Origin of the sequence: Bradyrhizobium murdochi (assembly GCF_000472965.1) — a bacterium.
Classification (GTDB): domain Bacteria; phylum Pseudomonadota; class Alphaproteobacteria; order Rhizobiales; family Xanthobacteraceae; genus Bradyrhizobium; species Bradyrhizobium murdochi.
In genome coordinates, this window is the sequence record NZ_AXAU01000004.1 from 1 (window position 1) to 225881 (window position 225881).

Consider the following 225881-nt stretch of genomic DNA (forward strand, 5'->3'; position numbering starts at 1 on the left):
ACGTCGAGCTTCCGTTTGCCGGTATCGATCCCGGCACAGATTGTGGTACGCTTGGCCATCTTCGTCGACCCTCCCTTGTGATGCGAACCTAAAGTTCGTTCAACCATCCGGGTCCCGATGAAGTGCCGACTGCGATCTTGCTACGTAAGACAGCCCTCTAGGCTTCGGTGGGCATCGATCCGATCAATCGGCGGCCCAGCCCGGGTGGCCACCCAGGCTGGGCCATTCCTCACGGAACGATGCCAGTTTAATCCTTCGCGCTAATACAAGGGTGGGCAAAGGCGCGTTTGCGCCGTGCCCACCATCTATCCACTGGTTCGCTCGGTGGTGGACACGCTTCGCTTTGCCCACCCTACGGATCTTAATGCGTCGCCGCCGTCGCCTGCGCACCCGCCTTCTTCGCCTTCCGCTCCTTCAGCCAGTTCTCGAACCGCTGGATCACGACGAAGAACGTCGGCACGAACAGCACCGCCAGGCACGTTGACGCCAGCATGCCCGAGAACACGGTGATGCCGATCGACTTTCGCGCATTGGCGCCGGCGCCGGTAGCGAGCACGAGGGGCACGACGCCGAGGATGAAGGCGAACGAGGTCATCAGGATCGGACGGAAGCGGGCGCGAGCTGCCTCGACGGCGGATTCCAAGAGCGGTTTGCGGTTGCGCACGTGAAGTTCGAGCGCCACCTCGACGATCAGGATGGCGTTCTTGGCCGACAGCGCGATCAGCAGGATGATGCCGATCTGGGTGTAGAGGTTGTTCTCGATCCTCAGCCCGCTCAGCACCAGCATCGGCCCGAGCAATGACAGCGGTACCGCAAGAATGACCGAGATCGGCGCGTACCAGCTCTCATATTGTCCGGCCAGCACGAGATACACCAGCAGCAGGGCCAAGCCGAACGCCCAGTAGATCTGGCCGCCGACGACCTTCTCCTGGTACGACATCGCTGTCCACTCGAAGCCGGTGCCCGGCGGGAGCGTCTTGGCGGCGATCTCTTCCATCAGGTTCATCGACTGGCCGGAGCTGTAACCCGTCGCCGGCAGCCCGATGATGGATGCCGATGGGTAGAGATTATACAGGCTGATCAGCGACGGCCCGACCGCCGGCGTGATCTTCGCCACCGCGCCGAGCGGGATCATGTCGCCCTGGCTGTTGCGCACGGTCAGCTTTTCGATGTCGCGCGGGGTCAGGCGGAATTGCGCATCTCCCTGCGCATAGACCTGGAAGGTGCGGCCGAACTTGTTGAACTGGTTGACGAAGCTCGATCCCATGTAGGACGACAATGTCGAGAAGACCTGATCGGTGGTGACACGCATGGTCTGGGCCTTGACCCGGTCCACCTCGACGTCGAACTGCGGCACCGTCGAGCGGAACGGCGAGCTGACCCGCTGCAGCGCGCTTTGCGACGCCGCATTGGAAACCATCGCGCCCGTGATCGCCTGCAGCTTGCTGAAGTCGGAAATGCCGTCGCGGAGCTGCACCTGCATCGCAAAGCCGGCGGCATTGCCGATCCCCTGGATCGGCGGCGGCGGGACCACCAGGATCCGCGCCTCCTCGATGACAGACAGTCTTTCGTTCAGGCCGACGAACAGCGACCGCAGATCCTCGCCCTCGCCGCGCGCACTCCATTCTTTGAGGATCAGATAAGCCACGCCGGCATTGGCGAGGCTGGAGGAATTATCGAGGGCGGAAATGCCGGCGATGGTGATCACCTGCTCGACGCCCGCGGTTTTGCCGGTGATGTCGCTGACGCGGGTGAGCACACGCTGCGTGCGGTCGAGCGCCGCGCCATCCGGCAATTGCACGGCCACGAGCAGATAGCCCTGGTCCTCGATCGGGATGAAGCCGGTCGGCACCCGTGACAAGCCATAACCGCCGATCGCGATCAGGATCAACGCACAGATGACGGATACATTGCTATGCGCGACCAGCCGACCGATCACCCGGCCATACCAAGCCTCGAGACGGTTATAGACCGCATTGAAGCCGCGATAGAAAAAGTTGCGCTGTTCCGGCGGCGCGGGCCGGCGCAGCCACAGGGCGCACTGCGTTGGCTTCAACGTCGCCGCGTTGATGGCACTGAGCAGCGCGGTTGCGGCGATGACCAGCGCGAATTGCGCATACATCCGCCCCGTCAATCCCGGCAGGAACGCCGACGGCAGGAACACCGAGACCAGCACCAGCGTAATGCCGATGATCGGCGCGAACAGCGCGTCCATCGCGCTGATCGCGGCGTCATGGCCGGACATGCCCTTCTCGATATTATGGGCTGCGCCTTCGACCACGACGATAGCGTCGTCAACCACGATGCCGATTGCGAGTACGATCGCAAACAGCGTCGAGATGTTGACGGTAAAGCCGAGCGCCGCCATCGCTGCGAACGCTCCGACGATCGTCACCGGCACGGTGGTCGCCGGCACCAGCATCGCGCGCCAGTCCTGCAGGAAGATCAGGATCACGACGAGCACAAGCAAGCCGGCCTCGATCAGCGTCTTGTAGACCTCGTTGATCGATTCGGAGACGAACTTGGTGGTGTTGAATGGCGTGTCGTACTTGATGTCCTGTGGGAATCCCTTCGCCAACTCCGCCATTTTTCTCTGGACCGCCTGCTCGACCTCGAGCGCGTTGGCGCCCGGCGACTGGAACACGCCGATGCCGGTGGCCGGCTTGTTATTGAGCGAGAACATCTGGCTGTAGGTCTGGGCGCCGAGTTCAACCCAGCCGACGTCGCGCACGCGCGTGACGTCGCCGCTATTGCCAGTCTTGACGATCACGTTTTCGAACTCAGTAGTGTCGTCGAGCCGGCCGCTGACGTTCAGCGTATACTGGAACGCCTGCCCGGCAGGCGCCGGCGGCGCCCCGACCTGGCCTGCAGTGACCTGCTGGCTTTGCTGCTGGATCGCCGAAATCACGTCCTGCGGCATCAGGTTGCGCGCCTGCAGCTTGTTCGGATCGAGCCAGACCCGCATCGAATACTGGCCGGCGCCGAACACGGTGACGTTGCCGACGCCGGGCAGGCGCGACAGCTCGTCGCGAATGTTGATGGTGGCGTAATTGCTCAGGAACAGGCTGTCATAGGTCGCTTTCGGCGATGTCAGCGTCACGAACAAGAGGATCGCCGTCGACCTCTTCTGCACCGTGACGCCCTGGTTCTGCACCGATTGCGGCAGTTGCGAGAGCGCGCTCGAGACCCGATTCTGCACCAGCACCTGCGCGAAGTTGAGGTCGGTGCCGATCTTAAAGGTGACCGTCAGCGAATAGGAGCCATCGGCGCCGCTGTAGGACTGCATGTACAGCATGTCCTCGACGCCGTTGACCTGCTGCTCGATCGGCAGCGCTACTGTATCGATCACGGTTTTCGCGCTGGCGCCGGGATAGCGTGTAGTGACCTGCACCGTGGGCGGCACAACGTCGGGATATTGCGCAACCGCGAGCCGGAACAGGCAGACGCCGCCGATCAAAATCATCAGGATCGCGATGACGTTGGAAAGAACGGGCCGCTCGATGAAAAATTTTGAAATCATGGCCGGCTCCTACTTGGCCGACGCTGGCTGCGCTTCGACTACTTTCACTTGCGGATCGACCTTCTGGCCAGGTATCGCACGCAGCAGCCCGGCGGTAATCACGCGGTCGTCGGGCTTGAGGCCTTCCTCGATGACGCGTAGTTCGCCTTCCAGCGGTCCGACGCGCACCTTGCGCTGCTCAACGACATTTTCGCCGTTCACGACCAGCACATAACGGCCGGACTGATCGCTGCCGAGCGCGACGTCGGGCACGAGCAGCGCGTTCTGCACCTGGTCCAAAGGCACGCGAATTCGGACGAAGAAGCCCGGCAGCAGCGCGCGGTCCGCGTTGGGCAGCACGCCGCGCACGGGCAGCGTGCCGGTCGACTGATTCAGCGTCGTGGCGGCATAGTCGAGCTTGCCGTTGTGCGGAAAGCCGGTCTCGGTCTGCAATCCGACCTCGATCGGCACTTGCCTGAGATCATCGGGCGTCAGGCCGCGCCGGCGCGCTTCCTCGCGGATCCGCAGCACGTCCTGTTCGTTGACGTTGAAATTCACATAGATCGGGTCGAGCGCCACGATGGTGGCGAGTTGCGTCGGCGACGAGGCGCCGACGAGTTCGCCGACGGAGACGAGATGCGCGCTGACGACGCCGTCGAACGGCGCGACCACATTGGTGTAGCCGTAGTTAACTGCCGCGATCTTGGTATTGACCTGGGCCTGCAGCAGGCTCGCCTGCGCATTGTCGCGGGCCGCGGTGGAATTATCCAGCGTGGCCTGGGAAACGGCCTGCCGCTGCACCAACTCCTGCTGGCGCTTGAAATCCGCCTCGGTCTGTCGCACCGAAGCCTGCGCGCCGGATTCCGCGGCCTGCGCCTGTTCGAGCTTCAGCTTGTAAGTGTCCGGCTCGATCGTGAACAGGGATGTGCCTTCTTTGACGTAGGCGCCGTCCGTGTAGTTGATCGATTGCAGAAAGCCCTGCACGCGCGCGACCAGATCGACATTCTTGATCGCCGCCGTATTGCCGGTCGCTTCCAGATAGCGCGTGAAAGGCCGTTGCAGGGGCGGTGCAACTTCGACTTTCGGCGGCGGAGGCGGGACAAAAGTATTTTGTTCGCAGGCACTTAAGATGCCCATCGCAGCAATGGCGAAAGCTGCGCGGCAGGCGGCAGCGCCTTTTTGCGCGGCGGTGCCGTGTGATCTCAGGCGTGCAGGCGAACGCCAAGCCTTCATTTTTGGTGCCTCAATCGGTCTTGTTTCTGGAAAAGGCTTTAATCAGAAATCGGCTTTCCGCCATCCCATGAAAATAGCAACAATCCGCTTGCGGCGGAACTGGAAAGCGAAAATGATACGACCCGATTTTTTCTGAAAGCACATTTCACTTCGGTTGGAGCGGCGGCTTCCGGCGACGACAAAGGATTTATTCAAATGATCAACACGGTGACGCGCGCGAGAAAGCTTGGACCGTTACTGGCAGCCGCGACATTCGCAATTGCAGCACCCGTACTTGCGCAGGCGCCGAGCCAGGCGCAACGCGACGCGATCAAGTCGCAGTGTCGTTCGGACTATATGGCGCGTTGCTCCAGCGTGCCGCCGGGCGGCGAGGCCGCGCTGCAATGCCTGCAGAAGAACATGTCGAGCCTCTCATCGGGCTGCCAGAGCGCGGTGCGCGCGGTGGAAGCACCGGCAGCCGCGCCTGCCAAGCCGGCGGAGACGGCTAAGCCCGCCGAACCCGCCAAGCCGGCCGAGACAGCAGCACCGAAATCCGCAGCGCCTGCTGCCGCAACGGCGGCGCCGGCCAAGTCCGCTGAGCCAAAGACTGCCGCTGCCCCTCCTGCCGGACAACCGTCCAGCGCCCAGATCTCCGCGATCCGCAGCGCATGCCGCTCCGACTATCCGAAGGTCTGTGCTGGCGTGCCGACCGGCGGCGCGCCGGCACTGCAGTGCCTGGAAAAGAACAAGGCCAAGCTTTCAGCCGGCTGCGAGAAAGCCGTCTCCGCCGCGAGCGGCGGTGGCGCGGCACCTGCCGCAGCAGTCGCTGCTCCGGCCGCAGCGGGAGCCGCGGCTACCGCTGCGCCGGCGGCGGCGCCGATCACGATCGTGCTGCGGCCGATGCGCCCCCGTGAAGAGCTGTTCGTGCTGCGCTCGGCCTGCGGCGCGGACGTGCGCACGATTTGCGGCGGTGTGCCCGCTGGCGGCGGCCGGATCGTGCAGTGTCTTGCAACCAATGCCGCCCAACTTTCGCCGGCCTGCAAGGACGTGCTGTCACAATTCGCGGCGCGATAATCACAAGGATGCAGCCTGCCTGATCTGCGGACAATCCGTTCAACGACCGGCAACCCAAACAAGATCGTCGTCCGTGTACGCCGTGAGAAGCATCCGCAGAACTTTTTCCAAGAAACTTTGAAAGAGAGACTTTCGAGACTGAGCATCAACAGTACAAGTTCGGGAGACCGACATGCGTTATTTGCTGATCATTGCATCCGCCCTCTTCGCGTTCGGCACCACCATGACCTTTGAATCGACTGAAGCCAACGCCGCTGTATGCGCCAAGGGCGTCTATCGCGCCGGCTGCGCCGGAGCGCGCGGCGCGGTCGTCGTCCGCAAACCGGCGGTAGTTTGCAGGACCGTGTGGGTGAACGGCGCGAAGGTTCGGCGCTGCACCTGAGCCCGAAGCTTCGATCAAGCCAGAGTTGCCGCAGACCGGACAACCGTTCGCGGACAGAACCGGCGGGCGAAACCGGGCCATTGGGCGCTCGGTCCTGACACGATCGGGACCAGACGCCAGCTGCCTTCCCTCATCATTTTTCTGTAGCGCAAATATCCAGCACGGATTAGTCTCCCCATCCAAATTAGTAAGTATACTGTCGATTGGGAGGAAGACGTGCGTATCGCCGTCATTGGCGGAGGCCCCGGCGGCCTCTATTTCGCCTATCTCTGGAAGCGCCGTCATCCGGACGCGCAAATCGATCTGTTCGAGCAGAACCCCGAAGGCGCGACCTGGGGGTTTGGCGTGGTGTTCTCCGAACAGGCGTTGGAATTCTTGCGCGCCGACGACCCCGAGACGGTCGATGCCATCACACCACGGATGGAGAGCTGGAAGAACATCACGCTCAATTTGCGTGGTGAGAGTGTCGAGATCGACGGCGTCGGCTTCTCCTCGATCGGCCGGCTCGAACTATTGACCATCCTGCAGCAGCGCGTGCGTGCGGCAGGCGTGGCGGCGCGATACGACACCACGATCCAGTCGATCGACGAACTCGCCGGATACGACCTGATCGTTGCAGCCGACGGTCTGAACTCGCTGGTGCGGCGCGGGTTTGAGAAAGAATTCGGCGCCTCGGTTTGGCACTCGACCAACAAATTCGCCTGGTACGGCACCAGCAAGCGCTTTGCTACGCTGTCGCAGACGTTCGTGAAGACCGATCTGGGGTTCTTCAACGCGCATCACTATCGCTATTCGCCCGCCATGAGCACGTTCCTGGTCGAATGCGATGCGGCGACCTGGCAGGCCTATGGCTTCGAGCACAAGACGATCGAACAGTCGCAGGCGATCTGCGAGGAAATATTTGCGGATACTCTCGACGGGCACTCGTTGGTCTCGAACAAATCAGTGTGGCGCAATTTTCCCTGGATCTGGAACGAGAATTGGTCGCACGGCAACATGGTGCTGATCGGCGACGCCCTGCACACCGCGCATTTCTCGATCGGCTCAGGCACGCGGCTCGCCATCGAGGACGCGATCGCGCTAACCAAGGCGCTGGAGGCGGAGAACGCTATTCCCGCAGGCCTCGCCCGTTACCAGACCGAACGCAAGCCGATCGTGCAGAAGCTGGTGACCGCGGCGCGCACCAGCGCCGACTGGTACGAACATTTCCCCGAACACATGAAGCTCCATCTGATGGATTTTGCCTACAGCTACATCACCCGCTCCGGGCGGATCGCCGACGCGCGGCTGCGCGCGATGTCGCCGGAATTCATGACGCGTTACGAGGCAGCGAAGAGAATCGGGAGCCAGGCATGACCTCAGAAATTTCCGATTTGGTCCCCCGCGACAATCCGGGCGCGCGCGAGATCGGCTTTGCGATCCCGGAACGCTATAACGCGAGCCGCATCCTGTTCGATAATCTCGCGGCCGGCCGCGGCGAGCGGCTGGCGCTGACCGGCCCCCGCGGTACGCGCACTTATGCAGAGCTCTGCGCGGAGGCCGCGCAATGGGGCCACGGCTTTGAGTCGCTGGGCTTGAAGCGCGGCGACCGCGTCCTGATGTTCCTCGACGACACGCCGGCCTATCCGGCGGCGTTTTTCGGCGCGGTGCGCTCCGGCTTCGTGCCGCTGTTGATCAACACGCTGACGCCGCCGGACCTCCTGCAGTTCTATCTCTCGGACGCGGGCGCAGCGGTAGCGGTCGCGGAGGCCGAGTTTACCTCGCGGTTCAACGCGGAGGCCTGCAAGGATACGCCGCTGCAGACCCTTGTTGTGGTCAATGGCGTAGCGGGCGAGCACGCCGTGCCGAACACCGTCGACGCGGCGACGTGGCTGCAAGGCTTCGCCACCGATCTTCCGGAAGCCGACACCCACCGCGACGAGATGGCGTTCTGGATGTATTCCTCCGGATCGACCGGACGCCCCAAGGGCATCGTGCATCTGCAGCACGACATGGCCTATAGCGAGCAGGCGTTTGCCCGCAGCGTGCTCAAGCTGACGGCTGACGACATTTGTTTCTCGGTACCGAAGATTTTCTTCGCCTACGGCTTCGGCAATGCCATCACCTTCCCGTTCTCGGTCGGTGCGGCGACGCTATTGCTGCCGGGACAGCCGAAGCCGGGCACGATCTTCCAGGCGATCGAAACGTATCGACCGTCCGTGTTCTACGGATTGCCGACGCTCTACACCTCGCTGACCAAGGCCGAGGGCGCGGCGGCAACCGATTTCTCGTCGCTGCGGATGGCGCTGTCGGCGGCCGAAGTGCTGTCGGCGGAAGTGTTCAACGGCTGGAAGAAGCTGACGGGGCTCGAGATCATCGAAGGGCTCGGCTCGACGGAAGTCCTGCACATCTATCTCTCCAACCTTCCCGAGCAGAAGAAACTCGGCGCCGCGGGCCTGCGCGTGCCCGGCTATGAAATCCTGCTCAGGGACAAGGACGGCCGCGAAGTCGCCGACGGCGAGGAAGGTATCTTGTGGGTGCGCGGCGATTCCAACACGCCGCTGTACTGGAACCGGCCAGACAAGTCGGCCGAGACCATTCGCGAGGGTGGCTGGATCTACACCGGCGACCGTTTCATGCGCGATGCCGACGGCTTCCATTTCTTCCGCGGCCGCGCCGACGACCTGGTCAAGATTTCAGGCCAATGGGTCTATCCGCTCGAGGTCGAGCTCTGCCTTGCCGAGCATCCCGATATCAGGGAATGCGCGGTATTTGCGGCCGAACTACCCGATCGGCGCATGACACTGAAGGCGGTGGTGGTGATGAACAAGGGCGAGTTCGACGCGAAGAACGCCACGAAGGCGCTGCAGGATTACGTCAAGGCAAAGCTGCTGCCTTACAAATATCCGCGCGAGATCACCTTCATCGAGGAACTGCCGAAGACCGGCACAGGCAAGATCGACCGCCAAGCGCTGATGAGGATGTAGCGCATCCGCAAACTCGACGTCGTCCCTGCGAACGCAGGGACCCATAACCGCTGATGTCAGTTATGGCTTTGGCTGCAGCCACAGCCTGCCCCAACACAAATATTTGTGGTTATGGGTCCCGGCTCAAGGCCGGGACGACAGCGGAGTTTTTGGCGCGCCTCCCCGTCCCTCGCCCGCCCCCTCACCCCGCCTTTCCCAGATGCTCCAGCGCGTCCTCGGCGCGCAGCGGCACGCGCGAGGCTTCATTGTTGAGATCGACAAGCTGCGTCAGAAGCGCCAGCAGCGTCTTGCGGTCGGCCGGCTTCAGCGGCTGCAGCATCCTGACCTGGGCGCGCTCGACCGACGGCATGATGTCGCGCAGCACTGCGGCGCCCGATTTCGAGAGATAGAGCAGCTTGACGCGCTTGTCCTCGCGCGAGGGCTTGCGCTCGATCAGCGCCTTGCTCTCCAGCCGTTCGATGACGTTGCCTAGGGTCGAGCGGTCGAACGCGATCACCGCCGACAGCCGGGTGGCATCGATGCCCGGATGGGTGTGGATCGCCACCAGCGACGCATATTGCACCGGCGTCAGGTCGAACGCGCTGCATTCCTCGACGAAGATAGAGACCGCGATCTGCTGCATCCGCCGGAACAGATAGCCGGGCGCGGTATAGACCGCGTCCATCGTGATCGGTTGTGGCTTACTCGGCATCGGGCTGCCTGTCCGGCGCGGCATCAGTGAATGCCTTCATTTGCTTTGCTGTGGCTTCCGCCTCGAGCAGGCGCGAAAAGCCCGATACGTCGACGCCGAAGCGCCGCGCATTGGCAAGCTGCGGCACCAGGCAGAGATCGGCAACCATCGGCGCGTCACCGAAGCAGAACGGCCCCTTCTCGCCCTTGATCAGGGTTTCGCAGGCGGCAAGGCCTTCGCGGTTGGCCCAGGCCGCCCACTCCGTCACCTTCTCTTCCGGCAGGCCGAGCTGACGCAGCCGGGCCAGCACTTTCAAATTCTGCACCGGATGGATGTCGCAGGCGATGGCGAGCGCAAAGGCCCGCACTTTTGCGCGGCGCAGCGGATCCTTCGGCAATAGCGGCGGGTTGGGATGGGTCTCGTCGAGCCATTCGATGATGGCCAGCGACTGGGTCAGCACCGCGCCGTCGTCGCCCTCCAGCGTCGGCACCAGCCCCTGCGGGTTGAGGGCGAGATAGTCCGGCGCAATCTGTTCGCCCTTGCGAAGGTGATGCGGCAGGTGCTCTGCCGTGAGCCCCTTGAGGTTGAGCGCGATCCTGACGCGGTATGCCGCGCTGCTGCGGAAATAGCCATGCAGCTTCATCGGAACCTCCCTGATTCTTCTGGCCTGGGTTTACCACATTGACGCTACCGATATTGTAAGTATACTGTCAATCTACACGATAAAGAATGACGGGAGGCTTGCCATGGAAGCCGTGCAGAAGACGCCGGAACGCGAGGCATTCTACAAGAAGATCGACGGCGACAATCTCTCCGCGCTGTGGAACGTGCTGGGCGACCTCGTCACGCCGGAGCCGCGCAGCGCCTGCCGACCGCATCTCTGGAGATTCGATTCGATCCGCGACTACATGACTGAGGCAGGCAAGCTGATCACCGCCAAGGAAGCCGAGCGGCGGGTGCTGGTGCTGGAGAACCCGGGCCTTCGCGGCCAGTCCAAGGTCACGACCTCTCTGTTTGCCGGCGTGCAGATGGTGGTTCCCGGCGACGTCGCGCCCGCTCATCGGCATAGCCAGTCGGCGCTGCGCTTCGTGCTCGAAGGCAAAGGCGCCCATACCACCGTCGACGGCGAGCGCACGGCGATGGAGCCCGGCGATTTCATCATCACGCCATCGATGAGCTGGCACGATCATTCCAACGAGACGAATGAGCCGATGTTCTGGCTCGACGGGCTCGATATCCCGATGGTGCAGTTCTTCGATGCTTCGTTTGCTGAAGGGGCAAACGAGGACCAGCAGAATATCTCCAAGCCCGCCGGCGACAGTTTTGCGCGCTACGGCCACAATCTGCTGCCGGTCGACGAGAAGCGAAAGTCCAAGACCTCGCCGATCTTCAACTATCCCTACAGCTACACCCGCGAGGCGCTGGAGCGTGCCAAGGCGCGCGACGAATGGGACGCCTGCCACGGGCTGAAACTGAAATTCTCCAATCCCGAGACAGGCGATTTCGCGATGCCGACGATCGGCACCTTCATCCAGCTATTGCCGAAGGGTTTCAAGACCGCGCGCTACCGCTCGACCGATGCCACCGTGTTCGCCGCGATCGAAGGCAAGGGCCGCACGCGGATCGGCGACCAGACTTTTGAGTGGGGCGCGCGCGATCTGTTCGTGGTGCCGAGCTGGCACTGGGTCACGCATGAGGCGGACGTTGATTCAGTGCTGTTCTCTTTCTCCGACCGCCCGGTGCAGCAGAAGATCGACCTATTCCGCGAAGACCGCGGCAATGCGTGAGGCTTGCGCAGAATCGTAGGGTGGGCAAAGGAGCGTAGCGACGTGCCCACCAGTCTTGCGGAGATAAAGCTGGTGGGCACGCTGCGCTTTGCCCACCCTACAAATCCGCCCTCTACCGCCAGTGCAGCAGCCGCGCTTCCAGCACATTGATAGCCTTCCCCACCGCCAGCCCGAACAGCGACAGGATCACGACGCCGGCGAGGAGCTGATCGGTCTGCATCAGATTGCCGGCCTGCAGCACGAAGGCGCCGATGCCAAACTGTGCGCCGATCATTTCCGCGCTGACAACGAGCAGCAGCGCCACCGACGCCGTAATGCGGAAACCCGCAAGAATCGAGGGCAGCGCGCCGGGCCAGATCACGCGGCGGACGATGGCATGGAACGGCACGTTAAAACTCTGCGCCATCCGAATCAGGTTGCGCGGCACCGCGTCGACGCCGCTATAGACCGAGATGGCCGTGGAGAAGAACACCCCTAACGCAATGGTCGCGATCTTCGGCTCTTCGCCGATTCCGAGCCAGAGGATCAGGAGCGGAAGCAGCGCGATCTTCGGAATCGGAAACAGCGCGGAGATGAAGGTGATTCCGACGCCGCGCGCCAGCGTCGAGAGGCCGATTGCAAAGCCGACGATCACGCCGGCCACCGTGCCGATCAGCCAGCCTGAGCCGATGCGAACGACTGAAGCGGAAACATGCTGCCAGAGTGCACCACTGACGGCGAGCTTGTACATCGCCACTGCAATCGCTGATGGCGCCGGCAGGAACAGCGGATTGACCCAGCCGGCGCTGCCGGCGAATTGCCACAGCGCGATCACCAGCACCAGCGCGATCCACCCGGAAGCGCGGCCACCGCCCGGCACAAAACCCGCACCGCGGAAGGCGACCGGCCGCGGAACGCTCCCGTCCTGCTGGGTATCCTGCGAGGGCGCTCGCTCAAGCATCTTGAACCTCACGCTCGGCATCGATCGCCTCCTCGCGGATCAGCGACCACAACTGGTTCTGCAATGTCAGCAATTTGCCGCGGGCATCAATGCCGCCGCGTTCGGCACGCGTCATCGGGATGCTCAAGACCTCGCGCACGCGGCCGGGCCGGCGCGACAGCACCACCACGCGGTCGGCAAGCCGCACCGCCTCTTCCAGATTATGCGTGACGTAGACCGCGCCCATCGCGCCGTCGGCGAGCAGCCGGACAAAGTCCTCCATCAGTAATTCGCGGGTCTGCGAATCCAGCGCCGACAGCGGCTCGTCCATCAGAAGAATCGCCGGCCGCACCGCAAGCGCCCGCGCGATGCCGACGCGCTGGCGCATGCCGCCGGACAATTGCTTCGGATAGGCGCCGCGAAAATCAGACAGGCCGGTGCGGCGCAGCGCGTCATCGACGACGGCTTGGCGTGCGGCGGCATCGAGCGCGGTATGAACCAGCGGAAACGCGACATTCGCTTCCACCGTGCACCACGGCAGCAGCGCAAAATCCTGGAACACGAAGGTCAGCGGATTGAGACTGTTGTCCGGCGGCGAGCCGCGCAGTTCTGCCCGCCCCTCGCTCGGCCGCAACAGCCCGCCCAGGATCGACAGCAACGTGCTCTTGCCGCAGCCGGACGGCCCCACGATCGCGACCACCTCGCCGGAGGCGACGGTGAATGAGACGTTATCGAGCACGTCGAGGCCGCCGAAGCGGTGACTGATATGATCGGCGATCAGGTCCATGTGGTCCGCCTTTTCCGAGGTCCTTGCACCGCTGCGCTCCCTCTCCCGCTTGCGGGGGAGGGCTGGGGGTGGGGGTGTTTCCACATAAAGAGTATTCGCCGAGTGGATAAANNNNCNCCCGCCGCGCTCTTTACGAAGCGCGTCGACCTCCCCCGCAAGCGGGAGAGGTAAGCAAGAACACCCTCAATCCGCCTTCACATATTCCTTCGCGATGATCGCATCCGCGGCAAATCCCTTGTCGACAAAGCCCTGCTCCTGCAGCCACGCGATCTGGTTATCGACGTTCTTGACGTCGAGCTTGCCGTCGGGATCGATATAGGCGCAATTGCCGACCACCTGTTCGACCGGCAAATTGGTGTATTTGGCGATGATCTCGAGTAGCGGTTTTGTCTTGTCGTTGATCTCGGCCTTGCCGTCCTTCACGGAGGCCAGGATCACGTCATGATATTCGCGGTCGGCGCGCACCAGCGCGCCTAGCAGCTTCGTCACCAGCGCCTTGTTGGCAAGCGTCTTCGGTGAAGCAAACACCGCGCCTAACTGCCAAGGCGTCTCGTCGCCGACCCAACCAAGAAACTTGGCGCCACCGGAATCCGCCAGCGCCCGTGCGGTCGATATCGGCAGCAAGGCCGCATCGACGGTTTCGCCCTTCAGCGCCGCGGCGGCATTGGACAGCGACTGCAGCGGCATCACCTTCACGTCCGCAAGCTTGAAGCCGTATTTGTCGGCGAGCAGCCCCAGCGAATAGTGAAAGCTGGAGCCGACCTGCGTCACCGCGATGCGCTTGCCGGCGAGATCCTTCGGCGTCTTCAACCCCGCGGCATAGGCGTTGTTGCTGGCAAAATAGCCGATCAGCGGATAGCCGGCCTTCTCACGGCTCATGCCGCCGATCACCTTCAGCGTGCCCTTGCCGGCGAGATTATAGAGCCCGGCGGTGAATGCCGTGATGCCGAAATCGACGTCGCCGGAGGTGGTCGCCACCGCGATCGGCTGCGCTGCATCGAAGAATTTCAGCTCGATGTCGAGCCCGGCCTCGCGGAAATAGCCCCTGTCCTGCGCGATGAATACCGGCGCCGAGGATGACAGCCGCAGCACGCCGATTTTTGCTTTGAGCGCATCATCGGCCCGTGCAACCCCGCCCGCCGCCATCGCCAACAGGCCCGCCAGCGCGAGCCGCGCAAACTTCATCATCCTATTTCCTCCGCCTCTTATTTTTCGCACGCTATCCACTTGCGTCGTCCCTGCGAACGCAGGGACGACATAAACACATTCATCCTCCGGCGTGCACGGCTTTCATAACCCCTCGGGCATCGCCTGGTCCCGCCCGATGAACGCCCCCTGTTGTTTCAACGTTTGTTGCAACTTTTCAACGGCAATGTCGCGCGGAATCGTATTGCCTGATAGCGCCAATGCCGCGGCGAGACCGGCCGCCTCCCCCATCGCAAAGCACGCGCCGGAGACGCGCGCCGCCGATTGGCCCTCATGGGTCATCGAGGCGCAGCGCCCGGCCACCAGCAGATTGTCTATGCCCTCAGGCACCAGCATGCGATACGGCAATTCGTTAAAGCCGCGCGATTCCGGGATCGGCGGAAACTTGAAGACGACGTCGCCGGCGACATGCTGCTCCATCGGCCAGCCATTGACACCGATGGAATCCTCGAACGAGGCGCAGCCGAGCACATCCTCGCCCGACAGCATGTAGTCGCCGATCACCCGCCGCGTCTCGCGGATGCCGAGCTGCGGCGGCAGGTCGACGATGTAGGATTTTTCGAAGCCGGGCACGGTGCGCAGGAATTCGAACGCCTGCACGGCCTGACGGCGGCCTTCGATCTCGCCGCGTGTCATCTGATCGGGATCGATGCCGCTGACTGCGCTGCCGTCCTCGCGCGCAAGCTGGGTGAAATTGACCCGCCATTCGATTGCCGAACGCTGCGGCCGCACGATCGCGGACTTGCGTGGAAAACGATGCGTGCCCGCGGCTTCGGCCTTTTCCATCAGCGCCGGAATCGTCCGCCACGCCTCGCCCGCCCTTTCCGGATCGATGCCGTTGAGGCGCAGCATCATCGATGGGTAAAGCATGCTGCCGGCATTGTCGCCGATTTCGAAGGGTGCGCCCGCCCAGGCCGCGAGATCGCCGTCGCCTGAGCAATCGATGAAGATGCCCGCGCGCACCGCCTGACGCCCCGCCTTGGTCTCGACCATCAGCGCGTGGATGCGCTTCTCGTCGTCCATCACCACACCGGCGCCCAGTGCGTGAAAGAGGATATCGACCTTGTGCGCGGCCAATAGATCGTCGGCCGCGATCTTGTAGGCCGCGGTGTCATAGGCCTGCGCGAAAATCTTGCCGAGGATCAGATGCGGCGCGTTCAGCCCGTCGAGCCAGCCGATCCGCGCCAGCAGGTCGGACGCAATCCCCTGCACCACCCGGCGCATCTCGCCATGCACGTTGGCATGCAGTCCGCAGAAATTCGTCACCCCTGCGGCGGTGCCCATGCCGCCGAGAAAACCGTAGCGTTCGATCAGCAGCGTGCGCCGGCCTGCGCGCGCGGCAGCCACGGCCGCAGCAATGCCGGCGGGACCGCCGCCGAGAACGACGACTTCATATTCGCCATAGACTGGCACCCGGCGCGCGGGTTCTTCGATCGTTCTGGCCGACACTGGTCGCCTTCCGTCCCTGTTTCTTGTTGCCGGCACTATGAATTGATGCGTAACAGACTACAATCGAGCAAATTGCGCGATCAGCTTTCTCGAATCGTGAAAAGTGGATGGATACGCTCACCAATCTTCAGGCCTTTTTGGCCTCCGCCGAGGCCGGCGGCTTTTCGGCCGCCGCCCGCAAGCTCAACGTTTCGACCTCAGTCGTGTCCAAGCGAGTTACGCAGCTTGAGGACCAGATCGGCATCGCGCTGTTCCGCCGCTCGACCCGCCAGTTGCGATTGACGGAAGCGGGGCAGCGCTATCTGCATCGCGCGCGGGGCGTGGTGGCTGACGCCAGCGACCTGCTTGCGCGCATGGGCGAGAAGGATCGCGACCTCGTCGATCACCTTCGCATCAAGGCCCCCACCTCGCTCACCATCGCCCGGCTTGCCGATGCATTCAGCGCCTTCCAGACGCAAAATCCACGGCTGAAGCTTGAAATCGTGCTGATCGACCGACCGGTCGATCCGGTGACGGAAGGATTTGATATCGCCATCGGCGCGTTCCCGCATTCTTTCGGCGGCGTCGTTGACGAGCCGCTCTGCTCGCTGAAGCGATTGCTATGCGCCTCGCCCGCCTATCTCGCAGCCCATGGCGTGCCCCAGCACCCGCGCGAGCTGGTCGATCATCATTGCCTGAGCTTTCTCCCCACCGGATCAGAATGGACGTTTGACGGGCCGCGTGGCCGAACCAGTATCCAGGTGCGCCCGCTCCTGAGCTCAAACGAAGGCCACGTATTGGTGAAAAGTGCGATCGCAGGCAACGGCATTGCCTTGATCTCGCACTATCTCGTGGCCGACGCGCTGCGCAGCGGCACATTGCAGGCGGTGCTGCCGGATTTTGTGATTCCTGAACTGTGGGTCAAGGCTGCCATTCCCGAGCGGCGGGTGAATGCCGCGGCCGTCCAGGCGCTGCTGCAGCATTTGAGACGCGCTCTCTCGCCGGCGCTGTGAGCGCGGAAGGCGTTACGTTCCGACCTGCAGCGGCGAAGTCAGCTTGCGCAGCGCCGCAATTACCGAGAGCGCGGTGATGCGGCCGGTCTTCGGATTTTCCGATGGGATGTTCTCGATCGACATCGTGAACGAGGCCGAGTCGGATTCGACCTTGATCTGATGGCAATTCCGCGTCACCGCCGGATCGGCCCAGATTTCGATCGTCGTGCGATCGGGCCCAATGCCGGCCAGCGACAACGCTGCCACGACATTGACATTGGCGGGAAAGGCGGCAGCCGCATCGCGCGCCGAGCCCTTGAAGACACACAGCGCCGATGTCAGGCCCTCCATGGAGATCCCGTTCTCGACGAGATAAGGCGCGCCGGCAAGACCTCGGGGCGGCTTGCGCGTGACCATTTGCACCGAGGTGATGGTTCCCTCGGCAGCGGCGCAAACCGCATCGAAACCGATCAAGGCGCCGGTCGGCACGATGATCTGACCGCCGTGCGCGCGGGCAAGATCGACGAGATCAGGTCGCGGCAACAGCGCGCTGGCGCTCAGCACCATCACCTGCTTGCCGGCGGTGAGCATCGGCCGGCAGATTTGATCGAGAATCGCCGCCGGCGCGCATTCGACGACGAGGTCAGCATATTCGGGCAAGTCATCGAGTGCGATCAGCGGGCAGGAGACGCCTTCACGATCGAGCCATGCTTGCGCCTTCGCCTGATCCCTCGTCGTGATCGCCGCGAGCGAGAGGCCCGGCAAACCATGCGCCAGCTTGCGCGCGACGGTTCGACCGATCTCGCCCAGTCCGGCAATGGCGATGCGTTTGGATGGCAAGCTGTGGCGCTCCTGTGATCGCGGCGTCATTCGCGTTCTCGATCCTGTGCCGCATGGAATACGCCGAGGATCAGCACCTCGTCAGGATCGGCCGCGCCGGTTTGATAGACAATAATATAGGGCAAGCCGCGTACTACCCATTCATGGGTACCGGCTACACGACCGGCATGTCCCATACGCGGAAATTCCGCCAATCGCTCGGCAGCCAAACGGATGCGACCTACCACCTGCGTGGCCGCAGCAGGATTGCGATCTCTGATATAGCTGTAAATTGCGGCAATATGTTCCCGCGCTTCCGCGGTGAAGCGCAACCTTACAGGCCGCATGACTTCCAAAGGGCCGCCATTTGCTCATCGGTTGCGAGCTTGCCTCGACCTTCGCGGATATCGCGCTGGATGCGGGCGACCTCTTCGGCTTGAGCGTCAGTCAACCGATGGCGGCTCGCGTCCTGCCGCTCCATTTCAAGCAAGACTTCCGCCGCGTCCTCCTGGCGCTCCTTGGGCCAGTGGCGGACACGCTCCATAAGGGTCTCAAGGTCCTTCGCTGTCATGGCTCCAATATAGCAAACTCTTCCGCGTCCGCCACTGTTGTACAGATGGGTAATGAAATAGCTATTTTGCCGTCGCCCCCCATCGCGCCGCCCGCTTCTCCGCAAACGACGCCAGCCCCTCCGACGCTTCCGCCGTCTGCCGCCGCGCCGAATGCGTTTTCACCAGCCGCGCGTAGGCCTCGTCGTCGACGCCCATGCCGCCGAACGAGCTTTCCATTGCCAGCCGCTTGGTTTCGGCCAACGCTTCGGGGCCGTTGGCGAGCAGTTGCTCGACGACCTTCGCGCCTGCCATTTCCAGCTCCGCCAGCGGCACCACCTCATGCACCAGCCCGATGCGGCGGGCCTCTTCCGCGCCGAACCGTTCGCCGGTCAGCGCGTAGCGGCGGACCTGGCGGACGCCGATGGCGTCGCAGAGTTGCGGAATGATGATTGCGGCGGTGAGGCCCCAGCGCACTTCCGTGATCGAGAACAGCGCATTGTCGGCGGCGATCACGACGTCGCATGCCGAGATCACACCGGTGCCGCCGCCGAAGCAGCCGCCCTGCACCAGCGCGACCGTCGGGATCGGCAGCGTGTTCAACCGCTGCACGGCCTCGAACGTCGCGCGCGACACCGCTTCGTTCTCCGCGGCCGATTTCGGCCGCACGCCGTTGATCCATTTCAGGTCGGCGCCGGCCTGAAAATGCTTGCCATGGCCCTTGAGCACGACGACGCGAAGATTTTGCTTCGTGCCGAGATCGTCCATCGCCGCGAGCACGCCGCCGATCAGTCCGCCGTCATAGGCGTTGTTCACCTCGGGGCGATTGAGCGTGACGGTGGCGACGCCGCGCGCGTCAAGATTCCATAAAACCGGATTGGCAGTCATTCGGCGGTCCTCTCGTACTCGTTGTCGGCGGCACTATGCCGAGACAACGGAAGGTGATCCATCCCTTTTCGCCATAGCAGTGATGCAAACCGCGTCACCGGTTGCATACGGTTGCGTGCTTGTGGAAACTGAAGCTCGGACGATCCCTTCAGCAGGATATCCACTCCATGCGGATTTGCGTTTTCGGTGCGGGCGCCGTCGGCAGCCATTTTGCGGTGCGGCTTGCGCTGGCAGGACATGACGTTTCCTGCGTGATGCGCGGAGCGCACCTGGATGCCGTGAAAGCCAACGGGCTGACGCTGCGGGTTGGAGATGGGGAGTTCAAGGCGAAGGTCAGCGCATCCAGTGATCCCGCCGCGCTGGGCCGGCAGGACGTCGTGATTTGCACGTTGAAAGCGACTGGCCTCGCCAGCCTCGCCACCGGGCTGCAGCCGCTGCTCGGCAGTGACACAGCCGTGGTGTTCGCGCAGAACGGCATTCCCTGGTGGTACGATATCGGGGTCTCGCCAAGCCATCCGCCGGTGCCGGATCTGGCCTTCCTCGATTCCGGCGGACGCCTGCGCGCGACGATCCCGAGAGAACGCATCGTCGGCGGCGTGGTGTTCTCATCGAATGAAGTCTTGGCGCCGGGCGTGGTCGCGAACCTGTCGCCCGAGCGCAACCGGCTCCTGATCGGCGAGTGCGACGACCACGCTAGCGAGCGCGTCGCCAAGCTGCGCGACGCGCTGAACGCAGCTTCGATCGACTCGCCCGAGGTTGCGCAGATCAGGGAGACGATCTGGTCAAAGCTCCTGACCAACATGTCGATGTCGGTGCTGTGTTTGCTGACCGGGCAGACTGCGCGCGCCGTACGCGACGATCCTGATCTCGCCGACATTGTGCCGCGCCTGCTCGACGAGGCCAACAGCGTGGCGCAAAGCTGTTTTCCGCAGGTCAAGCGCGTGACGCGCTCCGGCCCCGCGCCCGACCACAAGCCGTCGATCCTGCAGGATTACGAGCTCGGCCGCGCCATGGAGATCGACGTTTTGGTCCGCGCGCCCGCCGCCTTCGCCCGCGCCGCCGGACTTTCGACACCGATGCTCGACATGATGGCCGCGCTGGCGATCCGACAGGCGCGCGACAGAGGGCTCTACAAGACCTAAGAACAAGCAAGGGGAAACCGCATCATGCATGTCAAAGACAAGGTCTGCGTCGTCACGGGAGCCGCGAGCGGCATCGGCGAGGCGGTGGCGCGCGCCTATGCGGAGGCCGGCGCGCGTGGCGTCGTCGTCGCCGACCTCAAGACCTCGCGCGAGAAGCTTGCCAAGGTCGCCGGCGACATCGACGGGCTGCCGATCACGGCCGACGTCGGACTGGAGGAGGACATCAAGGCACTGATCGCGGCGGCCGAGGACAAGTATGGGCCGGTCGACGTGTTCTTTTCCAACGCCGGCCTCTCGCGCAAGGGCCAGGAGACCGCGTCTGACGCCGATTGGGACGTGAGCTGGCGCGTCCATGTCATGAGCCATGTGTTCGCGGCCCGCGCGCTGGTGCCCGGCATGCTCGCACGCGGCTCCGGTTATCTCCTCAACACGGCATCCGCCGCGGGCCTGCTGGCGTCGCTGAACTCGATGCCTTACGGCGTCACCAAGAACGCCGCGGTGGCGCTCGCCGAGCATCTCGCCATTCAATATGGCGATCGCGGCATCCGCGTCTCCGTGCTGTGCCCGCAATCGGTACAAACGGGCATGACGACGCCCGGCCCCAGCGCGGCGCGGATCGATGGCGTCTTGCAGCCGCCGGAAGTGGCGCGCATGGTGATCGAGGCGATGGAGGAAGAACGCTTCCTCATCCTGTCGCACCCGCAGGTCGCCGAATACATCCAGCGCAAGGCCTCCAACCGCGACCGCTGGCTAGCCGGCATGCGCCGACTGCGCGACAGGATCTACGGCGCGCCGCAATCAGCGTGAGGCTTTTGGCGCGAACGGCTGCAGTATTCCCGTGTAGTTCTTCACGCCCGGCGACGCATAAGAGCCACGCCGCGAGGTTGTCAGTTTCAAACCAGCCAGCGCCTCGGCCTGCTTCACCGCTGCCGCCACGCCATCGACGACGGGGACGCCGAATTTCCGCGACAGTTTTTGCGGGAGATCGGCCATGCCCGCACAGCCGAGCACGATCGCCTCCGCGCTCTTCTCCAGCGCGCGGGCAATCTCGGCTTCAAGCTTCGCTTCGGCGCCGGAGCCCGGCTTTTCGAGATCGAGCACCGCGACGTCGCAAGCGGTAACCTGCACCCTCTCCGCAAAACCATAGCGGCGCACCAGCTCTTCGAGCGGCACGATCGAGCGCGGCAGCGTGGTGACGATCGCGATGCGCTTTGCAATTTGGCCGGCCGTCACCAGCGCCGCCTCGCAAATGCCTACCACGGGAAAGCGCGCGGCGGTGCGGGCCGCATCGAGCCCGGTGTCGTCGAAACAAGCGATGATGCCAGCGTCAGCATCCCCTGCATTCATCAGCGCCTGGATCAGGCCGGGCACGGCGAACGCCTCGTCGTAATAGCCTTCGATCGAGACCGGCCCCATCGCCGACGTCACGGCGGATATTTCGGTGCCTGGCGCGGCTGCAGCGCGCGCGGCGGCGCCGATGGTTTCCGTCATCGAGGCGGTGGTGTTGGGATTGACGATCAGGATTTTTGTCATAGTCGCATCGTAGTTCAGAAAGCGACGAGCGCAACCATATCCGTCGTCCCTGCGAACGCAGGGACCCCGAGCGTGAGCGCAATTGCGCTCATCGCAGCGCCGCGGCCTGCGGAAGAGGCACAAGGGGAGACGGCTTTCTTCAACAATGCCCTCCTGTGGTTATGGGTCCCTGCGCCCGTGCGCAATTGCGCACTAGGCAGGGACGACGTCGGAGAGCTTAACTCACGATCGTCTAAACCCATGCTGCAAACGCATCCAGCGCCTCGTCCATCACCGAGCGATCATTCCGCCCCGAACTCTTCAGCACGTGAAAGGAATGATCGGCGCCATCAAGCAAATGCAGCACCGCGCGCGATCCCAAGCTCTTGACGACCGGTTCGAGCAGATTCAACTCCGCCAGTGCGTCGCGCGTGCCCTGCAAAAACAGCATCGGGATTGTGACGTCGGCGAGATGGCTGGCCCGCTCGCTGGACGGCTTGCCGGCCGGATGCAGCGGAAAGCCGAGAAACGCCAACCCGCGAACGCCCAGCAACGGCGAAAGCGCCTGTGCTTGCGACGTCATCCGCCCGCCGAACGATCGGCCGCCCGCGATTAGTGGCAATGAGGGAAAACGTCGCCCGGCTTCCGCCACGGCCGCTCGCACCGTTGCATGCGCAACCGCGGGCGGATCGGGCCGCTTGCCGCCTTTCTCCATATAGAGAAACTGATAGCGCAGCGTCGCAATGCCGCGCTCGGCAAGGCCTGTGGCGACTGTCTCCATCGACTTGTGTGTCATGCCCGCGCCGGCCCCGTGCGCGAACACGTAACAGGCGCGGGGCTGTGGCGGCTGCACCACCAGGCCGGAAACCGTCTGACCGGAGCCGAGCTCGATTCGCAAGCGTTCTGCCGCTTCTGCCGTCATGTGATCTGTCCGACACTCTTCTGCATGATTGAGACTCTATACTGGAAAATGTCCGGCGAACGATGACCGGCGAGGACCCGCATCCCGCGACCCTCAAGGATTTGGATTTCTGGACAGACCTATGGCGCCACTATAAGATGGCATCATGTTCAACCGCACGCCGAGGGCGATCCCGCCTTGCGGCGTTTTTTGATAACAGACCGATATTGCGCGCCATCGGCGCGGCTTTAACGAGGGGCAGGCCATGCGGGGCAAAAGGATTGCAAAAATAGTGATCGCGCTGGCGGTCGTCGGCATCGGTTACGCCGCCGTCAAGGACGACGTCGCCAAGCTCTCGCAGGATCTTCACGTCAAGATCGTGGAGCATCCGACACCGAAGAAAACCGTCTGGCTCGACCAGGGCGTTCCTAAGGAAAAGCTGAGCTGGTTCTATCACGCCGATCAGGGAACGCGGACCTTCGGCTTTCCCTACGAATGGCTCATGGCGCTGGAGCAGCCGACGATTCCCTGGCTATTGTTCACCTCTCCTGGTCTGTTCAGCGATTCCGCCTATCTCGACCGCTACGGCTTCATTGCCGACACCATCATCCCCGGCAAGAAGGTGCTCCCGATCGGCTTCGCGCAGGGCGGTCCGATGCTGGACCCGACCGGCGCGCCGTGGAAGAACCCGCGCAACAAGCAGGACATGACCGGCGTCGGCCTGACCTGTGCGGCCTGCCACACCGGCAGCTTCACCTACAAGGACACCGCTGTCGTCATCGACGGCGGACCGGCGCTCACCAACCTCTTCGCGATGAAGCAGGGCATGGGCATCTCGCTGTTGCTGACGCGCTACTGGCCTGGGCGGTTCGACCGGTTCGCCGAGCGCATCCTTGGTCCGGATTCCACCGTCGACGACCGCGAGACGCTGAAGAACCAGCTCGACCAGGTCCTTGCCCAATACAAGCAGGTCAAGAATCTGGAAGAACGCGTCGCCTCCCAGAGCATCCTGGAAGGATACGGACGGCTCGACGCACTCAACCGGATCGGCAACCAGGTGTTTTCGATCGACCTGAAGAAGCCGGAGAACTATGCCGGCTCCTCCGCGCCGGTGCATTTTCCGCGGATCTGGAACACGCCGTGGTTCGACTGGGTGCAGTACAACGGCTCCATCATGCAGCCGATGGTGCGCAATGCCGGCGAGGCGCTTGGCGTATCGGCTGAGCTCAATCTGACCGAACCGTCAAAGGGTCTGTACAAATCGAGTGTCGACCTGAAGTCGCTCGACGAAATGGAGCAGATGATCAAGGGCAAGAATCCGCCGAACGCGAAGAACGGATTCTCAGGCCTGAAATCCCCGAAATGGCCGGGTGATATCCTGCCGCCGATTGACCAGAAGCTGGCCGACAAGGGCGCCGAACTCTACAAGACCCATTGCCAGGAATGTCACCGGCCGCCGGTGACGAGCGAGGCGTTCTACGATTTCAACAACAAGGACTGGTGGACCAAGAACGAGGCGGGCGAGGCAATCCTCAAGGTCGAGAACGTTCCGATCTCGCACATCGGAACCGATCCCGCGCAGGCTGCGGACATGCTGGCCCGCACGGTCGCGGTCCCCGACCATCTCGGAATCAAGAACTCTAGCTTTGCGTTCGCACTCGGCGAACTCGTCGAGAAGACCGTCAACACCATCTTCGATCAGCAGAAACCGCCTGTGAGCGCTCCGGAGCGGAAACGGATGGATGGCTACATGCCGAACGAACTGCGGGGCGAACTGGCCTACAAGGTCCGTCCGCTGAACGGCGTGTGGGCGACACCGCCCTATCTGCACAACGGCTCGGTGCCGACCATCGACGATCTGCTCGGCGATCCGGAAAAGCGGCCGAAGAAATTCTATCTCGGCAGCCGCGAATATGACCCCGTCAAGCTCGGATACAAGGTCGACCCGATCGCCAACGGATTCGAATTCGATACATCCATTCGCGGCAACTCGAACAGGGGTCACGAATTCAGGAAGGACTTCAGCAAGGAAAAGGAAATAAAGGGCGTCATCGGACCGGAGCTGTCCGCCGACGATCGAAAGGCGCTGATCGAATACCTCAAGACGCTCTAAGTCATTCGAGCTAAGTCATTCGAGCAAGGTCGCGGCCGAGCTTCGCCCGGCCGTCGCCACCTGCGCGCCGGCCTCGCAGCGTCGAATCGAACGGCTGGCCTTAACGGCTGGCCACCAGCCGCAAATGCGGCTTGATCGTTTCCTCAAGCTCGGCCTTGAGCTGGTGCACGCGCGGATCAGCCGAGCGCGCGGCGCACAGCGCATATTGGTTGACCGAGCACGCCAGTGCGCGCCGCTCGTCGGCGGTCCGCGTCACTTCCGGGCTGGACAGTTTCAGCACCATCCCGCCGAGTTGCACGAGCATTTCGTCGAGCGCCCGATCCATTTCGGCAATTTGATCCATCGCACCACTCCCTCTGGAAGGAGTAATGATCGGCGCGCCCGGCCGTTCCCCGCACGCGCTCGGTTAGGGATAACCAGAAGTAAACGGACCGCGATTCTATCGACGCCACCTGCATTTCGTCTTGAAGGAATCATTATCAACTGAAGGATGCGGGGTGCGGTCTGCTCTGGGAAACGCCGCAATTGCGGCGGCCGCGCCCGTTACCTATGCTGCCGTCCTGTTTCGCAACGCGGCCCCCGCATGATCCCGCCGCTCGATCCCGTCGTCGCCCAGATCATTCCGCTGCTGCCGCTGCGCGATCCCGCGACGATGACACCGCAGAGCGCGCGCGATGCGCTCCGCGCATTGGCGGCCTCGCGCGCGGCAGTTCCGCCGCCTCCGGTAATGAGTACGGAAGACATCAAGGTGAAAGGCGCGGCCGGATTCCTAGCGGCGCGGGTCTACCGGAACTCGAACGAAAAATCGCCGACGGTCGTGTTCTTTCACGGCGGCGGCTGGGTTGCAGGCGATCTCGAAACCCATGACCGGCAGGCGCGCTGGCTCGCGATCGAGACCGGCGCCGTCGTCGTTTCGGTCGATTACCGCCGCCCGCCCGAGGTGCGCTTTCCCGGCGCCTTCGAGGATGCCTTCACGGCCACACAGGACGTCATCGCTCGCATCGCCGAATTCGGCGGTGATGCCGCACGCGTCGGCATCGCCGGCGACAGCGCGGGCGGCAATCTGGCGGCCACCACCGCGATCGCCTGCCGCGACGCCGGCATCAGGCTATCAGCGCAATTGCTGGTCTATCCCGTCACCGACGTTGCCGGAAGTTTCGCGGACGCGACGGAAAACGCCTGCTTCCCCTCGCGCAGCGAGAACGCAGAAGGCTATTTCCTCACCCGCGCCACTATGGAGTGGTTTTGCGGCCATTACCTCGCCGACAAGACACACGGCACCGACTGGCGCGTCTCGCCGCTCCGCGCCAAAAACCTTGCCGGCGTGGCGCCGGCCATCGTCTGCACCGCATGGTTCGATCCACTCCGCGACGAGGGCAAGGCCTATGCCGACGCGCTAAAGGCCGCCGGCGTGCCGACCAGCTACTATGACGGCCTCGGCCTGATCCACGGCTATTTCGGCCTCGGCGAGGCCTCCGAGACTGCCAAGCGCGAGGCGCAACGTGCGCGCGCCGATTTCAAGGCACTGCTCGAAGCGGGCGCCTAGAGCATGATGAAACTAGGTTTAATTGCGACCATGAAGAAGGTGCGCTCCCTCTCCCGCTTGCGGGGGAGGGCTGGGGTGGGGGTGTCTCCGCGGGCGATACTGCCCGAGTGGAGAGAGCCCCCACCCGGCGCTTCGCGCCGACCTCCCCCGCAAGCGGGAGAGGTGAAGTGCGTCCGCGGTCAAATCGATCTAACCAAGAATCATCATGCTTTAGCCAGACGTTTCGCTATCACGCCGTTTCGATTGTCACCTGATCGGCAAGGCGCGCGACGTCGTCCGGCCGGCATAACTCCGTGCCGGGATGGAGCAGGGTCGCGGCACCGGCGGCGACCGCCAGGCGGAAAGCGTCTGCGCGGGATGCGCCTGAAGCGAGCCGCCAGACCAGGGCCGCCAGAAAGCTGTCGCCGGCTCCAACCGCGCTCCGCGGCGTGATCGGGATCGGCGGCGCCCGCAGGACTTGGTCGCGCGTCACAAGCGCCGCGCCATGGTGGCCCATTGTCAACGCGACGATGCTGGCTTTCCCCTTTTCGACGAGCTCTTTTGCAGCGACTTCCCACGCGTAGGCGTCCGATGGTTCGCTTCCGGTCAGTTCGCGCATCTCCCGCAGGTTTGGTTTGATCAAATCAACGCCTTCGGCCGCCGCTGCGGCAAGCGCCGGTCCCGAGGTGTCCAGCATCATCCTTGCGCCGCGCTGCTTAACTATCCTTGCGATCTGCGCATGGAAGTCATCGGGAACGCCATCGGGCAGACTGCCGCTTGCGACCAGGAAACGCGGAAAAGGCTCGATTTCCGCAACCAGTTTCAGGCATTCCTTCCACTCGATTTCGTCGAGCCGCGGGCCGGGAAGAATGAACCGGTATTGCCTGCCCGCACTGATTTCATCGACGAAGAAGTCTTCCCGGGTCTCACCCGCAATCGTCCAAGTGTGGCTGGTAATCCCCTCTTCATCGAGAAGCTGACGCAGCAAGGTTCCGATCGCTCCGCCGACGGGATAGATTGCGCGGGCATCGCCGCCGAGCCGCTTGATGACCCGCGCGACGTTGATTCCGCCGCCGCCGGGATCGCGACGCTGCGACTTGCCGCGCAGCTTTGCTACCGGCAGGACCTCATCGACCGCGGTCGAAAGATCGACCGCCGGATTCAGAGTGATGGTGACAATGTCTGTCATGCGCCGGTTCGACCTGCGGACGGCTGCGTTGTGGTCTTGGCGTGCTGGCGATCCCGGGAAGACTCGAACTTCCGACCTACGGTTTAGGAAACCGTCGCTCTATCCGGCTGAGCTACGGGACCGCGGACCCGCATGGCAAGGCAGGTGCTTGGGACGCTTCATAGCAAAGCGGGCGTGGCATCGCCAGCCCCTCCGGGCCGCCCCCTTTGGGCCCGGCAAAGGAATTCCCGCGTCGATCCAAAACCAAAAAGGAGCCGTCCGCCGACGGGAGTGACACAGTCGAAGAAACCCGACGCCACGCCGCATCCTCAAGTCATGCCGAAACTTCCCCCGAATGTCGTGGAACGTTCGCGCATGCGTTCTGTTCTAGGGAAACACGTCGACTTTCCGAGGAGGACAAAATGCAGAAACTCCTAGCAGCGGCTCTTTTGAGCGCCGCCGTCTTCAGTGCTCCCGCCTATGCGCAGACCGCGCAAACGGCTCAGCCCGCCGCCCCCGCCGCGACGGCCGGCTCGCAGGAAAAGATGGAGCTCAAGGGGAACTGGCGCGCGTCCAAGCTCATGGGCCTCGACGTCTATAATGACGCCAATGAAAAGCTCGGCGAGGTCAACGAGCTGATTCTCGACAAGGAGGGCAAGGTCAACGCTGTCGTCATCGGCGTCGGCGGCTTCCTGGGCATGGGCGAGCATGACATCGCCGTTTCCATGGACAAGCTCAAATTCGTCGAGGAGCCGGTCCGCACCAGCGCGACGGCGCCCGGAGCGACTACAGGGACGCAGCGCGAGACCACGACCGGCGCGGCCACGACAGGCACGGCACGCAGCGCCGATGCGAACGACTGGATGCCCGATCACGCCGTGATGAGCGGCACCAAGGAGCAGCTCAAGGCGATGCCGCAGTTCAAATATTCAGACTACAACTAAGGCACCCGACGCTTGACGATGAAGGCCCCACCCTCGTGGGGCCTTTATCATGAGCTGATACGGTGCCGGCGCTTGCCGCTACGCCTTGATGTTGTTCTCGCGGACCACCTGTCCCCAGATGCTCACCTGCTTGGCGAAGAACGTGCCGAAATCCTTGCCGTCGGCGAGCAGCAGCGTCATCTGCTGCGTCTCGCGTAACTGCGCCGCTACCGCCGGCTCGCTCAGAATCTCCCTCACCGATTTCGCCATGCCGGCGACGACATCTTCCGGCGTTCCCTTCGGCGCGAAAACGCCCCACCAGGCCAGCGTCTCGAAATCGGGAAAGCCCGCTTCGATCGCGGTCTGCGTATCCTTCAGCACGGGCATCCGCTCGCGGCCCATCTGCAGGATCGGCCGCAGCCTGTTGGTGCCGAGTTGCGCCGTGATCAGCGCCGCCGATCCCACGATGAGATCGACATGGCCGCCGAGCACGTCGTTCATCGCCGGACCGCCCCCGCGGTAGGGCACATGCGTGATCTCGACGCCGGCCTTCTTGCTCAGCACCGTCATCGCCAGATGGCCGAGCGTGCCGATCCCGACGGAGGCATATTTCACCGCGCCAGGATTTGCCTTGCAGGCCGCGACCACGTCGGCAAAGGTCTTGTACGGCCGCTCGGCATTCGCGGCGACGACATAAGGCGCCGTGCCGACCAGGAACACCGGCACCAGATCCTTCTCGACATCTAGCCCCGGCTTTTCGAGGATCGATGGGATCACCGCGTGCGAATCGAACGTCACCAGGAACGTCGCGCCGTCAGGCGCGCTCTTGGCAACCTGCGCAGCGCCGAGCGAGCCAGCCGCGCCGGACTTGTTCTCCACCAGCACAGTGCGGCCGAGCTTCGTCTGCAGATGAGACTGCAATAGCCGCGCGAGCGCGTCGGTCGATCCGCCCGGCGGGAACGGCACCACCAGCGTCATGTTCTTGGTCGGCTGCGCCAGCGCCGGCGTCACCGCGAACGCGGCCGTCGCCGCAAGCAAGTTGCGTCTTGTGATCTTCACCAGAACTCTCCTCCCGTTATCGCCCGCGATTTTTTTGTTTTTGTTCGCAGGCTTGTCCTAGATCATGATGCGATTAGGCGGAATCGCATCATGATCTCCTCTCCTTGTTTGAGCATGATCTTTTCGGAAAACCGGTTCCCACTTTTCCGGATCGCTCTAGGTGCCGAAGCCAGACCCGGCCTTCTTGTATTCGGGGCGCGGCGGGCTGAAGATGTCAAGCACACGCGCGCCTTCCGGTCCAGCCCGCATGGTGTGCGGCACGTTGCCGGGCGTACGCCAGAAATCGCCCTTTTTGACCGGAATTTCCTCATCGCCCTGAACGCGGATCGCCGATCCCTCAAGCAGCACGCCCCATTGTTCTTCGGGGTGATGATGCAGCGAGCCTTGCGAATGCGGCGCCAGCGTCACCACCGACAGCATGGCGTGCTCGCCGGAAAAGATGCGTGTGGTGACGCCGGCGGCGAGTTCGCGAAGCAGGCCGTCGGCGGGGTTATCCAGATTGTGGAATTCGTCTTTCTGACTCATCGTTCCTCCGTCAGCGCGCGTTCAGCGGCGATTTGATTTGATGCAACCATCACCTCAAGACTTGCCGTAGCTGCCCTGGTAGCGGCCTTCGCGAATTGCGATCAACGTGTCTTCCTCGCGCGCGATCTGGGCGCGGACCGCCTCGAGCAATGTGGCGGCCACAGCGGCGGGGAACGATACCACGCCGTCCTCATCGCCGACCACGATGTCGCCAGGAGAAATCACCGAACCGCCGATGGAAACCGGCACGTTGATCTCGCCGGGTCCGCTCTTGTACGGGTCGCGGTGGATCGCCGCGCGGGCAAAGCAGGGAAAGTCGGAGGCAGCGAAGGCCGCGACGTCGCGGATGGCGCCGTCGATCACATAGCCCGCGGCGCCGCGGTATTCGGCGATATTCTTCATGATCTCGCCGACCAGCGCCCGCGTCTCGTCACCGCCGCCATCAACCACGATGACGTCGCCCGGCCCGACCAGCTCCAGCGCCCGGTGGATCGCAAGATTGTCGCCGGGCCGCGTGCGCACCGTGAAAGCAGCTCCGACCAGCCGGCCGGCACGATGAAACGGCCGCAGGCCGACGGCGCCCGGCAGCCGGGCAAGGTTGTCGCTGATGATCGAGGTCGGCGCGTTCCTGAACGCCTCGATCAGCTCCGGCGCGGGCTTCGGCACGCTCGGCATGGCCGTGGTGATGGTCATAGAGACTGTTTCCTCTTGCTTCCTCTTGCGGCTCCCCCGCTCGGCGCGAGGGCTCCAGATCAGCCGCCACATGATGGCTTGGGTTGCTGCAAAACAATTAGCATTCCGCATGAGCAGGTATAATGGATTTGGATGGGTCCGGCTCGCCCGGCGGCCCCGCACGTCACGTCAGTGCTTTCGAAATCTTCGCCTTGGCCACACTTCTTAATGCGGCGTTAACCAGACCGGCCGACGCTGGCTGCGAAGATTCACGCCGCCCGGTTGTCTTACAATGCTGTTTAAGAATCTTGCCCCCTCGCCGGCCCTTTCGATCATCCGGTTTTCCGACATCGACGCCTTCCGGCCGGTCGAATTCGTCGCCGATGCGCGCAGCCTCCCGCTGAATCTTGCGAACTTCCATACCGCGCGCGCGGCGGTGCAGTTGCCCTGCTGCCAGATCACGGTGCTCCGCTCGTTTCCGCGGATCGTCGATGTCAGCTACCGCGCCGCTCATGGCGTCGTCATCTTCCAGATCGAGGACGACTACGACGTGAGCGTCAACGGCATGTCCGTGAATCGTCCGGCTTTTGTCGGCATGCGCGGCAATGTGGATTTGCAGTTCGTCGAACCCCGTGGATCGCTGCACGCGATCATCACGCTTGGCGCCGGCCTGCGCGATCGGGAATGGTTCGATACGCCGGACCGGCTATGCCCGTTCATGCCGAACACTGACGCCCTCGCAACGGTCAGATCCGTCACGACAGGTATTTTGCAGACGGCTTCCGCCAGGCCGGAACTGTTGCAGGAGCGGCGTTCGGCGCTGGCCCTCCAGGAAGGCCTGCTGCTCGCCATCGACGAAATGTTCCGCAGCGGCCGAACGCCGGAAGTGGCAGGCAAGAATGCAAGCATGGGTTATTGCCGCCTCGTTCGCATGATCGACGAGTATGTCGCGTTTCATTCCGCCGCGCCGATCTATAGCGCCGACCTCGCCGAACAGTGCGGCGTGTCGGTCAGGACGCTGGGCACAGCGGTGGCGAGCGTCCGCGGCATGAGTCTGCATCGCTATTTGCGCCTCAAGCAGCTTTGGTCGGCGCGCGCGCAGCTCGTGAAGGGATCCGACGCCATCACCGTGACATCGTGCGCGCGAGCCAACGGCTTCCATCACATGGGCGAATTCGCAAGACTCTATCGCGCGGTGTTCCATGAAACGGCGTCGCGCACGCTGGCTCGCGCGAGAGCGCGCTGACTGATTCTTGCCACAATGTGGCGTGCTTATCCGCTCGCCCGCGGATGGTGCACTTAGAATCACTACAGCATTCTCTGCGGGAACTCGGGTTGCTGTTGAATTTCTTCAAGATTTTTAACGGCCTGGCGCTGTGTTCCATCGGTCACATGAAGCGGGTAACGTTACAACGCCAGCGGGAACATCGTGCAGTTTCGGCGTGACAGCGCTGCCAAAATGATGACAATCGGCTCAACCAAAGTTCCCAAGAATTTCGACCGGAGCAAATCGTCCGTGATCGCCTCACGTGCATCGACATTGGTTTTTGCCGCGATCGGAGGGCTGTTCGTGCTCGCGCCGGTGGCTTCAGATGCCCAGTGGTGGCGTAGCGCACCGTACGATTTCGAATCCTGTGCCGATGTGGCCGAGAAGGCGACGACCAAAGAAGAAAAGACGGCGAAACTCGCTGAATGCAACGCGAAATTCGCCGGCCGCCGCAAGCCCGGCGGCGGCTACACCTATTACGACTTCATGCAGGACCGGACGTTCGACATCGCGGGTCCCAACCCGACGCCGGAAGAGCAGAAGAAGATCGACGAGCAATATACTGCCTATCTCGAGCGCGAGCGGCGCAACCACATCGCCGCAGCGGCGGCGGCCAAGCAGCAACAGCCGGAACCGCCGTCAGCACAGGGAATACAACAAGGCATCCAACAGGTGTCGCTGCGCACGGAGCAGGCTCCTCCGCCGGTCGAAACCGAAAAGGTGCCGATACCGGTGGCGAGCCCTGTCAAGCAGGCCGCACGCATCAGGGCGGCCCATTGCGCCAAGAACCAATTCTCGTGTGAATGGCCGCGGCTCTCGGAAAGCATCAACGGACTGAAAAAGCTGCTCAACCCGCAGCAGCAGCCACCGACCAAGCAGAAGAAGGGCTAGATTCTTCTGTCGTCCCTGCGAACGCAGGGACCCATACGCCGCGGCGGATGTTGTCTTGCTGCGATGGTCGACGACTTTCCTTCAACAATTGGCGACGGTGGTTATGGGTCCCTGCGTTCGCAGGGACGACGTGGCTGAGCGGTGCGCACGCGGCGATCAGCATCAGTGCGCGCGCAGCCGCTTGACGCGGCGCGGCTTGACGACCGGTGCTACGATCGCACGTGACGCCGCCCGCTGCTCCTGCAGCCTCGCTTCATAACCCGGCGACGGCGTTGCCGTTGGCGGCACGGCATAAGCGGGCAGCAATGACGCCCAGAAAATTAGGACGGCAACCGCTACCAGCGCGAGACGCGTTCGTTTCATGTTGCCTCTCCCATCGGCTTACCTGAACGAAACTCGCGCGGGGCCGGCGCCGAGGCAAATCAATTTCGGGGGCGAATCTGCTCCGGCGTCAGGCCGGGCGAGCCCTTGCCGCTGCTTTCAGCCTGCCGGATCAATTCCACGATCCGGCGCGAGAGCGGCGCCTCAAGTCCGCGGCGCTCGGCGATTTCGGTGATGACGCCCTGCAGATAATCGATTTCGGTCCGGCGGCTGCGCTGCAGATCTTCCCACATCGACGAGCGCGCCTCGGGATCGATCTTCATCGTCCGCCCCAGCAACGCTTCGAAGACCGGATCCGGCAGGCGCAACAAAGCCGGCATCCAGGCGGGCGGAATCGGCGTCGGCGACACTGGCTTGATACCTTCGGCCTTGATCGCCGCGAGAGCTTCGGCGAGCTGATCGGCGAACAATTGCCGCCATGGTCGTTCTGCGAGCTGCCGGCGCAGCGGCAGATCGGCCAGCGCGTTGAGCGCGTTGTTGAGATTGAGCAGCAGCTTGCCCCATTGCACGCCATCGATGTTGCCGGTCGGCCGCATCGTCAATCCCGGCACCGACAATTTCTCCGCTGCGCGCGCTTCGTCCTGCTCGATGACAATGTCACCCGACGTGGCGCGATGAAACCGCCCTGCGCCAAGCGCGATCACATTGAACGGCACCATGCCGCCGAGCACGCGCCGCCCCGGCAGGCGGTTGCGCAGCACGGCGGCGTTGCCGACGCCGTTCTGCAGGCTGACGACGACGGCATTGGACGGCGCATGGTGAGCGATGATTTCGGCCATCGCCGCGGTGTCCGCGCTCTTGACCGTGACCAGCACCACGCCGGCGTCAGCAAAAATGGAAGGGTTTTCCGACAATACGAACCGATCGCGCGCGACGGTCTGGTCAAAACCTTCAAAACTCGTCGGCCGCAGGCCGCTGGCTTCGATCTCGGCGATCACGCGCGAACGCGCCAAGAGCGCCACGCGGCGGCCGCCGGCCGCCAGCATGCCGCCGACGAAGCAGCCGATGCTGCCGGCGCCTGCGATACCGATCGTTTGGCGCGAAACCATTTGTCACCTACCGCGTTGCAACCGGCTTCGAATAGCAGAGCGCGCGGACTGTGCCTATCGCAGGTGGCACGGTCCGCGCCTTGTAACCGTCATGTGCCACCGTTATGTTCCACGCGGGGCTACGCAGAGGAGACAACCATGGGTTTACTCGACGTACTAAACGGCATGATGAATGGGCCGCGCGGTCCGAGCCGCCCCAGCTCAGAATCCGAGAGCGGCGGAATGTCGCCCTTGACCATGGCGATCCTGGCGCTGCTGGCCTGGAAAGGCATCAAGCATTTCAGCGGCAACCAGACCGGCTCGGCACCGCAACCGGCGCCCGCGCCGGGCAATGTGAATGCCGGCATGCCCGGCGACGGCATGGGCGGCGGACTCAGCGACATGCTTAAAGGGGGCTTGGGCGGGCTTCTTGCTGGAGGCGCGGCCGGCACCGTTTTGAGCGGTGGCCTCGGCGACCTCCTGAATCAACTGCAGCAGAAGGGCCTCGGCGATCACGCGGACTCCTGGGTCAGCAATGGTCCCAACAAACAGGTCTCGCCCGGCGATCTCGCCAATGCGCTCGGCGCCGATCAGATCGATCAGCTATCGGCGCAAAGCGGATTGTCGCGCGACGACTTGCTGCAAGGCCTCAGCCAGTTTCTGCCCGACGTCGTCAATCATCTGACACCGGACGGACGGCTGCCGAACGAGAACGAGATATCGCAACGGATCTGACGCCGGCACTGTAGCGTTTTCCAGCGAAGTGGATACCGGTTCGCGTGAAGAAAACGCGTCAAACAAGAATCTAACGCGGCGCCCGAGAGGTGCCGCGTCGCTTCACCATCGACGCATTGGAAAGGGACGGAAATGGGCGGCATTATCTGGATCATCGTCGTCGGCTTCGTCGCCGGCATCATCGCGCGCATCCTTTCGCCGGGCCAGAACAACCCGACCGGCTTCGTCCTGACTACGGTGCTCGGCATCGCCGGCGCATTCCTGGCGACCTTCGTCGGCCAGGCGATTGGCCATTACAGCCCCGATCAGGGCGCCGGCTTCATCACCGCCACCATCGGCGCCCTGGTGGTGCTGTTCATCTGGAACAGGCTGGTAGCGCGCGGCGTGATCTCGGATCCGGGAAATCGATAGAATTCTAGGGTGGGCAAAGCGAAGCGTGCCCACCATTGTCGACCGAGCAAGAGAGATGGTGGGCACGGCGCAAGAGCGCCTTAGCCCACCCTACGATTCTGTACCATCACAACACCAGATGCATCCCCGCATCCATGCGCACGAACTCGCCGGTCATGTTGCTCGACGCCGGCGAAGCGAGGAAGCAGACGAGTTGCGCGATATCCTCGGCCGTGGAGGCGACCTTCAGCGGCACCTTCGCCACGACAGCGTCGCGCACCGCTTTCGCGCCGGCTTCGCCGCGCCCCTTGGTGAACCACGGCGTATCGATATAGCCGGGACACACCGTGTTGACGCGGATCAGCGGCGCCAGCGCGCGCGCCAGCGATTGCGTCATGGTGTTGAGCGCCCCCTTGCTTGCGGCATAGGCGACAGACGAGCCGCCGCCGGAAATGCCGGCGACCGACGACACGTTGACCACGGCGGACGGCAGGTTGGAGGCTTTAGCGCCCGCTTCGAGCAGCGCGCGCGCCGCGCGGATCATCTGGAACGGGCCGATCGTGTTGACGGCATAGATGCGCTGAAAGTCCTCGGCCGAAAGTCCGTCGAGGTCGTGATGCGGCACGTGCTTGGTGGTGCCGGCATTGTTGACCAGCACGTCGAGGCGTCCCCACGGCACGGCCGCGGCAGCAATCTTCCTGCAGTCTTCATCGCGCGACACGTCGCCCTGCACGACCACGACTTCGGCGCCAGCGCTGCGGCAGAGATCGGCGGTCGCTTCGGCTTCCGCCTTGCTGTTGGAATAGTTGACGACGATGCGCGCGCCGCCCTTTGCCAGAATGGCCGCGGTCGCCGCTCCCAAACCCGAAGCAGAACCGGTGACAATCGCGCACAAACCATCCTTCGACATCCGCATTCCCTTTGTTGTTCTTGAATTAGAGTTTTGACCGCCCGCTGGCGGCGGCCGAGCGCTACCATATCGCGCGGCCAACGGCGTGCAAATCCGAAGAAGTCCGTTGCGCGGAATTTATTCTTTGCGCCGCGATCTTCATGCCGCCGCCTCATGCGGCCCTGCGGACAGCGCTTGTCACGGCTATGGCTTTTGCCCATCATAAAGCGCAAGAACAGACCGCAGCCGGACCCGGCCATATCAGTTGGGATTGGCATGCCAATTTCAAATCGGGGAACGCTGTGGCGGAGAGTGAGAACATCGTTGCCGAGACTGCGGAGAAAATTTTCGCCGATCTCGCCGACGCCCAAACCATCAATCGCGATAAGAAGGGCGAGTGGAAAGCCCCGCTCTGGCAGGCGCTGAGCGATGCCGGCCTGCCGCTGTCTTGGGTGCCGGAGGATTGCGGCGGCTCGGGCGCCTCTCTCGCTGAAGGCTTTAGCGTGCTGAGCGCCGCAGGGCGCTTTGCGGTGGCGGTGCCGCTGGCCGAAACCATGCTGGCGGGCTGGCTGTTGGCGCAGGCCAAGATCACCTCGCCCGGCGGCGAGATGACGGTAGTGCCCGCCAGCCCGAAAGACCGGATTACAGTCAATGCCGATGGCAGCCTCTCGGGCAGGGCGCGAGGCGTGCCGTTTGCCAAGGTTGCAAAATACTTCGCGATGGTCGCCAGCGATCCGAAGGGTGATTTCGCCGTCGCGCTGGTCGATGCCGGCAAGTGCCGGATCGAGAGCGGGCTCAATCTCGGCGGCGACCCTTCTGATGTCGTGACGCTGGACAAGGTGCAGCCGGCCGCGATCAAGCCGGCGCCAGCAGGTTTCGATCAGGCCCGGTTGATGCTGATGGGCGGCGTCGCGCGATCCCTGCAGATCGCCGGCGCGCTGGAATCGATGCTGGAAATCTCCGTGCGCTATTCCAACGAGCGTGTCGCCTTCGAAAAGAAGATCTCGAAATTCCAGGCGGTACAGCACAATCTGGCACGGCTCGCCGGCGAGTCGGCGGCCGCACTGGCCGCGGCCACTTCGGCCGCGGACGCCATTGCCAACGCCACGGTCTTCAACGACGAAGTGTTTCTCGAAGCGGTGGCGGCAAAAATCCGCTGCGCGGAGGCGGCGGAAAAAGGCGGCGGCATCGCCCATCAGGTGCATGGCGCGATCGGCTTTACCATCGAGCACATCCTGCATCGCTATTCCCTGCGCGCACTGGCCTGGCGCGACGATTTCGGCTCCGAGAGTTTTTGGGCGGTCGAGCTCGGCAAGCTCGTGGCGCAAAGAGGCGCCGATGAGTTGTGGCCGCTCGTGGCCTCGCGCTGAGATCATTTCGATTTGCCTGCATAGAGAATAACAATGACCGCAGCCCTCCGTTTCGATCCGATCCGCCTGCCGAGCGAATGCGAGCAGTTGCGCAAGGAAGTCCGCGCCTTCCTTGCCGAAGAGATCGCCGCCGGCACCTTCGATCCGCACAAGCCGAACCGCGAAGATACCGACGTGCCGGAATTCTCCCGAAAGGTCGGCGCGCGTGGCTGGCTCGGCATGACCTGGCCGAAGAAATATGGCGGCCATGAGCGCTCGTTCCTCGAGCGCTATGTCGTGACCGAGGAAATGCGGGTGGCGAATGCGCCGACGCGGCGCTTCTTTGTCGCCGACCGCCAGAGCGGCCCGGTGCTTTTGAAATATGCACCCGAGCACATCAAGATGGAAATCCTGCCGCGCATCTGCCGCGGCGAGATCTGCTTTGCGATCGGCATGAGCGAGCCGAACTCCGGCTCCGATCTGTTCGCGGCCAAAACCCGCGCGACCAAGACGGACGGCGGCTATCTGATCAACGGCACCAAGATCTGGACCTCCTCGGCCCATATCGCCGATTACATGATCGCGATTTTTCGGACGTCACCGCCGACGAAAGAAAACCGCCGCCACGGCCTGACGCAATTCCTCGTCAAAATGAAGCAACCGGGCATCCAGGTGAACCCGATCGGCCAGATCACCGGACAGTATGAATTCAACGAGGTGGTGTTCACCGATCACTTCATTCCCGACGATCACGTGCTCGGCGAAATCGACGGCGCCTGGAAACAGGCGACTTCGGAGCTTGCCTATGAGCGGTCCGGCCCCGAACGTTTCCTGGAGACCTATTACGTGCTGACCGAGCTGGTCCGCGCCGTCGGCAATAACCCGGACACCCGCAGCGCCGAAGGCATTGGCCGCCTGGTGGCGCAGGTGCACACCATGCGGCGCATGTCGGTGTCGGTCGCGGGCATGCTGCAGGCCGGCAAGGAGCCGGTGGTCGAGGCCTCTATCGTGAAAGATATCGGCACCATCTGGGAGCAGCAATTGCCGCATCGCGTGCGTGAGCTCGCCGCCTTTGTCGAGGAAACCGCCACCAACCGCGAGACGCTGGAAAAGCAACTCGACTTCGCCATCAAGACCGCGCCGAAGCTGACGATCCAGGGCGGCACCACCGAGGTGCTGCGCGGCATCATCGCCCGCGGGCTCGGTCTGCGCTGAGCGCGCACGCTCGGTCTGCGCTAATTCAACGAGGAAACCGCATGAGCAAATACACGGATATCGGCGTCGAGAAGCACGGCCATGTCGGCCTGATCGAGATCCGGAAACCTCCGCTGAACTTCTTCGACGTTTCGCTGATCAACCAGATTGCGGATGCGCTGGAGGAGTTCGACAACGACATCGAAATACGCGCTTCCGTGCTCGCCGCGCAAGGCAAGGCATTCTGCGCCGGCGCGGATTTTTCCGATCCGAAGCGGCAGGAGCAGGAAGCGAGCGCGCAGAATGATCCGGCCGCCAATCTGCCGATCAACCATCTCTACGTCCAGGCCGTGCGCATCTTCCGCAACAAGAAGCCGATCGTCGCCGCCGTCCATGGCGCGGCCATCGGCGGCGGTCTCGGCCTGGCCGTCTCGGCCGATTTCCGCGTCACCTGCCCCGAGGCCCGCTTCGCCGCCAATTTTACAAAACTCGGCTTTCATCCTGGCTTCGGCCTGACGACGACGCTTCCCGAACTCGTTGGCCGCAACAACGCCGAACTGATCTTCTACACCAGCCGCCGCATCACCGGCAAGGAGGCCACGCGAATGGGCCTTGCCAATGTCTGCGTGCCGCAGGACCAGGTGCGAGCCGAGGCCATGAAGCTTGCCGCCGAAATCGCCGAATGCTCGCCGCTCGGCCTGATCTCGACCCGCGCTACCATGCGCGCCGGCCTCGCCGACCGTGTCATGGCCGCCACCAACCACGAGCTCGCCGAGCAGACCAGACTGCGCGCCACGGAAGATTTCAAGGAAGGCGTCAAAGCCACCGCAGAACGAAGGGCGGCGAACTTCAAGGGGCGGTAAGACTCGCGCCGCTTGCACCTCTTCCCTTCTCCCCTTGTGGGAGAAGGTGGCGCGAAGCGCCGGATGAGGGGTTCTCTCCGCGGGAGAGGCCTATGTTCACGGAGAGAACCCCTCATCCGTCTCAATCGTGCTTCGCACGATTGATCCACCCTCTCCCACAAGGGGAGAGGGTAAGGTGCACCGCCTCACGCCATTAGCTTGAATGTCACGCCGCAAAGATCGAACCCGTCGCCCGACACCTTGCAGCCTTTGGCCTTCGCTGCATCCAGCATCTTGGCGATATCGGCGACTTTGAACGTCAGTCCGCTCATCAGATCGCTTGCGCCTTTGACGAAGCGGAAGCCGGCATTGGGCAGCTTCAATTCAGGCTCACCGCCCGCCCCTTTGCTCACGGCAATGCCCAAAATCTTCCCCCAATGCTCCGCCAACCCCTGCGGATCCGGGCTCTGCATCTCGACTTCCGTCAGCGCCACCGTCACGTCCTTGCGGATCGCCTTCTGCCAGTTCGGGCCCGCCGGCGGATAGGGTCCCAGCACGTCGTCGCTGCCGTCGGTGTGATTGAACTCGATGAACGCGGCGCGGCAATCGCGCGGGTGCAATTGCACGCCGTGATAGGGCGCGTGCGTGATCACGTTCGCCGTGCGCACGCTGATCGCGTTGGCGTGCCTGCCGCGTGCGTCGGGATCGTCGCAGCAGAAGATCGCCATGTAGCCGCCGCGGCCGCCGGTCTTGTCGAGAAAACGCCCCGCCGCGGTGCCCGGCTGGATCGGCGCCACCACTTCGAGCAGGATCGTGTCGACCGGTAGCAGTGCGTTTTCCAGGCCATATTTGGCGACATTGCCGTCGCGGTAACAGACGTTGAGGCCCATGATCTCGGAGATGTCCGAGATCACCGGCTCCAGATGCGGCGCCACCAGGCAGATCTGCCGCAGCCTGAGATACTCGGCCATATCAATGCCCCTGAAAGACGGGCTTGCGCTTCTCGACAAAGGCTTTTGCGGCCTCCTTGTGATCGGCGGTGTCGCCCGAGCGCGAATGATGGATGGCTTCGGCGTCGAAACAGGCTTCCAGCGACATCGTCTCGGCGTTGTTGATGTTGCGCTTGATGTAGCCCAGCGTCACCGACGGTCCCTGCGCCAGCGACATCGCGAGATCACGCGCCTCGGTATCGATGTCAGCGTCCGGCACCACCTTTGTCACCATGCCGAGATTGTAGGCCTCCGTCGCGCTCAGTACCGGCGAGGTCAGATAGAGCTCTCGCGCTTTCGCGGCTCCGAGCATCTGTGTGAGGAAATAGGTGCCGCCGTAATCCCCTGATAATCCGACCTTGGCGAACGCGGTCGTGATCTTGCAGGAGGCGCTGGCAACGCGCAGGTCGCACGATAGTGCGATGGAGAGACCGGCGCCCGCGGCGGCGCCATCGAGCTGCGCCACCACCGGTTTGGGCATCTGGTGCAGGATGCGCGAGACTTCCATGCCGCGGCGCAAGTTCGCCATCTTGGCCTCGAAGCCGAGCGGTGCCCTGCCCTCCGCCATCGACTTGACGTCGCCGCCGACGCAGAACGTGCCACCGGCGCCCTTCAAGAGTACCGCACGCACCTCGTGATCCTCAGCCGCGCGCCGTGCGGCTTCGACCAATCCGCGCGTCATGTCCGGATTGAGTGCGTTGCGCCGGTCGGGGCGGTTCATCGTGATCGTGAGTAAGCCCTGTTCGAACTTCTGGAGGACCATTTCGTTTGCGCTCATGGGGTGGTGCTTTCGTTGGTAGGTTGAGATGAATTCGTAGGGTGGGCAAAGGCGCACTTGCGCCGTGCCCACCACCTCTCGCCGATCTGCGGCGCTAATGGTGGGCACGCTTCGCTTTGCCCACCCTACGCAGATGCGGTCCTATTTCTTCACCAGCGGACAGCGCGAGGCTTCCAGCGGCTGGAACGCCTCGCTGCCGGGGATGGTCGCCAGCAGCTTGTAATAATCCCAGCGCGCCTTGGATTCCTGGGGTTTCTTGACCTCGAACAGATACATGTCGTGCACCATGCGGCCATCGTCGCGAATCTTGCCGTTCCTGGCGAACATGTCGTTGACCGGCGTCTCCTTCATCAGCTTCATCACCGCGGCCGCATCCGTGGTGCCCGCGGCCTTGACGGCCTTCAGGTAATGCAGGACCGACGAATAGACGCTGGCCTGCGCCGCGGTCGGCGGCCGCTTGACGCGCTCCATGAAGCGTTTTGAAAACGCGCGGGTGTCGTCGTTGAGGTCCCAATAGAAGGCTTCGGCAAGCAGCAGACCCTGCGCCGTCTCCAGCCCGACGCTGTCGATATCGGTGACGAAGGCGAGCAGCGGCGAGAGCTTTTGGCCGCCGCTCCTGGTCAGCCCGAATTCCGCCGCCTGCTTGACCGCGTTGATGGTATCGCCGCCGGCATTGGCGAGGCCGACAACCTTGGCCTTCGAGCTCTGCGCCTGCAGCAGGAACGAGGAGAAGTCCGACGTATTGAGCGGATGCTTGACGCTGCCGAGCACCTTGCCGCCGGCCTTCACCACCACATTGCTGGTGTCCTTTTCCAGGTCCTGGCCGAACGCATAATCGGCGGTGAGGAAGAACCAGGTCTCGAAGCCGCTCTTGACGGTGGCGAGCCCGGTGACGTTGGACTGCGCAAACGTGTCGTAGGAATAATGCACGGTGTAGGGGCCGCAGGCCTCGTTGCTCAGCCGGATCGAGGCGGGGCCGCTATACATCACGATCTTGTTGCGCGCCTTCGCGATTTCGCCGGCGGCGAGCGCGGTTGCAGACGCCGCCACGTCGTACAGCATCTCGACGCCTTGATTGTCGAGCATGTCGCGCGCGATGCTGGCAGCAAGATCGGCCTTGTTGAGATGATCGGCCGCGACGATCTCGACCTTGCGCCCCAGCACCTCGCCGCCAAAATCCTCCACCGCCATCTTCGCCGCGGTCTCCGAGCCCGGCCCGGTGATGTCTGCGTAAAGCCCTGACATATCGAGAATGCCGCCGAGCTTGAGCGGCGGCTTGCTTTGCGCCATTGCCGCGCTAGCCGACATCGCCAACGCGGCAGCAAAAACGGCAGTGATTGCTCTCTTCATGGAGTTCTCCCTATTGGTTGCCGCATTGCCTGCGACTTTGAATTTTTTGCTCTGGCAGGATCATGCCGCACGGGGTGCATAGCGGCAAGGCGCGAAGGAAGGCGGATTGCGTCGCGATTTCCGCTAAGCGGAATGATCTCGTAGGATGGGTAGAGCGACTTGTCCGCCGTAGCTCAACGAGCGAAGGCGGAAGCGAAACCCATCAATTCCTTGCGCGGCGTCATGATGGGTATCGCTTCGCTCCACCCATCCTACACGACGCATCAGCGTGTCCCGGACGCGGTGCAGCGTGCTCCCGGCGATGCGAAGCATCGTCCGGTACGCTGCTCCGCAGAGCCTGGACCTACCGCCGCAACATGGACCCCGGATCGGCAGCGCACCACGCCGCTCACGCGGCGCGTTGCGCAGCATCCGGGGAACGCCACTCACGCCAACAATCCCTTACCCGGCACATGATTGAGCTCGAGCCTTATGCCATCCGGATCCTCGAACAGGATCGAGTAATAGCCCGGCGCCCATTGGTCCTCGCGCGGCGCACGGATGATTTTGGCGCCGAGCGTCTTCAGGAAGCCGTGCAGTTCATCGACGTCGGCGCGCTCGCGGGCGCGGAAGCAGAGGTGGTGCAGGCCGACACGCTGCTGCTCGAACGCGGCGCCAGCGTGCTCCGGCGATGGTGCGCTGATGCCGACGGCAGTGCGGCCGCCGACGCAGTAGTAGGTCGTCTCGGTATCGATGACCGGCTTCAAGCCGAGAAACGGCAACAGCTTGCGATAGAAATAGCGAGAGCGTTCGTAATTCGAGGCGGTGAGAAAAATATGGGCAATGCCGTTGACTTCCATTGTCTCCCCCTACGTGGCAATCTCAGGTAGTATTGCTGTCATTGATCGAGCATACAGGAACGAGCGGGACAGAGAGCAGCGTTATGACCGGCCCGGCATTGCGTTACAGCGCTGCGCTTACGGCATCCGCCGCATTGTTTCTCGCGCTGGCGTCCGCCGGCGAGGCCGACGCCGCCGACTGCGTGCTGGAGCGGCAGGGCGAAGGGCGGGTCGCTGCCGTGGTCGATGCGCGCGGCTTTCGCCTCGAGGACGGCCGGGAAATCCGCCTCGCCGGCATCGAGCGCGCGGGAACCGAGACGGCCGGTGGCAGGGCCGTATTGTCGGCTATCATCACCGGCCGCGACGTGACCCTGCATGGCGAGGATGACACGCCGGATCGGTACGGCCGGCAGTCGGCCTTTGTGTTCGTGACTGATTCGGAACAATCGGTGCAAAGCGAGCTGCTGCGCCGCGGCGAGGTCCTGGTTTCGAGCGATATATCCGACAAAAATTGCGCTGCAGCGCTGTCCGCCGCCGAGGGCGTGGCGAGAAATGCCAAATTGGGAATCTGGGCAAGTTCAACTGCCATAAAAAACGCGGAAAGTCCGGGCGATATTCTGGCCGCGATTGGGCACTTTACGGTGATCGAAGGCAGAGTGCTGTCCGTTCGGCAGGCTGGGGCAATGACCTACCTGAATTTCGGGCGGAACTGGACACGGGACTTTGCTGCGACTATTTCAAGGCGCATCATACCGGCGTTCGAGAGCGCCGGCCTTGGACCTAAGTCGCTCGAAAATCGACGGATTCGTGTCCGCGGCGTTGTCTCGTCGCGGGGAGGACCGCGAATTGAGTTGCTTCGGGTGGGGCAGATTGAGGTGCTGGGCGGGAAATAGCGTTTGATTCGGGGGCTGGCATCGGTCTTCGCTGGGATCACGCGCAAAGAAGAGGGGATGAGATCAAGGATCCCGATCGGATCGTGATCTCAGTGGCTGATTTGACGCATCGTGCACAACGGGGCGAAGGAAACACGGGCCGCCGCCTTCTGGCTGCGCCGGCGTTGTTGTGCGCTGCGCTCACGCTCTCTTCCTGTGGAAACCTCGGGAAGATCGAGACAGCCGCGCCGACGGTGCCCGCGCCGAAGCCGAGCCGCACCGTCGCACAGACGCCGGCGAGCGAGCGCGAGCACGAGCGCATTCTGGCCTCCTATGGCGGCGCCTATGACGATCCGAAACTCGCAACCCTGATCGGCAAGACCGTTGACCGGCTGGTGGCGGCGTCGGACCGTCCGGACCAGGCCTACCGGGTGACCATCCTCAATTCCGGCGCGGTCAACGCCTTCGCGCTGCCGACCGGCCAGCTCTATGTGACGCGCGGGTTGGTGGCGCTCGCCAGCGATACCTCGGAACTGTCCTCCGTGCTGAGCCACGAGATGGCGCATGTCATCGCAAAGCACGCCTCGATCCGGGAAGACCAGGCGCGGCAGGCGGCGGTGGTGACGCGCGTCGTCACCGACATGAGTAACGATCCGGATCTGACGGCGCTGGCGCTGGCGAAAACCAAGCTGACGATGGCGAGCTTCTCACGGCAGCAGGAATTCGAGGCCGATGGCATCGGCGTCGGCATTTCGGCCCGCGCCCGCTTCGATCCCTATGGCGCGTCGCGCTTCCTTGCCGCGATGGAGCGCAATGCGGCGCTGAAGGCCGGCAAGACCTCGCTCGACCCGCGCGCGCAGGACTTTCTCTCCTCGCATCCGGCAACCCCCGAGCGCGTGCAGAACGCGCAGGCCAGCGCGCGGCAATACACTTCGCCGCAGAGCGGCGAGCGCGACCGCGAGACCTATCTCGCCGCCATCGACAACATCGTGTATGGCGAAGATCCCAGCGAGGGCTTCGTGCGCGGGCGCCGCTTCCTGCATCCGAAACTCGGCTTCACCTTCCAAGCGCCCGAGACGTTCACGCTCGACAACACTGCGCAGGCCGTGATCGGCGTGCGCGAGGGCGGCACGCAGGCGATGCGCTTCGACGTGGTGCGCGTGCCGGCCGAACAGTCGCTCGCCGATTACCTCAATTCCGGCTGGATGGAAGGTGTCGACAAGGGCTCGACCGAAGACCTCATGATCAACGGTTTCCCGGTAGCTTCGGCCTCGGCAAACGGCGATCAGTGGCAGTTCAAGGTTTATGCGCTGCGTTACGGCAGTGACGTCTACCGCTTCATCTTCGCCGCCAAGCAGCGTAACACCGAAAGCGAGCGCAATGCGCGCGAGACCGTCAACTCGTTCCGCCGCCTGACGCTGGAAGAAATTCAGGCCGCGCGTCCCTTGCGCATAAAGGTCATCACGGTGCAGCCCGGCGACACCGTGGAATCACTCTCCCACCGCATGACCGGCGTCGACCGCCCCGCCGAGCGCTTCCGCATCCTCAATGGCCTCGACCAGCACGCCCAGGTCAAGCCGCGCGATCGCGTGAAGATCGTGGTGGATTGAGGCGCGGCCGAAACAAGATCACTCAGCCAGGCTGCTCGCCTTCCGCTCTCTCCTCGTGGGCGAGGTGGATCGAACGAGCGCACGCAGTAACCGCGCAAGGACCTGTCTCGTCCACGCGAAAAAAACAAGAGCCCCGCCGAAGCGGGGCTCAAGATGATCAATACTTGCGACCTGAACCGCCCTGATCAGACTGGTTCTTCGCCGCGGGTGCCGGCGCATTGTTGTTCTGATTGGTCTGCCCGGACGGCTGGTTGGAGCTCGGCTGATTGCCGCCTCGCGCCGGGGCCTGTCCAGTCGTCTGACCAGACGGAGGCCGTTGCGTGCCGGCCTGGCCGGTGGTTGCCGGCTGGTTTCGTCCAGCCTGACCGGTTGTCGTAGGCTCGTTCTGCCGGGCAGGCGCATTAGCCTGACCGGTATTCTGGCCGGTCGCGTTCCGCTGCGCCGATGGCTGCTGGCCGGCCGTCGTCGACTGGCTCTGAGTGGCACTTATCTTGTTAGACACTCCGAGCGCGGCAACCGTGCGTGTATCAATCGTGCCGCTGGCCTGCAGGCCCTGCCGCCGCTGGAAGACCATCAAAGCCTCGCGCGTCCGGGCGCTGAACACGCCATCCGCTCTGCCAGTCAGCAAACCGCGTTGGATGAGCACCCGCTGCACCACGCGGATTTCGTCGGGGCTCAGATCGAGCGCGGCCACGCTGCCACCGCCGATGCGGCCACGACCCGTGAACCGCGTCCTCGGTCCTGCCGGGACAACGTCCACGATCCTCCGGCTCCGATCCACGAACACGATCTCGTCCTCCACGACGAAGAAGCTGTAGTCGCGGTAGTCCGGGAACGTGTCGATCAATACGGGGAATGCCGCGACCGACACAAAGGAGACATGCCGTGGCACCACGACGCCGGTATTGATCCGGAAGTTGATGGAGTTGACGTTAACCCGCGCCACATTGCGCGAGCCAAGCACCGACTGCTGCAGTGTTGTCTGCTGTTGTGCAGTCACCGACACGCGGCCCGACATGCTCTGAGCGGCCGCACCCCGGCCTTCCGCCCGCGCATCGGTCTGTCCGTGGGTGTTGGCGCCTGTCGTTGTGGACTGACCCTGCTGCGTCGCCTGGCCCTGCTGCGTGGTTGGACCTTGGGAAGGAGCGCTTGGCCTGGTGTTGGCGCCGGTCGTCGTACCCGGCCTTGCATTCGGACCCTCCGTTGTCGCACGGGTCTGGTCACGGCGCTGCTGGGTTGTCTCTGCGGTTGCCGGCTTCTGCTTTTGCTGCGCCTTTTGTTCGGTCTGACGCGTCTGGTCGCGCTCGCCACGGCCTTGCCCCACGGTCTGGTCCTTTTGCCTGCCATAGGACTGGTCCTGCGCCTTTGACTGACGCAGTTGATCGCGCTCGCCGCGGCCTTGCCCCACCGTCTGATCCTTTTGCCCGCGCTGCGACCGATCCGCGCCGATCTGTCGCTCGCCCCTGTCCATCGCGCGGCCGCTCTCTCTCATTCCTTCGCTACGCTGTGCGCGCGATGGCGCAGCAGCAGGGCTTTCCGCCCGGCCGCCTGCTCGGCCTTGCGTCATCCCTTCACCGCGGGATGCGCCGCCTGCGCCCTGCGAAATTCCACCTCCCGACTGCCTCTGTTCGGCGGCACCGCCGCCAGCTCCTCCACCGGCGCTTATTCCGCCGCCGGCACCTGCTCCTCCGCCGGCACCCATTCCGCCACCGCCGCCACCATCACGCATGCCTTGTGCCGCCGCCAGACTGACGCCGGCGAGCAGCGCTGCTGTGGTCAGCAGGAACCTGCTCTTTCTAATGCTGTGCATGTGAAACTTCCTCCGTTTGCCTCGCAGCATTTTTTCGACGCGGTACTTTCGAACTGAGCAGTTCAAGGCTCCGTTATGAGTGACGGACCTGCTGCAAACGAGCGCTCGTCCGAGTTTCCGATCTGCTGGGAAAACGAAGCCCCGATGCCATTCGTTCCCGTTCACGCCGTTGCGCCAGCGGGACACACGGTTCCGGAGCAAAACTGGCTCGCGTTTGTACGATTGGCGCGAGTGGACCTATGTCGGTCAGCGCCGACATGTTGCGATGGCAAAGAGCGAGATGACTCAATTGAGGTAATCGGTCGAGCCGGTGCGGTGCAGATTGTATAAAGGGGCGCTGCGGATGTCCGCTTCCACCGGCGTCGACCGCCCCCACCGAGCGCTTCCGCAACGGCCTCGACCAGCACGCCCAAGTCGAGCCGCGCGATCGCGTGAAGATCGTGGTGGACTAGTCAGGACGCCTCAGCCGTCATTGCGAGCCATCTGGTCGCACGAATGCGCGCCCGATGACAGGCTCCGCGAAGCAATCCGCGCCAACGCGGAGATAGGTGGATTGCTTCGTCGCTTGCGCTCCTCGCAATGACGCGGAGAGCGCTGCGTGCTACCAGGAATTTGTGCGATCTAATTCTACTCGATAGTTACACGCGAACGCCACCGCTGCTCAAAACTATTGTCATCGTCAAGCATCCGCGCCTGCGCATCCATGGGCTCGCTGCGCTTTTCTGTGACGATGCTTACCGCCTCGGCCTCGGCCTTCGCCTGCGCGGCTGCCGGTGCCGCGGCAGGCCACCGCAATAACGATTTCGAAATCACGGTCTTGCCGGCGTACCAGCATTTGCGCCCGTCGATCAGGCGCCAGGACCAATGCCCCTGCTGATTGGACGGCACCGCGGCACTGCATTCCCTCACCTGCGCGGCCGGCGCGCTGATCGGAAGCAGCGCGGCCAAAAAAGCGGCCATGACAATGGCGAGAAAGACTGACTGAACCTGCCCTTTCATCGAATCCCCCTTGCGGTTGATCTGGATGCGGGCGGGAGGTTCGCTTCCGATTCTGGTCACAAAAAGTCGAAAATTGGGCCACTTTCCGCGTAAGTGACTGCAAATGCTGTCCAAAATCGCCGTTCTTCCCTTCTCCCCTTGTGGAAGATGGATCGCTGCCGCGCAGCGGCGGCGAGACGGATGAGGGGTCTGTCTCCGCGAAGAGAACCCCTCATCCGGCGCTTCGCGCCACCTTCTCCCACAAGGGGAGAAGGGAAGAAGGACCTGCTGAAGGAATTTGCTTACACCCAAACAAAAAGCCCGGTCTCTCGACCGGGCTTTTCGTTCAATCCTCGGGATTCTTTCAGGCAGCTTCATCCGCCACGGCAGCGTCGTCGCCGTCGGCGTCGACATCCGCCTCGTCTGCTTCGGCATCAGCTTCGGTGGCTTCGGCCTTGGCGCCGCGGCGCGGGCTCTTGGCGAGCTGGCTTTCGATTTCCTTGACCGCTTCGGTCTCGGTCGAATGCTGCACGACCGCGATTTCGCGTGACAGCCGATCGAGCGCCGCTTCATAGAGCTGGCGTTCAGAGTAGGACTGCTCGGGCTGCGATTCCGAGCGATAGAGGTCGCGGACCACTTCGGCGATCGCGACGATGTCGCCCGAATTGATCTTCGCTTCGTATTCCTGCGCCCGGCGCGACCACATCGTGCGTTTGACGCGCGCACGGCCTTTCAGGGTTTCGAGGGCCTTCTTGACCAGCGCCGGCTCGGACAGCTTGCGCATGCCGACATTGGCGACCTTGGCGGTCGGCACGCGGAGCGTCATCTTGTCCTTCATGAAATTGATCACGAACAGCTCGAGCTTGGCGCCCGCGATCTCCTGCTCCTCGATGGCCAGGATCTGGCCGACGCCGTGAGCCGGATAGACCACGAATTCATTGGCCTTGAAGCCCTGACGCTGGGTCACGACCTTCTTCGGCTCCTCGACGCGCGGCGCGGCGGCGACCGGCTTGGCAGCAGCCTTCGGCGCGGCGGCTTTCGGGGGAGCAGCCTTCACAGGGGTCTTGACGGGATGCTTGGCAGCAACTTTCGACGCAGTGGTCTTCGAACCCGTCGCTTTCGCGGCGGTCTTGGCAGTCTTTTCTGGCATTGCGCTTCTTTTGTTCTTTGAGGACTTTGTGGCCGAAACCTTCTTGGCGTCCTTCATGGGCGCCTTGGCACGGCCTTTGGTTGCGCTGCGGCTGGCCGGAGCGGCTTTTTTCGTCGTCTTGGAAGCACTCTTTTTACGCGTTTTCTGTGACACAGCCTGCGCGCGGAACTGCCACGCCCCTGTTCGATGTTTTACGAAAACCCACCGGGGCCACAGGATACGCATGGCCGGGATCGGCTTAGAATGTGCCCAATATAGCACATTTTCCGCAAAAATCAATGATTTACGCCGGGTTCCGGGCCCTTACGGGGCGGTTTCCGTCATAAGACCGCTAATAGGGTTAAATCCGCTCACCGCGTTCGGTTCAGATGAGGGCTAAAATCAGGCTCGACGAGCCCGCAACTTATCCACAGGCTTAATCGCCGCTACCGGGTTCCTTGGAAAAATATTTCTCGAACTTGCCCTCGACACCTTCGAATTCTTTCGCGTCCGCCGGGGCGTCCTTCTTCTGGGTGATGTTGGGCCAGCTCTTGGCATACTCGGTGTTGACCTCGAGCCACTTCTCGAGGCCCGGCTCGGTGTCGGGCTTGATGGCGTCCGCAGGACATTCGGGTTCGCAAACGCCACAGTCGATGCATTCGTCGGGATGGATGACCAGCATGTTCTCGCCCTCGTAGAAGCAGTCGACGGGGCAAACCTCAACGCAGTCGGTATATTTGCACTTGATGCAGGCTTCAGTGACGACGTAAGTCATCCAACGCTCCGAAACGGATCAGTTTTCCGGGGTTTGCGTAGCGCATGCGGTGCGCTGCCGCAAGGGAAGCGGCGGGCCCTTAGCGGCCGTTTTTCAGGCGTCCCTGCGTGCCCTTTCCAGATAGTTATTGTTTGTCGTTCTGCAAATCATCGTAGAGCACGCGGGCCGCCGCAGCGTCGCCGCGCCGCTCGGAAAATCCCACCACTTTCAGGATGCGCACGGTGCGGTCGAGCCCGATCGTCAAGACGTCGCCGACCTTCACCGAATGTCCCGGTGCCATTTCACGCACGCCGTTGATACGGACGTGACCGGCCTCGACGAGGGCGGCAGCCGAGGTGCGGGCCCTCACCACCCGCGCATGCCACAGCCATTTGTCGAGACGCTGCCGCTCCAACTAATCTCTCGTAGTTTATTCTTCACGCGTTTTCTTGGACCGCGTACCCGCTTCGCTTGAAAACGCTTTGGCTATTCCTTGCGGCCGGCGAGTTGCTCCTTCAGCGCCGCCAGTTTTGCGAACGGTGAATTCGGATCGATCGGCCGGTCGCGCTCGCGTGGGCTCGCGCTCGTCGCCCATTGACGGTGCGAAGGACCAGAGTCGCGCTTGTCGCGGCCGCCCTTGTCGCGTCCGCCGAAATCACGACCGCCGCGCTCGCCCTTGTCGCGGCCACCCTTGCGCTCACCCTTGTTGCGATCGAACTTGTCGCGACGCTCCTCGCGGTCGCGGCCCTTGCCCTCGAAACGCTCGCGCGGCGGACGGTCCTGACGCGCTTCTGCCGCGGGCGCGCCCTCTGCCGCCGGCGCTGCCGTAGCATCGGCCGGTGCGCCCTCGCGCGGCTTTCTGAACTCGTGGCGACGGCCGCGGCGATGGCGCTGCTCGCGCTGCGCGCCCTCGCCTTCTCCGGCAGCGGCCTGCGCACCTTCGCCCGCGCGATGGCGCTGGCGGCTGCGGTCGTGATGCGGACGGCGCTCGTCGGAACGGCCGCCGGGCCGCCAGACTTCGACGAGTGCAGGCTCTGCCGGTGTCTCGGGCTTGGCTTCGGCCACCGGAGTTTCGACGGGAGCTGCTTCTGCAGGCGCTTCGGCTTCGGCAGGCGCCTCGCTCGCGGTTTCGGGCTCGGCCGCAGCTTCCGCGGCGCTGACTGCTTCTGGCGTCTCCTGTTCCGGGGGCGCATCCGCGATCGCGGCTTCCGCCGGTGTCGTCTCGGCGGGCGCAGCTTCCTCCGCAGCAGCGGGTTGTTCGGCGGCCACCGGGGTCACATCCGGCAGCAGCGACGCCGACGACGGCGCGGGCGCGTCGCTGACAGGCACTTCGGCCGCGACTTCTTCCGCCGGCGCATTAGCGGTCGTCTCGGCGCTCGCCTCGACCGGCGGCGTTTCGGCGGAGACCGTCTCGACGACGGCCTCGGGCGCTGGCTTCGGCGGCAACGGCGGGCGGCGGTCCATGCGGTAGCCGAGCGCGCGCAGGATCGAGGCAAAATCTTCGCCGGCCGATCCCGTGAGCGAGGTCATCGCCTGCGTCACCACAAAGCCGCGGCCGTCGAACGCGCCGGCTGGCTTCTCACCGGGCGACGTTTCGCGCCACGCCAAAGCGGGACGAATGAGATCGGCGAGGCGTTCCAGGATGTCGACGCGCACCGCACGCTCGCCGCACTGGCGGTAGCCGAGCACGCGATAGGCATCGCGGGCGAGCTGCTTGTCGACCGGGAACGAGGTGCGCCCCGAGCTCGCCAGATGCTGCGCGCCTGACAGCGCCGACATATCGACATTGTCCTGTTTCTCGGCCCACAACAGCGAGGCAAGCGCGCGCGCCGCGGGCTTCAGGAGCGCCGGAAAATAGATGTGATAGGCGCCGAACCGCACGCCGTACTTTCGCAGCGTCGCGCGCGAGGCCTGATCGAGATCCTTCATCTCGCTCGCGATCTTGCTCCGCTCCAGCACGCCGAGCGCTTCGACGAGCTGGAATGCGATACCGCGCGCAATCCCCGTGATGTCCTCGGCCTTCGACAAGCCGAACAGCGGCCCCAACAGCTTTTCGATATGCGTCTTCAGCCACAGATCGAGCCGCGTTTGCACGGCCTCGCGCGGTGCGCCGGAGAGCCGCTCGTCGGAAATGATGCGGATGCGCGGATGCAGCGCATCGTCTGCTGCGACGAGTTTTGCGACCGCATCGCCGGTCCAGCGGATAGTGCCGTCGGAGGTCAGCACGAACTGATCATCGGGCGCAGCCGAGAGCTTTTCCGCGCGCGCGTTGATCTCGCTCGCCAGCACCTGCTGGGCGGCCGCCTGCAGCGCCTTGGCATCCGAGCCGGCTTCCGCCGCATCGGGTGCAAAGGTGAATCCATCGAGCCGGCCGATCGCGTGGCCTTCCACAATCACTTCGCCGGTCTTGCCAATTTCCGTATTCAAAACTGAGTTCTCCCGCAGGCGGCGCATCAATACACTGGTCCGCCGGTCAACGAAACGCTCCGTAAGGCGTTCATGCAGCGCATCGGATAATTTATTTTCCACCTCACGGGTGATCCCCTGCCAGTGGTCGGGGTCGGACAGCCAGTCCGGCCGGTTGGCGACGAAGGTCCAGGTGCGGATTTGCGCGATCCGGCCCGACAGCGTGTCGATATCGCCGGTAACGCGGTCGGCCTGGTCGACCTGAGCGGCGAACCATGCGTCGGGTATCCGACCTTTCTTCATCAGGAATGCATAAAGCGTGGTCACGAGCTCGGCGTGGGCAGCGGGCGCGATCTTGCGGTAATCCGGGATCTGGCAGGCGTCCCACAGCCGTTCCACGGCTACTGCGCCGTGGGCCATGTCCCTCACCTCGCCATCGCGCGCCGCATGATCGAGCACGCGCAGATCTTCGGCAATCGGCGCGCGGGTCAGGGCGTCATGCCCGGGCGGCAGCGCCAGCGACACCTGCAGCGCGCCGAGCGAGGAGAAGTCCAGCCTCGAATTCCGCCATTGCAGCATTTTGACGCTATCGAAGGTGTGGTTCTGCAGCGCATTCACCAGTTCCGGTTCGAACGGTGCACAGCGCCCCGTGGTGCCGAAGGTGCCGTTTCGCGTCGCGCGCCCGGCGCGGCCCGCGATCTGCGCGAACTCGGCCGGATTGAGCCGGCGGAACTGATAGCCGTCATACTTACGGTCGGAGGCAAAGGCGACGTGATCGACGTCGAGGTTCAGCCCCATGCCGACGGCGTCGGTGGCGACGAGATAATCGACGTCACCGTTCTGGAACATCGCGACTTGCGCGTTTCGTGTACGTGGCGAGAGCGAGCCAAGCACGACGGCCGCGCCGCCATGCTGGCGGCGGATCAATTCGGCGATCGCGTAGACTTCATCGGCCGAGAACGCGACGATCGCGGTGCGGCGCGGCTGGCGCGTGATCTTGCGGTCGCCGGCGAATTCGAGCTGCGAGAGCCTCGGACGCGTGACGATGGAAGCGCCCGGCAGCAGCCGCTCGATGATCGGGCGCATCGTCGCAGCGCCGAGCAGCAGCGTCTCGTCGCGGCCGCGACGGTGCAGGATGCGGTCGGTGAAGACATGCCCGCGCTCGAGATCGGCCGCGATCTGGACTTCGTCGACGGCGAGAAATGACACGTCGAGATCGCGCGGCATGGCTTCGACGGTCGAGACCCAGTAGCGCGGGTTCTTCGGCTTGATCTTCTCTTCACCGGTGACGAGCGCGACCGCCTCAGTCCCAGCGCGAGCCGCGATCTTGTTGTAGACCTCGCGCGCAAGCAGGCGCAGCGGCAGGCCGATCACGCCCGACGAATGCCCCAGCATCCGCTCGATGGCCAGATGCGTCTTGCCGGTATTGGTCGGCCCGAGCACGGCGGTAACGCCCGCGCCGGGCGCGCGTTCGGATGCGAACTTGGAAGGAGAGAAAGCCATTCTGTGCAGGTGTTTCTTTTTGGTGCCGGCGCTCACATCGTGGGTGCCAGACCTCATCCTGAGGAGGCGCGATAGCGCCGTCTCGAAGGATGAATGGCACCACTGGGGCCACATGGTTCGAGACGGCGCTATCGCGCCTCCTCACCATGAGGGTACCCATCTTCGCTAGGAGCGAAACCTTTCTGCTTGCTTGGCGTCAATTGCGCCGATTCTGTTTCACTTTGCGACGGTGATGCGGTCGCGGCTTAAGCTCTGGAACGAGTCTGGAACGAATCGCGTCCGAATCGCTGACTCCTCCCGAGACCCGATACGTTCACCGCAACATCTCGCGCTGAAGCGCTCGGGGCGACACTAGATCAAGTTTAAAGCGGCTCCACAAGCGACGGTTTCGGGACTAATTTCTTAAGAACATCGAGGCCGCGGAGTCGAATCAGAAGAGCAGAAGAGTCAACATGATTCATGCTGCTACTCATGTCGCTTTACTTGCACTGGTGCCACCACGAATAAAGCTATGTTCCCTCCCCCCCTTGCGGGGAGGGTTAGGGAGAGGGGTTTCACGGGCAGAGCTCGTTGTGTGGCTTACCCCTCTCCCCAGCCCTCCCCCGCAAGGGGGGAGGGAGCGATAGAGTTGTCGTCCCTCACTTAATCATCGCAACGTGCGCCGGAGTCTCCTCCCCCTCGCCCCGCTCTTGCGGGGAGAGGGTCAGGGTGAGGGGCTGTCTCCGCGAGTCCCGCTGTGGAGACAGCCCCTCACCCGGATTGCTACGCAATCCGACCTCTCCCCGCAAAGAGCGGGGCGAGGTGACTCTTCAGGCTCAATTCGTCTTCGCTACCCGTGGCGGCATGGCTGATGTCACGAACGACGTCGCTTCCAGCATCGCCAGCCCAAACGGCGTCGGGATCGTCATGCGGAACGGAACCAGGACGCGCGTCCCCGCAATCGGCACAAAGGTGATCTCGATCCGCCGTTCGCTCGCGAGATATTTGATCACGGGGCGATCGGGGATGTAGCCCGCGACGGGGTTGAAATAGATCGCGCAGACCAGCGCCGGCCCGTGATAGCCCTTTTCGGCTTTGACCGTTTCCATGCGCTTGTAATCGAGCTTGAGATCGTAGCGCATGCGTCCGTCGAAAATCCCGGCTCCGGTGCGGCAGGAATCCGGCGCCAGCACTTCGCCATTGCCGGGGACGCGCAGCAGTGAGCCCGTCATGGGATCGAGCACGCTTTTACGGTGCGCGTCGGTGACGGGAATGCGGCCGGGATCGACCGGCGGCGCCGGGTCGATCGAAAATTCCTTCACGCCGCCATTGGCCAGCGAAATCCGGATAGTCTCGGATTTCTTCTGCGTGGTGGTGGTCGCGGTATAGGCGTTCGCGACCAGCGCGCCGTTCACGATGCGGCCGTGGCTGGCGCCGGAACCGGTGCCGCCGGAAAACGCCTTCAAGAGGCCAGCGGTGCCGCCCTGCGCCGAGGCCGAAAACACATCGTCGCCGATTTCGATGGTCCAGCTTCCCTTGCCGACCGGAATGCCCGCCAGCGTCGCCTCATAATGCGCATCCAGCCGTCCCTGCGCGGAGGCCTGTTGCGGCGCGAGTAAGCCCCACGCGGCGGCGCACAGGCCAACGACGAGGCCGAGCCTGGCGGGAAGAGATTGGCGCGAAACGGCGCATCTGGCAGTCACGAATGAATAATCCCGGGATCGGCGCGATTGGGTGTTCATTTAGGCAAAAATATCCGGCAAACAACGCGGGTTTCGCGAAACCACGCTTCTTTAGGACCTTTCCTCGCCGCCCGCCGCTCGCGGGAAGGCCCAGGTCTTTTCCAAGCTAAACCCATGATGTCGGCGCGGATTGCGCCCTTTATATGATGGCTTAAGTGGCTGGAACCCCTGGTAAACCAGCCGTTACGGCTGACTTTACCAACCCAAGAACCTTGACCCCGTGGCCGTCTCCCCCTATACGTCCGCGGTTCCTGGAAATGGACGCGATTTTGGACCCCCGCGGCGCCCGCGAGAAGCGGCATGGCCTTAGGCGGGGATGGAAGAGGATTTTGCAAGATGTCCCGGCGCTGCGAACTGACGGCCAAGGGCCCCCAGGTGGGCCACAAGGTGAGCCACTCCAACATCAAGACCAAGCGGCGCTTCCTGCCGAACCTGGCCAACGTCACCTTCATCTCGGACGCGCTCGGCCGCAACGTGCGCCTGCGCGTCTCGACCAATGCGCTCAAGAGCGTCGACCACAATGGCGGCCTCGACGCCTACCTCCTGAAGGCCAAGGCCGACGTCCTCTCCCCCCGCGCGCTCGATCTGAAGCGCGCGATCGAGAAGAAGGTCGGCAAGCCCGCGTTCGTGAAGAAGGCGAGCTGAGCGAAGCTTAAATCGGCGGATCGAAGTTTGGAGCGGCCGGGTCGGAAGACCCGGCCGTTTTTGGTTTGCACCGTTCTTCAATAGTGTAGTGAACGAACGCTCGATTGCTGTTAGCAAACGAAATTTGCACGCACAAGTCGTGCTCCCAACTCAGACATGCTATTAACTGAGTAGACATCCCTTCAAAGCGATTCCGACCTTCGACTGAGATCTTTTCTTTCCTCTCAATAGGCACGCATGGCGACTCGTCTGTCCACCGGATCGATCGAAAGAGCGATTGAACACATCTCTACTTTTGGAGATACGGATGTCTTCCCGCATCCTATCGAAACTGCCTTCTTGGTCGAACAGAAGACGGGAATCGCGGCAGAGCTAAGCGCACTTGATCTTGAGACCTTCGAACCTGCCCAAGCTATCGAAACGATCGCGCCAAAAAGTCGCTGGGGATTTCGAATCGTCCATCAACTGCCCTTGCTAGAGACGTTACTTTTCACAGCAGCTGCTATCGAAATAGGGGCAGATGTGGAGAATATCAAACGGCCCCTCGATGAATTCGGCCCGTTTGGATATCGATTTGACAGCACCAAAGCTGACGCATCTCTGTTTGTGACGCATCGCTCATACAAAGACTGGCTACAATGGCAACGCGAACAAATAAAGCAGAACGCTTTCGTCTACGTTGTGGCAACCGATATCGCAGACTTCTACCAGCGCATCTATTTCCATCGAATCGAGAATATTTTGGACGTCGCGACTGACCGGAAGGGCATCAAGTCGTTCATAGAAAAACTTATCAAGAGAATACGCGGCAAGCAATCCTATGGAATTCCCGTCGGTGGAAGCGCTTCCAGAATAATTGCGGAGGCCATTCTGAGCGATGCAGACAGTGCACTTGCAGACGAGGGGATAGTCTTCACACGTTTTGTGGATGATTATCGCATCTTTCTTAAAGCCGACCAGATGCCATATGTGACTCTTGCTTTCCTGGCTGAGCATCTCGCCACTACCGAAGGACTTTCGTTGAACAACCAGAAAACGAAAGTATGGAGCGCGGCGGAATTTGAGGACGTTTTATCCGATCAGCAGGATGACGTTTTCGATAAAGCCGGACAGGCAGCAATCGAATCGCTGACTCATTCATTGTATTTTGACGAAGAACCCGATGAGGCGGAAGTTGAAGCAATTCGAGCCCTCAATTTGGTAGAGATGCTCGAAGAGGAATTAGACGAGGACCATTGGGACTTCGGCAAGATCAGGCTCATTTTTCTGGGCCTTCGCCTTACTGAAAATGCTGAGGCGCTGGAACTTCTTCTTGAGCGATTTGACGAGCTACTACCCTTTGTAAAAGAGTTTGTCTTACTGGTGGACGCTCTCGACAAGGCAGGCATTGAGCTTAGCGCGGACCAAAAAGCTAAGGTTCTTCAGTTGCTGGAGGTTGGTGCGGCCGGATCTGTTCCCACAATCCAAGTTTGGCTGCTAGAGCTGTTCGTCAGGAGCTGCCTTGTAATTGACCACAAGACGCTGACGAAGCTTTCAGTCAACACTCTTAGCCAACGACAGAGCTTTATCATCAGGGGGCTAAACAACGACGTTAATTTCTTTCGCAGGAACAAGACTCGCTTTGAAGAGCTGAATGTCTTCGAGAAAGGACATTTCATGCTCGGCGCAACTTGCCTGCCACGCGACGAGTTCACCAACTGGGTCGGCGCAGTCAAACCGAACCTTCGTCGGCCGCTAGATGCGAGATTTTGCGATTGGGTAAAGAATAAGTGTGGAAAGCTCGACGAAATAGTCAACGCACGTATTCGGCAGTGACCAATCTAGGCAGAGAGGATCGAATACGCCGGGACTAGCAGCTTAATAGAATCTATTTTGATCCGACTAAAGCCAAAGCTCTCTCATGCATTAGCCGAACGCGCCGCGCGATAAATGTCTGAGGATCGCCCTCTTTAAGTCCTTGCACCGCATCGGCATCGATAAATTGAGAAGCGAGCACGCCCCATTCTCCCTTATCGGCAGCAGCCAAAATCCAGCGGCGCATGTCGTTGCTCCCGTGCTGTTTCAGCATTGTCCTATCTACTAGGACAACGTTGCCAAAGACTCGAGCAGAGATTGCGTTAGCCAACCCGCCTGACATTAGTTCAGCACGAGAAAAGACAGCTTCAAAAAAATTGATGTCTGACCCTACCATGTAAGTCGCTGGATCGATCATAGAGCCATCAACAAGGCTTCGAGCACCGCTTACAGCGTACATTGCCGCGAACGTAGCTGAGAGTGCTCCGCCGCTTACGAGTCGCCGCTCAAAGAGCTCGATTTCTGTTAGCTTAAGCCGAGGCTCTAATCCTCGAATCTCGCCTCTTATCAGAGCCTGCCAATTTTCCAGTGCTCGCACCACGTAATGGTCCGGCTTTCCTCGCAGACTTTCATTGAAGCCAGTTGCCCAATACCAGCGCGCAATTTGACTCCAATCTTTCTCATTAGCTTCCATCATGCCGATGGTCTTAAAAAGAAGAAGCAACTGCCCCTCGTAAGGAACAAACGTCGAAGACCAAATTTGGAAGGCCTGGCTCAGAAAGTGCGAAACGCGCTCTCCGCACTGTATGGTCCGCGCAAACGAATCCATTAGTCTCTTGGGCTCTTCATTGCGAAGTTGTAGTAGCCCGTCTGTCGTCGGCGGAATTCCGAGAACCAAACCGACGCACTTTATGATGGTCTCTGCGCTCAGCTCGATCCTTTTTTCAGACAACGCTGCGGTTGCGATGTCTAAGTAATGATTAAGATCGAAGTCTTCGGCCCAGGTGATCGCTCGCATGAAGTCGACAGGATCAAGGCGCGTTCCTGTTGAGTTGATCTTTTCAAAGATACCGACAATGCGGTGAACGTCATTACTCTTTATCACCACCACAGGGACCATATATTCTTGGAACGCAGCTTGCAGCTGGAGCAACCTTTCAATTAGCACGTCACCATCTTTGAGCGACGAGAGTCGCGCTTGATGCTCCAGAAGCTGACGGGGTGTAAAAAGTGCGGAAAGGGGTATGGAGCCATCCGAGAAGAGGTCAACATCGTCCCGATGAGCAAAACCTTGCTCCCGAAGATTGTACAAAACATCAAAGCGAACATCGCTCGTTGACGTTCCGAAGTGAAAGACTCCGTAAAGCGTCGACAGTCGCTGCATGCCGTCCAATATATAGTTCGTGGGGTAGCGCTCCTTGACATTTGGAAAAGAGGTCATGTCATTTGGCGCTATCTTCAGCATTTCTTTGTCGACGCCCCACAACAAGAGGCTGCCGATCGGAAATCCTTCTGCAACGCTCTCGAGGAGCTCTATGATTTGCTTCTCCTTCCACACAAATTCTCGCTGGAAGGCGGGTATGCGAATGTCACCAGACGTGATTTGCCTGAAGAGCGTCACGAGATGGACCACCGACGGTTGAGGTGAGCTTATCGTCATATTTGTCTAAACTTTCTCGCCACCATCAGATGAAGGTCGCGGTGAATCTTTGCCGGTCGACGGTTGTGTGTTGGGTGATGAAAACGGCTTCGTGAGCTGCAGTGCGCTTCCGTCATGGTTGGCCGTAGGCTGCTGGAGAAGATCGTCCTTAAGATTCTGAATTACGCCCTCAATCAAGTGCAGCCCATGGCCGAGATACGCCGAACGGAAATCGTGCGAGCTTGCATCCCACTTCCAGTCGTTGTTCTTAGGTCCAGGTCCTAACGAACGCCGAGCCTCATATAATTCATGGGTTAGCGCTGTTAACACCTCGGCGAGTTGAGTGGAAATTTGGATTTCGACCCAAATAATTTTCGGAACAACCTGCGTATCCAACATCAACTCGACGGACACCTGAACATAGAAGTGCCAAGCGTAGTAACCAGCGGCGGTGCTCAGCTCCCTGAATTTACTCTGAATGCCATTTTGATCACAGAATCGCTTCAGATCTTCGCAAACGAAACGCGGGCCATCCATATACTTGCAGACTAATCGTGTCCGGAGCAGATCTTCAATTTTTTCGTAGAACTGACTAGGTTCGATTCCACCGTCTGACGGTGGATCGGGATACTGACGATTGTATAGAATGTTGGACCGGTACAGCTTATCAACTGTGCTCGCAAAAGGTTTGATGAGCAGGGAAAGTTCCTGCGGTATGGTGGGATAGAAAAGCAGATGATGGCGTCCGGGGGCATACCTGTCGGGCATTGATCTAAGTTGGGCAGTGATCTGCCCAAGCTCCGGGCTCGAGAGCGCAGATTGATGGGCGGCACGCATATTGAATTGGTAAGCGCGCTCGGCCAGTTGGGAGTTTTCGAAGCCGAGTTCGGCAATGGCGTTATTTTGATAGGTTTCAGCGGTCGGCTTCTCAATCACCCTTGATAACCCTGATACGCGGAGTTGCAGCCAGCCTAGTGGTTTTCTGTCTCACGTCCAGTCCTGAGCCCGGTCGCCTTTTTCCCACAAGTGACAGGCGAAATTCCTCAATTATCAGCTATACTCGCCAAGGTAGCATCACCCCTACCCCGCGAGTCCCCCATGCGCAACATCATCATCTGCTGCGACGGCACCGGCAACGAGATTTCCGAGAACATCTCCAACGTGCTCAAGCTCTATCGCTGCCTGCGCAAGACGGAGAAGACGGAGCCGCGGCAGATGGTGTTTTACGATCCCGGCGTCGGCACGCTGGAGCGGCCGGACCCGTGGCACAAGCTGAAGCAGGATTTCAACGCCATCTTAGGCCTCGCCACCGGCTATGGGCTCGATGACAACGTGCTCGCGGCCTATGGATTCCTGGTCCAGCATTATCGCGAAGGCGACCAGATCTATCTGTTCGGCTTTTCCCGCGGCGCCTATACCGTGCGGGTGCTGGCCGGGCTGGTGCACAAGATTGGATTGATCAGGCCCGAGCAGGTCAATCTCGCTGGAAGCGGCCTGATCGCCTACAAGCAGTTCTCCTCCGACGAGGCGCCGAAGCTGCGGGCCGAGGCGAAGCTGCTCAGCGATGCCGGCGACGCGCAAGGGCCGCTGCCGCAGACGGCGTTCGACAACGCGGCCCAATTTGCGCGCATCACCTCGGCCCGCTGGCCAACGATCCGCTTCGTCGGCGTCTGGGATACGGTCGCGAGCGTGATCGTGCCGCGGGCCGATCGCTTCTATTGGCCGAGCCTGGAGGAGCTGGCGTTCACCACTGCGAATCCGACCGTGCAGACGTTCCGGCAGGCGATCTCAATCGACGAGCGGCGCCGCATGTTCCGCCTGAAAAAGTGGGACGATCCGCAAACCTTCCGGCACAACCGCTTCAACGACATCAACGCCGAGCCGCAGGATATCTTGCAGGTGTGGTTCGCCGGCGTGCATGACGATGTCGGCGGCGGCTATCCGGAAAAGGAAAGCGGGCTTTCAAAATATCCGCTGCTCTGGATGATCGACGAAGCCGTCAAATGCGGGCTCCGCGTCAACCAGGCCACCGTCAACCAGCTCGCCTGGGGAGTCCCTCGCAAGGGCAGCCCGTTCTCCTATGTCGCGCCGGATGTGCGCGGCGAAGCGCACGAGTCGCTGCGCGGCGCGTGGTGGCTACTCGAATATCTGCCGAAGCGCGCGACATACAAGGAATGGCCGGCCCGGCGGACGCGTTTCGGCTATTACATCCCCGACGCCGAGCCGCGGCTGATCCCCGACGGCGCCGTTATCCACGAGTCGGCGCTGCAGCGCATGGACGCCCTGCCGAGCTACCGGCCGGTGAGCCTGCCGAAGCACTACGAGAAATTCCCGATGCCGGTGCCGCCGGCGCATGCGAGCGCGGAGGACGTCGTGGCGGAATGACGCTCGGTCTCTCCGCGTCACTGCGAGCGAAGCGAAGCAATCCATCGCTCCGCATATGCCGATGCATGGATTGCTTCGTCGCTATCGCTCCTCGCAATGACGGGGAGAGAGTTCGCGTACATGCGCACACCGTCACCACACGGGCGGTGAGCTCCCTCCCCCCTTGCGGGGGAGGGCTGGGGAGAGGGGTTCTCTCCACGAGCACAGACGGGCCAGATTGCCGACAGTATTGCCAGTGCGTCACAACACGCACCGCCGATGCCGCCACCCCTCTCCCTAACCCTCTCCCGCAAGGGGAGAGGGAACGCACCTTTTGTGGAGCGGGCAGCGGAAATCGAACCGATAGTCCACCCATCCTGCGCGTCACGCGGCCACTGGCCTAGCACCCCCGCAACCTTGCGGCCGCAATCTCGCCGCCGCGGAACCCAAATGGTTTACGAATCGTTCAACTCTGCTGCCTAATCTCACCTATCTGCTGCCAGAACCGCCTTGAAACGCTCAGGACGAGCGATGTTGGAACGATCGATCACCGAGGAGGTCGAGGCGGCCATCCAGGCCGGCTCGGCGGAAAAACATCTGGATGCGCTGAGGCAGGTCACTGACCTGTTTCTGCTGTCCGCCGACGGCTATTCCGGCGAGCAGATCGAGCTGTTCGGCGACGTGCTGGAACGGCTGATCCGCACCATCGAGCTGCGGGTGCTGGCCGACGTCGCCGCGCGCATTGCGCTCGCCGAATTGAGCACGCAGCTCGCTTCCGCAAAGCAGGCGCCGCCTCGCGTGGTCCGACGGCTCGCGCATAACGACGAGATTTCGATCGCGCGTCCGGTGCTGACCGAATCGGCGCGGCTGACGGCCGAGGATCTGGTCGAACTGGCGCAGACTAAAGGCGAGCAGCATCTGCTGGCGATCTCCGGGCGCTGGTGGCTGACCGAGATCGTCACCGATGCGCTACTCAAGCGGCATTATCCTTCCGTCAGCCGGCGCCTTGTCACCAATCCCGGCGCGCGAATGTCGGCGAGCGGTTTTGCAATCGTGCTGAAGCAGGCTTCGAGCGATCCAGATCTGGCGGTCGAGACCGGCATCCGCGTCGACCTGCCGGCCGAACTGCGCCGGCAATTGCTGCAGAACGCAACCGAAGCCGTGCGCACGCGGCTGCTGTCGCAAGCGCCGCCGCATCTGTTCGAGGAAATCCGCAACGCGATCACAGCCGCCTCCAACGGCGCCGACCGCGAAATGTCGCGCAGGCGCGATTTCGCCATGGCGCGCCGCTTCGTCGCCGCGCTCGCCAAGCACGGCAAGCTGAACGAGCCGGCGCTCTTGGCGTTTGCGAGAGAGCGGAAATACGCCGAGACGGTCGCAGCGCTCGCCGAACTATCAGGCTCGAGCATCGAGGTGATCCGACCGGTGATGCAGAGCCTGCGCGACGACGGCGTACTGATCCCCTGCCGCGTTGCCGGCTTGAGCTGGGACACCGTCGCCGCCGTGCTCGAAAGCCGCTTCGCCTCCGGCTCGATGGGCCGGCACGAGCTCGCGAAAGCAAGAGAGCAATACGCAAAACTGACGGTCGAAAACGCCCGCCGCCTGCTCCGATTCTGGCAGGTCCGTCCCGTCGACGCGGTGCCGAAGCCGCCGCGTTGAGGAAAGGAGTCATTCCGGGGCGATGCGAAGCATCGAACTATGATGCGCAATTGCGCATCTGAGAATCTCGAGATTCCCCGGTGCGCAAGTGCGCACCTGAGGTCTGGTGCTCGCGCACCATCCCGGAATGACAAGCTACCGCGTGCCGAATGTCGTCGCGCCGAACAGCGCCTTCTGGGTCGAAGGCTGCGAGCGCCAGTATTGCGGCGGGGCGAACACCTCGCCGCCGAGTTCGGCAGCGGCATGCCAGCCCCAGCGCGGGTCGTAGAGCATGGCGCGGGCGAGCGCGACCATGTCGGCCTTTCCGGAGGCCACGATCTCCTCGGCCTGCTTGGCTTCCGTGATCAGGCCGACGGCAATCGTGGTCAGCCCGGTCGCCTCGCGGATCGCTTGAGCGAACAGCACCTGATAACCGGGGCCGAGCGGAATTTTTTGCAGCGGCGACACGCCGCCCGAGGACGCGTCGATCCAGTCGACGCCGTGCTTTTTCAGCTCCTGCGCGAACTCGATGGTCTGCGCCAGATCCCAGCCGCCCTCGACCCAGTCGGAGCAGGAGACGCGCAATCCCACCGGCTTGTCATGCGGAAACACCGCGCGCACCGCGTCGAATACTTCGAGCGGAAAGCGCATGCGATTCTGCAACGAGCCGCCATATTGATCGGTGCGCCGGTTGGCGATCGGCGACAGGAACTGGTGCAGCAGATAGCCGTGCGCCGAGTGCACCTCGATTGCGTCGATGCCGAGGCGCTCGGCGCGCTTCGTGGTCGCCACGAACGCGTCGCGCACGCGCGCAAGGCCCGCGGCATCGAAGGCAACGGGCGGCGGCTCGCTCTCCTTGTGCGGGATCGCCGACGGCCCCTCCGCCTGCCAGCCGCCTTCGGCCACCGGGATCAACTGCCCGCCCTCCCACGGCGTGTGGCTCGACGCCTTGCGACCGGCATGCGCGAGCTGCATCATCACGGCGGCCTTCGAACGCTTGCGCACCGACGCCAGGATCGGCCTCAGCGCGGCTTCGGTGGCGTCATTGTAGAGGCCGAGGCAGCCCGGCGTGATCCGGCCCGTCGGCTCCACCGCCGTCGCCTCGATACAGAAGACGCTCGCCCCCGACAGCGCCAGCGAATTGATGTGCGTGAAGTGCCAGTCATTGGCCTCGCCGTCGACAGCCGAATACTGGCACATCGGCGCCACCATGATGCGGTTGGCGAGGTTAAGGCCGCGCAGCTTGATCGGGGTAAACAAAGCGCTCATGGGGACATTATCCGGACTGGAGGACAGCGAGCCTTATGGTGTAACGAGCCGGCCCTGTCGCCTCAACCCGCGCCGGCTGCAACCCACCCCTACTCCACCAGCGCGAATTGCAGCAGCAGATTGCGCTGGATCATCGAGAAATTGTCGTCGGAGATGAGCGTCAGGACCGTTTCGCCCTCCGGCGTGACATGGGCGTCGATGCCTTCCAGATTGTCGATCTCGCTGCCGAGGTCAGCCTCGAAGATCACGGGGCCGTCGATCACCGCGCCGGGGGCGATGGAGGCAAGTGCGATGCGGCGGATGCGGATGCCGACGCCGCCGAGCCAGGAGAATTTGCGTTCGAGCAGCAGCAGCCCGCCGGACGGCAGCAGCACCGCGTCGCTGATATCGAAATTGTCGCTGCGGCGGACGCTGAACAGCCCCACCGTCCTGCCGATCAGGAAGGCTGTGATGTTGCCCTGCGCGTCGAGCCCGCGTTCGGAGAACGCGATCAGTGTTCCCGCCAGCGGCAGGCCCTTCGGCACCACGACAAGTGCCTCGATTCCCTTGTTGTAGGGCAGCTTGCGCACGCCCAGCGGCAACTGAATCAACTCGCCATGCGCGCGGGTAAATCCTTTGGAAAAGTCGAAGCGCAGGATCTGATTGACGCGCTCCAGACCGACATAGACCAGCGAGCCGTCGAGCGCGAGCGCCTCGGTGTCGTACCAGCCGCGCGAGGTGATCGGCTTGCCGTCGTGGCCAAGCACCGGCGAGGCCTCGACATCGTCAAGTCCGGTCATCTCGCGGCCCTTGTAGACAATGCGGCCGGTGAACCAGCCCCCCTTGTCGCTGATGGCAATGAAGCGCTCGCCCTTAGGATCCAGCCGCAGGCCGGACAAGCCGCCGAAGCCGCGGAACCGCGAGGTCAGGATCAGCCCGCTGCGAAATTCGAGCTCGCCGAACCGCACACGCGAGCGGTCGCGGGTGTCGAACGACTGCAGCGGCCTTGCATTGACGTCAATTGAGACCGGCGCACTGACCGAGAACTCGTCGGGAACGGTCTGCCTCAGTGGCCGCTGAACGGCGATCTGCGCCAATGCCGCGCCGGGCACGGCAGCCATGGAAAGGCCCGCCGCTGCATATTTCAAAAGGCGGCGGCGGCCTATGAGCGGGGGCATGCGCTCACGAGTGCAGGCGGCGCGGCCGGCGGTGACCGTTGGCAGGCGCGACGCCGTGGGTCTCGCTGAACAGCTCGGCGAGCTTTTCGGTGATGGCGCCGCCGAGCTCCTCGGCATCGACGATGGTGACAGCGCGGCGATAGTAACGCGTGACGTCGTGACCGATGCCGATCGCGATCAGTTCGACCGGCGAACGGGTCTCGATCTCCTCGATGATGTGGCGCAGATGCCGCTCGAGGTAATTGCCGGGATTGACCGACAGCGTGGAATCGTCGACCGGCGCACCGTCCGAAATCATCATCAGGATCTTGCGCTGCTCGGCCCGGCCGAGCAGCCGCTTGTGCGCCCAATCCAGCGCCTCGCCGTCGATGTTTTCCTTCAGCAGGCCCTCACGCATCATCAGGCCCAGATTCTTGCGCGAACGGCGCCAGGGCGCGTCGGCGGACTTGTAGATGATGTGGCGGAGATCGTTGAGCCGGCCGGGATTGGCCGGCTTGCCGGCCGCGAGCCAGGCCTCGCGGGACTGGCCGCCCTTCCAGGCGCGGGTGGTAAAGCCCAAAATCTCCACCTTGACGCCGCAACGCTCCAGCGTGCGCGCGAGAATGTCGGCGCAAGTTGCCGCCACCGTAATCGGCCGGCCGCGCATCGAACCGGAATTATCGAGGAGCAGCGTCACCACGGTATCGCGGAAGGTCGCTTCCTTCTCGTGCATGAAGGACAGCGGGTGATAGGGATCGGTGACCACGCGCGACAACCTTGCAGGGTCGAGAATGCCTTCCTCGAGATCGAACTCCCAGGCGCGGTTTTGCTGCGCCATCAGGCGGCGCTGCAGCCGGTTGGCGAGCCGCGCCACGATGCCCTGCAGATGCGCGAGCTGCTTGTCGAGGTAGGAACGCAGCCGTTCCAGCTCGTCGTGGTCGCAGAGATCTTCGGCAGCGATGACCTCGTCGAATTTCGGTGCAAAGGCGTGATATTCCGGGCCGCGCGGCTCGTTGGCGCCACGCATATTCGGCCGCGTCGCTTCGCCCGGCGTCTCGTCGTCGCCGAGTTCGCCGTCGTCGAACGTATCTGACGTGGAAGCCTGCGCGCTCTCCATCGCGCTTTCCGACATTTCGTCGGTGGAAGCCTGCGCCTGGTCGGCGCTCATTTCCTGCGCGGCATCGGAATCGGGCGAGCCCTCGGAGCCGGACTGATCGCTCTCGCCGTCCTGATTCTCGTCGTCGTTTTCGTCGTCATCGGCGTCCGCATCGCGGTCGTCGCCGAGGTCGAGCGCCGACAAGAGGTCGTGCACGAGATCGCCAAACTTGGCCTGGTCCTCGGTGACGCGGCTGAGCTTGTCGAGTCGGGTGCCGATTTTATCTTCCAGCGCCGGACGCCAGAGATCGACCATTTTTTTCGCAGCCGCCGGCGGCGCAAGGCCCGTCAGCCGTTCGCGCACCAGCATCGCCAGCGCATCCGACAGCGGCGCATCGGCGCGGTCGGTGATCTCGTCGTATTTGCCGCGATGAAAGTGATCGTCGAGCATCGCGGTAAGGTTCTTCGCCACACCCGCCATCCGCCGCGAACCGATGGCCTCGACACGGGCCTGCTCCACCGCCTCGAACACGCCGCGCGCCTGCGGATTTCCCGGCATCAGCTTGCGATGCACCTTGGGATCATGACAGGCGAGCTTCAACGCGACCGAATCGGCGTGCCCGCGCACGATCGCAGCATCCCGCTTGGTCATCTTGCGCGCCGGCTCGGGCAACCGCGCCTTGCCCGGTGCAAGACCGGGACGCTCGGCTGCGAATGTCACTTCAAGTTCCGGCGCCTTCGCGATCGCGCGCAAGCACGAGGTCACCGCGCGCTTGAACGGCTCGGTCGGCGCTTCCTTGGATCCGGTGCGGAATTTGGAGTTCGTCGTCGTCATTACGTTTCTATCACCCGTCGTCCCTGCGTCGTATGGGTTCCCGCTTTCGCGGGAACGACAGTTACGAAAGCGCCACGTTCACCGAACTCTCGGGCAGCTCCTGGTTGAAGCAGCGCTGATAGAATTCCGCCACCAGCGGCCGCTCAAGTTCGTCACACTTGTTGAGGAAGGTGACGCGGAACGCGAAGCCGATATCGCCGAAGATGTCGGAGTTCTCGGCCCAGGTGATCACGGTGCGCGGGCTCATTACCGTAGACAAATCGCCATTGGCGAATGCGTTACGGGTGAGGTCGGCCAGCCGCACCATCTTGTTGACGACATCCCGACCTTCCTGGGTGCGGTAGTGATGCGCCTTGGCCAGCACGATCTCGACTTCCTCGTCATGCGCCAGATAGTTCAGCGTGGAGACGATCGACCAGCGGTCCATCTGGCCCTGGTTGATCTGCTGGGTGCCGTGATAGAGGCCCGAGGTGTCGCCGAGGCCGACCGTGTTGGCGGTCGAAAACAGCCGGAACGCCGGGTGCGGCTTGATCACCTTGTTCTGGTCCAACAGCGTCAGGCGGCCGGAGACTTCCAGCACGCGCTGGATCACGAACATCACATCGGGGCGGCCGGCGTCGTATTCGTCGAACACCAGCGCGATGTTGTGCTGCAGCGCCCAGGGCAGAATGCCGTCGCGGAATTCGGTGACCTGCTTGCCGTCCTTGATGACGATCGAATCCTTGCCAACCAGATCGATACGGCTGATGTGGCTGTCCAGGTTGACGCGCACGCACGGCCAGTTCAGCCTTGCGGCGACCTGCTCGATATGGGTCGATTTGCCGGTGCCGTGGTAGCCGGTGACCATGACGCGGCGGTTCTTGGCGAAACCGGCGAGAATCGCGAGCGTAGTGGCGCGGTCGAAGCGGTAGTCCGAATCGACTTCCGGCACATGCGGGTCGACTTCGGCATAGGCCGGCACTTCGAGGTCGCTGTCGATACCGAAAACCTGCCGGACCGACACCTTCATGTCGGGCAGTCCGACGGGCTCCGAAACTTTGCTCATGGCGGCGGTCGTCATCAATCCTCCGAGGTCCCGGGCGTTCCCGAAACCAGATCTGTTGAATGGCTGCGGATGGGGGCTAACGCGAACCTAGCAGAGAGCAGGGGCCGGCAGAAGCCCGCGGCGCAATCAAAGTTCCATTGCCTTATCATTGAGATAAGCCATCTCTCAGGTTTTTGGAGGGCTGCTCTGCGAATCACGCCGCACTTTTGCCGCCTTGACCACTTCGCCGAGGCCATGCCGAAGGTCTGCCGGTACTTTCGGCCCCTGCCCGGGCCTGGTAGCTCTGGGCGCAGGCGGCCACCCGCAGGACGGCAATTGTGACTTCATTCCTCGATCCCGTGATTGCAGTCGTATCGGCCCATCCGTGGCTGGCCTACCTGACGCTATTTCTGGCGGCCCTTTTGGAAGCGATCCCGCTCGCAGGCGCGCTGGTGCCGGGCTCGACCATCATCCTTGCGCTGAGTGCGCTGGTGCCCGGCGGCGAACTGAAGCTGTGGGGCGTGCTGGCGGCCGCGATTGCCGGGGCGTTGCTGGGTGACGGTACGGCGTTCTGGGCCGGCCATCGCTCGCAACGCGAAATTCTCAACGCCTGGCCGATGTCGAAATATCCAGGCGTGATGACGCAGAGCGAGACGTTCTTCCACCGCTGGGGAACGCTGGCGGTGTTGTTCGCGCGCTTTGTGCCGGCGATCCGCGCCTTCGTACCGGTCACCGCGGGCGCGCTCGGAATGCCTCCGATGCTTTTCTTCGGTGTCAATATCCCGGCGGTACTCGCCTGGGCGTTGGCGCATGTGTTGCCAGGTGTGCTCGCGGTCTCGGCGTTGCATGAATATGCCGGTCTGCCGCATCACCAACACATCGGCAAGCATCTGTGGATTCTGGCCGTGTTCGCGACGGCGATTATCACGTTCGGCATCTGGGCACTGCGCCGCCGTCAGGCGCGGACGGGGCTCCGTCCCGGTGCGGGGCCGACATAGCGCGCGCGGGGCCGGATCAGCCGGCCATGGCGCAATTGCTCGCAGGCATGCGCGATCCATCCGACCGTTCGCGCCATGGAAAACAACACCAGTTCATGGCCCGGCGGCAGGCCGAGCGTGTGCACCAGCACCGCAAGGGCATAGTCGATATTGACGAACTCGCCGGTCGCTTCGGCGATCCGCTCCGGGATTTCGTGGGTAAACTTACGGTCTGCGCCCGAGCGTGCCAACGCCTCCAAGAGCGCCCACGCGCGGGGGTCGCCATGCTTATAGACGCCATGACCAAAGCCCGCGAAACGCTCGCCGAGCGCGACGCGCTCGCGGATGACGGGGGCGACCTCGCCGTTGGCGAGCGTCTTCAGAAGCTGCGCCGCCAGCACGCCGGCGCCACCGTGCTTCGGGCCTTTCAGCGCGACGAGACCGGCGATCATGGCATCGTAGAGATTTAGCCCGGTCGAGGCCGCGCAGCGCACGGTAAAGGTCGAGGCATTCAGCTCATGATCGGCCAGCAGCACCAGCGCGCGGCGGATCAGATCGGCCGCGTGCTTGTGCTCCGGCGCCCAGACGCGCGCGATCTGCAAGTGAAGCGGCTTTGCCGAGGATTTGGCGTTCAGCATGGTCGCGACCACGAGGCGCATGATGCGGCCACCCAGCATCGCGCGCTCTTCGTCGGCGCGGGTGAAGGCCCTCGGATCAGCTCTGGCGGCGAGCGCCAGCACGGCGATGGCGCGATCGATCGCGTTTGCCCCTCGTGCGGCCTCGGCCACTGCGCGCATTTCGTCCGACACAACGGGACAATTGTTCTGATCAAAGGGATCGACGCCGGTCACGTCCCACAACAGCGTCGCGGCGTGTTCGAGCGTGTCGCGCTCGGCGAGATCGATGCAGTTGACGCCGCGATAGATCGCGCCGTCCTCGGTGATGGTTCCGACGGCCGAATCCAGCACCGGCAGATCGGCGTCGAAGCTGCGCAGGCCGCGCGGCTCCGGCGATGGCGCGCGCCGCTCTTTCAGCGTGCGGACGTCCTCGGCCCGGTAGCGGTGGCTGCGGGAATCCTCCGACGGTTCCGAGCGGATCAGGCCACGGCTGACATAGGCGTAGAGGGTTGCCTGGGAGATCGCGAGCTCGGCGGAGGCCTCGCGGGCCGAGAGGTAAAGGCCGGGGGATTTTTTCATATTGATTTACATAATCAAGATTGATCAAGTTGTCGAGGGGCCCGACCTTTGCAGCAGGCAAAGGAGAGCTCTCATGAACATGCAGATTTCCAAGACCCCGATCGGTCTCGACGGCATTCCGGCCGCCGAAACCGTCCTCAGCCATGTCGACGGCGAGCGCGGCGAACTGATCATCGCCGGCGAGCGGATCGGCGACCTCGCGGGCAGGTCGAGTTTTGAAGGCGTGACCGCGCGGCTGTGGAACGCCGCAATGGGAACCTCGCTCAACGAAGCCAATGTGCGCTCACGGCTCGGCGCGGCGCGGGAACGCGCATTCGCACGGCTACCCGAATTGCTGCCGGCAACGCGTGGCATGTCGATTGTCGACGGCTTTCGTGCAGCCGTTGCCGGCCTGCGCGGCGAGAACGGACTTGAGCACGAGGCGACCATCGTCGGCGCGTTGCCTGTGATTGCCGGCGCGCTGCTGCAGCGGGCCAAAGGCGAGGACCCGATCGCGCCCGACCCGACCGTTGGCCATGCCGCCGACACGCTGTCGATGCTGCGCGGCCGCAAAGCCGCACCGCGCGAGATCACCGCGCTGGACACCTACTTCGTCACGGTGTGCGACCACGGCATGAACGCGTCGACCTTCACGACGCGCGTCGTAGCCTCGACGCAAGCGGATTTGTTCGCGGCCGTCACGGCCGGCTATTGCGCGCTGACAGGGCCGCTGCATGGCGGCGCGCCTGAGCCGGTGCTGGAGATGCTGGATGCGATCGGCTCGACCGAGCGCATCAAGCCGTGGGTCGACAGCGCACTGGCCCGCGGCGAGCGGCTGATGGGATTCGGCCACCGCATCTATCGCGTCCGCGACCCACGCGCAGATGTGCTCAAGCGCGCGATCGAGCGGCTCGCAGGAGGCGGCGCCGATCTGCCGTTCGCGGGCGAGGTCGAGGCCTACATCCGCGACGCATTGCGCCGGAAAAATCCGGAGCGCCCGCTCGATACCAATGTGGAGTTCTTCACCGCAATCCTGCTCGACGCGCTGAAAATTCCGCGGCAGGCGTTTACGCCGATCTTTGCGGTGGCGCGCGCCGCAGGCTGGACCGCGCATGCCCGCGAGCAGCAGCGTGGCGGCCGGCTGATCCGGCCGAGTTCGGCGTATGTCGGACCAATGCCGGGTTGAGCGGGCAAAACCGTCTGCACGGCAACTGCAGCGCCATCATCTCCGCTGTCGTCCCTGCGAATGCAGGGACCCATACGCCGCGGCCCATGGAAAGGGCATACGGGTAGACAGCTTTCTCTATCGATTAGTGCCGGTGGTTATGGGTCCCTGCTTTCGCGGGGGACGACGATGAATAGTGCGCTACGCGCGCACCACCGTCTTCAGATAATTATACGCCTTGATGATCTCGATCAGGCGGTCCTCGGTGGAGCGGTCGCCGCCATTGGCGTCGGGATGGTGCTGCTTGACCAGCGCCTTGTACTTGGCCTTGACGTCATCGAGCGTTGCTTCGGCGGAAAGCCCCATCACCTGCAGCGCCTTGCGCTCGGCGTTCATCACCTTGCGCGTTTCGGTCTTGGCCTGCGCGCCCGGCCCCGGCCGCCAGCGGCCGCGACCGTTGAGCTCGGAGAACATGCTGAATGGATCCGCGGCGCCGTCAAAGTCCTCGGCGCTGGGCTGCTTGCCTTTCTTGCCGGCGGTATTGGCGCCCATCTTCCAGGTCGGGCGATGGCCGGTCAGCGCATCCTTCTGGTAGCGCGCGACGGCATCGGCGTTCATGCCCTGGAAGAAATTGTAGGACTGGTTGTATTCGCGCACGTGGTTGAGACAGAAGTGCCAGTACTCGCGGGAATTCTCCCGGCCCTTGGGCGCGCGGTGCGGGCCCTTGTTCTGGCAGCCCGCCCACTCGCACATGGCGGCTTCCTCGCGCGCCTGCGCCTGCTGCTTCGCACTCAGCTTGTTGGGCTTGATGCGAATGGAATCGAAGAACTTGGATGAATCAATCGGCATGGCTGACTATGACTACGCAATGCGAAAGGCTTCAAGTCTTGACATTGCGAATACCTCTATTCGGATGCGCCATTGACGGGAAGCCGACACAGAATTATCTGCCGCCATCATGAGCACCAGGGACATTATCATAAACAAGTTGCGTGAAGCTTTCTTGCCGGAAAGCCTCGACGTCGCGGACGAATCTCATCTGCATGAGGGCCATGCGGGCCACCGGCCAGGCGGTGAGACGCATTTCAGGGTCTATATCGTATCTGAAGCCTTCGAAGGGAAGAGCCGGGTTGAACGCCACCGCATGGTAAATGCGACACTTGCGGCGGAACTTGGGGGCTCCGTCCATTCACTCGCCATCAGGGCGCAGGCGCCCCGGGAGGGTCAGGGCTGACGAGCCCGATCAGCCCGATCCTGAAGTGCGCCGACAGACAGGCCGAAGACCTGTGGCTTTTGCTCAAGATCGCGCAGACGGCACAACCGTTTTGATTTATCTGTTGACTGCTGGGCGATGGACGCAGTTCCATCCGAACCGGGGCCGGAGCGGCCCCAATGCCATCGCCGCTCGATAGGGTCGTCCGATGCAGCATTGGGTACGCTTCAGATGGGCCGTGGCCGTGATGGCCCTGGTTGCAGTCTCGTCAACCAAGGCACAAGCGCTGGACATGCCGAGCCCGTTTGTCCAGGAGGTGCTCATCAAGAGCATTCTCGTGACTCTCAACGACGCGGTGGCATCGGACAATTTCACGGTCCTGCACGCCAAGATTTCAAAGCCGTTCCGCGATCAGTTTCCGCCCGACAAGCTGCGGGCTGTCTTCAAGGACCTGGTCGAGAAGCACGCCGTGTTCGATGCGATCGTCGCCAGCCCGGTCATTCCGGAGGAGGACGCAAAGATCGATGACAAGGGCGTGTTGCGCTTGAAGGGCCGCTTCGACACCGCGCCGAAAAAGGTGAAGTACCAGCTCGGTTTCATTCCCTCCGACGGCCAATGGAAACTCTCTGGCGTCACGATCGATATTGAATAGTCCCGTCATGCGCGGAGCGGCGCTTAGAACGCCGTCCCTGCCCGCTTCGGCTTCGGATACTCCGCGTCGGTTTCGCGCGGCAGCGGCGTGATCTTTAGTGCGGTGATACGGTTGCGCTCGCGGCGCAGCACGCGGAAACGGCAGCCGTGGAAGGTAAAATTCTGGCCGCGTTCGGGGATCGAGCGCGCCTCGTGAATCACGAGGCCGGCGACTGTCGTCGCCTCCTCGTCGGGCAGATGCCAGTTCATGGCGCGGTTGAGGTCACGGATCGGCACGGAGCCATCCACCACCACAGAGCCGTCGGCCTGGACGCGGACGCCGGCGACCACGACGTCGTGCTCGTCGGAAATATCGCCGACGATCTCTTCCAGAACGTCTTCCAGCGTCACCATGCCTTCGACCTCGCCATATTCGTCGACGACGAGCGCGAAGTGGGTTTTGCGGCGGCGGAACGCCTTCAACTGTTCGGACAGGGGCCGCATCTCCGGCACGAACCAGGGCGGCAGCATGATGGCCGAAACGTCGATGCGAGAGGTGTCGCCTTCGGACGCACGGATCGCGCGCAGCAGGTCCTTGGCGTGCAGCACGCCGATGATGTTCTCCGTCTTGTCGCGCCACAGGGGAATGCGCGTGTACTCGGTGGCCAGCACCTCGCGCACCAGTTCGTCCGGCGGCAGGTCGGCATTGATCATCACCATCGCGGTGCGGTGCACCATGACATCAGATACCGCGAGATCGCCGAAGCGGAAGACATTGTGGATGTACTCGGCCTCGCCGCTTTCGATGCCGCCGTGCACGGCGGATTCCTCCACCAGCCCCTCGATTTCGGAATCGGTGAGGATTTCGTGCTGGGAGGATTCCTTGACGCCGAACATGCGCAGGATGCCGCGGGAGGCGGCGTTGAGCAGCCAGTTGAGCGGCCAGAAAACCAGGTAGGACAGATAGAGCGGATAGGCAATCCATTGCGAGACCGGCGTCGGCTGGCGGATCGCAAATGTCTTCGGCACCTGCTCGCCGATCACGATGTGCAGCGAGGAGAACACCAAAAAGCCCGCCAGGAACGAGACGAAGTGCAGCGTGCGTTCCGACATTCCGAGCGGAACGAGCAGCGGTTCGAGCAGCGCCGAAACGGTGGGCTCGCCGACCCAGCCGAGACCGAGGGAGGCCATGGTGATGCCGAGCTGGCAGCAGGCGAGATAGGCCTCGATATTGCCCATCATGCCATGCAGCAAGTGCGCACCGAAACGGTCCTGCTCGACCATCGCCTTGATGCGGAAGCCGCGGCTCTTGACCAGCGCAAACTCGGCGGCCACGTAAAACGCGTTGGCGGCGAGCAGCAAGATCGCGAGCAGCAGATTGAGCGCGGTCGAACTCATATATTCCTCGTGACGACCCCGGCCCCGCGCGACGCTTGCGTCAAGCCGCCCGATAATCCCGTCATCCCGACAACTTCTGTTGCAGGAAATCGCGAACCAGCGCCGGCTCGACGTCGTTTGCAACCACCGCGCGGCCGATCGCCTGCAGCAGGATGAAGGTCAGCTTGCCGCGCTTGACCTTCTTGTCCTGCGCCATCAGCGCCATCAGGGCGTCGGCATCGGCCAGCCCTTCCTGGGCAAAGCCTGCGATGTCCTGCAAATGGGTCGGCAGGCCAACGGAAGCAAGATGGCGCTCGACCCGGGTGGCGTCGGCCTCGGAGGTCATGCCGAGTTTCGCTGAAAACTCCGCCGCCAGCACCATGCCGACCGAGACGCCCTCGCCGTGGAACAGGCGGTCGGAAAAGCCGGTCGCGGCCTCCAGCGCATGGCCGAAGGTGTGGCCGAGGTTGAGCAGCGCGCGCTCGCCATTTTCTCGCTCGTCGCGGGAGACGATCGCGGCCTTGGCGCGGCAGGAGGTTGCAATCGCATGCTCGCGCGCCGCGCCGCCGGAGAAGATGTCGGCATGGTTGGCTTCGAGCCAGGTGAAAAAGGCTTCATCGCCGAGCACGCCATATTTGGCGATCTCGGCATAGCCGGCGCGGAACTGGCGCGGCGACAGCGTGTCGAGCACCGACGTATCGGCGATGACCAGCACCGGCTGATGAAATGCGCCAAGCAAATTCTTGCCTTGCGGCGAATTGATGCCGGTCTTGCCGCCGACCGAGGAATCCACCTGGGCCAAAAGCGAGGTCGGCACCTGCACGAAATCGACGCCGCGGCGCAGGATCGCCGCCGCGAAACCGGCGAGATCGCCGACCACGCCGCCGCCGAGCGCGATCACCAGATCGTTGCGCTCGATCTTCGCCGCGATCAGCGCTTCAGAGACCTTTTCGAGACCGGCATAGGTCTTTGATACCTCGCCTTCCTCGACGATCACGCGAGACGTCGGGATGCCGGCGCCGCTAAGCGAACGCTCGGTTTGTTCCAGCCAGTGCTTTGCGACGGTGCGGTCGGTGACGATGGCGGTTCGCACGCCGGGGCGCAGCGCAGCGACGCGCGCGCCGAGCGTATCCAGCACGCCGCGGCCGATCACGATGTCATAGGCGCGGTCGCCGAGGGCGACGTCGACCGTGATATCGGCGGAATGTTTCAGCGGCGCAGTCATGGCGTGACGTTCATCCCTCGGTTGTTGGCTGGGCGGCCGGGGCGCCGGCACACAGCCGGGCGCGCAGGGCCTCGATGCATTCGTCGACGATTCGGTCGTGCGGCACGTCGCGAGACAGAATGGTCACGTCAGCGCTCCGGTAGACCGGCTCGCGCGCTTCGAGCAGACGGCTGACGGTGGCAGTCGGATCCTCGGTCTGCAACAGCGGCCGGTCGGCGCGACGCCTCACGCGCTTCATGATGACGTCGACGTCCGCCTTGAGCCAGATCGAGACCGCCTTGTCGCGGATGCGGTTGCGGGTCTCCTCGCGCATGAAGGCGCCGCCGCCGGTGGCGATCACGGCCGGCCCGCTATCGAGCAGCCGCGCAATCACCCGCGCCTCGCCGTCCCGGAAATGCGGCTCGCCGTGGGTTTCGAAAATATCCGGAATCGACATCCCGGCGGCCGCCTCGATCTCGATATCGGCGTCGAGAAATGGCAGCCGCAGCCGCGCCGCCAAGCGGCGGCCGATGGTCGATTTGCCTGCCCCCATCATGCCAACCAGCACAACCGAACGCCGTGCCAGGGCCGACGTAATGTCGGCCTCCTGGGGGGCGCTCGCCTGGGCCGGTGCGACGGTCTCGGACATCAAAAAACTCTGTGGTTTTGCGGATTTCCACCGCTTCGCGACACCTATACTACCCCCTTTGACGCCGTTGCCAGAGACTCTTGCCACGGGGAAGGGAACATGTTGGATGATTTCATTGGTTAATTCGCCGCCCTGAGCCCCCTATGCCCAGCTTGTTCCGCTTTCTGACGGTCGTCGGCGTGATAGCCGGGGTGATCTATGGCGTGATTTTCGCGCTGGCGAATTTCGTCAATCCAAGCCCCCGGGAAATGACGGTTACGATCCCCCCAGACAAGTTCCTCAAGAAATAGCCGCTATCGTCTGTTTTGTGGATGAGAAACGAACTCGAGACACCTCCGTGACGGAGATGGCGGAGGGCAATGCGTTCCAGTAAGACGGCCTCAGATGCGAAACTGATCAACCTGTTCCTCGACATGCTCGCTGCGGAACAGGGGGCGGGAGACAATACGCTCGACGCCTATCGGCGCGACCTCACCGATTTCTCCGAATTTCTTGGGCAAGCCGGCCAGAACTTTACCCGTGCCGGGACCGACGTGCTGCGCGACTACCTCGCCGATCTCGACACCCGCGGCTTCAAATCCTCCAGCGTGGCGCGGCGGCTGTCGGCGATGCGGCATCTGTTCCGCTTCCTGCTTAGCGAGCGCATCCGCACCGATGATCCGGCGGCGATCCTGTCCGGCCCGAAGCGCGGCCGCGGGCTGCCGAAGGTGCTGTCGATATCGGATGTCGACCGCATGCTGACGCGGGCCAAGGAATTGACCGAGGCCGAGAACGCCTCGCCACAGCAGCGGCTGCGCGCGATGCGGCTGTATTGCCTGCTGGAAGTCCTCTACGCCACGGGCTTGCGCGTCTCGGAGCTGGTGGCGCTGCCGTTATCGGCCGCGCGGCGCGATGCCCGCATGATCATGGTGCGCGGCAAGGGCAACAAGGAGCGGCTGGTGCCGCTCAACGAAGCCTCGCGGCAGGCAATGGCCGATTATCTCGCCGCGATGGAGGCGCTCAGGCCCGAGAAGAAGAAAAACGCCGTTGTATCGAAGTGGCTGTTTCCCTCCTTCGGCGAGAGCGGCCATCTGACGCGCCAGCACTTTGCGCGCGACTTGAAGGAACTGGCGGCGGCGTCAGGCCTCGCGCCGCGGCTGGTCTCGCCGCACGTGCTGCGCCACGCCTTTGCCAGCCATCTGCTGCATAACGGCGCGGACCTGCGCATCGTGCAGACCCTGCTCGGCCATACCGACATCTCGACCACGCAGATCTATACTCATGTGGTCGAGGAACGGCTGAAGAGCCTGGTGCGCGACCTGCACCCATTGGCGGAGAAGCCGTAGTCGTCCCTGCTTTCTCGCAGGGATGACAGGTAGATGAACTTCCTGCCTTGACTTCCGCGGCTTCTCCCCCGAAACAGCCATCCCGCCCGCGGCCTTGTTTGGCGCGCTTTCGGCAAACCGGCTTATCCGGACCGAGATATGCGCTAAATCATTGAATATGCGTGCTTTCTTGAGGTGAATCGAAAACCGCTTCGTCTCACAGCGCGTTGTTACCTATATTGTCTTGATGCCGGAACAGATGCGCAGCTATCTCGACTTCGAAAAACCAGTCGCCGAACTCGAGTCCAAGATCGACGAATTGCGCGCGCTGGCGGCGTCCGGCAGCGACATCGGCGACGAGATTGCGCGCATTGAGGACAAGGCGTCCCAAGCGCTGGCCGATCTCTACGCCAATTTGACGCCGTGGCAGAAGACGCTGGTGGCGCGCCATCCGCAGCGCCCGCATTTCACCGATTTCGTCAACGCGCTGATCACGGACTTCACGCCGATGGCGGGCGACCGCAAATTCGGCGAGGACGAGGCTCTGATGGGTGGCTTCGGCCGCTTCCGCGGCGAGAGCATCTGCGTTGTCGGCCAGGAAAAGGGCGCCTCGACCGAGGGCCGCATCAAGCACAATTTCGGCATGGCCCGGCCTGAAGGCTATCGCAAGGCCGTGCGGCTGATGGAGCTGGCCGATCGTTTCGGCATTCCCGTGCTGTCGATCGTCGATTCCGCCGGCGCCTATCCTGGCATCGGCGCGGAGGAACGCGGCCAGGCGGAAGCGATCGCGCGCTCCACCGACGCCTGCCTGTCGCTCGGCGTACCCAATGTCGCAATCGTCACCGGCGAAGGCATGTCCGGCGGCGCGATCGCCATCACCACCGCGAACAAGGTCTTGATGTTCGAACACGCGATCTACAGCGTGATTTCGCCGGAGGCGGCCTCCTCGATCCTGTGGCGCGACGGCACCAAGGCGCAGGAAGCTGCCACCAGCATGAAGATCACCGCGCAGGACATGCTGCGATTCGGCGTGATCGACCAGATCCTGAAAGAGCCCGCCGGTGGCGCCCATCGCGATCCGGCCGCCATGATCTCGGCCACCGGCGATGCCATCGCGGAGGCCTTCAACGACCTCCGCAATCTCGACTCGGATGCTGTCCGCCGGCATCGGCGGCAGAAATTCCTCGATATCGGCCGCAAGCTCGGCTGATCGCTTCGTCCCTATCTACCCTGCCTTGGTAGGGTCGGCCGGCCTACTCGCTCCAAATATTAACGACCTCTAAACGGCCATTATTTTCGCCAGCGCGCATGATTCGGCCGCAATTAGGCCCCGAGCCCGGTCTTTAGTTTCTGTTGACCATGCCTGCCGCAGCATCCGCTGGACGGCCCCGTTTGGGTTGCGGCGCAGGGGGGCAATGGGTAATATTTTAGACAATGGCTTCAGGGCATGTCGCTGTTGATTTGGGGTGCGAGAATGCCCGGTGGGTGTGGAGCTTAGCCTTTGACTAACCGCTCGCTGGTTCGCGCGCTCGTCACGTCGGCTGTCCTCGTGGGCGCAGGCGTGTTGATGGCCGGCTGCAACAGTGACGGCATCTCGCTGGCCAACAACGCCAAGGCCAACCAGCCAGTCCCGCCAAAACTGATCGCCGACATGACGGCGAAGGACATGGACCTGCAGTCTCCGATCCTGGTCCGGCTGTTCAAGCAGGAAGCTGAACTGGAGATCTGGAAGCAGGACCGCTCCGGCCGTTTCGCGCTATTGAAGACCTACCCGATCTGCCGCTGGTCGGGCGATCTCGGCCCAAAGGTTCGCGAAGGCGACCGCCAGGCGCCGGAAGGCTTCTACTCGATCTCGCCGGCGCAGATGAACCCGCAGTCGGCCTATTACCTCTCCTTCAACACCGGCTATCCCAATGCGTTCGACAAAGCATTGGGACGTACCGGCTCGCAGTTGATGGTGCATGGCGACTGCTCCTCGCGCGGCTGCTACGCGATGACCGACGAGCAGATCGCGGAAATCTATTCGCTGGGCCGCGAATCCTTCTTTGGCGGCCAGAAGTCGTTCCAATTGCAGGCCTATCCGTTCCGGATGACGCCGGCCAATATGGCCAAGCACCGCAACAATCCGCACATGCCGTTCTGGAAAATGATCAAGGAAGGCAATGATCATTTCGAGGTGACGCGGCAGGAGCCGAAGGTCGATTTCTGCGAAAAGAAATACGTGTTCGACGCGGCCAAGCCGCCGAACGCGACCAAGGACCCGGTATTCGAGGCGTCTTCCAAGTGCCCGGTCTATGTGATCCCCGATGAAATCGCCGACGCCGTGCGCGAGAAGCAGGCCACCGATATTGCGGAGACCGCGCGACTGATCGCAAAGGGAACGCCGGTGGCGCGGATCAACACCGGTATCGACGGCGGCATGCACAGGGTGTTCGCCGCCAGCGTGCCCGAAGGCAGCACCGGGCTTTCGGAGCCTGGCGACGGCTCGACCCTGTCGCTGATGGCGCGGGCGCCAGGCACCGTTCCCTCCCACGTCAATCCGCCGAAAGCTCCAGCTCCGTCTGAAAACCTGCTGAAGGGTCCGCCGGAGCAGCCGAAACTGGCCGCAGTACCGGCTGCTGCTCCTGCCGCTGCTCCTGCCTCTGCCCCAGCTTCGACGCGGGTCGCCAATGCCGCGCCGGCGACTGAGCAGAATGACGGTTTCTTCTCCAGCCTCGCCCGTAAGGTTGGCCTGGGCGGCGCAGCCGACGCCACCGCCAGCACGCCACCGTCCAAGCCGAAGGCGGCGACCGAGGCCAAGCAGCAGCCGCGTCCTGAAGCCGCTGCGCCGAAGACGACGGCAGCGAAGCCCGACGTCAAACATGCCGCCGCCAGCCGCCCGCCGCTGAAACCATCGGTGTCGGATGCTCCGGCCGCTGCCGCCAAGGACAATCAGGTCGCAGGCTCCGCGCCGATCGTGTCCACAAACTCCTTCGATAGCCGCTTCGGCGCGGTGAAGTAGGCGCCGCAACACTTTCATAGCCGTCGACGCCGGCGCGCCTTCGGCGAACGCTACGGGGCGAGATACCGCAATAGTTCCGGATCGCTCCGCACCTCGCCAGCAGCGCCTTGCAGCGCCACTCTGCCGCGATCGAGCACATAGGCGTAATCGGCGACGCGCAGCGCGAGATCGAGATGCTGCTCGACGATGACGACCGCGATCTGCTTGGCCAACTCGATGAGCCGCTCGGTGATCTCCTCGATCACACCGACCCACACGCCTTCGGTCGGCTCGTCCAGCAACAGCAATTTGGGATCGCCAAGCATCGCGCGTCCGATCGCCAGCATCTTGCGCTCGCCGCCCGATAGCGTGCCGGCCGGCTGGTCGAGCCGCTGCCCGAGCTTCGGGAAGATGGTCAGGATCCGATCGACCGCCGCCGGATCAACGTTGAACAGCGAGCCGACTGCGAGATTGTCGCGCACCGAGAGCCGAGCGAACACGGAATGCTCCTGCGGCACGTAGCCGATGCCCGAGCGGACCCGCTCCTCGGTCCGGCGCCGGGTGATGTCACGGCCGTCGAAAAACAATTCACCCTTCGGGCTCGCAAGCTCGCCGACGATCGTCTTCATCAGCGTGGTCTTGCCGGCTCCGTTGCGGCCGAGCACCGCGACGCCGCCGCGCCAGGGAATGCTGATGTTGACATCGAACAGGACCTGGCTGCGGCCATAGCCGGCTTCGAGATGCCGTATATCGAGAAATGTCTGTTCAGGCACGACGCAGATAAATCTCCTGGACGCTCTTGTTGGCCTGGATCTCGGCGACCGTTCCGGACGCGAGCACACGACCCTGATCGATCACGGTCAGGCGGTCGCAGATATCGCGGATGAAATCCAGATCGTGTTCGACGATCACAAGCGAACAATGCTGCTTGATAGGCTGCAGGAGTTCGCCGGTAACGCGGCGCTCTTCCAGGCTCATGCCGCCGGTCGGTTCGTCCAGCAGCAGCAGCCGCGGCTTGGCTGCGAGCGCCATAGCGATTTCCAGCCATTGCTGCTGCCCGTGCGACAGCGCCGCGGCAGCGTCATGCGCGTGATCGGCGAGGCGGAACTGGCTCAGCATCCTCATTACCTGATCGTGCAGCACGCCGCGCGTGCGAGAGAACACCAGATCGAACAGCGACGATTGCGCCTGTAGAGCCAGCAGGATGTTGTCGTAAAGCGTCAGTGTCGGCAGCACGCTGGTGATCTGGAATTTCAGGCTCATGCCGGCGCGGGCTCGCTCGGTCGGTGACAACAGGGTGATATCGCGGTTGACGAAGCTGACCTTGCCTTGGGTCGGCATCTCGGCGCCTGCGACGCACTTCATCAGGGTGCTTTTTCCCGAGCCGTTCGGCCCGATCAGGCCGTGAAACTCGTTCTCCCCTACCGTCAGCGCTGCACCGTCGAGCGCGGTAAGCTTGCCAAATACCTTGACGATACCAGTCGCCTCAAGGAGCGGCATTGCGCTTCTCCTTGCGTGTCACCCCAAAACTGCCTACGCGCTCGCGTTCGCCGAGCACGAAGCTGATCAGCCCGAGCGGGCGGAACAGGATCACCAGCAGCAGCAACACGCCGAGAAGGATCGGCCAGATGTCGCGATAATTGTCCGACAGCCAGAAGCTGACGCCCTCGATGATGACGGCGCCGATCACCGCACCGATCAATGTGCCCGACCCGCCGAATAGAACGTAAAGTACGACCTGCGTCGAGATTACCACGCCTACCATATTGGGCCAGACGAAGCCCTCGTGAAACGCGTAGAGACTACCTGCAAGGCCTGCAATGGTGCCGCCGGCAGCGAAAACAATCGCCTTCAGGTGTTGCGCCTTGTATCCGAAGAAGGCGATGCGCTGCTCGTTCTCGCGAAGTCCCGCCAATGCCAAGCCGAACTGCGAGCGCACCAGGAAGCGGCACAGCAGATAGACCACGACCAGAATGCCGAGCGCGAAATAGTAATAGACCGGTCCCTCGGTAATATCGTAGCTGCCGAGCGACATCGACGGAATCGAGGGAATGCCGTTCTGTCCACCGAGATAGTACCAGCCGCGCGCCAGGCGGTCGGCGGCGTAGGATCCGGTCAGGGTACCGAGTGCGACGAAGATCACGCTGGAGGGATGCCGGCCGAGCAGCAGAAAGCCACCGAGCAGCAGCGAGGTGGCGAGCCCGATCAGTGTTCCTGCCGGCAGCACCAGAAAGATCGAAGTGATCTTGAGGTCGCGCGCCATCAGTGCAACGCCATAACCGGCCGACCCAAAGAACAGGGCCTGACCGAAGCTCATGATGCCGGCATATCCCCACACCAGATCGAACGAGAGCGCGAACAGGGCGAGGATAATGACACGAGTGGCGAACACCGTGAGATAGTCCTGCAGAACCAGCGGCAGGATCAGCGCTGTGATCAGCACCGCCCCTTCCACGATCGGGAGCACCTTTCGTCCCGCCGCCGCTTGTTGCGCCGGCAATGCTCGGTCCAAGCCATTGTCAGCCATCGAAACGCCGGGCGCCTGACTCGCCGTTGCGCGAAGGGCCTGCTTTGCTGCACCCATCGATCACTCAGCATTCCTTGGGATCGACGAGGCCATCGCTGCGGCCCACGATCTCATAGTTCCCGCCTTTGGCAACAGCGGTATACATCTTCATCTTGCAGTGCCGCTTGCCCGGCACCATCTCGGCCGGTCCGCCCGGGCCTTCCGCGATCTTGGCGTGATCGAGCGCCGCGGCCACCGCATCGCGGTCGATCTTGCCGGCTTCCTTGACCGCCGCTTCCCACAGCTTCAGCCCGCGATAGGTGCCGGTCGCCGCGCTGCCGGCGGCGAACAGGAAGTTGCCGGGGAAATCCTTCTCGTAGGCCGCCTGAATCTTGGCGCTGACCGGATCGTCCTTGGTCAGCGCCTTGAAGTAGTCGAGACAGCTCGCAAGCCCCTCGATCTCGGCGGCTTGATTGATGTTGAGCGTATTCTCGTCATAGTACACGCAAGCCAGCCGCCCCCCATTTTTCAGGAAGCCAGCCTCGTAGAGCTGCTTGAAGAACGGACCGACACCGGGAGGGATTACGGTATTGAAGACCACGTCCACCTTGTTCGAGATAATGCGATTTACGGTGGCTGAGAAATCGACCTGGTCGAGCGGGTAGTATTCCTCGAACACGACCTCGCCACCGCTGGATTCGATGACCTTGCGAGCATAGACGTTGAGCGTGTGCGGCCAGACATAATTGGCGCTCGGCAGCGCGAACTTCTTGCCGCCGTTCTTGATCAGCCAGGGAATGAACTCGTCGCATTGCTGCGCCGGGGTCGGTCCGGTGCAGAACAGATTGGGCGTGCACTCCTTGCCTTCGTAGAGCTGCGGATAGATGTAGAGCGTCTTGCCGCGCGCCACGATCGGATCCTTGATCGCATTGCGCATCGAAGAGGTGATGCCGCCCAGCACCATGTCGACCTTGTCGCGCTGGACCAGCTTGCGAACGTTGCCGACGGCGACCGATTCGTTGGAGGCGGTGTCCTCGATGTAGAGCTCGAGCGGACGGCCGAGCAGGCCGCCGGCAGCGTTGATCTGCTTGATGACCATCTTGGCGACATTGGCGTCAGCATTGCCGGCATAAGCGATCGGGCCGGTCAGGTCGGTTGCGATACCGACCTTGATCGGGCCTTCGGCGGCATTCGCCCAGTTTGGCCTGACCACCCAGCTACCGGCTCCGGTCGCAATCGCGCCAGTCGTGAAAGCAAAGCCGCTGAGGAAACGACGGCGCGTCAATTCAAGGCGATCAGCAAACATGAGACTAAACCCCTTTTCCCGCGATGAGGCCTTGCGGCCGGAATTTGATGAAGACGATGGCGAGTACGAAGACGAGGACGTCGGCGACCACGGGCGCCATGACCCAGGGCAGCGCGGCACTGAGCGTTCCGATCACGCCGGCTCCGGCAACCGGCCCGATAAACGATCCGACACCGCCGACCATGACCGCGACAAAGCCCTGAATCAGGAAGCGGATGCCGAGGTCGGCGAACAGGCTGAACACGGGCACGATCAACGCGCCGGCCAGCCCCGCCAGCGCGGCTCCGAAGGCAAAGGTGGTGCCATAGATCAAGGGCGTGGAAATTCCCGACGCCCGCGCCAGAGCGGGATTCTCCAGCGTGGCGCGCACGCGAAGGCCGAAGCTGGTCCGCGACAGCAACAGATAGCAGCCCGCCATCACCAGCAGCGTGATGACGATGATCGTGAATCGCCACGCCGAGATGTGCATCGTGCCGATATCGATCGATCCGCCGATCGGCTCCGGCACCGTCAGGTAGAAGCCGCCGATCAGGCCGCGCACGCTCTCACGGACGATCAGGCCGAGCGCGTAGGTGCCCAGCATCGCCACGATGGGCGCGGCGTAGAAACGCCGAATGATCAGCGCCTCCAGCACGAAGCCGAGGCCGCCGACGATGAACGGCGCAGCCACCATGCCGGCCCAGATCGGGATCCCGTGGCTATACGCCAGATAGGTGACGTATGCGCCGAGCAGGACAAACTCGCCCTGCGCGAAGTTGAATATCCCCATCATGCTGGCGATGATCCCGAGCCCGAGCACGACCAGCACGATGATCGCGCCAAAGCTCAGGATCTCGAACGCCGCAACGAAGGTGCTAGCCATGCCTTGCGATCCGACCGGTCCGCGACAAAACGGCGCTCACATTTTCTTCCAATCGCCGATTTGCTCGAAGGCGTGCGCGGCGCGATAGATCGTGGATTCCTCGAACATCCGGCCGACCAGCATCAAGCCCACCGGAAGACCGTCCACCATGCCGCAGGGCAACGACATTGCGGGATGATGGGTGATGTCGAATGGCGCTGTGTTGGCAATCATCTCGAGCGCCCGCGCCACGTAATCCTCGCGGCTGGCATTGGCCGGCGGCAGCGGCGTCGCCTTCATCGGCGTCGTTGGCAGAAGCAGCAGATCGTATTCCTTGAAGGCCTTGTCGTAGGCAGCGGTCAGCCGCCTGGAGATATTGAGCGCCTTGCCATAGTAGCGCGGGCCGAAATTGTTGTTGATGTAGGTGCCGAGCAGCAGGAACAGCTTCGTGGTCTCCGACAGCGAGTCGGCTTGCCGGCGCCAGCCGCGATGGAAATCCATCAGCGACGTCGAATAGAGATCGCCACGGCTCAGCCCGTAGCCGTCGCCATACATCATCGTCTGCGTCATGCCTTCGGTGCCGATCGGCGTCCATATTGCAGGACCGGTCAGATGCATCGGGATCGAGACCGTCTCGACCGAGGCACCGAGATCGCGGAAGCGCTTGGCCGCTTCGCGCACGCTCTCATTCACCGCAGCCTCCGCCATTGGCTGCTCGAAACCTTCCTTGAGTATGCCGATCCTCATCCCTTTGACGCCGCCACCGAGTGCCTTGGTATACTCCTCAACCTTCGGCGTCTTGATGCGCGGATCGTAGCCGTCGTCGCCGGCGATCACCTCCAGCAACAACGCGTTGTCGGCCACCGTTGCCGTCATCGGTCCGGTATGGTCGACGAAAATTTCGATCGGCATGATACCGGTGTACGGAACCAGTCCCCAGGTCGGCTTCATCCCGTATGTGCCGCAGAACGAGGACGGCATCCGGATTGAACCGCCCTGGTCACCGCCTATCGCCATGTCGACCTCGCCAAGCGCAACGACGACGCCGCTGCCCGACGACGAGCCGCCGGCCGAATAGCCCATCTTGTGCGGATTGTGCACAGGTCCCACCGCGTTGGTGTGGCTGCCGCCGGACATGCAGAAGGATTCGCAGTGAACCTTGCCGGCGATTTCGGCGCCCGCGTCCAGCATCCGCGTGACGATGGTGGCATCGAAATCGGGCACGTAGCCTTCCAGCGTGGCCGATCCGTTCATCATGGGCACGCCGGCCAACATGATGTTGTCCTTCAGCGCGACCGTCTTGCCCTTGAGCTTGCCGGAGCTGGCGCCCTTCACGGTCGACTTGCGATACCAGGCGTTGCGCGGGTTCTCCTCCGGCAAGGGGCGGTAGCCGGGGGTGCGCGGATACTTCACTTCCGGCAGTTCGTCCGGCATCGCTGCGACGAGATTGTAGGCATCGATCGAACCTTGCATCAGACTGCGGAACGAAGCGACGTCCTCGTCGGTGAGTGACAGGCCGCATTGTTTGGCGACGGCGTGAAGTTGCGTTGGTGTTGGAAGGACGACTGACACGACGCTCTCCTGAAGCTTTTTGATCCCTGGGCGTGCAGCCGGCGGCCCGCTTATCCCGCGCGAACCGTGGCCTTTGCGCGGGTATTCAAAACGGAAATATTTTCCTTTTCAAGCATTATTTCGGATTTCGACTGAAGAAGATTGTTCCGTCGTTGCTAGATTGCCTTGATCACCTTGAAGTCGAGGCCATCGGCCTCGGCGAGATACATCTGCATCCGAACACGACCATCACGGACGATCACCGGTCCGCGCGCGCCGCTATAAACGACATTGCGCCCGGCCGCGAACAAGGGCCCCATCGCCAGCGTGCCGGCCTGGTTGGCCGCGGCTTCAAGAAAGCGCAACCCTTCATAGTTGGATTGACCGAGAGAGCCGATCGGCGGGGCATTTGGACCGAACATCGCGCGATAGCCGCCCATGAATTCGTCATTGGCGCGCGAGCCGACACAGGGGAAGTAGCCGGACGCGCAGAACAGGTTCTCGCTGTTGTCGGCGCCGATGCCGAGCAACACGGTTTCGTCCATCGCTCCGGCGAACCGCAGCATGGTGGCGGCGAACCCGGCTTCGCCGAAGGCGCGATTGAAGGTGATGCTGTCGGTTCCGATCAGGGAGATCAGCACAACGTCGGGCCGCGCGGCGCGGATGCGCGCCAGGTGCGGTTCGTGATTGTCCTCACCGAGCGGGACGAACTCCTCGCCGACAACGTGGCCGCCGGCTTCCTTGATGTACCGCTTCACCGCGCGATGCGACTGCCAGGGCCAGACATAGTCGCTGCCTATCAGATACCAGCGCGCGGCCTTCTTGACCTCGCTGAGCCAATGGATCGACGGTCGGATCTGCCAGCGCGGCGTCTCGCCGATCGCCATCACGCCTGGCGTCTGTTCGCCGCCTTCGTAAACGGGGGTGTAGACATAGGGCACGCGGCCACGTGTAATCTTGCGCAGAGCCACGCGGACCGCACTGGTGTGCAAGCCAACGATGAGATCGACTTCGTCGAACCCGATTGCCTGCTCGGCGCGACGCAGGACGTCGTCGAGCGGCCCGCCTGCATCATAGATCGAAAGCTCGATCTCGCGTCCAAGGATACCGCCGCGCTTGTTGATCTCCGCGACCGCAAGCTGCGCACTGCTCGTGGCGGATGGGCCCCAGACCCCGGGAGAGCCGGTGCAGCATATGAAGCCCCCGATCCGAAGCCTGCTCCCGGCGCCGCGCCGCCTGAAGAAGGCATGATCGTCCGGCGACAAGGCGCGATCATCCGCCGCCGCCGACAGGTTTCGAAACAGCAACTGCGGCGGAAACGTAGGGCCGCCGGAAGCCGGGAAGTTTACCGTCGAACGCACGCCAACTCCTGTCTGGCACCAGACCAAAACACATCCCGGGGCGGCCGCGGCATCCGCCCTTCTTGGTTGGAGAAATACCTTATTGGAAAATATTGAATATTCAACAATTGAAGTGCATATAGAAACAGCACTCGCTGCCGGACATTCACTCACATTCGGATCAAGACGAAGTTTCAGCCGTGGCCAAACCGCCCAAAGACAATTCCCCCATCACAGAACACCTCGCTTATTTGCTCGCGCAAGCCAACCGGGAGATCAACCGGCAGTTGGAAATGCGCTTGAGCAAGGAAGGCGTGCCTGTCGAGCAATGGCGCATCCTTAAAGTTCTGTCCGACGGCAACGGCCATTCGATGGGCGAGCTTGCGGACGCGGTGCTTCTCAACCATCCCACACTGACCAAGATGGTTGACCGCATGGTGTCGGACGCGCTGGTCTACCGCGTTCAGGACCCCAAGGACCGCCGCAAGGTCCTGATGTTCGTGTCCGACCGGGGCAAGGCACTGAGCAAGCGGCTGAACTCGCTGGCGGTGAGCCAGGAAGAGCACATCGTCGAGAGCTATGGCGACAAATCGACCAACGAGCTGAAACGGCTCCTGGAAAGCTTGATCGACAGTTCGAACTGAGCAAGCGAAGCGCGACCGACACCGCGCCCCTGTCGGCAGGTTCTGCGGCACGCGGGACCTGACTCTTGCCGGAAAGATATTGGACGTTGCGGCGACAAAGGCTCACACGCGCGGACATTCGCCGCGGGTGTGCGCGATGTCAGGCGTACTTGCCGTGGCAGTGCTTGTACTTCTTGCCGCTTCCGCAGGGACAATCCTCGTTGCGGCCGACCTTGCCCCAGCTTGCGGGGTTTTTCGGATCGCGATCGGCGGCCGGAGCCTGGGGCACCAGCGAGGCGTGGGCAAAGGCCATCTCGTCTTCGCCGGTATTGGGATCGAACTTGTGCGCTTCCATCGCCGGCAGCACCGGCTGCTGCTCTTCCGGCGGCACGATCTCGACGCGCATCAATTGCGCCGTCACCGCCTCGCGCAGATGCGCGGTCATTGCCTCATACAGGCCGAAGGCTTCCGATTTGTATTCCTGCAAGGGATCGCGCTGGCCATAGCCGCGCAGACCGATCACCTGACGCAGATGATCGAGCATGATCAGGTGCTCGCGCCAGAGGTGGTCAAGCGTCTGCAAGAGGATGGTTTTCTCGACGTAGCGCATCACGTCGGGACCCCATTGCGCGACCTTGGCCGCCATGTGCTCGTCGACGCGCTGCTCGATCCGCGTCAGCAGTTCCTCGTCCGCAATGCCTTCTTCCTTGGCCCATTCGTCGACCGGCAGGTCGATGTCGAGCACGCGCTTCAATTCATCCTTGAGGCCGGCGACATCCCACTGCTCGGCATAGGCATGCTCGGGCACGTGCTTGGTGACGATGTCGTCGATGAAGTCGTGACGCATATCCGTGACCATTTCGGCCACGCTGTCGCTCCTCATCAGTTCGACGCGCTGGTCGAAGATCACCTTGCGCTGATCGTTCTGGACGTTGTCGAACTTGAGCAGGTTCTTGCGGATATCGAAGTTGCGCGCCTCGACCTTCTGCTGCGCCTTCTCCAGCGCCTTGTTGATCCACGGATGGATGATGGCCTCGCCTTCCTTCAGGCCAAGCCGCTGCAGCATGGTGTCGAGCCGGTCGGAGCCGAAGATCCGCATCAGGTCGTCTTCCAGCGACAGGAAGAATTTCGACCGCCCGGGGTCGCCCTGACGGCCGGAGCGGCCGCGGAGCTGGTTGTCGATGCGCCGGGACTCATGGCGCTCCGAGCCAATGATGTAGAGCCCGCCGGGCCTGGTCACGGTCTTGGCCGCCTTTGAGCCCTTGGCAGGTTCGAGCTCCACCACTTCCTCGGCCTTCAGCACGATCTCGCGGAAGCGCTCGATGTCGGCCTTGATCTGTTCGATCTTCTTGGCCTTCTCGGCCTCGTCGGTGATGTCAGCGGTCTCCTGAAGGATCCGCATCTCGAGCGAGCCGCCGAGCTTGATGTCGGTACCGCGGCCGGCCATGTTGGTCGCGATCGTGATCGCGCCGGGCACGCCGGCCTCGGCGACGATATAGGCTTCCTGCTCGTGGAAGCGCGCGTTCAGCACCGCAAACAGCTTTGCCGGCTTGCCGGCGCGCGCCGCGGCATAGAGCTTCTCCAGCGCAGCGTCGTTGCCGAAATCGATCTGCTTGTAGCCGTGCTTCTTCAGATAGTCGGCCAGCACCTCCGATTTTTCGATCGAGGCGGTGCCGACCAGCACCGGCTGCAGCCGCGCATTGGCGCGCTCGATCTCGGCCAGGATGGCGGCGTATTTCTCGGTCTGGGTGCGGTAGACCTCGTCGTCCTCGTCGAGACGCGCCACCGGCAGGTTGGTCGGGATTTCCACGACTTCGAGCTTGTAGATGTCGAACAATTCGTCGGCTTCGGTCGCGGCCGTACCGGTCATGCCCGCCAGCTTTTCGTACATCCGGAAATAGTTCTGGAAGGTGATCGAGGCCAGCGTCTGGTTTTCCGGCTGGACCTGAACGTGTTCCTTGGCTTCCAGCGCCTGGTGTAGGCCTTCCGAATAGCGCCGTCCCGGCATCATGCGGCCGGTGAACTCGTCGATGATAATGACTTCGCCGTCGCGGACGATGTAGTCCTTGTCGCGGGTGAACAGCGAATGCGCCCGCAGCGCCTGGTTGATGTGGTGCACGACCGAGACGTTCTCGACGTCGTAGAGCGACTCGCCCTTGAGCTGGCCGGCGTCGCGCAGCAGCGTCTCGATCTTCTCCATGCCGGCTTCAGTCAGCGTCACCGTGCGTTGCTTCTCGTCGACCTCGAAATCGGTCTTGTCGAGCTTCGGGAAGAAGGTATCGATGGTGTTGTAGAAATCCGAGCGGTCGTCGAGCGGGCCGGAGATAATCAGCGGCGTGCGCGCCTCGTCGATCAGGATCGAGTCGACTTCGTCGACAATGGCGTAGAAATGGCCGCGCTGGACCATGTCGTCCAGCCGGTACTTCATGTTGTCGCGCAGATAATCGAAACCGTATTCGTTGTTGGTGCCATAGGTGATGTCGCGCGAATAGGCTTCCTTGCGCTCGCCATCATCGAGACCGTGGACAATGACGCCGACGGTCAGGCCGAGGAAATTGTAGATCTGGCCCATCCATTCGCTATCGCGGCGGGCGAGATAGTCGTTGACGGTGACGACGTGGACGCCCCGGCCGGCCAGTGCGTTGAGATAGACCGCGAGCGTGGCCACCAGCGTCTTGCCTTCGCCGGTCTTCATCTCGGCGATGTCGCCCTCGTGCAGCACAATGCCGCCGATCAACTGGACGTCGAAATGCCGCTGGCCGAGGGTGCGCTTGGCGGCCTCGCGGACGGTGGCGAAGGCTGGAACCAGAATGTCGTCGAGCGTCTTGCCGTCGGCGAGCTGCTGGCGGAATTCGGCGGTGCGGGCTTTCAGCGCCTCATCGGAGAGTTTCTCGAGCTCGGGCTCAAGCGCGTTGATGGCGTTGACGCGGGATTGGTATCCCTTCACCCGCCGGTCGTTGGCGGAGCCGAAAAACTTGCGGGCGAGCGCGCCGATCATGCCAATTCCTGCCTTTGCCGTTACTTGCGTTGCAAGCCGTGATGGACCACCAAATTGCCTATCAACTCACCGTGACGCACGGCGGCAAATACCCCGTTCCGGGGCGTCATCCGCCTAATGAGTGGGAATTAAGCAATCCAAGGTTCAACGGCAAAAAACGCAGCAAAATAAGCGCTATCGCCGCTGTACGATCCGGCACAGATATGGCCGGGTTCGGGCCTTGTCAACGTGGGTCCATATGTCAAGGAATTCATCATTTTGACAGACTTTTCGCGTTGCCAAGGCCGCATGATTGGGCGAGTGTCCCGCCGCCTTTGGCGCCCCTCTTCAAGACAAGGATTTTCCATGACCACCTCGTTCCCGGAAACGAAAACCGGCCTGCGCTTCGACACGGCCTGCTCACGGGGTTCTTTGGCCGCAATGGCCTGTCTGGCTGCGGTTCTTGCCGCCGGCCTGCCGGTTCGCGCCCAGGACAACCCCGTTCTCGCCAAGGTTAACGGTGCGGAGATCCGCCAGAGCGACGTCGCGCTCGCGGAAGAGGAACTCGGCCCCAGCCTCGCGCAAATGGACCCGGCGACCAAGAAGGACAACGTGCTGGCCTTCCTGATCGACCTCAAGATCGTGGCCAAAGCCGCCGAGGAAAAGAAGGTCGAGAATTCCGAAGACTTCAAGAAGCGCCTGGCGTTCACGCGCAGCCGCCTGCTGATGGACAGCCTGCTCGCCACCGAGGGCAAGGCGGCGACCACCGAAGATGCCATGAAGAAGGTCTATGAGGAGGCCGCCAAGCAGATCACCGGGGAAATGGAAGTCCACGCCCGGCACATTCTGGTCGAGACCGAGGACGAGGCCAAGGCGATCGCGGAAGAGCTGAAGAAGGGCGGCGACTTCGCCGAACTGGCGAAGAAGAAGTCCAAGGACCCCGGCGCCTCCGATGGCGGCGATCTCGGCTTCTTTACCAAGGAACAGATGGTGCCGGAATTCTCCGCCGTCGCCTTCACGCTCGAACCCGGCAAGATCTCCGACCCCGTCAAGTCGCAATTCGGCTGGCACCTCATCAAGGTCGAGGAAAAGCGCGCCCGCAAGGCGCCCGAGTTCGAGCAGGTCAAGGCCCAGATCGAAACCTATGTGACGCGCAAGGCGCAGGCCGAATACGTCGCCAAGCTGCGCGAAGCCGCCAAGGTCGAGCGCATGGATAAGCCGGCCGAGGCCACCAAGCCGGATGCCGCAAAGCCCGGCGATTCCAAGATGGCGCCGACGAAGAAGTAAAAAAAATCGCTGTCACTTCTTCGAGACCGATAGTATCTACCATCGTCATGGCCGGGCCGAAGCGCCCGGCCGTTCCATGTCTGGGGACCTGTTATAGGCCTCGAAGACGTGAATGCCGGAGCAGGTCCGGCTACGCTTGATCTGGTCGAAGAAGGTGCTCGCATGTCCACTTCAGTTTCCCCCCTCGCCCCGACCGACGTGCCCGATATGCCGACTGTTGCGGGAGTGAAGCTCGCCACCGCCGCCGCCGGCATCCGCTACAAGGGGCGCACTGACGTGCTGCTCGCCGTCATGGACAAAGGCACTACGGTTGCCGGCGTGTTCACCAAATCGAAATGCCCGTCCGCGCCGGTGGAATGGTGCCGCGCCAAGCTCGGCCGCGGGCAAGCCCGTGCGCTGGTGGTCAATTCCGGCAACGCGAACGCGTTCACCGGCAAGACCGGTAAGCAGTCGACGGCGCTGACCGCGCAAACCGCGGCGAAGGCGGTCGGCTGCGCGACTTCCGATGTGTTCCTCGCCTCCACCGGCGTGATCGGCGAGCCGCTCGACGCCACCAAGTTCGACGGCGTGCTGGCGACGCTGGCGGATGCCGCCACGCCCGACCACTGGATCGACGCGGCGAAGGCCATCATGACAACCGATACCTTTCCGAAGGTCGCAACCGCCACGGTGAAGCTCGGCAAGGCCAAGGTCACGATCAACGGCATGGCCAAGGGCGCCGGCATGATCGCACCCGATATGGCGACCATGCTGTCTTTCGTGTTTACCGATGCGCCGCTGTCGTCCGCCGTGCTGCAGTCACTGCTCAAGAGCGGCGTCGAGGACACTTTCAACGCCATCACCATCGACAGCGACACCTCGACCTCGGATACGCTGCTGGCGTTCGCTACCGGCGTGGCCGCCGACGATGGCGCGCCCAAGATCAGCCGCGCCAGCGATGCGCGCCTGAAGGCGTTTGCCAAGGCCTTCCAGGGTGTGCTGGCCGACCTTGCCGAGCAGGTGGCCCGCGACGGTGAAGGCGCGCGCAAGCTGGTCGAGGTTATCGTCGAAGGCGCGACCACCAAGAACTCCGCGCGCAAGATCGCCATGTCAATCGCGAATTCGCCGCTGGTGAAGACGGCGATCGCCGGCGAGGATGCCAATTGGGGCCGCGTGGTGATGGCGGTCGGCAAGGCCGGCGAGCCCGCCAACCGCGACAAGCTTTCGATCTCGTTCAACGGCATTCGCGTCGCCAAGAGCGGCGCACGCGATCCGTCCTACAACGAGGCGGAGGTTTCCGAGGTGATGAAGAACCCGAAGATCCAGATCAAGGTTGCGCTTGGCCTCGGCAAGGGCCGCGACCGTGTGCTGACCTGCGACCTCACCAAGGAGTACGTCGCGATCAACGGCGATTATCGTTCATGAGCGAGACAGCGGCGCATGGCTGATATCAAGCTCACTCTCGTGGTCGCCTGCGCCCTCGTCGATACCGACAAGCGCGTGCTGATCACGCAGCGCCCGGAAGGAAAGCCGCTCGCAGGCTTGTGGGAGTTTCCCGGCGGCAAGGTCGAGCCCGGCGAACGGCCGGAGCAGACCCTGATCCGCGAACTGCATGAGGAGATCGGGATCGACGTCAGCGAGCCATGTCTGGCGCCGCTGACGTTCGCGAGCCACGCCTATGAAAGCTTTCATCTGCTGATGCCGCTCTACATCTGCCGCCGCTGGGAAGGCATGGTGATGGCGCGCGAAGGCCAGCAACTGGCTTGGGTCCGCGCCAACAAGCTGCGCGATTACCCGATGCCGCCCGCAGACATTCCGCTGATCCCGCATCTGATCGATTTGTTGATGTAAGCGTCTGCGTACTCGGCCGTCATGCCCGGACTTGGGCATCTATCAACTTCAAAGAATCTTCCAGCGCAGCGCCTCTGCGGCGGCACGCAGAGCCCAGACACAAAATCGCGAAAACAACCCCATGCAAAGTAGAGTGGGGCCGGCTCGCAGCACCCGTGCGGCTTGCGTCCGGGGCACGAGAAGAGAAATGGTCCGTCGTCACGGCCCAAACTAGGGTGTGGACTCATAACGCGCAGCAAACCACAGCCGAATGGATGCAAGCTGGACGAAGGCAAGGTAATTGGCGGCGAGCTTGTCGTGGCGTGTCACGACCCGATGACATCGCTTGGTCCGATCGAAGAACCGTTCGACTCTGTTAGGAGCGCGGTAGAGATAAGGGGCTGAAGCAGATTGCCCACGCGGCTTGTTGGGCAGGCATCGCTATGGCAACCCATTCACACTCGGCGAGTTCATAGCCCATGATCAGAGCCCCCCATTTCGGAGTTTAGATCACAGGCGTCCGGCCAAACGCAACGCGCCTGGTCCTGACTCGGATTCGGCGCTTTCGGGGTAAAGCCGACATCGACTGGTCCACACGCGCCGGCGAATCTGTCGAAAATGACCCACAAGAGACATGAGCCCGGCTCGAAATCCCGGAATGCCAGATATCGATCAGGACTACGCCGGCGTAGAGCCGGGGAAGCGTGGCAACCAGCGCGACACGTTGGCGCAATAGGTGTCGTATTCCGTTCCAAATGTCTCACGCAGCGTTGGCTCCTCATAGGCCAGAACGAACATGTGGAAGCCGATCCACAGCAGCGCGCCGTAGACCAGAAGCCCTGCGTTTCCAAGGAGCAGTCCCTGGCCAAGGACAATCGCCACCAGGGCAAGGTAGATCGGATTGCGGACATAACGATTGGGGCCGGCGATCACCAAATGTTGCGGTGGTGCGACCGGCGCCGGCGTGCCGACGCCCTGCAGCGCAAATCGTATGAAGGTTTCGACCAGCACCGGAATGCCGAGCAGGATCAGAACCACGCCGAACCATCGGACAGGCTGGAGATCGAAGAACGGCGCTTGCTGACGCCATTGTGAAATCCCCCACGGCACGACACCCGCGAGTGTCGTGGGGGCAATCAGAAAAAAGACCGCTGACCCAAGAGCTGCCGAGCCTCTGGTCATGATGTTGCTCCGGCCTCACAAATCCCGGCGTGTACCCGCGATCGCGAGGTATACGCGCTGCCCTACTGGGTCGGTTGCGCGGGCTGCACCAACGGCTTGCCTTTCTCGACCACGAAAACCGCCATCACCTTGACGGGGCTGCTTCCGGCCGCGCCTTCATTGTGAACGGCACTATGAGGCAACTGGAAAGCCTCCCCGACCTTGTAGATTCGCTCCGCCTCACCATCGACGAGATACCAGAACTCGCCCTCCGCCACGTAGGCCATCACGAGGCCGGGGTGCGAATGACGCCCCGTCTTGAAGCCGCCGGCCAGCTCGGTAATGCCGAACACGACCTCATAATTGGATCCCGGTACATCGACCTTGCCCAGCGGCGTGCGTTTGACCGGAGAAGGCTGAACCGGGGAAGGCTGTGGCTGCTGGGCGTTGCCAGGTGCACCGAGCAGAAGCGCTGTAACCAAACCGAGGAGCAAGGACTGTCTGAACATGGGCCCTCCGTGCGATGGCTATCAAGCCGGACCAGCCTAGCCCCAATATTGGATACAATCAAGCATGATTTGTATTAAATACGCGGCTGCTTGAATACCGCCGAATTCGGCCGATAATGCCCGTCATTGCACACGGAGCGATGGTCGTGGCCAGAACAGCGGACAAGCTCGTCGGCAGCCTTGCCGAGCGCATTTCGGAAAAGATTTTCGCCGGCGAGTATCCGCCAGGAAGCCCGCTGCGTCAGGAAGCCCTTGCGGAGGAGTTTGCGGTGAGCCGCACGCCCATCCGCGAAGCCTTGCGGCAACTCGAGGCCAAGGGCGTGATCGAGCACCGGCCCAACCAGGGGGCGATCGTGCGCGCGCACGACGCCCGCGACATACGGGACGCCTATCAGGTGCGGGCCGAACTCGAAGGGCTAGCGATATCGCTCGCGGCGGAGTGGATCACTGACGAGCAGATCGCGCGCATGCGCGGCGCCCAGAAGAAATTCTCGGTTGTCGTGGACAAGCTGATCGCGGCTCGCCGGTCGAACCCCAAAACGCGTCTCAAGGACGTCCCCAGCTGGGTCGAATCGAACGACGATTTCCACAACGTGGTCATCGAGGCCAGCGGAAACCAGCGGCTGAAGCAGATGATCCGTGACCTGCATCAAGGCTTCACGCGAAACCTCATGCTTTCGGCCCTGACCATGGATGGACGGCGCATGCGCGAGAACGTTGCACAGCACGAGGCCATCCTTGCCGCGATTGCCCGGCATGATCCGGTGGAAGCACGCAAGGCTATGACGCATCACATCCTGCGTTCCGGGGAATTGCTGGTGTGGTGGTTGGAACGTGAAGGTGGTTTGCGCTGACGTTTCCGCTCCTGGCCCTTCGCGACATATTGCGCCGCGCGAGCCTGGTCGCAAACTGGGCAAAGCGGACACAGCCTTCGTCGCGTGACGCCGACGGGTTGGGTACACGGCCTAATCTCATCCCGCTTTAAGTTGTCTATTTGGGAGTAGTTTTCTTCACCGCCGCCTCCAGGCTTGCCTTCGCCGATCCCGGCCGCAGCGGCTTCTGCTGGCTCTCATGCGGCGCCCAGCCGGAAAGCCAGACAATATCGAAGGTCGCGCGGATACGGCCGTCCGCATCCGCAAAACGTTCGCCGTAGATCTGCGCCATCCGCAGCATGGTGGCGCGCCGGGTCGGCGTCCGTCGCCGTTCGATCAAAAAATTGGTCGCGCCCATCCGCCTGAGATCGGCCATCAGCGCGAACGCGCTATCATAGCGCACCACGACGCGGTCGACGTCGGTGACCGGCAGCGCGAGCCCTGCGCGCTGCAGCAGGCTGCCGATATCCCGCAAATCAGCAAACGGCGCGACGCGCGGCGATACCCCGCCCTCGCATTCGGCTTCCGCCGCGGCAAAGCTCTGCCGGAGTTCGGTCAACGTATCGCCCCCGATCATCGCCGCCAGCAACAGCCCATCCGGCTTCAACGCGCGGCGGATCTGCGCCAGCACGCCGGGCAGATCGTTGACGAATTGAAACGCCAGAGCGGAAACGGCGAGATCGAGGGATTGCGGCGGCAAGCGCAGGGTTTCTGATTGATCGACATCGATGCGGGTGATGGATGAAAAGCGATCGGCCAGTGGCTTTCGCAGGAGTTCGCCGGGCGTCCAGATGTCGGCCGCATCGGCAAAACTTCGCGTCACGGCCTGCAGCCGCTCTTCGAAATCTTCCCTGATACGATCGAGCAGGAATGTTGCCGGCCCGCCGCGCCGCGCGCGGTCTAGCCGCGCGCGCAGGAGCGCACGGTCGAACAGGATGGGCGCGCTGGCCGGGTTCGAAGCCATGCCGGTTGGTACGCTGGCTGCCTCTCTCTGGCAATGCGGTGCTTGAGCCACGCACGGCACGGCGCTAGCCTCACGCCATGGACGCCGAGGCATCACCACCACGCTCCATCTCCAGCCAGCTTCGCGGCGCGTTGAGCGCCTGCCGCGACGCATTCGCGCATCTGCCGCGGCTCGCGCTCGACATCGCACTGCCGACGCAGTGCGTTTCCTGCCGCGAGCCGGTCGATGGCGAGGGCGTTTGCGCGGCATGCTGGGCGAAACTGTCGTTCATCGCACCGCCGTTCTGTCCGCGGCTCGGCATCCCCTTCGTTTATGATCCCGGCTCCGAATTGCTGTCGATGGAGGCGATCGCCAATCCGCCGGCCTACCAGCGCGCCCGCGCCGCCGTGCGCTATGACGACGTCGCGCGAACCCTGGTTCATTCGCTGAAGTACCAGGATCGCACCGATCTGGCGCCCGCGATGGGCCGCTGGATGGCCCGTGCGGGCAAGGAATTGCTTGATGAAGCCGACGTGCTGGTGCCAGTTCCCCTGCACTGGCGACGCGGCTGGAGCCGCCGCTACAACCAGTCCGGCGCGCTGGCGCGGGTGATTTCGCGCCAAACCGGCGTCAAACTGGCCTCTGAGGCGCTTCGCCGCATTCGCGCGACTGAGCAGCAGATCGGGCTGTCCCGACCACAGCGCGCCAGCAATGTGCAGGGCGCCTTCAAGGTCGCCGCCGACCGCGTCGCCGACATCCAGGGCCGCCGCGTCATCCTGACCGACGACGTGCTGACGTCAGGCGCCACGACCGACGCTTGCGCCCGGGCGCTGCTGCGCGCCAAGGCCGCGCAGGTCGACGTGCTGGTATTCGCGCGGGTTGTGGACAGCCACCGGGCTCCCATATAATTCAAAGACTTGCCAAAAAAGACTTGCCAATCAGAGCGCGACATGACCGCCATTGAAATCTATACCCGCCCGGGCTGCGGCTACTGCACCGCCGCCAAATCGCTGCTGACGCGCAAGAACGCCGCGTTCACGGAACTGAACGTGGCCACCGACCCCGCCTATCGTGAGCAGATGTACGACCGCGCAGGCGGCGGCTCGACCTTCCCTCAGATCTTCATCGGCACAACACATGTCGGCGGCTGTGACGAGCTTTATGCACTGGACCGCGCGGGCAGGCTCGACGCTTTGCTGGCGGGAGAAAAGGCCCCCTCATGAGCGCTGGTTCCACCTTCACCGCTGCCATGGTGCAGATGCGCACCGGGCTGCTGCCCGAACCGAGCCTCGAACAGGGCATCAAGCTGATCCGCGAGGCCGCAGCGCAAGGCGCCGACTATGTGCTCACGCCCGAGGTGAGCAACATGATGCAATTGAACCGCAAGGCGCTGTTCGAGCATCTTGCATCGGAAGCAGACGACCTCTCGCTGAAGGCCTATCGCGCGCTGGCCGCGGAGCTGAAGATTCATCTTCATATCGGCTCGCTGGCGCTGCGCTTCTCGCCCGAGCGCGCCGTCAACCGCTCGTTCCTGATCGGGCCCGACGGCAATTTGCTCGCCAGCTACGACAAGATCCATATGTTCGATATCGACCTGCCCGGCGGCGAGAGCTATCGCGAATCGGCCAACTACCAGCCGGGCGAGACGGCCGTCATCTCGGACCTGCCGTGGGGGCGGATCGGGCTGACGATCTGCTACGACGTGCGGTTTCCGGCGCTCTATCGCGCGCTGGCCGAGGCCGGCGCGTCGTTCCTCACCGTACCCTCGGCCTTCACCAGGAAAACCGGCGAGGCACATTGGCACGCGCTATTGCGCGCCCGCGCGATCGAGACCGGCTGCTTCGTGTTCGCCGCGGCGCAATGCGGCATGCATGAGAACAAGCGCGAGACCTACGGGCATTCACTGATCATCGGCCCCTGGGGCGAAATCCTCGCGGAGGGCGGCGTCGAGCCCGGCGTATTCCTCGCCAACATCGACACATCCAGGGTCGAGACGGCTCGGAGAGCCGTGCCGTCGCTACAACATGGCAGACGCTTCGGCATTGCCGATCCCAAGGCCGGCCCCGAGCATCTGCACCTCGTCCGAGGCTCGGCATGATCCGCTACAACCTTCGCTGCGAGAAGGGCCATGCTTTCGAAAGCTGGTTTCAAAGCTCCGCGGCTTACGAGACCCAGGAAAAACGCAGGCTGGTGAGCTGCCCGAATTGCGGCTCGGTCAAAGTCGAGCGCGCCATCATGGCTCCGCAGATCGTCAGCAAGAAGGGCCGCGAGCAAGCCGCGCCCGCGCCGGCCGCGCCTGCGGAAACGACCGGATCGGAATCGACGCCGCTGTTGATGGCGCAGGAGCGCGAGCTACGCGCCAAGCTGAAGGAATTGCGCGATCACATCGTCAAGAATGCCGACAATGTCGGCGAGCGCTTCCCCAACGAAGCGCGCAAGATGCATTACGGCGATATCGAGCACCGCCCGATCTACGGCGAAGCCACCCCGGATGAGGCGCGCGCGCTGATCGACGAAGGCGTCGAGGTCTCCCCGCTGCCGGTACTGCCGGAAGATAGGAATTGACGCGGAGCGTCATTCCGGGGCACGCGAAGCGTGAACCCAGAATCTCGAGATTCTCAGTTGTAGGGTGGGCAAAGCGACAGCGTGCCCACCATGTCCCGGCAAATATCTGTGGCTAGAATGGTGGGCACGGCGCTATCGCGCCTTTGCCCACCCTACGGCTTCTGACTACGCCGCCACCAATAGCGCCACGCCCACCACGATCAGCACAATGCCGGACAGTTCGCGCGCCGACATCGGCTGCTTGAACGAGTAATACGACACGGCCTGCGCGAACAGCACCTCGACCAGTGCCAGCGTGCGCACATTGGCCGCCGCCGTCAGCGCAAGTGCCAGAAACCAGAATTGCGAGGCGAATGCGCCCATGAAGCCCGCGAGCATCGAGGGCCGCCACAGTCCGAGGATCGCCTTGAGCACATCAGGCGCGCGGGCGAGCAGATAGACCGTCAACACCAGCGTCTGCACGAATAGGCTGAACACCAGTGTATAAGACGCTGCAGTGACGAAGGAGACGCCGGGCACCACAATCACGGCGCCGCGAAAACCGACGGCTGACAACGCAAAGCAGCCCGCTGCAACCAAGCCGATGATGGTCGGCTTCAACTCCGCAAAGCCCTTTTCGCCGCCCGGCCGCAGCGCGGTGATGACCACGCCGATGGTCGCGATCACGATCGCGACCACTTTCAGCAGCGTCAGATGATCACCGAGGAAGATGAAGCCGAAGATCGCGGTCTGGATCGCCTCGGTCTTGAGGTAGGCCGTCGTCACGACAAAAGAGCGATCGTTCATCGCGAGCAGCATCAGGCCGGTGGCGACGATCTGGCTGAGCGCGCCGAGCAGCAACCACGGCCAGAATATAGCCGTCGGCCACGGCACGGGATCGCCAGTTGCAGCGATCACGATCGCGAAAAAGACCAGTGAGAACGGAAAGCCGAACAGGAAGCGGATATTGGTCGCGCCCCAGGTCCCGAGCGGTCCCGTCAACGACCGCTGCATCGCGTTGCGCGCGACTTGGCCCAGCGCAGCGATGATGGTGAAGGGAATCCAGAGCGTGGCGACGGAGAGCATGGAGGATACCGGCGGGATGCTGCTGCACCGTGCCGGGCGGGATGCGTCAGGTCAACCGGAGCGGCGTCATGACTGGGATGCGCGCGGCCACAAACGCGCCGTCGTCCCTGCGAACGCAGGGACCCATACGCCGCGGCCCGCGGAAGGGGCGCGCGGGAGACGGCTTTGCTTCAACAATGTATGGTAGTGGTTATGGGTCCCTGCGTTCGCAGGGACGACAGCCGTATGGTTTGCGCATGTATTACGTTTACATTCTCGCGAGCCGGCGTCATGGGACGCTCTATATCGGGGTGACCAACTCGCTGGCGAAGCGGATGGAGCAGCACCGCAACGGCGAGGGCTCGTCATTCGTCAAAACCTACGGAGTTTACCGGCTCGTTTATGTAGAAGTTTTCGAGCGGGCGGATGAAGCGATTGCGCGGGAGAAACAGCTCAAGCGCTGGAAGCGCGACTGGAAGATCGAATTGATCGAGCGCGAGAATCTGGAGTGGCGCGATCTCAGCGATCTGATCGTTTGAATACTTGCCGCCTTTATCCGTCGCCCCTGCGAACGCAGGGGCCCATACGCCGCGGCCCGCGGAAGGGGCGCGCGGGGAGACGGCTTTGCTTCAACGACTCCGAGCGGTGGTTATGGGTCCCTGCTTTCGCAGGGACGACGATAACTGAGAATCCCTACACCCCTTCCGCGACCACCATGTAGTTCACGTCCATGTCGGACGAGATGCTCCATCTGTCGGCGAGCGGGTTATAGACCACGCCGGCCTGCTCGGTGATGGTGAGGCGGTTGTTGGCGAGATGCCGGGCGAGTTCGTCCGGCGTGACGAACTTGTCCCATTGATGGGTGCCGCGCGGCAGCCAGCGCAGCACATACTCGGCGCCAACGATCGCAAGCGCAAAGCTCTTCCAGTTGCGGTTCAGCGTCGAGACCACCATCATCCCGCCCGGCTTGACCATCGCCGCGCAGCGGGCGAGGAACGCGCCGACATCGGTGACATGCTCGATCACTTCCATCGCCAGCACGACGTCGAACCGCTCGCGGTGGTCCATCTGCTCGATGGTGGTGCAGCGATAATCGATCGACAGATGCCCCTTGTCGGCGTGCAGCTTGGCAGCCGCAATATTGGTCGCGGACGGATCGATCCCGATCACCTGCGCGCCCAGCCGCGTCAACGGCTCGCACAACAGGCCAGCGCCGCAACCGATATCGAGGATCCGCAGCCCCGAGAGGCAACTCAGGCTCCTGGCGTTACGCTCAAACTTGCGGCAGGCGGCGTCGCGGATATAGGCGAGCCGCAGCGGGTTGATCTTGTGCAGCGGGGCCATCTTGCCTTTGGGGTCCCACCACTCATCAGACAATTTCGAAAATTTCGCGACTTCAGCCGGATCGACCGTGCTGCCAGTGGCGGAGAAACCGGCGGATGAATTTTGCTGCATGGCCATTATTTACGTACCGGCCGGTCGTGCCGTGATGGCATTGCGAAACGCCAGCGGCGAAGCAATGGTGTCGAGGGTCTTGCCACCCTCACCGACCCCCGAGACCGTTACATCGCCGTAGTTGAGGATGCGGCCGAGGATGCTCTGGTTGACGTCGACGCTCTCGACCTTGTCCACACTCATCTCGAACGTCTGCCGCTGAACAAAGCCGGTCTTGTGGACGACACGGAAATTGGTGACGTCGGTCTCGGTGGTCCATCGATGAAACCAGGCGGTGACAGTTTTGTACAACGCAGCGATGGCTGATATCGCCGCCAGCGACAGACAGATCAGTACGGATGGGCCCGCTGGCACCATACCTGAGATCACCAGGAATACGCCCGCTACAATCCAGCCGATGATTGCCGGCAAGAAAAAAATCCAGTGCGCGTTGGTCGAATACAGCACCCTTTCGCCGGGCTGCAGGATTTCATCGATATAACGGCCCATACGCTCGTCCTGAATTAACCCGTCACCACGGCAATTCGCGCCATTTTTGGGTCGAAAACGGAACCGGGGGTGCTTGCCCCGGACCGCGTCGCTATGTATACGCCGCTTTCGGCCCGGGCGCTCCACTTTCCGTTCGGGTCACCTAACTTATCCTCACAGGGAATGCACGCGTCGTCATGGGCCGCCTCGTGATGAAATTCGGCGGCACGTCCGTCGCCAACATCGACCGAATCCGCAACGTCGCGCGTCACGTCAAGCGCGAAGTCGACGCCGGGCATGACGTCGCCGTCGTGGTGTCGGCCATGGCCGGCAAGACCAACGAGTTGGTCGGCTGGTGCGGCGACGCCTCGCCGCTGCATGATGCGCGCGAATATGACGCCGTGGTGGCATCCGGCGAACAGGTGACCTCGGGCCTGCTCGCGATCGTGCTGCAGGGCATGGGCATCCAGGCCCGCTCGTGGCAGGGCTGGCAGATCCCGATCAGGACCTCGGACGCCCACGCCTCGGCGCGGATTCTCGAGATCGACGGCAGCGAGATCAGCGCCCGCTTCAAGGATCGCCAGGAGGTCGCCGTCATTGCCGGCTTCCAAGGCATCAACCCGCAGACCAACCGGATCACCACGCTTGGGCGCGGCGGTTCGGATACCTCGGCGGTGGCGATCGCCGCCGCCATCCGGGCCGACCGCTGCGACATCTATACCGACGTCGATGGCGTCTACACCACCGATCCGCGGGTGGTTCCCAAGGCGCGGCGGCTCGACAAGATCGCCTTCGAGGACATGCTGGAACTGGCTTCGCAAGGCGCCAAGGTCCTGCAGGTACGCTCGGTGGAACTCGGCATGGTGCACAATATGCCTGTGTTCGTTCGTTCCAGCTTCGACAAGCCAGAGGATATCGACCCGCACGGCACCCCGCCGGGCACGCTGATCTGCAGCGAGGAGGAAATCATGGAAAGCCACGTCGTCACCGGCATCGCCTTTTCCAAGGACGAAGCCCAGATTTCCGTGCGCCAGATCGAGGACAAGCCGGGCGTTGCGGCGGCGATCTTCGGCCCGCTCGCGGAAGCCAACATCAATGTCGACATGATCGTGCAGAACGTCTCCGAGGACGGCAAGACCACCGACCTCACCTTCACCGTTCCGGCCTCCGATTATACCCGCGCCCGCGACACCATCACGTCGGCCAAGGCCAAGATCGGCTATGCCCGGCTCGATACGGCCACCGACGTGGCCAAGGTTTCGGTGATCGGCAGCGGCATGCGCAGCCATGCCGGCGTCGCCGCGCAGGCGTTCACCGCGCTGGCTGGGCGCAACATCAACATCCGCGCCATCACCACCTCCGAGATCAAGTTTTCGGTGCTGATCGACGCCGCCTATACCGAACTTGCGGTCCGCACGCTGCACACGCTCTACGGGCTCGATCAGACTTAGAACGATTTTCTCTCAAACTTGGCGCATGGTCTGATCGCCAAACCGTTGCGGTTTGGCGGATCATGCGTTTCGCTGGCGCAGCCCTGAACCACACGTTATTGCTTCTGGCAGGCGTTTTGCTTGGCAAAGCAAGCCTCGATTGGCTATACGGCCTATGAGGTGCGTTGCCGCAAACTGCACCACAGGCGATCTCGATTCGGCCTGGATCGGTGGCCAGCGGCGGCGCCGAATGAATATAATTGTAGTGTTTCGTGCGTTTCACGCCAGCTACCGGCCACCCGGCGGGCTGGCCTCGCGGGGGAGGATACCAGCACATGCGGAGCACGTCGGGAGGTCCCCGCGTCTTGCTGAGACGGCTCCGCGAAACCATGGCGGAGAAGGTCTCGGCGCAGGAACGCCTGGACAAGATCGTGGTGCTGATCGCGGCCAACATGGTGGCCGAGGTCTGCTCCTGCTATGTGCTGCGCATCGATAACACGCTCGAACTTTACGCCACCGAGGGTCTGAACCGCGACGCGGTGCACCGCACCGTGCTGAACGCGCATGAGGGCCTCGTCGGCCTCGTCGCCAGCGAGGCGAGCCCGCTCAACCTCTCGGACGCGCAAAGCCACCCGGCGTTCTCGTTCCGCCCGGAAACCGGCGAAGAAATCTACCATTCGTTCCTCGGCGTCCCGATCCTGCGCGCCGGCAACACGCTCGGCGTGCTGGTCGTGCAGAACCGCGCCAAGCGCACCTATGTCGAGGAAGAGGTCGAGGCGCTGCAGACCACCGCCATGGTGCTGGCGGAAATGATCGCCTCGGGCGAACTGGCGGCGCTGGCGCAGCCCGGCGCGGAACCTGCGGCGCGGCATTCGCTGCACAAGACCGGCGCGATCCTCTCCGACGGCATCGCGCTCGGCCATGTCGTGCTGCACGAGCCGCGTGTCGTCATCACCAACTACATCGCCGAAGACCTGCCGAAGGAAATCAAGAAACTGGATGCAGCGCTGACCAAGCTGCGCGCCGATCTCGACCGCATGCTGGAGCGCGGCGACGTCGCCGACGGCGGCGAGCACCGCGAGGTGCTGGAAGCCTACCGGATGTTTGCCAACGACCACGGCTGGTCGCACAAGCTGCATGAGGCGGTTGCTACCGGCCTCACCGCGGAAGCCGCGGTCGAGCGCGTGCAGTCCGACACGCGCGCGCGCATGCTGCGCTCGACCGATCCTTATCTGCGCGACCGCCTGCACGACCTGGAAGACCTCGGCCATCGCCTGATGCGGCAACTGGTCGGCCAGGATCACGCGCCCTCGCGCGAGCAGCTTCCCGAAAACGCCATTCTGATCGCGCGCGCGATGGGACCGGCGGCGCTGCTCGACTACGACCGCAAGCGGCTGCGCGGCCTGGTGCTGGAGGAAGGCACCGCGAATTCCCACGTCTCGATCGTGGCGCGCGCGCTCGGAATCCCTGCGGTCGGCGAAGTCCCGAACGCGCCCGGCATTGCCGACCCCGGCGATCCCATTATCGTCGACGGCACGTCGGGCTCGATTTATGTCCGCCCCTCTGCCGAGATCGAATCGGCCTATGCCGAGCGGGTGCGGTTTCGCGCGCGGCGGCAGGCGCAGTATGCCGCGCTGCGCGACAAGCCCTGTGTGACCAAGGACGGCCAGCCGGTCGAACTGATGATCAATGCAGGCCTCGTCATCGACCTGCCGCATATCGACGACACCGGCAGCGCCGGCATCGGGCTGTTCCGCACCGAGCTGCAGTTCATGGTCGGCCAGAGCCTGCCGCGCGCCTCCGACCAACTCGCGCTTTATCGGACCGTGCTTGACGCCGCCGGCTCCAAGCCGGTCACGTTCCGCACCCTCGATATTGGCGGCGACAAGGCGCTGCCCTATATGGAGACCGTGATCGAGGAAAACCCGGCGCTGGGCTGGCGCGCGATTCGGCTCGGGCTCGACCGGCCGGGACTGCTGCGCGGCCAGATTCGCGCGCTGCTGCGGGCCGGCGGCGGCCGCGCGCTGAAGATTATGTTTCCGATGATTTCGGATGTCACCGAATTCGACCAGGCCAAGGCCATTGTTGAGCGCGAGCTGACATACCTGCGCCAGCACGGCCACGCGCTGCCGGAACGTATCGACGTCGGCACCATGGTGGAAGTGCCGGCGCTGCTCTATCAACTCGACGAACTCTTGAAGAAGGTCGATTTCGTTTCGGTTGGATCGAACGACCTGTTCCAGTTCTTGTTTGCGGTGGACCGCGGCAACGCAAAAGTTTCCGAACGGTTCGACACCATGTCGGTGCCGATCCTGCGCGCGCTGCGCGATATCGTGCGGAAGGCGCAAGCCGCGAAGAAGATGGCCTCGCTGTGCGGCGAGATGGCCTCAAAGCCGCTCGGCGCGCTGGCGCTGATCGCGCTGGGTTATCGCTCGCTGTCGCTGTCGGCCACCGCGCACGGCCCGGTCAAGGCGATGATCCTCGACCTCGACGCCAAAAAGGCGGAAGCTGTCCTGATGCCGCTGCTCGACGCGCCGGCCGGCAGCGTCTCGATCCGGCAGAAGCTGACGGAATTCGCGGAAGCCGAGGGGCTGTCGTTGTAGCGAGGCTTAAGTCCCGACAACGCCACCTTTCCATATCCGCTGCCAGAGAAATACGCCATGTTACCCGAAGCCAAACTCGATATCCTGCTCGCCCATCATGCCTCGCTCGAGGCCGAGTTGCTGGGCCAGGTGAATTCCGAAAAATACGTCCAGATCACGCGCGAGCTCGCCGAGCTCAATCCGCTGATCGATGCGGTCAAGGCGTATCGGACGGCGCGGGCCGAGATTGCGGGCGCCGAATCGCTGTTGGCTGATGCCGGCACGGATGCTGAAATCCGCAGCATGGCCGAAGCCGAGCTCGAAACGCTGCAGGGGCGCGTCGCTGACCTCGAGCAGAAGATTCGCGTGGCGCTGCTGCCCAAGGACGCCATGGACGACCGCAACGTGATGCTGGAAATCCGCGCCGGCACCGGTGGCGACGAGGCCTCGCTGTTCGCCGGCGACCTGTTCCGCATGTATGAGCGGTTTGCCGCCTTGCAGGGCTGGAAGGTCGAGGTGATCTCGGCCTCGGAAGGTACCGTGGGCGGCTACAAGGAAATCATCGCCGAGGTGCAGGGCCGCGGCGCGTTCGCCAAGCTGAAATTCGAATCCGGCGTGCACCGCGTGCAGCGCGTGCCCGACACGGAAACGCAGGGGCGGATTCACACCTCGGCCGCAACGGTGGCGGTGCTGCCCGAGGTCGAGGATGTCGATGTCGACATCAAGAATGAAGATCTGCGGATAGAAACCATGCGCGCGCAGGGCGCCGGCGGCCAGCACGTCAACAAGACTGAATCCGCGATCCGTATCACGCACATTCCGACCGGCATCGTGGTGATGATGCAGGACAGCCGCTCGCAGCACAAAAACCGCGCGTCCGCGATGAACATCCTGCGCTCGCGCATCTACGACGCCGAGCGCCAGCGCGCCGACGCCGCGCGCTCCGCCGACCGCAAGGAGAAGGTCGGCTCCGGCGACCGAAGCGAGCGCATCCGCACCTATAATTTCCCGCAGGGCCGCGTCACCGATCACCGCATCAACCTGACGCTCTACAAATTGCCGCAGGTGATTGCGGGCGAAGCGCTGGGCGAACTGATCGACGCGTTGACGACCGAGCACCAGGCCGCCCAGCTCGCCGCACAGGGCGCGGCAGCGTGAGTAACATCCGGCTGTCGTCCCCGCGAAAGCGGGGACCCATACGCCGCGGCCTCGCAATGTGGGCGGTGGGGGTCGAGACCTCTCGCAACAGTAAAGGCCTGTGGTTATGGGTCCCTGCGTTCGCAGGGACGACGTCGAGATTGTGGCTCGCCGCATGACGAATTTCGCCGGCCAGACAGTCGAGGCCGCGCGGCGCGCGCTCGCAGCGAGACTCAAAACCGCCGCCATCGAATCCGCCGAGCTCGACGCGCGGATTCTGACAGGCCATGCACTGGGCCTCGACCTGACCGGCTTGATATCGGTCGCGCAGCGCGAGTTCACCTCGGACGAATCGGCTCGGCTTGAGGAATTCGCCCGCCGACGTCTCGCGGGCGAGCCGGTCGCCCGCATCATCGGCGAGAAGGAGTTTTGGGGTCTGCCCTTGCGACTCTCGCCCGCCACGCTGGTGCCGCGGCCCGATACCGAGACGGTGGTCGAACTGGCGCTGGAACTGCTACGCGCCGGCGGCGATCTCGCTCGCCCGATGCGTATCGCCGATCTCGGCACCGGCACCGGCGCAATTCTTCTCGCGCTGTTGTCCGAATTGCCGGCGGCCGAGGGATTCGGAACCGACATCTCCGAAGCGGCGCTGCAAACCGCTGCGGCCAATGCCGCCTGCGCCGGCCTCTCGGAGCGTGCGACGTTCATCGCCTGCGATTACGCGCGCGGACTATCCGGTTCATTCGATCTGATCGTCTCGAATCCGCCCTATATCCGGTCGGCGGATATCGGCAGCCTGGCGGTGGAGGTGAGAAATCATGACCCGCTCGCCGCGCTCGATGGTGGTCCCGACGGGCTGGACGCCTACCGCGCGTTGATCCCCCAGGCGGCTGGCCTCCTTGCCCCGGGTGCAGCCTTGGTCGTGGAGGCCGGAGAGGGCCAAAGCGGCCCAATCCAGGCCCTGATGACGGGTGCAGGGTTATTGCCTGCCACGGCACCCAAGGCCGATCTGGCGGGCATTCCGAGGGCTGTCGCGGGCCACAAAATGGCCCGATAAAGTCCTTTTGGAACGCAAAAAAACCCCTTGGAATATTCTCCCGGAGCGACTACGTTCCGTTCACAACATCGGTCCAGGGTTGCTGGCCCCCGTAAGATCATGCGGATGAGGCCGGAGTTTCTCGAAACGAGAGCCCGCCGGGTGAAAGGTTCCAAACGCAGGTCGAATCGAGCGCAATAGCTGGAGCTGTGCTGCTCTCGACCGTAAAGCGAACGAAAGCCTGATTTTGCGCTTGAAGACTTACGCAACAGCCAGTCACGCGAAGCCGTCATGCAGGACGGCTCGGCTGGCTTTGGCAGGCTGAATGATTTGATCCGGCGGGCGAATGTGCGCCGCTGATTGGGGAACGCGTCTTTGCTGAACGCGAGGGTTGGCGACATCGACGACATGAATTTGAACGGCATCGTGATCCGGTGCGCCTGAGTGCGCGCCGAATCAGATCGGGCTACGGCGGCAACTGCAAAACTTCAGGGCTGGAATAAAGGCGAGACATGAGAAACGGTCAAAACAACAAGCGGATGCGTAACCGGAACCAAGGCAGTAACCGGAACGATGGCCGGCGCGGTCAGAACCCGATGACCCGGGTGTTCGAATCCAACGGGCCCGACATCAAGATCCGCGGCACCGCTTCGCACGTTGCGGAAAAATACGTTCAGCTAGCGCGCGACGCGCGCTCTTCCGGCGACCCCGTCGCGGCGGAGAATTACTACCAGCACGCCGAGCATTATTTCCGCCTGATCGCCGCTGCGCAGGAGCAGTTCCGGCAGAACCAGCCGCAGCCGCGCATCGACCCCGAAATGCAGCCGACGGAAGACGGTGACGACGAGGGCGAAAGTTTTTCGCATTTCGGCCAGGAGCCGGGTTTCGTCCCACAGCAGCCGCAGCCGTATATCCGCGACAACAATCCGCGCGAACGCGAACAGCGCGGCGACAACCAGCCCTACCAGCGCGACCAACAGCCGCGCGAACACCATCGCGAACGCGAGCACCGTCCGCAGCCGCAGTATCAGCCGCAAGCCCAGCCGCAGCCGGTGATTGCCGATACCGGCGGCGTCGATCGCCTGCCCTCCTTCATCACCGGCCCGCAGCCGCAGGTGAACGGTGCGCCCGGCGGATATGAAGAGGGCCGCGGCGAGCGTTTCCCGCGCCGGCGCCGCCGGCCGCACGGCCCGCGCCCCGACAGCGTGGCCGCACCCGCCGCGCCAAGCGAAGATTTCAATCCGGGGAATGAGTAATCGTTCGTCTTCGTAGGGTGGTCAAAGCGCAAGCGTCCCCACCAACTTCCTTGAAAGCTGCGCACGAAATGGTGGGCACGGCGCATGCGCGCCTTTGCCCACCCTACGATTCGCCCAGCCTGTCCCGCGTTGCCGTCGATGACGGCACCAGCGCCGGCTCCAGCGACGGAATCAACCGCGCACGTTCGCGGCCCGCGGGGATCGCGCGATAGACCTGTTTGGTCGCTTCCACGATATGGACGCCGGCGAACGGCAGCGACAGCGCGGCGCCGACACGCTCCCACGCCATCGCCGAGCGCAGAAACCAGCTATTGCCGACCGGCGGCAGAAACAGCGCCTCGCCCCACGCCGCCGGCGTGAACCAGGTCTGCCGCAGCAATTGCGTGATCTGCGCGCGCGAATAGGGCCGGCCGTGACCGAACGGCGTATTGTCGGTGCGCGTCCACACGCCCCGCCGGTTCGGGATCACTGCAATCAGCCGGCCGGACGGCGCCAGCACCCGCCACACCTCGCGCAACAGGCGCTCCGGATCGTCCGACATCTCCAGCGCGTGAACCAGCAAGATTCGATCGACCGCCGCGTCCGGTAGCGGCATCGAGAATTCATCGATCAGAGATGCCAGCGCCGGCCGCCCCGTCGGCCATTTCAGGACGCCCTGCGCCGCCGGCATGAAAGCGATGCAGCGCTCCGAATCCTCGCGAAACAGCCCGAGATAGGGCGTCGGATAGCCGAGCCCGAGCACGCGCTGCCCCGCCGCATCGGGCCAGCGCGCCCGAATGCCGCGGTTGATCAGCTGCCGCGCCACGATGCCAAGGCGTTGCGAGTAGAAATCCCGGAGATCGATGACGTCGATGGTCATGGGCGCAATCTACCACACCGTGTTTCATTGCGGCGCGCCGAAAATGGCATTGCCGCGCAAGCGTTAACGCCATATTTCTTGCGGATTGACGGGGCTGGAAGCCTTAACCACGGAGCTATCATGGCCGCGGAAATTCGTACCTTCACCTGCCTCAACGACAATTTCGGCTATTTGATCCACGATCCCGCGACCAAGGCCACCGCATCGATCGACGCGCCGGAAGCCGCCCCGATCATGAAGGCGCTGGAGCGCGAAGGCTGGACGCTGACGGATATTCTCGTCACCCATCACCATCACGACCATGTCGGCGGCATTGCCGAGCTGAAGCAGAAATATAATTGCCGCGTCGTTGCACCGCACGACAAGTCCACCAAGATTGCCAATGTCGACCTGCGCACTGCCCATGGCGACGTAGTCAAGGTGGGAAGCCTGCTGGCCCGGGTGCTGGAAACGCCGGGGCACACGCTCGATCATATCTCCTACGTGTTCGATACCGAAAAGGCGGTGTTTGCCGCCGACACGCTGTTCTCGATCGGCTGCGGCCGGGTGTTCGAGGGCAACTATCCGATGATGTGGGATTCCCTGTTGAAGCTCCGTGCGCTGCCGGACGATTTCAAGCTCTATTGCGGACATGAATATACTGCCGCCAACGTCAAATTCGCGCTCACGGTCGACGGCGACAATCCGGCGCTGAAGGTGCGCGCCGAGGAAGTCACGCGGCTGCGCGCGGAGAACAAGCCGACGATCCCGGTGCTCTTGGGCGAGGAGAAAAAAGCCAACGTGTTCCTGCGCGCCGACGAGCCTGAGGTGGCGGCCAAGCTGCACATGAAGGGCGCCAGCGCCGCCGAAGTTTTCGGCGAGCTGCGCGAACGCAAGAACAAGTCCTGATGGCGCTGCCAACACAAGCCGCCGAGATCATCGCGCGGCTCGACCTGAAGCCGCATCCCGAAGGCGGGCATTATCGCGAGACGTTTCGCGATGAAAGCGTGGACGCCGCCGGGCGTTCGCGATCGACCGCGATCTATTTCTTGCTGGCGCGCGGCGAACGCTCGCATTGGCATCGCATCGATGCCGTCGAGATCTGGCATTATTACGCGGGCGCGGCGCTGACGCTGCAGATCGCCGATGACAAAGGCCAGCGCAGCCTCAGGCTTGGGCCCGATCTCGTTGGCGGCGAGGTTCCGCAAGCCGTCGTGCCTCCGCACGCCTGGCAAGCCGCTGAAAGCACCGGCGACTGGACGCTGGTTGGATGCACCGTCGCCCCCGGATTCGAGTTTGCGAAGTTTGAGCTGGCAACACCGGACTGGTTCCCTGCACGGTGAGGCGTGCCGGGGTCGCGCGAATAGCCACGCGGCTTCCCCAACAAACAGCCGCTGGAACGCTGGCCGGGCGACGAGGTTGGTAGCGAAAGCTGCTCGCGGGCGTGCCGCGGCCCGATCCGGTATGTCGGCATGCCAAGCCACGGGTGCCTAAGCTGCGCGCCGTCCTCTTGCATGACGGGAGCCGCTCCGATGATCATTCGATTCCTGGCGATTGTTCTCACTGGCCTTGCCGTCATCGCTCCGGCCGCGCATCTGTTCGAGCTGCGCCACAAGATTCAGATGTCCGAGCAGGACTACTTCGTGGTCCAGCGCATCTATGTCGGCTGGTGGGTAGTCGGCCTGTTCTTGCCGGCGTCGTTGATTGCCAATGTGGCTCTCGCGGTCGAAGTCAGAGATGACCAACTGTCGCTTTGGCTTGCAGTGGCCGCAATTGCTCTCATCATTGTCAATCTGGCAATTTTCCTGATCTGGACCAATCCGGTCAACGTCGCCACCGACAACTGGACTGTGAAGCCTAAGGACTGGCAAACCTCGCGCCGGCACTGGGAATATTCCCACGCCGTTAATGCAGGCGTGACGTTCCTGGCGTTTTGTGCCGCGACGCTTGCTTCCTTGCGCATGAGAGCGTGACAGCTAACGCACCGGGCCCTGACGTCCGTCACATATCCTTCGCCGCGATCAGTCTTCGTAGGATGGGTGGAGCGAAGCGATACCCATCAACCGATGGCATGCCGAAGTATGATGGGTTTCGCTTCGCTCTACCCATCCTACATCTTTCTTACCACCATATCTTTCGCTGCAATCAATCCGCCGCCGGCGATCAGGATCGCGGCAATGGCGATCGTGGCGGTCGGCTGCGCGAAGCCGGCGAGGATCAGAAACAGGGTCGATAGCAGCGGCGTCGCGTAGGACGCCGCTCCGAGCACGCGGATATCGCCGCGTTTCATGCCGATATCCCAGACGAAGAACGCAGCACCGACAGGGCCGACGCCGAGCGCGATGACGGCAAGCCACTGCCCGATCGTTTCCGGCCAGACTGTCTTTTCCACCATGGCATGGACGAGCGCGGCCAGCAGCGCGGTGGCGAGGCAGAAGCCGGCCACCGCATCGGTCGGCACCGCCTTGAGCTTACGCGACATCACCGAATAAGCCGCCCACACAAAGGCGGCGACGAAGGCCGCAGCCAGCCCTGGGATCTGGCCTGGCGCAAAGCTGCCGGTATTGCCGGCGAACAGCAGCACCGTGCCGACAAGCCCGAGCAACGCACCGATGATGTGATGTGGCGCCAGCCGCTCGCCCGGCAGCAGCGACGAGAACAGCACGATCAGGAGCGGCCAGAGATAATTCAGCAAGCCGGCTTCGGCCGGCGGCGCAAAGCGCAACGCGAGGAAATACAGCGCGTGATAACCGAACAATCCGCCGACGCCGACGACCCAGGCGACCAGTGGCTGCTTCAAGGCGCCAAAGGCGGCGGGCCGGAAAAGGAAACTTGCGAAGGCGACCAGGGCGCCGATCGCAAACGTCATAGCGGCAAGCTGGAACGCCGGAATTTTTCCGGTCGCAACCGTCAGCACCGATAGCAGCGACCACATCAGGATCGCGGTCAGTCCGATCAGCGTGGCGGTGCGGGGGGTCATTGGCAGGGTTCTCTCGTCATGGCCGGGCTTGTCCCGGCCATCCACGTCTTTCTTGCCGCTGGTTTTAAAGACGTAGATGCCCGGGACAAGCCCGGGCATGACGCCTTTTCTTTGGCCGCTGCTGAACGCAGCAGCTCTGCAATGGTGGGACCGCGATCAGACCATGTATTGCCCGCCGTTGATCGTCATGGTCGAGCCGGTGATGCCGCTCGCTTCATCGGCGGCGAGGAACACCACAGCACGGGCGATCTCCTCAGGCTCGCCGAGGCGGTTGACCGGGATCAGCGGCAGAATGCTCTTCTCAAGCACGTCCTTCGGCACCGCCTGCACCATCTCGGTGTTGATGTAGCCGGGGCAGATCGCGTTCACGGTGACGCCGCCCTTGGCATTCTCCAGCGCCAGCGCCTTGGTGAAGCCGATGTCGCCGGCCTTGGCGGCGGAATAGTTGACCTGGCCGAACTGTCCCTTCTGGCCGTTGATCGAGGAGATGTTGATGATGCGGCCGAACTTGCGGGCGCGCATGCCCTCGATTACCGGGCGCGTCATGTTGAACAGCGAGCCGAGATTGGTGTTGATGACCGCGTTCCATTGCTCGAGCGTCATCTTGTGGAAGGCGCCGTCCTTGGTGATGCCGGCATTGTTGACCAGCACGTCGATCGGCCCGAGATCGGCCTCGACCTTCTTGATGCCGTCGGCACAGGCGTCGAACGAGCTGACGTCCCATTTGTAGACGGGGATGCCGGTCTCGGATTTGAATTTCTCAGCGGCGGCGTCATTGCCGGCATAGCTCGCCGCAACCTTGTAGCCCGCAGCCTTCAGCGCCTTGCTGATCGCAGCGCCAATGCCTCTCGTACCCCCCGTAACCAATGCAACACGTGCCATGTCGTAGTCCTCCTTGTGGCCTTCTTTCTATGCCGGAATTGTCCCGGTCTTTTGACGAAGCTCAGCCTTTGGTTTGAGCGCTGTTGAAAACGCTTGCATAAGACGAAAATGCCCGGCGCGAGACCGGGCATTTCATCTTTACCAATTCGAGCCGCGGTTGCGAGATGATCTTTTCATCATTCAACCGCTCACTCTGCCTTTAGTTCAGTCGCGTGCGACGCACATCGCGATGCCCATGCCGCCGCCGATGCACAACGTGGCGAGGCCCTTCTTGGCGTCGCGCTTCTGCATCTCGTGCAACAGCGTCACAAGGACGCGCGCGCCCGATGCGCCGATCGGGTGACCGAGCGCAATCGCGCCGCCATTGACGTTGACCTTACCGGTGTCCCAGCCGAGATCCTTGTTGACCGCACAGGCCTGCGCCGCGAACGCCTCGTTGGCCTCGATCAGGTCGAGGTCGCCGACGTTCCAGCCGGCCTTCTTCAGCGCAGTGCGCGACGCAGGGATCGGGCCGGTGCCCATGATCTTGGGATCGACGCCGGCCTGGCCCCAGGAGACGATGCGGGCGATCGGCTTCTTGCCCTGCCTGGCTGCTTCCTTGGCGGTCATCAGCACCACGGCGGCGGCGCCGTCATTGATGCCCGAGGCGTTGCCGGCGGTCACGGTGCCGTCCTTCTCGAAGGCCGCGCGGAGCTTGCCCATCGCATCGAGGGTAGCACCATGGCGCGGATATTCGTCGGTGTCGACGACGACGTCGCCCTTGCGGGTCTTGATGGTGACCGGCGTGATCTCGTCCTTGAACTTGCCGGCCTTCTGCGCGGCCTCGGCCTTGTTCTGCGAGGCAACGGCGAACTCGTCCTGCTGCGCGCGGGTGATTTGGTACTGCTTGGCAACGTTCTCGGCGGTGTTACCCATGTGATAGCCGTTGAACGCGTCCCACAGGCCGTCCCTGATCATGGTGTCGACCAGCTCCAGGCCGCCCATCTTCACGCCGCCACGCAGATATTGCGCATGCGGGGCCATGCTCATCGATTCCTGGCCGCCCGCGACCACGATCGAGGAATCGCCGTTCAGCAGTGCCTGGTAGCCGAGCGCGACCGAGCGCAGGCCCGAGCCGCAGAGCTGGTTGACGCCCCAAGCCGGGCTCTCCACCGGAATGCCCGCGTTGATCGAGGCCTGACGGGCCGGGTTCTGGCCCTGCGCCGCGGTCAGGATCTGGCCCATGATGACTTCGGAGACCTGGCCGGGCTCGACACCCGCCCGCTCCAGCGCTGCCTTGATGGCGATGGCGCCGAGGTCATGGGCCGGGGTGGTGGCGAACGCGCCGTTGAAGCTGCCGACCGGAGTGCGGGCGGCGCTGACGATGACGACATCGTCTGACATGGACATCTCCTTATGGGGTTTCTTGGGCTTGAGGTTGTTGGACGGCGGGCGGCCGGGGTGGCGTGCCTGTCTCTCGCCTTATCCTGTTAACCCCATTGACCCATGTCAATCGGCCAAGGCCCAAAATCCTGCCGCGGCGCATTCAAATTGATCCTCATGGGGGTTTCCATAGCAGCGTCCATGCCTTGGAATTAACCGTGGCGCACAAAACGGTAGCCGAACCGCATTGAAAATGCTTACTTTGCTGCGTTTGCGTTGCTCGTCTGCCCGTCGGCGAAGCCGCCGGGTTCCCTGCTCTCGGTGTCGATGTGTGAGCTTATGGCAAAGTCAGACCAACCTACGACCATCAAGAAATACGCCAACCGGCGGCTCTATAATACCGGCACCAGCACCTATGTGACGCTCGAGGATCTCGCAGCGATGGTGAAGGAAGGCGAGGATTTTCTCGTCTACGACGCCAAGACCGGCGATGACATTACCCGCCAGGTGCTGGCGCAGATCATCTTCGAACAGGAAAACAAGGCCGGACAAAATCTGTTGCCCACCACTTTCCTGCGGCAGTTGATCCGCTTCTACGGCGACAGCATGCAATTGGTGGTGCCGAAATATCTGGAGCAGTCGATCGATACGTTGACGCGCGAGCAGGAAAAATTCCGCAAGCAGCTCACCAATACCTTCAGCGGCACGCCGTTTGCGCCGCTCGAAGAACATGTCCGCCGCAACATGGAATTGTTTCAGCAGACGTTCTCGATGTTCAAGCCGTTCGTGCCGCCGCGCGCCGGATCGACTTCGCCCGAGCCTGAGAAGGTGCCGGAGCCGGCGACCGACGGAGATAATATCGACGATCTTCGCCGCCAGATGAAGGAAATGCAGGAACGCCTCGAGCGCATGTCGAAGGAGCCGAAGAAGGAAGAGTGAAAACTCTTCGTCGACTCTCTCCACTGTCGTCCCTGCGGAAAGCAGGGACCCATAACCACCAGCATTGATTGTTTGAAGAAGGCGTCTACCCGACTGTCGGATTGAAGGGCCGCGGCGTATGGGTCCCTGCTTTCCGTAGGGACGACGCAAGAAAGCTAAACCGGCCTCGCCTCGATTACATTGAATCGTCCGGCCGGCGCTATCGAGCTCATTCGAAAGCCCGCGCTACCCAGGAGATCGCGGTATTGCGCCTCGGTGCGCTCCATGCCGCCGGGGCCGCGAAGCATATTGAGATCGCTCAGCGCGTGGGATTTGTGCTCATTGTCAGGCCCGGGCATGGCCGGCATCAGCCGCTCGACCAGCAGCAATGTGCCCGCTTCAGGCATCGCGCGCCGGCAGTTTTGCAGGATTGTGCAACTGAGCTCATCGTTCCAGTCGTGAATGATGCTCTTGAGAATGATGCTGTCGATCGACGCCGGCACGGATCTGAAAAAATCTCCAGCGATGAAGCCCGCGCGATCGCTGACGCCGAGCTTCGCCAAATGCGCAGTTGCGGCCTCTTCGCAGCGAGGAAGATCGAAGACCGTCCCGCGGATATGGCCATAGCGTTTGATCACCGCGCCGATCAGTTCGCCCGAGCCGCCGCCGACATCCAGCAAATGCGAAATACGGCTGAAGTCGTAGGCCGCCAGCACATCGGCGGTGACGAATGCGGTGAGTTCTGCCATGGCCGCATTGAAGACGCGCACCGTTTCAGGTGCGCGCGCCATCAGATCGAAGCTATTGTCGAAGCCCTGAAGCTGCGCGGCCGTCTTGCCGGTCATGATGGTTTCCAGCATGCCGCTCCATGTCTTCGACAGCAATTCGCCCTCGAGGATCGCCCAAGCCTTGAACGACGGGTGAGCGTCTCCAATCAGCGCGGTGCCCGTTTCGCCAAGCGCGTAGCGCTCTCCTTCGGCCCGAGTGCAAATGCCGGTCGTCACGAGCGCCGCGAGCAGGCGCGCCAGCGCCGCCCGATCGGCGCCGGTTTCCTTGGCAAGCTCATCCAGCGACTTGGGCTTATCAGACAGCAGGTCGGCGATCCCGAGCCTGGCCGCGACATAGATCACCGCCGTCACGCGATGCGACTGGATCAAGTCGAGGAGTTTCAGTGCTGGCGCGGAAGACGACATGGCGTACCTATCGCTTGCTATCTAGCGTCCCTGATATTGATCAGTTGATTGATCTCGCCCAGCCACGCGCGCTGCCGGGCAATCCCCGCCTGCAGTTCCGCTCTGGTCCCGGCAAGGACTTGATGGCCTCCCGCCTCAATCCTGCGGCGCACGTCTGGATCCGCGCAGACCGCGGCGATATCCGTGGCGATGCGGTCCCTCAGCGCATCGGACATCGCCCTGCCACCAAAGAAGCCGGCGAGCCCGTCGATTTCAAGCTCGGGGTAAGCAAGTTCGCGAACTGTCTTAACGTCCGGCAGCGTCGCCGCGCGGGCTGGGTTGATGATGGCCAGAAAGCGCGCCTTACCGGCCTGCACCGGAGACAGGGAGGCCGAAAGTGACGTCACCAAAATCTGGATTCGACCTTCGCCAAGGTCGGCTTGCGGTTGAGCCGCGTCGCGGTAACTGGCGTAGTTCATCGCAAGCCCATGGCGCTTCAGGAAGGCTGCGAAGACAAAGCGCGGTAAGGTCGGCCCCGAGGCCCAGACGTATTTGCCGGGGTTTGCCCTCAGCACCTCAATCAGTTCCGGAATGCTGCTGACTTCCAAACCACTATTGACGGCAAGTGTAAGGACGATCGACGTCGCAGAGGCGATTGGTTGTAGATCGCGGTCGACGTCGTAGGTCAATTTGTCGACCAGAAGCGGCGCCACCGAAATCGAGCCGCCTACCGTGTATAGCAAGGTGTGATCGTCCTGGGCCGCAACGAACGAGCTCACACCGATCGTGCCTTCAGCACCGGTACGATTCTCGACCACAACAGGTTTTCCCCATTTTCTGGAAAGGACATCCGCAAATATCCGCACTGCGGAATCGTTGGCGCTGCCGGGAGGGAAAGGCACCACTATCTTCACGACCCGGTCGGGCCATTCGGCCATTGCCGCGTTTGGCAGGATCGACGTCAGGCTGCAGAGCAACAGCATCAGCAAGAGCCGGATGCGCATGGACGCCTCCTTCTTAGTCCGCTGGATCTGAACTAGAGCGCCTTCGCGGCCTTTGCCGCCCGTTGCCAGGGCGGGCATAGCAGCCATTGGCAACGACGACGCGCGCGAGCATATCGAGAAGGGCCGCGCGCTCGGTTTTTGTTAGCGGGGCCAGCAGCCGTTCTTGCGCCTCGAGCATCGAGGGGCGTAGTCGCAGGCGCAGCTCCGTGCCGCGCCGGGTGAGAAAAAGCTGCCGACCCCGGCGATCGCCCGGATCGGTCTGGCGTTTAACCAGGCCCTTCTTCTCAAGGGCGTCGATCATCTGACCAAGCGTGACGGGATCGATGCCAACCCGCTTCGCTATATGTTTCTGGCCGGTCCCCGGCTCTTCCAGAATGGCGGCCATGACGCCCCACTGGATCGGGGTGATGTCCTGGCCGTCGAGGATTTCTGCGGTTACCCCGAGACAGATCTGATGAAACCGACGCGCCAAGTGAGCGGGCACCCGATGCGAGGCCAGCACCGTCAATGGTTCAGTCCCTTCATGGTCGCGTTTAGACATGGTGTGGCGCGCCCCTATACTAAGAATTCTAATACTAAGAATATTTACTATTCTGTCAACTGAGCGCCGCCCAGAAGCGTTTGCATTCGCTGATTTCGGCGCTAGCCCGCTGCGGGCAACGCAGGGTCAGCCGACACTGCCCATGGCCGCTGCGGCGATGCCAGTCCGATCAGGCGGCCCTGGATGTAGTCGCAGCCCCATTCGCGCAGCATCACGGCGGTTTCTTCGTCCTGCACCCATTCGGCTACCGTCTTGATCTGCAGGCGGTTGGCCAGATCGATCAGCGTATGCACGAAGGCGCGATCGTCGGCGGAGCGTGCGATGTTCTGCACGAAGGCGCCGTCGATCTTCACGATATCGACGCCGAGCTTGCGCAAGTTGCGGAACGAGGTGTAGCCGGCGCCGAAATCGTCGATCGCGATCTGGCTGCCGAAGCTTTTCAGTCGCGTGATGAAGCCCCTGATATCGTCGATGTCCTGGATCGCAACCGTTTCGGTGATCTCGACGATCAGCCGCTCGCCGGCGCCGGGATGCGCCTGCATCAGCGATTCGATTCCGGTCCACCAGTCCGGGTCCATGGTGGTGTCGGGCGAGATGTTGAGGCTGAGCCGCACGTTCGGCGATGCCGCGAGCTCGGCGACCGCGAGTTCGAGCACGCGATGATCGACCAGCCGGATCAAGCCCAATCGCTCGGCGACCGGAACGATATCGGGCGCCAGCAGCGCCTGCCCGTCCTCCTGCTCCATCCGCACCAGGCATTCATAGAACGCCGGCTGCCGCGAGCGCGCTTCGACCACGGGCTCAAAGGCGGTGACGATCCGCCGCTCGTTCAATGCAGTGACGATCTCGTCGGTGACGCGGATGTTGACGCGGCGCTGGGCGTCGCGCTCGACGTTCGGCTTCCACAGCGAGAACGATCCGGCGCGGCGGCGCTTGGCGTCATCTAGCGTTTCCTGGGCGCGATTGACGGCCTCATCGGCATTGCGGGCGTGACGGGGGATGCTGATCGCGCCGATCGAGGCGGTCACCGAAACCGGGCCGGATTTGGTCGGGATTACCTCGTCGCGGATCCCTGCCAGGAAGCGCTCGGCCGCGATATTGGCATCTTCGACGGTGCAATTCCTCAAGATCAGCCCGAACTTGTTGCCGGAGAAGCGCCCGAGCACGTCGCCGCCGCGCAGCTTGGCACGGATGCGCCTTCCTACTTCCGCAATCACGGCGTCCGCGACATCGAAGCCGAAAGCATCGTTGACGCGCGCCAAATGATCGATGCCGATCAGCATGAAGGCGCACGTCGATCGGAGACGCATGGCTTCCTCGATCGCTTCCGCCAGCGAGGCGATGAGATGCGTGCGATTGAGCTCACCAGTCAGCGGATCGTGCATCGAGAGCTTCAGCAATTGCTCGTCGCGCGCACGGCGCTCATTGTTGATGCGGACAATGCCCTGCGCGCGCACTGGCTTGCCGTCGGGCCCCGCGAACCAGCAACCGGTTTCCTCGATCCAGAGTACCGGCGCGGAGCTTGAGGCTCGCACGCCATATTCGATCCGATAGGGGACGCCTTCGCCGCCCTTCGGCGGGGGCGATCGAGTGAGGGCGTCCGTCCGGATCGAGCGGGAGGGCTCGATCAGGGCGGCGAACCCGGCGCCACTCCGTAGCGCTTCCGCCGGAATGTCGGTGAAAACCGCGTCGGCATTGTCGCTCCAGGCGATGGTGTCCGCTATCAGGTCCCAAACGAAAGCCGCCTGGCCTAGCGAGGCAAGAATGCTGGAGGCTTCCGGGACAGGGGGCATCAGATCGCCTCGATTCGGGACACCGCCGGGTGATTCCCTTGGTGATTCCTTTGGGCCTTGAGGATAGTGGCTGTTTCGAACAAGAGGCTAGGCAAAGTTGATAAATAAACCGGAAACCATGTTTCACGAACTTTCCGCGTCAGCCGGGAACGACGCGGAAGGGAGCGGCATAGGCCTTGCGAGGTCAGATCGCAGTGGGGCGTTTCGTCCCGAAACGTGACAGTTTTAGCCGGATGCGGTGCGCGATGCTGGGTATCGATCGATCAGACGAAATTTTGGACGGCGAGTTCGTCAACCTCGACGAGCCGGCCTGCGTCGCGCTGGTGCCGGTCACCCAGTCCGTGCATTGGTCAGAGCGAGCGGCCACGCCGCGGCCCGATCCGACCTTCCTCGCGCAGTTGATCGCGACCGCCGATCAGACACCGCAAACCCGCGCCTTGAGGCGGGCCTCATTGGCGGATGCGCAGATGGCCTATGGCGCCAGCCAAATCGGGTGCTGCAACACCGGCTTCCGGACACGGCAAACCATCTAGATCAGCGCTGGGGCGTATCAGGCTTATCCGGCGAAGGCGGAGAGCCTGAGCCCGGCTGCAGTCCCGGTGACGGGACCTCCGGCGAAGTGGCTTCCGGTGAAGGCGCTTTCGGCGAAGAAGTCTCGGGCACGATTGTAGCCGTCTCGGGCGCGGCGGCAGGCTGCGCCGGCTTTGGTTCGGGGCGATCCTGCAGCACGGATTCGGCGACCGATGTTGCCGCTGGTGCCGCCGGCGCAGCAGGCGCAGGCGTAGCTGCCGGTGCCGGCGCTGGTTTGGGCTCGGCCGCCGGGGCCTCGACTTTTTCGGCTTCGGGTTCTTTTGCTGGAGGCGTAGGCGCTGGAGGCGTAGGCGCAGGCGCCGCCGCCGCGACAGCACGGCGTCGCGTCCGCAATGCGAGGCCGGAGACGAAATCCACCAGCGACAGCGCCGTCATCAGGAAATAGGTCGAGGTGCCGAACTTCGGCCACAGCAGGAATTCAGCCGCCGCCGCTCCGAACACGATCAGCGACAGCAGATGGTCGGTGAGGTATTTCGCGCCGGGCCGCGCGCCTTTGATGACCTCGGCGAGCAGCAGCAAGATGCCGAGCGTGAGCAGCACGTCGCTCAGCGTCACCGTCCATTCCGCACCCGACATCAAGGTCAACTTCACCAGCGGATCGGTGAACGATACCTCCGGCATCAGGAAGACGATGATGTTGTAGATCGCGAGCGGAATCAGAAGCAGCGGAAAACCGACCATGGGTATCACGCCTTGCTAGAAAAACCGAAAATGTCCCCGGGCAAAGCATCGCTTCGCCCTGTGGAACCGTTGGCCCACTCGTTGGCCAAATTCGGGCGGGCGCCACTGGAAGCGGCGCCGTATCCCCTATCCGGTCAGGATTCCTTCTTCTTCAGCACCTGCCGGCCTTTGTACATGCCGGTCTTCAGGTCGAGGTGGTGCGGACGGCGCAGCTCGCCCGAATCCTTGTCCTCGGCATAGGTCGGCTTCTTCAGCGCATCCGCCGAGCGGCGCATGCCACGCCGCGAGGGCGATGTTTTTCTTCTGGGAACGGCCATAACACAGTCCTCTAGGGGTGTTTTGTCGGAGGCATCGTCCGAAACCAGACCGCCCAGCGCTTCGCGCACGGGCTGCGATGCCGATAAGGCCGCGCTTATAGAGGATGGGCTGGCGTAAAGCTAGGGCAGGTTGCGGTAAAAGCGGCCGAAAATTGGCTCAAAAAGCGCGATTCTCGCTCCAACAGCGCTGCACGGCACTCGATCGCGCGGTGTAGGTCACGGCCAGACGGCGCACGCCGGGGCCGGGATTGCGGGCGCTGCGCCTGGCTGGGTTGGGCAGGATCGCCGCCAGCAAGGCGGCCTCGCGCGGCGACAGGGTCGAGGCCGAACGGCCAAAGGCGTAGAGGGAACCGGCTTCTGCCCCGAACTGCCCGGATGGGCCGAGTTCAGCGATGTTGAGATAGATTTCCAGGATCCGTTGCTTGGGCAGCACCAGATCGATCCACATCGCAAGCGGTAGTTCGAGCGCCTTGCGGACCACGCTGCGGCCCGGCCACAGGAACAGGTTTTTCGCCACTTGCTGGGTAATCGTCGACCCGCCGCGGGTGGGTTCGCCGTCCTCGGCGTCGTCGATTGCGTCCTGCAGCGCGCCCCAATCGACCCCGCGATGGCTACAGAATCTGGCGTCTTCGGAACCGACCACCGAGCGCGGCAGGTAGGGCGAAATCGCTTTGAAATCGATCCATTGCCGCGACACCGGCGCGCCCTTGAGCCAGCGCCAGGCCATCAGCGTCGAGACCGGATGCCCGGTGCGGTAGAACGGCGTCACCAGATAGGGCAGCAACAGCACCGCCAGCACGATCAGCACTAAAATTCGGACAATGCGCAAATTGGATGCTTCCGGTTCAGCCCAGGCCCGCCCGGGACCGCTGAACAGGCCCCACCCATGTGACATCTCCATGATATTTCGGGCGTTTTCCAGCGCTTTTGTGACGGGGGTCATGGAATTGACGAAGCGCCCGCCATCAAACATTGTCCGGGCCAAATTGATCTGGAGCTATTCTTAATGACCACCGCCACTGCCGATTTTGCCAAACGACTGGACCAAACCGCGGAGGACACCGAAGCGCTGCTGGCGAAGCTGTTGTCCGACACGCTGCTGCCCGACGAGATCGCGCGGCCGAAGCGGCTGATGGACGCGATGCGCTATTCCAGCCTGGGCGGTGGAAAGCGGCTGCGGCCCTTTCTGGTGGTCGAAAGCTCGGCGGTGTTCGGCGTCCCGCGCGAGGCCGCGCTGTTGGTCGGCGCGGCGCTGGAATGCATCCATTGCTATTCCCTGATCCATGACGATCTGCCGGCGATGGACAACAGCGATTTGCGCCGCGGCCGGCCCACCCTGCACAAGAAGACCGACGACGCCACCGCGATCCTCGCCGGCGACGGGCTATTGACGCTGGCGTTCGACATCGTCACCCGCGACGAGATCCACAAGGACGCCAATGTGCGCCTCTTGTTGACGCGGGCACTGGCGCGCGGTTCCGGCATCGGCGGCATGGTCGGCGGCCAGATCCTCGACCTCGCCGGCGAAGGCCGCTTCGGCGACCGCGAGCCGGTCGACGTGGCGCGGCTGCAGCAGATGAAGACCGGCGCGCTGTTGCGCTATGGCTGCATCGCCGGCGCGATCCTCGGCCAGTCCACGCCGAAGGAATACCAGGCGCTCGACGACTACGGCCGCGCGCTCGGCGAGGCGTTCCAGATCGCCGACGACCTGCTCGACGTCGAGGGCGACGCCGCAGCGCTCGGCAAGCAGACCGGCCAGGATGCGGCGCTCGGCAAGACCACCTTCGTCACCCAGCTCGGCATCGACGGCGCCAAGCAGCGCGTGCGCGACCTGTTGGCGCGCGCCGATTCCGCACTGTCGATCTTCGGCGCGAAGGGCGACATCTTGCGGGCCGCCGCGCGCTTTGTCGCGGAGCGCAGGAATTAGCGCGTATCGAAAGCCAGCGGATGGACAAGGAATTCGAGAAACACCTTGTTCGCTTCCAGAACCTGCCGATGCCGGTCCGCGTCGTCTATGGAAGGCCGCGGACCTTCATCGCGCTCGCGGTTGGCGTGGCCGTATTCTTCCTGATGCCTGACACGCTTCGGCTGGCGACACGTCTCATCGTCGGCTGGGATGTCTTCGCCGCACTGTATCTCGTGCTTGCCTATATCATGATGCTGCGCTGCGACGTCGGCCATATAAGGCGCAGCGCGGTGTTGCAGGATGACGGGCGTTTCCTGATCCTGTTAGTGACCGCGTTCGGCGCCCTCGCAAGCCTTGGCGCGATCGCGTTCGAGCTCGGCGCCTCCAAAGGCAATCCGGCCGGGCTCATCCTGGCGACGGCGACGATCGCATTGTCATGGGCGCTTGTGCATACCGCCTTTGCGCTGCACTACGCCCATGATTTTTATCGCGGCAGAACGCCCGGCGGCCTGCAGTTTCCAAGCGGCGACCCGCACGAGGATGCGGATTACTGGGATTTCGTCTACTTCTCGTTTGTGATCGGCATGACCGCGCAGGTGTCCGACGTCGGCATCACCGACAAGGTCATCCGCCGCACCGCGACTGTGCACGGCATCATCTCGTTCGTGTTCAACACGGCCTTGCTGGCGCTGATGGTGAACATCGCGGCGAGCGCTATTTGAAAAGCAATTGGCGCCGCTGTCGCGGCGCCAATATGGACTTGATCTGATGCCGGCCGTCGTTACGGGCACACGCCCGACATGATGGCCTGGTAGCTATTGCAGCCCTGCTGGCGTTCGAGGCCGGTGAGCGGACGGCCACTGGCCCCGATGCTCGGATCCCGTCCCTGATAACGCCCGGCGGTGGCCTGCCTGGCCCGCGGTACCTGATACGGCCTGGCTTCCAGCGCCTGCCGCGGTTCGGGCTTCTCGCGCCTTGCCACCGGCTTTTTAGCGCGACGCTTCTCGCATTCATTGTCGTCGTTGAGGAACGAGCCCTCGGCACAGGTGATCTTGGTGCAGTGCTCGCCTTCGGCCTTGAAGCCGTGCTCGCAAGCCAGTGGGCACACGCGCGACGACTTCAGCTTGATCGTATCGAGCGCATCGACGCTGGCGACCTTGGTATCGAGCTTGGTTCCGGCGTAGCGGTTGAACAAAGTCAGCGACCGCTCCGAGGCGCTACTCCAGTTGCCGTCGGCATTGCCCGTCAGGCAGCCGACGCGGCGCAGTTCGGCCTGCACCGATTTTGTGACGTCAGCCTGCGGCGGGCCGGCCGAAAGGGCAGCAACGTTTACGGCTTTGTCCTTCTCCGCGGGTGCTGGAGCCGACGCCTTGCCGGCGGCGGCGCTTTCTGCGGCGACGCGCTTCTGCTCGGCCGCGGCCGCCTGCTCCTGCGCCACCTGCTTGGCCTTTTCGGCTGCGATGCGCGCCTGCTCAGCCGCCTTGGCTTCCGCTTCGGCCCTTGCCTGCTGCGACTTCTGGGCGCCCTCGGCGGCGAGCCGGGCCCGCTCCTGCTCGGCCAGCCGCGCCTTCTCGGTCGCCGCGACACGCGCCTCCTCGGCCGCGATCTTGTCGAGCTGAAGTTTTGCAAGGCTCGAATAGAAGCCGTCGGGATATTGCCCAAGGAATGCGTTGAGCGCGCTCTTGTTGCCGATCTGCAGCGCGAGTTCGTAATCGCGTCGGGCTTCGGCCTGCGCGCTCAGGGCTGGCGCGGCCGCAACCGGCGCCGCGCGCGCCGGCACCAGCGGCACGTCTTCACCGCCCAGCGAACCATACACAAAGGGTTCCTGCCGATTGTTGGTGGTCTTGAGCACCTCATCGCGGACAAAGCCGAACGCGCGGCGCACGTCGAGCCCGGGCTTGGTCAAATGATTTGACAGCGCCAACGTGAACGGGCTGTTCTTGCCGTCACCGTCGGCCGCGGTCGAACCGGCCTTGGCCGAATAGGCGATCAGGACGTTCGGGCTAGTCGGCTCGACCTTGGCCAGGCCTTGCCCGATCGCGCGCGACGCGACGGTGCGCTTCATGGTGCGGGCAAACGGATTGTCGCGGCAGGCGTCGAGTATCACGAGCCGCAGCTTCTTGGCCGGCTCGATTGCGATCAGGATGCGATCGAGCGAGAGGCCCTCGTCATAAATGTCGGTATCGCGTTCCAGCCGCGCATCGACGGGAATCAGGTAATTCGCGCCGTCAACTTCGATCCCGTGGCCGGCGTAATAGACCACGGCGATATCGGCATCGCGCGCGCGATCGGCGAAGTCGCGCAGCGCGCGACGGGTCTCGGCCGCCGGCAAGTCACGGCGGGAATCGACGACGTCAAAGCCAGCGTCCTTCAGCGTCGCCGCGATTTTGGAACTGTCGTTAACCGGGTTGGTGAGCGGTGCGACATTCTGGTAGGCGGAATTGCCGAGGATCAGCGCGACGCGCTTCTCGGCAAAGGCCGGCTCGCTCACCAGCAGGAAGGCGGCGGCTGCAAGTGCCCATCGGCACAATTTTAGCGATCCAGACATCATCATGACTCCTCCGGAGCCTCGTACTTTTTTACCACACCGGTCCACCTATCAGAAGGATCAGGCGAACTTTGTGAGTTAGGTCACGAACCACGAGCATGTGAGACGCGCCCTCTCTATCCTTAGTCTGGCAAGTCTCCCGCGGGTTCGGCCATCGCCAAACACCTTTCCCGCCGGGTTCCGCCCGGATATGGCGGCGAACGTGTACGCTGGCGCGATCACCGCGGCACGAGATGTTCCTGGAATTGCGGCAGGTCATCCGTGATCAAGAACCAGGGCGCCTTGGAGCCGACGAAGATGTGGGCCGTTGGACGGATCGAGGGATCGTCAACCAGCGTGCCCATGGCAACATGGACGAAGGCGCCGTCGCGCACCACGGAATAGAGCAACGAGCCGCATTTGGGGCAATGCGCGTTGTGGTTCGCCGCATCGCCATAGATCATGATGTTGTCTTTGCCTTTGGTGACATCAAACTTGTCACGAGCGATGCCGGCAAACGGCTTGAATGCCGAAGCGGTGGTGCGCCGGCAATCCGAGCAGTGGCAATTCAAGGCGTATGCGAACTCGTCCGCCACCGCATAGCGCGTCGCGCGACAGAAGCATTCTCCGGCAAGAATGCGAGCATTCGATTTTGCTGAACCAGCCACCTGCAATCCCTCGCACCTGTGATGAACTCACCATAGCGCAATGCGCCGGTTCGTGGCTTAATTCAACTCGAACAAATTTCAAATGTCGGGGAGGAATAGCTGTGAGTCATGACCGATCGACCGTCGAAGCCGTGGTGCAGACCTATTTCGATGGCCTCTATGAGGGCGATGCCGACAAGCTCGGCGCAATCTTCGACGCAAGCGCCGATTTGCGCTGGCTGGAAAAGGGCGAGTTGCAGGTGCTGACAGTACCGGACTGGCTCGACCGGGTACGCAAGCGGCCCTCCGCCAAGGCTGAAGGCAAGCCGCGCGAGGATTTCATCGTCACGATAGACCGCTCGGACGAATCCACCGCCTTCGTCAAGGTGCGCTGCCAATTGCCACCGCGCTATTTCACCGATTATCTGGTGGCGATGAAACTGCGCGACGGCTGGAAAATCGTCTCGAAATCCTATCGCTACGATCTGCGCGAGTAATACTTACTCAGGCCTGCCCTACTCCGCCGCCGCGGTCCTGCCGGGACCGCCAACATAGCCGGCCGCATCGCCGAAACGCTCGATCATGACAGCGGTGAGGTCCTTGGCTTTGCTGGTGACGCAGGCGCCGGAGCGCACGGCATAGCGGTCCTGATGCTTCAGGTGCGGCGGCGCCTCGCCTTTTTGCAGCGCGCGGGCGGCGTCCATCACCAGCTTGCGGAAATGCATGATGCCGAGGTCGGTCGGGCCGAGATGCTCGCGCGTGCGATCGGCGATCGGGCCCTGGCTGTCCTGCACGGCGGCGTCCTGCTCGGACACGCCCTTGATGCCGGTGTAGCTATGGGTCTTCTGCAGCTTGCGATCGATCAGGTAATCGTTCGACTTGTTGCGCAGCGGCACATAGTTCTCGTCGACTTCCGCAATGACGCCGTTGCCGCGATCGTAGGCCTCACGCTCGGCATCCGTAATCGGCCGTTCCGGATTCCAGGCATAAGTATAGATCCAGCAATTGGTATCGGTCACCGGCACAAAGCTCTGACCAAAAATGTTCTCGCCCGGCATCGCGCTCGGCGCATAGGCATGCACCGGCATCAGGAACTGGGCGATGCGCCAGTAGATATTGTCGCTGCCGGTGAGACGCCCGCCTGCGATCGTGAGCCCGGCGTCATGCGGGTTGATCTTGATGACGGGGCGCGGATCTTCAGCGATCCAACGCATGTGGTCGGTGGCCACCCGCGTCAGCGGATTCACAAAGTGCTTCTTGATATCGAGGATCTCGTTCTCTTCCTTTTCGAAGGAGAGATGCGCGAAGGTGAAATGTGCGGTGTCGATCGAGCCTTCCAGTGCCTGCACCCAGTTGCAGTCCTGCCATTTCTTCGAAACGTAGCGATGCGAGGGCGGCACCAGCGCCATCTCCAGATCGGGCAGCTCGGGCACCTGATCCGCGGGACCCATATAGGCCCAGATCATCTCGCCCCACTCGCGCACCGGATAGGACTTGATGCGGATCAGGTTCTTGGCATTGAGATCGGGATAGGAGGTCGGCATGTCGACGCAAGCGCCCGAGGTGTCGAACTTCCAGCCGTGATAGACGCAGCGAATGCCGCACTCCTCGTTGCGGCCAAGCCAGAGATTGGCGCCGCGATGCGGGCAATATTGATCGATGACGCCGACGATGCCGCGCGTATCGCGGAAGGCGAGCAGTTCCTCGCCCATGACGACGATCTTCTTCGGCGGACCGTCGGCCTCAGCTAACTCCTCCGACAGCAGCACCGGAATCCAGAAGCGGCGTAGCAATTCGCCCATGCCGGTGCCTGCGCCGCTCTCGGTGAGGAATTTGTTGTCTTCGGCGCGGAGCATGGGGCGTCCTCCGGACGTTATTGCTTTTGATCGAGCTTGGCGCAGACGCGACGAGGCGTCAACGCATCGCGCCTTACACCGGCCGCTCGCCCTTCACCGTCACCCGCGTGCCTGACCGCGTATGCGGCCAGTAGTCCCACATCGCGCGGTGCTGGGCGCAGCGATTGTCCCAGAACGCGATGGCGTTTTCCGTCCAGCGGAATCGGCATTGGAACAGCGGGTTCTCCGCGTGCTGGTAGAGGTAAGCGAGCATGGCATCGCTCTCGTCGCGCGGGACGCCTATGATGTGGCGGGTGAAGCCGCGATTGACGTAGAGCGCCTTCTTGCCGGTGACGGGATGCGTGCGCACCACGGGGTGTTCGGCACGCGGATATTCCGGGCGGTCGGCGACGCCATAGTTGGCGTAGAGCCCGCGATAGGTCTGCTCGCCATCATGCAACGCGGTCAGCCCGTCGAGATAGGTCTTCATCCGGTCCGACAGCGCCTCATAGGCGGCGTACATGTTGGCAAACAGCGTATCGCCGCCGCGCGGCGGGCATTGCTTGATGTAGAGGATCGATCCCATCGGCGGCTCGACATCGCAGGATACGTCGGTGTGCCAGCCCTCGCCATTGGCGCGCGGAGAATCCTTGTCGGCATAGATCTTCATCAGCGCCGGGTCGCCCTCGTTGGGCGCCGCCGGATGCACATGCAACTCGCCGAACTTGCGGCCGAAGGCGAGATGCTGCTGTGGCGTGATGTGCTGGTCGCGGAAGAAGATCACGAGATTTTCGGCGAGCGCGCGATGGATTTCGTCCATCTGCCGGTTGGAGCGCGCGTCGTCCGAGACGAGCTTGCCGATATCGACGCCGGTAATTTCTGCGCCGATGATCGGCGTGAGCTTCTCGACCGCAATGGTCTCGTAAGGTTCGGCTTCGTCGGCGACGTGCCGGTAGCGCGGTCCCTGCTTGCCGGACAGCGATGACATGGGCGCTCTCCCAATCGTTCTTGATTGGGACGCATCGTAGCTCAGGCGATACGAAGTGCAATGCACGTAGCTCGGTGTCCCTGCGAACGCAGGGACCCATAATCACAAGAGATTGTTGTTGTAGGGGCTGGAGCTACAGCGCCGCATAAACCACAAAAACCTGTGGTTATGGGTCCCTGCGTTCGCAGGGACGACAGGCAGAGAAAGCCTACTCCGCCGCGGTCACCGCGCTCTCGGGCGTCTTGTTGCCCTTGCCATAGCGCTGATCGATGTAATCGATGACCAGCGCCTTGAAATCGGCGGCAATCGTCGGACCGCGCAGGGTGCGGAACTTCTTGCCGTCGACGAACACGGGCGCGGCCGGCGCTTCGCCGGTGCCGGGCAGGGAGATGCCGATATTGGCGTGCTTGGATTCGCCCGGGCCGTTGACGATGCAACCCATCACCGCGACGTTAAGCTGCTCCACGCCGGGATACTGCGTCTTCCAGGTCGGCATCTCGTCGCGGATGAAATCCTGGATCGAGCGCGCCAGCTCCTGGAATGTGGTCGAGGTGGTGCGGCCGCAGCCCGGGCATGCCGCGACCAGCGGCACAAAGGTGCGGAAGCCCATGGTCTGCAGCAATTCCTGCGCGACCTGAACTTCCAGCGTGCGGTCACCGCCGGGCTCGGGCGTGAGCGAAATGCGGATGGTGTCGCCGATGCCGTCCTGCAGCAGGATGCCGAGCGCGGCGGATGAAGCCACGATGCCCTTCGATCCCATGCCGGCCTCGGTCAGGCCGAGGTGGATGGCATAGTCCGAGCGGCGCGCCAGCTCCTGATAGACCGCGATCAGATCCTGCACGGCGGAAACTTTTGCCGACAAAATCATGCGGTTCTTGGGCATGCCGAGCTCTTGGGCGCGGGCGGCCGACAGCAAGGCCGACTGCACCATGGCCTCGCGCGTCACCGCGCGCGCATCGCGCGGGTTGGCCGAGGCCGTATTCTCGTCCATCAGCTTGGTCAGCAGCTCCTGATCCAGCGAGCCCCAATTGGCGCCGATACGCACGGGCTTGTTGTTCTTGTTGGCGATCTCGATGATATCGGCGAACTGCGTGTCGCGCTTGTTCTTGAAGCCGACATTGCCGGGATTGATGCGATACTTGTCGAGCGCTTCGGCACATGCCGGATATTCGGCGAGCAGCTTGTGGCCGATATAATGGAAATCACCGATTAGGGGCGTGGTGATGCCGCGCTTGCGCAGGCCATCGCGGATGTGCGGAACGGCGGCAGCAGCTTCCTCGCGGTCGACTGTGATGCGCACCATCTCCGATCCGGCGCGCGACAGCGCCGCGACCTGCGCGATTGTGCCTTCGACATCGGCGGTGTCGGTATTGGTCATCGACTGCACGACGATCGGCGCCCCCCCGCCGACGGCAACATTGCCGACCATGACCTGGGTGGTTTTGTGCCGGGCCTTCGGGCCGGCGATGTCGTCTTGCGGGATTATTTCGGGCTTGTTCATGGGGCCTCGAATATCAGGTTTTGGTGACATGTACCAAGGGGGCGGCGAAGGCAGTGTGCGCCTTGTCACATAGCGGATTTTTATCTTGTGTGTTCAACGGCTTAGGCCAGCCGCAGCGACCGAAAGCAGGGGCAAAAGACCTCGTCTTTCGTTAACCGCTATATTGGACAGGAATCACCGAATTGAAAGGGCGAGCGCACTTTCCGGCCGCCTTTTCATAGCCCGATGCAAGCCCTAGCATCGCCGAAACATAAATAATGGGAGGCAGGTATGCCGGCGCGAAACGAGCTGATCACGACGGCGGAACTCACCGACCTTCTCAGTCAGCCCGATCTGCGCCTGTTCGATTGCACCACCTACCTCGAACCCGCCCCTGAAGGCTCCAGCCTGCCCTATCTCACCGTGCCGGGCCGGCACAGCTTCGAGGCCGGGCATATTCCGGGCGCGGACTTTCTCGATCTGCAGGGCGAGTTCTCCGATCCCGATACCGAACTTCGCTTCATGATGCCGGATGTGGCGTGGCTCGAACGGGCATTCGGCCGCCATGGCGTTTCAAATCAAAGCCGGGTCGTGCTGTACAGCATCGGCACGCCGATGTGGGCAACGCGGTTCTGGTGGATGCTCAGATCGCTCTGCTTCGAGAACGTCGCGGTGCTCGATGGCGGTCTCGACAAATGGAAGTTCGAGGGACGCCCGCTCGAAACCGGGCCGGCGAAGGGATACGAGCCGGCAACATTCACGGCCAATCCGAGGCCAGGTTTCTTCGTCGACAAGCACGAAACGCTTGCCGCTACGTCCGAGCGAGGCACCGTCATCGTCAACGCGCTCGGCCCGCAATTTCACAAAGGCCTCGAGCCCAGCCGCTATGGCCGGCCCGGCCGCGTTCCCGGCAGTTGCAACGTGTCGGCGGCCACACTGCTCGACCCGAAGACCAAGGCGTTCGTCCCGCTTGCGGAGGCGGAAGCCAAATTCAGGGCCCAGGGCATCACCAGGGACAAACGCGTGGTCGCCTATTGCGGCGGCGGCATCTCGGCGACGATCGACCTGTTCCTGCTGCACCAGCTCGGTTACGACGACCTCACCCTTTACGATGGCTCGATGGGCGAATGGGCCAAGGATGCGTCGCTGCCGGTCGAGACGGGATAGACCCTCTGCCCGTCACTTGCGAGCGAAGCGAAGCATCACGCCGGCACGTTCGGATCCGGTACCACCTTCGGGTCTGGCTTGTTGACGAGATAGAGCCCGGCGATGACAAGCAGCGCTGCAATACCGAAGGCAACGGTCAGCGTGTCGTGCAGGATGAAATAGGCGGCGACGACGCCGAACAATGGCGTAACGAAGGTGAAGGACGACAGTTTGCTGGCAGAATAGGTCTTCACCAGCGCGAACCACAGCACGAAGGTGCAGCCCACCACCCAGATCGCCTGATAAGCCAACAGCGAGATCGACAGCGCGCCCGGCATGTGGGTGATCTTCTCGCCGAACAGCAGGGATGCGCAGCCCAGGATCGGGATCGATACGGCCACCTGATATCCGAGCGCCTTTTCCGGAGCTGCGTTACGAAGTTTCGTGCCCTTGGCGATCAGCGTGGTCGCGCCCCACAGCGCGCCGCCGCCGACCACCAGCAGGTCGCCCAGCAACACTTTTGCGTCGACATTTGCCTGCGGCACGCCGATTGCCAGCGCGACACCCGCGAAGCTGAGGCCCAGTCCGCCCCATTGCAGCATGCTCAGGCGCTCGCCGAGAAACTGGTAGGAGCCGAGCGCGACGAAAAACGGTGCAGTGTACAGGAACACGGCGGCGCGCGACGCCGATGTGAACACCAGCCCGCTGAAGATCAGCACGAATTCGATGCCGAACAACGTGCCCGCCAGCAGGCCGGGACCGAGCGAGCCGTCACGCTCGAAGAATTTCACGCCGCGCAGCCAACCGGCCAGCAGCATCACCGGCAACGCGCCAGCCGAGCGGATCAAGGCCTGCAGCATCGGCGGCACATCGGGCAGCGTCAGCTTCACGGCAATCTGGTTGAAGCCCCAGCTCAGGCACAACATCAGCATCACGGCGATGGCGCCCGGGTTGAGCGCACGCCCGGCGGAAGGTTCTACTGGCTTGGATGACATCACTCCTCGTGGCGGCTTGGCGCCGCTTCTTATTTTTGGCAATGCGCGCAGATGCCGGCGATCTCGACGACGGAGAGCTTTGGCGCAAATCCGGAGGCCCGCGCGGCCGCATTGAGGCTTTGCGCCACGGGGGCTGCGGGGATTTCGCCGACCGAGCCGCAGAGCTCGCAGATCAAAAACGCCACCATCGAGGTCTCGTCATGATCATGCGCGCAGGCAAGGAACGCATTGCGGCTCTCGATGCGGTGGACGAGGCCGTTTTCCATCAGGAAATCGAGCGCGCGGTAGACTGTGATCGGCGCCGGCCGCGGCATCGACTTGGCGAGCTCGTCGATCACCTCATAGGCCCCGAGCGGGCGGTGGCTCGACAGTAGCGCCTGCAGCACCTGACGCCGGATCGGGGTAAATTTCTGCGCCCGCCGCGCGCAAACCTGTTCGGCATGCGCGATCGCTTCCGCAGTGCAGCGGCCGTGATCGTGGCCGGGCGCAGGAAATGTCGGCTTTGTCAGGCTCATGTCAGGGCTTGTACCAGTTTGAGGGCCAATTCTAAAGCCCGCGCATGCATTGGCTCCCAGCCATGTGCTGGAAGCGGATCAGGCCATTATTAACTCGCAGTGCAGAATTCATAAGCAAGCTTATTGTATTGCAGGCTTATGGAGGCTTGGACATGCGCGGTTCCGTGGACATGAACTTCCTGTTTACGCTTGGCGAGGTGCAACGGATGGTGCGCGCCTATGCCGACCGGCAGGCTGCGCGCTACGGCATCACCCGTGCCCAATGGGCGGTGCTGGCCAAGGTCGAGCGCACCGAGGGCCTCAAGCAGTCGGAACTTGCCGAACAGATGGAGATGCAGCCGATCACGCTGACGCGGCTGATCGACAAGCTCTGCGACAATGGCTGGATCGAACGCCGCGGCGACGAGAATGACCGCCGCGTCAACCGCCTCTATCTGCGCAAGGCCGCGCGGCCACTGCTCGGCAAGCTCGCCGGGCTTCGCTCCGAACTGACGGCGACCGCGCTCGACGGCATCAATCCCACTGATGCCCATCGCCTGCTCGACCAACTCGATCTGATCAAGGAAAACGTTCGCAACGCGATCCAGAATCCGGCCGGCGAACCTCCCAGAAAGGAGCAGCGCTATGGCTGATCCGGTCCTCAAATTCCCGCCCGAGCAGAAGGGCGCCCCCGCGGCGCCGTCACGGCCGAAACTCGCGGCCGAACCGCGCCGCCGGCTGATGGCCGGCATGCGGCGCTACCGGCGCTTCCTGCTGTTGGTGGTGTTGCCGTTGGTTGCGCTGGTCGCCGGCGTGACGTTCTATCTCAACGGCGGCCGCTACGTGACCACCGACGATGCCTATGTCGGCGCGCAGAAGGTTCTGATCACGCCCGACATCTCCGGCAAGATCGAGAAGGTCGTGGTGAAGGAAGGCCAGCAGGTCAATCCAGGCGACATCCTGTTTGAGATCGATCCGGTGCCGTTCCGCCTCGCCGTGGCGCAGGCCAAGGCCAACCTCGCGCAAACCAAGGTCACCTATGACAATCTGATCGCCGACCTGAAAATCTATGGCCAGATGAGTGAACTCTCGCAGCAAGGCATGGAGCTGAAGCGGCGTGACGTAGAGCGCAAGTCTTCACTGGTGAAGAACAATTTCGGCTCGCAGCTCGATCTCGATAACGCGTCGACCGCGCTCGTCACCGCGAGCGCGCAGTATCAGTTGCTGCAGCAGAAGATCGCAAGCGCAAAAGCCCAACTGCTCGGCAATTCCGATCTGCCGCTCGAGGAATTCCCGCCCTACGCCCAGGCCAAGGCGGCGCTGGACCAGGCCCAGCGTAATCTCGACCACACCGTGATGCGCGCGCCGATGGCTGGTATTGCTACGCAGGTTGAGCAGATCCAGCTCGGTCGCTTCGTCACCGCCGGTACGCCGGTGTTCAGCATCATCGACACCTCGAACCCATGGGTCGACGCCAACCCGAAGGAATCCGATTTCACCTATGTCGCGGTCGGCCAGTCGGTCACGCTCGAGGTCGATGCGTTTCCTAATCACCCCTTCAAGGGCACGGTCGGCTCGCTCTCGCCCGGCACCGGCGCGCAGTTTGCGATCCTGCCGCCGCAGAACGCATCGGGCAATTTCGTCAAGGTGGTGCAGCGCGTGCCGGTGCGGATCTATTTCGACAAGAACGACAAATTCGTGCGCAAGCTGAAGGCCGGCATGAGCGTCTACGCCACCATCGACACCAATCATCGGCGCTCGCTCTCAGCCCTGCTCGGCCTGTCGCCGGCGACGGCAAACCAGGACCACGATTAGCGCCATGGCGACGCCGGGCCAGCCATCGGCATCCGTTCCCGGCCTGCGCCGGAACATGGTGACGATCTGCGCCATGACGGCGACAATCATGCAGGCGCTCGACACCACCATCGCCAACGTCGCGCTGCCCTACATGCAGGGCACGCTGTCGGCGTCGCAGGACCAGATCAACTGGGTGCTGACCTCCTATATCGTCGCTGCCGCAATCATGACCGCGCCGGTCGGGTGGATCGCCAACCGCTTCGGCAGCAAGCGCATCTTCATCATCTGCTCGGCCGGCTTCACCATCGCCTCGGTGTTATGCGGATTGGCGCAGGATATCGGCCAGATGGTGGTGTTTCGTCTGCTGCAAGGCGTGTTCGGCGCGGCGCTGGTGCCGCTGTCGCAGGCCGTGATGCTCGATTCCTACGCGCTGCACGAACGTGCCAAAGCAATGGCGATCTGGGGCATGGGGGTGATGATGGGGCCGATCATGGGCCCGTCGCTCGGCGCCTGGCTGACGGAAACCTATTCCTGGCACTGGGTGTTCTTCGTCAACCTGCCGTTCGGCATTATCACTGTGCTCGGCCTCGTCATCTTCATGGACGAGACCAAGAAGGACCTCGAGCTGCGCTTCGACTGGTTCGGCTTCACCGCGCTGGCGATCGCCATCGGCGCGCTGCAACTCGCGCTCGACCGGGGCGAGCAGCTCGGCTGGCTGGAATCCAATGAGATCATCGCCGAATTCATTATCGCGGGCATCGGCTTCTATTACTTCCTGGCGCATTCGCTGACGACGCAGCATCCGTTCATCCAGTTCGCGCTATTCAAGGACAAGAATTTCGTCGCCGGCTGCGTGTTCATGGCGGTCATGGGACTGGTGCTGTTTTCCACCATGGCCCTTTCCTCGCCGTTCCTGCAGAACGTGATCGGCTATCCCATCATCACCGCCGGACTTCTACTGGCGAGCCGCGGCTGCGGTACGTTCGTGGCGATGATGCTGGTCGGCCGCATGATGAATCATATCGAGGCACGGACGCTGATCGTCTCCGGCCTCGGCATTACCTGCCTGTCGCTGTTCTACATGACCGGCTGGACCGACCAGACCGGCGTGACCGAGATCGTGATCATCAGCGTGGTCCAGGGCTTTGGCTTTGGGTTGGTATTCGTGCCGCTCTCCACGGTGGCGTTCCTGACCCTACCCAATCATCTGCGCACCGACGGCACCTCGATGCTGACCTTGATGCGCAATGTCGCCAGCTCGATCGGGATCTCGCTCGTGATCTCGCAACTGACGCAAGGCACGCGCTACACCTACGCGGTCCTGTCGGAACACATCAATCCGTTCAATCACGCCCTGCAGATGCCCGCCGTGAGCGGCATGATCGATCTCGCCACCGACAAGGGCCGCGCCATGGCGGATATGATGGTCAAGGTGCAGGCGCAGATCATCGCGTTCTCGTACGACTATCAGCTCGTGATGATCTTCACCGCCTGCGCCATCCCGCTCGCCATCATGATCGGCTCGACCAAAGCCACGCTGCGCGCGCAGTCGGCCGCGCCGGATCATGCGGTGATGGAGTAGGATCTAGAGCCCTTTCGGTTCTGATTGAATCAGAACCGGACTCTAGATTCTTGTTTTGACGCGTTTTCTTCACGCGAACCGGTGTCCACTTCGCTTGAAAACGCTCTAGGACGCCAGCAATTCCTTGCTGATCACCGTCCGCCACGCAGAGGGATCAGCGCTCATGTCCGGGCCAACCGCATAGGACTCATAAAGGCCGTCTGCGGTCTTGTGTCCTGCGGCCTTGATGGCGCCAATGAATTCGCCCCAGGCGCTGCCGAGACCTTCATAGCCACCATGATAGGTGGTTTGGGCAATATTCATGGCGGCCCATTGCCCCGGTTTCATGCGATTGACCGGCGCCACGGGCGTGGCGACCGGAAGGCATATCTCGAAATCGAAGACTTCACCGGGGTTGCGGACATGGTGTGTGAACCATGGCCCGATGACTGCGATGTTCTGTGCAGCGACAGCAGCCTTCAATTCGGCGAGCCCGGGTCCCATCACCTTGCGAACGTCTTCGCGCGGCACCTTGATCGGGATGGAGGCCGTGAGTTGCGGGGTAGTTTGAAGAATACGAAGTGGTTCGATCACGGCGTGTCCTCATTGAAATGTTGCTGGGATGAACGTCGCTGCTGATGCGTCGGCAGCTAGGCGCGAGGGGACGAATTGATGAAGCTGTCGAGCCGGACGTAGCTCGCTTCCATTCCTTGCTCCATGCCGCTCGACAGCATGGCAGCCCGCGCTGCGGCATCGGGCAGGGTCATCCGCATGGTCATCAGCGTGCCGGCTCCGTCCGGAGCGAAGTTCGTTTCGACATGATTGTCAGGTGTCGGGTCCGGCAGATGCATCCGTTCGACATGTACGAGGCGACTGAACGGCACCACCTCGATAAATTCACCGGTGATGTGAAAGCCTCCTCCCTGGCCGTTGCTCCATTCATACCGGATCTTGCCGCCCGGACGCGCCTCGTTGATACAGACCGGCATCGTCCAGCCTTCCGGACCAAGCAGCCACTTCTGGATCAGCGCCGGCTCGGTATGCGCGCGAAACACCGCCTCCGGCGTGGCGGCAAACCGCCTGGTAACCACGACGTGGGTGTCGCCTTCGGTCTTCAGCGTCAACTTGCTCATGGGATTGCCTTTCACTCTTTGGTTTTCATTTCGGCCAGCACGTCGTCCAACCGGTTGTAATTTGCCGCGAGCGTCTGCCGCAGCATCGCAAGCCATTGGTCGATCTCGGCGACGGCCGCGGGCGCTAGCCGGCATGGTCGCTTCGTGCCTTCGACGCGGCGCAGAATAAGGCCGGCGCCTTCGAGGACCTTGAGGTGGCGGGAGATGGCGGGCTGCGTCATCTCGAACGGCTCAGCCAATTCCATGACGGTGGCCTCGCCTAGCGCAAGGCGCGCCAGGATCGCCCGGCGGGTCGGGTCGGCCAGCGCGGAAAAGGCAGCATCAAGGTTCGACATCATGGATCTCAAGCCAGTTATATAACTAATATATTATATAACCCTTCTGTTATGTCAATGATGAAATCTGGATGGAAACCGGGCAGCCATGGCTCACCGCCCCGTTGGACGCGCGGCCCGTTCTTGACCTTTGTTCCGGCCGGCTACTTAGGTTGATATCAGCAAGACCGAGGCGCTCGAGTTCTTCAGAACGGCAGATGCAACGCCTCCAAAGCTGAGAGTCTCGCCTTGTATGCGGTCGACTCCCAGGACAACCAGATCAGCGCCGCTGCTTTCGATTTCGCGCAGGATCGCGTGCTCGGGTGATACGCCGGCGCGGATCGCCGTCGTTGCCTCGATGCCGTAGTGTGCAGCAAGCGAACCGGCGGCTTTCAGGATCGCCTCCCGTTGCGGCAATGAAATATTGGCACCGCCACGTCCTCCTCGATCCCTGGTCGTAGCGACATGGATGAACCGGACCGATGTCGAACCCGGGCGGGCCAGCGCAATTGCCACTTCGGCGCCCCGGCGCGAGATTCCGCTACCCGACACGGGGACCAGAATCCTGAATGAAGAGCTTGCCGCGGGCTGCTTGAGATGGCTGCCCCTGGCGGCGACAATTGCGAGCGGGCCATCGAAGCCTGATGTAGCGTTCTCGATTCTTTCATCAAACCCGTTCCTGGTCCCGATCACCTTTTCCATTCCGACAATCAGCAGGTCGAACCCCTTCCGGGCCTCGTCGATGACGGCATCCGCCGGCCTTTTGCTCTTGGCGCGCGTCGTGACGTCGATCTCACGCGCGGCCTCGTCTGGGCCGGAATCGACGATGCTCCTTGCCGCACTCCTCACCGCGCTTTCAGGGCTTTCTTCCTCGTCGCGCTTGCTTTCCTGACGCTTCGCACGGGCGCCGATATGCAGCACAGTGATCGGAATACCCCGCGCGCCCGCAAGGAGGCCTGCGAGATGGGATGCAAACTTCGCGTTGGCACTCTCGTCCACCGCAAGCAGCAGACGCTCCAGATTTGCGGTAAATCCTTTCTCTTCCAGTTCCTCCCGTTCGAGCCTCTCCTTCTCGTCCGCCTTCATGGGAAGCCGCGACAGCGCGGCGCGCAGCATCGGCGGCATGGCGATGGTGGTCAGGATCGCCATGGTGACGATCATCGAGAACAGGTTCTGGCTCAGCACGCCCATGGAAAGGCCGATGCTGGCGATGATGACCTCCGTCGACCCTCGCGCATTCATGCCGCTTGCCAACGCAAAGCATTCGTAGCGGTTCATTCCGCCAAGGCTGCCACCCACGTAGGCGCCACCGAATTTTCCAATGCTTGCAATCAGCACCAGCAGCGCCGTGAGCCACAGCAAATTCGGATCCTTCAGAACCGTCAGGTCCGCGTTCAATCCCGCCAGGCCGAAGAATACCGGCATGAACAGGCTGGTGATCAGCCCGCGCAATCGCTCGTCGATCTGCCGGGTCAGGATCGGCGATTCGCCGACCAGCACGCCGGCGACAAACGCGCCGAGCACTGTGTGCACGCCGATCACATGGGTGATCAGGGCCATGCCACCCATCAGCAGGAGGATCACCGTGATGACGGCCGAGGCGCTGACTAGCGTATCGTTGGCCCAGCGAATCAGCCGAAACGCCAGCCGCCGCCCGATCGTGAAACTGACGGCCAGGAAGATCAGCGTCCCCAGCACCGCCTGCCCCACCGAGATCAGGTCGAACGTGCCCTGCGCGGCAAGGCTGAAGATCACCGCAATGATGATCCAGCCGATCGTGTCATCGATGATCGCCGTCGCGATGATGATCTGACCGACATTGCGGCGCATGAAATTCATCTCGCGAACGACGACGGCGACGATCTTCACCGAAGAAATCGATAGCGCCGTGCCCAGGAACACCGAGGCGACCAGGCGTGCCTCCGGATGCGGAAGCAGGCTATCGGGCAGGATTTGCCCGAGCGAAAAGCCGCACAGGAAGGGAACGACGATGCCGGCGATGGAAACGATGATCGCGGCCCTGCCGACTTTCCTGACCAGTTTCAGATCGGTTTCCATTCCCGTCAGCAGCAGCAACAACAGAATGCCGAACTGGGCGAGACCTTCGATCAGGGCCTTCTGCTCAGCGGAGGGCGGAAAGATCGCCGCGTGCGCCGAGGGCCAGACCCATCCGAACAGCGACGGGCCGAGCAGCAGCCCCGCGAGCAGTTCGCCGATCACCGACGGCTGGCCGATGCGCTGCATAATCTCGCCGAGCCCGCGGCCGATCGTGATCAACAGCACGATCTGAAGGATGAGGATGAATTCGGAGGGACGCGTGGCGTCTTCAGCCGCCTCGGCCAACGTGGCCGTCAGCAGCGCGACGAGGATAACCCACAGTGCCAGCCGGGCCGACCCCCGCTTCATCGGTCACCATCCTCCGGAACGGCGTCGACAGCCTTCCCAGAGGTGAACTTTCCGAAGCCGCGCGCGTTCCCGCGGGTTCTTTGTGGCCGCAGAATTCGCGGCTGCTCAAGCCCGTGGCATGGTCAGCGGCCGGGATTCCCGGGTCTGGGCGGCGAGCCTGATCGCGGCGTTGGCAGCGCCGAAGCCGTGATAGTCGCGCCGCTCGACGATCTCGAAGAAAAACCGCTCGTCAAAGGCATGGGTATAGGCCTGGAAGAATTCGCCCTCGCCTTCGCGGTCGTAGAGAATCTGATTGTCGCGCAGCGCCGCCATCGTCGTGGCGTCGAGGCCGTATTTGGCCTCGAGATCGTCGTAGTAATTGTCGGGAATCTTCAGGAAATCTGCACCCCGCGCGCGCATGTCGGCCACGGCTGCAAAGATATCGCGGCAGGAGAACGCGACGTGCTGGACGCCGGAGCCGAAGAATTCGTGGATGAAGCGGGCCGATAGCGTGCGCGTCGCCGATGAACCGTTCAAAACCACCCGCAGGTTTTCGTTGGCGTTGATCAGCGCCTGGCTTTGCACCAGGCCGACCGGATCGGCGATCTCGAACTGAGGCAGACGCTTCAGATCGAGAATGCCGGTATAGAATAATAGCCACGACAGCATCTCATCGTAGGGCATCGATTGAGAGATGTGGTCGACGGCGTCGAGACGATCGGTAGCCGCATCGCTGCGCAGCGGCTCGAAATCGAGCTCCCAGTTCTTGCCGGCTTGCTCCAGGAAATACAGCAGGCTGCCGCCGACGCCGCGGATCGCCGGGATTTCAAGCTCGCCCGGCCCTACCGGCTGATAGAAGGTGCGTGCCTGCAGCGCTTCGGCGCGCGTCATGGTGCTGCTGGCGTCATCGACATCAACAGCGATAGCGCAGACCCCGGGACCGTGCGCGACAAAATGCGAATGCGCAAAGCTATCAGGCTCGCAATTGATCACGAGATCGATACGGCCCTGCGACCAACGCTCGACGTCCTTGCTGCGATGCGCACCCGTCTTGCGAAAGCCGAGTTGGCCGAATAGCGCCGCGAGGTCGCTGGCTTTCTCTTCACTGACGGCAAATTCGATGAAGCCGACGCCGCGGCTGCGCGCCTTCGGCGGCAGTTGCTTTGCCGGAGCGCTCGAGGCGGCGCTACGGACGTCATCCTCGAGCAGGATCAGCGAGCGCAGCCCGTCGGTCGCGGTGCGCACCGCCGAGCCGGCGCGAAACTGGTCGTTGAATATTTCCAGCGACAGCGGGCCGGTATAGCCGGTAGCGAGCACGTCTTCCACGAAGCGGGTAACCGGAAGATCGCCCTGCCCCGGGAAACAGCGGAAATGCCGGCTCCAGGACAAAACGTCGAGGCCGAGTTTCGGTGCGTCGGCCAGTTGCACCAGAAAGATCTTGTCTGCCGGAATCGATTGAACCGGCAGCGTCGGGAACGACGGCGCCAGTGCATGAAAGCTGTCGAGAATGATGCCGATCGATTTGTGCTCGGCCCGCCGCACGATCTCCCAGGCGTCACGATAATCGTTGACGTGAAGTCCCCAGGCGAGCGCCTCATAGCCGACGCACAAGCCCCGCGCGGCGGCCCGTTCACCCAGTTCGCGGAAATCGGCCGCCGCGCGGTCGATGCCGCCGATCGAGGCCGGCGAGATGTTGCTGCAGATCAGCATCAAGTCGGTCTGCAATTCCCGCATCAGATCGAACTTGCGCTCGGCGCGAGCGAAATTGCGCCCTCGCTGCGGCTCCGGCATGCCCTCGAAGTCGCGAAATGGCTGGAAGGCGCAGATCGACAGTCCGAGATCCCGGCACATCTGGCCGACGTCGCGCGGGCTGCCTGCGAACGACAGCAGGTCGTTCTCGAAGATCTCGACGGCGTCGAATCCGGCGGCGGCGATCGCCCGCAGCTTTTCGTCGAGCGCGCCGCTGAGCGAAACGGTAGCGATCGAGCGCTGGTTCATGCTGCAGTTTCCGTCATGGCGCCACCCAGGAACAATTGCCCGATGCGGGGATCGTTCAGCACCCGCTCTGCTTTGTCGACGAGCCGGGTCTGGCCGAGCTCGAGCACGATGCCGTAATCCGAAATCTCCAGCGCCGAGCGCGCATTCTGCTCGATCATCAGGATCGACACGCCGCGGTCGCGCAATTCCTTCAGCATGTTGAAGGTCTGCTGCACCATCAGCGGCGATAGCCCGATCGAAGGCTCGTCGATCAGCACCAGTTGCGGATTGAGCAGCAGGCCGCGGACGATTTCGAGCTGCTTCTGCTCGCCACCCGATAGCGTGGACGCCTGCTGCGCTGCCCTTTTGCGCAGCGCAGGAAACTTGTCGAGCGCCGCCTCGATTCGCGCGGGCAGATCGGTGATGTCCCGCCCGGCGACGACCGCGCCGAGCTGGATGTTGTCGCGCACGGACAGTTCGGGAAAGATATTGCGCCCCTGTGGCACGTAGCAGATGCCTGACGTCAGCAATTCGCGTTGGCTCAGCCCGGTAACGTCCCGCCCTTTGAATACGATCCTGCCTTCGCGCAACTTCAAGAGGCCGAAGATCGCCTTGAACACGGTGGATTTTCCGGCGCCGTTCGGGCCAATTACGGTGGTGATCGACCCCGCCGGCACGGAAAAACTGGTGCCGTTGAGGATCGTCATCTTGCCATAGCCGCCGACAAGGCATTGAACATCCAGGATGGCATCGCTCATGGATCGATCCCTTTAGTGGCCGAGATAGGCTTCGATGACGGCAGGATTGGCGCGGACTTCGCTAGGCGTGCCCATCGCCAGCAGTCTGCCTTCCGCCATCACCATGACGCGGGTGCAAAGCGACATCACGAATTCCATATTGTGCTCGATTACGACGAAGGTGGCGCGCTTCTCGCGGTTGATCGCGGCCAGCCGTTCCTTGAGATCCCCGAGCATGGTGAGGTTGACGCCGCCGGCCGGTTCATCGAGCAGCACCAGCCGCGGGCCCCCCATGAACGCCATCGCGGCGTCGAGCAGCTTTTGCTGGCCGTACGACAGCCCGCCTGCGGCTTCGGTGGCGAGATGGTCGAGCTTGAAGAAACCAATCATCTGGTCGGCCGCCGCGCTCAGCCCGGCATCGGAAGGGCCGAACAGCCGCGACACCATGTTGCCCTGATGCTCTTGACCAGCAAGGATCAGGTTTTCCCGCACCGAAAGTTTCGGGAATACCTGCAGAAGCTGGAAGGTGCGGCTGACGCCCAGACGATTCAGCTCGGACGGCCGCAATCCCGTGACGATTTTGCCGTCGATCTTTACCTCGCCATCGGTCGGCGTGAGTTGCCCGAGGATGCAGTTGAACAGCGTGGACTTGCCGCAGCCGTTCGGGCCGATCAGCCCGAGGATCTCGCCCTCCTGCACGTCGAAGCTAACGCCGTCGACCGCCTTGATGCCCCCAAAGCTCTTCTTGATGTTGCTGACTTCGAGGACTGCGGTCATGGCGCCGTCTCCAGCCGGGATTTAGTCACTGCCCGCAAGGCAGACGCCACCTTGGTGCGGCGCTCGGTGAGATAGCGATCGAGGATGCCGAGAATGCCGCTCGGCGAATAGATCAGAAGCAGCATCACGGCGACCGCATAGAGCATCAAATAGTAGCCCTGCGTGAAGCGCAGCCATTCCGGCAGCAGCACCGCAATCATTGCGCCGAGCAACGGCCCGAAGAAGAAACCGGAGCCGCCGACGATCACCATCATCAACAGGTCAAGCGAGAGCGAGAGGTTGAACGGAACCGGATCGATATACTGCGTCAGCGGCGCATAGAGCGTGCCGGCGACGCCGCCCAGCGCCGATCCGATTGCGAACGCCATCAGCGTATAGCGGCGCGTGTCGATGCCGAGCGACAGCGCCCGCACCGGGTTTTCGCGCAGCGCCACGAAAGCGCGGCCCCACGGCGAGCGGATCAGCCACCACATCGCCAGCGAGACGACGCCGAGCGAGCCGAGGCAGAAATAATAGAACGGCAGCGGCCGGCTGGTCGCGAAGCCAAGGACATTCGGCCGCGGAATATTGGAGATGCCGTAGATGCCCTTGGTGAGCCAGTCCTCGTTACGGAACACCAGGAAGGCCAGAGTCGAGAACGCCAGCGTCACGAAGGCGAGGTAGTGATGCTGCACGCGCAGCGCCGGATAGCCCAGGATCCAGCCGATCGCAAAGCACAGCACGATCGCGACACCGAGCGCCGCGATCAGCGGCATGCCCTGCGTGGTCATGATCGCCGCCGCATAGGCGCCGATGCCGACGAAGGCGCCCTGCGCCAGCGAAACCTGACCGGCATATCCCAGCGTCAGATTGAGCCCCATTGCGGCAATCGTCATCACCGCCCATTGGCTCAGGATGAAGAGGCCATAGCGGTTGAAATTCATCGGCACGATAATCAGCGCCGCGATGACGGCAACGCCGATGGCAATGCGCCAATATTTCCCTGCTGCGGTCATACCGTGCGCTCCTCGGGCCGGCCGAGCAGCCCCTGCGGACGGAACAGGATGATGACGATCAGCAGGATCAACGGCACCGCGGCGCGGTACTGCGTCGATACATAGGCGGCCGCCAGATTGTCGACGACGCCGATCAGCAGCCCGCCGGCAATGGCGCCGCGCACCTGGTTGAAGCCGCCGACGATCGCCGCGATGAACGCCGCCTGCCCCAGCACTTCGCCGGAGGAGAATTTCGCCAGATAAATCGGCGTAATCAGCAGCGACGCCAAGGCCACCAGAAACGCGTTGATCAGGAACGTCAGCAGAATCATGCGTTCGACTGGCACGCCAATGATGCGGGCAACCGTCGGATTCTGTGCGGTCGCCTGCATCTGGTGACCGATCGACGTGCGGTTCAGAAGCGCAGTCAGGCCGATCACCACGGCGATCGCAAGTGCGAGCACGCCGAGGCTCTGCAACGAGACCACGCGGCCGAGGACCCAGACATCACCGGCGGGCACGATGGAGGGGAACGGCGAGGCCTCCGCGCTGAAGAACTGCTTCACCGCCTCTTTCATGCCGATCGCGAGCGCCATGGTTGCGATCGCGAGTGGCAGCACGCCGTGCCGCAGCATCGGATCCACCAGCAAGAGCTTGAAGCCGAGCCCCAACAGCAGCAGCGACAGCAGGATGCCGAGGATGATGGCGAGCCAGAACGGCGCGCCCGCGTGCATCACCGCCAGCATCAGGAACGCCGGCAGCATCACGAATTCGCCTTGCGCGAAATTGATGGTTTGCGACGTCTGCCACAGCAGCGTGAAACCGACGGCGACAAGGGCATAGATCGCCCCGGTCGCAAGACCTGCCACGAGCAGATCGAGCAGATTGGACATGCTTCTCCCTCACGACGCGGAGATCGGCTCCGCTGACACTTCGGCTCAGATGAATTCGCTCGGCCGCGCAACGGGCTCCACCTCTCCCGCTTGCGGGTGGGGGCTCTCTCCACACGGGCAGTGGAACTCGCGGCAACACCCCCACCCCAGCCCTCCCCCGCAAGCGAGAGAGGGAGCGCACCGCCGTCGCCGCGCGACCTCATCTCATCACTAGTCAATTCAGCTTCGGCAGCACTTGCTTGACGACCTGCTTGCCCTCGACGATCTCGACCAAAAATCCCTGGCGATCGATGTCGCCTTTCTCATCGAAAGTCACATCCATCAGGATGCCGGGCTCGCTGGCGGCCTTGATGGTGAGGCCGTGGAGCGTATCAGCGAACTTTTTGGGATCGACCTTGCCCATCTTCTCGGTGGTCGCCTTGACCATGTAGATCGCGAGATAGCCCTTAAGCCCGTTGTGATCGGGCACGTAGTTGTACTTCTTGACGAATTTTTCCCGGAAGGCCTTGACCAGATCGACGGGCGCGTCGGTGGTAAGCCCGACGTGACCGCGCGCACCGTTGGCGGCGTCTCCAGCCAGCTCGACGACCTTCTGACCAACCAGCGTGGTCTCGCCGACCAGCGGCGCAGCGACTGCCTGGCGCTTCAGCTCTTTCAGGATGCGCGCGCTTTCTTCCTCGTTGAGGTAGATGAAGACCGCATCGGGCGCCGCAGCCTTGATCTTGCTGACGTCGGCGGCGAAATCGGCCTGCCCCGCTTCCGTGGAGAGGTCGGCCGCGACCTTGATATTGTACTTGGCGAATTCCTTGCTGATGACGTCGCGGCCGCCCTTTCCGAAATCATTGTTGACCCAGACGATCGCAACCGATTTAGCCTTCAGCTCATCGTTGATGTATTTCGCGACTTTTGGCATCGAGGATTGCTGGCCGAACGAGGTGCGGAACAGAAACTTGTTGCCGCCCTGCGTCAGTTCAGCCGCCTCGCCACCCATGATCTGGGTGATGCCGGCTTCGGCGGCGAGCGGCGAGGTAACCTTGACCGAGCCCGAGTAGCCGGGCCCGAGCAGGACATAGGGCTCATTGTCGAGCGCCTTCTGCACCTGCGCGCGGGCAACGCCGGGGTTGGATTGCGAATCCGCATGCGTGACTTCGAGCTTGCGGCCGAGCACGCCGCCCTTGGCGTTGATCTCCTCGATCGCGAGATCGATGCCGTTTTTCCAGTTGTTGCCGACGGTGGCGCCGCCGCCCGACAGTTCGGCGACATCGGCGAGCTTGATCGGTGCGCCCTGCGCAAATGCGGTTGCGGCCGATACGGTAGCGAGCAATAGCCCGGCAAAGATTCGAGATCTCATTTCCATCCCCTCTTGTTGTTGCAAAAGACGGCCTTGTAACCGGCCGCGCTGTTACGCTGCATTCACTTTAGCGTAGCGTTTGGCCATCACGGCGTCGAATGCATTTCCCATCTCGACGGCCGATGGCTTCAGTCCCGTGAACAGCTCGAAGGCGTCCGCCGCCTGGTAGATCGCGAGCTCGCGCCCGGTCATGACCTCGGCGCCCTTCGCTTTGGCGGCATTCAACAGCGGCGTCCAGAGCGGCGTGTAGACCGCGTCCGCCACCCAAATATCCCTGTGCAGCAGCGCATCCGGCACAGGCGTGCGACGGTTCGGCAGCATGCCGACCGGCGATCCATTGACCACGCCGCTGACGCCGCGCATGGCTTCCTCGACGCTATCGGATACCTTTGTGCGGCCACGGCTCTCGATCAGGCCGGCAAGTTGCGCCGCCTTGGCTGCATCGGTGTCGAAGATTCTGATTTCCGCCACGCCAATTCCGGCAAGCGCAAAGGCGATCGCCTTGCCGACACCGCCCGCGCCGATCACGGCGACAATGCTCTGCGCGGGATCGCGGACGAGTTCGGTGATCGCCCGGGCAAATCCCGTTGTGTCGGTGTTGTGCCCTATCAGCCGGTCATCCCGAACCACGACGGTGTTGACGGCGCCGATCGCGCGCGCACCGGGCGACAATTCGTCGAGCAGGGAAACCACCGCTTCCTTGTACGGGAAGGTGACGTTGACGCCGGCAAAACCCAGCCGGCGTACACCGTCGAGCAGCAGTCGCAATTCTTCGCGGCCCGCATCGGCAACTTCGATGAGCTGGTAGTGACAATGAGCGCCGAGCGCTTCGGCGGCCCGTTCATGCATCGCCGGCGAAGCCGAATGCGCAATCGGCGCGCCGATCAGACCGGTGAGGAAACGGCGATCGGCCGGAGCAATCGGGCGGGCGGCAGGGCTCATGATCTCGTTGTCGGGCGCAAATGCGCGTAAGGGCCAGCGGACGGCTCGGGAACGCCCCGATCCGGCCGAACGATAGCGTTTTGCCCACCTAACACAATTACCCATTTATGCCGAATAGATAACATCATGTTATTTCTTGCGCGGCTTCGGATCGGGCTTTCGTAGCGCCGCCTTGCCCGGCCCAACGGCGCGCATTTCCGAGCGCAGGCAGTCGATGAAGTGCTCGATGTGCAGCGACAGCGGCGCGCCGCGCTTTACCGCGATGTAGGTGTCGAACCTGGTCGGCTCGACGATCGTCAATAGTTCGATGCCGGGATAGCCGCCATGCGCGACGGTAAACTGGTCGATCACGGCGATGCCGAGGCCGGCTTTGACCAGCGCGCACACCGTGGTGCCGAAGCGCGCGCGGATGGTGATGTCGTAGTCGAGTTTGTTGCGCGCAAATATCTCCGCCATGATCCGTCCATAGGGATCGTTGGGATCGATGCCGATCAGCGGATAGCGGATGATCTCCTTGGCCGAGACCTGCTTGCATCCGGCGAGCTCATGTCCCGCCGGCACGATGCAGAACAACTCGCCCGACGCCAGCGGCAGGAAGTCGAGGCCGGGATGCTCGAGCCGGTAGCTCATGGCGACGCAATCGCCGCGGCCGAGCAGCAGATAGTCGACGGCTTCCTCGATTTTGAGAATGTTGATGTCGATCCGCAGTTCGGGATAGCGGCGCCGCACCCGCTCGATCGCGCGCGGCACCATCACCTGCGAGATGCTCGGCACCGAGCCGATGCGCAGCTCCGACAGATCGCCGCGTCCGATCTTGGAGATGATCTCGGAGAGATCGTCCATCTTCTCGTAGACGCCGTTGATCTGCTCGAAGATGTTGCGGGCTTCCGCTGTCGGGAAATAGCGCCCGTTCTGACGCTGGAAGAAGCGGACGCCCAGCGACTTCTCGGTATATTTCACCAGCCGGCTGATGCCCGGCGCGGATACGTTCAGAAGTCTCGCAGCTCCGCCGATCGTGCCGGTCACCATCACGGCGCGGATCACCTCGACCTGGCGAAGCGTCATCATGTGCGAAGTCTTGCCTGTCGCGCCGCCCCCGCGATGTAGTCGCGGCTACACGTCGAAGAACACCGTCTCGTTGTCGCCCTGCAGATGGATGTCGAAACGATAGACCGGATTGCCGTTGCCCGGCCGGCGCGTCGCGATCAGTGTCGAGCGACGGTCGGCCGGCACCAGCGCCAGCACCGGATCGGCAGCATTGGCGGCCTCGCCGTCGAAATAGATCCGCGAATAGAGATGCAGCAGCATGCCGCGTGCGAACACCGCAAGCAGGATGTGCGGCGCCTGCGGCTTGCCGTCGGGATCGGGCACCACGCCCGGCTTGATGGTGTTGAACGCATAGCCGCCTTTGGCATCGGTGCCGATGCGGCCAAACCCCTTGAACGACGTATTCGGCAGCGCGCGCTTGTCCTGCGGATCGGAAAACCGGCCCTGCGCGTCCGCCTGCCAGATCTCCAGCATGCAATCGACGACCGGCACGCCGTCGCCGTCGAACACCGTGCCCTCGACGCGAATGCGTTCGCCCGACGTATCCGGCGTGACGAGATTGTTGTTGAACGCATCGTTCCAGTCGTATTTGCCGCCCGGCGTCAGGCCGTAGGCGAAATAGGGACCGACGGTTTGCGACGGGGTGACCCCGTCCGGTTTGGTCTGTGGCACTTAACTGTTCTCCATCGGCGTGGCGCTGCGCCCGCGCAGCACAATGTTGAAGCGGTAGCACAGCGCCCAATCCGGCCTGGTGTTCTCCAGATCGAATGACGAGATCATCCGGTTGCGCGCCTTCTCGTCGGTAACCGAATTGAAGATCGGATCGAACGGAAACAGCGGATCGCCGGGGAAGTACATCTGCGTCACCAGGCGCGAGACGAACGAGTGCCCGAATACCGAGAAGTGGATATGGGCCGGACGCCAGGCGTTGTGGTGATTGCCCCAGGGGTAAGCGCCGGGCTTGATGGTGATGAAGCGGTAGTAGCCCTGCGCGTCCGTTTGCGCGCGGCCGGCGCCGGTGAAATTCGGATCAAGCGGCGCGGGATGCTGGTCGACGACGTGGACATAGCGGCCGCAGGCATTGGCCTGCCACAGTTCAACCAGCGTGTTCGGCACACCGCGGCCGTCTTCATCAAGCACATGGCCGTGCACGATGATGCGCTCGCCGATCGGCTCGCCCTTGCCGTGAACGGTGAGGTCGTGATCGTTCGCGCGCACGGTCTCGTGGCCATAGACCGGCCCGGTCAATTCCGACAGCGTATGCCGCATCGGAATCAGCGGCTTGAAGGGCGAACGCTTGACCGTGCTCTTGTAGGCGGGAGACAGCCGCGGCGGATGCGCCGCGAGACTTTGCACTGGATAGACCAATGTCATGACGAATTCCTCCCTCGCATCGCGCCGGCTAGTCCTGCTGCGTCACAGCCGCTCTATGCCCCTCATCCTGAGGAGCCCGCAAAGCGGGCGTCTCGAAGGATGTAGGCTACAGACGGGCCTCATGGTTCGAGACGCGCTTCGCGCTCCTCACCATGAGGGGCTTGTGACACAGCAAGCCGCGCCACCGGATCATTATATGACATAACTAATTTGGGAAAGGGCGATTTTCGCCTTCCCAAACTGTTGTTTTAATTGACCTTTTCGATCGCGACCGCAACGCCCTGGCCGACGCCGACGCACATGGTTGCCAAGGCAAGCTTCCCGCCCCGCTTCTCCATGCCGTGCACCGCCGTCAGCGCCAGCCGCGCGCCGCTCATGCCGAGCGGATGGCCGAGCGCGATCGCGCCGCCATGCGGGTTGACGAAATCGGCATCGTCCTTGACGCCCAGTTGACGCAGGCAGGCTATGCCCTGGGAAGCGAAGGCTTCATTGAGCTCGATCAAATCGAAGTCGGTGATCTTGATGCCGAGCCGCTCCATCAGCTTCTTCGTCGCCGGCACCGGGCCGATGCCCATAATGCGCGGCGGCACCGCGGCTGATGCAAGCCCGAGGATGCGCGCCCGCGGCGTCAGCCCGTGCTTCTTCACAGCTAGCTCAGAAGCGAGGATCATCGCCGCCGCGCCGTCATTGACGCCGGAGGCATTCCCCGCCGTCACCGTGCCGGGATTGCGCACGATCGGCTTCAGTTTTGCCAATCCTTCGAGCGTGGTTTCGGGACGCGGGTGCTCATCCTTGTCGACGGTAGTGGGACCTGCCTTGCCGCCGGGCACCTGGATCGGCGTGATTTCCTCGGCGAAATAGCCCGAGGCGATCGCCGCGCCCGCGCGCTGCTGGGAGCGGATCGCCATCGCGTCCTGGTCGGCGCGCGACACCTGGAATTCTTCGGCGACGTTCTCACCGGTCTCCGGCATCGCATCGACGCCATACTGCGCCTTCAGCAGGGGATTGATGAAGCGCCAGCCGATCGTGGTGTCGTAAATCTCGGCCGAGCGCGCAAACGCTTCCGGCGCCTTGCCCATCACGAACGGCGCCCGCGTCATCGATTCGACGCCGCCGGCAATCGCGAAATCGATTTCGCCAGCGCGGATCGCCCGTCCCGCGGCGCCGACCGCATCGAGACCCGACGCGCAGAGGCGGTTCAGCGTTTGGCCGGGAACCGATTCCGGCATGCCCGCGAGCAACAGCGCCATCCGCGCCACGTTGCGGTTGTCCTCGCCGGCCTGGTTGGCGCAGCCGAAAAATACTTCGTCGACCTGGGTCCAATCGAGATTGGGATGCTTCGCCATCAGCGCCTTGATCGGGGCTGCGGCCAGATCGTCGGCGCGGACCTTGGCGAGCGATCCGCCGAAACGGCCGATCGGGGTCCGGACGGCATCGCAAATGAATACATCACGCATAGAATCTCTCCCTGAATGCCGTGCTTTAGGCGTTGACCCAGATTTGATGGCGAGTTTTAGGAGCGCACCCGCGGCAGGTCAATTGAGGCATGGCTGCCCCGCGGCGCTTTCGCGGAGGGGCCGTCATGCTCCGGGCGTATAATCAATCGAGCGGCCCTAGGCGTGGAAAACTCTGACAACGCAGGTAAGGGAATAGGACCGAGCGGTGAAATTCTGTAGTTTGCCGCCCCTGGAGCCGTGGCCGGCTCCAGCTTCTCGTTTGGACGCGTTTTCTTCACGCGAACCGGTGCCCACTTCACTTGAAAACGCTCTGATGACGATCCAGCAATCCATCCCCCTGTCCCCGGAGCAAGCACCGGCACCAGAGACGCCCGCACGCGTCACGCCGATGATGGAACAATATCTCGAGATCAAGGCTGCCCACCCCGGGCTGCTGCTGTTCTACCGGATGGGCGATTTTTACGAGCTGTTCTTCGAAGACGCCGAGATCGCCTCGAAGGCGCTCGGCATTGTGCTGACCAAGCGCGGCAAGCATCAGGGGATGGATATCCCGATGTGCGGCGTGCCGGTGGAACGCTCCGAGGATTATCTGCATCGCCTGATCAATGCCGGCCACCGCGTTGCCGTATGCGAGCAGACCGAGAATCCGGCCGCCGCTCGCGCCCGTGGCAACAAGAGCGTGGTGGCGCGCGGCGTGGTGCGGCTGGTGACGCCGGGCACGCTGACCGAAGACACGCTGCTGGATGCCCGCACCAACAATTATCTGCTGGCAATCGCGCGCGCCCGCGCCTCCTCCGGCGGTGACCGCATCGGGCTTGCCTGGATCGACATCTCGACTTCCGAGTTCATGGTCACGGAATGCTCGACCGCGGAACTCGCGGCGACGCTGGCGCGGATCAATCCGAATGAAGCGATCGTCACCGATGCGCTCTATGGCGATCCTGATCTGGGCGCGCTGCTGCGCGAACTACCTTCAGTGACGCCCTTGACCCGCGACGTCTTCGACGGCGCCACCGCGGAACGGCGCCTCTGTGACTATTTCGCAGTCGCGACCATGGATGGCCTCTCCGCGATGACACGGCTGGAGGCGACCGCTGCGGCCGCTGCCGTCACCTATATCGACCGCACCCAAGTCGGCAAACGCCCCCCGCTGTCGCCGCCGTCACGCGAGGCTGCGGGCACGACGATGGCGATCGATCCCGCCACCCGCGCCAATCTCGAACTGACCCGCACACTGGCCGGCGAGCGGCGCGGATCGCTGCTGGACGCGATTGACTGCACCGTGACTGCGGCAGGCTCCCGGCTACTGGCGCAACGTCTGGCGGCGCCGCTCACCGATAGTGCTGCGATCGCACGGCGGCTGGATGCGATTGCGGCCTTTGTCGCCGACAGCGCCGCACGTGATGACATTCGCACGACGCTGCGCGCCGCGCCCGACATGTCGCGCGCGCTGGCGCGGCTGTCGGTCGGTCGCGGCGGCCCGCGCGACCTTGCGGCTTTGCGCGACGGCATTCTCGCGGCAGACCAGGCGCTGGCGCGCCTCGCGCAGCTCGAAGCCGCACCGGCTGAAATCATCGCCGTGATGGAGGCGCTGCGCCGCCCCTCGCGCGATCTCGCGCGCGAATTCGAACGCGCACTCGCCGAGCAACTGCCGCTGATCAAGCGCGACGGCGGCTTCATCCGCGAGGGCTATGAGCCCGCGCTCGACGAGAGCCGAAACCTGCGCGACGCCTCCCGCCTCGTGGTCGCCGCGATGCAGGCGCGCTACGCCGACGATACCGGCATCAAGGCGCTCAAGATCCGGCACAACAACGTGCTCGGCTATTTCGTCGAGGTCACGGCGCAGCACGGCGACAGGCTGATGGCGCCGCCGCTGAATGCGACTTTCATCCACCGCCAGACGCTGGCTGGCCAAGTTCGTTTCACCACGTCCGAGCTCGGCGAGATCGAAGCCAAGATCGCCAATGCCGGCGATCGCGCGCTCAATCTGGAGCTGGAAATCTTCGAGCGTCTCTCTGCGATGGCGCTGGCCGCCAGCGACGATCTGCGCGCCGCGGCGCGTGCCTTCGCGCTGCTCGATGTCGCGACCGCGCTGGCGAAACTGGCGGTAGACGACAATTACGTGCGGCCAGAGGTCGACGGCTCGCTCGGCTTCGCCGTTGAGGGGGGCCGGCATCCGGTGGTCGAACAGGCGTTGAAGCGCGACGGCCAGCCGTTCATTGCCAACGCCTGCGACCTTTCGCCGGGGCCTGGCCAGAAGTCGGGTCAGATCTGGCTGATCACCGGCCCGAACATGGCGGGTAAGTCGACGTTCCTGCGGCAAAACGCCTTGATCGCGCTGATGGCGCAGATCGGCTCCTACGTGCCGGCGTCGCGCGCCCGGATTGGCGTCGTCGACCGCCTGTTCTCACGCGTCGGCGCGGCCGACGATCTCGCGCGGGGACGATCGACCTTCATGGTCGAGATGGTCGAGACCGCCGTGATTTTGAACCAGGCCAGCGAGCGCTCGCTGGTCATCCTCGACGAGATCGGCCGCGGCACCGCCACCTTCGACGGCCTCTCGATCGCGTGGGCCGCGATCGAGCATCTGCACGAGGCCAACCGCTGCCGCGCGCTGTTCGCCACGCATTATCACGAGCTGACCGCGCTGTCCGCCAAGCTGCCACGGATGTTCAACGCCACCGTGCGGGTGAAGGAATGGCAGGGCGACGTCGTATTCCTGCACGAGGTGCTCCCCGGCTCGGCCGACCGTTCCTACGGCATTCAGGTCGCCAAGCTCGCCGGCCTGCCGCCGGCCGTGATCGCGCGCGCCAAATCGGTGCTGGCGAAGCTCGAAGCGCAGGACCGCGGCCAGACGGCGCGGGCACTCGCCGATGATCTGCCGCTGTTCGCCGTCCCCTCCCGCGCCGCCGCCGAAGCCGCAGCCCCGAGCGAGGCGGAGCAGTTGATGGAAGCGGTGAAGGCGCTGCATCCCGACGAGATGTCGCCGCGTGAGGCGCTGGAGGCGTTGTATGCGCTGAAGGCGAAATTGCCGAAGGGGTAGGTCTCCCTCCACCGTCGTTGCGAGCGAAGCGAAGCAATCCATCTTTCCGCACGCGCGGAGAGATGGATTGCTTCGTCGCTTCGCCCCTCGCAATGACGGTGGCTAGCGCGCCATCTTCCTTCGCCCGAGCCACCACAGACCGAGATTCCATCCCACACACGTCGCCAGCGCCAAACTCAGCCCGATCGCCGAGCCGAACTGCAGTGCTGCGACATGCAGCACCGCAATCGCAATTCCGAGGCCGATCAAGCCCCAGGCGCTGTTGGCGAGCACCGCCGCGGTCGGCGGACCGCCGATCCGCGGGTGCAGGATCAGCATCATGGAGGTGAACACGATCGGGAATAGCGCGATCATGCCGCTGATCTTGGGACCGACCCAGCCCGAAGTCGTGACCACCGTCGCCACCAGTGTCGCGACCAGCGATGCCCGCAGCGGGATGTCGTACCAGCGCCGTCGGATCGGCGGCATTTTGGCGTGGCGGTAGCGGGCGAGCAGTGGCACGCAGATGGCAAAGGCAATGACGTTCGCGATCAGGCCGCCGGCGAGCGACCATTGCACCGAGCGGATGATCGCGGCGAGCACGAGCCATACGGCGACCGCCGCGAGGCAACTGAGCAGCGCGCCGTGGCGCTGCGCCAGCACGACATAGGTCAGTCCGAGGAAGATCGTCGCGGCATTGATAGGCAGGCTCGCCAGCGCTCCCTCGGCGATGAAGGCTGCGTCATGATCGAGCGCGAGGAATACGTAGGACGGCCCCGCCGAGATCGGCAGCGTCGCGATCAGCGCGCCGATGACGGGGCCTGAGCGTTCGGTGACGATGGAAGCCGTCACCACGAACGCCGCGGTGATCGCCATGCGCAGGCCGAGCGTCAGGAGGAAGGCGAGTTCGGGGGACATTTGCACTTCTGAGCAACCGACGACATGGGTAACAGTTCTGACCGACGACATGGGTAACACAATTCTCGTTTCGTTCAGGTCTGTTGTTGCTGGGCCTGTGGGTCTTGTGGGCAACGCCCCTTCGCGTTGTCCACAAGTCCACAGGCCTTGCGTTTTGGTTTGTTCAGGCGATCGCCGCCGCGGTGAGTGATCACGCCGAGCTCGATCCGCCCGTAGCTGACGGTCCAGCATCCCTCGTCGTCTTCGGCGAGACCGACCGGCTCGCCTACGAGAGCCTCGCTGATGTAGATCGCGCTGCCGTTCCACTTGATCTCACCGTTGTGACGCACGCGGCGGACGCGATGGTCGACACCATAGCCAGGCTCGCGCAGCACGCCGTCGTAGCGACGAGGGGAAGCTGTATAGCGATCGGCCGGCGTGGCGTTGTCGAGCGCCTGATGCGGACGCTGTTCGTTGTAAAGACGCTGGAACGCCTGCAGGCGCTTGATCTGCTCGCGCAAGGTTCGTGCCGGCGGATTGGCCGTGTCCTGCAACAATGTCAGATGCATCCGTTCATGCCGCACGTTCTGCTGCGGCTTGCCCGGTGCAATGCGTTCCGGCGTGACCCCGCCTTGATCAGCTTCACCGACAGCCTCGACAGCCCACCCGCGCCGCGCGAGGCGAACGGCGAGCCATCGTCGGAGCGCAGATAAAGCGGCAGGCCAAACTCGCGGAATGCCGCATCGAGGATCGGCCACACATGCTCGGTGTCGGTACGTGCCAGCGCCTGGCAGCGCAACAGATAGCGGCTGTAGGCGTCGCTGAGCGTCAGCGGTTCGCAACGGCTGCCATCGCCGGTCAAAAACCAGCCCTTGAAGTCGATGCACCAGACGTCGTTGGCAGCCCCACAATGCGCAAACGGCGCGCTCGAGGGCGGGCTGCGCCGCCGCAGCCTCCGCTTGACCGTCAATCCCTCGCGATCGAACAAGGCGCCGATCGTGCTCGCCACCGGCCAATCCTTGGCAGGATGGCGCCGTTCCAGATAGGCGCGCACCTTCACAGGTCCCCAGCTCGGATGCGCCTGCCGCACGGCAAGGCACTGCTCAAGAACATCCTCGGCAATCGCGTGTGGATGATGATGCGGTGCGCGCGTGCGATCCGACAGGCCCGCGATGCCCTCTTCCTCATAACGTTCGAGCCACTTGTAGCCGGTCTTCCGGCTCACCTCGAACCGCCGGCAAATCGCTGCAAACGACTCCTGCCGCTCCTCAACCGCCATCACAAAGCGCATCCGCTCTTCCACGGCACAGGTTCCCCCAAGTCCCATCGGCAAGGCCCTCCTTGCCGATCAGTTGACCTGTTACCCATGTCGCCGGTCTATTCTGTTACCTATGTAGCCGGTCAGGACCGTGAGCCGACCCTCCCCCTCCAGGGGAGGGTAAACGAGCGATCACACCCGCTTCATCGACACCGAGACTTTCGGGCCGTTCTTGATGGTCTGATAGACCACGCAATAACGTTCCGTGAGTTTCTGCAGCAGATCGAGCTTGTCCTGCGGCGCGTCGGTTGCGACCTCGAAGCGCAGGCGGATCTCCTCGAAGCCCACCGAAGCTTCCTTGTCGACGCCGAGCGTGCCGCGGAAATCTAGGTCGCCCTCGGCGATGACGTTGCCGGCCTTCAGAGGAATATCGGTGGCGGTGGCCACCGACTTCAGCGTCACGCCGGCACAGGCGACCAGGGCTTCGAGCAGCATGTCGCCGGAGCAGAGCTCCAGACCGGAGCCGCCGGTGGCGGGGTGCAGCCCCGCAACCGCCAGCGCGCGGCCAGTCTCGACCTTGCAGGCGATGCCTTCATGGTCGATCGAGCCTTTGGCTTTGAGGGTAATGACCGCGGCCGAGGGATCGGACTTGTAGCGTTCCTTGATCGGGGCCTGCATCGCGCGGAGTTCGGCGGCGTCCATCTTGCTCTCTCCCGACTGTGTTTGTGCGAGTCGATATAATCGGCTGGCGACCTTGTGTCATCACGCCTCGTGGCGGCGTGCATGACATTTTGGAAATCCGCGCCTTTCCAACAGGTTATGGCTGGCATTCGCCGAGGCGACGGCATAGCTTTGCGTTGACCGTACAATCGCCCGTGACAGCCCCTGCGCCGTCCGATATCGGGGAGATCATGGACAGCATCGTAACAGAGGACCGCTCCGGGGCGGATGACCGTTTCGATACCGCGCGGATCACCGCAGCGGTCGATGCGCTGGCCGAAAAACATGCCGGCCGCGAGGACGTGTTCCGCTCGGCGCTGGCGCAATTGCTCAAGGCCGAGATGATCGCCGCGCGCGCCACCGCGCAGGCCGTGCTCTTGAAGGATCGTCACGGCCGCCGCTGCGCCGAGCGGCTCTGCTTCATGCAGGACGAAATCATCCGCATCCTCTATGCGGCCGCGACGCGACATCTCTATCGCTCGCACGTGCCCTCGGGCGCCGAGCGCATGGCGGTCGTCGCCACCGGCGGCTACGGCCGCGGCCTGATGGCGCCGGAATCCGACATCGATCTCTTGTTCATCCTGCCCTACAAGCAGACCGCCTGGGGCGAACAGGTCGCCGAAGCCATTCTCTATTGCCTGTGGGACATGGGATTGAAGGTCGGGCACGCCACGCGCTCGGTCGACGAGTGTATCCGCCAGGCGCGCGGCGACATGACGATCCGCACCGCGATCCTGGAGACGCGGTTCTTGACCGGCGACCGGCCGCTCTATGACGAGCTGGTGGCGCGGTTCGACAAGGACGTCGTGCAGGGCACGGCTGCCGAATTCGTCACCGCCAAACTCGCGGAGCGCGAGGAGCGCCACCGCCGCGCCGGGCAATCGCGCTATCTGGTCGAGCCCAACGTCAAGGACGGCAAGGGCGGCTTGCGCGACCTGCACACGCTATTCTGGATCGCCAAGTACGTCTACCGCGTGCGCGAAACCGGTGAGTTGGTCGAGCGCGGCGTGTTCGACGCGCAGGAATACCGCACCTTCCGCCGCTGCGCCGATTTCCTGTGGTCGGTGCGCTGCAATTTGCATTTCGTCTCGGGGCGCGCCGAGGAGCGGCTGTCCTTCGACATGCAGCGCGAGATCGCAGTCCGCCTCGGCTACACCTCGCACCCCGGCATGCAGGATGTCGAACGCTTCATGAAGCACTACTTCCTGGTGGCGAAGGACGTCGGCGACCTCACCGCGATCCTGTGCGCCAAGCTGGAAGAGGAGCAGGCCAAGCCCGCGCCGGTCCTGAGCCGGATGGTGGCGCGGCTGCGGCCGGCCCCCAAGCGGCGGCGGGTGCCCGACAGCGACGATTTCATCATCGACAACAACCGCATCAATCTCGCCGCGCCCGACGTCTTCAAGCACGACCCGGTCAACCTGATCCGCATCTTCCATCTGGCCCAGAAGAACAACCTCGCCTTCCACCCCGACGCAATGCGGACGGTGACGCGCTCGCTGAAGCTGGTGAACAGCCAGCTTCGTGAGGATCCGGAAGCCAACCGGCTGTTCATGGAGATCCTGACGTCGAACGATGCCGAGACCGTGCTGCGGCGGATGAACGAGACCGGCGTGCTCGGTCACTTCATCCGCGCCTTCGGCAAGATCGTGTCGATGATGCAGTTCAACATGTACCACCATTATACGGTGGACGAGCATCTGATCCGCTGCATCGGCTTCCTGCAGGAGATCGAGCGCGGCGGCAATGACGAGTTCACGGTCGCCAGCGACCTGTTCCGCAAGATCCAGCCCGAGCATCGCGCGGTGATCTATGTCGCGACCCTGCTGCACGACGTCGCCAAGGGCCGCCCGGAGGATCATTCGATCGCGGGCGCCAGGGTGGCGCGGCGACTGTGCCCGCGGCTCGGCTTCAACACCGCCGACACCGAGCTGGTGGCCTGGCTGATCGAGGAACATCTGACAATGTCGACGGTGGCGCAGTCGCGCGACCTCTCCGACCGCAAGACGATCGAGAATTTTGCCGCCGTCGTGCAATCCGTCGAGCAGATGAAGCTTCTGACCATCCTGACCACCGCCGACATCCGGGGCGTTGGCCCCGGGGTGTGGAACGGCTGGAAGGCGCAGTTGTTGCGCACGCTGTATTACGAAACCGAGCCGGTCCTGACGGGCGGCTTCTCGGAAGTGAACCGCGCCCAGCGCATCGCGCTGGCACAGGCCGAATTCCGCGCCGCCTTCACCGAATGGCCGGAGGAAGAGCTCAATGCCTACATTGCGCGGCATTATCCCGCCTACTGGCTCAAGGTCGACCTGCAGCGCAAAATCCGCCAGGCGCGTTTCATCCGCGCCAGCGAACAGGCCGGGCATCAGCTCGCGATCAATGTCGGCTTCGACGAGGCGCGCGGCGTTACCGAATTGACGATACTGGCCACAGACCATCCGTGGCTGCTGTCGATCATCGCAGGCGCCTGTGCTTCCGCCGGCGCCAACATCGTCGACGCGCAGATCTACACCACGACCGACGGCCGCGCGCTCGACACCATCGCGATATCAAGGGAATACGACCGCGACGAGGACGAGGGGCGGCGCGCGACCCGCATCGGCGAGATGATCGAGCACGTGCTCGAGGGCAAATTGCGGTTGCCCGAAGTGGTGGCGCGCAAGGCCGCCAACCGCGGCAAGGTGCGCGCATTCGCGGTCGAGCCCGAGGTCATCATCAACAACCAGTGGTCGGATCGCTATACCGTGATCGAGGTCTCCGGCCTCGATCGCCCGGGCCTCTTGTATCAGCTCACCACCGCAATCTCGAAGCTCAACCTCAACATCGCCTCCGCCCATGTCGCGACCTTCGGCGAACGCGCCCGCGACGTGTTCTACGTCACCGATTTGCTCGGCGCCCAGATCAACGCGCCGACCCGGCAGGCCGCGATCAAGAGCGCGCTGCTTCATCTGCTCTCTGCCGAGGACAACGTCGCCAAGCCGGCGGCGTAGGGTTCTTTCAGTCCCGTAGGATGGGTGGAGCGAAGCGATACCCATCAATCATGTGGAGAGACAGTGATGGGTTTCGCTGCGCTCTACCCATCCTACGGACTCGCGCCGCCTCCTCGCAAGTCTAGTTGGTCCGTTCTGCCGCAGCCCGAGCGTGAGACTCGAGCGCGGCCAAGCTCGCCGTGACGAAGGTAAGATAGCTTGCCTGCGCAATCAGGACGCCCAGATCGAACAGGTCAAATAGGCGTTCCCACGGGTTCTCTACCGGGACGACGTTTGCTCGCCTGCCTCCATCGATAACGATAGGCTGAAACCTGCGGTCGCGGCGATTTGTTGCGGGTTCGATGTCGTCAGAGCAACGGATCAAATGCAAATGTGCTTTCGGCATATCAATCCCCTGAGTTCGGTCGGTGATCCCCAACGAAGCGGGTTTGACCACGGCGACCGGCCGGCAAGGGGTCAGGTCGTTGGGCCTTTCCGTAATACTCTTCCTGCATGGCAAAACCTGCGCTCGGCCGCCATCCGGATAGCCAATCAGCGTAATCGTCGAGGGGGAGCGGACCATTGAACGGAGGTTGATCCAAACATTCCATTCGGTTGGGCGGATCATACCGAGGTTTAGGATCGCAGTCTGGCCCTCGCCCACGAAAGATCGCGCGCCCGAACGTTAAAGGGCCGCGGATGATCAGCCGATTTTGCCCTCCGGGCCTGCGAAAAGCTGCTAGTATCCAGCCTGTTAGGAGGGCGGCGTTGTCGCCGCTGATGGTCGCGAACACCTGGCGACGCAGCGCCGCTCGCGTTGTCCGAGTGTCGGTGCTGATGATGCGTAAGCCGACGATAAAGTCCCTGAGCTCGGCCGAGCAATGGTTGCTCGGCAGCATGGCGCTGGCGTTGGGAGCGGTGGCCGGAATCTGGCTGCTGCTCGGCCCAGTACCGATGGCCGCGCCTCATTTCATTGCGTTCGTGCTGCTGATCGCTTCGCTTGCCGCCTCATTGGTCATGATGGGCCTGGTGGGGCGTACCCGCCGGCAGATGGAAGCCGTGCTTGAGGGCCGACTGAGCGCCGAAGCGCGCGCGATCGAGGCGCTGCGCCACAGTGAGGCGCAATGGAAGGAGGTGTTCGAGCATAACCCGGTGATGTACTTCATGGTCGATGCGACCGGAACCGTGCTGTCCGTCAACACATTCGGCGCCGCACAACTTGGCTACTCCGTCAGCGAATTGCTCGGGAAATCCGTGCTGAAAGTCTTTCCGGCCGAAGAGCAAAGCGCCGCCCAAAGCAACGTCGCCATATGCCTGGAGAATATCGGCCAGACCCACAGTTGGGAGATATGCAAGGTTCGCAAGGACGGCTCAACCCTCTGGGTTCGCGAGAACGCCAAAGCCGTGCGGCTGGACGGCCGATTGATCGTCCTGATCGCATGCGAGGACGTCACGGAGCGCAAGCAGGCTGAAAATGCGCTGCGGCAGAGCGAAATGTATTTGGCCAAAGCCCAGCGATTGAGCCACACCGGCAGCTTCGGCTTGCGCGTCGCCAGCGGCGAACTCATCTGGTCGGAAGAGACGTTCAGAATTTTTGGATTCAAAAGGGCTCCGTCCATCAAGCTCGCCACCGTCATTCAACGCATTCATCCGGACGATCGCGGACGCGTGCAACGGACCATCGACCGCGCGTCCAGCGCGGGCAAGGACTTCGCACATAGCTATCGATTGCTGATGCCCGATGGCTCGATCAAGCATGTCCACGCCACCGCACATGCGATGAAGGATGCATCAGGCGGAGTCGAATTCGTTGGGGCGGTAACCGATATTACGGCGCGCAAGCGAGCCGAGATGGAATTGCATGAAGCGCAGGCGACGCTTGCGCATGTCAGGCGCGTGACTGCGCTTGGCGAACTTGCTGCCTCGATCGCCCACGAGGTGAACCAGCCGCTCGCCGCCGTGGTCACCAACGCCGCCGCATGCCGGCGTTGGCTCAACCGCAAGCCTCCCGACCTGAAGGAAGCGCGCGGGACTGTGGAAGCGATCATCAAGGACGGCAATCGTGCCGGCGAAGTAATCCAGCGGGTCCGCGCGCTCGTGAGCAAGGCAACCGATCAGAGGGCCGCGCTTCACATTAACGATGTCATCAACGAGGTCATCAGCCTGGTGCAGCATGAGCTGCTCATCCACCAGGTATCGTTGCGGCTGGAGCTCTCCCCCGACCTGCCGCTGGTCATCGCCGATCGGGTCCAGTTGCAACAGGTCATTCTCAACCTGGTCATCAATGGCATCGAGGCGATGCAGCCGGTCGCGGACCGGCCGCGGGAACTGGTGATCCGGACATGCCAGGACGAAACCCGGCAGATCGTGGTGACGGTGAAGGATTGCGGCGTTGGCCTCGCAGCCGAGAACGCTGGCCGGCTGTTCGACGCCTTCTTCACCACCAAATCCGGCGGCATGGGCATGGGCCTGTCGATCTGCCGCTCCATTATCGGCGCTCATGGCGGACGGCTGTCCGCGTCCGGAAATGCCGGCCCTGGCGCGACATTCCAGTTTACCCTGCCGGTAACTCAGGAGGGTGCACCGTGACCGCGCGCCCGGCACCGCCTTCCAGCCTCGCAAGCGTCGAGGAGCCGGTTGTCTTCGTCATCGACGACGACGCATCGGTACGTGAGGCACTGAGCAATCTCTTCCGGTCCGTGGGATTGCGCGTCGAGGTGTTCGGTTCGGCTCACGAGTTTCTGCAGTACAAGCTTCCGAATGCTCCCAGTTGCCTGATCCTTGACATCAGGCTGCCCCGACTGAGCGGCCTCGACTTTCAGGCCGAACTGGCCAAGGCCGACATTCACATTCCGATCATCTTCATGACCGGTCATGGCGATATTCCGATGACGGTTCGCGCAATGAAGGCCGGCGCCGTCGATTTTCTGACCAAGCCATTCCGCGATCAGGACATGCTGGATGCCGTAACCGCGGCAATCGAGCGCGACCGCAACAGCCGCGACGAAGCGATGGTTCTCTCGGAGCTGCACGCGCTTTTCGCGACGCTAACTCCCCGCGAGCGGCAGGTGATGGCGCTGGTGACGTCGGGGCTCATGAACAAGCAGATCGCAGCCGAAATCGGCCTGGCGGAGATCACCGTGAAAATACATCGCGGGCATATCATGCGGAAAATGGGAGCGAAGTCGTTGCCCGATCTGGTACGGATGGCCGAGCTACTCGGGATCGGGCCTGCATCCGGCCGGTCGCAAACCTAAGTATGATTTTCCCTCGCAGATTTGCAGCGCACTCTCCCGAGACGCGGCGGCACAGCAAAAGACATCCTCTGGTCGTCTCCAGAAAGAATCGCCTTGTCCAATCGGGCCATATCAATCATCGACGACGACGGGTCGGTTCGCGCCGCGACCCATAATCTCGTCAGGTCGCTTGGTTACGTCGTCCATTCATTTGCATCGGCCGAGGAGTTCCTGCAATCGCCGCATCTGAATGACACTTCGTGCGTGATAACGGATGTCAGAATGCCCGCCATGAGCGGGCTCGAGCTGCAAGCTCATCTGCTCGCCACCGGCCATCGCTTTCCCTTCATCTTCGTCACGGCCTTTTCGGTCGAAAGCGACCGCGCACGCGCCATGAAGGCGGGAGCAACCTGCTTTTTGAGCAAGCCGTGCGACGGGGAAACGCTGATCAAATGCCTCGAGGCCGCGCTGGCGCCAAATGGCGAGGCCGCAACCAAATGAGCCGATCCGGCCCTAGAGCCTTTCGGTTCTGATTGAATCAGAACCGGGCTCAAGATTCTTGTTTTGATGCGTTTTCTTGACGCGAACCGGTGTCCACCCCTGATCAAGTCCGGGCCAAGCTTTCGCTGGAAAACGCTCCAGGGCGAGCCAGCATACGTAAGGATGATCTCGCCAAACATCTGGACGAATTGCAGATAAGCCCCGACCACGCCAGACTTCGCATTGTCCTTTTGGAAAAGAAGGGCGCAGAGCATCACACATTTTGATCGGCAAAATGGCAATTCCTCGGAAGGAGGTCGCCATGCGTACAGAACTGCGTTGCACCGAGTGTGACAGCGAAGGCCCCAAAATCATCTCTCTGCGAAATCCAGCGCGCGAGCGCTATTGCGGGCGCTTCTGTCTCGACAAGGGCCACGAGAGTTTCATTCGCTGGTTACGGCGTGCCAATACCGAGATTGCGTCATGAAAAATTGTTGCGGAAATCCGGAATGCAAACGCCCGTTCGGGCTGGTCCGGCGTAGCTGGTACTTCCAGCAGTTTTGTTCAGCGAAGTGCCGTGAGATCTACAAGCGTCAACTGGAGCGCAACCGGACCTATTGGAAGTGGCTCTACCAGGTGCCGGAAGCTGCGACGCACAGAGACCATCTATCGTGCCGGTGATCGCGGAGCAGCCAGCATGGCGACGGTAAATGCGATGCTGGTGGGCGCATTACTGGCCTGGGGACCCCTGCTGATTGTATTCATCTATATCCTTCGCGACATGCGAAACGCGCCCCGTGACCCCGATTGACTTGAAACGGGTGACGCCGCCGAGCGCAACGCGCCCGGCCGATCCGCCTCTCCTGTTCCCGAGTACGCAATTTCCACGCCCTCGTGCTTGAGCAGCCAGCGCTTGCGCTCCAGCCCGCCGCCGTATTTCACCAGCGAACCATTGGCGCCGATCAGGCGGTGGCAGGGCAGGACCACGCTGATCGGATTCGAACCGTTGGCATGGCCGACGGCGCGAACGGCGCGCGGCATCCGAAGTTTTGCGGCGAGCGCGCCATAGCTCATCGTCGTCCCTGCCGCGATCTTCGGCAGCGCGTTCCAGACCTTCTGCTGGAACGGCGTGCCGGCGACGCGCCATTCGATCGCTGCGAGGCGGTCGAGGTCGCCCTTGAAATAGCCGGTCAAGGCGGCGCGCAAATCACGCGGCGCCCGCCCGTTGTTCAAATTCACCGCGCCATAATGCAGGCGCAGCAATTGCTTCATGCGCGGCTCATAGTCTTCCCAGTCCAGCGCGCGGAGCAGGCCGTCCGCATCGGTGACCAATAGCGCCGTGCCGATCGGCGTTGGCAGGCGCTCGAGGTTGAAGTTCTCCGGCATCATCATTCCCTACAAGGATATCGGCAAGCGACCCGCACCTTTCACCAGCAACCTACTAGCGTCCACCCGAATTCCGCTGCCGGCTGGGTGCGTGCAGGCGGCGCTCGTGGCGCTCGCCTTGATGCTGCTCTGGCTGCGTAAGGGCCCTCCCCCCACTACCTTGCATTGGCAAAACCGTTCCGCCACACTCGCTCCCAACGATGACGTCCGGCCTTCCGAACGGATGACCGGAACAGGATCATCGGTCGAGATCAAGGGAAGGGAGGAGCTATATGAGAAGTGGCGTTCTTCATCTGATCGCAGGCACGGCGGTCGCGATCGCGCTGGTGTCACCCGCCAACGCGCAGAAGAAATACGATACCGGCGCGAGCGATACCGAGATCAAGATCGGCCAGACCGTTCCGTTCTCGGGACCGGCCTCCGCCTATGCCGGCATCGGCAAGACGCAGGCCGCCTATTTCAGGATGATCAACGAAAAAGGCGGCATCAACGGCCGCAAGATCAACCTGATCCAGTATGACGACGCCTACTCGCCGCCGAAAGCCGTCGAGCAGGTGCGCAAGCTGGTCGAGAGCGACGAGGTTCTGTTCACCTTCCAGATCATCGGCACGCCCTCGAACGCCGCCGTGCAGAAATATCTCAACGCCAAAAAAGTGCCGCAGCTCCTCGCCGCGACCGGCGCCTCGAAATTCACCGATCCAAAGAACTTTCCCTGGACCATGGGATACAATCCCAATTACCAGTCGGAAGGACGCATCTACGCCAAATACATTCTGCAAAATCATCCCAACGCCAAGATCGGCATCCTCTACCAGAACGACGATCTCGGTCGCGACTACGTCACGGGCCTGAAAGAAGGGCTCGGCTCCAAGGCCGCGTCAATGATCGTCGCCGAAGTCTCCTACGAACTGACCGATCCGACCATCGACTCGCAGATCGTCAAATTGAAAGCCGCCGGCGCCGACCTGCTCTACGACGCCTCGACGCCGAAGTTTGCGGCGCAGGCGATCAAGAAGGTCGCCGACCTCGGCTGGAAGCCGGTCCATATCCTCGACATCAATGCGAGCCCGGTCTCGGCCACGCTGAAGCCGGCGGGCCTCGACATCTCCAAGGACATCATCTCGACCAACTACGGCAAGGATCCGGGCGATCCGCAGTGGAAAGACGATCCCGGCATCCAAGCCTATTTCGCCTTCATGGACAAATATTACCCCGAGGGCGACAAGCTCAACACCGTCAACACGTACGGTTATGCGACGGCGGAATTGCTGGTGAAGATCCTGCAGCAATGCGGCGACAACCTCACCCGCGAAAACATTATGAAGCAGGCGGCCAATCTGAAGAACGTCACCGGCAGCCTGTCGCTGCCCGGCATGGTCACCAACACCTCGCCGACCGACTATCGCATCAACAAGCAAATGCAGATGATGAAGTTCAACGGCGAGCGCTGGGAGCTGTTCGGCCCGATCATCGAGGATACCGGACCGAGCGGTTAGCGCGCTGCCCCGATCCAAGATACGATTCAAGACACGAGCCGCCGGCGTCACCGCGATGCCGGCGGCTTTTGTTTCAAGGCGCGCGGCGCGTGCATCATTTTTCGGCCGGTACATGTAGTGGATTCTTTTTGAGCAGACGGAACTCGATCCCGAAATTATTCGGATTTCCGATGCCTTGCATTGCAACATGGCTTCCGCCACTATTGTGGCAGCGACGACATCCGCGGCCGACCGGCCGGCGGCACGGTCAGCGCCAAATCATAAAACACACGAGGAATGCAGCATTATGAGGAAGGGTATTTTCCATCTGGCCACCGGCACGGCGCTAGCTTTAGCGCTGTCGGTCTCGACGGCGTCGGCGCAAAAGAAATACGATACGGGCGCGACCGACACCGAGATCAAGATCGGCCAGACCAATCCATTCTCGGGACCGGCCTCCTCCTATGCCACGATCGGCAAGACCCAGGCGGCCTACATCAAGATGATCAACGATCAGGGCGGCGTGAACGGCCGCAAGATCAATCTGATTCAGTATGACGACGCATACTCACCGCCCAAGGCGGTCGAGCAGGTGCGCAAGCTGGTAGAGAGCGATGAGGTGCTGCTGACCTTCCAGGTTCTCGGAACGCCCTCGAACGCAGCCGTGCAGAAGTACCTCAATTCGAAGAAGGTGCCGCAACTGTTCGCCGCCACCGGCGCGTCGAAATTCACCGATCCGAAGAATTTTCCGTGGACGATGGGCTTCAACCCCAACTATTTCGTCGAGGGACGCATCTACGGCCAGTACATCCTGAAGGAACATCCGAACGCCAAGATCGGCGTGCTCTACCAGAATGATGACCTCGGCAAGGACTATTTGAACGGCATCAAGGCCGGCCTCGGCGACAAGGCGGCGAAGATGATCGTGGCGGAAGCTTCCTACGAAGTCTCCGATCCGACCATCGATTCCCAGATCCTCAAGATCAAGGACGCCGGCGCGGACCTGTTCTTCTCGGCGACGACGCCGAAGCAGGCGGCGCAGGCGATCAAGAAGATCGCCGAGCTCAACTGGAAGCCGGTGCACATCCTCGACATCAACGCCACCTCGGTCGGCGCGGTGATGAAGCCGGCAGGCCTCGAAGCTTCCAAGGGTGTGATCAGCGTCAACTACGGCAAGGATCCGCTCGATCCGACCTGGAAGGACGACGCCGGCATGAAGAAGTATTTCGAGTTCATGGCGAAGTACTATCCGGAGGGCGACAAGGATTCGAGCTTCAACTCCTATGGCTACATGACCTCGCAACTGCTGATCCATGTGCTCAAGGCGTGCGGCGACAACCTGACCCGCGAGAACGTGCTGAAGCAGGCGACCAACCTGAAGAACGTTCAGCTCGACCTGCTGCTGCCGGGCATCTCCGTCAACACGACGCCGACCGACTACCGCGTCAACAAGCAGCTCCAGATGATGAAGTTCAACGGCGAGCGTTGGGAGATGTTCGGCCCGATCCTCGAGGACGCCGGCCCGGCGGGTTAGTCGCGGCGAACCAATCGAAACGATCGGCGGAAAGAGCGATCGGCGGTCCTTCGGGACCGCCGATTTTTTTCATGTCGTCATTGCCGGGCTTGGCCCGGCGATGACTGCCAGACCTCATCCTGAGGAGCGCGGAACGCGCGTCTCGAAGGATGAATGGCACCAGCGGGGCCACATGGTTCGAGACGGCGCTACGCGCCTCCTCACCATGAGGGTTTTAGTGCGAGATTACTTCGGAATCTCCCCGAACGTCTTGCCGGCCGGCAGCACGGCATGGCGGATCAGGCGGGAATCCTCGACCGCGGCCTGGCGGTGCTTTACCGCCTCGCGGTAGACGGGATCGCGAATCATTTCCACAAACGCCGCGACATCAGGGTATTCGGCGATGAAGCAATGGTCCCAGCGTTCCTGCTGCGGCCCGATCAGCATCAGCTCGAACCTGCCCTGCCACACGATTCGTCCGCCGAGCCGTTCGAACACCGGGCCGCTTTCGCGCCCATAGGCGGCATAGGCTTCCGCGCCGGTCGCCTTGCGGCCGTCGGGATAGGCGGCCTCGGCGCGCAGCCGGACCAGGTTGAGCATGTGGATCGGACCCGGCCGGTCATTGGCCCTGAATTGCGCGAACACTTCCTTGGTCGGATCGATGTAACCCATGCCGTTTTCTCCTTAAGAACGCTCGTTTGCGCCAACCCTAATACGGCCCCGCCGCACCTCCTAATCCCGCATTAACCTTTCGGTAACCGACCCTTAAACAGCGACCGTTAGCGTGTGGCTGGACGGGTGTGAACGGCGTTTGGCATGGCGTGGGGACGGAAAAAGAGCGGCGGACGCAAGGAGCCGCTGTTTGGGCTTCCGGCAGCGCTCGCGGAGCTGCGTCTCTCGCCCGAGGATCGCATTCCGGCTGCCACCGACGACGACGAACCGAAAAAGCCAGTGCCGAAGCGCAAGCACGAAGACGACGAGGACGAGCCGCCGCGCGAGCGCAAGCCCCGTGGCGCCAAAAGCGGCGCGAAGCGGCGCTCGAAACGCCGCTTCAGGTTTGGTCGTCTCGTTTATTGGGGCGCGGTGCTTGGCCTGTGGGCGGCGATTGCGATCATCGGCGTCGTGGTCTGGGTCGGCGCGCATCTGCCGGCAATCCAGTCGCTGGAAATTCCAAAGCGCCCGCCGACCATTCAGATTGTCGGCATCGACGGCAGCGTGCTGGCCTCGCGCGGCGAAGCGCCGGGCGCCAATGTCGCGCTAAAGGATCTGCCGCCCTATCTGCCGAAGGCGTTCATCGCCATCGAGGACCGCCGCTTCTATTCGCATTACGGCATCGATCCCGTGGGCATTGCACGCGCGGCGGTCGCCAACATCCTGCATCGCGGCGTTTCGCAGGGCGGCTCGACGCTGACGCAGCAGCTCGCGAAGAACCTGTTCCTGACCCAGGAACGGACGATCGCCCGCAAGCTGCAGGAAGTGGAGCTCGCGCTCTGGCTGGAGCGCAAGCATTCCAAGAACCAAATTCTCGAGCTTTACCTGAACCGCGTCTATTTCGGCTCCGGCGCCTATGGCGTCGAGGCGGCGGCGCAGCGTTATTTCGGCAAGTCGGCGAAGAACGTCACGGTCGCGGAGGCCGCAATGCTAGCCGGCCTCGTCAAGTCGCCGTCGCGACTGGCGCCGAACCGCAACCCCGAAGGCGCGGAAGCACGCGCCGGAATCGTGCTCGCGGCGATGGCGGAAGCCAAGTTCATCAGCGACGCCCAGGCCAAGGCCTCGATCGGCCATCCCTCCTACAACGTGAAGCCGGCCGGCGCCGGCACCATCAACTACGTCGCCGACTGGATCGGCGAAGTGCTCGACGATCTCGTCGGCCAGATCGACCAGAGCATCGTGGTCGAGACCACGATCGATCCGAAGCTGCAGAGCGTGGCGGAAGCTGCGATCATCGACGAGCTGGCGGCCAAGAGCGTGAAGTTCCATGTCACGCAAGGCGCGTTGGTGGCGATGACGCCCGATGGCGCGGTGCGCGCCATGGTGGGGGGGCGGAACTACGCCGAGAGCCAGTATAACCGCGCAGTCACCGCCAAACGCCAGCCCGGCTCGGCGTTCAAGCCGTTCATCTACCTGACCGCGATCGAGGGCGGGCTTTCGCCGGAAACGATCCGACAGGACGCGCCGCTCGACCTGAAAGGCTGGCGGCCGGAGAACTATACGCATGAATATTTCGGCTCGGTGACGCTGACGCAGGCGCTGGCAATGTCGCTCAATACGGTCGCGGTGCGGCTCGGCCTGGAAGTGGGCCCGAAGAACGTGGTGCGGACCGCACACCGGCTCGGGATTTCATCAAAACTCGAGGCCAATCCCTCGATTGCACTCGGCACCTCGGAAGTCTCGGTCGTTGAGCTGGTGGGCGCCTATGCGCCGTTTGCCAATGGCGGGCTCGGCGTCTCCCCGCATGTGGTGACGAAGATTCGCACCAACGAAGGCAAGGTGCTGTACAGGCGGAAGGCCGATCCGCTCGGCCAGGTGATCGAGCCGCGCCATGTCGCGATGATGAACACGATGATGCAGGAGACGCTGCTCTCGGGCACCGCGCGGAAAGCAGAGATTCCGGGCTGGATGGCCGCCGGCAAGACCGGCACCAGCCAGGATTTCCGTGACGCCTGGTTCATCGGCTACACCGCCAACCTCGTCACCGGCGTCTGGCTCGGCAATGACGACAACTCGCCGACCAAGAAGGCGACCGGCGGCGGCCTGCCGGTGGAAGTATGGACCCGCTTCATGCGCACGGCCCATCAGGGCGTGCCGGTGGCGAGCCTGCCGAACGCGCAGCGCGGCGGATTTCTGTCGAACATGTTCCAGACCGCATCGCAGGTCAGTGCACAGCCGCCGCCGTCGGCGCCGGTCCCATCAGGCGGCGGATATCGGCCTGCGCCCGCACGAACCTCCACACCGCCACCCAATCCAAATGCGCGCCCGGAAGCCGCGGCAGGACTCGATGGCTGGCTGGTGGACCGGCTGTTTGGAAGGTAGCCCCCGTCGTCCCTGCGAACGCAGGGACCCATACGCCGCGGCTTATCGGTCAAGCGATGGGGCCAGTTGTCGTCGCAACAACGGACGTCGGTGGTTATGGGCCCCTGCGTTCGCAGGGGCGACGGGAAAACCTAATCCTCTACCCCGTAACGATGCAAATCGTTGCCGTGGGTGTCGAGCCAGCGCTTGGCGCGTTCGACATGAATGCAGATGCGGTCGACAACCCTCCAGAACCTCGCTGAATGGTTCATCTCGACGAGATGCGCGACCTCATGGGCGGCGAGATAGTCGAGCACATAGGGCGGTGCGAGGATCAATCGCCAGGAATACGACAACGACCCGGCCGAGGTGCACGAACCCCAGCGGCTCGACTGGTCGCGGATCGACACGCGCCTGACCCGCACGCCGAGTTCCGCCGCATACGCGAGCGATGCCTTGTGCAGATCCTTGCGCGCTTCGCGCTTGAGGAAGTCGTGGACGCGCCGGTCCATGTGATCGTAGCCGCCGGCCACGCATAAAATCTTCTCGCCGCTGTCGCGGGTTTCGGCCCACACCGTGCCGCGTTCGCCGGCGCGATGCACCAGGCGATGCGGCACGCCGCGCAACGGTACGATCGTGCCGGGTTGAAAGGGCGCAGCCTTCGGCAAACGTCCGAGACGGGCGGCGATCCAGCCGCCGTGAAGCTGCGCAAAGTCCTTGGCTTCCGCGAGCGTGCCACGCGGCGGCATCGTCAGGATAGCTTCGCGATCGGTTGGGTGAATGCGTAAGGTGTAACGCCGCGCCCGCCGGTGTCGGCGCAGCCTTATCGCAAAGACTTGCGAGCAGTGTTTGACCAAAAGAGTCGCGGGTTCGGCGGGCCGCCGATAAAGGAGGGCGCGAGTAGCCATTTCTTGGAGTCCGGGGAGTAGGAGTTCGCCCGGATTCTGCCATATCCGCCGCCAGGGAAATCGTATCTAAATTGCTCGGCGCAAAAACAAATCATTTGCCCAATATACAGGGGTTGGGCGACGAATCGCCCCTAGGGGATGGGCCTGGAACTCAAAATTTCGGCTGGAACCGGACGTCAAAACCGGGCTCAAGAAGTGAATCTGAACTCACCTCTTGATTCGACCGGAATTCGGATTGTTTGAATCTTCTCAGCAACTTATCGGCGACCCGGAATCGGTGCCGCCGGCGCACTATTCGGCCGCACGGACCAATGTTGGCTTGATCTTAGCCGCTGACTCATTGGTATTCGTCGCCGACATCATGAAATCGGAGATGCGCGGCACGATTTCGGAACGGAATCGCGATCCGTTGAACACGCCGTAATGTCCGACGCCCTTTTGGACGTAATGCACACGGCGATGATCGGGAATAAGGGGGCACAAAGCGTGCGTCGCTTCGGTCTGGCCGAGCCCGGAGATGTCGTCGTTCTCGCCTTCCACCGTCATCAGCGCCACGCGCCGGATCTTTGACGGATCGACCGGCTTGCCACGATGAGTCATCTCGCCCTTAGGCAACGCGTGCTTGACGAACACGAGATCGACGGTCTGCAGGTAATACTCCGCCGTCAGGTCCATGACCGCGAGGTACTCGTCATAGAACTCGCGGTGCTTGTCGACCATGTCGCCGTCGCCCTTCACCAGATTGTTGAACAGCGCCTTGTGTGCGTCAGTGTGGCGGTCGAGGTTCATGCTGATGAAACCCGAGAGCTGCAAAAAGCCCGGATAGACGTCGCGCATCACGCCGGGATGCGGGAACGGCACTTTGGTGATGACATGGTTACGGAACCATTCGATGCCACGCTGTTCGGCGAGATTGTTCACGGAAGTAGGATTGCGGCGGGTATCAATCGGGCCGCCCATCAAGGTCATCGACAGCGGCACAAAGGGATCGCGCGCGGCTTCCATCATGGACACCGCCGCCACCACCGGCACCGAAGGCTGGCACACTGCGATCACGTGCATGTTGCCGCCGAGTACCTGCAGCATCTCGATGACGTAATCGACGTAGTCATCGAGATCGAAGCGGCCCTCGGTGAGGGGAACCATGCGCGCGTCGGACCAGTCGGTGATGTAGACTTCATGCGTCGGCAGGAACGCTTCGACGGTGCCGCGCAGCAGCGTCGCGTAGTGGCCGGACATCGGCGCCACGATCAGGACGCGCGGATGGGGCGCGCGCAGCGGCCGGGTCAGCTTGCGATCGAAGTGCAGCAAACGGCAGAACGGCTTTTCCCAGATCGAGCGGACCTCGACCGGCGTATGGATGCCGTTAACCTCGGTGAAGTCGAGCCCCCATTCGGGCTTGCCGTAGCGGCGCGTGGTGCGCTCGAACAATTCGCAGGCCGCCGCGATCGATTTGCCGAACTGGCTGTGCGACCACGGATTCAGCGGGTTTTGAAACAGGATCTTGGTGGCGTCGGTCACCGCACGTGCCGGATTGAGCGACGCGTGGCCCAATTCGTACATCCAGTACATCGGCGTCGTGAGCGCCGGACTGCCTTCGGCCACCAGCGGCGGTGCGCCGCCAAACTCACCAATCGGCATTTTATTTCTGACCTTCTGTTTGCGCCGCAGCATAGTGCAGAATGCAAAATAATGCGTCAATGCGCCGAACGGGCCTGTCCACGCGACAAAAGGCGTAGAAACCCCGGAAAACCACGGGAAACTGTGACTTATTCGCCACCCCCGAGCAAAGATCCGTGATGTTTGGCACTGCGCAAAAGAGCGAGGAAGATCGCAAAGGAAGCGGTAAACAGCACCGCGTTGATGGCAAGTGACCAGACCATCAGGTCGATCCTGAGCACGTGATCGATCAGGAGCGTACGCATGCCCTCGAACACATAGGTCGGCGGCAGCATCCACGCGATCCATTGCAGCCAGGCCGGCAGCACCGCGACCGGATAGTAGACGCAGGCAAGCGGCATCAGGCCGAACATCATCGTCCAGACGATGCTCTCGGCGCCCAGCCCGTTGCGCAACACCAGGCCGGAGACAAAGATCCCAATCGACCAGCTCGTGAAGATCAGATTGCAGAAGAACGCGATCAGCGGTAGGCCGATCGCGAAGAAATTGAAATCGAAGAAGAACAGCGCCAGCAGCGTCATCGGAATGACGCCGATCGCGAGCCGGATCAGGCTCATGATCATCAGCGAGATCAGAAACTCGATCGGCTTCAGCGGGCTCATCATGAGGTTGCCGAGGTTGCGCGCCCACATCTCCTCGAGAAACGAGATCGAAAAGCCAAGCTGCCCGCGGAACAGGATGTCCCACAGGATGACAGCGCCGATCAGCGTGCCGCCGGCGCGCGCGAAGAAATTGTCGTTCTGCGCGATGTAGTTCTGCAGAAAGCCCCAGGTGATGATCTGCAGCGCCGGCCAGTAGATCAGCTCCAACAGCCGCGGCCACGACGACATCAGGAGATACCAGTAGCGCAGCACCATCGCCTGGATGCGGTGCGCGGAAATCCCGTGATGGGTGGCGGTAGCGCTCATGGCGCGGTCTCCGCCACCCGGCCACGCGCGACGTCGAGGAACACGTCTTCCAGGGTGGTGCGGTTGTAGCGCGCCATGATCTGGTCGGGGCTGTCGTCATCCTCGATGCGGCCGCGCTTCATGATGATGACGCGGTCGCACAGCCGCTCCACTTCCAGCATGTTGTGCGAGGCCAGCAGGATGGTGGCGTCATGGGTCCTGCGATAGGCCTGCAAATGCTGCCGCACCCAATCGGCGGTATCCGGATCGAGCGAGGCCGTCGGCTCGTCGAGCAGCAGCAGCTCCGGCTGGTTGATCAGCGCCTTCGCCAGCGCGACGCGGGTCTTCTGCCCGGCCGATAGCTTGCCATTGGCGCGATCGAGAAAATCTTTCAGGTCGAGGTCGGAGGCGAGCTGCTCGATGCGCTCGGCGAGATTCTCCACCGCATAGAGCCGGCCGAAGATGGTGAGGTTCTGCCGCACCGTGAGCCGCATTGGCATGTCGACATACGGGCTCTCGAAATTCATCCGCCCGAGCACCTCGGCGCTCTGCTCCGGCATCGCATGTCCCAGCACCTGGACGCGGCCCGAGGTCGGAAGCACGAGCCCCATGATCATGGCAATGGTCGTGGTCTTGCCGGCGCCATTGCCGCCGAGCAGCCCGGTGACGCTGCCGCGCGCGATTCGGAACGAGATATCGTCAACCGCGCGGGTGGTCTTGTAGAGCTTTATCAGATGCGCAACCTCGATCGCGGCGGGACCTTGCGGCCCGGCCGCGGGCGATTGCGCTGGTACTGTCCCGCTATCGGCCATTACGGCCCGTTCATTGAGCCATTGCGGCTAATAGCGCAAGGCTTTGCACTCCTGGGCGGCGGGCGGGCCTGAACCACACGAAATCCAGCAAATTTGTGATCGCGCGCTGCGACCGTTAAACTCCGGCAATGTCCGACGTCGCAGCCTCCGATTTCCGCCATCCGCATCGCTATGTCCGTCTCGACACGATCCTCCGGCTGCGCTGGCTGGCGGCGCTCGGCCAGCTCACCGCGATCTTCATCGTGGCGCATGGGCTGGAGTTCGACTTTCCCGTTGTTGCCTGCGTGGCCGTCGTCGGCATCTCAGCGCTGCTCAATCTTGCGCTGCAGGTGGCCTTCAACCCGATGCAACGGTTGGAACCGGTCTACGCGGCGGCGCTGCTCGCGCTCAACATCATCGAATTGGCCGCGCTGCTGTTCCTGACCGGGGGCTTGCAGAACCCGTTTTCATTTCTGTTCCTCGGCCCCGTCCTGATTTCGGCAACGGTGCTGCCAATCCGGATGACGGTTGGCCTCGGGCTGTTGGCGGTCGCCTGCTCCTCGGTGCTGGTGTTCTTCCATCTGCCGCTCCCCTGGGACAGCGAAGACCCGCTGGTGCTGCCGCCAATCTATCTGTTCGGCGTCTGGCTCTCGATCGTGCTCGCGATCGGCGTCACCAGTCTCTATGCGTTCCAGGCGACCGAGGAGGCGCGCAAACTTTCCGACGCGCTGGCCGCAACCGAGCTGGTGCTGACGCGCGAGCAGCATCTGACTCAGCTCGACGGGCTGGCTGCCGCTGCCGCGCATGAACTCGGCACGCCGCTGTCGACGATCTTCCTGATTTCGCGGGAGCTGGAAAAGACCGCCGAGGGCAACGACCAGTTGGCCTCCGATCTGAAGACCCTGCGCGAGCAGGCGCAGCGCTGCCGCGACATCCTCGCCAAGATCACCCAGCTTTCCTCGTCCGGGGCGCCGTTCGATCTTATGCCGCTGTCTACGCTGATCGAGGAAGTCGTGGCGCCGCACCGCGATTTTGGCGTCACGATCAGGGTGCGGCTTGCTGTCGCAGCCACCCGGGAGCCTGTCGGCGCCCGGAACCCGGCGATTCTGTATGGCGTCGGCAACATCCTGGAGAACGCCGTCGATTTCGCGCGGACGACGGTGGAGGTTAACGCCTGGTGGAACGCGGACACGGTTGAAATCGTCATCTCCGATGACGGCCCCGGCATAGCGCCCGACATGCTGAAACGGATCGGCGAGCCCTATTTATCAAGGCGTCGCAGCGCCGATGAAACCCACCGCGAACGCACTGGCCTCGGCCTTGGCGTGTTCATTGCCCGAACGCTGCTGGAACGCACCGGCGCGAAAGTTTCGTTCTCCAACCGGACCTTTCCCGATCACGGCGCCGTGGTGCAGATCGCGTGGCCGCGCGTCCGCTTCGAGGCCGCAGAAAGTGCTGCCGGGCCAGTGGATTAAAAGGCGTTAAGGATTGAGGAAACCGGAGCTGCTCGACGCTGGGACCCTTGGCAGTGCAAAATTACCGCGCCATATGCTCTATAAGTGCTCCGCATCCGCAACCGGGGATACCTAGCCTTGAACGACATCGCCGAACTGAACGATCTCGCCGACCGCTCGCTGCTGATCGTCGAGGACGACAAGCCGTTTCTCGAGCGCCTGTCGCGAGCGATGGAAACCCGCGGTTTCGCGGTGACATCCTGTGACACCGTGTCCGACGGGCTGGCGCAGATCAACAAGTCAGCACCGGCCTTTGCGGTCGTGGACCTGCGGCTCGGCGACGGCAACGGGCTCGATGTGGTGTCGGCGCTCAAGCGCAAGCGCCCCGACGCGCGCACCATCGTGCTGACCGGCTACGGCAACATCGCAACCGCCGTCACGGCGGTGAAGATGGGCGCGGTGGACTACCTCTCGAAGCCTGCTGACGCCGACGACGTAGTCGCGGCGCTGCTTGCCAGCGGCACCGAGAAATCCGAGCTGCCGTCCAATCCGATGTCGGCGGATCGGGTGCGCTGGGAACACATCCAGCGCATCTATGAAATGTGCAACCGCAACGTCTCCGAAACCGCGCGGCGCCTGAACATGCACCGCCGCACCCTGCAGCGGATTCTCGCCAAGCGCGCGCCGCGGTGATTTCACGGAATCATAGGGTGGGCAAAGCCACCGGGTCGCGCGAATGCGCGCCCGATGACAGGCTCCGCGTGCCCACCATTCACTACAACAATATGGATAGATGGTGGGCACGGCGCGAACGCGCCTTTGTCCACCCTACAGCACCTTCGTCAAAACTCGCCGTGACCGGCAATGAAGCATTGGATGCGCTGGCTGCCAGGTCTCGACACCCTCCTTCGATATGAAGCGGGGTGGCTGAGGCACGATATCCTCGCCGGGCTCGCGCTGTCGGCCATGCTGATCCCGGTTGGCATTGCCTACGCGGAGGCGTCGGGCTTGCCCGGCATCTACGGTCTGTACGCAACCATCATTCCGCTCTTTGCCTACGCATTGTTCGGCCCAAGCCGCATCCTCGTGCTGGGACCGGACTCAGCTCTTGTAGCTATCATCCTTGGCGTTGTCGCTCCGTTGTCTGGCGGGGATCCGGTCCGCGCGGCAACCTTGGCCGGCATGATGGCCATCGTTTCCGGGGCGGTACTCATTCTGGCAGGCATCGCGCGCCTGGGCTTTGTGACCGAGCTGCTCTCCAAGCCGATACGCTACGGCTACATGAACGGAATTGCATTGACCGCATTGATCAGCCAGCTACCAAAGCTGTTCGGCTTCTCGATCGAGAGCGAAGGATCCTTGCGGAGCTTGTGGGCGATCGCCGGTGCCTTCCTTGAAGGAAAGACCAACTGGGTGGCCTTCGGGATCGGGCTCGGCACGTTGACGGTTATCCTGCTGCTCCAGAAATACAAGCGGCTGCCGGGCATTCTGATTGCAGTCGTCGGGGCAACCGCCGCTGTCGCTGCGCTTGACCTTACGACGCGTTACGGCGTGGCGGTTCTGGGTCCCCTTGCGCAGGGTCTGCCAGGTTTCGCCGTTCCCTGGATCGGTCCCGGCGATATAGTCCCGGTGCTGATCGGCGGTTGCGCGATCGCCATGGTATCTTTTGCAGATACCAGCGTGCTTTCGCGGGCCTATGCCACACGATTGGGCGTTCATGTCGATCCCAACCAGGAGATGGTGGCGCTCGGCGCCGCCAATCTGGCAACCGGTCTTTTTCAAGGTTTTCCGATCAGCAGCAGCAGTTCGCGTACGCCTGTTGCAGAAGCCGCCGGCGCCCACACTCAACTGACCTGCGTCGTTGGCGCGCTTGCCATCGCTTTCCTTCTGCTGGCGGCACCCAATCTCCTTCAGTATTTGCCTAACGCTGCGTTGGCCGCTGTCGTCATCGCCGCTGCGATCAGCTTGATTGAGGTCACCGATCTCAAACGGATCTTCCGCATTCAGCCGTGGGAGTTCTGGCTATCGATCGTCTGCTTTGCCGGCGTTGTCGCGCTCGGAGTGATTCCGGGAATAGGTCTGGCAATCGCTATCGCCATTGCCGAATTTCTATGGGACGCCTGGCGCCCGCACTCCGCTGTATTGGGGCGTGCCGACGGCGTCAAAGGTTATCACGACATCACGAGATATACGGATGCACGCCAGATCCCGGGGCTGGTTCTGTTTCGCTGGGATGCGCCTCTGTTCTTCGCCAACGCTGAATTTTTCAAGGAGCGCGCTCTGGACGCGGTTGCGAAGTCCCCGACGCCCGTCCGTTGGCTGGTCGTTGCGGCGGAGCCGGTCACCAGCGTTGACGTCACCGCCGGCGATACGCTCGCCGTATTGGACGAGACGTTGCACGCACAGGGTATCGAGCTTTGTTTTGCCGAACTCAAGGATCCCGTAAAGGACAAGCTGAAGAAATTCGGACTATTGGCGCAGCTTGGCGAGAATTGCTTTTTCCCAACCGTCGGCGCGGCCGTTTCCGGCTACCTGGAAGTCCATGACGTAGAGTGGGTCGACTGGGAAGACCGAGCCAAACGTTAGGGGGAGATTCCCTCACCTCACGGTGAGGAGCCGCGACAGCGGCGTCTCGAACCATGCAGGCCCGGCTGGTGACCTCATCCTTCGAGACGCGCGTTCCGCGCTCCTCAGGATGAGGGTCGACCACCGAAACTCCCCGAATTAAAACTCCCCATGCCCCTGCGGATCTACCAGCCGGTTGATCCGCTGGGCTGCGGCCATGGCAAAACGCACCGTCATCGATTTGCGCGTTGCGGCCGGCAGGCGATGCTCGGGCGCTTCGCAATGCAGATAGGCGCCATAGGCGTCGGCGATGATCAGGCCGGTATCTTCAGGAAAGATCTCGCACGGCAAATCCTGCGTGAAGGCGAAGAACAGCCGGTCGCAATGCATCCGGTAGTCCTGCCATTTCTGGTCGGCGCGCAGATCTTCCACCGACGACTTGATCTCGACGATCCAGATCTCGCCCTTCTCGTTCAGCGCCACCAGATCGGCACGCCGGCCCGACGGTAACGGCAATTCGCTGACGCACGAAAAGCCCAGCGACCGTAGCAGCCGCGCGGTGCCGCGCGCGATTGCCAGCGCCGTCTCCGACTGACGACGGTCGGGCGGAGGCACGAGGCTGATGTGGCGGGCGGGTGATTCCATGATGCTCGAACCATAGCCGATTTCGGGCTGTTCACATATGGGGTCCCGACTCAGCGCTCGCTTGGCCGGGACGACAAGCTCAGGGGTGCCGGCCCATGGCGAGCTGGTAGATCGTCACCAGAACTTCGAACAGGATCAGGAGCACGATAATCACTTCGAGCCGCAGCGAGCGACGCGTGTCGATGATATCGGTCAACACCTGCGCACTCTCTGCAATTACGGCGAGCTTGTGGTTCAGCGATTCCGCACGCTCATTGAGCTCGTATTCGTCCTCCAGCCGGGCATACAGTCGCTCCAAATGCGGCTTGTCCCAAAGCACGTCGGGTTTCTCCGCCACCTCGACCGGCCCCGAAACCCGATGCCGCACCAGAAGCGCGCTACCGATATTTTTCAGGATCGAGCGACGGCTGCCGCGCATACGCCCGCTCAGCGCCAGCTCCCGCGCGAACGGTTCGGTCGTGTCAAATACGCTGGCAACCTCGCGTTCATGCCGAGCCAGAACAACGCTCTTCGCCAGCGCCTCGCCGATCAGGATCAGCCGCTCGGGCGAAAGGCTTTGCAGACAGATCGGCCCGCCCGGTGGAATCTGGTCCTCCCTTTCCGGGGCCAGCTCGACGATTGCGATTTCCTCGTCACGCCGCGCAAACTTGCCCGTCATGCGCATGTCAAGGCCGCGAAGGAATTCCTCTTCTTCCAGCGCGTTCAGTCCGATCAGGACCACCACGCCATAGCGGAAGAGAATCGCGACGCCATTCTCATTGACGCGAAACGCAAGCGGTGTGGTGGCAAGGACATCGCCGCGCTCAAGGCCCGACGTGTTCAGGCGATCGCTGACAAAGAAGGCGCGAGCCGTGGTGCGAGGCCCGACCAGCGACGATGTAGAAGCCTTATTCGATGCAGAATCCTGGCTCATGGAAATCCCAACTGCCGAACCCCGATGAACTCCGAAACTGGCCGGCGAAGGCGATACAAGACGTCGCACGCCAACCCGTCAAACAACGCGCAACCCTATCACGGAGCCGTGTGGATCACACGCCGGATGCAAGATGATTGCAAACCCCGTGTTGACGACCTTCCGGGGATGAATATGTTCCCTGGATGGAAAACAGAACCGATACCCAGGCCGAGAACCAAGCGAAGGCCGGCGCGATGATCGTGCCGGTGACGCTGTTCGAGCAGAACTGCACCATCATCTGGCACGAGCCTTCCAAGAAGGCCGTGGTGATCGATCCCGGCGGGGACGTTCCCAAAATTCTGGAGGCGATCAAGCAGACCGGCGTCACGGTTGAGAAGATCTGGCTGACGCACGGCCATATCGATCATGTCGGCGGCGCCGCCGATTTGCGTGACGCGCTGCAGGTCAAGATCGAGGGTCCCCATATCGCCGACAAATTCCTGCTCGACAACGTCGTGTCGAGCGGCGAGCGCTTCGGCATCACCGGGGTGCGCAATTTCGCGCCCGACCGCTGGCTCGACGAAGGCGATTCTGTCTCGATCGGCGAGCTTGCCTTCGACATCCTGCACTGCCCCGGCCACTCACCCGGCAGCGTCGTGTTCTTCAACAAGGAATTGCGCTTCGCCCATGTCGGCGACGTGCTGTTCAACGGATCGATCGGGCGCACCGACCTGCCCGGCGGCGGCCACGCCACGCTGATCAATTCGATCAAGGAAAAGCTGTTGCCGCTCGGCGACGACGTCGGCTTCATCTGCGGCCATGGCGCCGGCTCCAGCCTCGGCCAGGAGCGGCTGACCAATCCGTTCCTTACCGACGAGATGTGAGCTGAAATTGTCCGGCTGAAGCTGTGATGTCCGGCTACTTCATCAGGCCTGCGGCCGTCAGCGCGCGGGTGATGACGCTGCCGACATCGATGCCGCGACGCTTCGGTTCGCGCGGCGCCGGCTTGTGTTCGCGAACCGGCTTGTGGGTCCTCGACCAGAGTCCGGCGGCGATATCGGACGACTGCAGGGACTCCGTAGCAGCCGACGGAACGATCTTCGGCGCCTGCGCCGGCCTGGCCGCTTCGCTGGCCGGACTGACGCGCTCGGTCAGGCCGAAAAAATTTGCGATGTGATACGACGAGGAAATTCCCGCCTCGATCAGGAATGCGCCTTCCGCGCCGTAGCGCTCGTCATTGCCGGCGAGTCCCAGCGGCGTACCGTGGGCCATATCGGTGATGGTATAGGACTCTACGACGGTCTCGCCGTCTTCATTCCACCAGACTTCGCGCGGATGGCCGTCGACGTCTCCCGTCGACATCGGCGCCGCCGGCAGGCTGTGGACGTCGAGCCACTGCTTGACGATCTCATTGGCGTTGCCCGGGTTGACGGTGCGATCGGCGCTGCCGTGCCACACCGACACTTTCGGCCATGGTCCCCTGTGCTTGGAGGCCTTGCGCACGAGATCGCCGAGCTTGCCGGCGGGACGTGACGTCGATTGCATCATGCCGCCGAGCGCTTCGCGGACATTGCTGGCGATACCGTAGGGCAGACCGGCGATGATGGCACCGCCCGCAAACACGTCCGGATAGGTCGCCAGCATCACCGAGGTCATCGCGCCGCCGGCGGAAAGCCCCGTGATGAAGATGCGGCGCGAATCGAGTTTGTGATCAGCGACCATCCGCGCGACCATCTGACGGATCGAAGCGGCCTCGCCGCGGCCGCGCGCGATGTCGCCCGGATTGAACCAGTTGAAGCAGCTGTTGGCGTTGTTCGACGCCTGCTGCTCGGGCATCAGCAACGCAAACCCGTAGCGTTTGGCGAGCGTCGACCAGCCGGTGCCGAAATCGTAACCGGCCGCGGTCTGGCCGCAGCCATGCAGCACGACGACAAGGGCGCGCGGGGACAGCAATGGCTCCGGCACGAACCCGAACATTTTGAGCGCGCCTGGATTGGTGCCGAATCCGCTGATTTCGGCGAGCGGACTGCCGGCCCCGGGCAACGTGCTTCGGCCATAGATTCCCAAGCCATTGAAGCCGTTCAGCTTCGGCAAATGGCGCAGGAATTCGACGTTCTTGGCGAGAGACAATTGCAGCTCCTGGGGCGAGTCGTTCCTATGAACGCTACCCAGAACAGATAGTTGCTGCACTGCAAACTAAAAAGACCGTGCACTATCATTGCCCACAATCAAATTTTGGCAACTGACGTTAATTTGTCATCCCGTGATCCGACGCATCCATGACAGGAATGCGGCGCAGGCGATGATCGACAACGCAAACAGCGCGCACGCGACGAGCAGCGCCGGCCGCGCCGAGTAGGCGGATTCGATCGCGAAGAAGGCCGCGCCGATTGCGGCCACGCCGGCCGCGTTGGCGATTTGCGCCGTCGTGCCGTACATGCCGGAGCCCGCACCGGCGCTTGCCGGCTTCACGGTCGACAGCACGGCGCTCGACAACGGCGCCATCACGAGTCCCTGGCCATAACCGAAAATCGTCAGCATCAGCGCAAGGCCGATCGCGGACGGCGCCTCGATCCATTCGACCGCTGCCGCCAGGGCCGCAAGGCCTGCAATCTGCACCGCGCAGCCCTCGATCAATACCAGCGTGCCGCGATGTTTGGCCCGTATTCCACTATGCCGCGAGGCGATCACGAAGGTCAGCGCCAGCGGCAGGAAGACGAGGCCAGCCTGCAGCGGGGGAATGTGCAGTCCCTTCTGCATGTAAATTGTCATGACGAGATAGAACGACAGGTTGGCGAAGAAGAAAAAGAACACCGCCGCCAGTCCGCGCATGAACACGGCATCCGACAGCAACGAGAGATCGATCAGCGGCATGCCGCCGCGGCGGGCGACCGCACGCTCCAGCCACAGGAAGGCGGCGATGATGGCAAGACCCACCGCCATCGCCAGCCAGACCGATAGCGACCAGTGCAGGTCATGGCCGAACAGCAGCGGACCGATCAGGCACAAGAGCCCGAGAAACAAAACGATGGCGCCTGAAATATCGAGCCGCGTCCCGGCCCGGCGCGGCGCCATCGGCATGATCCTGAAAGCCGCAGCCATGATGACAGCGCCAAAGGGCACGTTGACGAAGAACACTGCGCGCCAGCCGACGCCCGCGAGATCGAGCGTCACCAGAACGCCGCCGAGCAGAAAGCCGGCGGCACCGGCCAGCCCGAGCACGATGCCGTAGATTGCGAAGGCGCGGGCGCGCGAGGCGTCCGCGAACAAGAGGTGAATGGTGGCGAGCACCTGCGGCACCATCAATGCCGCGGTCGCGCCCTGCGCCAAGCGCGCAGCGATCAGTTCGGAACCGGATTGCGCCAGCGCGCACCACAGCGAGGTAATTGTGAAGCCCGCGACGCCTGCGATGAACACGTTGCGCGTGCCGTAGATATCACCGAGCCTTCCGCCGGTGATGACGAGGGTGGCATAGGCGATCAGGTATATCGCGATGACCGCCTCGATCTGCGCCGCGCTCGCATGCAGCTCGGCCGCAATGGTCGGGATCGCGACATTGACGATGAAGGCATCGACCCCGAACATGAACTGTGCCGCAACGACGGTCGCGAGCACGAGCCAGCGGCGCGAAGTATCGACGGGATTGGAGACGATCTGATGCATGAGAACGGGCCTTGTCCGGGAGTCCTTGTGCCGATGATCTCAAGCCCTGATCATTCCGGCGATTACCTGGCGGGTAACGTTCCTCAAATTCAGCCGGGAAGGCGCGTGTAATTCCGGGCGGCGGCAAGTCAGCCAACGACGCGCGACAACCATGCGCTGCCGGCGGGCTGACGAGGTTGCCTTGCTACGGCCCACCCCGTAGGTTTGCTGCCAAGCAATTCCAAAAGAACAATAGATCCGGAGAGAACCACCCATGGCACGCCTGAAATTCGGAGCCTTTCTCGCCCCGCATCATCCGATCGGCGAGCATCCGTTGCTGCAATTCCGCCGCGACCTCGACTTTGTCGAGCAGATCGACACGCTCGGCTTCGACGAATTCTGGTGCGGCGAGCACCATTCCTCGGGCTGGGAAATGATCGCCTCGCCGGAAATGTTTCTGGCCGCTGCCGGCGAGCGCACCAAGCGCATCAAGCTCGGCACCGGCGTGATCTCGCTGCCCTATCACCACCCTTACAATGTCGCGCAGCGCATGGTGCAGCTCGACTGGATGACCGGTGGCCGCGCCATTTTCGGCTCCGGTCCGGGCGCGCTGGCCTCCGACGCACACACGCTCGGCATCGATCCGATGACGCAGCGCGACCGCCAGGACGAGGCGATCGCGATCATCCGCCGCCTGTTCAGGGGCGAGCGCGTCACCGCCAAGAGCGACTGGTTCACCATGCAGGACGCGGCGCTGCAATTGCTGCCGCTGCAGGAAGACATGCCGTTCGTGGTGGCGTCCATGATCTCGCCGTCGGGCATGACGCTCGCGGGCAAATATGGCATCGGCATCATCTCGCTCGGCTCGATGTCGACGAAGGGCCTGATGTCGCTCGCGCAGCAATGGGAGTTCGCCGAGGATGCGGCGAAGAAGGCCGGCACCAGTGTGAGCCGCGCCAACTGGCGCGTGCTGCTCTCCTGGCACGTCGCCGAGACGCGCGAGCAGGCGCGGCGCGAAGCGCGTGAGGGGCTGATGCGCTGGCACAATGAATATAATGTCGGCACCTTGATGCGGCCGGGCGTCACTGCATTCAAATCGCCCGACGAGGCCGTCGATCAGACCGCTTTCGTCGACGGCGCGGCTTCCGCCATTGGAACGCCCGACGACCTCGTCAACCTGATCAAGAACGTGATGAAACTGTCGGGCGGCGTCGGCAGCATCATCGGCTTCGCGCATGACTGGGCGAATATCGAAGCCACGCGCCGCAGCTGGGACATGGTGGCACGCTACGTAGTGCCGGAAATCAACGGCTACATCGACAGCCTGCGCAAGTCACAGAAGTTCGTGATCGAGAACCGCGCCGTGTTCGAGCGGGCGGGCGAAGCCGTGATGGCGAAGATCCTGGGCAACGAGAAGGCCGCCGCTGCACTCGCGGAGACCGGACCCGGCCGCGTCCCGATCGCCACGGCGAACGCGCCCGATTTGCAGAAGGAAGCGGCGAAGCGGAAGGCGTAATCGGCTTTGTGGGGGCGACGAGATCTGTCTCCCGTCATTGCGAGCGTAGCGAAGCAATCCATAGCGCCACAAGCGGGGACATGGATTGCTTCGCTTCGCTCGCAATGACGGGTTGGCAGCTTTGCCCTATTGCCATACCGGGAGACAATTTAAGGCCGCGACAAAGCCGCCAACACGGGCGATAATACTCGCAATCCGAGGCTCAACCGGAGCAATTGCCATGTCGATGCAGAGTGTGGCTTCCCCCGTCAATATCCCGGTGCCGCCGAACCCCAAGGCGTTGCGGCACATTCCCGGTAACGAAGGGTGGCCGTTCATCGGCAACACGCTGGCGGTGCTGGCCGACCCCAAGGGACAGATTGAGAAGTCGGCCGCCAAATACGGTCTGATCTACCGCACCCATCTGTTCGGCGAGACCAGCGTGACGATGCTCGGGCCCGAGGCCAACGAGCTCGTGCTGTTCGATCAGGCGCGCCTGTTCTCCTCCACCCATGGCTGGGGACCGATCCTCGGCCTGTTGTTTCCGCGCGGGCTGATGCTGCTGGATTTTGAAGAGCACCGCCTGCACCGCCGCGCGCTTTCGGTCGCGTTCAAGTCGGGGCCGATGAAGTCCTATCTCGTCGATCTCGACCGCGGCATTGCCGCGCGGATCAAGCAGTGGAAGGCGCAGCCGGGCGAGATGCTGGTGTATCCGGCGATGAAGCAGCTCACGCTCGACCTGGCGGCAACGTCGTTCCTCGGCGCCGATATCGGGCCTGAGGTCGACGAGATCACCCGCGCCTTCATCGACATGGTGGCCGCTGCGGTAGCGCCGATCCGGCGGCCGCTGCCGTTCACGCAGATGGGCCGCGGCGTTGCGGGCCGCAAGCGGATCGTTGCTTACTTCTCCGAGCAAATTCCGATCCGCCGCGCGCGGGGCGGCGGCGATGACCTGTTCTCGCAGCTATGCCAGGCGACACACGAAAACGGCGCGCTGCTGTCGACCCAGGACATCATCGACCACATGAGCTTTCTGATGATGGCGGCGCATGACACGCTGACATCGTCGCTGACCTCCTTTGTCGGCGAGCTTGCCGCCCATCCCGAATGGCAGCAGCAGTTGCGCGAGGAAGTCAAAGGCCTCGGCATCGAGGCCAACGATCCCTCCAGCATCGACAATCTCGAAAAGATGCCGCTATCGGAAATGGCGTTCAAGGAGGCGCTGCGGCTGAAGCCGCCGGTGCCGTCGATGCCGCGCCGCGCGGTGCGCGGCTTTTCGTTTAAGGGGTACGACATTCCCACCGGCACGCTGGTCGGCGTCAACCCGCTGTTCACGCACCATATGCGGGAGATATGGCCCGAGCCGGACAAGTTCGATCCGATGCGTTTCTCCGACGAGGCCCAGCGCACCCGCCACCGCTTCGCCTGGGTGCCGTTCGGCGGCGGCGCGCATATGTGCCTCGGCCTGCACTTCGCCTACATGCAGGCGAAGACCTTTGCGCGGCATTTCCTGCAGAATCTCGAAGTGTCGCTGGAGCCCGGCTACAAGGCGGACTGGCAGATGTGGCCAATCCCGAAACCGCGGGACGGGCTGCGCGTGGTGGTGAAGGCGGTGTGAACTCAGACCGTAAGGTGGGCAAAGCGCAGCGTGCCCACCATCGAACACTCCGCTCGTGGTGGTGGGCACGCGGAGCCTGTCATCGGGCGCGCATTTGCGCGACCCGTTGGCTTTGCCCACCCTACAATCTGCGATTCACTTCACCAGCGTCGTGAGCTGCGCGCCTTCATCGGCCACGAATACCGCGATCAACTCCGCCGGCTCCGTAGTGCTGGCATTGGCAGAGACCAGATGGGTTGAGCCGGGCGGCTCGAAGAACGACTGACCTACCCCAAACGTCTCGATCGGGCCGCCGGCAAGCTGCGAGCGGATCTCGCCCTTGGTGACGTAGGCGGTGACGGAGCCGGCATGCTGGTGCGCGGGCGTAAAGCCGCCCGGGCCGTAGAACACGCGCACGATGGTGACGCGCTTGCCCGGCACGTTCGGCAGTGCATGCGAGCTGATCGGCTCGACGACATCCTGCGTCGAACCGGTCACGCTGTTGGCGCAGAGCGGCTCGATGATCGCCGACACCGCGTCCATGGTCGACGGCAGCGTCTTGCCGATGACGAAGGCACAGGCGAGCCCGGCAATGATGGCGAGATAGAACGGGCGGCCTTCCGATGGCGGCGATAGCCGGAATGTTGCAGACATTTGCGTCTCCCCTTGCAATTTGTAGCCGTGACCCGACCCCTAACCCTGATCGAACGCCTTCCTAAGCGCAACGTAACCCTGCTGCTGCTGGCTCCAGTTGCGGCCGCCGGTCATGGCGCCGTCGACCACCAGATCGTGGCCGTTGATGAAGGAGGATTCGTCGCTGGCCAGAAACACCGCGGCGTGCGCGATATCCTCGGGCAAACCGGCGCGCGGGATCGGCTGCGCGGCCTTGTAGACCTCGCGCATCACGGCCGAGGTCTTTTCGGCAGCTTCCACCGACAGGCCGAGCGCTTTACCGAAAATGCCGGTCGCGATCGCGCCGGGCGAAATCGAATTGACGCGGATGTTGGCCTCGCCAAGCTCCATTGCCACGCATTTGGTGAGATGAATGACGGCAGCCTTCGCCGCGCTATAGACCATCGACGACGAAAAGCCGGCGAGGCGGCCGGCGATGCTGCCGTTGTTGATGATGCTGCCGGAGCCTTGCTTGCGCATGTATGGTGCCGCATGCTTCATGCCGAGCATCACGCTGCGCACCAGCGTCGCCATCGCGGCATCAAACCGCTCGACCTCAAGGCCTTCGATACCGCCGGTCTGCGCCGGGCCGCCGGCATTATTGAACAGGCAATCGATGCGGCCGAAATTTTCCACCGCAAGCCCGATCAGCGCGCTCATCTGCTCTTCCACCGTGACGTCGGTCTGGCGGAAGATGCAGTTGGCGCCGAGCTTCTGAGCCAGCGCCTCGCCCTCCGGCACGCGGCGCCCGGCGATGACGATTTTTGCGCCCTCAGCGACGAATAGCTCCGCGGTGTGCAACCCGATTCCGCTGGTCGCGCCGGTGATCACCGCAATCTTGCCGTCCAGCCGTCCCATGTTGTTACCCCCGTCGAAATTCGTTGACGTTGACGCCAATATTCCCGCCTCTCGCGGACAAGGCAAGCAAGCTTGTTCCATCGGGATCACCCGGCGCTCGGCTGGCCTTGCTGCCTTCATCGCCACGAAATCCCCGATTTTCGGTATGATCGGCCATATTTTGGATGCGCTGATCACGTGAAGTGACAACCCCGATGAAGAAATTGATCGACGAGCTCAGGCATGGCTGGCAGGGGATCTCCCAGCCCTCCCTGCTTTCCAGCACGGTGTTCGCGGCCGGCTGTCTTGCCTTGTCGACGATCGCCCGGTGGGGCATTGCCCAGCTTCGTCCGGACGTATTCTTCACGCCTTATTTTCCAGCCGTGTTCCTGGCGGCGGCCGTCGGCGGCGCCCGGATCGGGATCGCGACGGCAATCGCGGGAGGCGCGCTCGGCGTCCTCGTCAATTTCAGCAGTGCCACGGCCGATCCCGCTCGGTTTGCGCTGCTAGTGATGTTCTGGGCAGTTTGCGGCTTCGCCATTTGGGGCGTCGACCATTACCGGAGGATCGTCGCGCAACAACGGGAAGATTCGAAACGCCTGGTCCAAGAAGAGGAGTATCGCAAGCTCCTGGTCGAGGAGTTGCAGCATCGGCTCAAGAACAAGACGTCGACGATCCACGCTGTGCTGCACCAGGTCCTGCAGGACCAGCCGCAGATCTGGGGCAGTATCGATCGCCGCCTCCGCGCGTTGTCGGCGACCGACGATCTGATCGCGCGGCTGGACGGCAGCGGCTGCGACATCAAGGATATGCTGCGTTCTGAGCTCGGGCCCTACGGCCATGTCCGGTTCAATTTGAACGGCGATGCGCTGTTTCTGCCGGCCAAACTGGCGGTCAGCCTGGCGCTGGTCTTCCACGAGCTGGCCACCAATGCGGGTAAGTACGGCGCGTTTTCTTCGGCCCGCGGGCTGCTGCAAGTGTCGTGGTCGGTGTCGGACGACCGCCTCAATCTCACTTGGGATGAAACCGAAGGCCCCGTGATCGAAGGCGTCGGCCCGCCGGGCTTCGGCACCAAGCTGTTGCAATCGGCACTGCGCTCGTTCGACGGCAAGACCGAGATCAGCTTCCTGAAGACCGGCGTGCATTGCACGATGCAATGCAAGATCCCGCCGAGCTAGGCGATTGCCGCCGGCACTCGCGAACTCTCTCGCATTGCGTTGACACTCTGTTAATGACGATCGAGCCCGGGGCGGTTCGAAATCGCCGACTCCTACGGTTGTTGCGGCTTTTCGGAAGTGCGCTTAACCAATACTACAACCGACTTTGCCAAGCTCCGCGGCATGCAAAGTCCCTACAAGAACGACTTTCAGGCGGCGGCTACGCAGGCCGTCAACGAAAGCGCAGTCGAATCCGAGCTGAATATCCTAAAGGATATCTTCAGGCTGCTTCCGACCGGCGTGACGGTTCAGGACGAGAACGGCGAGTTCGTGCTCGTGAATGACGCCGCGGCAGCCGCGTTGCAGATGACCACTGCCGCGCCGGAGGCCTCGCACCTGAACGATCGTCGCGAAACCTGCCTCGAATTGCTGCGTTCCGGCCGCCCGGCGGTGCTGGAAGAATCCATTGCCGCTGGCCAAGCCAAGCAGGTATTCCTGACCTCCCACCGGCCGGTTCGGATCGCCGAGCGCAATCTGCTGATCTCGAGCTCGACCGACATCTCCGAACAGAAGGCGTTCGAGGAACATCTGTTCCGCTCCGCCTATTACGACGAGTTGACCGGGCTGCCGACGCGGCGCGTGATCGAACATCGCGTCAACAGTCTCTTGAAGTACGACAACGGACAGGGCCTTTTCGCGTTGGCCTTTCTCGACGTCGATAATTTCAAGCACATTAACGACTACTACGGACATTCGGTCGGCGACGCGCTGTTGGCGGAGATCGCCAAGCGGGTGGGACTTGATTTGCGCGACTCCGACATTCTGTCGCGGATCAGCGGCGACGAGTTCGTGCTGCTGCTCAACCCGGTCCAGAGCGAGAGCGAGGTCGCCGAATTCATCCGCTTCATCCTGCAGCGGCTGAAGGCGCCGTTCTTCATCGACCAGTCTGAAATCTTCGCCTCGACCTCGATCGGCGTCAGCCTCTACCCCGAGCACGGGCGCAGCTATGAGGAGTTGCGTCAAAACGCCGATATCGCGATGTACCGCGTCAAGAACGGCAGCAAGGGCGCCGCGGCGTTCTTTGACGCCAGCATGGAACGCGAAGCCATGGCGCGGATGAAGGTCGAGCAGGCGCTGCGGGTGGCGATCCTGGAGAAACGCTTCTGCTGCGCTTTCCAGCCCAAGGTCGATATCCGGACCCAGGAGCTCATGGGCGTCGAGGCGCTGGTGCGACTGCGCGACGACGAGGGGGTGATTCAAGCCCCCAGCACCTTCATCAACCTTGCCACCGAACTCGGCCTGATCGACGAACTGACTCACCTTGTGCTGGCCGAGATCGTCAAATCGATCGACCTAATCAACGAAAACTTCGGTCCGGACACCACGATCAGCATGAACGTCGCCGCCAAACAGGCCGGCAACCTCGAATTCATGCGCCCGTTCGCCCAGGCGATCGAAGCCACCGGATTTCCAAAGCGCTTCATGATCGAGGTGACGGAAGACGCCTTCGTGACCAAAACGCATTTCCAGGACGAGATCCTGCCGATCCTCCGCAAGCTCGGCGTCAAGATCTCGATCGACGATTTCGGCATCGGCTATTCGTCGCTGTCGGCGCTGGCCGATATTACCGCCGACGAGATCAAGATCGACCGCTCCTTCATCACCGATATCCATAAGCGTCCGCGCAGCCAGGGCATCTTGCGGGCAATCGAATCCCTGAGCGAAGCGCTCGGCATGACCGTGATCGCCGAAGGCATCGAAACTTTCGAGGAACTGGCCTATCTGCAGGCAGCGACCAAGATCCGCTACGCCCAGGGTTACTACTTCTCAAAGCCGATCTTCCTGGAAGACCTCAAGCTGACGACCACGCGCGCCAGCGAGGCGCGCGCTAGCCAAGCCAGCCGGCCGGCACAGGAAAACCGCCCCGCCTATTCGCGCGCCGGCGGCTATCGCCGTTAGAGCGCGCGATTGCAGCCGAAGGACACTCGATTAAGGCTTAGGTAACCGGATTTCCTAACGGCTTATGACATGCGCGCATCGTATGCATGTTCCCGGGGAGAAGGGAGAATGCGCGACCTGTTTCACCACCTGCGAAGCATGAAGGCGCGGACCGCGGCCGCTGGACGGCACCTTGCCGCAACGATCCGGGGCCCGGTGTTGTGGCTGACCCTTTGCGGCGGCTTGCTGGTCGCGGCGATTTTCGTCGGCACCATCATGATGGCCGGCGAGTTCCGTGAGCGCGCGCTTGTCAACAGCGAGCGCGAGCTGGAGAACACCGTTCTTCTGCTCGCCCGCCATTTCGACCAGCAGTTCGAGGACTCCGACACGCTCGCCGACGACGTGATCTCCCGGCTGCAGATCTCCGGCATCGGCTCGGAGAAGGACTTCCGGCAACGCGTCGCGAGCGCGGAAGCGCACGAGATCTTGAGATCGAAGGCGGGCGTCTTGTCCTATCTCGGTGACATCTCGATCTTCGATTCCAATGGAGACATGATCAACTGGTCGCGGCCGCTGCCAGCGCCCAAGCTCAACATTTCCGAGCGGGCCTATTTCAAGAGCTTCAAGTTCGATTCGCGATCACCCTCCATTCTGGCCGAGTCGGTTCGCAGCTATCTTACGGGCAACCTGAATTCCGTTATCGCCCATCGATTGAAGGGCGACGACGGCATCTTCCTCGGCGTGATGACGCGGCGCATCAACCCCGCCAACTACGAAAAGTTCTTCGCTTCCGTCGCGCTCGGATCCGGCGCCGCCATTTCGATGTTTCATGCCGACGGCACCTTGCTGGCCCGCTATCCGCGTGTCGACGCACTGATCGGTCAGAACTTTTCGAACGCGCCGCTGCTGCAGCGCGTGCGGGAAAGCGGCGGCGCACAGACGCTGCGCGTGCAAAGTCCGATCGACCAGACTGCCAGACTGGGATCTGCGGCTCCGCTCGCGCATTACTCGGGCGTGGTGGTCGCGACCAACACGGTTGCCGCCGCACTCGCCGACTGGCAGGAGCAAACCAGTTTCCTGCTCATCGCGGCAACGCTGTCCGCTGTGGTGATTGCCCTGATCCTGTTCCTGATCATCCGGCAGATCACCCGGCAGAGCCGCGAAGCGCAGCAGCGGCTCGAAACGGAGCGGGGCCGGCTCGATACCGCCCTGAACAACATGATTCAGGGTCTGGCAACGTTCGACGCCTCGGCTCGCCTCGTCACCTTCAACCAGCGCTACATCGACATGCACAATCTGTCGGTAGACGTGGTCAAGCCCGGCTGTCATCTTCGCGACCTGATGCAGCATCGCAAGGATCGCGGCTCGTTCGATGGCGACATAGATGAGTTCTGCGATTCGGTCGTGCAGAACATCGCGCGCGGAGAGGCGAGTCACAGCGTCACCCAATGCGCCGACGGGCGCACATTCCTGACGGTGAGAAAGCCGCTGGTGGATGGCGGCTGGATCGCCACCATGGAAGACATCACCGAGCGGCGCAACCTCGAGCAGGAGCGCGACCGCAACTACGCCTTCCTGAGCCAGATCATCGATCACATCCCCTCCCAAATCACCGTGAAGGACGTGCAAGACCGGCGCTATCTGCTGGTCAACCGCGTGGCGGAAGCCCAGTTCGGCATCTCGCGCGACCTGATCATCGGCAGGACGGCCTCCGACATCTTTCCGCAGGCCGCCGCCGAGATCATCGCGGCCGACGAAGAGAAAACGCTGCAGTCTCCCGACGGCCTATTCAAGGACGAACATGTCTGGGAAACCCAGGGGATGGGCCCGCGCTACGTCACCTCCAAACGGCTCGGAATCCGCAACGCGGCGGGCCAGGCCCGTTACATCATCAACGTCGTCGACGACGTTACCGAGCGCCGGCTTGCCAACGAGAAGATCGCGCATCTGGCGCATTACGACGCGCTGACCGACCTTCCGAACCGGGTGCTGTTCCGCGAGCAGATCGAGCGCGAGCTTCGCAAGGCCGCAGGCGGCGACCGATTCGCATTGCTCTATATCGACATCGACGAATTCAAGGGCATCAACGACTCGCTCGGACACCATGTCGGCGACGAACTCCTGAAGGCGGTCGCAGCCTGCCTCAAGGACTGCATCAAGCCCGGCGATCTGATCGCCCGTCTCGGCGGCGACGAATTCGCTGTGATCCAGACCGCGATCGGCGGCCGCACGGAGGTCGAGGAATTCGTGGCCCGCGTTTACGAGGCAATACGGCAGCCCTATCAGTGCCTCGGCCATCATCTCTCGACTGATGCGAGCATCGGCATCGCGCTCGCGCCGGAGGACGGCATCGAACTCGACCAGTTGATCAAGCACGCCGACCTTGCCATGTACGCCGCCAAGGCCGAGGGACGCCGCACCCATCGCTTCTTCGAGCCAGCGATGGATGCGCGCGCCCAGGCACGGCTCACCATGGAGCAGGATCTGCGACAGGCATTGGCCGACGGCGGCTTCGAAATTCATTACCAGCCGCTGCTCGATCTCGCGAGCGGCGAGGTGACGGGCTGCGAGGCGCTGTTGCGTTGGCGGCATCCCGAACGCGGCATGGTCTCTCCGGCCGAATTCATCCCGATTGCCGAAGACACCGGCCTGATCAACGAGCTCGGCGATTGGGTCATGCAGACCGCCTGCACCGAGGCGGCCGGCTGGCCGTCCCGGGTCAGGCTCGCCGTCAACGTTTCTCCGATCCAGTTGAAGTCGCCGACGCTGGCGCTGCGGATCACCGGCGCGCTGGCTGCCTCCGGCCTGCCGCCCGACCGGCTCGAGATCGAAATCACCGAGGCGGTGCTGATCCATGACGACGAAACCGCGCTCGCCATCCTGCATCAGCTCCGCGCCATCGGCGTGCGCATCGCGCTCGACGATTTCGGCACCGGCTTCTCCTCGCTGAGCTATCTGAAGCGATTCCCGTTCGACAAGATCAAGATCGACCGCTGCTTCGTCAGCGACATCGAGGTCGACGGCTCGGCGGCGATCGTGCAGGCGGTGGTGAACATTGCAGCCGCCCGCAACATGACCACGACGGCGGAAGGCGTCGAGACCGAGCAGCAGCGCGAGCTGCTGCGCCAACTCGGCTGCACCCAGATGCAGGGCTACCTGTTCAGCGCACCGAAGCCGGCGGCCGATGCGAGGCGGTTGCTGGGCGCGCGATTGGAGACCGCTACGGCGGTTGCCTGACGCCGTTCCAGCGCGGCGGCGTCGAGGATGGCTGCAATGGCCGAACTGCCTCCCGCCTCCAGCGCCGCGATGGCCTCCTTGGCCCAGAGGTATGAGGCTTCGAAGATTTCCGTGTGGCGATCGAAATCCGTTACATCGATATCGAGCGGTAGCGGCGGCCGCATCACCGTATCGAACGGCCCGACCGGCAAGGTATCGTAGCGCTGATGCGCCACGAGGCTTCGCCACAGCACGTTCACCGCGCTCGGCGCGGCCGGCAACAACTTCTTGCGGAACGGCGTCAGCATCGCGGCGATCAGTTCCAGCCGTCCCGGCAGCGAGGCATAATCGACGTCGAACATCTCCGCCGCCGGCTCGCCGAAATGCACGACCAGATTGGGGCCGCTCTTGAGCTGGTGCATCGAGGCCAGCGGCACGTTGTCGATCAGACATCCATCGACCAGCATCGCGCCCTCAGCCGTATAGAACGGCGGCAACAGCCCGGGGATCGCGCTCGATGCGCGGACCGCCTGCCAGAGCGGCCCCGTGCGGATCAGTTCGAGATTGTGCGTCGACAAATTGGTGGCGACGGCCGCGAAGGGCCGCCAGCAATCCTCGATCCGGCAGTCACGGCCGTATTGTTGCGCGAGCGCGCGATCGAACGCCTTGTGATCCAACAGCGCATAGCGCGGCCAGGTCGGCCGCCGAAAGCTTCGGCTCCTGACGAAGATTTCATGCGTGCCGTGCTCGAGATGCTCGGCTTCGAGATTTTTGGCAAAGCCGGCGACCATGGCCGAGCCGACGCTGGTGCCGACAAAGATATCGAACATCACGCCGCGTTCGCGAAAGGCCTTGTAGATTCCGACATGCGCGGTTCCAAAACTGCCGCCGCCGGCAGCGACGAAGCCGACGGCGCGGCCGCACAGAAAACGGATCAGGCTGTCGATATCGACCTGGTCTTCGAGCGCGACATGGTGGTGCATGAAGGCCGGCAGCCGGGCGAGCCAGGCCGCGGTGCCAGAGACCTCGCCGCTTCGCCGGTCATGGATGCGGACGAGACGTCGGGCCGAAATCGAATGAACCTCGCAGGCGAACGCCTCGATTTCCGTCAATGGGGCCGCAGGCGCCTCCCCGCGGCAGGCGAACACGACCATGTCGGCCTGACGGATGGCCTTGCGCGCCCAAGGCTGAGCCTCGCGGGCGCCGAGATAGACCACCAGCGGGGCTGTGTGTTCGAGCCTGTTGAGCCATTCGGTGACTTCATGCGCATCGAGGGCGCGCCCGGGAAACATCGCCTGCAGGCGGGTGGCATCGACGATCTCGGCATGGGTCGCAGCCAGCCCCTCGCGCATCCGGCGATCGAAGGTTTCCGGCAGCGGCTCCAATCCGCCGTCGATCAGCGCCACCGTTCGCGCTTTCGGCGAAGTGGGGAACGGCGCGATGCGCGCGGTCTCCTTGGCGAACCGCCGCGCCAACGCCGCGAGCAGCGCCTCGACGATGGCGGGAGCCTCCTCGACGAGCTTCTGATAGGCCGGACGCGTCAACGCCAGCACGCTGGTGTCGCGGATGGCGATCACATCGGCGGTGCGCGGGACATCGGCGAAGAAGCCGATTTCGCCGACCAGTTCGCCGGCGCGAAGCTCGGCAATCGGTTCGAGATAGCCGGTCTTGCGCACCGCCAGCGCGCCGTGCAGCACCAGGAAGAGCGAGTCCGACGGCCCGCCTTGCGCGACCAGCATTTGCCCGCGCACCAGATCCTGGCGAACCATGGCGTTGAGGGCCTTTAGCCGCTGTTCGGAACTAAGCGTTCGAAACAGCGCGAATTCCTCCAACGCGGAGCTCCACGCAAGTACCGAGCTCGATCCACTCATTTGGCGGTACCCAGTTGAATTCGCGGCCCGACTTTAGCGCCGCCCACACATCACCGCGAGCGATATAAAGAGTGTGCCTCGGCGCGGCGCAGCAATGCGCCCGGCGTCATCTGGCATTCGGCTGCACTGCAGCATGACGGCCGGCATCCGCCGTCCGCGCTACGCCGCCCACCGGCCGCGATTGTTCTCGGCGAGAATGGGCCGGATCAGCCGGCCAAAACGCTCGGCCTCCTCGTCATGCAGATAGCCGGACAGGCAGAACGAGTGGCAGCCGGCGTCGATGAATTGCTGCACCGTGTCGGCGCACTGGACCGGATTGCCGACGACGGCAATGCCGGCGCCGGGGCGGACTTTTGTGATGCCGGTCCACAGATGCGGCAGCAGGAGATCGCCATGCTCGCGGGCGAGCTGCTGTACGCGCTGGTTCGCTTCCGATTTGTTGTAAAGCGTTTTCATTTCCTGCTTCTGCCGCTCGGTCGCATGCCGCACCAGTTGATCGGCGGCCTCCCAGGCGTCCGCCTCGTTCTCGCGGCAGATCACTTGAAGGCGCATGCCGAAGCCGATGTCGTTCTCGCGGCCATGCGCGCGCGCCATCTCCCTGATCTCGGCGATATTCGAGGCGATCTGTTCCGGCAGATCGCCCCAGAACAGATGCACGTCGGAATGTTTGGCCGACAATTCCCAGGCCTGGCGCGAGCCGCCGCCGAGATAGAATTTTGGAAACGGCTGCTGGCGCGGGCGCGGGCGGATGTGCGCGCCAGACAGTTTGTGAAACTTGCCTTCGAAATTCACCGGCCCGCGCGTCGTCCACAGAGCCTTCAGGATCGAGACTTCCTCTTCCATCAATTCGTAGCGCGCTTCCTTCGGATAACGGACGCCCTCGCCCTCGACCTCGCTTTCGTTCTGGCCGGCGATCAGATTGATGCAGATCCGGCCGCCCGACATTTGGTCGAAGGTCGAGATCATCTTCGCCAGCAGCACCGGATTGATATAGCCGGGGCGCGCCGCGATCAGCGGCTTGATCGACGACGAACGCGCCGCCATGAACGCACCCGTGATCCAGGCTTCCCAGCACACGGAACCGACCGGGATCAGGAGATACTCGAAGCCAGCCTTCTCCGCCGCCTGCACCACGCGGTCGCACAGTTCAGGAGACCCCGGAATCTGCGCTTCCATCAGGCCATAGGCCGTGGTGTCGCCATGCGTGGGCAGATACCAGCCGAATTCGAGCGGACGCATGAACGCTTCTCCGTTGACGTGCTCTTTGGCGCGCTTGTGGCTTGATCGTCGGGGGAATCAGTCTAGCGTCTGCTGGGCCTGGGGCAATTGGGTTCGCCCGCAGCGCAGTTTCGCCCGCATTGCGTCAACACAGGGATGACAGCCATGTCACCGGTTTCACTACTCCTCAACGTGATCTGGGTCGTGCTCGGCGGCGCGTGGATGGCGTTCGGCTGGCTGATCGCGTCCGTCATCATGGCGATCACGATCATCGGCATTCCCTGGGCGCGGGCCGCATTCAATATCGCAGCCTACACCTTGTTCCCGTTCGGCTTCACCGCGGTCTCGCGCGATGCCTATACGGGCCAAGAAGATATCGGCACCGGGCCGCTCGGGGTGATCGGCAATCTCATCTGGCTGGTGCTGGCAGGATGGTGGCTGGCGCTCGGGCATGTGGTGACCGCCATCGTGCTGGCTGTGACCATTATCGGCATTCCCTTTGCCTGGGCACACCTGAAACTTGCCGGCATCGCGCTGTGGCCGATCGGCAAGATCATCGTTCCCGCAAGCTAGAACCTTTTCGGTTCTGATTGCATCAGAACCGGGCTCTAGATTCTTATTTGGACGCGTTTTCTTGACGCGAACCGGTGCCCACTTCGCTCGAAAACGCTTTTAGGTCCGGATCAGCCTCGAGCTATCGCGAGGCCACCGCTTCCTCCGGCTTCAGCCGTTCGAACTCGGCGTCGCTGATCTCGGTCTGGGCTACCAGCACGCTGCAGCGCAGACGTTTGACCAGATAGCTGCCGATCGAGCCGAACCAGCGCGCCAATGCCCCTTGCGGGCGGTGGCCGACGACGACGAGATGCGCGCCGATTTCCTCGGCGACCTCGGCAATTTTCTGCCCGGCATCGCCAACCTCGAGCCGCGCGGTCGGCGAAAATCCCAGCGCCTTCAGCCGCTCGGTGCCTTCGTTCAGGATGGCCTTGTAATCCTCAGTCTGCAGCTCGATCGGGATCGTAAGCCCGGCCTCGGGCGTCATGATCGAGGAGACCTCGACGACGGCGAGCAAAAACACCTCGGAATGGCAGAGTTGTGCGAGCTTTGCGCCCTCCCGCAACGCGCGCCGCCCCTCGACCGAACCGTCATAGGCGAGAAGAACCTTCTTATACATCGGACGTCCCCATCCATGGTAGAAGATCAACGCGTCAAGACTACCACCAATTGGCCGGAACGGATCGGAATTTTGATAGGAAACGCGGCCGGCGTCGTGCCACCTTCGTCTCAGCACCCCGGAGGGGCCGGTTGCCCCTGCCCGGCCAATCGGCTAAATGAAGCCCTGTTGCACCCGTAGCTCAGCTGGATAGAGCGTTGCCCTCCGAAGGCAAAGGTCACACGTTCGAATCGTGTCGGGTGCGCCAATCAGGCACAGTGGTTTGATTTCAGGCCAAACGCCTGAGCGCACCCCGCATCTCCTGCGCCAACTCCTTGCCATTGACCAGGTCAGCCGTCCGCGAGGACAGCTCCAGGGCCGCCTTCGGGCATCAAGTCGAAGACAGGTTTGCTCCTGTCGAGCGGGGCCCAAGCTGGAGCTCGGCTGGCGTAGACGGTTATCTGCGGCTCCACCTGATCGGGATCGTCCAGGCTGGACACGCGGATGAATGTCATGCCCGGGATGCCCGTGTTCCGTGAGAAGATGGCGCATCCGCATGTAGGGCAGAAGGCGCGGATAACGATGTTGCCGCTGTCCGCCGCGCGTTCAAACGCCTTGGTTTCTCCGGCTAGGCTAAAAGCAGAATCGGGAATGGCCGCATGCGTGCCGTGGCTCGTGCCGCTGGCCTTACGACAGTCGGTGCAATAGCAATTTCCGACCATCATCGGCTCGGCCTGCGCGGAATATCGTACCGCGCCGCAGAGGCAGCCGCCCGCGAGATTCTTTGTCATACTCGATCTCCTCTCATGCTCAGGTGATGCAATTGAGCATCCACTGGACGCCGAACTTATCCGTGAATTTTCCGTAGTAGCTGCCCCAAGGCTGAATACCGAGCGGGGTTGTGATCTGGCCACCCGCGGACAGCCGTTGAAACAGGCCTGTCATTTTTGCCCGATCGTCCATCGTGATGATATGTGCCGATCCGCGCATGGGTTCGGCGTCATCGTTGTCCGAGGCATAGAAGAGCACTCCCGGCCCCTCGAATTGTGCAAGCATTACCTTGCCGCGCATCTCTTCATTGGCGACCGGCATGCCGCGATCGCCATAGCGAACGATACGATTGACGCGCCCCAAGCCGCATTCCGTGTAGAAGGCAAGCGCCTGTTCGCACGTCGTCGTAAAGAACAAGAAGTTGGAGAGTTGCATGGTGGCTCCGATCAGAGGAGGGAGGATTACTGGCCAGGTGCTGGCGCGCTAGATCAGGAGGTGCGACCGGTCGATCCGCCTGACATCAGCTTAGCCTCACGAGCTGCTTGCCGAGATTCGCACCCTTCAGAACATTAATCAGTGCCGTTGGCGCGGCGTCGAGGCCCTCCGCTATTGTTTCGCGATAGACGAGCCGACGCTCGGCGACGAGCCGCACCAGTTCAGCGCGCGCAGCAGGCCACAGATCGCGGTGATCGGATATGATGAAGCCCTGCATCACGAGGCGCGCTGTGAGAAGCATGCTGGTGTCCGCGAGCGGAAGTGGCGTCGTGTCGTAACCGCCAGAAATCTGTCCGCAGACGGCGACGCGGGCGAATGTGTTGAGCCGCCGCATGACAGCATCAAGAACTGCACCGCCTACATTGTCGAAGTAGCCGTCGATGCCGTCGGCCGCCGCGGCCGCAAGCTGGATATCGAGATTGCCCGCCTTGTGGTCGATGCAGGCATCGAGGCCGAGATCGTCCACCACATGACGGCACTTCTCGGGGCCACCTGCGATGCCTATGACGCGGCACCCCGCCTGCTTGCTCAACTGCCCAGCCACGCTTCCAACCGCACCGCTTGCCGCAGAAACAACAATCGTTTCGCCGGATTTGGGACGAATGATGTGGCGGATGCCATACCATGCGGTCATGCCGGGCATCCCGGCGACGCCGAGATAGGCCTGGAGCGGGACCGCTGACGTCTCCACTCTCACAAAGCCAGCACCGCTGTCGATTGCATAGAGTTGCCAGCCGCCTAAACCGACAACACGATCTCCCTCCGCAAAGCATGGATGGTTGGAGGCGATGACATCGCCTGCTGTCGTGCCACCCATTACTTGGTCGAGCGGCTGCGGCGGCGCATAAGAACGCGCTTCGTTCATCCGCACCCGCATATAGGGATCGATGGACAGCCAGCGGTTCTGAACCAGGAATTCACCTGGCTGGAGATCGCGCACGGGTACGGCACGGTGACGGAAATCGTCGGCCGCGATATCGCCAAGCGGACGCCGCGCCAGAGCGATTTGCCGGTTCGTCCGCCCGGTCATTTTCTGCCGCCGTCGGCGTCGAGCGCGCCGAACTTCATGGCGATCATCTCCGGCGTGTAGGTTGCTCCGCCGAGGTACCAGTGCGGCGCCGGCTGCTCCTCGATCCGGACCCATACTCCTTTGCGAAACGCCTGATCGCCGCGTCCTTCGATCTCGACCATGACGTCGGCCACCCGTTCCAGCAGCCGCTTCTTCTGCTCGTTGTCCAAAATCCCTTCAATAGTCTGAACGATTACATGGGGCATCGTTGGCTCCTGCGCTTGTTGACCAAGGCAATCTGACGCCAGGACGTGGCGATTGACAGTGGCGGATAGGACATTGTTCGGGCATAATCGGCCACATGCGGAAAAGCACGTCATCGCGCCATATCAACGTTGCCATCCTCGCCCTTCAGGACTGCATGCCATCGGCCGTGATGGGGATTGGCGACATGCTCGCCATCGCCAACGCAGCGATCGCCCGTAACAGCAGAGCGATCAAATTCAGATGGCACGTCGTATCGACCGGTACACGAGGCGTTGCCATGGCTCGCGGAATGAACGTCGTCGCCGACGGCGTGATCAAAGCCAGCACCAGCTACGATGTCGTGCTGGTCCCCGGCCTCCTCATCGATCTCGCCGCGACAACGCAACGCCTTAATGAGATCGACCGCGTTGCAGGCTGGTTGCGCCGGCAGCACGCGAGGGGTGCGATTGTTGGCGGATTTTGCACCGGTGTTTTTGTGCTTGCGCAGGCAGGCCTGCTTGACGGACGACGCGCCACCACGACCTGGTGGCTGCAATCCGAGCTCAAGCAGCGTTACCCGAACGTCGACTTGTCGCTCGATGCCGTCGTGACCGAAAGCGATCGTGTGATTTGCGCCGCCGGTCCGATGGCCTGGATCGATCTCACATTGCGGGTCATTGAGATTGCTGCGGATGTGGAGACTGCGCGGGCTTGCGCTGATTTCGCCGTGCTCGACACAAGCCGACGAACCCAGACGGGCTATTTGCCGCAGGGCTATCTGCTCAAGCGCAATCCCTGGCTGGTCGAAGCCGAGATGATCGTGCGGCGGTCCGGTGCGAAGCCATTGGCGGTTAGTCAGCTAGCCAAGGCTCTTGGTGTGCCCGAGCGGACGCTGCACCGGAAGATCAAAGCGCTTGCCGGCGAACCGCCACAGGCTTTCATTGTTCGAATTCGCATGGAAACAGCGCGCACCCTGCTTGAAACGACCAGGCGAGCGGTCAAGGACATTGCGCACGCGGTCGGCTATGAGGATGAGAGCAGCTTCCGCAAAGCCTTTCGTAAACTGCTCGCAATGAATCCAAAGGACTATCGGGCCCGCAGGGCGATTGCCGCCCGGATCTAGCGCTCCGACCGTCAGCGCCGCGCGAGACTGCAATGCGCGCCGGATGGCGATTGGAAGCCGATAGAGCGTTGCCATCCGATCCCGACCAATACGTCGACGGGGCTCACATACTTCTGGGCCGCGAGCGTCGCCTCAGCAGCTCTGATCACGCGGTCGTTGAGTTTCTTGCGGTTGTCCGGATGCATGTCCGCCCCCTCGGCGTGCCGTGGTCATCAGGACGGAGTCCGGCGCCCGATGCCGCGTCAACCGGCGAGCCCAAAGTCATCTCTCCGACGACGGAGTCGATCTGGCATTGGCTTGCATGGGCGTGCGCGCATAGGCCTCGGGGATAATAATCGAGGGATCGGCCGGGTCCAGCGCATCGTGCGTGACCACCGTCCCCACGAGTGCTGTCGAGGCAAGATCGAAGTCGGTTTTCTGTGGCGAAGCGAGCGAGACCTGCACCCGCGTGCGATACAAAACGTAGGCCGCGAGCAACGCCTGGACCATCGCGGTGAACAGGAACAAGGCGCGTGGCCCTTCCGCCGACATGAAGGCAGCGGCAATGAGCGGTCCGACCACTGAACCGAGGCCGTTGGTGAGCAGGATCGTGGCGGCGATCGGTACCACATCACTCGCTGGGGTCTTGTCATAGGCATGAGCCGCAGCAAGCGAATAGCCGGGCAGCGCGAGCGCCCCGAAGAGAATACCGAACAGCAGCAGCATCATTCCGGATGCGGAGATCAGCCACGAGGCAACGCCCGCGGCGGCGGCTCCGATCAAGAGAACGAGCAGCACCAGGCGGCGATCGACGCGGTCGGACAGACGGCCTACCGGCCACTGGACGATCGCTCCTGCCAGCACCGCCGTACTCATGAACAGCGCCACCTGATCGATGCTGAGGCCGCTACCTGCGGCCGACAGCGGCGCAAGGCCCCAGAATGCACCGTTAGCTGCGCCAATCATGAAACTTGCGACCAGCGCGACCGGTGCCGCGCGGTATAGCTGTCCGACGCGAAAGCTGACGGTGGTAATCGGTGCTGGTTGCGCCGCACGGGTCAGGGCCACCGGAACGATGGCCAGCGAGGAAAGCATGGCGGCCACCATGAAGTTTCCAGCCTCAGCGACCGGATAAAGCGTCACCAGGGCCTGACCAAATGTAATGGCGCCATAATTGACCACCACGTACGCTGACAGCACGAGCCCGCGAGTCTCGTTGGAGGCGCGATCGTTGAGCCAGCTCTCGACCACCAGGTAGAGACCGGCGAGGCAGAGGCCGGTTACTCCGCGGAAAACTATCCAGGCCACGACCACCGGCGCGAGCGCGTGGGCAAGCGCCACGGCAGCCGCCACCGCCACCATCGCTGTAAAAGCGCGAATGTGTCCCGCGCGCTGGATCAGATAAGGCGCGAGCAGACAGCCGCTGACGAAGCCGACGTAATAGGCCGAGCTGATGACACCGAGCGCAAGATCGTCAAAACCTTCCGCGCTGCCGCGTAACGGCAGCAACGTGAATTGCAGCCCGCTGCCCGCCAGCAGGAACGCGAGCCCCAGGAGCAACGACACGATCGGGCGCAGGGTCTTCGGCATCCGGATCGACCCAACAGTCATCAGAGACCAGATTCATTGAACCCATAATGTGTTGATAAGACCGTAGATCATAAGAAGTTTCGCGCCCGGCGTGCCGGATGCGCTCCGCGCGGACCATTGCCGGCCATCGAGCGCGACACCGAGGGCATGCGGCGGAAACTTTGGCTTGAAGTCAGGCTACGGAAAGCACATTTGACAACCGCCCGCTAAACATCGTCAGAGGTGACATGGCCGTGTCCAACCCGCGCGACTTTCACGCTCCGCAATCGTCCTACACAAGAGAGGATCTGCTCAAGTCGAGCGAAGGCGGCTATTTCGGCCCGGGCAATGCTCAGCTTCCGGCACCGCCCATGCTGATGATGGACCGTATCATCGAGATCAGCGTAGACGGCGGCGAATTCGGCAAGGGCCATGTCATCGGCGAGCTCGATATCACGCCGGACCTCTGGTTTTTTGGCTGTCACTTTGACGGCGACCCTGTGATGCCGGGGTGTCTGGGTCTGGATGCCATGTGGCAGATCATCGGCTATTGGCTCGGCTGGTCGGGCTCACCAGGCAAAGGGCGCGCGGTGGGCGTCGGCGAGGTGAAATTCCGAGGCGACATCAAGCCGGACGTCAAGCGCGTTCGCTACGAGGTCAGCATGCGCCATGTCCGGCGCGGCAAACTGGCTGTTGGAATTGCAAACGGCCGTGTCTTTGCCGACGATACATGCGTCTATATCGCCAGGGATATGCGGGTCGGACTGATAGCGCCGGCGAGCTGATATGCAACCCAGGAAAGAAGCCGCAAGCGGGCTGCCGTAAATTTCGATCGTATCACTGTCGAGGATGGCAGTTGGATCGATCGAGTTACCCATCTGGGACGGCGAAGGTAAATGGATCTTACCCACGCCGCCTGAATTCGTTAACTAGGAGCGCACCGCCGTCAGTTCACCGCGCAGCTTGCGGAGTGGGTTGGCGTATTGCCGGAAGCGGCCTGACAGAAAGCCTCATAATAGGCTTCCAGCTCCGCTACGGCGCGATGCTCCCATTCCCTGGCTTGCGCCAGCAGGGAACCGCTATGAAGCGGCCGGAAGGCCGCGGTCTGGCGGTACAACGATGCGATTGTACGGTAGCGGCGAACGTTTTCCATGATGGCCAGCCCGTTCATTGTTTGGATCTCCCCATTCCTTTCCCGGAGACGAATTTGCGGCAGAACGATTTTCGATTAGTTAGCGGGGTTGGAAGAGAGCGCGTGTGGTTTCCGAACTGTTGATGGCGGATGCGCAGGGGATGGACGCGGCTTGCCACGGCAATGCCGCCAACACCCTCGCCTGCGGACATGCGCGCGGCCGCGCCGCGATAACGCGCAAACTATCTCGATGCCGGACACGTTGGGCCAAGCTCGACCGGTTCACTCATTGGCGCGAGCTGCCTGCAGCGACTTGCTGCTTGAGCAGATCACACCTTGCGAACGATCGTTGGCCGAAGAGAAGGACGCGCTGCTCCCATGCCCTGCGGCCGGGATCAGCAATATGCAGGCACAGTAGGCCAGTCCGATACCGAGAAGTGATGCGGACAAGACCGCGGCGGCGATCCGCCAAGCAGCCTGCGTTCTCTGCGGTGACGGCGGCGGTCTGCCGACGGCGACGAGCGACATTTGGCTTGAGCTGGACACGGCCCGGGATCCTGGCAGAGCGCGACCGCGTTAATGGTGCTTGTGCGCGGCACCATTGACGCCACTGACGGCGGCTCCGGCATTTTCCTCGACGTTGTAGATGATATCGACAGGCCCCGCCTTCTCGAACACCAGCGTGCCCTTCACCTTCTGGCCGATCAGGAACGGCTCCTTGAGACCCATCAGCAGGATGCGATAGGCGCCGGGCTTGAGCTCCACGGTCTTGCCGGGCTTGATCTCGAGACCGTTCGCGAGCGGGCGCGTCTTCGCCATACCGTCCACATCGACCACCTCGTGCACCTCGATCTGGCCTGCCACGGGCGACGTGCCGCCGATCAGACGATCCGCAGTCTTTCCCTTGTTGGTGATGGTGAGATAGCCGCCCGCGATATTGGCGTCCTTCGGGGTCGGTCGCGACCAGGGATGGCCGATGTCGAGCGCGCCGACCTTGTACTCGTGCGCGCCGGCGCTGGTCGCAATGAGCAAACTCGCTGCGACAAAAATAGCCGCGGTGACAAACACAAAGATATCTCTGACGATACTTGTCATAATTGTCCTACTCCGATACGCGCGCTGGACATCGAAGCGTGTAGAGAATCAATCGGACGCGATTACGGCTGGCGCTCGCCGTGATTACGGCCGCTGCCGGACGTGATTGCGGCCACTGTGCTGTGACGCGAGCGACCCCGGACATACAACCAAGCAAACGATTGCGCCTCTCTCGCCATTCGCCCAACATGCGTCAGCCACACGGACGTCACGCCGGCGACGGCGCGTCCGCTTTTCCGCTTCCCTTCCGTCGCGGGCAAGCCGCGCTTCTCGCAAGATCCAGTCAATCTCGCGCCCGATTGCGATGGCTAATCGCCGGACAGTGAGTACAGGGGGCGTATGTGTGTGCGTATCTTAGACGGCCGGCGGCCGGCATCTTTTCATCCATGATACTTTTTTTCACCGCTCCCGCAGACGCGCATCATCCGGGCGGCGGCGGCAATACCGGCAGTGGCGGCCCCATCAACACCATCTCGGCCGACACGCTTTCCGAAGGACTGATCGCAGCATCGATCCGCTATGAATTCATCAGGCTGGGCCAACTCAGCGATGCCGACCTGCTCGCCGCAGCAAACCGGGGCACGCACGCGCATTCGATCCGCTCGATCGACAGTGTCTCGCTTTCGGTGGCCTACGGCATCACCAACGACCTGACCGTTGCTGTTCGCGCAGCCGGCGTGCGGCGCTCGGATATCCGCGAGCCCGGGGGGGACATGCTGAGCGGCGGCCACATGGGCATGATGAATGCGAGCGACATGAGCGGCCTGATGAGCCCCGACGGCATCAACCGGCGCGGCAATTCGGCGGGGTTCGGCGACGTCACCATGCTCGGGCAGTATCGTTTCCACAGCAACGCGCAGAGCGGGACGTCGGCCGCCATGCTATTCGGCTTCAAGGCGCCGACCGGCAGCACCAACCAGCGTGACGCTGCCGGCCAACTATTCCAGGCCCAGTTTCAGCCGGGCTCCGGCTCTTGGGACGGCCTGTTCGGCGCCGCCTTCACCAAGCGCACCGGCCGCTGGTCGTTCGACGTGAGCGGCCTCTATTACCTGATCAGCACGGGCACGCAGGACACCAATCTCGGCGACCGTTTTTTGTTTGGCACCGCCGTGTCGTATCGCCTGGTCGGGCCGACCGGATCCGCGAAAGAGGTGGAGCTGCACGAGTATTGCATGCAGCCGCGCAATCAATTGCAGGAGCATTGCCTCTATCACGCCAACCACGACCACAGCGACATGAAGAAGACGCCGTACACGCTCGACCTCGTGCTCGAGCTCAATGGCGAGTGGCACGACAAGCAGCGCATCGCCGGCATTCCCGACCCCAATTCGGGCGGCACCACGGTCTATCTCTCGCCCGGCGTGCGCGTCGGTTTCGATCGCTTCTCCGGTTTCGTCTCCATCGGCGTGCCGGTCATCAACCAGCACAACGGCGTTCAGTCCAAGCCGGACTATCGCGTGCTCACGGGAATCGGCGCGCGGCTGAATTGAACGCTGACGCCGCTGGCCGATTGAGGCGCGCGGCTCGGGCGCGAGCTCAATTTGCGGGTCGGCGACTGATCATCGCAAGTCCCTTCCAAACGCGGAAGGGCTGACGCGAGAGTCACGCCGCGCGGATGTTGCCGAGGAATTTTCCGGTTTCAGTTTTGAGCTGCTCGGATTGCGACGTCAGTTGACCGGCGGCATTGAGCACGAGGATCGCGGCGGCGTCGACCTTGCTCGAAGCTTCGCGCACGCCCGTGATGTTTTGCATCACCTCTTGGGCGCCTTGCGCCGCCTGCTGCACGCTGCGGGCAATCTCGTTGGTCGCAGCACCCTGCTCTTCGACGGCGGCCGCAATAGAGCCTGCGATCTCATTCATTTGCCCGATCGTGGTGCCGATCTCGCGGATTGCATTGACCGTCGAACCGGTCGCATCGCGGATTTCCTGGATCTGGCTGGTGATTTCGTCGGTAGCCTTGGCGGTCTGCGACGACAGCGCCTTCACTTCGTTGGCGACGACGGCGAAGCCTCTGCCGGCCTCGCCGGCCCGCGCAGCTTCGATGGTCGCGTTCAATGCCAGCAAATTCGTCTGTCCCGCGATGGTCTGGATCAGCGCCATGACCTCGCCGATCTTTTGCGAGGCCTCGACCAGACGGCCGACCATGGCCTCGGTCCGGTTGGCCTGCCCGACCGCATTCTGGGCAATTGACGAAGATTGGGTAACCTGCCGCGCGATCTCCTGGATCGACGACGACAGCTCCTCCGCCGACGCCGCAACGGTCTGCACGTTCGACGCCGTCTGCTCGGCCGCGGCCGCGACCTTCGCGCTCTGATCCGTCGTTCCCACCGCAATCGTGGACATCGACGAAGCGGAATTCTGCAGCTCGTCGGCGGCCGTTGCGGTGCCCCGGATCACCCCGCCGATGCTGCGCTCAAATTCGTCGGCGATGCGGGACAGAACCGCTTGCCGCTCCTCGGCGGAACGCGTCTTCATCGCTTCCTGTTCGGTGCGCAGCCGCGTGGTTTCGACCAGATGATCCCTAAAGACCTGTAGGCTTCGCGCAATCCGGCCGATCTCATTGGTGCGGTCGACGAACGGAATCTCGGCCGCAAAATTGCCCTTGACCAGCTCGTCCATGGCCGAGCAGGTTCTGTTGAGCGGAACGACCATGCCGCGGCCGAGCCAGAATGCCGAGAAAGCCGCAATTGCCAGCCCGGCCAGCCCAGCGATCCCGGCCCAGATCATCCGACTGAAGACCACCGCGTCGATGTCGTCGACATAAACGCCGGCCTGGATCGCGAGAGGCTTGTCGCCTGTGCCAAACGCCCCGACATAGGCAATCTTGCGAAGTTCGGCGCCGCCGGCGGAGCGGGGCGCCAGATACTCGACAAAGCCGCCGCCGGCGCGCGCGGCCCGCACGATGTCCTGGATCAACAGCTTGCCGCTCTTGTCCTTGAACTCCCAACGGTTGACGTTGATGTATTTCGGATTGACGTGCACATAGGTGACGCCGGCATCTGCGCTTCCCGTGCCGTACACGCCGATGTAGTCGGCGTGTTCGCCCCAACGCATCGCGCCGATCGAAGCAAAGGCCATCTGACGCGCCCGGTCAGGCTCGATCTTGCCGGCCTTGGCCTCACCCTCGTACTGGGCAAGGATCTTCGTCGCGGCCTCGACAAGATTGCGGACCGTGGTGCGCCGCTCGGCCAGGACCGCATCGCGCAGCACCAGGATCTGCAAGGCGGAGACGGCCAGCAGCACGATCGTCAGCGCCACAATGACCATCGCAAAGCGCTGATAGACGGTGAGGTTACGCATCCGCTTGTCCTTCCTGTCGGTTGCGAATGCGTAGCAATACAACGTTAACCGACGGTTATCGGCGGATCCTTCCGGCACGACGCCCGGCTTTGCGCGTCAGCTTCAAGGTTGAGCAAGCCGTCACGCCGCACCGCTGCCAAATCGCGCTTGAAATCATCACGCCAGGGCGACACAATGCTGCCTGTTCCTTCATCAACCGTAAAGCGCCAATGTATCAGCGCACCCTGACCGGTGGCATGGTGCGGCAAGAGTGACTCATAATGGCTGAAGCCGATCTCGACGTCGTCATCCGGCAAATCGCAAAAGCGCAGAACAAGAGCCTGATGGCAGCCGTGAAGAAGCGGCGAGACCAGATCATGGCCCGCGCGGCCAAGGCAAAGGACAAGGAAACGCGGGACCAATTCCGGCTGATCGCCAAAAGCACGATGGAGCTCGGCACGGCCGCGGCCAAGCGACTCCAAAACTCGGCGCAAAACACCGCCGACAGCTATGCGCGGGCGATCAGGAACGCGGCCGAGGAAGCGGCTGCGAAGAAGCCCTCAAAAAAGGTTCCGAAGAAAGACGCCTAGCCGCGATCGGCGCCAAGCATCGCTTTCCGAAGCGGCTGTCGCAGCAGTCACAATGGCGAGTTTGGCAGCAGGAGCGCTCAAGGGCCTGCTCTTTATTCGCGCTACCCGCCGTGAAAATATCTAACCGATCGCGCGGTAGGTACTCGGCGTTGTGCCGATCAATCGGCGAAATCGCCGGTTAAAAGTGGCGAGATCCTCGAAGCCAGCCTTGAAAGCGATCCTGGAAATCGGATCCGAGCTCTCGCGGAGCCGCCTCGCAGCACGGTGGAGCCGCATATGCAGAATGTACTGATGCGGCGTCATTCCGGCTACTTGCCGGAACGTGCGCAGAAAATGATAGGGGCTCATTGCAGCTTCGCGGGCAAGCGCGTTGAGCCCTAGCCTTCCATCCGGTTGTGCATCGATACGGCGGACGGCCCGGGTGATCCGCCGCTCATCGTGCGCGCTTGGAGACCGAGTAGGCGCGACTTTGTCGGCCGTCATCATCAGAACGGCGCCGGCAAGTCGGGTCGCAATTTCCTCGAGAGCTGCTCCGTCGCGCTGGTCGCGGGCGAGTTCAGCAGCGGCGAATAGACCAATGAGTTTGTTTGTCGGAGGCAAGCCGGCATGAACGAATGTAGTCCTGCGTGCGCCCGGCACGCCTGCGGCAATGCTCTCGAAGAATGCTGGCGCGAAATGAAACGCGAGACACCGGTCGCCCTGCGCATGCTCATGCCCGCACTCGAAGCTGCTACCGGCATTGCCGAGCAGAAGCGATCCCGGCACGAGCGTCGCGGCTCCAGCCTGCGTCCGGTACTGAAAGCTTCCTTGCGTCACTGGCGAAATTGCCGTTTCGGCATGCCGCTCGACGAAAGCGTGGTCGTGCGGCCCGTAGTCGCAGACCACGTCACGCACGCTCCAACCGGGACCAGACGCCAATACCTGAATCTTCAGTGCCATAACACTAGAACGCCTAACCAGGTTTCAGGTTCTCCAGCCGAGGCAACAGGCTGTTCCGGTCAGCCCGACCAGATTTAGCAATTTTTCCCAAGCGAAAACCGGCGCCGCGCCACATCTGCAGGCCAACCGGTCGATCCGGATGTCGCCTCAGGCTTGCACTTCAGTTTCGCGGCACCGGCCCGTGACAGTGAGCAAGTTCCATGCGGCGACTTGATCCCCGATGGATATCGGATCGAGGCCCGCTGTGAGGCCAATCGTTAGAGTCGGAGGAGGCTACGATGACATCTGCGCGCACCAGAAGTGCTCAAGCGCCAAGCTCGCTTACCACATCATTTCCTCGCGTGCTCCACGCTGATGCCCCGGATCCAGAGCGCAAGGCCAAGCTAGAACTGTATTCATGGCTCGTCGGTCAGTGGGAGATGGACGTCACCACAATACTTGAGGACGGGTCCAGCTACGCCGGTCGCGGCGAGATTCACGCAGGCTGGATATTGCAGGGCCGCGCCATACAGGACGTTTGGATGATCCCGCGCCTCGAGCAACGACACCCGGGTATTGAACAGCTCCCCGGGGCAGGAAATTGGTACGGAACGACGCTGCGCATCTACGATCCGAATCTCGATGCTTGGCGCATTCTATGGAATGACCCCGCGACCGACGTTTTCACGCAACAGACCGGCCGCGCACGAGACCGAGATATTGTGCAGGAAGGTCCGGATCCACGAGGCGGCTCGATGCGCTGGACCTTTTCCGAAATTGAACCGGCGTCTTTTCATTGGACGGCGGAGCGGAGTTTGGACAACGAAAACTGGCGGAAGGAAGTCGATATTCGTGCGCGCCGCATGTGAGCGGCTGCCGGCGTGTCCAGCGACCACATCTGGAGCTCACGTGCGATCGTGTGCGCAGAACCAAAATCCACCGCAGCTCTTGCATTCGGCTACTTCGTTGTGGGGATCGGCGCTTTCGCGGTGACCGGTCTTCTCAACGAGATAGCGCGGGAGCTTGGGACGTCAATCGCAGGCGCGGGACAGTTGATGTCCGCCTATTCGCTTGCGCTCGCGGTCGGGGCGCCGCTGCTTATGTCTCTCACGAGGCGATTTGGACGGCGGGACTTGATTGTGGCGGGACTTGCCTTGTTTGGATTCCTGCAGTTTGCCGCGGCGGTGGCGCCGAGCTACAGCACGCTTGTAGCGGCGCGCATATTTGCAGGCCTTGCTGCCGCGGTCGTCACTCCGCACTCGATCGCTGCCGCCGGTCTTGCAGCTCCGCCCGGACAGAGCGGCAGAGCCATCGCCACGATGTTTCTCGGATTCACGCTCTCGATCGTGATTGGGATACCTGCAGGAAACGCGCTCGGAGCGGTCCTTGGCTGGCGCGTAACGCTCGGCCTTGTCGGCGCAATGTCGTTCGCGAGCGCAGTGTGGGTCGCGCTCACGGTTTCAGCCAGACTGCCGAATGCGCCGGTAGACTGGAACGCATGGCGGTCTTTGGCGGGCAATGCAGTCATTCTATGGTTGTTGCTGACCACGGCTCTCCAGTGTGCCGGTCAATTTACACTCTATACCTACCTGGCTCCCGTCTTCAGGGACAGCCTGGGCATCGATGCGGGGGGAATTGGCCTTCTGTTCGGCTGGTTCGGAGTAGCGGGGCTTGCTGGCAATTACTTCGCGAGCCGCGTGATTGATCGCATTGGCGCCGGACGTGTGGTTGGCGCTTGTCTTGCCCTTATGATTGCAGCGTTTGCGATGTGGCCAATGGCATACGGCTCGCTGGTGACTACGATGCTGGCGATCTCGATTTGGGGGCTTGGCGGCTTCGCTATTCATCCGTCTCAGCAGGCACGGCTGGTGCTCCTGGCGCCAGAACTGGCTTCAGCCTCGGCGGCATTGAATCTGTCCGCCACGTATTTCGGGCAAATGTTCGGCAGCGCCTTCGGTGGCGGCCTGATCACTTGGTCCGGTGCGGATGCGCTCGCTTGGGGAGGAGCTGCTCTGCTTGTTGCTGCGATTGGAGCAGCATTTGCCGCTGGCCCACGGCCCGCGGCAAGAGATAACGTTGAACAAGCCTAGCCGAAAAAGGCGCCAAACGAGGAAAGAAGTCTAGGCATCTTCGACGCCAAGCATTTTCTTCAGCTTCAGTACCGCGCTGTCGGGCGTGGTCAGCACCGGCCGTCCCGTTGCCTCGGCGACCGCGTCTGCGGCCGGCGCCAGGCTGTACTGGGCGAGCGCGATCAGATCGCAGTCGCCCAAGCTCCTCGATGCTTCCACCACCAGCCGGTCATGGGTCGCGCGATCGCCGCGATCGAGCGCGGCTAACGCGCCTTCCGCCAGTTTGGGCACCAGCTCGACCCGCGACGGAAACTCCGGCGGCATCGAGGCGAGCGTCGGCGGAAACGTCGACAACAGCCCGATCCTGCGGCCACGCGCGACGGCCTGCTCGATCATCGCTTCATTGGGCTTGAGCACCGGCATCGGGGCGTGGGCCCGCGCGACGGCTTCGATGCAGGGGCCGAACGCCGAGCAGGTGAACAGGATCGCATCCGATCCGGTGCCGACGGCGTAACGTCCGAGCCCGAGGAATCGCACGGTCATGGCATCGGTGAGCCTGCCGTCACGCGCCAGATCGGCCGACAGGCTGTCGTCAAGCAGATTCATCAGGCGGGCCTCCGGCCAAAGCCTGGCGAAGGAGGCCTCGATCGGCGCAATCGAGTGTTTCAGGGCGTGGATCAGGGTAATGCGCATATGGGTCAGTCTGGCTGCGGCGCGACTTGTGTCAACCCGCCGCGCCGCAACATCTCACTACTTGAACGGCAGAGCGTACATCAGGCCGCCCTTGGCCCAGGTCGCGTTGAGGCCGCGATCGAGTTTTAGCGGACTCGCCTTGCCGACATTGCGCTCAAAGATCTCGCCGTAATTGCCGCTCGCCTTGATCGCCTGCAGCATCCATTTGTTGTCGAGGCCTAATCGCGAGCCGAGCTCGCCCGAAGTACCGAGCAGCCGCTGGATGGCCGGCACATTGGATTTTGCCATTTGTTCGGCGTTGGCTGCGGTGACACCAAGCTCTTCCGCGTCGATCAGGCCATAGTGCAGCCAGGCGATGATGTCGGTCCACGCATCGTCGCCGTTGCGGGTGAACGGCCCGAGCGGCTCCTTGCTGATAGTCTGCGGCAGCACGGTGTAATCGGCCGGATTGGAAGCCGCGGTGGTGATCGCGCCGGCAAGCGCAGACGCATCCTGGGTCATGGCATCGCAGCGCCCGCCAAAAAACGTCTGGTACATGGTATCGGTGCGGTCGAACACCAGCGGCTTCCATTCGATGCCGTTGGCGCGACCGTAATCGCCGAGCGTCACTTCATGGGTCGTGCCCTGCGCGACGCAGACGGTGGCCCCATTGAGGCTCTTGAGGTCCTTTACGCCGGCATCGGCCCTTACAACAAAACCCTGACCATCATAGAAATTGACCGGCCCCTGCCGCAGCCCCAGCGTCGCGCCGCGCAGATAGGTCTGCGTCGAATTGCGGTAGAGCACGTCGATCTCGCCCGACTGCAAAGCCGTGAAGCGGTTCTGCGCCGTGAGCGCGACATAGCGCACCTTGCTGGCGTCGCCGAGCACACCGGCGGCCAAGGCGCGGCAATAGTCGACGTCGAGCCCTTTGTAATTGCCCTGCGAATCCGGCGTGGAGAACCCGGCGAAGCCGATGCTGACGCCGCACACCAGCATGCCGCGCTGCTTGACCGTATCGAGCGTTGCGGCTTGCGCCATCAAGCCCGATATGGCGAGCACGCCTGTAGCGATGATGATTCTCTTCATTCTGCTCCTCCTAATGACCAACACTCTTCAAGGCCAAGTCGACGGCGTGACCCAGCCGGTCGACGATCATGTCGATGTCGTCGGATGTCGCGATATAGGGCGGCGCCAGCAGGACATGGTCGCCGCTGCGGCCATCCACCGTTCCGCCCGAGGGATAACAGGCAAGACCGCCTTCCAACGCGGCGGCCTTGATCCGCTGGTGGAGTTTGAGCGCGGGATCGAACGGCGCGCGGGTGGCGCGATCGGCGACGAGCTCAATGGCCTGGAACAGGCCTCGCCCCCTGATATCGCCAACATGACGGTGATTGCCGAAACGCTCGGTCAGGTGCCGTTCGAGCTGGCGGCCAAGATCCTTGACCCTGTCGAGCAGTTGCTCGTCATCGATCACCCGCTGCACTTCGAGCGCTGCAGCACAGGCGAGTGGATGCGCCAGATAGGTGTGGCCGTGCAGGAATGCGCCCGAGCCCTCCCGGATCGTATCGATGATGCGCCCGCCGGCGAGCATCGCACCGATCGGTTGATAGCCGCCGCCGAGGCCCTTGGCGATCGCCTGGATATCGGGCGCGATGCCCTCCTGCTCCCAGGCGTGGCGCGTGCCGGTGCGACCCATGCCGCACATCACCTCGTCCAGAATCAAGAGCGCGCCGTGCCGGTCGCAGATCTCGCGGACAGCGCGGAAATATCCCTCCGGCGCCGGCACGCATCCGGCGGTGGCGCCCACCACCGGCTCGGCGATGAATGCCGCCACCGTATCCGGACCAAGGCGCTGGAATTCGGCCTCCAGCTCGGCCGCCAGTCGCGTCACGAAATCCGCCTCAGATTCGCTGTCGCGTTTTTCGTGATAGGCGAACGCCGGCGTCACGTGGCTGAAGGCCGCCGACAGTAACGGCGCGTAGGGCTCGCGCCGCCAGGCGTTGCCGCCAGCGGCGAGCGCGCCCAGCGTATTGCCGTGATAGCTCTGGCGGCGCGCGATGAAGCGCTGGCGTTGCGGCTGGCCGCTTTCGACAAAATATTGCCGCGCCAGCTTGATGCTGGCCTCGATCGCTTCCGACCCGCCGCTGACGAGATAGGCATAGGCCAGACCGCCGGGCTCGTCGCCAACGAGCGCCTCAGCCAACGCTTCGGCGGGCTCCGACGAGAAGAACCCGGTATGGGCAAAGGCCAGCTTCGACGCCTGCCGCGTTATGGCCTCGAGCACGCGAGGGTGCTGGTGACCGAGGCAGGAGACGGCCGCGCCGCCGGAAGCATCCAGAATCCGTCTGCTATCCTCGGCGATCAGCCAGACGCCATCGCCGCCGATGGCCTTCGGCGGCGTTTCACGCAGGCTTCGGTGCAGCAACCGGCTTTTGCTGGCTCCCATGACGATCAACCTTTCTCCGCGACATATTGCGACAGCGCGGCCAACCGGCCTTCAGTCTCTTCGAGGCGCCGCTTGGCGCCGGTGCCGCCCAGCACGAAGGTCACGGCGGCCAGCGACTGTGCGATGGCAATGGCGCCGGTCAGGCTCGGGAAGAATCCGGGCGACGCGGCGGCCTCATAGAGCAACAGATGGTCGGCCCCCTCCGCCATCGGCGCCGTAATCGTATCGGCAATCGCAACCAGCGTGGCGCCGGAATCATGAGCCGCCCGCGCCGACAAAACGCTTGCCCTCGAATAGGGCGCAAACCCGATAACGACGACGGCGTCGCCCCTATGGAACGCGCCGAGATCGAGATCTTCGGGCCCCGAGCCGCCGACCAGATGCACCGCGTCCGGCCGGAACAGACGGAGCTGATAATTGAGCAATTCCGCAACGCTGCGGCAGCTCCGAAAGCCGGCAATCCAGATACGCCGCGCGGCGTGCAGAGCCTTGGCGGCATTGGCCACCGAGCCGGCCGAAATGCGCGCAAGACCTGCCGCCTCGGCTTCCAGCTTGTCGGAGACCAGCGATATCTCGGCGTCGGGCCCTTTCCGGCCGCCTTTGGCGCGACCCGAAAACGGCGAAGATTGCGCGGGCCGGCGAGCCTCGGTCAGCGCGGCGCGCAATTCGTCCCATCCGGAATAGCCAAGCGCTTTTGCAAGCCGGGTGAAAGCGGCGGGATCGGCGCCGGCCTCGGCGGCAAGATCACGCATCGAGCGCGTGGTGGCGTCATAGTCATTGGCGGCAACGAACCGGCCGACTTGCTGCAGCCGCATCGGCAACGATGGCAGCGCACTGCACAAATCGTTCAGCGGCGAGGATTTCGGCCGGGACTGCGCCATGAAACATATGTTGCATAGGATTCGTTTTGGTGCAACATTTGAAATGCACCTCTCGGACGCATGGCCGAAGATCGCTGCTGCAAGATCGCTGCTGCAAGACATCGTTGCTTAAGTCGAGGATCCTTGTGCTGTGACAACATCCACGCCCGAACTCCCTCGCCGCCGGCGGATGCACCTCCGCCTGAATCGCCAGCAGATCAACGGCCTCATCTGGCAGATCGTGGTGGTCGCCATTGCGGTCGCGATCTTTGGCTGGCTCTGGTCCAACGCCCTGCACAATTTGTCGGTACGCCGGATTTCGACCGGCTTCGCCTTTCTCGGCCGCGAGGCCGGAATGCCGATCGCGGATAGCTGGCTTGCCTACAGCCCTAGGGATCCTTACGCCCGCGCCTTCATCGTCGGCATCGTCAATACGCTCCGCGTCGCGGTCATCGGCATCGTGCTCGCGACCGTACTTGGCACGCTGATCGGCATCGCGCGGCTGTCGTCGAACTGGCTGTTGTCGCGACTGGCTGCGGTCTACGTCGAAGTGCTCCGCGACGTTCCGCTGCTGCTGCAGTTGTTGTTCTGGTACGTGCTGATGCAGGGACTTCCGGCGGCCCGCGCGGCCTGGAAGCCGATCGAGGGCGTCTTTCTGTCGAACAGAGGCCTGGTGTTGCCACTGATTCCGATCGAGGAAGCAAATCTGTGGGTCATCGCTGCGGCCGCTGCCGGCCTGGGCGCGCTGTATCTATTGCGGCAGCAGTTAGTGGCGCGGCAAATGGCGGACGGCAAGGCGCGTCCACTCTGGCCCTATGCGCTAGCCCTTCTCGTAGGCCTGCCGGCGCTGGCGTCGTTCGGTCTCGGCGCGTCATGGACCATCACGTTGCCCGAACTGCGCGGCTTCAATTTTGTCGGCGGACTGACGCTCGCACCGGAATATTTTGCGCTGCTGATCGCGCTCGTCACCTACACCTCGGCCTTCATCGCCGAAATCGTACGCAGCGGCATTCAGGCTGTTCCAAGGGGCCAATGGGACGCCGCCAACGCGCTCGGCCTGCGCCGTAGCTTTGTGCTTCAGCGCATCGTGCTGCCGCAGGCGCTCCGCGTCATCATTCCGCCGATGACCAGCCAGTATCTGAACTTGACCAAGAATTCCTCGCTTGCGGTTGCGGTCGGATACCAGGACGTGGTGTCGATCGCGAATACCACGCTGAACCAGACCGGACAGGCGATCGAAGCCATCGCGCTCATCATGGCCGTGTTCCTCACCATCAGCCTTGGCATCAGCCTGTTCATGAACTGGTACAATGCGCGCATCGCGCTGGTGGAGCGCTGATGCCATGACGTCGATCACGGACGCTCCGCAAAGTCCGCTTCCCTTCGACGCGCGACCCCGCAGGACTCCGGCCGGCCGCGCCATCCGGTGGCTGCGCACGAATCTGTTCGCCTCGGTCACGTCGAGCATCATCTCCGTGGTCCTGATCGCGCTGCTCGCCAAGGCGTTCGTCAGCCTGGTGCAGTGGGGCTACTGGAATGCGATCTGGATCGTTTCCGGCAACCAGACCGGTCCCTGCCGATCGATCCGCGGGCTCGGCGCCTGCTGGGCTGTGATCCCTGAAAAGTATCGCTTCATCCTGTTCGGCACTTACCCCTTTAATGAGCAGTGGCGGCCGGCGCTGGTGTGCCTCATCTTCATTACGCTGTTCTGGGTGTCGAGCCGGCGCAATTGGTGGCGCAAGGAATTGGTATTGGTGTGGGCGGCGGCGCTGATCCTGATCGGCGTCTTGATGTGGGGCGGCGTCTTCGGGCTGTCCTACGTTTCACAGGATCGCTGGGGCGGGCTGCCGGTGACGCTGATACTGGCGACGTTCGGACTGGCCTTCGGCTTCCCGCTCGGGATAGTGGTGGCGCTGGGCCGCCGTTCAAAATTGCCCGCGATCCGGTCGCTCTGCGTGCTGTATGTCGAGTTGATCCGCGGCGTTCCTCTGATCAGCCTGTTGTTCATGGCGAG

The 225881-nt window shown here is 62.9% G+C and carries 209 protein-coding genes, 2 tRNA genes and 4 pseudogenes (1 of these 215 running past the window's edge); 89 read left to right on the forward strand and 126 right to left on the reverse strand.

Features of this window, described 5'->3' with window-relative positions; all coding sequences use genetic code 11:
* Window positions 1-361 precede the first annotated feature (361 nt).
* On the reverse strand, window positions 362-3520 hold the full coding sequence (locus tag YUO_RS0112655; RefSeq protein ID WP_028347588.1) for an efflux RND transporter permease subunit: 3159 nt from the start codon (window positions 3518-3520) through the stop codon (window positions 362-364).
* A gap of 9 nt (window positions 3521-3529) precedes the next feature.
* Window positions 3530-4732 (reverse strand): efflux RND transporter periplasmic adaptor subunit, encoded by a 1203-nt coding sequence (locus tag YUO_RS0112660; protein WP_028347589.1) that lies wholly within the window; start codon window positions 4730-4732, stop codon window positions 3530-3532.
* On the opposite strand from YUO_RS0112660, the gene YUO_RS47150 reads away from it, so the two are divergent.
* The 5 genes from YUO_RS47150 (at window position 4629) to YUO_RS0112680 (ending at window position 9133) form a co-directional block, all read left to right on the forward strand.
* Window positions 4629-4868: a hypothetical protein gene (locus YUO_RS47150; protein ID WP_198028032.1), complete on the forward strand. Its 240-nt coding sequence runs from the start codon at window positions 4629-4631 to the stop codon at window positions 4866-4868. The genes YUO_RS0112660 and YUO_RS47150 overlap by 104 nt on opposite strands.
* 59 nt (window positions 4869-4927) lie before the next feature.
* Window positions 4928-5785, forward strand: a complete 858-nt coding sequence (locus YUO_RS0112665) for a cysteine rich repeat-containing protein (RefSeq protein ID WP_028347590.1) — start codon at window positions 4928-4930, stop codon at window positions 5783-5785.
* A gap of 172 nt (window positions 5786-5957) precedes the next feature.
* Window positions 5958-6167: a hypothetical protein gene (locus YUO_RS0112670; RefSeq protein WP_028347591.1), complete on the forward strand. Its 210-nt coding sequence runs from the start codon at window positions 5958-5960 to the stop codon at window positions 6165-6167.
* A gap of 216 nt (window positions 6168-6383) precedes the next feature.
* Window positions 6384-7523 (forward strand): FAD-dependent monooxygenase, encoded by a 1140-nt coding sequence (locus tag YUO_RS0112675; protein WP_028347592.1) that lies wholly within the window; start codon window positions 6384-6386, stop codon window positions 7521-7523.
* Window positions 7520-9133: a benzoate-CoA ligase family protein gene (locus YUO_RS0112680; protein ID WP_028347593.1), complete on the forward strand. Its 1614-nt coding sequence runs from the start codon at window positions 7520-7522 to the stop codon at window positions 9131-9133. The genes YUO_RS0112675 and YUO_RS0112680 overlap by 4 nt, the downstream gene beginning before the upstream one ends.
* A gap of 181 nt (window positions 9134-9314) precedes the next feature.
* Here the strand turns inward: YUO_RS0112680 and YUO_RS0112685 are convergent, their stop codons facing one another.
* The gene (locus YUO_RS0112685) at window positions 9315-9824 is read right to left on the reverse strand and encodes a MarR family winged helix-turn-helix transcriptional regulator (RefSeq protein WP_028347594.1); all 510 of its coding nucleotides are present in this window, start codon (window positions 9822-9824) and stop codon (window positions 9315-9317) included.
* Window positions 9814-10446: a maleylacetoacetate isomerase gene (maiA, locus tag YUO_RS0112690; RefSeq protein ID WP_028347595.1), complete on the reverse strand. Its 633-nt coding sequence runs from the start codon at window positions 10444-10446 to the stop codon at window positions 9814-9816. The genes YUO_RS0112685 and maiA overlap by 11 nt, the downstream gene beginning before the upstream one ends.
* A gap of 103 nt (window positions 10447-10549) precedes the next feature.
* On the opposite strand from maiA, the gene gtdA reads away from it, so the two are divergent.
* Entirely contained in the window at window positions 10550-11590 is a 1041-nt protein-coding gene (gtdA, locus tag YUO_RS0112695) for a gentisate 1,2-dioxygenase (protein ID WP_028347596.1), read from the forward strand.
* A 112-nt stretch (window positions 11591-11702) separates the two neighbouring features.
* On the opposite strand, the gene YUO_RS0112700 is transcribed toward gtdA, so the two are convergent.
* The 4 genes from YUO_RS0112700 to YUO_RS0112715 form a co-directional block, all read right to left on the reverse strand.
* Window positions 11703-12530 (reverse strand): ABC transporter permease, encoded by an 828-nt coding sequence (locus YUO_RS0112700; protein ID WP_028347597.1) that lies wholly within the window; start codon window positions 12528-12530, stop codon window positions 11703-11705.
* Window positions 12523-13296: an ABC transporter ATP-binding protein gene (locus YUO_RS0112705; RefSeq protein ID WP_028347598.1), complete on the reverse strand. Its 774-nt coding sequence runs from the start codon at window positions 13294-13296 to the stop codon at window positions 12523-12525. Before YUO_RS0112705 ends, YUO_RS0112700 begins: the two co-directional genes overlap by 8 nt.
* A gap of 183 nt (window positions 13297-13479) precedes the next feature.
* Entirely contained in the window at window positions 13480-14484 is a 1005-nt protein-coding gene (locus tag YUO_RS0112710) for an ABC transporter substrate-binding protein (RefSeq protein WP_028347599.1), read from the reverse strand.
* Window positions 14485-14586: 102 nt separating this feature from the next.
* Entirely contained in the window at window positions 14587-15951 is a 1365-nt protein-coding gene (locus tag YUO_RS0112715; RefSeq protein ID WP_028347600.1) for an FAD-dependent oxidoreductase, read from the reverse strand.
* Window positions 15952-16058: 107 nt separating this feature from the next.
* Here YUO_RS0112715 and YUO_RS0112720 point away from each other — a divergent pair, with 107 nt between their 5' ends.
* Complete coding sequence (locus YUO_RS0112720; protein ID WP_028347601.1) at window positions 16059-16943, forward strand: LysR family transcriptional regulator; 885 nt, start codon at window positions 16059-16061, stop codon at window positions 16941-16943.
* A 12-nt stretch (window positions 16944-16955) separates the two neighbouring features.
* On the opposite strand, the gene YUO_RS0112725 is transcribed toward YUO_RS0112720, so the two are convergent.
* The 4 genes from YUO_RS0112725 to YUO_RS0112740 all read right to left on the reverse strand — a co-directional run bounded on the left by YUO_RS0112725 (window position 16956) and on the right by YUO_RS0112740 (window position 19177).
* Window positions 16956-17792: an aspartate dehydrogenase gene (locus YUO_RS0112725; RefSeq protein ID WP_051379412.1), complete on the reverse strand. Its 837-nt coding sequence runs from the start codon at window positions 17790-17792 to the stop codon at window positions 16956-16958.
* On the reverse strand, window positions 17789-18073 hold the full coding sequence (locus YUO_RS0112730; RefSeq protein ID WP_051379413.1) for a type II toxin-antitoxin system RelE/ParE family toxin: 285 nt from the start codon (window positions 18071-18073) through the stop codon (window positions 17789-17791). The genes YUO_RS0112725 and YUO_RS0112730 overlap by 4 nt, the downstream gene beginning before the upstream one ends.
* 2 nt (window positions 18074-18075) lie before the next feature.
* Window positions 18076-18312 carry a hypothetical protein gene (locus YUO_RS0112735; protein WP_028347604.1) on the reverse strand — a complete coding sequence of 79 codons (237 nt, stop codon included), beginning with the start codon at window positions 18310-18312 and terminating at the stop codon, window positions 18076-18078.
* Window positions 18313-18373: 61 nt separating this feature from the next.
* Entirely contained in the window at window positions 18374-19177 is an 804-nt protein-coding gene (locus tag YUO_RS0112740; protein ID WP_028347605.1) for an enoyl-CoA hydratase-related protein, read from the reverse strand.
* A 167-nt stretch (window positions 19178-19344) separates the two neighbouring features.
* Here YUO_RS0112740 and YUO_RS0112745 point away from each other — a divergent pair, with 167 nt between their 5' ends.
* Both YUO_RS0112745 and YUO_RS0112750 read left to right on the forward strand, forming a co-directional pair.
* A complete protein-coding gene (locus YUO_RS0112745; protein ID WP_028347606.1) occupies window positions 19345-20319 on the forward strand; it encodes a ketopantoate reductase family protein in 975 nt (324 codons plus the stop codon).
* Window positions 20320-20343: 24 nt separating this feature from the next.
* Complete coding sequence (locus YUO_RS0112750; RefSeq protein ID WP_028347607.1) at window positions 20344-21126, forward strand: SDR family oxidoreductase; 783 nt, start codon at window positions 20344-20346, stop codon at window positions 21124-21126.
* On the opposite strand, the gene YUO_RS0112755 is transcribed toward YUO_RS0112750, so the two are convergent.
* Together YUO_RS0112755 and YUO_RS0112760 are read right to left on the reverse strand one after the other, a co-directional pair.
* Entirely contained in the window at window positions 21118-21852 is a 735-nt protein-coding gene (locus YUO_RS0112755) for an aspartate/glutamate racemase family protein (RefSeq protein WP_028347608.1), read from the reverse strand. The two genes, YUO_RS0112750 and YUO_RS0112755, sit on opposite strands and share 9 nt — an antisense overlap.
* Before the next feature lie 232 nt (window positions 21853-22084).
* Window positions 22085-22753: an alpha/beta hydrolase family protein gene (locus YUO_RS0112760; RefSeq protein ID WP_028347609.1), complete on the reverse strand. Its 669-nt coding sequence runs from the start codon at window positions 22751-22753 to the stop codon at window positions 22085-22087.
* 244 nt (window positions 22754-22997) lie between these two features.
* Between YUO_RS0112760 and YUO_RS0112765 the strand changes: the two genes are divergently transcribed.
* Window positions 22998-24845, forward strand: a complete 1848-nt coding sequence (locus YUO_RS0112765; protein WP_028347610.1) for a di-heme-cytochrome C peroxidase — start codon at window positions 22998-23000, stop codon at window positions 24843-24845.
* A 100-nt stretch (window positions 24846-24945) separates the two neighbouring features.
* Here YUO_RS0112765 and YUO_RS0112770 read toward each other — a convergent pair whose 3' ends face one another.
* Window positions 24946-25188, reverse strand: a complete 243-nt coding sequence (locus YUO_RS0112770; protein WP_028347611.1) for a hypothetical protein — start codon at window positions 25186-25188, stop codon at window positions 24946-24948.
* A 240-nt stretch (window positions 25189-25428) separates the two neighbouring features.
* On the opposite strand from YUO_RS0112770, the gene YUO_RS0112775 reads away from it, so the two are divergent.
* On the forward strand, window positions 25429-26391 hold the full coding sequence (locus YUO_RS0112775; RefSeq protein ID WP_028347612.1) for an alpha/beta hydrolase: 963 nt from the start codon (window positions 25429-25431) through the stop codon (window positions 26389-26391).
* A 229-nt stretch (window positions 26392-26620) separates the two neighbouring features.
* On the opposite strand, the gene YUO_RS0112780 is transcribed toward YUO_RS0112775, so the two are convergent.
* The gene (locus tag YUO_RS0112780; RefSeq protein ID WP_028347613.1) at window positions 26621-27559 is read right to left on the reverse strand and encodes a 1-phosphofructokinase family hexose kinase; all 939 of its coding nucleotides are present in this window, start codon (window positions 27557-27559) and stop codon (window positions 26621-26623) included.
* Window positions 27560-27604: 45 nt separating this feature from the next.
* Window positions 27605-27681, reverse strand: a tRNA-Arg gene (locus tag YUO_RS0112785).
* 279 nt (window positions 27682-27960) lie between these two features.
* Between YUO_RS0112785 and YUO_RS0112790 the strand changes: the two genes are divergently transcribed.
* The gene (locus YUO_RS0112790) at window positions 27961-28482 is read left to right on the forward strand and encodes a PRC-barrel domain-containing protein (RefSeq protein WP_028347614.1); all 522 of its coding nucleotides are present in this window, start codon (window positions 27961-27963) and stop codon (window positions 28480-28482) included.
* A gap of 78 nt (window positions 28483-28560) precedes the next feature.
* Here YUO_RS0112790 and YUO_RS0112795 read toward each other — a convergent pair whose 3' ends face one another.
* The 3 genes from YUO_RS0112795 to YUO_RS0112805 form a co-directional block, all read right to left on the reverse strand.
* Window positions 28561-29520 (reverse strand): Bug family tripartite tricarboxylate transporter substrate binding protein, encoded by a 960-nt coding sequence (locus YUO_RS0112795; protein WP_028347615.1) that lies wholly within the window; start codon window positions 29518-29520, stop codon window positions 28561-28563.
* A 156-nt stretch (window positions 29521-29676) separates the two neighbouring features.
* Window positions 29677-30045, reverse strand: coding sequence for a cupin domain-containing protein (locus YUO_RS0112800; protein WP_028347616.1), 369 nt, complete (start codon window positions 30043-30045; stop codon window positions 29677-29679).
* Window positions 30046-30099: 54 nt separating this feature from the next.
* Window positions 30100-30738: an RraA family protein gene (locus tag YUO_RS0112805; RefSeq protein WP_028347617.1), complete on the reverse strand. Its 639-nt coding sequence runs from the start codon at window positions 30736-30738 to the stop codon at window positions 30100-30102.
* Window positions 30739-31009: 271 nt separating this feature from the next.
* Here YUO_RS0112805 and YUO_RS0112810 point away from each other — a divergent pair, with 271 nt between their 5' ends.
* Both YUO_RS0112810 and YUO_RS40600 read left to right on the forward strand, forming a co-directional pair.
* On the forward strand, window positions 31010-31963 hold the full coding sequence (locus YUO_RS0112810) for a helix-turn-helix domain-containing protein (RefSeq protein WP_028347618.1): 954 nt from the start codon (window positions 31010-31012) through the stop codon (window positions 31961-31963).
* 216 nt (window positions 31964-32179) lie between these two features.
* The gene (locus YUO_RS40600) at window positions 32180-32875 is read left to right on the forward strand and encodes a hypothetical protein (protein WP_051379435.1); all 696 of its coding nucleotides are present in this window, start codon (window positions 32180-32182) and stop codon (window positions 32873-32875) included.
* Between the two features lie 162 nt (window positions 32876-33037).
* On the opposite strand, the gene YUO_RS0112820 is transcribed toward YUO_RS40600, so the two are convergent.
* Window positions 33038-33238 carry a hypothetical protein gene (locus tag YUO_RS0112820; RefSeq protein ID WP_028347619.1) on the reverse strand — a complete coding sequence of 67 codons (201 nt, stop codon included), beginning with the start codon at window positions 33236-33238 and terminating at the stop codon, window positions 33038-33040.
* A 59-nt stretch (window positions 33239-33297) separates the two neighbouring features.
* Entirely contained in the window at window positions 33298-34305 is a 1008-nt protein-coding gene (locus YUO_RS0112825) for a 2-dehydropantoate 2-reductase (protein ID WP_028347620.1), read from the reverse strand.
* A gap of 138 nt (window positions 34306-34443) precedes the next feature.
* On the opposite strand from YUO_RS0112825, the gene YUO_RS0112830 reads away from it, so the two are divergent.
* On the forward strand, window positions 34444-35019 hold the full coding sequence (locus YUO_RS0112830) for a YidB family protein (protein ID WP_028347621.1): 576 nt from the start codon (window positions 34444-34446) through the stop codon (window positions 35017-35019).
* Between the two features lie 132 nt (window positions 35020-35151).
* Window positions 35152-35430 (forward strand): GlsB/YeaQ/YmgE family stress response membrane protein, encoded by a 279-nt coding sequence (locus YUO_RS0112835; RefSeq protein ID WP_028347622.1) that lies wholly within the window; start codon window positions 35152-35154, stop codon window positions 35428-35430.
* A gap of 106 nt (window positions 35431-35536) precedes the next feature.
* Here the strand turns inward: YUO_RS0112835 and YUO_RS0112840 are convergent, their stop codons facing one another.
* Entirely contained in the window at window positions 35537-36319 is a 783-nt protein-coding gene (locus YUO_RS0112840) for an SDR family NAD(P)-dependent oxidoreductase (RefSeq protein WP_028347623.1), read from the reverse strand.
* Window positions 36320-36600: 281 nt separating this feature from the next.
* Between YUO_RS0112840 and YUO_RS0112845 the strand changes: the two genes are divergently transcribed.
* The 3 genes from YUO_RS0112845 to YUO_RS0112855 are packed head-to-tail and all read left to right on the forward strand — an operon-like array spanning window position 36601 to window position 39704.
* Window positions 36601-37668, forward strand: coding sequence for an acyl-CoA dehydrogenase family protein (locus tag YUO_RS0112845; protein WP_028347624.1), 1068 nt, complete (start codon window positions 36601-36603; stop codon window positions 37666-37668).
* Window positions 37669-37701: 33 nt separating this feature from the next.
* Complete coding sequence (locus YUO_RS0112850; protein WP_028347625.1) at window positions 37702-38862, forward strand: acyl-CoA dehydrogenase family protein; 1161 nt, start codon at window positions 37702-37704, stop codon at window positions 38860-38862.
* 41 nt (window positions 38863-38903) lie between these two features.
* A complete protein-coding gene (locus YUO_RS0112855) occupies window positions 38904-39704 on the forward strand; it encodes an enoyl-CoA hydratase/isomerase family protein (RefSeq protein WP_028347626.1) in 801 nt (266 codons plus the stop codon).
* Between the two features lie 185 nt (window positions 39705-39889).
* On the opposite strand, the gene YUO_RS0112860 is transcribed toward YUO_RS0112855, so the two are convergent.
* From YUO_RS0112860 to YUO_RS40605, 4 genes are all read right to left on the reverse strand, one after another.
* Window positions 39890-40654 (reverse strand): VOC family protein, encoded by a 765-nt coding sequence (locus YUO_RS0112860; RefSeq protein ID WP_028347627.1) that lies wholly within the window; start codon window positions 40652-40654, stop codon window positions 39890-39892.
* A gap of 1 nt (window position 40655) precedes the next feature.
* Window positions 40656-41450 (reverse strand): enoyl-CoA hydratase, encoded by a 795-nt coding sequence (locus YUO_RS0112865; RefSeq protein WP_028347628.1) that lies wholly within the window; start codon window positions 41448-41450, stop codon window positions 40656-40658.
* Between the two features lie 141 nt (window positions 41451-41591).
* Entirely contained in the window at window positions 41592-42800 is a 1209-nt protein-coding gene (locus tag YUO_RS0112870) for an ABC transporter substrate-binding protein (protein ID WP_028347629.1), read from the reverse strand.
* Between the two features lie 425 nt (window positions 42801-43225).
* A complete protein-coding gene (locus YUO_RS40605) occupies window positions 43226-43639 on the reverse strand; it encodes a VOC family protein (protein ID WP_035726702.1) in 414 nt (137 codons plus the stop codon).
* An 83-nt stretch (window positions 43640-43722) separates the two neighbouring features.
* On the opposite strand from YUO_RS40605, the gene YUO_RS0112880 reads away from it, so the two are divergent.
* Complete coding sequence (locus tag YUO_RS0112880; protein WP_028347630.1) at window positions 43723-44511, forward strand: thermonuclease family protein; 789 nt, start codon at window positions 43723-43725, stop codon at window positions 44509-44511.
* Between the two features lie 101 nt (window positions 44512-44612).
* Window positions 44613-46100, forward strand: a complete 1488-nt coding sequence (locus tag YUO_RS0112885) for a M48 family metalloprotease (protein WP_083754584.1) — start codon at window positions 44613-44615, stop codon at window positions 46098-46100.
* Window positions 46101-46257: 157 nt separating this feature from the next.
* Here the strand turns inward: YUO_RS0112885 and YUO_RS0112890 are convergent, their stop codons facing one another.
* The 7 genes from YUO_RS0112890 to YUO_RS0112920 all read right to left on the reverse strand — a co-directional run bounded on the left by YUO_RS0112890 (window position 46258) and on the right by YUO_RS0112920 (window position 56401).
* Window positions 46258-47910 carry a peptidoglycan-binding protein gene (locus YUO_RS0112890; protein WP_028347632.1) on the reverse strand — a complete coding sequence of 551 codons (1653 nt, stop codon included), beginning with the start codon at window positions 47908-47910 and terminating at the stop codon, window positions 46258-46260.
* Window positions 47911-48537: 627 nt separating this feature from the next.
* Window positions 48538-48909 carry a hypothetical protein gene (locus YUO_RS44735; RefSeq protein ID WP_156908613.1) on the reverse strand — a complete coding sequence of 124 codons (372 nt, stop codon included), beginning with the start codon at window positions 48907-48909 and terminating at the stop codon, window positions 48538-48540.
* A 343-nt stretch (window positions 48910-49252) separates the two neighbouring features.
* The gene (locus YUO_RS44740) at window positions 49253-50038 is read right to left on the reverse strand and encodes a CarD family transcriptional regulator (protein WP_156908614.1); all 786 of its coding nucleotides are present in this window, start codon (window positions 50036-50038) and stop codon (window positions 49253-49255) included.
* Window positions 50039-50453: 415 nt separating this feature from the next.
* The gene (gene fdxA, locus YUO_RS0112905; RefSeq protein ID WP_028347635.1) at window positions 50454-50792 is read right to left on the reverse strand and encodes a ferredoxin FdxA; all 339 of its coding nucleotides are present in this window, start codon (window positions 50790-50792) and stop codon (window positions 50454-50456) included.
* A gap of 124 nt (window positions 50793-50916) precedes the next feature.
* Window positions 50917-51186 (reverse strand): RNA-binding S4 domain-containing protein, encoded by a 270-nt coding sequence (locus tag YUO_RS0112910; RefSeq protein ID WP_028347636.1) that lies wholly within the window; start codon window positions 51184-51186, stop codon window positions 50917-50919.
* Window positions 51187-51257: 71 nt separating this feature from the next.
* Complete coding sequence (locus YUO_RS0112915) at window positions 51258-54680, reverse strand: helicase-related protein (protein WP_028347637.1); 3423 nt, start codon at window positions 54678-54680, stop codon at window positions 51258-51260.
* Window positions 54681-55495: 815 nt separating this feature from the next.
* Window positions 55496-56401 (reverse strand): DUF3108 domain-containing protein, encoded by a 906-nt coding sequence (locus YUO_RS0112920; RefSeq protein ID WP_035726704.1) that lies wholly within the window; start codon window positions 56399-56401, stop codon window positions 55496-55498.
* Window positions 56402-56737: 336 nt separating this feature from the next.
* On the opposite strand from YUO_RS0112920, the gene rpmB reads away from it, so the two are divergent.
* Window positions 56738-57046 (forward strand): 50S ribosomal protein L28, encoded by a 309-nt coding sequence (rpmB, locus tag YUO_RS0112925; protein WP_028347639.1) that lies wholly within the window; start codon window positions 56738-56740, stop codon window positions 57044-57046.
* 237 nt (window positions 57047-57283) lie between these two features.
* A complete protein-coding gene (locus YUO_RS0112930; RefSeq protein ID WP_028347640.1) occupies window positions 57284-58861 on the forward strand; it encodes an RNA-directed DNA polymerase in 1578 nt (525 codons plus the stop codon).
* 52 nt (window positions 58862-58913) lie between these two features.
* Here the strand turns inward: YUO_RS0112930 and YUO_RS0112935 are convergent, their stop codons facing one another.
* Window positions 58914-60461: a DUF262 domain-containing protein gene (locus tag YUO_RS0112935; protein ID WP_198028028.1), complete on the reverse strand. Its 1548-nt coding sequence runs from the start codon at window positions 60459-60461 to the stop codon at window positions 58914-58916.
* Window positions 60462-60506: 45 nt separating this feature from the next.
* Complete coding sequence (locus YUO_RS0112940; RefSeq protein WP_028347642.1) at window positions 60507-61415, reverse strand: hypothetical protein; 909 nt, start codon at window positions 61413-61415, stop codon at window positions 60507-60509.
* 162 nt (window positions 61416-61577) lie between these two features.
* Between YUO_RS0112940 and YUO_RS40610 the strand changes: the two genes are divergently transcribed.
* Both YUO_RS40610 and YUO_RS0112950 read left to right on the forward strand, forming a co-directional pair.
* The gene (locus YUO_RS40610) at window positions 61578-62864 is read left to right on the forward strand and encodes a T6SS phospholipase effector Tle1-like catalytic domain-containing protein (protein WP_051379415.1); all 1287 of its coding nucleotides are present in this window, start codon (window positions 61578-61580) and stop codon (window positions 62862-62864) included.
* Between the two features lie 510 nt (window positions 62865-63374).
* A complete protein-coding gene (locus YUO_RS0112950) occupies window positions 63375-64502 on the forward strand; it encodes a DUF2336 domain-containing protein (protein ID WP_028347643.1) in 1128 nt (375 codons plus the stop codon).
* A 135-nt stretch (window positions 64503-64637) separates the two neighbouring features.
* Here YUO_RS0112950 and YUO_RS0112955 read toward each other — a convergent pair whose 3' ends face one another.
* The 4 genes from YUO_RS0112955 to cobS all read right to left on the reverse strand — a co-directional run bounded on the left by YUO_RS0112955 (window position 64638) and on the right by cobS (window position 69876).
* The gene (locus tag YUO_RS0112955) at window positions 64638-65750 is read right to left on the reverse strand and encodes an NADH:flavin oxidoreductase/NADH oxidase (protein WP_028347644.1); all 1113 of its coding nucleotides are present in this window, start codon (window positions 65748-65750) and stop codon (window positions 64638-64640) included.
* An 89-nt stretch (window positions 65751-65839) separates the two neighbouring features.
* Window positions 65840-66850: an esterase-like activity of phytase family protein gene (locus YUO_RS0112960; RefSeq protein ID WP_235782702.1), complete on the reverse strand. Its 1011-nt coding sequence runs from the start codon at window positions 66848-66850 to the stop codon at window positions 65840-65842.
* Window positions 66851-66911: 61 nt separating this feature from the next.
* Window positions 66912-68816 carry a cobaltochelatase subunit CobT gene (gene cobT / locus YUO_RS0112965; protein ID WP_028347646.1) on the reverse strand — a complete coding sequence of 635 codons (1905 nt, stop codon included), beginning with the start codon at window positions 68814-68816 and terminating at the stop codon, window positions 66912-66914.
* Between the two features lie 61 nt (window positions 68817-68877).
* Window positions 68878-69876, reverse strand: coding sequence for a cobaltochelatase subunit CobS (cobS, locus tag YUO_RS0112970; RefSeq protein WP_028347647.1), 999 nt, complete (start codon window positions 69874-69876; stop codon window positions 68878-68880).
* 302 nt (window positions 69877-70178) lie between these two features.
* On the opposite strand from cobS, the gene YUO_RS0112975 reads away from it, so the two are divergent.
* A complete protein-coding gene (locus tag YUO_RS0112975; RefSeq protein ID WP_028347648.1) occupies window positions 70179-70838 on the forward strand; it encodes a DedA family protein in 660 nt (219 codons plus the stop codon).
* On the opposite strand, the gene YUO_RS0112980 is transcribed toward YUO_RS0112975, so the two are convergent.
* Window positions 70796-72013 (reverse strand): citrate synthase family protein, encoded by a 1218-nt coding sequence (locus tag YUO_RS0112980; RefSeq protein ID WP_028347649.1) that lies wholly within the window; start codon window positions 72011-72013, stop codon window positions 70796-70798. The two genes, YUO_RS0112975 and YUO_RS0112980, sit on opposite strands and share 43 nt — an antisense overlap.
* 73 nt (window positions 72014-72086) lie before the next feature.
* Here YUO_RS0112980 and YUO_RS0112985 point away from each other — a divergent pair, with 73 nt between their 5' ends.
* The gene (locus tag YUO_RS0112985) at window positions 72087-73178 is read left to right on the forward strand and encodes a citrate synthase/methylcitrate synthase (RefSeq protein WP_028347650.1); all 1092 of its coding nucleotides are present in this window, start codon (window positions 72087-72089) and stop codon (window positions 73176-73178) included.
* Between the two features lie 180 nt (window positions 73179-73358).
* Here the strand turns inward: YUO_RS0112985 and YUO_RS0112990 are convergent, their stop codons facing one another.
* A complete protein-coding gene (locus YUO_RS0112990; protein ID WP_028347651.1) occupies window positions 73359-74006 on the reverse strand; it encodes a J domain-containing protein in 648 nt (215 codons plus the stop codon).
* Window positions 74007-74115: 109 nt separating this feature from the next.
* Between YUO_RS0112990 and YUO_RS0112995 the strand changes: the two genes are divergently transcribed.
* Together YUO_RS0112995 and YUO_RS0113000 are read left to right on the forward strand one after the other, a co-directional pair.
* On the forward strand, window positions 74116-74391 hold the full coding sequence (locus YUO_RS0112995; protein WP_028347652.1) for a BolA family protein: 276 nt from the start codon (window positions 74116-74118) through the stop codon (window positions 74389-74391).
* Between the two features lie 226 nt (window positions 74392-74617).
* Window positions 74618-75022 (forward strand): hypothetical protein, encoded by a 405-nt coding sequence (locus tag YUO_RS0113000; protein ID WP_235782710.1) that lies wholly within the window; start codon window positions 74618-74620, stop codon window positions 75020-75022.
* 23 nt (window positions 75023-75045) lie between these two features.
* On the opposite strand, the gene YUO_RS0113005 is transcribed toward YUO_RS0113000, so the two are convergent.
* The 3 genes from YUO_RS0113005 to YUO_RS0113015 all read right to left on the reverse strand — a co-directional run bounded on the left by YUO_RS0113005 (window position 75046) and on the right by YUO_RS0113015 (window position 78230).
* The gene (locus tag YUO_RS0113005; protein ID WP_028347654.1) at window positions 75046-76398 is read right to left on the reverse strand and encodes a hemolysin family protein; all 1353 of its coding nucleotides are present in this window, start codon (window positions 76396-76398) and stop codon (window positions 75046-75048) included.
* 61 nt (window positions 76399-76459) lie between these two features.
* On the reverse strand, window positions 76460-77602 hold the full coding sequence (aroB, locus tag YUO_RS0113010; protein WP_028347655.1) for a 3-dehydroquinate synthase: 1143 nt from the start codon (window positions 77600-77602) through the stop codon (window positions 76460-76462).
* Between the two features lie 10 nt (window positions 77603-77612).
* Window positions 77613-78230, reverse strand: coding sequence for a shikimate kinase (locus tag YUO_RS0113015; RefSeq protein ID WP_028347656.1), 618 nt, complete (start codon window positions 78228-78230; stop codon window positions 77613-77615).
* Window positions 78231-78373: 143 nt separating this feature from the next.
* On the opposite strand from YUO_RS0113015, the gene YUO_RS40615 reads away from it, so the two are divergent.
* From YUO_RS40615 to YUO_RS0113035, 4 genes are all read left to right on the forward strand, one after another.
* A complete protein-coding gene (locus tag YUO_RS40615; protein ID WP_035726707.1) occupies window positions 78374-78520 on the forward strand; it encodes a hypothetical protein in 147 nt (48 codons plus the stop codon).
* A gap of 69 nt (window positions 78521-78589) precedes the next feature.
* A complete protein-coding gene (gene xerD, locus YUO_RS0113025; protein WP_028347657.1) occupies window positions 78590-79555 on the forward strand; it encodes a site-specific tyrosine recombinase XerD in 966 nt (321 codons plus the stop codon).
* A 226-nt stretch (window positions 79556-79781) separates the two neighbouring features.
* Window positions 79782-80744, forward strand: coding sequence for an acetyl-CoA carboxylase carboxyltransferase subunit alpha (locus tag YUO_RS0113030; protein ID WP_028347658.1), 963 nt, complete (start codon window positions 79782-79784; stop codon window positions 80742-80744).
* A 291-nt stretch (window positions 80745-81035) separates the two neighbouring features.
* Window positions 81036-82535, forward strand: a complete 1500-nt coding sequence (locus tag YUO_RS0113035; RefSeq protein ID WP_028347659.1) for a L,D-transpeptidase family protein — start codon at window positions 81036-81038, stop codon at window positions 82533-82535.
* Between the two features lie 50 nt (window positions 82536-82585).
* Here the strand turns inward: YUO_RS0113035 and YUO_RS0113040 are convergent, their stop codons facing one another.
* From YUO_RS0113040 to YUO_RS0113070, 7 genes are all read right to left on the reverse strand, one after another.
* Window positions 82586-83287 carry a branched-chain amino acid ABC transporter ATP-binding protein gene (locus YUO_RS0113040; protein WP_028347660.1) on the reverse strand — a complete coding sequence of 234 codons (702 nt, stop codon included), beginning with the start codon at window positions 83285-83287 and terminating at the stop codon, window positions 82586-82588.
* Window positions 83280-84014: an ABC transporter ATP-binding protein gene (locus YUO_RS0113045; protein WP_028347661.1), complete on the reverse strand. Its 735-nt coding sequence runs from the start codon at window positions 84012-84014 to the stop codon at window positions 83280-83282. The genes YUO_RS0113040 and YUO_RS0113045 overlap by 8 nt, the downstream gene beginning before the upstream one ends.
* Window positions 84001-85041 (reverse strand): branched-chain amino acid ABC transporter permease, encoded by a 1041-nt coding sequence (locus YUO_RS40620; RefSeq protein WP_235782711.1) that lies wholly within the window; start codon window positions 85039-85041, stop codon window positions 84001-84003. The genes YUO_RS0113045 and YUO_RS40620 overlap by 14 nt, the downstream gene beginning before the upstream one ends.
* Before the next feature lie 64 nt (window positions 85042-85105).
* Complete coding sequence (locus tag YUO_RS0113055; protein ID WP_028347662.1) at window positions 85106-86326, reverse strand: substrate-binding protein; 1221 nt, start codon at window positions 86324-86326, stop codon at window positions 85106-85108.
* Between the two features lie 4 nt (window positions 86327-86330).
* A complete protein-coding gene (locus YUO_RS0113060) occupies window positions 86331-87188 on the reverse strand; it encodes a branched-chain amino acid ABC transporter permease (protein ID WP_028347663.1) in 858 nt (285 codons plus the stop codon).
* Window positions 87189-87224: 36 nt separating this feature from the next.
* On the reverse strand, window positions 87225-88739 hold the full coding sequence (locus YUO_RS0113065) for an amidase (RefSeq protein ID WP_028347664.1): 1515 nt from the start codon (window positions 88737-88739) through the stop codon (window positions 87225-87227).
* A 155-nt stretch (window positions 88740-88894) separates the two neighbouring features.
* The gene (locus tag YUO_RS0113070) at window positions 88895-90079 is read right to left on the reverse strand and encodes a substrate-binding domain-containing protein (protein WP_028347665.1); all 1185 of its coding nucleotides are present in this window, start codon (window positions 90077-90079) and stop codon (window positions 88895-88897) included.
* Window positions 90080-90258: 179 nt separating this feature from the next.
* Between YUO_RS0113070 and YUO_RS0113075 the strand changes: the two genes are divergently transcribed.
* Window positions 90259-90702 (forward strand): MarR family winged helix-turn-helix transcriptional regulator, encoded by a 444-nt coding sequence (locus YUO_RS0113075; protein ID WP_028347666.1) that lies wholly within the window; start codon window positions 90259-90261, stop codon window positions 90700-90702.
* A gap of 139 nt (window positions 90703-90841) precedes the next feature.
* Here the strand turns inward: YUO_RS0113075 and secA are convergent, their stop codons facing one another.
* On the reverse strand, window positions 90842-93679 hold the full coding sequence (gene secA, locus YUO_RS0113080) for a preprotein translocase subunit SecA (RefSeq protein WP_028347667.1): 2838 nt from the start codon (window positions 93677-93679) through the stop codon (window positions 90842-90844).
* A 345-nt stretch (window positions 93680-94024) separates the two neighbouring features.
* Here secA and YUO_RS0113085 point away from each other — a divergent pair, with 345 nt between their 5' ends.
* From YUO_RS0113085 to mutT, 3 genes are all read left to right on the forward strand, one after another.
* Window positions 94025-94945, forward strand: coding sequence for a peptidylprolyl isomerase (locus YUO_RS0113085; RefSeq protein WP_028347668.1), 921 nt, complete (start codon window positions 94025-94027; stop codon window positions 94943-94945).
* A 162-nt stretch (window positions 94946-95107) separates the two neighbouring features.
* Complete coding sequence (argJ, locus tag YUO_RS0113090) at window positions 95108-96349, forward strand: bifunctional glutamate N-acetyltransferase/amino-acid acetyltransferase ArgJ (protein WP_028347669.1); 1242 nt, start codon at window positions 95108-95110, stop codon at window positions 96347-96349.
* A 15-nt stretch (window positions 96350-96364) separates the two neighbouring features.
* Complete coding sequence (gene mutT / locus YUO_RS0113095; RefSeq protein ID WP_028347670.1) at window positions 96365-96775, forward strand: 8-oxo-dGTP diphosphatase MutT; 411 nt, start codon at window positions 96365-96367, stop codon at window positions 96773-96775.
* 210 nt (window positions 96776-96985) lie between these two features.
* Here the strand turns inward: mutT and YUO_RS44745 are convergent.
* The 3 genes and pseudogenes from YUO_RS44745 to YUO_RS0113105 all read right to left on the reverse strand — a co-directional run.
* Window positions 96986-97166 (reverse strand): annotated as a pseudogene (locus YUO_RS44745) (IS5/IS1182 family transposase); the annotation flags it as partial.
* 266 nt (window positions 97167-97432) lie between these two features.
* Window positions 97433-97936, reverse strand: a complete 504-nt coding sequence (locus YUO_RS0113100; protein WP_028347671.1) for a methyltransferase family protein — start codon at window positions 97934-97936, stop codon at window positions 97433-97435.
* Window positions 97937-97998: 62 nt separating this feature from the next.
* Complete coding sequence (locus YUO_RS0113105) at window positions 97999-98424, reverse strand: cupin domain-containing protein (protein ID WP_028347672.1); 426 nt, start codon at window positions 98422-98424, stop codon at window positions 97999-98001.
* Between the two features lie 116 nt (window positions 98425-98540).
* Between YUO_RS0113105 and YUO_RS0113110 the strand changes: the two genes are divergently transcribed.
* A complete protein-coding gene (locus tag YUO_RS0113110; RefSeq protein ID WP_083754578.1) occupies window positions 98541-99278 on the forward strand; it encodes a GntR family transcriptional regulator in 738 nt (245 codons plus the stop codon).
* A 136-nt stretch (window positions 99279-99414) separates the two neighbouring features.
* On the opposite strand, the gene YUO_RS0113115 is transcribed toward YUO_RS0113110, so the two are convergent.
* A complete protein-coding gene (locus YUO_RS0113115; protein ID WP_028347674.1) occupies window positions 99415-100260 on the reverse strand; it encodes a methyltransferase domain-containing protein in 846 nt (281 codons plus the stop codon).
* Between the two features lie 77 nt (window positions 100261-100337).
* Here YUO_RS0113115 and YUO_RS0113120 point away from each other — a divergent pair, with 77 nt between their 5' ends.
* Genes YUO_RS0113120 through YUO_RS0113135 form a run of 4 tightly spaced genes read left to right on the forward strand, consistent with a single transcriptional unit; the run spans window position 100338 to window position 102804 of the window.
* A complete protein-coding gene (locus YUO_RS0113120) occupies window positions 100338-101147 on the forward strand; it encodes a ComF family protein (RefSeq protein WP_028347675.1) in 810 nt (269 codons plus the stop codon).
* A gap of 42 nt (window positions 101148-101189) precedes the next feature.
* Window positions 101190-101462: a glutaredoxin 3 gene (gene grxC / locus YUO_RS0113125; RefSeq protein WP_028347676.1), complete on the forward strand. Its 273-nt coding sequence runs from the start codon at window positions 101190-101192 to the stop codon at window positions 101460-101462.
* Complete coding sequence (locus YUO_RS0113130; protein WP_028347677.1) at window positions 101459-102337, forward strand: carbon-nitrogen hydrolase family protein; 879 nt, start codon at window positions 101459-101461, stop codon at window positions 102335-102337. The genes grxC and YUO_RS0113130 overlap by 4 nt, the downstream gene beginning before the upstream one ends.
* On the forward strand, window positions 102334-102804 hold the full coding sequence (locus tag YUO_RS0113135) for a DUF1178 family protein (protein ID WP_028347678.1): 471 nt from the start codon (window positions 102334-102336) through the stop codon (window positions 102802-102804). The genes YUO_RS0113130 and YUO_RS0113135 overlap by 4 nt, the downstream gene beginning before the upstream one ends.
* Window positions 102805-102969: 165 nt before the next feature.
* Here the strand turns inward: YUO_RS0113135 and YUO_RS0113140 are convergent, their stop codons facing one another.
* Complete coding sequence (locus YUO_RS0113140) at window positions 102970-103869, reverse strand: DMT family transporter (protein WP_028347679.1); 900 nt, start codon at window positions 103867-103869, stop codon at window positions 102970-102972.
* 236 nt (window positions 103870-104105) lie between these two features.
* On the opposite strand from YUO_RS0113140, the gene YUO_RS0113145 reads away from it, so the two are divergent.
* The gene (locus YUO_RS0113145) at window positions 104106-104387 is read left to right on the forward strand and encodes a GIY-YIG nuclease family protein (RefSeq protein WP_028347680.1); all 282 of its coding nucleotides are present in this window, start codon (window positions 104106-104108) and stop codon (window positions 104385-104387) included.
* Between the two features lie 154 nt (window positions 104388-104541).
* Here the strand turns inward: YUO_RS0113145 and ubiG are convergent, their stop codons facing one another.
* Both ubiG and YUO_RS0113155 read right to left on the reverse strand, forming a co-directional pair.
* Window positions 104542-105309 (reverse strand): bifunctional 2-polyprenyl-6-hydroxyphenol methylase/3-demethylubiquinol 3-O-methyltransferase UbiG, encoded by a 768-nt coding sequence (gene ubiG, locus YUO_RS0113150; protein ID WP_028347681.1) that lies wholly within the window; start codon window positions 105307-105309, stop codon window positions 104542-104544.
* 3 nt (window positions 105310-105312) lie between these two features.
* Window positions 105313-105792, reverse strand: a complete 480-nt coding sequence (locus YUO_RS0113155) for a PH domain-containing protein (protein ID WP_028347682.1) — start codon at window positions 105790-105792, stop codon at window positions 105313-105315.
* A 176-nt stretch (window positions 105793-105968) separates the two neighbouring features.
* Between YUO_RS0113155 and YUO_RS0113160 the strand changes: the two genes are divergently transcribed.
* The 5 genes from YUO_RS0113160 (at window position 105969) to YUO_RS0113180 (ending at window position 113212) form a co-directional block, all read left to right on the forward strand.
* Window positions 105969-107222: an aspartate kinase gene (locus tag YUO_RS0113160; protein ID WP_028347683.1), complete on the forward strand. Its 1254-nt coding sequence runs from the start codon at window positions 105969-105971 to the stop codon at window positions 107220-107222.
* A 314-nt stretch (window positions 107223-107536) separates the two neighbouring features.
* Window positions 107537-109804: a phosphoenolpyruvate--protein phosphotransferase gene (gene ptsP, locus YUO_RS0113165; protein WP_028347684.1), complete on the forward strand. Its 2268-nt coding sequence runs from the start codon at window positions 107537-107539 to the stop codon at window positions 109802-109804.
* A gap of 57 nt (window positions 109805-109861) precedes the next feature.
* Window positions 109862-110941 carry a peptide chain release factor 1 gene (gene prfA / locus YUO_RS0113170; RefSeq protein ID WP_028347685.1) on the forward strand — a complete coding sequence of 360 codons (1080 nt, stop codon included), beginning with the start codon at window positions 109862-109864 and terminating at the stop codon, window positions 110939-110941.
* A 154-nt stretch (window positions 110942-111095) separates the two neighbouring features.
* Window positions 111096-111977 (forward strand): peptide chain release factor N(5)-glutamine methyltransferase, encoded by an 882-nt coding sequence (prmC, locus tag YUO_RS0113175; RefSeq protein WP_028347686.1) that lies wholly within the window; start codon window positions 111096-111098, stop codon window positions 111975-111977.
* A 491-nt stretch (window positions 111978-112468) separates the two neighbouring features.
* Window positions 112469-113212 (forward strand): DUF4167 domain-containing protein, encoded by a 744-nt coding sequence (locus YUO_RS0113180; protein ID WP_028347687.1) that lies wholly within the window; start codon window positions 112469-112471, stop codon window positions 113210-113212.
* 103 nt (window positions 113213-113315) lie between these two features.
* Here YUO_RS0113180 and YUO_RS0113185 read toward each other — a convergent pair whose 3' ends face one another.
* A complete protein-coding gene (locus YUO_RS0113185) occupies window positions 113316-114071 on the reverse strand; it encodes a methyltransferase domain-containing protein (protein ID WP_156908616.1) in 756 nt (251 codons plus the stop codon).
* A gap of 120 nt (window positions 114072-114191) precedes the next feature.
* On the opposite strand from YUO_RS0113185, the gene gloB reads away from it, so the two are divergent.
* The 3 genes from gloB to YUO_RS0113200 all read left to right on the forward strand — a co-directional run bounded on the left by gloB (window position 114192) and on the right by YUO_RS0113200 (window position 116023).
* Window positions 114192-114959: a hydroxyacylglutathione hydrolase gene (gloB, locus tag YUO_RS0113190; RefSeq protein WP_028347689.1), complete on the forward strand. Its 768-nt coding sequence runs from the start codon at window positions 114192-114194 to the stop codon at window positions 114957-114959.
* 5 nt (window positions 114960-114964) lie between these two features.
* Window positions 114965-115393, forward strand: a complete 429-nt coding sequence (locus YUO_RS0113195; protein ID WP_028347690.1) for a cupin domain-containing protein — start codon at window positions 114965-114967, stop codon at window positions 115391-115393.
* 189 nt (window positions 115394-115582) lie between these two features.
* A complete protein-coding gene (locus tag YUO_RS0113200) occupies window positions 115583-116023 on the forward strand; it encodes a DUF1772 domain-containing protein (RefSeq protein WP_035726709.1) in 441 nt (146 codons plus the stop codon).
* A 137-nt stretch (window positions 116024-116160) separates the two neighbouring features.
* Here the strand turns inward: YUO_RS0113200 and yddG are convergent, their stop codons facing one another.
* The 3 genes from yddG to YUO_RS0113215 form a co-directional block, all read right to left on the reverse strand.
* Window positions 116161-117030, reverse strand: coding sequence for an aromatic amino acid exporter YddG (yddG, locus tag YUO_RS0113205; protein WP_028347692.1), 870 nt, complete (start codon window positions 117028-117030; stop codon window positions 116161-116163).
* Window positions 117031-117186: 156 nt separating this feature from the next.
* A complete protein-coding gene (phbB, locus tag YUO_RS0113210; RefSeq protein WP_028347693.1) occupies window positions 117187-117912 on the reverse strand; it encodes an acetoacetyl-CoA reductase in 726 nt (241 codons plus the stop codon).
* Window positions 117913-118116: 204 nt separating this feature from the next.
* Window positions 118117-119295 (reverse strand): acetyl-CoA C-acetyltransferase, encoded by a 1179-nt coding sequence (locus YUO_RS0113215; protein ID WP_028347694.1) that lies wholly within the window; start codon window positions 119293-119295, stop codon window positions 118117-118119.
* Between the two features lie 318 nt (window positions 119296-119613).
* Here YUO_RS0113215 and phaR point away from each other — a divergent pair, with 318 nt between their 5' ends.
* The gene (gene phaR / locus YUO_RS0113220) at window positions 119614-120213 is read left to right on the forward strand and encodes a polyhydroxyalkanoate synthesis repressor PhaR (RefSeq protein ID WP_028347695.1); all 600 of its coding nucleotides are present in this window, start codon (window positions 119614-119616) and stop codon (window positions 120211-120213) included.
* Window positions 120214-120368: 155 nt separating this feature from the next.
* On the opposite strand, the gene YUO_RS0113225 is transcribed toward phaR, so the two are convergent.
* The 4 genes from YUO_RS0113225 to YUO_RS0113240 all read right to left on the reverse strand — a co-directional run bounded on the left by YUO_RS0113225 (window position 120369) and on the right by YUO_RS0113240 (window position 124702).
* Window positions 120369-121385, reverse strand: coding sequence for a methyltransferase (locus YUO_RS0113225; protein WP_051379417.1), 1017 nt, complete (start codon window positions 121383-121385; stop codon window positions 120369-120371).
* A gap of 17 nt (window positions 121386-121402) precedes the next feature.
* Window positions 121403-122368 (reverse strand): Bug family tripartite tricarboxylate transporter substrate binding protein, encoded by a 966-nt coding sequence (locus tag YUO_RS0113230; protein ID WP_028347697.1) that lies wholly within the window; start codon window positions 122366-122368, stop codon window positions 121403-121405.
* A 13-nt stretch (window positions 122369-122381) separates the two neighbouring features.
* A complete protein-coding gene (locus YUO_RS40625) occupies window positions 122382-122909 on the reverse strand; it encodes a MarR family winged helix-turn-helix transcriptional regulator (protein WP_051379418.1) in 528 nt (175 codons plus the stop codon).
* 101 nt (window positions 122910-123010) lie between these two features.
* Window positions 123011-124702 carry a putative bifunctional diguanylate cyclase/phosphodiesterase gene (locus YUO_RS0113240; protein WP_035726711.1) on the reverse strand — a complete coding sequence of 564 codons (1692 nt, stop codon included), beginning with the start codon at window positions 124700-124702 and terminating at the stop codon, window positions 123011-123013.
* A 245-nt stretch (window positions 124703-124947) separates the two neighbouring features.
* On the opposite strand from YUO_RS0113240, the gene YUO_RS0113245 reads away from it, so the two are divergent.
* On the forward strand, window positions 124948-125235 hold the full coding sequence (locus YUO_RS0113245; RefSeq protein ID WP_028347699.1) for a hypothetical protein: 288 nt from the start codon (window positions 124948-124950) through the stop codon (window positions 125233-125235).
* Between the two features lies 1 nt (window position 125236).
* Here the strand turns inward: YUO_RS0113245 and YUO_RS0113250 are convergent, their stop codons facing one another.
* From YUO_RS0113250 to mtgA, 3 genes are all read right to left on the reverse strand, one after another.
* Entirely contained in the window at window positions 125237-125974 is a 738-nt protein-coding gene (locus tag YUO_RS0113250) for a hypothetical protein (protein WP_028347700.1), read from the reverse strand.
* Window positions 125975-126108: 134 nt separating this feature from the next.
* On the reverse strand, window positions 126109-126291 hold the full coding sequence (gene rpmF / locus YUO_RS0113255; protein ID WP_028347701.1) for a 50S ribosomal protein L32: 183 nt from the start codon (window positions 126289-126291) through the stop codon (window positions 126109-126111).
* A 157-nt stretch (window positions 126292-126448) separates the two neighbouring features.
* Window positions 126449-127120 (reverse strand): monofunctional biosynthetic peptidoglycan transglycosylase, encoded by a 672-nt coding sequence (mtgA, locus tag YUO_RS0113260; RefSeq protein ID WP_028347702.1) that lies wholly within the window; start codon window positions 127118-127120, stop codon window positions 126449-126451.
* Window positions 127121-127297: 177 nt separating this feature from the next.
* On the opposite strand from mtgA, the gene YUO_RS0113265 reads away from it, so the two are divergent.
* Both YUO_RS0113265 and YUO_RS0113270 read left to right on the forward strand, forming a co-directional pair.
* Entirely contained in the window at window positions 127298-128218 is a 921-nt protein-coding gene (locus tag YUO_RS0113265; protein ID WP_028347703.1) for a polyprenyl synthetase family protein, read from the forward strand.
* A 20-nt stretch (window positions 128219-128238) separates the two neighbouring features.
* A complete protein-coding gene (locus YUO_RS0113270) occupies window positions 128239-128919 on the forward strand; it encodes a DUF1345 domain-containing protein (RefSeq protein WP_028347704.1) in 681 nt (226 codons plus the stop codon).
* Between the two features lie 59 nt (window positions 128920-128978).
* Here the strand turns inward: YUO_RS0113270 and YUO_RS40630 are convergent, their stop codons facing one another.
* Window positions 128979-130745, reverse strand: a complete 1767-nt coding sequence (locus tag YUO_RS40630) for a caspase family protein (RefSeq protein ID WP_083754585.1) — start codon at window positions 130743-130745, stop codon at window positions 128979-128981.
* A 218-nt stretch (window positions 130746-130963) separates the two neighbouring features.
* Window positions 130964-131392: a GFA family protein gene (locus YUO_RS0113280; RefSeq protein ID WP_028347705.1), complete on the reverse strand. Its 429-nt coding sequence runs from the start codon at window positions 131390-131392 to the stop codon at window positions 130964-130966.
* 101 nt (window positions 131393-131493) lie between these two features.
* Here YUO_RS0113280 and YUO_RS0113285 point away from each other — a divergent pair, with 101 nt between their 5' ends.
* Window positions 131494-131868 (forward strand): nuclear transport factor 2 family protein, encoded by a 375-nt coding sequence (locus YUO_RS0113285; protein WP_028347706.1) that lies wholly within the window; start codon window positions 131494-131496, stop codon window positions 131866-131868.
* An 18-nt stretch (window positions 131869-131886) separates the two neighbouring features.
* On the opposite strand, the gene YUO_RS0113290 is transcribed toward YUO_RS0113285, so the two are convergent.
* The 3 genes from YUO_RS0113290 to ispG all read right to left on the reverse strand — a co-directional run bounded on the left by YUO_RS0113290 (window position 131887) and on the right by ispG (window position 135695).
* A complete protein-coding gene (locus YUO_RS0113290) occupies window positions 131887-133227 on the reverse strand; it encodes a Rieske 2Fe-2S domain-containing protein (protein ID WP_028347707.1) in 1341 nt (446 codons plus the stop codon).
* A gap of 73 nt (window positions 133228-133300) precedes the next feature.
* Window positions 133301-134194 (reverse strand): TauD/TfdA dioxygenase family protein, encoded by an 894-nt coding sequence (locus tag YUO_RS0113295; protein ID WP_028347708.1) that lies wholly within the window; start codon window positions 134192-134194, stop codon window positions 133301-133303.
* Between the two features lie 208 nt (window positions 134195-134402).
* A complete protein-coding gene (gene ispG, locus YUO_RS0113300) occupies window positions 134403-135695 on the reverse strand; it encodes a flavodoxin-dependent (E)-4-hydroxy-3-methylbut-2-enyl-diphosphate synthase (protein WP_028347709.1) in 1293 nt (430 codons plus the stop codon).
* 270 nt (window positions 135696-135965) lie between these two features.
* Between ispG and YUO_RS0113305 the strand changes: the two genes are divergently transcribed.
* The gene (locus tag YUO_RS0113305) at window positions 135966-136841 is read left to right on the forward strand and encodes a sulfurtransferase (protein WP_028347710.1); all 876 of its coding nucleotides are present in this window, start codon (window positions 135966-135968) and stop codon (window positions 136839-136841) included.
* Between the two features lie 35 nt (window positions 136842-136876).
* On the opposite strand, the gene YUO_RS0113310 is transcribed toward YUO_RS0113305, so the two are convergent.
* Both YUO_RS0113310 and YUO_RS0113315 read right to left on the reverse strand, forming a co-directional pair.
* The gene (locus YUO_RS0113310) at window positions 136877-137815 is read right to left on the reverse strand and encodes a DMT family transporter (RefSeq protein WP_028347711.1); all 939 of its coding nucleotides are present in this window, start codon (window positions 137813-137815) and stop codon (window positions 136877-136879) included.
* A 29-nt stretch (window positions 137816-137844) separates the two neighbouring features.
* Complete coding sequence (locus tag YUO_RS0113315; protein WP_028347712.1) at window positions 137845-138330, reverse strand: Fur family transcriptional regulator; 486 nt, start codon at window positions 138328-138330, stop codon at window positions 137845-137847.
* A gap of 152 nt (window positions 138331-138482) precedes the next feature.
* On the opposite strand from YUO_RS0113315, the gene YUO_RS0113320 reads away from it, so the two are divergent.
* The 3 genes from YUO_RS0113320 to YUO_RS0113330 are packed head-to-tail and all read left to right on the forward strand — an operon-like array spanning window position 138483 to window position 141688.
* Window positions 138483-138962, forward strand: coding sequence for a MarR family winged helix-turn-helix transcriptional regulator (locus YUO_RS0113320; RefSeq protein WP_035726713.1), 480 nt, complete (start codon window positions 138483-138485; stop codon window positions 138960-138962).
* Complete coding sequence (locus tag YUO_RS0113325; protein WP_028347714.1) at window positions 138955-140124, forward strand: HlyD family secretion protein; 1170 nt, start codon at window positions 138955-138957, stop codon at window positions 140122-140124. The genes YUO_RS0113320 and YUO_RS0113325 overlap by 8 nt, the downstream gene beginning before the upstream one ends.
* A gap of 4 nt (window positions 140125-140128) precedes the next feature.
* On the forward strand, window positions 140129-141688 hold the full coding sequence (locus YUO_RS0113330; protein WP_028347715.1) for an MDR family MFS transporter: 1560 nt from the start codon (window positions 140129-140131) through the stop codon (window positions 141686-141688).
* 105 nt (window positions 141689-141793) lie between these two features.
* On the opposite strand, the gene YUO_RS0113335 is transcribed toward YUO_RS0113330, so the two are convergent.
* The 15 genes from YUO_RS0113335 to pcaF all read right to left on the reverse strand — a co-directional run bounded on the left by YUO_RS0113335 (window position 141794) and on the right by pcaF (window position 157028).
* Window positions 141794-142261 (reverse strand): GyrI-like domain-containing protein, encoded by a 468-nt coding sequence (locus tag YUO_RS0113335; RefSeq protein WP_028347716.1) that lies wholly within the window; start codon window positions 142259-142261, stop codon window positions 141794-141796.
* A 56-nt stretch (window positions 142262-142317) separates the two neighbouring features.
* The gene (locus YUO_RS0113340; RefSeq protein ID WP_028347717.1) at window positions 142318-142800 is read right to left on the reverse strand and encodes an SRPBCC domain-containing protein; all 483 of its coding nucleotides are present in this window, start codon (window positions 142798-142800) and stop codon (window positions 142318-142320) included.
* Window positions 142801-142811: 11 nt separating this feature from the next.
* Window positions 142812-143135, reverse strand: coding sequence for an ArsR/SmtB family transcription factor (locus YUO_RS0113345; RefSeq protein WP_028347718.1), 324 nt, complete (start codon window positions 143133-143135; stop codon window positions 142812-142814).
* A 147-nt stretch (window positions 143136-143282) separates the two neighbouring features.
* The gene (locus tag YUO_RS0113350; protein WP_035726718.1) at window positions 143283-145520 is read right to left on the reverse strand and encodes a cation:proton antiporter domain-containing protein; all 2238 of its coding nucleotides are present in this window, start codon (window positions 145518-145520) and stop codon (window positions 143283-143285) included.
* A 105-nt stretch (window positions 145521-145625) separates the two neighbouring features.
* A complete protein-coding gene (locus tag YUO_RS0113355; RefSeq protein WP_028347933.1) occupies window positions 145626-147497 on the reverse strand; it encodes a bifunctional sugar phosphate isomerase/epimerase/4-hydroxyphenylpyruvate dioxygenase family protein in 1872 nt (623 codons plus the stop codon).
* Window positions 147494-148234 (reverse strand): ABC transporter ATP-binding protein, encoded by a 741-nt coding sequence (locus tag YUO_RS40635; protein ID WP_035726719.1) that lies wholly within the window; start codon window positions 148232-148234, stop codon window positions 147494-147496. The genes YUO_RS0113355 and YUO_RS40635 overlap by 4 nt, the downstream gene beginning before the upstream one ends.
* 12 nt (window positions 148235-148246) lie before the next feature.
* The gene (locus YUO_RS0113365; protein WP_028347720.1) at window positions 148247-148990 is read right to left on the reverse strand and encodes an ABC transporter ATP-binding protein; all 744 of its coding nucleotides are present in this window, start codon (window positions 148988-148990) and stop codon (window positions 148247-148249) included.
* The gene (locus tag YUO_RS0113370; RefSeq protein ID WP_028347721.1) at window positions 148987-149985 is read right to left on the reverse strand and encodes a branched-chain amino acid ABC transporter permease; all 999 of its coding nucleotides are present in this window, start codon (window positions 149983-149985) and stop codon (window positions 148987-148989) included. The genes YUO_RS0113365 and YUO_RS0113370 overlap by 4 nt, the downstream gene beginning before the upstream one ends.
* The gene (locus tag YUO_RS0113375; RefSeq protein ID WP_028347722.1) at window positions 149982-150857 is read right to left on the reverse strand and encodes a branched-chain amino acid ABC transporter permease; all 876 of its coding nucleotides are present in this window, start codon (window positions 150855-150857) and stop codon (window positions 149982-149984) included. Before YUO_RS0113375 ends, YUO_RS0113370 begins: the two co-directional genes overlap by 4 nt.
* Window positions 150858-151071: 214 nt before the next feature.
* Window positions 151072-152208 carry an ABC transporter substrate-binding protein gene (locus tag YUO_RS0113380; RefSeq protein ID WP_028347723.1) on the reverse strand — a complete coding sequence of 379 codons (1137 nt, stop codon included), beginning with the start codon at window positions 152206-152208 and terminating at the stop codon, window positions 151072-151074.
* A gap of 51 nt (window positions 152209-152259) precedes the next feature.
* Complete coding sequence (locus tag YUO_RS0113385) at window positions 152260-153150, reverse strand: shikimate dehydrogenase (RefSeq protein ID WP_051379419.1); 891 nt, start codon at window positions 153148-153150, stop codon at window positions 152260-152262.
* Window positions 153151-153279: 129 nt separating this feature from the next.
* Window positions 153280-154218, reverse strand: a complete 939-nt coding sequence (locus YUO_RS0113390; RefSeq protein ID WP_028347725.1) for a LysR family transcriptional regulator — start codon at window positions 154216-154218, stop codon at window positions 153280-153282.
* A 45-nt stretch (window positions 154219-154263) separates the two neighbouring features.
* The gene (gene pcaG / locus YUO_RS0113395) at window positions 154264-154869 is read right to left on the reverse strand and encodes a protocatechuate 3,4-dioxygenase subunit alpha (RefSeq protein WP_028347726.1); all 606 of its coding nucleotides are present in this window, start codon (window positions 154867-154869) and stop codon (window positions 154264-154266) included.
* On the reverse strand, window positions 154870-155571 hold the full coding sequence (gene pcaH / locus YUO_RS0113400; protein WP_028347727.1) for a protocatechuate 3,4-dioxygenase subunit beta: 702 nt from the start codon (window positions 155569-155571) through the stop codon (window positions 154870-154872). It abuts the gene before it with no gap.
* A 248-nt stretch (window positions 155572-155819) separates the two neighbouring features.
* A complete protein-coding gene (gene pcaF / locus YUO_RS0113405; RefSeq protein WP_028347728.1) occupies window positions 155820-157028 on the reverse strand; it encodes a 3-oxoadipyl-CoA thiolase in 1209 nt (402 codons plus the stop codon).
* 313 nt (window positions 157029-157341) lie between these two features.
* Between pcaF and mutS the strand changes: the two genes are divergently transcribed.
* Window positions 157342-160071: a DNA mismatch repair protein MutS gene (mutS, locus tag YUO_RS0113410; protein WP_028347729.1), complete on the forward strand. Its 2730-nt coding sequence runs from the start codon at window positions 157342-157344 to the stop codon at window positions 160069-160071.
* Between the two features lie 102 nt (window positions 160072-160173).
* Here mutS and YUO_RS0113415 read toward each other — a convergent pair whose 3' ends face one another.
* The 3 genes and pseudogenes from YUO_RS0113415 to YUO_RS0113425 form a co-directional block, all read right to left on the reverse strand.
* A complete protein-coding gene (locus tag YUO_RS0113415) occupies window positions 160174-160968 on the reverse strand; it encodes a hypothetical protein (RefSeq protein ID WP_028347730.1) in 795 nt (264 codons plus the stop codon).
* Between the two features lie 74 nt (window positions 160969-161042).
* Window positions 161043-162274, reverse strand: a pseudogene (locus YUO_RS48910) (integrase core domain-containing protein).
* A 123-nt stretch (window positions 162275-162397) separates the two neighbouring features.
* On the reverse strand, window positions 162398-162907 hold the full coding sequence (locus YUO_RS0113425) for an OsmC family protein (RefSeq protein ID WP_028347731.1): 510 nt from the start codon (window positions 162905-162907) through the stop codon (window positions 162398-162400).
* A 209-nt stretch (window positions 162908-163116) separates the two neighbouring features.
* On the opposite strand from YUO_RS0113425, the gene YUO_RS0113430 reads away from it, so the two are divergent.
* Window positions 163117-165912 carry a [protein-PII] uridylyltransferase gene (locus YUO_RS0113430; protein WP_028347732.1) on the forward strand — a complete coding sequence of 932 codons (2796 nt, stop codon included), beginning with the start codon at window positions 163117-163119 and terminating at the stop codon, window positions 165910-165912.
* A 121-nt stretch (window positions 165913-166033) separates the two neighbouring features.
* Here the strand turns inward: YUO_RS0113430 and YUO_RS47720 are convergent, their stop codons facing one another.
* Complete coding sequence (locus YUO_RS47720; RefSeq protein ID WP_235782705.1) at window positions 166034-166555, reverse strand: hypothetical protein; 522 nt, start codon at window positions 166553-166555, stop codon at window positions 166034-166036.
* Window positions 166556-166659: 104 nt separating this feature from the next.
* Between YUO_RS47720 and YUO_RS0113440 the strand changes: the two genes are divergently transcribed.
* From YUO_RS0113440 to YUO_RS46190, 4 genes are all read left to right on the forward strand, one after another.
* Window positions 166660-168480 (forward strand): PAS domain-containing sensor histidine kinase, encoded by a 1821-nt coding sequence (locus YUO_RS0113440; RefSeq protein ID WP_028347733.1) that lies wholly within the window; start codon window positions 166660-166662, stop codon window positions 168478-168480.
* Window positions 168477-169148, forward strand: coding sequence for a response regulator transcription factor (locus YUO_RS0113445; protein WP_028347734.1), 672 nt, complete (start codon window positions 168477-168479; stop codon window positions 169146-169148). The genes YUO_RS0113440 and YUO_RS0113445 overlap by 4 nt, the downstream gene beginning before the upstream one ends.
* Before the next feature lie 93 nt (window positions 169149-169241).
* The gene (locus tag YUO_RS0113450) at window positions 169242-169628 is read left to right on the forward strand and encodes a response regulator transcription factor (RefSeq protein WP_028347735.1); all 387 of its coding nucleotides are present in this window, start codon (window positions 169242-169244) and stop codon (window positions 169626-169628) included.
* 301 nt (window positions 169629-169929) lie between these two features.
* Entirely contained in the window at window positions 169930-170094 is a 165-nt protein-coding gene (locus tag YUO_RS46190) for a hypothetical protein (protein WP_156908617.1), read from the forward strand.
* 392 nt (window positions 170095-170486) lie between these two features.
* On the opposite strand, the pseudogene YUO_RS40650 reads toward YUO_RS46190, so the two are convergent.
* Window positions 170487-170999 (reverse strand): annotated as a pseudogene (locus tag YUO_RS40650) (methylated-DNA--[protein]-cysteine S-methyltransferase); the annotation flags it as partial.
* 266 nt (window positions 171000-171265) lie between these two features.
* On the opposite strand from YUO_RS40650, the gene YUO_RS0113460 reads away from it, so the two are divergent.
* Both YUO_RS0113460 and YUO_RS0113465 read left to right on the forward strand, forming a co-directional pair.
* Window positions 171266-172489 carry an ABC transporter substrate-binding protein gene (locus YUO_RS0113460; RefSeq protein ID WP_028347736.1) on the forward strand — a complete coding sequence of 408 codons (1224 nt, stop codon included), beginning with the start codon at window positions 171266-171268 and terminating at the stop codon, window positions 172487-172489.
* Between the two features lie 286 nt (window positions 172490-172775).
* The gene (locus tag YUO_RS0113465; protein ID WP_028347737.1) at window positions 172776-174002 is read left to right on the forward strand and encodes an ABC transporter substrate-binding protein; all 1227 of its coding nucleotides are present in this window, start codon (window positions 172776-172778) and stop codon (window positions 174000-174002) included.
* Window positions 174003-174227: 225 nt separating this feature from the next.
* Here YUO_RS0113465 and YUO_RS0113470 read toward each other — a convergent pair whose 3' ends face one another.
* Window positions 174228-174653 (reverse strand): DUF1330 domain-containing protein, encoded by a 426-nt coding sequence (locus tag YUO_RS0113470; RefSeq protein ID WP_028347738.1) that lies wholly within the window; start codon window positions 174651-174653, stop codon window positions 174228-174230.
* Between the two features lie 144 nt (window positions 174654-174797).
* Here YUO_RS0113470 and YUO_RS0113475 point away from each other — a divergent pair, with 144 nt between their 5' ends.
* Entirely contained in the window at window positions 174798-177014 is a 2217-nt protein-coding gene (locus YUO_RS0113475; RefSeq protein WP_028347739.1) for a penicillin-binding protein 1A, read from the forward strand.
* A 131-nt stretch (window positions 177015-177145) separates the two neighbouring features.
* On the opposite strand, the pseudogene YUO_RS0113480 reads toward YUO_RS0113475, so the two are convergent.
* The 4 genes and pseudogenes from YUO_RS0113480 to YUO_RS0113495 form a co-directional block, all read right to left on the reverse strand.
* A pseudogene (locus YUO_RS0113480) lies at window positions 177146-177996 on the reverse strand (M48 family metallopeptidase).
* Between the two features lie 196 nt (window positions 177997-178192).
* On the reverse strand, window positions 178193-179542 hold the full coding sequence (locus tag YUO_RS0113485; protein WP_028347741.1) for a polyhydroxyalkanoate depolymerase: 1350 nt from the start codon (window positions 179540-179542) through the stop codon (window positions 178193-178195).
* 128 nt (window positions 179543-179670) lie between these two features.
* On the reverse strand, window positions 179671-180489 hold the full coding sequence (locus YUO_RS0113490; RefSeq protein ID WP_028347742.1) for an ABC transporter permease: 819 nt from the start codon (window positions 180487-180489) through the stop codon (window positions 179671-179673).
* Window positions 180486-181280: an ABC transporter ATP-binding protein gene (locus tag YUO_RS0113495; protein WP_028347743.1), complete on the reverse strand. Its 795-nt coding sequence runs from the start codon at window positions 181278-181280 to the stop codon at window positions 180486-180488. The genes YUO_RS0113490 and YUO_RS0113495 overlap by 4 nt, the downstream gene beginning before the upstream one ends.
* Window positions 181281-181408: 128 nt before the next feature.
* On the opposite strand from YUO_RS0113495, the gene YUO_RS0113500 reads away from it, so the two are divergent.
* The 3 genes from YUO_RS0113500 (at window position 181409) to YUO_RS0113510 (ending at window position 185299) form a co-directional block, all read left to right on the forward strand.
* Window positions 181409-182734: an ActS/PrrB/RegB family redox-sensitive histidine kinase gene (locus YUO_RS0113500; RefSeq protein WP_028347744.1), complete on the forward strand. Its 1326-nt coding sequence runs from the start codon at window positions 181409-181411 to the stop codon at window positions 182732-182734.
* Between the two features lie 117 nt (window positions 182735-182851).
* A complete protein-coding gene (locus YUO_RS0113505) occupies window positions 182852-183406 on the forward strand; it encodes an ActR/PrrA/RegA family redox response regulator transcription factor (RefSeq protein ID WP_028347745.1) in 555 nt (184 codons plus the stop codon).
* A gap of 171 nt (window positions 183407-183577) precedes the next feature.
* Window positions 183578-185299, forward strand: coding sequence for a SulP family inorganic anion transporter (locus YUO_RS0113510; RefSeq protein ID WP_028347746.1), 1722 nt, complete (start codon window positions 183578-183580; stop codon window positions 185297-185299).
* Window positions 185300-185437: 138 nt separating this feature from the next.
* On the opposite strand, the gene YUO_RS0113515 is transcribed toward YUO_RS0113510, so the two are convergent.
* Both YUO_RS0113515 and YUO_RS0113520 read right to left on the reverse strand, forming a co-directional pair.
* Window positions 185438-185923, reverse strand: coding sequence for an MmcB family DNA repair protein (locus YUO_RS0113515; RefSeq protein ID WP_028347747.1), 486 nt, complete (start codon window positions 185921-185923; stop codon window positions 185438-185440).
* Window positions 185924-186002: 79 nt separating this feature from the next.
* Window positions 186003-186836: an RMD1 family protein gene (locus tag YUO_RS0113520; protein ID WP_051379422.1), complete on the reverse strand. Its 834-nt coding sequence runs from the start codon at window positions 186834-186836 to the stop codon at window positions 186003-186005.
* Between the two features lie 185 nt (window positions 186837-187021).
* On the opposite strand from YUO_RS0113520, the gene YUO_RS0113525 reads away from it, so the two are divergent.
* Entirely contained in the window at window positions 187022-187702 is a 681-nt protein-coding gene (locus tag YUO_RS0113525) for an MBL fold metallo-hydrolase (protein WP_028347749.1), read from the forward strand.
* Between the two features lie 34 nt (window positions 187703-187736).
* Here YUO_RS0113525 and YUO_RS0113530 read toward each other — a convergent pair whose 3' ends face one another.
* Window positions 187737-188948: an extracellular catalytic domain type 1 short-chain-length polyhydroxyalkanoate depolymerase gene (locus YUO_RS0113530; protein ID WP_028347750.1), complete on the reverse strand. Its 1212-nt coding sequence runs from the start codon at window positions 188946-188948 to the stop codon at window positions 187737-187739.
* Window positions 188949-189074: 126 nt separating this feature from the next.
* Window positions 189075-190481 carry an MFS transporter gene (locus YUO_RS0113535; protein ID WP_028347751.1) on the reverse strand — a complete coding sequence of 469 codons (1407 nt, stop codon included), beginning with the start codon at window positions 190479-190481 and terminating at the stop codon, window positions 189075-189077.
* 253 nt (window positions 190482-190734) lie between these two features.
* On the opposite strand from YUO_RS0113535, the gene YUO_RS0113540 reads away from it, so the two are divergent.
* On the forward strand, window positions 190735-191976 hold the full coding sequence (locus tag YUO_RS0113540) for an LLM class flavin-dependent oxidoreductase (protein WP_028347752.1): 1242 nt from the start codon (window positions 190735-190737) through the stop codon (window positions 191974-191976).
* Window positions 191977-192196: 220 nt separating this feature from the next.
* Entirely contained in the window at window positions 192197-193573 is a 1377-nt protein-coding gene (locus YUO_RS0113545; protein WP_028347753.1) for a cytochrome P450, read from the forward strand.
* Between the two features lie 135 nt (window positions 193574-193708).
* On the opposite strand, the gene YUO_RS0113550 is transcribed toward YUO_RS0113545, so the two are convergent.
* Window positions 193709-194206, reverse strand: coding sequence for a cupin domain-containing protein (locus YUO_RS0113550; protein WP_028347754.1), 498 nt, complete (start codon window positions 194204-194206; stop codon window positions 193709-193711).
* A gap of 39 nt (window positions 194207-194245) precedes the next feature.
* Window positions 194246-195082, reverse strand: a complete 837-nt coding sequence (locus tag YUO_RS0113555; RefSeq protein ID WP_028347755.1) for an SDR family NAD(P)-dependent oxidoreductase — start codon at window positions 195080-195082, stop codon at window positions 194246-194248.
* A 194-nt stretch (window positions 195083-195276) separates the two neighbouring features.
* On the opposite strand from YUO_RS0113555, the gene YUO_RS0113565 reads away from it, so the two are divergent.
* The 3 genes from YUO_RS0113565 to YUO_RS40655 all read left to right on the forward strand — a co-directional run bounded on the left by YUO_RS0113565 (window position 195277) and on the right by YUO_RS40655 (window position 201393).
* Window positions 195277-196239 carry a sensor histidine kinase gene (locus YUO_RS0113565; RefSeq protein WP_028347757.1) on the forward strand — a complete coding sequence of 321 codons (963 nt, stop codon included), beginning with the start codon at window positions 195277-195279 and terminating at the stop codon, window positions 196237-196239.
* Between the two features lie 162 nt (window positions 196240-196401).
* Window positions 196402-198177 (forward strand): putative bifunctional diguanylate cyclase/phosphodiesterase, encoded by a 1776-nt coding sequence (locus YUO_RS0113570; protein ID WP_028347758.1) that lies wholly within the window; start codon window positions 196402-196404, stop codon window positions 198175-198177.
* 108 nt (window positions 198178-198285) lie between these two features.
* Window positions 198286-201393 (forward strand): bifunctional diguanylate cyclase/phosphodiesterase, encoded by a 3108-nt coding sequence (locus tag YUO_RS40655; RefSeq protein WP_083754580.1) that lies wholly within the window; start codon window positions 198286-198288, stop codon window positions 201391-201393.
* On the opposite strand, the gene YUO_RS40660 is transcribed toward YUO_RS40655, so the two are convergent.
* Both YUO_RS40660 and YUO_RS0113585 read right to left on the reverse strand, forming a co-directional pair.
* Window positions 201309-203204, reverse strand: coding sequence for a patatin-like phospholipase family protein (locus tag YUO_RS40660; RefSeq protein ID WP_235782706.1), 1896 nt, complete (start codon window positions 203202-203204; stop codon window positions 201309-201311). The two genes, YUO_RS40655 and YUO_RS40660, sit on opposite strands and share 85 nt — an antisense overlap.
* A gap of 198 nt (window positions 203205-203402) precedes the next feature.
* A complete protein-coding gene (locus YUO_RS0113585) occupies window positions 203403-204482 on the reverse strand; it encodes an LLM class flavin-dependent oxidoreductase (RefSeq protein ID WP_028347759.1) in 1080 nt (359 codons plus the stop codon).
* A 144-nt stretch (window positions 204483-204626) separates the two neighbouring features.
* On the opposite strand from YUO_RS0113585, the gene YUO_RS0113590 reads away from it, so the two are divergent.
* Entirely contained in the window at window positions 204627-205034 is a 408-nt protein-coding gene (locus tag YUO_RS0113590) for a YccF domain-containing protein (protein WP_028347760.1), read from the forward strand.
* Window positions 205035-205155: 121 nt separating this feature from the next.
* Here YUO_RS0113590 and YUO_RS40665 read toward each other — a convergent pair whose 3' ends face one another.
* Window positions 205156-205632 (reverse strand): universal stress protein, encoded by a 477-nt coding sequence (locus tag YUO_RS40665; protein WP_035726720.1) that lies wholly within the window; start codon window positions 205630-205632, stop codon window positions 205156-205158.
* Window positions 205633-205802: 170 nt separating this feature from the next.
* Between YUO_RS40665 and YUO_RS0113600 the strand changes: the two genes are divergently transcribed.
* Window positions 205803-205879 (forward strand) — tRNA-Arg (locus YUO_RS0113600).
* 82 nt (window positions 205880-205961) lie between these two features.
* Here the strand turns inward: YUO_RS0113600 and YUO_RS0113605 are convergent.
* The 4 genes from YUO_RS0113605 to YUO_RS0113620 form a co-directional block, all read right to left on the reverse strand.
* Window positions 205962-206402, reverse strand: coding sequence for a GFA family protein (locus tag YUO_RS0113605; RefSeq protein WP_028347761.1), 441 nt, complete (start codon window positions 206400-206402; stop codon window positions 205962-205964).
* A gap of 19 nt (window positions 206403-206421) precedes the next feature.
* Window positions 206422-206817: a VOC family protein gene (locus tag YUO_RS0113610; protein WP_028347762.1), complete on the reverse strand. Its 396-nt coding sequence runs from the start codon at window positions 206815-206817 to the stop codon at window positions 206422-206424.
* 85 nt (window positions 206818-206902) lie between these two features.
* Window positions 206903-207907: an NADP-dependent oxidoreductase gene (locus YUO_RS0113615; RefSeq protein ID WP_035726721.1), complete on the reverse strand. Its 1005-nt coding sequence runs from the start codon at window positions 207905-207907 to the stop codon at window positions 206903-206905.
* Window positions 207904-208152: a tautomerase family protein gene (locus tag YUO_RS0113620; protein WP_028347764.1), complete on the reverse strand. Its 249-nt coding sequence runs from the start codon at window positions 208150-208152 to the stop codon at window positions 207904-207906. The genes YUO_RS0113615 and YUO_RS0113620 overlap by 4 nt, the downstream gene beginning before the upstream one ends.
* A 170-nt stretch (window positions 208153-208322) precedes the next feature.
* Here YUO_RS0113620 and YUO_RS0113625 point away from each other — a divergent pair, with 170 nt between their 5' ends.
* Window positions 208323-209255 (forward strand): GlxA family transcriptional regulator, encoded by a 933-nt coding sequence (locus YUO_RS0113625; RefSeq protein ID WP_283806409.1) that lies wholly within the window; start codon window positions 208323-208325, stop codon window positions 209253-209255.
* Between the two features lie 11 nt (window positions 209256-209266).
* Here the strand turns inward: YUO_RS0113625 and YUO_RS46195 are convergent, their stop codons facing one another.
* Together YUO_RS46195 and YUO_RS40670 are read right to left on the reverse strand one after the other, a co-directional pair.
* Window positions 209267-209440 carry a hypothetical protein gene (locus tag YUO_RS46195; RefSeq protein WP_156908618.1) on the reverse strand — a complete coding sequence of 58 codons (174 nt, stop codon included), beginning with the start codon at window positions 209438-209440 and terminating at the stop codon, window positions 209267-209269.
* Between the two features lie 76 nt (window positions 209441-209516).
* On the reverse strand, window positions 209517-210845 hold the full coding sequence (locus tag YUO_RS40670; protein WP_235782708.1) for an MFS transporter: 1329 nt from the start codon (window positions 210843-210845) through the stop codon (window positions 209517-209519).
* 212 nt (window positions 210846-211057) lie between these two features.
* Here YUO_RS40670 and fabA point away from each other — a divergent pair, with 212 nt between their 5' ends.
* Window positions 211058-211588 (forward strand): bifunctional 3-hydroxydecanoyl-ACP dehydratase/trans-2-decenoyl-ACP isomerase, encoded by a 531-nt coding sequence (gene fabA, locus YUO_RS0113640; protein ID WP_028347766.1) that lies wholly within the window; start codon window positions 211058-211060, stop codon window positions 211586-211588.
* A gap of 161 nt (window positions 211589-211749) precedes the next feature.
* On the opposite strand, the gene YUO_RS40675 is transcribed toward fabA, so the two are convergent.
* Both YUO_RS40675 and YUO_RS40680 read right to left on the reverse strand, forming a co-directional pair.
* Window positions 211750-211974 (reverse strand): hypothetical protein, encoded by a 225-nt coding sequence (locus YUO_RS40675; protein WP_035726722.1) that lies wholly within the window; start codon window positions 211972-211974, stop codon window positions 211750-211752.
* Window positions 211975-212511: 537 nt separating this feature from the next.
* Window positions 212512-213030, reverse strand: coding sequence for a copper chaperone PCu(A)C (locus YUO_RS40680; protein ID WP_063830295.1), 519 nt, complete (start codon window positions 213028-213030; stop codon window positions 212512-212514).
* A 386-nt stretch (window positions 213031-213416) separates the two neighbouring features.
* Here YUO_RS40680 and YUO_RS0113660 point away from each other — a divergent pair, with 386 nt between their 5' ends.
* On the forward strand, window positions 213417-214520 hold the full coding sequence (locus YUO_RS0113660; protein ID WP_028347768.1) for a transporter: 1104 nt from the start codon (window positions 213417-213419) through the stop codon (window positions 214518-214520).
* 112 nt (window positions 214521-214632) lie between these two features.
* On the opposite strand, the gene YUO_RS0113665 is transcribed toward YUO_RS0113660, so the two are convergent.
* Complete coding sequence (locus YUO_RS0113665; protein ID WP_028347769.1) at window positions 214633-216330, reverse strand: methyl-accepting chemotaxis protein; 1698 nt, start codon at window positions 216328-216330, stop codon at window positions 214633-214635.
* Window positions 216331-216356: 26 nt separating this feature from the next.
* On the opposite strand from YUO_RS0113665, the gene YUO_RS46200 reads away from it, so the two are divergent.
* The gene (locus YUO_RS46200) at window positions 216357-216584 is read left to right on the forward strand and encodes a hypothetical protein (protein ID WP_156908619.1); all 228 of its coding nucleotides are present in this window, start codon (window positions 216357-216359) and stop codon (window positions 216582-216584) included.
* Window positions 216585-216590: 6 nt separating this feature from the next.
* Entirely contained in the window at window positions 216591-216899 is a 309-nt protein-coding gene (locus tag YUO_RS0113675; protein WP_028347771.1) for a hypothetical protein, read from the forward strand.
* Between the two features lie 120 nt (window positions 216900-217019).
* Here YUO_RS0113675 and YUO_RS0113680 read toward each other — a convergent pair whose 3' ends face one another.
* Window positions 217020-217838, reverse strand: coding sequence for a helix-turn-helix domain-containing protein (locus YUO_RS0113680; protein WP_028347772.1), 819 nt, complete (start codon window positions 217836-217838; stop codon window positions 217020-217022).
* A 278-nt stretch (window positions 217839-218116) separates the two neighbouring features.
* Here YUO_RS0113680 and YUO_RS0113685 point away from each other — a divergent pair, with 278 nt between their 5' ends.
* Window positions 218117-218686 (forward strand): hypothetical protein, encoded by a 570-nt coding sequence (locus YUO_RS0113685; RefSeq protein ID WP_051379425.1) that lies wholly within the window; start codon window positions 218117-218119, stop codon window positions 218684-218686.
* Between the two features lie 12 nt (window positions 218687-218698).
* Entirely contained in the window at window positions 218699-219907 is a 1209-nt protein-coding gene (locus YUO_RS40685) for an MFS transporter (protein ID WP_083754581.1), read from the forward strand.
* A gap of 30 nt (window positions 219908-219937) precedes the next feature.
* Here the strand turns inward: YUO_RS40685 and YUO_RS0113695 are convergent, their stop codons facing one another.
* The 4 genes from YUO_RS0113695 to YUO_RS0113710 are packed head-to-tail and all read right to left on the reverse strand — an operon-like array spanning window position 219938 to window position 223888.
* Window positions 219938-220579 (reverse strand): arylsulfatase, encoded by a 642-nt coding sequence (locus YUO_RS0113695; RefSeq protein ID WP_028347774.1) that lies wholly within the window; start codon window positions 220577-220579, stop codon window positions 219938-219940.
* Between the two features lie 57 nt (window positions 220580-220636).
* Window positions 220637-221647 (reverse strand): amino acid ABC transporter substrate-binding protein, encoded by a 1011-nt coding sequence (locus YUO_RS0113700; protein ID WP_028347775.1) that lies wholly within the window; start codon window positions 221645-221647, stop codon window positions 220637-220639.
* Between the two features lie 10 nt (window positions 221648-221657).
* Window positions 221658-223007, reverse strand: coding sequence for an aspartate aminotransferase family protein (locus YUO_RS0113705; RefSeq protein WP_028347776.1), 1350 nt, complete (start codon window positions 223005-223007; stop codon window positions 221658-221660).
* 5 nt (window positions 223008-223012) lie between these two features.
* Window positions 223013-223888 carry a MurR/RpiR family transcriptional regulator gene (locus YUO_RS0113710; RefSeq protein WP_028347777.1) on the reverse strand — a complete coding sequence of 292 codons (876 nt, stop codon included), beginning with the start codon at window positions 223886-223888 and terminating at the stop codon, window positions 223013-223015.
* 130 nt (window positions 223889-224018) lie between these two features.
* On the opposite strand from YUO_RS0113710, the gene YUO_RS0113720 reads away from it, so the two are divergent.
* Complete coding sequence (locus YUO_RS0113720) at window positions 224019-225206, forward strand: amino acid ABC transporter permease (protein ID WP_028347778.1); 1188 nt, start codon at window positions 224019-224021, stop codon at window positions 225204-225206.
* A 4-nt stretch (window positions 225207-225210) separates the two neighbouring features.
* Window positions 225211-225881: the 5' portion of an amino acid ABC transporter permease gene (locus YUO_RS0113725; RefSeq protein ID WP_028347779.1), read on the forward strand. It continues 448 nt past the right edge of the window; 671 of the gene's 1119 nt are visible here — the first part of the coding sequence; the start codon lies at window positions 225211-225213; its stop codon lies beyond the right edge, outside the window.

Bases quoted from the DNA above. Each gene is read 5' to 3' on its own strand.
- YUO_RS0112655 (WP_028347588.1), bottom strand. From the start codon at position 3,520: ATGATTTCAAAATTTTTCATCGAGCGGCCCGTTCTTTCCAACGTCATC.
- YUO_RS47150 (WP_198028032.1), top strand. From the start codon at position 4,629: ATGCCCATCGCAGCAATGGCGAAAGCTGCGCGGCAGGCGGCAGCGCCT.
- YUO_RS0112660 (WP_028347589.1), bottom strand. From the start codon at position 4,732: ATGAAGGCTTGGCGTTCGCCTGCACGCCTGAGATCACACGGCACCGCC.
- YUO_RS0112665 (WP_028347590.1), top strand. From the start codon at position 4,928: ATGATCAACACGGTGACGCGCGCGAGAAAGCTTGGACCGTTACTGGCA.
- YUO_RS0112670 (WP_028347591.1), top strand. From the start codon at position 5,958: ATGCGTTATTTGCTGATCATTGCATCCGCCCTCTTCGCGTTCGGCACC.
- YUO_RS0112680 (WP_028347593.1), top strand. From the start codon at position 7,520: ATGACCTCAGAAATTTCCGATTTGGTCCCCCGCGACAATCCGGGCGCG.
- YUO_RS0112685 (WP_028347594.1), bottom strand. From the start codon at position 9,824: ATGCCGAGTAAGCCACAACCGATCACGATGGACGCGGTCTATACCGCG.
- maiA (WP_028347595.1), bottom strand. From the start codon at position 10,446: ATGAAGCTGCATGGCTATTTCCGCAGCAGCGCGGCATACCGCGTCAGG.
- gtdA (WP_028347596.1), top strand. From the start codon at position 10,550: ATGGAAGCCGTGCAGAAGACGCCGGAACGCGAGGCATTCTACAAGAAG.
- YUO_RS0112700 (WP_028347597.1), bottom strand. From the start codon at position 12,530: ATGCTTGAGCGAGCGCCCTCGCAGGATACCCAGCAGGACGGGAGCGTT.
- YUO_RS0112705 (WP_028347598.1), bottom strand. From the start codon at position 13,296: ATGGACCTGATCGCCGATCATATCAGTCACCGCTTCGGCGGCCTCGAC.
- YUO_RS0112710 (WP_028347599.1), bottom strand. From the start codon at position 14,484: ATGATGAAGTTTGCGCGGCTCGCGCTGGCGGGCCTGTTGGCGATGGCG.
- YUO_RS0112720 (WP_028347601.1), top strand. From the start codon at position 16,059: ATGGATACGCTCACCAATCTTCAGGCCTTTTTGGCCTCCGCCGAGGCC.
- YUO_RS0112725 (WP_051379412.1), bottom strand. From the start codon at position 17,792: ATGACGCCGCGATCACAGGAGCGCCACAGCTTGCCATCCAAACGCATC.
- YUO_RS0112735 (WP_028347604.1), bottom strand. From the start codon at position 18,312: ATGACAGCGAAGGACCTTGAGACCCTTATGGAGCGTGTCCGCCACTGG.
- YUO_RS0112740 (WP_028347605.1), bottom strand. From the start codon at position 19,177: ATGACTGCCAATCCGGTTTTATGGAATCTTGACGCGCGCGGCGTCGCC.
- YUO_RS0112745 (WP_028347606.1), top strand. From the start codon at position 19,345: ATGCGGATTTGCGTTTTCGGTGCGGGCGCCGTCGGCAGCCATTTTGCG.
- YUO_RS0112750 (WP_028347607.1), top strand. From the start codon at position 20,344: ATGCATGTCAAAGACAAGGTCTGCGTCGTCACGGGAGCCGCGAGCGGC.
- YUO_RS0112755 (WP_028347608.1), bottom strand. From the start codon at position 21,852: ATGACAAAAATCCTGATCGTCAATCCCAACACCACCGCCTCGATGACG.
- YUO_RS0112760 (WP_028347609.1), bottom strand. From the start codon at position 22,753: ATGACGGCAGAAGCGGCAGAACGCTTGCGAATCGAGCTCGGCTCCGGT.
- YUO_RS0112765 (WP_028347610.1), top strand. From the start codon at position 22,998: ATGCGGGGCAAAAGGATTGCAAAAATAGTGATCGCGCTGGCGGTCGTC.
- YUO_RS0112770 (WP_028347611.1), bottom strand. From the start codon at position 25,188: ATGGATCAAATTGCCGAAATGGATCGGGCGCTCGACGAAATGCTCGTG.
- YUO_RS0112775 (WP_028347612.1), top strand. From the start codon at position 25,429: ATGATCCCGCCGCTCGATCCCGTCGTCGCCCAGATCATTCCGCTGCTG.
- YUO_RS0112780 (WP_028347613.1), bottom strand. From the start codon at position 27,559: ATGACAGACATTGTCACCATCACTCTGAATCCGGCGGTCGATCTTTCG.
- YUO_RS0112790 (WP_028347614.1), top strand. From the start codon at position 27,961: ATGCAGAAACTCCTAGCAGCGGCTCTTTTGAGCGCCGCCGTCTTCAGT.
- YUO_RS0112800 (WP_028347616.1), bottom strand. From the start codon at position 30,045: ATGAGTCAGAAAGACGAATTCCACAATCTGGATAACCCCGCCGACGGC.
- YUO_RS0112805 (WP_028347617.1), bottom strand. From the start codon at position 30,738: ATGACCATCACCACGGCCATGCCGAGCGTGCCGAAGCCCGCGCCGGAG.
- YUO_RS0112810 (WP_028347618.1), top strand. From the start codon at position 31,010: ATGCTGTTTAAGAATCTTGCCCCCTCGCCGGCCCTTTCGATCATCCGG.
- YUO_RS40600 (WP_051379435.1), top strand. From the start codon at position 32,180: ATGACAATCGGCTCAACCAAAGTTCCCAAGAATTTCGACCGGAGCAAA.
- YUO_RS0112820 (WP_028347619.1), bottom strand. From the start codon at position 33,238: ATGAAACGAACGCGTCTCGCGCTGGTAGCGGTTGCCGTCCTAATTTTC.
- YUO_RS0112825 (WP_028347620.1), bottom strand. From the start codon at position 34,305: ATGGTTTCGCGCCAAACGATCGGTATCGCAGGCGCCGGCAGCATCGGC.
- YUO_RS0112830 (WP_028347621.1), top strand. From the start codon at position 34,444: ATGGGTTTACTCGACGTACTAAACGGCATGATGAATGGGCCGCGCGGT.
- YUO_RS0112835 (WP_028347622.1), top strand. From the start codon at position 35,152: ATGGGCGGCATTATCTGGATCATCGTCGTCGGCTTCGTCGCCGGCATC.
- YUO_RS0112840 (WP_028347623.1), bottom strand. From the start codon at position 36,319: ATGTCGAAGGATGGTTTGTGCGCGATTGTCACCGGTTCTGCTTCGGGT.
- YUO_RS0112850 (WP_028347625.1), top strand. From the start codon at position 37,702: ATGACCGCAGCCCTCCGTTTCGATCCGATCCGCCTGCCGAGCGAATGC.
- YUO_RS0112855 (WP_028347626.1), top strand. From the start codon at position 38,904: ATGAGCAAATACACGGATATCGGCGTCGAGAAGCACGGCCATGTCGGC.
- YUO_RS0112860 (WP_028347627.1), bottom strand. From the start codon at position 40,654: ATGGCCGAGTATCTCAGGCTGCGGCAGATCTGCCTGGTGGCGCCGCAT.
- YUO_RS0112865 (WP_028347628.1), bottom strand. From the start codon at position 41,450: ATGAGCGCAAACGAAATGGTCCTCCAGAAGTTCGAACAGGGCTTACTC.
- YUO_RS0112870 (WP_028347629.1), bottom strand. From the start codon at position 42,800: ATGAAGAGAGCAATCACTGCCGTTTTTGCTGCCGCGTTGGCGATGTCG.
- YUO_RS40605 (WP_035726702.1), bottom strand. From the start codon at position 43,639: ATGGAAGTCAACGGCATTGCCCATATTTTTCTCACCGCCTCGAATTAC.
- YUO_RS0112880 (WP_028347630.1), top strand. From the start codon at position 43,723: ATGACCGGCCCGGCATTGCGTTACAGCGCTGCGCTTACGGCATCCGCC.
- YUO_RS0112890 (WP_028347632.1), bottom strand. From the start codon at position 47,910: ATGCACAGCATTAGAAAGAGCAGGTTCCTGCTGACCACAGCAGCGCTG.
- YUO_RS44735 (WP_156908613.1), bottom strand. From the start codon at position 48,909: ATGAAAGGGCAGGTTCAGTCAGTCTTTCTCGCCATTGTCATGGCCGCT.
- YUO_RS44740 (WP_156908614.1), bottom strand. From the start codon at position 50,038: ATGCCAGAAAAGACTGCCAAGACCGCCGCGAAAGCGACGGGTTCGAAG.
- fdxA (WP_028347635.1), bottom strand. From the start codon at position 50,792: ATGACTTACGTCGTCACTGAAGCCTGCATCAAGTGCAAATATACCGAC.
- YUO_RS0112915 (WP_028347637.1), bottom strand. From the start codon at position 54,680: ATGGCTTTCTCTCCTTCCAAGTTCGCATCCGAACGCGCGCCCGGCGCG.
- YUO_RS0112920 (WP_035726704.1), bottom strand. From the start codon at position 56,401: ATGAACACCCAATCGCGCCGATCCCGGGATTATTCATTCGTGACTGCC.
- rpmB (WP_028347639.1), top strand. From the start codon at position 56,738: ATGTCCCGGCGCTGCGAACTGACGGCCAAGGGCCCCCAGGTGGGCCAC.
- YUO_RS0112930 (WP_028347640.1), top strand. From the start codon at position 57,284: ATGGCGACTCGTCTGTCCACCGGATCGATCGAAAGAGCGATTGAACAC.
- YUO_RS40610 (WP_051379415.1), top strand. From the start codon at position 61,578: ATGCGCAACATCATCATCTGCTGCGACGGCACCGGCAACGAGATTTCC.
- YUO_RS0112950 (WP_028347643.1), top strand. From the start codon at position 63,375: ATGTTGGAACGATCGATCACCGAGGAGGTCGAGGCGGCCATCCAGGCC.
- YUO_RS0112955 (WP_028347644.1), bottom strand. From the start codon at position 65,750: ATGAGCGCTTTGTTTACCCCGATCAAGCTGCGCGGCCTTAACCTCGCC.
- YUO_RS0112960 (WP_235782702.1), bottom strand. From the start codon at position 66,850: ATGGCTGCCGTGCCCGGCGCGGCATTGGCGCAGATCGCCGTTCAGCGG.
- cobT (WP_028347646.1), bottom strand. From the start codon at position 68,816: ATGACGACGACGAACTCCAAATTCCGCACCGGATCCAAGGAAGCGCCG.
- cobS (WP_028347647.1), bottom strand. From the start codon at position 69,876: ATGACGACCGCCGCCATGAGCAAAGTTTCGGAGCCCGTCGGACTGCCC.
- YUO_RS0112980 (WP_028347649.1), bottom strand. From the start codon at position 72,013: ATGAAAAAATCCCCCGGCCTTTACCTCTCGGCCCGCGAGGCCTCCGCC.
- YUO_RS0112985 (WP_028347650.1), top strand. From the start codon at position 72,087: ATGAACATGCAGATTTCCAAGACCCCGATCGGTCTCGACGGCATTCCG.
- YUO_RS0112990 (WP_028347651.1), bottom strand. From the start codon at position 74,006: ATGCCGATTGATTCATCCAAGTTCTTCGATTCCATTCGCATCAAGCCC.
- YUO_RS0112995 (WP_028347652.1), top strand. From the start codon at position 74,116: ATGAGCACCAGGGACATTATCATAAACAAGTTGCGTGAAGCTTTCTTG.
- YUO_RS0113000 (WP_235782710.1), top strand. From the start codon at position 74,618: ATGGCCCTGGTTGCAGTCTCGTCAACCAAGGCACAAGCGCTGGACATG.
- YUO_RS0113005 (WP_028347654.1), bottom strand. From the start codon at position 76,398: ATGAGTTCGACCGCGCTCAATCTGCTGCTCGCGATCTTGCTGCTCGCC.
- aroB (WP_028347655.1), bottom strand. From the start codon at position 77,602: ATGACTGCGCCGCTGAAACATTCCGCCGATATCACGGTCGACGTCGCC.
- YUO_RS0113015 (WP_028347656.1), bottom strand. From the start codon at position 78,230: ATGTCCGAGACCGTCGCACCGGCCCAGGCGAGCGCCCCCCAGGAGGCC.
- YUO_RS40615 (WP_035726707.1), top strand. From the start codon at position 78,374: ATGCCCAGCTTGTTCCGCTTTCTGACGGTCGTCGGCGTGATAGCCGGG.
- xerD (WP_028347657.1), top strand. From the start codon at position 78,590: ATGCGTTCCAGTAAGACGGCCTCAGATGCGAAACTGATCAACCTGTTC.
- YUO_RS0113030 (WP_028347658.1), top strand. From the start codon at position 79,782: ATGCCGGAACAGATGCGCAGCTATCTCGACTTCGAAAAACCAGTCGCC.
- YUO_RS0113045 (WP_028347661.1), bottom strand. From the start codon at position 84,014: ATGCCGCTCCTTGAGGCGACTGGTATCGTCAAGGTATTTGGCAAGCTT.
- YUO_RS40620 (WP_235782711.1), bottom strand. From the start codon at position 85,041: ATGGCTGACAATGGCTTGGACCGAGCATTGCCGGCGCAACAAGCGGCG.
- YUO_RS0113055 (WP_028347662.1), bottom strand. From the start codon at position 86,326: ATGTTTGCTGATCGCCTTGAATTGACGCGCCGTCGTTTCCTCAGCGGC.
- YUO_RS0113060 (WP_028347663.1), bottom strand. From the start codon at position 87,188: ATGGCTAGCACCTTCGTTGCGGCGTTCGAGATCCTGAGCTTTGGCGCG.
- secA (WP_028347667.1), bottom strand. From the start codon at position 93,679: ATGATCGGCGCGCTCGCCCGCAAGTTTTTCGGCTCCGCCAACGACCGG.
- YUO_RS0113085 (WP_028347668.1), top strand. From the start codon at position 94,025: ATGACCACCTCGTTCCCGGAAACGAAAACCGGCCTGCGCTTCGACACG.
- argJ (WP_028347669.1), top strand. From the start codon at position 95,108: ATGTCCACTTCAGTTTCCCCCCTCGCCCCGACCGACGTGCCCGATATG.
- mutT (WP_028347670.1), top strand. From the start codon at position 96,365: ATGGCTGATATCAAGCTCACTCTCGTGGTCGCCTGCGCCCTCGTCGAT.
- YUO_RS0113100 (WP_028347671.1), bottom strand. From the start codon at position 97,936: ATGACCAGAGGCTCGGCAGCTCTTGGGTCAGCGGTCTTTTTTCTGATT.
- YUO_RS0113105 (WP_028347672.1), bottom strand. From the start codon at position 98,424: ATGTTCAGACAGTCCTTGCTCCTCGGTTTGGTTACAGCGCTTCTGCTC.
- YUO_RS0113110 (WP_083754578.1), top strand. From the start codon at position 98,541: ATGCCCGTCATTGCACACGGAGCGATGGTCGTGGCCAGAACAGCGGAC.
- YUO_RS0113115 (WP_028347674.1), bottom strand. From the start codon at position 100,260: ATGGCTTCGAACCCGGCCAGCGCGCCCATCCTGTTCGACCGTGCGCTC.
- YUO_RS0113120 (WP_028347675.1), top strand. From the start codon at position 100,338: ATGGACGCCGAGGCATCACCACCACGCTCCATCTCCAGCCAGCTTCGC.
- grxC (WP_028347676.1), top strand. From the start codon at position 101,190: ATGACCGCCATTGAAATCTATACCCGCCCGGGCTGCGGCTACTGCACC.
- YUO_RS0113130 (WP_028347677.1), top strand. From the start codon at position 101,459: ATGAGCGCTGGTTCCACCTTCACCGCTGCCATGGTGCAGATGCGCACC.
- YUO_RS0113135 (WP_028347678.1), top strand. From the start codon at position 102,334: ATGATCCGCTACAACCTTCGCTGCGAGAAGGGCCATGCTTTCGAAAGC.
- YUO_RS0113140 (WP_028347679.1), bottom strand. From the start codon at position 103,869: ATGCTCTCCGTCGCCACGCTCTGGATTCCCTTCACCATCATCGCTGCG.
- YUO_RS0113145 (WP_028347680.1), top strand. From the start codon at position 104,106: ATGTATTACGTTTACATTCTCGCGAGCCGGCGTCATGGGACGCTCTAT.
- ubiG (WP_028347681.1), bottom strand. From the start codon at position 105,309: ATGGCCATGCAGCAAAATTCATCCGCCGGTTTCTCCGCCACTGGCAGC.
- YUO_RS0113155 (WP_028347682.1), bottom strand. From the start codon at position 105,792: ATGGGCCGTTATATCGATGAAATCCTGCAGCCCGGCGAAAGGGTGCTG.
- YUO_RS0113160 (WP_028347683.1), top strand. From the start codon at position 105,969: ATGGGCCGCCTCGTGATGAAATTCGGCGGCACGTCCGTCGCCAACATC.
- ptsP (WP_028347684.1), top strand. From the start codon at position 107,537: ATGCGGAGCACGTCGGGAGGTCCCCGCGTCTTGCTGAGACGGCTCCGC.
- prfA (WP_028347685.1), top strand. From the start codon at position 109,862: ATGTTACCCGAAGCCAAACTCGATATCCTGCTCGCCCATCATGCCTCG.
- prmC (WP_028347686.1), top strand. From the start codon at position 111,096: ATGACGAATTTCGCCGGCCAGACAGTCGAGGCCGCGCGGCGCGCGCTC.
- YUO_RS0113180 (WP_028347687.1), top strand. From the start codon at position 112,469: ATGAGAAACGGTCAAAACAACAAGCGGATGCGTAACCGGAACCAAGGC.
- YUO_RS0113185 (WP_156908616.1), bottom strand. From the start codon at position 114,071: ATGACCATCGACGTCATCGATCTCCGGGATTTCTACTCGCAACGCCTT.
- gloB (WP_028347689.1), top strand. From the start codon at position 114,192: ATGGCCGCGGAAATTCGTACCTTCACCTGCCTCAACGACAATTTCGGC.
- YUO_RS0113200 (WP_035726709.1), top strand. From the start codon at position 115,583: ATGATCATTCGATTCCTGGCGATTGTTCTCACTGGCCTTGCCGTCATC.
- yddG (WP_028347692.1), bottom strand. From the start codon at position 117,030: ATGACCCCCCGCACCGCCACGCTGATCGGACTGACCGCGATCCTGATG.
- phbB (WP_028347693.1), bottom strand. From the start codon at position 117,912: ATGGCACGTGTTGCATTGGTTACGGGGGGTACGAGAGGCATTGGCGCT.
- YUO_RS0113215 (WP_028347694.1), bottom strand. From the start codon at position 119,295: ATGTCAGACGATGTCGTCATCGTCAGCGCCGCCCGCACTCCGGTCGGC.
- phaR (WP_028347695.1), top strand. From the start codon at position 119,614: ATGGCAAAGTCAGACCAACCTACGACCATCAAGAAATACGCCAACCGG.
- YUO_RS0113225 (WP_051379417.1), bottom strand. From the start codon at position 121,385: ATGTCGTCTTCCGCGCCAGCACTGAAACTCCTCGACTTGATCCAGTCG.
- YUO_RS0113230 (WP_028347697.1), bottom strand. From the start codon at position 122,368: ATGCGCATCCGGCTCTTGCTGATGCTGTTGCTCTGCAGCCTGACGTCG.
- YUO_RS40625 (WP_051379418.1), bottom strand. From the start codon at position 122,909: ATGTCTAAACGCGACCATGAAGGGACTGAACCATTGACGGTGCTGGCC.
- YUO_RS0113240 (WP_035726711.1), bottom strand. From the start codon at position 124,702: ATGCCCCCTGTCCCGGAAGCCTCCAGCATTCTTGCCTCGCTAGGCCAG.
- YUO_RS0113245 (WP_028347699.1), top strand. From the start codon at position 124,948: ATGCTGGGTATCGATCGATCAGACGAAATTTTGGACGGCGAGTTCGTC.
- YUO_RS0113250 (WP_028347700.1), bottom strand. From the start codon at position 125,974: ATGGTCGGTTTTCCGCTGCTTCTGATTCCGCTCGCGATCTACAACATC.
- rpmF (WP_028347701.1), bottom strand. From the start codon at position 126,291: ATGGCCGTTCCCAGAAGAAAAACATCGCCCTCGCGGCGTGGCATGCGC.
- YUO_RS0113265 (WP_028347703.1), top strand. From the start codon at position 127,298: ATGACCACCGCCACTGCCGATTTTGCCAAACGACTGGACCAAACCGCG.
- YUO_RS0113270 (WP_028347704.1), top strand. From the start codon at position 128,239: ATGGACAAGGAATTCGAGAAACACCTTGTTCGCTTCCAGAACCTGCCG.
- YUO_RS40630 (WP_083754585.1), bottom strand. From the start codon at position 130,745: ATGTCTGGATCGCTAAAATTGTGCCGATGGGCACTTGCAGCCGCCGCC.
- YUO_RS0113290 (WP_028347707.1), bottom strand. From the start codon at position 133,227: ATGCTCCGCGCCGAAGACAACAAATTCCTCACCGAGAGCGGCGCAGGC.
- YUO_RS0113295 (WP_028347708.1), bottom strand. From the start codon at position 134,194: ATGTCATCGCTGTCCGGCAAGCAGGGACCGCGCTACCGGCACGTCGCC.
- ispG (WP_028347709.1), bottom strand. From the start codon at position 135,695: ATGAACAAGCCCGAAATAATCCCGCAAGACGACATCGCCGGCCCGAAG.
- YUO_RS0113305 (WP_028347710.1), top strand. From the start codon at position 135,966: ATGCCGGCGCGAAACGAGCTGATCACGACGGCGGAACTCACCGACCTT.
- YUO_RS0113310 (WP_028347711.1), bottom strand. From the start codon at position 137,815: ATGTCATCCAAGCCAGTAGAACCTTCCGCCGGGCGTGCGCTCAACCCG.
- YUO_RS0113315 (WP_028347712.1), bottom strand. From the start codon at position 138,330: ATGAGCCTGACAAAGCCGACATTTCCTGCGCCCGGCCACGATCACGGC.
- YUO_RS0113320 (WP_035726713.1), top strand. From the start codon at position 138,483: ATGCGCGGTTCCGTGGACATGAACTTCCTGTTTACGCTTGGCGAGGTG.
- YUO_RS0113325 (WP_028347714.1), top strand. From the start codon at position 138,955: ATGGCTGATCCGGTCCTCAAATTCCCGCCCGAGCAGAAGGGCGCCCCC.
- YUO_RS0113330 (WP_028347715.1), top strand. From the start codon at position 140,129: ATGGCGACGCCGGGCCAGCCATCGGCATCCGTTCCCGGCCTGCGCCGG.
- YUO_RS0113340 (WP_028347717.1), bottom strand. From the start codon at position 142,800: ATGAGCAAGTTGACGCTGAAGACCGAAGGCGACACCCACGTCGTGGTT.
- YUO_RS0113345 (WP_028347718.1), bottom strand. From the start codon at position 143,135: ATGTCGAACCTTGATGCTGCCTTTTCCGCGCTGGCCGACCCGACCCGC.
- YUO_RS0113350 (WP_035726718.1), bottom strand. From the start codon at position 145,520: ATGAAGCGGGGGTCGGCCCGGCTGGCACTGTGGGTTATCCTCGTCGCG.
- YUO_RS0113355 (WP_028347933.1), bottom strand. From the start codon at position 147,497: ATGAACCAGCGCTCGATCGCTACCGTTTCGCTCAGCGGCGCGCTCGAC.
- YUO_RS40635 (WP_035726719.1), bottom strand. From the start codon at position 148,234: ATGAGCGATGCCATCCTGGATGTTCAATGCCTTGTCGGCGGCTATGGC.
- YUO_RS0113365 (WP_028347720.1), bottom strand. From the start codon at position 148,990: ATGACCGCAGTCCTCGAAGTCAGCAACATCAAGAAGAGCTTTGGGGGC.
- YUO_RS0113370 (WP_028347721.1), bottom strand. From the start codon at position 149,985: ATGACCGCAGCAGGGAAATATTGGCGCATTGCCATCGGCGTTGCCGTC.
- YUO_RS0113375 (WP_028347722.1), bottom strand. From the start codon at position 150,857: ATGTCCAATCTGCTCGATCTGCTCGTGGCAGGTCTTGCGACCGGGGCG.
- YUO_RS0113380 (WP_028347723.1), bottom strand. From the start codon at position 152,208: ATGAGATCTCGAATCTTTGCCGGGCTATTGCTCGCTACCGTATCGGCC.
- YUO_RS0113385 (WP_051379419.1), bottom strand. From the start codon at position 153,150: ATGAGCCCTGCCGCCCGCCCGATTGCTCCGGCCGATCGCCGTTTCCTC.
- YUO_RS0113390 (WP_028347725.1), bottom strand. From the start codon at position 154,218: ATGATGACGCTTCGCCAGGTCGAGGTGATCCGCGCCGTGATGGTGACC.
- pcaH (WP_028347727.1), bottom strand. From the start codon at position 155,571: ATGACATTGGTCTATCCAGTGCAAAGTCTCGCGGCGCATCCGCCGCGG.
- pcaF (WP_028347728.1), bottom strand. From the start codon at position 157,028: ATGCGTGATGTATTCATTTGCGATGCCGTCCGGACCCCGATCGGCCGT.
- mutS (WP_028347729.1), top strand. From the start codon at position 157,342: ATGACGATCCAGCAATCCATCCCCCTGTCCCCGGAGCAAGCACCGGCA.
- YUO_RS0113415 (WP_028347730.1), bottom strand. From the start codon at position 160,968: ATGTCCCCCGAACTCGCCTTCCTCCTGACGCTCGGCCTGCGCATGGCG.
- YUO_RS0113425 (WP_028347731.1), bottom strand. From the start codon at position 162,907: ATGGACGCCGCCGAACTCCGCGCGATGCAGGCCCCGATCAAGGAACGC.
- YUO_RS0113430 (WP_028347732.1), top strand. From the start codon at position 163,117: ATGGACAGCATCGTAACAGAGGACCGCTCCGGGGCGGATGACCGTTTC.
- YUO_RS46190 (WP_156908617.1), top strand. From the start codon at position 169,930: ATGCGTACAGAACTGCGTTGCACCGAGTGTGACAGCGAAGGCCCCAAA.
- YUO_RS0113460 (WP_028347736.1), top strand. From the start codon at position 171,266: ATGAGAAGTGGCGTTCTTCATCTGATCGCAGGCACGGCGGTCGCGATC.
- YUO_RS0113465 (WP_028347737.1), top strand. From the start codon at position 172,776: ATGAGGAAGGGTATTTTCCATCTGGCCACCGGCACGGCGCTAGCTTTA.
- YUO_RS0113470 (WP_028347738.1), bottom strand. From the start codon at position 174,653: ATGGGTTACATCGATCCGACCAAGGAAGTGTTCGCGCAATTCAGGGCC.
- YUO_RS0113475 (WP_028347739.1), top strand. From the start codon at position 174,798: ATGGCGTGGGGACGGAAAAAGAGCGGCGGACGCAAGGAGCCGCTGTTT.
- YUO_RS0113485 (WP_028347741.1), bottom strand. From the start codon at position 179,542: ATGCCGATTGGTGAGTTTGGCGGCGCACCGCCGCTGGTGGCCGAAGGC.
- YUO_RS0113490 (WP_028347742.1), bottom strand. From the start codon at position 180,489: ATGAGCGCTACCGCCACCCATCACGGGATTTCCGCGCACCGCATCCAG.
- YUO_RS0113495 (WP_028347743.1), bottom strand. From the start codon at position 181,280: ATGGCCGATAGCGGGACAGTACCAGCGCAATCGCCCGCGGCCGGGCCG.
- YUO_RS0113500 (WP_028347744.1), top strand. From the start codon at position 181,409: ATGTCCGACGTCGCAGCCTCCGATTTCCGCCATCCGCATCGCTATGTC.
- YUO_RS0113510 (WP_028347746.1), top strand. From the start codon at position 183,578: ATGAAGCATTGGATGCGCTGGCTGCCAGGTCTCGACACCCTCCTTCGA.
- YUO_RS0113515 (WP_028347747.1), bottom strand. From the start codon at position 185,923: ATGGAATCACCCGCCCGCCACATCAGCCTCGTGCCTCCGCCCGACCGT.
- YUO_RS0113520 (WP_051379422.1), bottom strand. From the start codon at position 186,836: ATGAGCCAGGATTCTGCATCGAATAAGGCTTCTACATCGTCGCTGGTC.
- YUO_RS0113525 (WP_028347749.1), top strand. From the start codon at position 187,022: ATGGAAAACAGAACCGATACCCAGGCCGAGAACCAAGCGAAGGCCGGC.
- YUO_RS0113535 (WP_028347751.1), bottom strand. From the start codon at position 190,481: ATGCATCAGATCGTCTCCAATCCCGTCGATACTTCGCGCCGCTGGCTC.
- YUO_RS0113540 (WP_028347752.1), top strand. From the start codon at position 190,735: ATGGCACGCCTGAAATTCGGAGCCTTTCTCGCCCCGCATCATCCGATC.
- YUO_RS0113545 (WP_028347753.1), top strand. From the start codon at position 192,197: ATGTCGATGCAGAGTGTGGCTTCCCCCGTCAATATCCCGGTGCCGCCG.
- YUO_RS0113550 (WP_028347754.1), bottom strand. From the start codon at position 194,206: ATGTCTGCAACATTCCGGCTATCGCCGCCATCGGAAGGCCGCCCGTTC.
- YUO_RS0113555 (WP_028347755.1), bottom strand. From the start codon at position 195,082: ATGGGACGGCTGGACGGCAAGATTGCGGTGATCACCGGCGCGACCAGC.
- YUO_RS0113565 (WP_028347757.1), top strand. From the start codon at position 195,277: ATGAAGAAATTGATCGACGAGCTCAGGCATGGCTGGCAGGGGATCTCC.
- YUO_RS0113570 (WP_028347758.1), top strand. From the start codon at position 196,402: ATGCAAAGTCCCTACAAGAACGACTTTCAGGCGGCGGCTACGCAGGCC.
- YUO_RS40655 (WP_083754580.1), top strand. From the start codon at position 198,286: ATGCGCGACCTGTTTCACCACCTGCGAAGCATGAAGGCGCGGACCGCG.
- YUO_RS0113585 (WP_028347759.1), bottom strand. From the start codon at position 204,482: ATGCGTCCGCTCGAATTCGGCTGGTATCTGCCCACGCATGGCGACACC.
- YUO_RS0113590 (WP_028347760.1), top strand. From the start codon at position 204,627: ATGTCACCGGTTTCACTACTCCTCAACGTGATCTGGGTCGTGCTCGGC.
- YUO_RS40665 (WP_035726720.1), bottom strand. From the start codon at position 205,632: ATGTATAAGAAGGTTCTTCTCGCCTATGACGGTTCGGTCGAGGGGCGG.
- YUO_RS0113605 (WP_028347761.1), bottom strand. From the start codon at position 206,402: ATGACAAAGAATCTCGCGGGCGGCTGCCTCTGCGGCGCGGTACGATAT.
- YUO_RS0113610 (WP_028347762.1), bottom strand. From the start codon at position 206,817: ATGCAACTCTCCAACTTCTTGTTCTTTACGACGACGTGCGAACAGGCG.
- YUO_RS0113615 (WP_035726721.1), bottom strand. From the start codon at position 207,907: ATGACCGGGCGGACGAACCGGCAAATCGCTCTGGCGCGGCGTCCGCTT.
- YUO_RS0113620 (WP_028347764.1), bottom strand. From the start codon at position 208,152: ATGCCCCATGTAATCGTTCAGACTATTGAAGGGATTTTGGACAACGAG.
- YUO_RS0113625 (WP_283806409.1), top strand. From the start codon at position 208,323: ATGGGGATTGGCGACATGCTCGCCATCGCCAACGCAGCGATCGCCCGT.
- YUO_RS46195 (WP_156908618.1), bottom strand. From the start codon at position 209,440: ATGCATCCGGACAACCGCAAGAAACTCAACGACCGCGTGATCAGAGCT.
- YUO_RS40670 (WP_235782708.1), bottom strand. From the start codon at position 210,845: ATGACTGTTGGGTCGATCCGGATGCCGAAGACCCTGCGCCCGATCGTG.
- YUO_RS40675 (WP_035726722.1), bottom strand. From the start codon at position 211,974: ATGAACGGGCTGGCCATCATGGAAAACGTTCGCCGCTACCGTACAATC.
- YUO_RS40680 (WP_063830295.1), bottom strand. From the start codon at position 213,030: ATGACAAGTATCGTCAGAGATATCTTTGTGTTTGTCACCGCGGCTATT.
- YUO_RS0113660 (WP_028347768.1), top strand. From the start codon at position 213,417: ATGATACTTTTTTTCACCGCTCCCGCAGACGCGCATCATCCGGGCGGC.
- YUO_RS0113665 (WP_028347769.1), bottom strand. From the start codon at position 216,330: ATGCGTAACCTCACCGTCTATCAGCGCTTTGCGATGGTCATTGTGGCG.
- YUO_RS46200 (WP_156908619.1), top strand. From the start codon at position 216,357: ATGCGTAGCAATACAACGTTAACCGACGGTTATCGGCGGATCCTTCCG.
- YUO_RS0113675 (WP_028347771.1), top strand. From the start codon at position 216,591: ATGGCTGAAGCCGATCTCGACGTCGTCATCCGGCAAATCGCAAAAGCG.
- YUO_RS0113680 (WP_028347772.1), bottom strand. From the start codon at position 217,838: ATGGCACTGAAGATTCAGGTATTGGCGTCTGGTCCCGGTTGGAGCGTG.
- YUO_RS0113685 (WP_051379425.1), top strand. From the start codon at position 218,117: ATGACATCTGCGCGCACCAGAAGTGCTCAAGCGCCAAGCTCGCTTACC.
- YUO_RS0113695 (WP_028347774.1), bottom strand. From the start codon at position 220,579: ATGCGCATTACCCTGATCCACGCCCTGAAACACTCGATTGCGCCGATC.
- YUO_RS0113700 (WP_028347775.1), bottom strand. From the start codon at position 221,647: ATGAAGAGAATCATCATCGCTACAGGCGTGCTCGCCATATCGGGCTTG.
- YUO_RS0113705 (WP_028347776.1), bottom strand. From the start codon at position 223,007: ATGGGAGCCAGCAAAAGCCGGTTGCTGCACCGAAGCCTGCGTGAAACG.
- YUO_RS0113710 (WP_028347777.1), bottom strand. From the start codon at position 223,888: ATGGCGCAGTCCCGGCCGAAATCCTCGCCGCTGAACGATTTGTGCAGT.